The organism is Paenibacillus sp. FSL L8-0333 (genome assembly GCF_037965665.1).
In the GTDB taxonomy this organism is placed as follows: Bacteria; Bacillota; Bacilli; order Paenibacillales; family Paenibacillaceae; genus Paenibacillus_AQ; species Paenibacillus_AQ odorifer.
Map to the genome: position 1 here is coordinate 2537543 of NZ_CP150186.1, position 230686 is coordinate 2768228.

General features: G+C 43.6%; 217 protein-coding genes, 1 tRNA gene and 3 pseudogenes (2 of these 221 cut by a window edge). 164 read left to right on the forward strand and 57 right to left on the reverse strand.

The annotated features are described in order from the left end of the window. Nucleotides 1-667, forward strand: the end of a protein-coding gene (locus NYE72_RS11075; RefSeq protein ID WP_339211790.1) for a family 78 glycoside hydrolase catalytic domain. Its footprint begins 2000 nt before the window's first position; the window shows 667 of its 2667 coding nt (coding positions 2001-2667); its start codon lies beyond the left edge, outside the window; its stop codon occupies nt 665-667. 172 nt (nt 668-839) lie between these two features. Continuing rightward, a complete protein-coding gene (locus NYE72_RS11080) occupies nt 840-3221 on the forward strand; it encodes an alpha-L-arabinofuranosidase C-terminal domain-containing protein (RefSeq protein WP_339211791.1) in 2382 nt (793 codons plus the stop codon). Nucleotides 3222-3293: 72 nt separating this feature from the next. On the opposite strand, the gene NYE72_RS11085 is transcribed toward NYE72_RS11080, so the two are convergent. Then, nucleotides 3294-4799: an alpha-N-arabinofuranosidase gene (locus NYE72_RS11085; protein ID WP_076100772.1), complete on the reverse strand. Its 1506-nt coding sequence runs from the start codon at nt 4797-4799 to the stop codon at nt 3294-3296. 150 nt (nt 4800-4949) lie between these two features. Here NYE72_RS11085 and NYE72_RS11090 point away from each other — a divergent pair, with 150 nt between their 5' ends. The 6 genes from NYE72_RS11090 to NYE72_RS11115 all read left to right on the forward strand — a co-directional run bounded on the left by NYE72_RS11090 (nt 4950) and on the right by NYE72_RS11115 (nt 12153). Beyond that, on the forward strand, nt 4950-5852 hold the full coding sequence (locus tag NYE72_RS11090) for an ArsR family transcriptional regulator (RefSeq protein WP_036689735.1): 903 nt from the start codon (nt 4950-4952) through the stop codon (nt 5850-5852). A gap of 170 nt (nt 5853-6022) precedes the next feature. Continuing rightward, nucleotides 6023-7030 carry a LacI family DNA-binding transcriptional regulator gene (locus NYE72_RS11095; protein WP_036689737.1) on the forward strand — a complete coding sequence of 336 codons (1008 nt, stop codon included), beginning with the start codon at nt 6023-6025 and terminating at the stop codon, nt 7028-7030. A 179-nt stretch (nt 7031-7209) separates the two neighbouring features. Beyond that, nucleotides 7210-8151, forward strand: coding sequence for an ABC transporter permease subunit (locus tag NYE72_RS11100; RefSeq protein WP_036689816.1), 942 nt, complete (start codon nt 7210-7212; stop codon nt 8149-8151). Nucleotides 8152-8165: 14 nt separating this feature from the next. Then, nucleotides 8166-9053 (forward strand): carbohydrate ABC transporter permease, encoded by an 888-nt coding sequence (locus NYE72_RS11105; protein ID WP_036689738.1) that lies wholly within the window; start codon nt 8166-8168, stop codon nt 9051-9053. Between the two features lie 55 nt (nt 9054-9108). Next, the gene (locus NYE72_RS11110; RefSeq protein ID WP_339211792.1) at nt 9109-10746 is read left to right on the forward strand and encodes a sugar ABC transporter substrate-binding protein; all 1638 of its coding nucleotides are present in this window, start codon (nt 9109-9111) and stop codon (nt 10744-10746) included. 63 nt (nt 10747-10809) lie between these two features. Continuing rightward, nucleotides 10810-12153, forward strand: coding sequence for a glycoside hydrolase family 30 beta sandwich domain-containing protein (locus tag NYE72_RS11115; protein ID WP_076100769.1), 1344 nt, complete (start codon nt 10810-10812; stop codon nt 12151-12153). Between the two features lie 200 nt (nt 12154-12353). Here the strand turns inward: NYE72_RS11115 and thiD are convergent, their stop codons facing one another. Both thiD and NYE72_RS11125 read right to left on the reverse strand, forming a co-directional pair. Further along, nucleotides 12354-13166, reverse strand: a complete 813-nt coding sequence (gene thiD, locus NYE72_RS11120; protein WP_038570000.1) for a bifunctional hydroxymethylpyrimidine kinase/phosphomethylpyrimidine kinase — start codon at nt 13164-13166, stop codon at nt 12354-12356. A gap of 131 nt (nt 13167-13297) precedes the next feature. Further along, complete coding sequence (locus NYE72_RS11125) at nt 13298-14179, reverse strand: DUF4850 domain-containing protein (protein WP_076100768.1); 882 nt, start codon at nt 14177-14179, stop codon at nt 13298-13300. Nucleotides 14180-14360: 181 nt separating this feature from the next. Between NYE72_RS11125 and NYE72_RS11130 the strand changes: the two genes are divergently transcribed. After that, nucleotides 14361-15455 carry a glycosyltransferase family 2 protein gene (locus NYE72_RS11130; protein ID WP_076100766.1) on the forward strand — a complete coding sequence of 365 codons (1095 nt, stop codon included), beginning with the start codon at nt 14361-14363 and terminating at the stop codon, nt 15453-15455. A gap of 565 nt (nt 15456-16020) precedes the next feature. Here the strand turns inward: NYE72_RS11130 and NYE72_RS11135 are convergent. After that, a complete protein-coding gene (locus tag NYE72_RS11135) occupies nt 16021-17631 on the reverse strand; it encodes a helix-turn-helix domain-containing protein (protein WP_036689748.1) in 1611 nt (536 codons plus the stop codon). Nucleotides 17632-17645: 14 nt separating this feature from the next. Beyond that, nucleotides 17646-19370, reverse strand: a complete 1725-nt coding sequence (locus NYE72_RS11140) for a sensor histidine kinase (RefSeq protein ID WP_036689750.1) — start codon at nt 19368-19370, stop codon at nt 17646-17648. 256 nt (nt 19371-19626) lie between these two features. On the opposite strand from NYE72_RS11140, the gene NYE72_RS11145 reads away from it, so the two are divergent. From NYE72_RS11145 to NYE72_RS11165, 5 genes are all read left to right on the forward strand, one after another. Next, on the forward strand, nt 19627-21231 hold the full coding sequence (locus NYE72_RS11145) for an extracellular solute-binding protein (RefSeq protein ID WP_076105382.1): 1605 nt from the start codon (nt 19627-19629) through the stop codon (nt 21229-21231). An 82-nt stretch (nt 21232-21313) separates the two neighbouring features. Then, nucleotides 21314-22237: an ABC transporter permease subunit gene (locus NYE72_RS11150; RefSeq protein WP_036689753.1), complete on the forward strand. Its 924-nt coding sequence runs from the start codon at nt 21314-21316 to the stop codon at nt 22235-22237. A 17-nt stretch (nt 22238-22254) separates the two neighbouring features. Next, nucleotides 22255-23178 carry a carbohydrate ABC transporter permease gene (locus NYE72_RS11155; RefSeq protein WP_051491641.1) on the forward strand — a complete coding sequence of 308 codons (924 nt, stop codon included), beginning with the start codon at nt 22255-22257 and terminating at the stop codon, nt 23176-23178. A gap of 45 nt (nt 23179-23223) precedes the next feature. Then, nucleotides 23224-24828 (forward strand): extracellular solute-binding protein, encoded by a 1605-nt coding sequence (locus NYE72_RS11160; RefSeq protein ID WP_051491642.1) that lies wholly within the window; start codon nt 23224-23226, stop codon nt 24826-24828. A gap of 22 nt (nt 24829-24850) precedes the next feature. After that, nucleotides 24851-27268 carry a TIM-barrel domain-containing protein gene (locus NYE72_RS11165; RefSeq protein WP_235219593.1) on the forward strand — a complete coding sequence of 806 codons (2418 nt, stop codon included), beginning with the start codon at nt 24851-24853 and terminating at the stop codon, nt 27266-27268. An 89-nt stretch (nt 27269-27357) separates the two neighbouring features. On the opposite strand, the gene NYE72_RS11170 is transcribed toward NYE72_RS11165, so the two are convergent. After that, on the reverse strand, nt 27358-28701 hold the full coding sequence (locus tag NYE72_RS11170) for a glycoside hydrolase family 30 protein (RefSeq protein ID WP_036689755.1): 1344 nt from the start codon (nt 28699-28701) through the stop codon (nt 27358-27360). A gap of 133 nt (nt 28702-28834) precedes the next feature. On the opposite strand from NYE72_RS11170, the gene NYE72_RS11175 reads away from it, so the two are divergent. Further along, nucleotides 28835-29629, forward strand: a complete 795-nt coding sequence (locus NYE72_RS11175) for an AraC family transcriptional regulator (protein WP_076142017.1) — start codon at nt 28835-28837, stop codon at nt 29627-29629. A 72-nt stretch (nt 29630-29701) separates the two neighbouring features. Here NYE72_RS11175 and NYE72_RS11180 read toward each other — a convergent pair whose 3' ends face one another. Together NYE72_RS11180 and NYE72_RS11185 are read right to left on the reverse strand one after the other, a co-directional pair. Beyond that, nucleotides 29702-30670, reverse strand: coding sequence for a glycoside hydrolase family 43 protein (locus NYE72_RS11180; RefSeq protein ID WP_036689758.1), 969 nt, complete (start codon nt 30668-30670; stop codon nt 29702-29704). Nucleotides 30671-30827: 157 nt separating this feature from the next. Continuing rightward, the gene (locus NYE72_RS11185; protein WP_036689759.1) at nt 30828-31856 is read right to left on the reverse strand and encodes a glycosyltransferase family 4 protein; all 1029 of its coding nucleotides are present in this window, start codon (nt 31854-31856) and stop codon (nt 30828-30830) included. A 142-nt stretch (nt 31857-31998) separates the two neighbouring features. Between NYE72_RS11185 and NYE72_RS11190 the strand changes: the two genes are divergently transcribed. Next, a complete protein-coding gene (locus NYE72_RS11190; protein WP_076142016.1) occupies nt 31999-32508 on the forward strand; it encodes a DinB family protein in 510 nt (169 codons plus the stop codon). Nucleotides 32509-32570: 62 nt separating this feature from the next. Here the strand turns inward: NYE72_RS11190 and NYE72_RS11195 are convergent, their stop codons facing one another. Both NYE72_RS11195 and NYE72_RS11200 read right to left on the reverse strand, forming a co-directional pair. Beyond that, on the reverse strand, nt 32571-33437 hold the full coding sequence (locus tag NYE72_RS11195) for a sugar phosphate isomerase/epimerase family protein (RefSeq protein ID WP_305953653.1): 867 nt from the start codon (nt 33435-33437) through the stop codon (nt 32571-32573). 29 nt (nt 33438-33466) lie between these two features. After that, nucleotides 33467-34375 carry an alpha/beta hydrolase gene (locus NYE72_RS11200; protein WP_051491643.1) on the reverse strand — a complete coding sequence of 303 codons (909 nt, stop codon included), beginning with the start codon at nt 34373-34375 and terminating at the stop codon, nt 33467-33469. Between the two features lie 502 nt (nt 34376-34877). Between NYE72_RS11200 and NYE72_RS11205 the strand changes: the two genes are divergently transcribed. The 10 genes from NYE72_RS11205 to NYE72_RS11250 all read left to right on the forward strand — a co-directional run bounded on the left by NYE72_RS11205 (nt 34878) and on the right by NYE72_RS11250 (nt 45653). After that, complete coding sequence (locus NYE72_RS11205; RefSeq protein ID WP_076142015.1) at nt 34878-35378, forward strand: GNAT family N-acetyltransferase; 501 nt, start codon at nt 34878-34880, stop codon at nt 35376-35378. A gap of 216 nt (nt 35379-35594) precedes the next feature. Then, the gene (locus tag NYE72_RS11210) at nt 35595-37664 is read left to right on the forward strand and encodes a bifunctional aldolase/short-chain dehydrogenase (protein WP_076142014.1); all 2070 of its coding nucleotides are present in this window, start codon (nt 35595-35597) and stop codon (nt 37662-37664) included. A gap of 40 nt (nt 37665-37704) precedes the next feature. Further along, nucleotides 37705-38463, forward strand: coding sequence for a DeoR/GlpR family DNA-binding transcription regulator (locus NYE72_RS11215; protein WP_076142013.1), 759 nt, complete (start codon nt 37705-37707; stop codon nt 38461-38463). Between the two features lie 26 nt (nt 38464-38489). After that, nucleotides 38490-39218: a (Fe-S)-binding protein gene (locus NYE72_RS11220; protein WP_036689769.1), complete on the forward strand. Its 729-nt coding sequence runs from the start codon at nt 38490-38492 to the stop codon at nt 39216-39218. Further along, nucleotides 39215-40768, forward strand: a complete 1554-nt coding sequence (locus NYE72_RS11225) for a LutB/LldF family L-lactate oxidation iron-sulfur protein (protein ID WP_076224947.1) — start codon at nt 39215-39217, stop codon at nt 40766-40768. Before NYE72_RS11220 ends, NYE72_RS11225 begins: the two co-directional genes overlap by 4 nt. Beyond that, the gene (locus NYE72_RS11230) at nt 40761-41489 is read left to right on the forward strand and encodes a lactate utilization protein (RefSeq protein ID WP_076224946.1); all 729 of its coding nucleotides are present in this window, start codon (nt 40761-40763) and stop codon (nt 41487-41489) included. The genes NYE72_RS11225 and NYE72_RS11230 overlap by 8 nt, the downstream gene beginning before the upstream one ends. 26 nt (nt 41490-41515) lie before the next feature. Beyond that, a complete protein-coding gene (gene rhaB, locus NYE72_RS11235; protein ID WP_256717105.1) occupies nt 41516-43006 on the forward strand; it encodes a rhamnulokinase in 1491 nt (496 codons plus the stop codon). Between the two features lie 86 nt (nt 43007-43092). Next, nucleotides 43093-44367 (forward strand): L-rhamnose isomerase, encoded by a 1275-nt coding sequence (rhaA, locus tag NYE72_RS11240; protein ID WP_038570023.1) that lies wholly within the window; start codon nt 43093-43095, stop codon nt 44365-44367. 159 nt (nt 44368-44526) lie between these two features. Then, entirely contained in the window at nt 44527-45165 is a 639-nt protein-coding gene (locus NYE72_RS11245; protein ID WP_339211793.1) for a Vat family streptogramin A O-acetyltransferase, read from the forward strand. Nucleotides 45166-45275: 110 nt separating this feature from the next. After that, nucleotides 45276-45653, forward strand: a complete 378-nt coding sequence (locus tag NYE72_RS11250) for a YkvA family protein (protein ID WP_080742463.1) — start codon at nt 45276-45278, stop codon at nt 45651-45653. 16 nt (nt 45654-45669) lie between these two features. Here NYE72_RS11250 and NYE72_RS11255 read toward each other — a convergent pair whose 3' ends face one another. Beyond that, nucleotides 45670-46062, reverse strand: a complete 393-nt coding sequence (locus NYE72_RS11255) for a helix-turn-helix domain-containing protein (protein ID WP_036689775.1) — start codon at nt 46060-46062, stop codon at nt 45670-45672. A 150-nt stretch (nt 46063-46212) separates the two neighbouring features. Here NYE72_RS11255 and NYE72_RS11260 point away from each other — a divergent pair, with 150 nt between their 5' ends. The 13 genes from NYE72_RS11260 to NYE72_RS11320 all read left to right on the forward strand — a co-directional run bounded on the left by NYE72_RS11260 (nt 46213) and on the right by NYE72_RS11320 (nt 53552). Next, complete coding sequence (locus NYE72_RS11260; RefSeq protein ID WP_076105392.1) at nt 46213-46887, forward strand: NAD(P)H-dependent oxidoreductase; 675 nt, start codon at nt 46213-46215, stop codon at nt 46885-46887. Between the two features lie 187 nt (nt 46888-47074). After that, nucleotides 47075-47485 carry a CidA/LrgA family holin-like protein gene (locus NYE72_RS11265; RefSeq protein WP_036689778.1) on the forward strand — a complete coding sequence of 137 codons (411 nt, stop codon included), beginning with the start codon at nt 47075-47077 and terminating at the stop codon, nt 47483-47485. Next, nucleotides 47485-48171, forward strand: a complete 687-nt coding sequence (locus tag NYE72_RS11270) for an LrgB family protein (RefSeq protein WP_036689780.1) — start codon at nt 47485-47487, stop codon at nt 48169-48171. The genes NYE72_RS11265 and NYE72_RS11270 overlap by 1 nt, the downstream gene beginning before the upstream one ends. Nucleotides 48172-48265: 94 nt before the next feature. Next, complete coding sequence (locus NYE72_RS11275; RefSeq protein ID WP_036689781.1) at nt 48266-48445, forward strand: hypothetical protein; 180 nt, start codon at nt 48266-48268, stop codon at nt 48443-48445. Between the two features lie 166 nt (nt 48446-48611). Continuing rightward, nucleotides 48612-48791: a hypothetical protein gene (locus tag NYE72_RS11280; protein ID WP_038570027.1), complete on the forward strand. Its 180-nt coding sequence runs from the start codon at nt 48612-48614 to the stop codon at nt 48789-48791. A gap of 164 nt (nt 48792-48955) precedes the next feature. After that, complete coding sequence (locus tag NYE72_RS11285) at nt 48956-49522, forward strand: putative ABC transporter permease (RefSeq protein ID WP_036689784.1); 567 nt, start codon at nt 48956-48958, stop codon at nt 49520-49522. A 146-nt stretch (nt 49523-49668) separates the two neighbouring features. Continuing rightward, on the forward strand, nt 49669-50145 hold the full coding sequence (locus tag NYE72_RS11290) for a DUF523 domain-containing protein (protein WP_036689786.1): 477 nt from the start codon (nt 49669-49671) through the stop codon (nt 50143-50145). A gap of 49 nt (nt 50146-50194) precedes the next feature. Continuing rightward, nucleotides 50195-50341, forward strand: a complete 147-nt coding sequence (locus tag NYE72_RS11295) for a hypothetical protein (RefSeq protein ID WP_155288116.1) — start codon at nt 50195-50197, stop codon at nt 50339-50341. A 168-nt stretch (nt 50342-50509) separates the two neighbouring features. Then, nucleotides 50510-50959 carry a DUF4362 domain-containing protein gene (locus tag NYE72_RS11300; protein WP_036689788.1) on the forward strand — a complete coding sequence of 150 codons (450 nt, stop codon included), beginning with the start codon at nt 50510-50512 and terminating at the stop codon, nt 50957-50959. A gap of 30 nt (nt 50960-50989) precedes the next feature. Beyond that, a complete protein-coding gene (locus NYE72_RS11305; protein WP_038574363.1) occupies nt 50990-51463 on the forward strand; it encodes an NUDIX domain-containing protein in 474 nt (157 codons plus the stop codon). A gap of 16 nt (nt 51464-51479) precedes the next feature. Further along, nucleotides 51480-52067 (forward strand): histidine phosphatase family protein, encoded by a 588-nt coding sequence (locus NYE72_RS11310; RefSeq protein ID WP_076317005.1) that lies wholly within the window; start codon nt 51480-51482, stop codon nt 52065-52067. A gap of 273 nt (nt 52068-52340) precedes the next feature. Then, nucleotides 52341-52736, forward strand: a complete 396-nt coding sequence (locus tag NYE72_RS11315) for a DUF2809 domain-containing protein (RefSeq protein ID WP_036689831.1) — start codon at nt 52341-52343, stop codon at nt 52734-52736. Between the two features lie 24 nt (nt 52737-52760). Continuing rightward, nucleotides 52761-53552 carry a lipid II flippase Amj family protein gene (locus tag NYE72_RS11320; protein WP_036689792.1) on the forward strand — a complete coding sequence of 264 codons (792 nt, stop codon included), beginning with the start codon at nt 52761-52763 and terminating at the stop codon, nt 53550-53552. Between the two features lie 17 nt (nt 53553-53569). Here the strand turns inward: NYE72_RS11320 and NYE72_RS11325 are convergent, their stop codons facing one another. After that, nucleotides 53570-54379 carry a hypothetical protein gene (locus NYE72_RS11325; protein ID WP_094902000.1) on the reverse strand — a complete coding sequence of 270 codons (810 nt, stop codon included), beginning with the start codon at nt 54377-54379 and terminating at the stop codon, nt 53570-53572. Between the two features lie 204 nt (nt 54380-54583). Between NYE72_RS11325 and NYE72_RS11330 the strand changes: the two genes are divergently transcribed. Together NYE72_RS11330 and NYE72_RS11335 are read left to right on the forward strand one after the other, a co-directional pair. Further along, the gene (locus tag NYE72_RS11330; RefSeq protein WP_076274269.1) at nt 54584-55444 is read left to right on the forward strand and encodes an SDR family oxidoreductase; all 861 of its coding nucleotides are present in this window, start codon (nt 54584-54586) and stop codon (nt 55442-55444) included. Nucleotides 55445-55810: 366 nt separating this feature from the next. Then, entirely contained in the window at nt 55811-56212 is a 402-nt protein-coding gene (locus tag NYE72_RS11335; protein ID WP_036689795.1) for a DUF4265 domain-containing protein, read from the forward strand. Between the two features lie 82 nt (nt 56213-56294). On the opposite strand, the gene NYE72_RS11340 is transcribed toward NYE72_RS11335, so the two are convergent. Beyond that, nucleotides 56295-57272 carry an alpha/beta hydrolase gene (locus NYE72_RS11340; protein WP_339211794.1) on the reverse strand — a complete coding sequence of 326 codons (978 nt, stop codon included), beginning with the start codon at nt 57270-57272 and terminating at the stop codon, nt 56295-56297. 155 nt (nt 57273-57427) lie between these two features. Between NYE72_RS11340 and lepB the strand changes: the two genes are divergently transcribed. The 3 genes from lepB to NYE72_RS11355 all read left to right on the forward strand — a co-directional run bounded on the left by lepB (nt 57428) and on the right by NYE72_RS11355 (nt 60272). Beyond that, nucleotides 57428-57925: a signal peptidase I gene (gene lepB / locus NYE72_RS11345; RefSeq protein WP_076142005.1), complete on the forward strand. Its 498-nt coding sequence runs from the start codon at nt 57428-57430 to the stop codon at nt 57923-57925. A gap of 184 nt (nt 57926-58109) precedes the next feature. Further along, complete coding sequence (locus NYE72_RS11350; protein WP_036689800.1) at nt 58110-59147, forward strand: HD domain-containing phosphohydrolase; 1038 nt, start codon at nt 58110-58112, stop codon at nt 59145-59147. A 264-nt stretch (nt 59148-59411) separates the two neighbouring features. Next, nucleotides 59412-60272 (forward strand): alpha/beta hydrolase, encoded by an 861-nt coding sequence (locus tag NYE72_RS11355; protein WP_076296318.1) that lies wholly within the window; start codon nt 59412-59414, stop codon nt 60270-60272. Between the two features lie 83 nt (nt 60273-60355). On the opposite strand, the gene NYE72_RS11360 is transcribed toward NYE72_RS11355, so the two are convergent. Next, nucleotides 60356-60673: a MazG-like family protein gene (locus NYE72_RS11360; RefSeq protein ID WP_076142003.1), complete on the reverse strand. Its 318-nt coding sequence runs from the start codon at nt 60671-60673 to the stop codon at nt 60356-60358. Nucleotides 60674-60770: 97 nt separating this feature from the next. Between NYE72_RS11360 and NYE72_RS11365 the strand changes: the two genes are divergently transcribed. From NYE72_RS11365 to NYE72_RS11380, 4 genes are all read left to right on the forward strand, one after another. Then, entirely contained in the window at nt 60771-61349 is a 579-nt protein-coding gene (locus NYE72_RS11365; protein ID WP_036689805.1) for a TIGR00730 family Rossman fold protein, read from the forward strand. Nucleotides 61350-61365: 16 nt separating this feature from the next. Continuing rightward, nucleotides 61366-61926, forward strand: a complete 561-nt coding sequence (locus tag NYE72_RS11370) for a GNAT family protein (RefSeq protein ID WP_339211795.1) — start codon at nt 61366-61368, stop codon at nt 61924-61926. Nucleotides 61927-61994: 68 nt separating this feature from the next. Next, nucleotides 61995-62744 carry a GTP pyrophosphokinase family protein gene (locus tag NYE72_RS11375; RefSeq protein WP_036689808.1) on the forward strand — a complete coding sequence of 250 codons (750 nt, stop codon included), beginning with the start codon at nt 61995-61997 and terminating at the stop codon, nt 62742-62744. A 156-nt stretch (nt 62745-62900) separates the two neighbouring features. Continuing rightward, nucleotides 62901-64526: a glycoside hydrolase family 9 protein gene (locus tag NYE72_RS11380; protein ID WP_339211796.1), complete on the forward strand. Its 1626-nt coding sequence runs from the start codon at nt 62901-62903 to the stop codon at nt 64524-64526. 121 nt (nt 64527-64647) lie between these two features. On the opposite strand, the gene NYE72_RS11385 is transcribed toward NYE72_RS11380, so the two are convergent. Then, a complete protein-coding gene (locus NYE72_RS11385; protein ID WP_038570042.1) occupies nt 64648-64917 on the reverse strand; it encodes an excalibur calcium-binding domain-containing protein in 270 nt (89 codons plus the stop codon). Between the two features lie 185 nt (nt 64918-65102). Here NYE72_RS11385 and NYE72_RS11390 point away from each other — a divergent pair, with 185 nt between their 5' ends. Then, nucleotides 65103-65627: a hypothetical protein gene (locus tag NYE72_RS11390; RefSeq protein WP_143763155.1), complete on the forward strand. Its 525-nt coding sequence runs from the start codon at nt 65103-65105 to the stop codon at nt 65625-65627. Between the two features lie 999 nt (nt 65628-66626). Here NYE72_RS11390 and NYE72_RS11395 read toward each other — a convergent pair. After that, nucleotides 66627-67484 (reverse strand): alpha/beta hydrolase, encoded by an 858-nt coding sequence (locus tag NYE72_RS11395; RefSeq protein ID WP_339211797.1) that lies wholly within the window; start codon nt 67482-67484, stop codon nt 66627-66629. Nucleotides 67485-67655: 171 nt separating this feature from the next. On the opposite strand from NYE72_RS11395, the pseudogene NYE72_RS11400 reads away from it, so the two are divergent. Further along, nucleotides 67656-68183 (forward strand): annotated as a pseudogene (locus NYE72_RS11400) (cupin domain-containing protein); the annotation flags it as partial. Between the two features lie 396 nt (nt 68184-68579). Here the strand turns inward: NYE72_RS11400 and NYE72_RS11405 are convergent. Beyond that, nucleotides 68580-69575: an acryloyl-CoA reductase gene (locus tag NYE72_RS11405; RefSeq protein WP_076142368.1), complete on the reverse strand. Its 996-nt coding sequence runs from the start codon at nt 69573-69575 to the stop codon at nt 68580-68582. Nucleotides 69576-69714: 139 nt separating this feature from the next. On the opposite strand from NYE72_RS11405, the gene NYE72_RS11410 reads away from it, so the two are divergent. The 6 genes from NYE72_RS11410 (at nt 69715) to NYE72_RS11435 (ending at nt 76088) form a co-directional block, all read left to right on the forward strand. Further along, on the forward strand, nt 69715-70290 hold the full coding sequence (locus NYE72_RS11410) for a hypothetical protein (RefSeq protein ID WP_339211798.1): 576 nt from the start codon (nt 69715-69717) through the stop codon (nt 70288-70290). A gap of 321 nt (nt 70291-70611) precedes the next feature. After that, on the forward strand, nt 70612-72030 hold the full coding sequence (locus NYE72_RS11415; RefSeq protein WP_076317260.1) for an NAD-dependent malic enzyme: 1419 nt from the start codon (nt 70612-70614) through the stop codon (nt 72028-72030). A gap of 116 nt (nt 72031-72146) precedes the next feature. After that, nucleotides 72147-72680 carry an AAA family ATPase gene (locus NYE72_RS11420; protein WP_076214427.1) on the forward strand — a complete coding sequence of 178 codons (534 nt, stop codon included), beginning with the start codon at nt 72147-72149 and terminating at the stop codon, nt 72678-72680. Between the two features lie 373 nt (nt 72681-73053). After that, nucleotides 73054-73497, forward strand: coding sequence for a GNAT family N-acetyltransferase (locus tag NYE72_RS11425; RefSeq protein WP_036683459.1), 444 nt, complete (start codon nt 73054-73056; stop codon nt 73495-73497). Nucleotides 73498-73528: 31 nt separating this feature from the next. Beyond that, nucleotides 73529-74020, forward strand: coding sequence for a DinB family protein (locus NYE72_RS11430; protein WP_076317259.1), 492 nt, complete (start codon nt 73529-73531; stop codon nt 74018-74020). Nucleotides 74021-74108: 88 nt separating this feature from the next. Then, nucleotides 74109-76088, forward strand: a complete 1980-nt coding sequence (locus NYE72_RS11435) for a CotH kinase family protein (RefSeq protein WP_339211799.1) — start codon at nt 74109-74111, stop codon at nt 76086-76088. A gap of 71 nt (nt 76089-76159) precedes the next feature. On the opposite strand, the gene NYE72_RS11440 is transcribed toward NYE72_RS11435, so the two are convergent. Continuing rightward, a complete protein-coding gene (locus NYE72_RS11440; RefSeq protein WP_339211800.1) occupies nt 76160-77854 on the reverse strand; it encodes an ABC transporter substrate-binding protein in 1695 nt (564 codons plus the stop codon). 112 nt (nt 77855-77966) lie between these two features. On the opposite strand from NYE72_RS11440, the gene NYE72_RS11445 reads away from it, so the two are divergent. The 10 genes from NYE72_RS11445 (at nt 77967) to NYE72_RS11490 (ending at nt 91248) form a co-directional block, all read left to right on the forward strand. Beyond that, entirely contained in the window at nt 77967-79478 is a 1512-nt protein-coding gene (locus tag NYE72_RS11445; protein WP_339211801.1) for a DUF4173 domain-containing protein, read from the forward strand. Nucleotides 79479-79502: 24 nt separating this feature from the next. Beyond that, on the forward strand, nt 79503-80027 hold the full coding sequence (locus tag NYE72_RS11450) for a hypothetical protein (protein ID WP_036683471.1): 525 nt from the start codon (nt 79503-79505) through the stop codon (nt 80025-80027). Nucleotides 80028-80121: 94 nt separating this feature from the next. Beyond that, entirely contained in the window at nt 80122-80820 is a 699-nt protein-coding gene (locus NYE72_RS11455) for a cyclic nucleotide-binding domain-containing protein (RefSeq protein ID WP_036683474.1), read from the forward strand. Between the two features lie 161 nt (nt 80821-80981). Next, nucleotides 80982-82676, forward strand: a complete 1695-nt coding sequence (locus NYE72_RS11460) for a methyl-accepting chemotaxis protein (protein WP_076224938.1) — start codon at nt 80982-80984, stop codon at nt 82674-82676. Between the two features lie 265 nt (nt 82677-82941). Beyond that, on the forward strand, nt 82942-86844 hold the full coding sequence (locus tag NYE72_RS11465) for a discoidin domain-containing protein (protein WP_339211802.1): 3903 nt from the start codon (nt 82942-82944) through the stop codon (nt 86842-86844). Between the two features lie 148 nt (nt 86845-86992). Further along, nucleotides 86993-87913: a cysteine synthase A gene (gene cysK, locus NYE72_RS11470; RefSeq protein ID WP_076224936.1), complete on the forward strand. Its 921-nt coding sequence runs from the start codon at nt 86993-86995 to the stop codon at nt 87911-87913. A 20-nt stretch (nt 87914-87933) separates the two neighbouring features. After that, nucleotides 87934-88827 (forward strand): hypothetical protein, encoded by an 894-nt coding sequence (locus NYE72_RS11475; protein WP_076317254.1) that lies wholly within the window; start codon nt 87934-87936, stop codon nt 88825-88827. Nucleotides 88828-89113: 286 nt separating this feature from the next. Further along, entirely contained in the window at nt 89114-89887 is a 774-nt protein-coding gene (locus NYE72_RS11480) for a histidine kinase (RefSeq protein ID WP_256715528.1), read from the forward strand. Beyond that, nucleotides 89884-90543 carry a response regulator transcription factor gene (locus NYE72_RS11485; protein ID WP_038570057.1) on the forward strand — a complete coding sequence of 220 codons (660 nt, stop codon included), beginning with the start codon at nt 89884-89886 and terminating at the stop codon, nt 90541-90543. Before NYE72_RS11480 ends, NYE72_RS11485 begins: the two co-directional genes overlap by 4 nt. A 63-nt stretch (nt 90544-90606) precedes the next feature. Continuing rightward, complete coding sequence (locus NYE72_RS11490; RefSeq protein WP_076138753.1) at nt 90607-91248, forward strand: DUF1775 domain-containing protein; 642 nt, start codon at nt 90607-90609, stop codon at nt 91246-91248. Between the two features lie 112 nt (nt 91249-91360). Here NYE72_RS11490 and NYE72_RS11495 read toward each other — a convergent pair whose 3' ends face one another. From NYE72_RS11495 to NYE72_RS11505, 3 genes are read right to left on the reverse strand one after another with little or no spacing between them, the layout of a single operon-like run. Continuing rightward, entirely contained in the window at nt 91361-93307 is a 1947-nt protein-coding gene (locus NYE72_RS11495; RefSeq protein ID WP_339211803.1) for a CotH kinase family protein, read from the reverse strand. 29 nt (nt 93308-93336) lie between these two features. Then, nucleotides 93337-94065, reverse strand: coding sequence for a DUF4956 domain-containing protein (locus NYE72_RS11500; RefSeq protein ID WP_036683492.1), 729 nt, complete (start codon nt 94063-94065; stop codon nt 93337-93339). A 2-nt stretch (nt 94066-94067) separates the two neighbouring features. Continuing rightward, complete coding sequence (locus tag NYE72_RS11505; protein ID WP_036683495.1) at nt 94068-94781, reverse strand: polyphosphate polymerase domain-containing protein; 714 nt, start codon at nt 94779-94781, stop codon at nt 94068-94070. A 226-nt stretch (nt 94782-95007) separates the two neighbouring features. Between NYE72_RS11505 and NYE72_RS11510 the strand changes: the two genes are divergently transcribed. From NYE72_RS11510 to NYE72_RS11520, 3 genes are all read left to right on the forward strand, one after another. Continuing rightward, nucleotides 95008-96249: a metallophosphoesterase family protein gene (locus NYE72_RS11510; protein WP_076224933.1), complete on the forward strand. Its 1242-nt coding sequence runs from the start codon at nt 95008-95010 to the stop codon at nt 96247-96249. Between the two features lie 218 nt (nt 96250-96467). Beyond that, nucleotides 96468-97226: a DUF6612 family protein gene (locus NYE72_RS11515; protein WP_038570065.1), complete on the forward strand. Its 759-nt coding sequence runs from the start codon at nt 96468-96470 to the stop codon at nt 97224-97226. Nucleotides 97227-97577: 351 nt separating this feature from the next. Further along, nucleotides 97578-101198, forward strand: coding sequence for a X2-like carbohydrate binding domain-containing protein (locus tag NYE72_RS11520; protein WP_339212067.1), 3621 nt, complete (start codon nt 97578-97580; stop codon nt 101196-101198). Between the two features lie 599 nt (nt 101199-101797). Here NYE72_RS11520 and NYE72_RS11525 read toward each other — a convergent pair. Further along, nucleotides 101798-102538 (reverse strand): SDR family NAD(P)-dependent oxidoreductase, encoded by a 741-nt coding sequence (locus NYE72_RS11525; RefSeq protein ID WP_036685870.1) that lies wholly within the window; start codon nt 102536-102538, stop codon nt 101798-101800. Between the two features lie 131 nt (nt 102539-102669). Between NYE72_RS11525 and NYE72_RS11530 the strand changes: the two genes are divergently transcribed. Together NYE72_RS11530 and NYE72_RS11535 are read left to right on the forward strand one after the other, a co-directional pair. Further along, complete coding sequence (locus NYE72_RS11530; RefSeq protein ID WP_036685873.1) at nt 102670-103563, forward strand: LysR family transcriptional regulator; 894 nt, start codon at nt 102670-102672, stop codon at nt 103561-103563. Between the two features lie 388 nt (nt 103564-103951). After that, nucleotides 103952-104662, forward strand: a complete 711-nt coding sequence (locus NYE72_RS11535) for an SAM-dependent methyltransferase (RefSeq protein WP_038570073.1) — start codon at nt 103952-103954, stop codon at nt 104660-104662. Between the two features lie 75 nt (nt 104663-104737). On the opposite strand, the gene NYE72_RS11540 is transcribed toward NYE72_RS11535, so the two are convergent. Further along, on the reverse strand, nt 104738-105952 hold the full coding sequence (locus NYE72_RS11540; RefSeq protein ID WP_038574369.1) for an MFS transporter: 1215 nt from the start codon (nt 105950-105952) through the stop codon (nt 104738-104740). 174 nt (nt 105953-106126) lie between these two features. Between NYE72_RS11540 and NYE72_RS11545 the strand changes: the two genes are divergently transcribed. From NYE72_RS11545 to NYE72_RS11575, 7 genes are all read left to right on the forward strand, one after another. After that, entirely contained in the window at nt 106127-106288 is a 162-nt protein-coding gene (locus tag NYE72_RS11545; protein WP_155288118.1) for a hypothetical protein, read from the forward strand. Beyond that, nucleotides 106285-107247 carry a phosphotransferase gene (locus tag NYE72_RS11550; protein WP_052096960.1) on the forward strand — a complete coding sequence of 321 codons (963 nt, stop codon included), beginning with the start codon at nt 106285-106287 and terminating at the stop codon, nt 107245-107247. Before NYE72_RS11545 ends, NYE72_RS11550 begins: the two co-directional genes overlap by 4 nt. A 60-nt stretch (nt 107248-107307) precedes the next feature. Beyond that, the gene (locus NYE72_RS11555; protein WP_038570075.1) at nt 107308-107793 is read left to right on the forward strand and encodes a DUF3888 domain-containing protein; all 486 of its coding nucleotides are present in this window, start codon (nt 107308-107310) and stop codon (nt 107791-107793) included. An 819-nt stretch (nt 107794-108612) separates the two neighbouring features. Next, nucleotides 108613-108948: a hypothetical protein gene (locus NYE72_RS11560; RefSeq protein WP_244886465.1), complete on the forward strand. Its 336-nt coding sequence runs from the start codon at nt 108613-108615 to the stop codon at nt 108946-108948. Continuing rightward, nucleotides 108949-110091: a DNA polymerase III subunit beta gene (gene dnaN, locus NYE72_RS11565; RefSeq protein WP_038570077.1), complete on the forward strand. Its 1143-nt coding sequence runs from the start codon at nt 108949-108951 to the stop codon at nt 110089-110091. A gap of 183 nt (nt 110092-110274) precedes the next feature. Continuing rightward, nucleotides 110275-111159, forward strand: coding sequence for an EFR1 family ferrodoxin (locus NYE72_RS11570; protein WP_038570079.1), 885 nt, complete (start codon nt 110275-110277; stop codon nt 111157-111159). Between the two features lie 3 nt (nt 111160-111162). Beyond that, on the forward strand, nt 111163-111783 hold the full coding sequence (locus NYE72_RS11575) for a hypothetical protein (protein ID WP_076147170.1): 621 nt from the start codon (nt 111163-111165) through the stop codon (nt 111781-111783). 111 nt (nt 111784-111894) lie between these two features. On the opposite strand, the gene NYE72_RS11580 is transcribed toward NYE72_RS11575, so the two are convergent. Next, nucleotides 111895-112512 carry a nitroreductase family protein gene (locus NYE72_RS11580; RefSeq protein WP_036685885.1) on the reverse strand — a complete coding sequence of 206 codons (618 nt, stop codon included), beginning with the start codon at nt 112510-112512 and terminating at the stop codon, nt 111895-111897. A 221-nt stretch (nt 112513-112733) separates the two neighbouring features. Here NYE72_RS11580 and NYE72_RS11585 point away from each other — a divergent pair, with 221 nt between their 5' ends. The 6 genes from NYE72_RS11585 (at nt 112734) to map (ending at nt 118164) form a co-directional block, all read left to right on the forward strand. Then, nucleotides 112734-113576 (forward strand): DUF2785 domain-containing protein, encoded by an 843-nt coding sequence (locus NYE72_RS11585; RefSeq protein ID WP_339212068.1) that lies wholly within the window; start codon nt 112734-112736, stop codon nt 113574-113576. Nucleotides 113577-113776: 200 nt separating this feature from the next. Further along, on the forward strand, nt 113777-114220 hold the full coding sequence (locus NYE72_RS11590; protein ID WP_036685888.1) for a DUF1641 domain-containing protein: 444 nt from the start codon (nt 113777-113779) through the stop codon (nt 114218-114220). 40 nt (nt 114221-114260) lie between these two features. Continuing rightward, entirely contained in the window at nt 114261-115439 is a 1179-nt protein-coding gene (locus NYE72_RS11595; RefSeq protein ID WP_036685891.1) for an NAD(P)/FAD-dependent oxidoreductase, read from the forward strand. Between the two features lie 164 nt (nt 115440-115603). Next, the gene (locus tag NYE72_RS11600) at nt 115604-116230 is read left to right on the forward strand and encodes an SGNH/GDSL hydrolase family protein (RefSeq protein WP_038570083.1); all 627 of its coding nucleotides are present in this window, start codon (nt 115604-115606) and stop codon (nt 116228-116230) included. A gap of 168 nt (nt 116231-116398) precedes the next feature. Next, the gene (locus NYE72_RS11605) at nt 116399-117385 is read left to right on the forward strand and encodes a hypothetical protein (protein ID WP_339211804.1); all 987 of its coding nucleotides are present in this window, start codon (nt 116399-116401) and stop codon (nt 117383-117385) included. 32 nt (nt 117386-117417) lie between these two features. After that, nucleotides 117418-118164: a type I methionyl aminopeptidase gene (gene map / locus NYE72_RS11610; protein ID WP_038570087.1), complete on the forward strand. Its 747-nt coding sequence runs from the start codon at nt 117418-117420 to the stop codon at nt 118162-118164. Between the two features lie 196 nt (nt 118165-118360). On the opposite strand, the gene NYE72_RS11615 is transcribed toward map, so the two are convergent. Continuing rightward, a complete protein-coding gene (locus NYE72_RS11615) occupies nt 118361-119449 on the reverse strand; it encodes a hypothetical protein (protein ID WP_036685899.1) in 1089 nt (362 codons plus the stop codon). Between the two features lie 33 nt (nt 119450-119482). Continuing rightward, nucleotides 119483-120469, reverse strand: a complete 987-nt coding sequence (locus NYE72_RS11620) for a hypothetical protein (protein ID WP_076100704.1) — start codon at nt 120467-120469, stop codon at nt 119483-119485. Between the two features lie 221 nt (nt 120470-120690). On the opposite strand from NYE72_RS11620, the gene NYE72_RS11625 reads away from it, so the two are divergent. The 26 genes and pseudogenes from NYE72_RS11625 (at nt 120691) to NYE72_RS11750 (ending at nt 150453) form a co-directional block, all read left to right on the forward strand. After that, nucleotides 120691-121494, forward strand: a complete 804-nt coding sequence (locus NYE72_RS11625) for an electron transfer flavoprotein subunit beta/FixA family protein (protein ID WP_339212070.1) — start codon at nt 120691-120693, stop codon at nt 121492-121494. Then, entirely contained in the window at nt 121491-122693 is a 1203-nt protein-coding gene (locus NYE72_RS11630; protein WP_339211805.1) for an electron transfer flavoprotein subunit alpha, read from the forward strand. The genes NYE72_RS11625 and NYE72_RS11630 overlap by 4 nt, the downstream gene beginning before the upstream one ends. Next, nucleotides 122690-123385: a hypothetical protein gene (locus NYE72_RS11635; protein WP_076141742.1), complete on the forward strand. Its 696-nt coding sequence runs from the start codon at nt 122690-122692 to the stop codon at nt 123383-123385. The genes NYE72_RS11630 and NYE72_RS11635 overlap by 4 nt, the downstream gene beginning before the upstream one ends. A 26-nt stretch (nt 123386-123411) precedes the next feature. Then, nucleotides 123412-124269 (forward strand): hypothetical protein, encoded by an 858-nt coding sequence (locus NYE72_RS11640; protein WP_076105491.1) that lies wholly within the window; start codon nt 123412-123414, stop codon nt 124267-124269. Between the two features lie 12 nt (nt 124270-124281). Continuing rightward, nucleotides 124282-125430: a DegT/DnrJ/EryC1/StrS family aminotransferase gene (locus tag NYE72_RS11645; RefSeq protein ID WP_339211806.1), complete on the forward strand. Its 1149-nt coding sequence runs from the start codon at nt 124282-124284 to the stop codon at nt 125428-125430. Continuing rightward, nucleotides 125427-126434 carry an ATP-binding cassette domain-containing protein gene (locus NYE72_RS11650; protein WP_036685909.1) on the forward strand — a complete coding sequence of 336 codons (1008 nt, stop codon included), beginning with the start codon at nt 125427-125429 and terminating at the stop codon, nt 126432-126434. Before NYE72_RS11645 ends, NYE72_RS11650 begins: the two co-directional genes overlap by 4 nt. Next, nucleotides 126431-127222, forward strand: a complete 792-nt coding sequence (locus tag NYE72_RS11655) for an ABC-2 family transporter protein (RefSeq protein ID WP_036685911.1) — start codon at nt 126431-126433, stop codon at nt 127220-127222. Before NYE72_RS11650 ends, NYE72_RS11655 begins: the two co-directional genes overlap by 4 nt. A gap of 5 nt (nt 127223-127227) precedes the next feature. After that, nucleotides 127228-128022, forward strand: a complete 795-nt coding sequence (locus NYE72_RS11660) for an ABC-2 family transporter protein (protein WP_036685913.1) — start codon at nt 127228-127230, stop codon at nt 128020-128022. Between the two features lie 12 nt (nt 128023-128034). Continuing rightward, nucleotides 128035-129516, forward strand: coding sequence for a class I adenylate-forming enzyme family protein (locus tag NYE72_RS11665; RefSeq protein WP_339211807.1), 1482 nt, complete (start codon nt 128035-128037; stop codon nt 129514-129516). 8 nt (nt 129517-129524) lie between these two features. After that, nucleotides 129525-130439 carry an NAD(P)-dependent oxidoreductase gene (locus NYE72_RS11670; protein ID WP_038570110.1) on the forward strand — a complete coding sequence of 305 codons (915 nt, stop codon included), beginning with the start codon at nt 129525-129527 and terminating at the stop codon, nt 130437-130439. Then, nucleotides 130436-131632 carry a nucleotide disphospho-sugar-binding domain-containing protein gene (locus tag NYE72_RS11675; protein ID WP_036685920.1) on the forward strand — a complete coding sequence of 399 codons (1197 nt, stop codon included), beginning with the start codon at nt 130436-130438 and terminating at the stop codon, nt 131630-131632. The genes NYE72_RS11670 and NYE72_RS11675 overlap by 4 nt, the downstream gene beginning before the upstream one ends. Before the next feature lie 3 nt (nt 131633-131635). Then, on the forward strand, nt 131636-132805 hold the full coding sequence (locus NYE72_RS11680; protein WP_076100697.1) for a peptidase U32 family protein: 1170 nt from the start codon (nt 131636-131638) through the stop codon (nt 132803-132805). A 14-nt stretch (nt 132806-132819) separates the two neighbouring features. Beyond that, nucleotides 132820-133086: an acyl carrier protein gene (locus tag NYE72_RS11685; protein ID WP_036685924.1), complete on the forward strand. Its 267-nt coding sequence runs from the start codon at nt 132820-132822 to the stop codon at nt 133084-133086. 2 nt (nt 133087-133088) lie between these two features. Then, complete coding sequence (locus NYE72_RS11690) at nt 133089-134282, forward strand: glycosyltransferase (RefSeq protein ID WP_076105496.1); 1194 nt, start codon at nt 133089-133091, stop codon at nt 134280-134282. A 10-nt stretch (nt 134283-134292) separates the two neighbouring features. Next, the gene (locus tag NYE72_RS11695; protein WP_339211808.1) at nt 134293-136026 is read left to right on the forward strand and encodes a hypothetical protein; all 1734 of its coding nucleotides are present in this window, start codon (nt 134293-134295) and stop codon (nt 136024-136026) included. Next, on the forward strand, nt 136019-138604 hold the full coding sequence (gene uvrA, locus NYE72_RS11700) for an excinuclease ABC subunit UvrA (protein WP_094903502.1): 2586 nt from the start codon (nt 136019-136021) through the stop codon (nt 138602-138604). Before NYE72_RS11695 ends, uvrA begins: the two co-directional genes overlap by 8 nt. Then, entirely contained in the window at nt 138598-140250 is a 1653-nt protein-coding gene (locus NYE72_RS11705) for a carbamoyltransferase C-terminal domain-containing protein (protein WP_036685931.1), read from the forward strand. The genes uvrA and NYE72_RS11705 overlap by 7 nt, the downstream gene beginning before the upstream one ends. 27 nt (nt 140251-140277) lie before the next feature. Next, the gene (locus NYE72_RS11710) at nt 140278-140565 is read left to right on the forward strand and encodes a hypothetical protein (protein ID WP_036685933.1); all 288 of its coding nucleotides are present in this window, start codon (nt 140278-140280) and stop codon (nt 140563-140565) included. 38 nt (nt 140566-140603) lie between these two features. After that, the gene (locus NYE72_RS11715; protein WP_339211809.1) at nt 140604-143945 is read left to right on the forward strand and encodes an amino acid adenylation domain-containing protein; all 3342 of its coding nucleotides are present in this window, start codon (nt 140604-140606) and stop codon (nt 143943-143945) included. Nucleotides 143946-143963: 18 nt separating this feature from the next. Further along, nucleotides 143964-144224 carry an acyl carrier protein gene (locus tag NYE72_RS11720; RefSeq protein WP_162164283.1) on the forward strand — a complete coding sequence of 87 codons (261 nt, stop codon included), beginning with the start codon at nt 143964-143966 and terminating at the stop codon, nt 144222-144224. Next, complete coding sequence (locus tag NYE72_RS11725; RefSeq protein WP_076272862.1) at nt 144217-145224, forward strand: hypothetical protein; 1008 nt, start codon at nt 144217-144219, stop codon at nt 145222-145224. Before NYE72_RS11720 ends, NYE72_RS11725 begins: the two co-directional genes overlap by 8 nt. Continuing rightward, nucleotides 145221-146393: an FAD-binding oxidoreductase gene (locus NYE72_RS11730; protein WP_076100684.1), complete on the forward strand. Its 1173-nt coding sequence runs from the start codon at nt 145221-145223 to the stop codon at nt 146391-146393. The genes NYE72_RS11725 and NYE72_RS11730 overlap by 4 nt, the downstream gene beginning before the upstream one ends. Before the next feature lie 21 nt (nt 146394-146414). Beyond that, complete coding sequence (locus NYE72_RS11735; protein ID WP_076225143.1) at nt 146415-147158, forward strand: hypothetical protein; 744 nt, start codon at nt 146415-146417, stop codon at nt 147156-147158. A gap of 18 nt (nt 147159-147176) precedes the next feature. Beyond that, nucleotides 147177-148601 carry a radical SAM protein gene (locus NYE72_RS11740; RefSeq protein WP_076105502.1) on the forward strand — a complete coding sequence of 475 codons (1425 nt, stop codon included), beginning with the start codon at nt 147177-147179 and terminating at the stop codon, nt 148599-148601. Nucleotides 148602-148657: 56 nt separating this feature from the next. Continuing rightward, a pseudogene (locus NYE72_RS11745) lies at nt 148658-149248 on the forward strand (4'-phosphopantetheinyl transferase superfamily protein); the annotation flags it as partial. Nucleotides 149249-149625: 377 nt separating this feature from the next. Then, the gene (locus tag NYE72_RS11750; protein WP_339211810.1) at nt 149626-150453 is read left to right on the forward strand and encodes a hypothetical protein; all 828 of its coding nucleotides are present in this window, start codon (nt 149626-149628) and stop codon (nt 150451-150453) included. Here NYE72_RS11750 and NYE72_RS11755 read toward each other — a convergent pair. After that, nucleotides 150450-150656, reverse strand: a complete 207-nt coding sequence (locus NYE72_RS11755) for a hypothetical protein (protein ID WP_076147195.1) — start codon at nt 150654-150656, stop codon at nt 150450-150452. The genes NYE72_RS11750 and NYE72_RS11755 overlap by 4 nt on opposite strands. Before the next feature lie 145 nt (nt 150657-150801). Here NYE72_RS11755 and NYE72_RS11760 point away from each other — a divergent pair, with 145 nt between their 5' ends. The 11 genes from NYE72_RS11760 (at nt 150802) to NYE72_RS11810 (ending at nt 158770) form a co-directional block, all read left to right on the forward strand. Further along, on the forward strand, nt 150802-151224 hold the full coding sequence (locus tag NYE72_RS11760) for an Rrf2 family transcriptional regulator (protein WP_076100677.1): 423 nt from the start codon (nt 150802-150804) through the stop codon (nt 151222-151224). 175 nt (nt 151225-151399) lie between these two features. After that, nucleotides 151400-151924: a hypothetical protein gene (locus tag NYE72_RS11765; RefSeq protein ID WP_076272864.1), complete on the forward strand. Its 525-nt coding sequence runs from the start codon at nt 151400-151402 to the stop codon at nt 151922-151924. A gap of 597 nt (nt 151925-152521) precedes the next feature. Beyond that, nucleotides 152522-153256 (forward strand): metallophosphoesterase family protein, encoded by a 735-nt coding sequence (locus tag NYE72_RS11770; RefSeq protein ID WP_076100673.1) that lies wholly within the window; start codon nt 152522-152524, stop codon nt 153254-153256. A gap of 81 nt (nt 153257-153337) precedes the next feature. Beyond that, nucleotides 153338-153940, forward strand: a complete 603-nt coding sequence (locus NYE72_RS11775; protein ID WP_051491425.1) for a GNAT family protein — start codon at nt 153338-153340, stop codon at nt 153938-153940. A 5-nt stretch (nt 153941-153945) separates the two neighbouring features. After that, a complete protein-coding gene (locus tag NYE72_RS11780; RefSeq protein WP_339211811.1) occupies nt 153946-154704 on the forward strand; it encodes a peptidase E in 759 nt (252 codons plus the stop codon). Further along, nucleotides 154701-155249 (forward strand): GNAT family N-acetyltransferase, encoded by a 549-nt coding sequence (locus NYE72_RS11785; RefSeq protein WP_339211812.1) that lies wholly within the window; start codon nt 154701-154703, stop codon nt 155247-155249. The genes NYE72_RS11780 and NYE72_RS11785 overlap by 4 nt, the downstream gene beginning before the upstream one ends. A gap of 39 nt (nt 155250-155288) precedes the next feature. Continuing rightward, a complete protein-coding gene (locus NYE72_RS11790; RefSeq protein WP_076100670.1) occupies nt 155289-155633 on the forward strand; it encodes a protein tyrosine phosphatase in 345 nt (114 codons plus the stop codon). After that, on the forward strand, nt 155623-156075 hold the full coding sequence (locus NYE72_RS11795; protein WP_339211813.1) for an N-acetyltransferase: 453 nt from the start codon (nt 155623-155625) through the stop codon (nt 156073-156075). The genes NYE72_RS11790 and NYE72_RS11795 overlap by 11 nt, the downstream gene beginning before the upstream one ends. Nucleotides 156076-156288: 213 nt before the next feature. After that, nucleotides 156289-157155: a VOC family protein gene (locus NYE72_RS11800; protein WP_339211814.1), complete on the forward strand. Its 867-nt coding sequence runs from the start codon at nt 156289-156291 to the stop codon at nt 157153-157155. 67 nt (nt 157156-157222) lie between these two features. Beyond that, nucleotides 157223-158116, forward strand: coding sequence for a beta-1,6-N-acetylglucosaminyltransferase (locus tag NYE72_RS11805; protein ID WP_143766261.1), 894 nt, complete (start codon nt 157223-157225; stop codon nt 158114-158116). Nucleotides 158117-158134: 18 nt separating this feature from the next. Further along, nucleotides 158135-158770, forward strand: a complete 636-nt coding sequence (locus NYE72_RS11810) for an NAD(P)-dependent oxidoreductase (protein ID WP_036685963.1) — start codon at nt 158135-158137, stop codon at nt 158768-158770. Nucleotides 158771-158847: 77 nt separating this feature from the next. On the opposite strand, the gene NYE72_RS11815 is transcribed toward NYE72_RS11810, so the two are convergent. Continuing rightward, complete coding sequence (locus tag NYE72_RS11815; RefSeq protein WP_076272867.1) at nt 158848-159609, reverse strand: MBL fold metallo-hydrolase; 762 nt, start codon at nt 159607-159609, stop codon at nt 158848-158850. Nucleotides 159610-159859: 250 nt separating this feature from the next. On the opposite strand from NYE72_RS11815, the gene NYE72_RS11820 reads away from it, so the two are divergent. From NYE72_RS11820 to NYE72_RS11835, 4 genes are all read left to right on the forward strand, one after another. Further along, nucleotides 159860-161878, forward strand: coding sequence for a Na+/H+ antiporter (locus NYE72_RS11820; RefSeq protein WP_036685967.1), 2019 nt, complete (start codon nt 159860-159862; stop codon nt 161876-161878). 2 nt (nt 161879-161880) lie between these two features. Next, nucleotides 161881-162327, forward strand: coding sequence for an N-acetyltransferase family protein (locus tag NYE72_RS11825; RefSeq protein ID WP_339211815.1), 447 nt, complete (start codon nt 161881-161883; stop codon nt 162325-162327). Nucleotides 162328-162417: 90 nt separating this feature from the next. Continuing rightward, a complete protein-coding gene (locus tag NYE72_RS11830) occupies nt 162418-162879 on the forward strand; it encodes a DIP1984 family protein (RefSeq protein ID WP_038570144.1) in 462 nt (153 codons plus the stop codon). A gap of 534 nt (nt 162880-163413) precedes the next feature. After that, on the forward strand, nt 163414-164298 hold the full coding sequence (locus NYE72_RS11835) for a DegV family protein (RefSeq protein WP_076105516.1): 885 nt from the start codon (nt 163414-163416) through the stop codon (nt 164296-164298). 113 nt (nt 164299-164411) lie between these two features. On the opposite strand, the gene NYE72_RS11840 is transcribed toward NYE72_RS11835, so the two are convergent. From NYE72_RS11840 to NYE72_RS11860, 5 genes are all read right to left on the reverse strand, one after another. Then, complete coding sequence (locus tag NYE72_RS11840; protein WP_036685970.1) at nt 164412-164840, reverse strand: threonine/serine exporter family protein; 429 nt, start codon at nt 164838-164840, stop codon at nt 164412-164414. A gap of 28 nt (nt 164841-164868) precedes the next feature. Next, the gene (locus tag NYE72_RS11845; protein WP_051491428.1) at nt 164869-165633 is read right to left on the reverse strand and encodes a threonine/serine exporter family protein; all 765 of its coding nucleotides are present in this window, start codon (nt 165631-165633) and stop codon (nt 164869-164871) included. A 157-nt stretch (nt 165634-165790) separates the two neighbouring features. Then, nucleotides 165791-167053, reverse strand: a complete 1263-nt coding sequence (locus tag NYE72_RS11850) for a DNA polymerase IV (protein WP_076100663.1) — start codon at nt 167051-167053, stop codon at nt 165791-165793. Nucleotides 167054-167134: 81 nt separating this feature from the next. Next, complete coding sequence (locus tag NYE72_RS11855; protein WP_036685975.1) at nt 167135-167737, reverse strand: YitT family protein; 603 nt, start codon at nt 167735-167737, stop codon at nt 167135-167137. 2186 nt (nt 167738-169923) lie between these two features. After that, nucleotides 169924-170790, reverse strand: coding sequence for an AraC family transcriptional regulator (locus NYE72_RS11860; RefSeq protein WP_076104767.1), 867 nt, complete (start codon nt 170788-170790; stop codon nt 169924-169926). A 162-nt stretch (nt 170791-170952) separates the two neighbouring features. On the opposite strand from NYE72_RS11860, the gene NYE72_RS11865 reads away from it, so the two are divergent. The 4 genes from NYE72_RS11865 (at nt 170953) to NYE72_RS11880 (ending at nt 174647) form a co-directional block, all read left to right on the forward strand. Beyond that, nucleotides 170953-172920 (forward strand): beta-L-arabinofuranosidase domain-containing protein, encoded by a 1968-nt coding sequence (locus NYE72_RS11865; RefSeq protein WP_339212071.1) that lies wholly within the window; start codon nt 170953-170955, stop codon nt 172918-172920. Nucleotides 172921-173082: 162 nt separating this feature from the next. Continuing rightward, nucleotides 173083-173580 carry an HIT family protein gene (locus NYE72_RS11870; RefSeq protein WP_339211816.1) on the forward strand — a complete coding sequence of 166 codons (498 nt, stop codon included), beginning with the start codon at nt 173083-173085 and terminating at the stop codon, nt 173578-173580. A gap of 18 nt (nt 173581-173598) precedes the next feature. Further along, the gene (locus NYE72_RS11875) at nt 173599-174234 is read left to right on the forward strand and encodes a pyridoxamine 5'-phosphate oxidase family protein (protein WP_036685984.1); all 636 of its coding nucleotides are present in this window, start codon (nt 173599-173601) and stop codon (nt 174232-174234) included. A gap of 104 nt (nt 174235-174338) precedes the next feature. Further along, nucleotides 174339-174647, forward strand: a complete 309-nt coding sequence (locus NYE72_RS11880) for a hypothetical protein (RefSeq protein WP_076104769.1) — start codon at nt 174339-174341, stop codon at nt 174645-174647. A 98-nt stretch (nt 174648-174745) separates the two neighbouring features. Here NYE72_RS11880 and NYE72_RS11885 read toward each other — a convergent pair whose 3' ends face one another. Next, nucleotides 174746-177181, reverse strand: coding sequence for a glycosyl transferase (locus NYE72_RS11885; protein ID WP_036685988.1), 2436 nt, complete (start codon nt 177179-177181; stop codon nt 174746-174748). Nucleotides 177182-177357: 176 nt separating this feature from the next. Beyond that, a complete protein-coding gene (locus tag NYE72_RS11890) occupies nt 177358-178413 on the reverse strand; it encodes a LacI family DNA-binding transcriptional regulator (protein ID WP_076220152.1) in 1056 nt (351 codons plus the stop codon). Nucleotides 178414-178701: 288 nt separating this feature from the next. Here NYE72_RS11890 and NYE72_RS11895 point away from each other — a divergent pair, with 288 nt between their 5' ends. Both NYE72_RS11895 and NYE72_RS11900 read left to right on the forward strand, forming a co-directional pair. After that, on the forward strand, nt 178702-179724 hold the full coding sequence (locus tag NYE72_RS11895; RefSeq protein WP_036685992.1) for an ABC transporter substrate-binding protein: 1023 nt from the start codon (nt 178702-178704) through the stop codon (nt 179722-179724). Nucleotides 179725-179845: 121 nt separating this feature from the next. After that, nucleotides 179846-181441 (forward strand): helix-turn-helix domain-containing protein, encoded by a 1596-nt coding sequence (locus NYE72_RS11900; protein WP_076273749.1) that lies wholly within the window; start codon nt 179846-179848, stop codon nt 181439-181441. 1 nt (nt 181442) lies between these two features. Here the strand turns inward: NYE72_RS11900 and NYE72_RS11905 are convergent, their stop codons facing one another. Beyond that, the gene (locus tag NYE72_RS11905; protein WP_036685995.1) at nt 181443-181634 is read right to left on the reverse strand and encodes a DUF6199 family natural product biosynthesis protein; all 192 of its coding nucleotides are present in this window, start codon (nt 181632-181634) and stop codon (nt 181443-181445) included. Nucleotides 181635-181951: 317 nt separating this feature from the next. Between NYE72_RS11905 and NYE72_RS11910 the strand changes: the two genes are divergently transcribed. Together NYE72_RS11910 and NYE72_RS11915 are read left to right on the forward strand one after the other, a co-directional pair. Further along, complete coding sequence (locus tag NYE72_RS11910; RefSeq protein WP_339211818.1) at nt 181952-182848, forward strand: SDR family oxidoreductase; 897 nt, start codon at nt 181952-181954, stop codon at nt 182846-182848. A gap of 257 nt (nt 182849-183105) precedes the next feature. Further along, the gene (locus tag NYE72_RS11915) at nt 183106-183426 is read left to right on the forward strand and encodes a hypothetical protein (protein ID WP_143767774.1); all 321 of its coding nucleotides are present in this window, start codon (nt 183106-183108) and stop codon (nt 183424-183426) included. Here the strand turns inward: NYE72_RS11915 and NYE72_RS11920 are convergent. Then, nucleotides 183416-184093 (reverse strand): DUF1796 family putative cysteine peptidase, encoded by a 678-nt coding sequence (locus NYE72_RS11920; protein ID WP_038574383.1) that lies wholly within the window; start codon nt 184091-184093, stop codon nt 183416-183418. The two genes, NYE72_RS11915 and NYE72_RS11920, sit on opposite strands and share 11 nt — an antisense overlap. A 132-nt stretch (nt 184094-184225) precedes the next feature. After that, the gene (locus NYE72_RS11925; RefSeq protein WP_038570172.1) at nt 184226-184474 is read right to left on the reverse strand and encodes a hypothetical protein; all 249 of its coding nucleotides are present in this window, start codon (nt 184472-184474) and stop codon (nt 184226-184228) included. Nucleotides 184475-184592: 118 nt separating this feature from the next. On the opposite strand from NYE72_RS11925, the gene NYE72_RS11930 reads away from it, so the two are divergent. Next, the gene (locus tag NYE72_RS11930) at nt 184593-185234 is read left to right on the forward strand and encodes a phosphoribulokinase (protein ID WP_339211819.1); all 642 of its coding nucleotides are present in this window, start codon (nt 184593-184595) and stop codon (nt 185232-185234) included. A gap of 141 nt (nt 185235-185375) precedes the next feature. Here the strand turns inward: NYE72_RS11930 and NYE72_RS11935 are convergent, their stop codons facing one another. Further along, nucleotides 185376-187937: an Ig-like domain-containing protein gene (locus NYE72_RS11935; protein WP_339211820.1), complete on the reverse strand. Its 2562-nt coding sequence runs from the start codon at nt 187935-187937 to the stop codon at nt 185376-185378. A 248-nt stretch (nt 187938-188185) separates the two neighbouring features. Here NYE72_RS11935 and NYE72_RS11940 point away from each other — a divergent pair, with 248 nt between their 5' ends. The 4 genes from NYE72_RS11940 (at nt 188186) to NYE72_RS11955 (ending at nt 190927) form a co-directional block, all read left to right on the forward strand. After that, nucleotides 188186-188977: an AraC family transcriptional regulator gene (locus NYE72_RS11940; RefSeq protein WP_339211821.1), complete on the forward strand. Its 792-nt coding sequence runs from the start codon at nt 188186-188188 to the stop codon at nt 188975-188977. Between the two features lie 5 nt (nt 188978-188982). Then, complete coding sequence (locus NYE72_RS11945) at nt 188983-189579, forward strand: DJ-1/PfpI family protein (protein ID WP_076224054.1); 597 nt, start codon at nt 188983-188985, stop codon at nt 189577-189579. Nucleotides 189580-189948: 369 nt separating this feature from the next. Beyond that, nucleotides 189949-190413: an NUDIX domain-containing protein gene (locus NYE72_RS11950; protein ID WP_076224008.1), complete on the forward strand. Its 465-nt coding sequence runs from the start codon at nt 189949-189951 to the stop codon at nt 190411-190413. Nucleotides 190414-190492: 79 nt separating this feature from the next. After that, nucleotides 190493-190927: a hypothetical protein gene (locus tag NYE72_RS11955; RefSeq protein ID WP_256715932.1), complete on the forward strand. Its 435-nt coding sequence runs from the start codon at nt 190493-190495 to the stop codon at nt 190925-190927. A gap of 32 nt (nt 190928-190959) precedes the next feature. Here the strand turns inward: NYE72_RS11955 and NYE72_RS11960 are convergent, their stop codons facing one another. Next, nucleotides 190960-191919, reverse strand: coding sequence for a hypothetical protein (locus NYE72_RS11960; protein WP_081383640.1), 960 nt, complete (start codon nt 191917-191919; stop codon nt 190960-190962). 134 nt (nt 191920-192053) lie between these two features. On the opposite strand from NYE72_RS11960, the gene NYE72_RS11965 reads away from it, so the two are divergent. The 3 genes from NYE72_RS11965 (at nt 192054) to NYE72_RS11975 (ending at nt 193550) form a co-directional block, all read left to right on the forward strand. Continuing rightward, nucleotides 192054-192293, forward strand: coding sequence for a hypothetical protein (locus NYE72_RS11965; protein ID WP_036686008.1), 240 nt, complete (start codon nt 192054-192056; stop codon nt 192291-192293). 416 nt (nt 192294-192709) lie between these two features. Then, nucleotides 192710-192910, forward strand: a complete 201-nt coding sequence (locus NYE72_RS11970) for a hypothetical protein (protein WP_036686009.1) — start codon at nt 192710-192712, stop codon at nt 192908-192910. A gap of 313 nt (nt 192911-193223) precedes the next feature. Then, nucleotides 193224-193550, forward strand: a complete 327-nt coding sequence (locus NYE72_RS11975) for a YolD-like family protein (protein ID WP_036686011.1) — start codon at nt 193224-193226, stop codon at nt 193548-193550. A 162-nt stretch (nt 193551-193712) separates the two neighbouring features. Here NYE72_RS11975 and NYE72_RS11980 read toward each other — a convergent pair whose 3' ends face one another. The 8 genes and pseudogenes from NYE72_RS11980 to NYE72_RS12015 all read right to left on the reverse strand — a co-directional run bounded on the left by NYE72_RS11980 (nt 193713) and on the right by NYE72_RS12015 (nt 200618). Further along, on the reverse strand, nt 193713-194540 hold the full coding sequence (locus tag NYE72_RS11980; RefSeq protein WP_038570183.1) for a hypothetical protein: 828 nt from the start codon (nt 194538-194540) through the stop codon (nt 193713-193715). Between the two features lie 895 nt (nt 194541-195435). Continuing rightward, nucleotides 195436-195966, reverse strand: a complete 531-nt coding sequence (locus NYE72_RS11985; protein ID WP_076100647.1) for a GNAT family protein — start codon at nt 195964-195966, stop codon at nt 195436-195438. A 192-nt stretch (nt 195967-196158) separates the two neighbouring features. Then, a complete protein-coding gene (locus NYE72_RS11990; protein ID WP_036686019.1) occupies nt 196159-196410 on the reverse strand; it encodes a DUF3951 domain-containing protein in 252 nt (83 codons plus the stop codon). A gap of 597 nt (nt 196411-197007) precedes the next feature. Beyond that, complete coding sequence (locus tag NYE72_RS11995) at nt 197008-198093, reverse strand: hypothetical protein (protein WP_339211822.1); 1086 nt, start codon at nt 198091-198093, stop codon at nt 197008-197010. A 143-nt stretch (nt 198094-198236) separates the two neighbouring features. Next, nucleotides 198237-198362: a hypothetical protein gene (locus NYE72_RS12000; RefSeq protein ID WP_256715481.1), complete on the reverse strand. Its 126-nt coding sequence runs from the start codon at nt 198360-198362 to the stop codon at nt 198237-198239. A 370-nt stretch (nt 198363-198732) separates the two neighbouring features. Next, nucleotides 198733-198918: a hypothetical protein gene (locus tag NYE72_RS12005; protein ID WP_038570197.1), complete on the reverse strand. Its 186-nt coding sequence runs from the start codon at nt 198916-198918 to the stop codon at nt 198733-198735. A gap of 246 nt (nt 198919-199164) precedes the next feature. After that, nucleotides 199165-199980: pseudogene (locus NYE72_RS12010) on the reverse strand (dihydrodipicolinate synthase family protein); the annotation flags it as partial. A 470-nt stretch (nt 199981-200450) separates the two neighbouring features. Next, a complete protein-coding gene (locus tag NYE72_RS12015) occupies nt 200451-200618 on the reverse strand; it encodes a hypothetical protein (protein ID WP_155288124.1) in 168 nt (55 codons plus the stop codon). 612 nt (nt 200619-201230) lie between these two features. Between NYE72_RS12015 and NYE72_RS12020 the strand changes: the two genes are divergently transcribed. Together NYE72_RS12020 and NYE72_RS12025 are read left to right on the forward strand one after the other, a co-directional pair. After that, nucleotides 201231-201449 (forward strand): hypothetical protein, encoded by a 219-nt coding sequence (locus NYE72_RS12020; protein WP_076179322.1) that lies wholly within the window; start codon nt 201231-201233, stop codon nt 201447-201449. Between the two features lie 56 nt (nt 201450-201505). Further along, the gene (locus NYE72_RS12025; protein ID WP_076179321.1) at nt 201506-201844 is read left to right on the forward strand and encodes an ArpU family phage packaging/lysis transcriptional regulator; all 339 of its coding nucleotides are present in this window, start codon (nt 201506-201508) and stop codon (nt 201842-201844) included. A gap of 311 nt (nt 201845-202155) precedes the next feature. Here NYE72_RS12025 and NYE72_RS12030 read toward each other — a convergent pair. From NYE72_RS12030 to NYE72_RS12040, 3 genes are all read right to left on the reverse strand, one after another. Continuing rightward, nucleotides 202156-202227, reverse strand: a tRNA-Val gene (locus NYE72_RS12030). Between the two features lie 149 nt (nt 202228-202376). Continuing rightward, nucleotides 202377-202679, reverse strand: coding sequence for a phosphatidylinositol kinase (locus NYE72_RS12035; protein WP_076104778.1), 303 nt, complete (start codon nt 202677-202679; stop codon nt 202377-202379). A gap of 162 nt (nt 202680-202841) precedes the next feature. Next, nucleotides 202842-204056 (reverse strand): copper amine oxidase N-terminal domain-containing protein, encoded by a 1215-nt coding sequence (locus NYE72_RS12040; protein ID WP_081383637.1) that lies wholly within the window; start codon nt 204054-204056, stop codon nt 202842-202844. A gap of 202 nt (nt 204057-204258) precedes the next feature. On the opposite strand from NYE72_RS12040, the gene NYE72_RS12045 reads away from it, so the two are divergent. The 4 genes from NYE72_RS12045 (at nt 204259) to NYE72_RS12060 (ending at nt 206522) form a co-directional block, all read left to right on the forward strand. Then, the gene (locus NYE72_RS12045; protein ID WP_076179338.1) at nt 204259-205332 is read left to right on the forward strand and encodes a site-2 protease family protein; all 1074 of its coding nucleotides are present in this window, start codon (nt 204259-204261) and stop codon (nt 205330-205332) included. 100 nt (nt 205333-205432) lie between these two features. Further along, the gene (locus NYE72_RS12050; protein ID WP_036686109.1) at nt 205433-205645 is read left to right on the forward strand and encodes a hypothetical protein; all 213 of its coding nucleotides are present in this window, start codon (nt 205433-205435) and stop codon (nt 205643-205645) included. Nucleotides 205646-205752: 107 nt separating this feature from the next. Next, on the forward strand, nt 205753-206196 hold the full coding sequence (locus NYE72_RS12055) for a GNAT family N-acetyltransferase (protein ID WP_076179320.1): 444 nt from the start codon (nt 205753-205755) through the stop codon (nt 206194-206196). Between the two features lie 86 nt (nt 206197-206282). After that, nucleotides 206283-206522 (forward strand): DUF3892 domain-containing protein, encoded by a 240-nt coding sequence (locus tag NYE72_RS12060; RefSeq protein WP_036686113.1) that lies wholly within the window; start codon nt 206283-206285, stop codon nt 206520-206522. Between the two features lie 65 nt (nt 206523-206587). Here the strand turns inward: NYE72_RS12060 and NYE72_RS12065 are convergent, their stop codons facing one another. Continuing rightward, nucleotides 206588-207325: an MBL fold metallo-hydrolase gene (locus NYE72_RS12065; protein ID WP_076179319.1), complete on the reverse strand. Its 738-nt coding sequence runs from the start codon at nt 207323-207325 to the stop codon at nt 206588-206590. A 164-nt stretch (nt 207326-207489) separates the two neighbouring features. Here NYE72_RS12065 and NYE72_RS12070 point away from each other — a divergent pair, with 164 nt between their 5' ends. After that, a complete protein-coding gene (locus NYE72_RS12070; RefSeq protein ID WP_036686116.1) occupies nt 207490-208044 on the forward strand; it encodes a copper amine oxidase in 555 nt (184 codons plus the stop codon). Nucleotides 208045-208124: 80 nt separating this feature from the next. Next, a complete protein-coding gene (locus NYE72_RS12075; RefSeq protein ID WP_036686118.1) occupies nt 208125-208436 on the forward strand; it encodes a DUF1292 domain-containing protein in 312 nt (103 codons plus the stop codon). A gap of 130 nt (nt 208437-208566) precedes the next feature. Here the strand turns inward: NYE72_RS12075 and NYE72_RS12080 are convergent, their stop codons facing one another. After that, the gene (locus NYE72_RS12080; protein ID WP_036686120.1) at nt 208567-210042 is read right to left on the reverse strand and encodes an aminotransferase class I/II-fold pyridoxal phosphate-dependent enzyme; all 1476 of its coding nucleotides are present in this window, start codon (nt 210040-210042) and stop codon (nt 208567-208569) included. Nucleotides 210043-210139: 97 nt separating this feature from the next. Here NYE72_RS12080 and NYE72_RS12085 point away from each other — a divergent pair, with 97 nt between their 5' ends. The 4 genes from NYE72_RS12085 (at nt 210140) to NYE72_RS12100 (ending at nt 214777) form a co-directional block, all read left to right on the forward strand. Then, nucleotides 210140-211429 (forward strand): MFS transporter, encoded by a 1290-nt coding sequence (locus NYE72_RS12085; RefSeq protein ID WP_076179318.1) that lies wholly within the window; start codon nt 210140-210142, stop codon nt 211427-211429. A gap of 381 nt (nt 211430-211810) precedes the next feature. Further along, a complete protein-coding gene (locus tag NYE72_RS12090) occupies nt 211811-212407 on the forward strand; it encodes a hypothetical protein (protein WP_036686566.1) in 597 nt (198 codons plus the stop codon). Between the two features lie 261 nt (nt 212408-212668). Further along, the gene (gndA, locus tag NYE72_RS12095) at nt 212669-214084 is read left to right on the forward strand and encodes an NADP-dependent phosphogluconate dehydrogenase (protein ID WP_038570246.1); all 1416 of its coding nucleotides are present in this window, start codon (nt 212669-212671) and stop codon (nt 214082-214084) included. A gap of 144 nt (nt 214085-214228) precedes the next feature. Continuing rightward, nucleotides 214229-214777, forward strand: a complete 549-nt coding sequence (locus NYE72_RS12100) for a shikimate kinase (RefSeq protein WP_256715931.1) — start codon at nt 214229-214231, stop codon at nt 214775-214777. A 4-nt stretch (nt 214778-214781) separates the two neighbouring features. On the opposite strand, the gene NYE72_RS12105 is transcribed toward NYE72_RS12100, so the two are convergent. Next, entirely contained in the window at nt 214782-215087 is a 306-nt protein-coding gene (locus NYE72_RS12105; RefSeq protein ID WP_038570249.1) for a rhodanese-like domain-containing protein, read from the reverse strand. Between the two features lie 110 nt (nt 215088-215197). On the opposite strand from NYE72_RS12105, the gene aroA reads away from it, so the two are divergent. From aroA to NYE72_RS12140, 7 genes are all read left to right on the forward strand, one after another. Continuing rightward, nucleotides 215198-216490: a 3-phosphoshikimate 1-carboxyvinyltransferase gene (gene aroA, locus NYE72_RS12110; RefSeq protein WP_036686127.1), complete on the forward strand. Its 1293-nt coding sequence runs from the start codon at nt 215198-215200 to the stop codon at nt 216488-216490. Between the two features lie 75 nt (nt 216491-216565). Continuing rightward, nucleotides 216566-217000, forward strand: a complete 435-nt coding sequence (locus NYE72_RS12115; protein ID WP_076104783.1) for a CoA-binding protein — start codon at nt 216566-216568, stop codon at nt 216998-217000. Nucleotides 217001-217472: 472 nt separating this feature from the next. Next, nucleotides 217473-218141, forward strand: coding sequence for a hypothetical protein (locus tag NYE72_RS12120; RefSeq protein WP_076223889.1), 669 nt, complete (start codon nt 217473-217475; stop codon nt 218139-218141). 799 nt (nt 218142-218940) lie between these two features. Continuing rightward, complete coding sequence (locus NYE72_RS12125) at nt 218941-220827, forward strand: glucose PTS transporter subunit IIA (RefSeq protein ID WP_036686132.1); 1887 nt, start codon at nt 218941-218943, stop codon at nt 220825-220827. Further along, nucleotides 220824-222593 (forward strand): phosphoenolpyruvate--protein phosphotransferase, encoded by a 1770-nt coding sequence (ptsP, locus tag NYE72_RS12130; protein WP_036686134.1) that lies wholly within the window; start codon nt 220824-220826, stop codon nt 222591-222593. The genes NYE72_RS12125 and ptsP overlap by 4 nt, the downstream gene beginning before the upstream one ends. A 179-nt stretch (nt 222594-222772) precedes the next feature. Further along, on the forward strand, nt 222773-223303 hold the full coding sequence (locus NYE72_RS12135) for a sigma-70 family RNA polymerase sigma factor (protein WP_094902125.1): 531 nt from the start codon (nt 222773-222775) through the stop codon (nt 223301-223303). Continuing rightward, nucleotides 223296-224690, forward strand: coding sequence for a DUF4179 domain-containing protein (locus NYE72_RS12140; RefSeq protein ID WP_076141718.1), 1395 nt, complete (start codon nt 223296-223298; stop codon nt 224688-224690). The genes NYE72_RS12135 and NYE72_RS12140 overlap by 8 nt, the downstream gene beginning before the upstream one ends. Nucleotides 224691-224783: 93 nt before the next feature. On the opposite strand, the gene NYE72_RS12145 is transcribed toward NYE72_RS12140, so the two are convergent. Further along, nucleotides 224784-225308: a type 1 glutamine amidotransferase domain-containing protein gene (locus NYE72_RS12145; RefSeq protein WP_036686137.1), complete on the reverse strand. Its 525-nt coding sequence runs from the start codon at nt 225306-225308 to the stop codon at nt 224784-224786. Between the two features lie 209 nt (nt 225309-225517). On the opposite strand from NYE72_RS12145, the gene NYE72_RS12150 reads away from it, so the two are divergent. The 3 genes from NYE72_RS12150 (at nt 225518) to NYE72_RS12160 (ending at nt 228033) form a co-directional block, all read left to right on the forward strand. After that, entirely contained in the window at nt 225518-225982 is a 465-nt protein-coding gene (locus NYE72_RS12150; RefSeq protein ID WP_076099561.1) for a hypothetical protein, read from the forward strand. 252 nt (nt 225983-226234) lie between these two features. Further along, a complete protein-coding gene (gene ccpA, locus NYE72_RS12155; RefSeq protein WP_036686140.1) occupies nt 226235-227245 on the forward strand; it encodes a catabolite control protein A in 1011 nt (336 codons plus the stop codon). A 92-nt stretch (nt 227246-227337) separates the two neighbouring features. Further along, nucleotides 227338-228033 carry a 5'-methylthioadenosine/adenosylhomocysteine nucleosidase gene (locus tag NYE72_RS12160; protein ID WP_036686141.1) on the forward strand — a complete coding sequence of 232 codons (696 nt, stop codon included), beginning with the start codon at nt 227338-227340 and terminating at the stop codon, nt 228031-228033. Between the two features lie 3 nt (nt 228034-228036). Here the strand turns inward: NYE72_RS12160 and NYE72_RS12165 are convergent, their stop codons facing one another. After that, nucleotides 228037-228669 carry a GNAT family N-acetyltransferase gene (locus tag NYE72_RS12165; protein WP_076141717.1) on the reverse strand — a complete coding sequence of 211 codons (633 nt, stop codon included), beginning with the start codon at nt 228667-228669 and terminating at the stop codon, nt 228037-228039. A 159-nt stretch (nt 228670-228828) separates the two neighbouring features. On the opposite strand from NYE72_RS12165, the gene acsA reads away from it, so the two are divergent. Continuing rightward, nucleotides 228829-230553 (forward strand): acetate--CoA ligase, encoded by a 1725-nt coding sequence (gene acsA, locus NYE72_RS12170; protein WP_036686145.1) that lies wholly within the window; start codon nt 228829-228831, stop codon nt 230551-230553. An 83-nt stretch (nt 230554-230636) separates the two neighbouring features. Here acsA and NYE72_RS12175 read toward each other — a convergent pair whose 3' ends face one another. Then, nucleotides 230637-230686: the final stretch of a transglycosylase domain-containing protein gene (locus NYE72_RS12175; protein ID WP_051491442.1), read on the reverse strand. The gene runs 2863 nt beyond the window's last position; only the last 50 of its 2913 coding nucleotides appear in the window; its start codon lies beyond the right edge, outside the window — the gene reads right to left on this strand; its stop codon occupies nt 230637-230639.

A 230686-nucleotide genomic window follows, 5' to 3' on the forward strand; every position in this document is an offset into this window, starting at 1 on the left:
TCTTGTAGAAGGGGTCGCCAAAGAACGTGCAATTCAGAAGCTCACTGAGCTGCTTGCTGAAGCTAAGGATCATCTGACTACTGGATTCGTGGGCACACCTTATCTGAATCCTGTGCTCAGCGAGATTGGAAATAACGAACTCGCGTATAAGCTTCTTTTTCAAAAGGATTATCCATCCTGGCTGTATCAGGTGACGAAAGGTGCGACGACGATTTGGGAGCATTGGGATGGGATCAAGGAGGACGGCAGCTTCTGGAGTGCAGATATGAATTCTTTCAATCATTACGCCTATGGCGCAATAGGTGAATGGTTGTATCGTTACGTTGCAGGAATTGGAACAGATGAGTTGGAGCCTGGCTTCAAAATCGTTCATATCAAGCCACAGCCAGGCCCCGGTCTGGATTATGCAGAAGCTAGTCTTGAAACCATGTACGGAAAAGTGGAGTCAGCGTGGCGGCGATCAGAGGATAATGGAATGGTGATCCACGTTACGATTCCTGCCAATACCAACGGTATTGTCGTTCTGCCTGGAGCCAATCAACTAGGGTTATTAGAAAATGGAGTTCCTGTAGAGCAGTCCAGAGGCGTGCACAGCATCAGCTTGGTCGATAACGGAGTGAGACTCGAAATAGGTTCGGGCAGCTATCAATTTACGTATTCTTTATAACCTATACTAGGGGGCTTCTTAGTGTGAACTGACATCGAGGGGTATTCGGTGTCAGTTTTTCGTTTTCGAATTGACGAATGTAGAGAGGAGTTATTATAATGATTTATATTGATATGAACTAAGTAATATAAATATAAATCAAATTGGAATTCACAAGGAGGAAGACAAAAGAATGAAGACAGAAGGAAAATTGACGATACATACGCAGCAGCGGGGGGCGGAGTTAGGCGATCTATTCGGTATTTTCTTCGAGGATTTGAATCATGCGGCCGATGGTGGGCTTTACGCTGAGCTAGTTCAGAACCGATCTTTTGAATTCGACCCGATTGACCGGGCAGATTATCATGCGCTGATGGCTTGGGAGCCTGTAGAACGTGGAGATGGAAAGGTGAATATCTCTGTAGAAGACAGCAAGCCCTTAAATGATCGTAACCAACATTATGTTGCCATCGATATTGTGGCTGAAGGTGACGGCGTTGGCCTGATGAATCTAGGCTTTAACAGTGGTATTCCGGTAAAAGAAGGCGAGAATTATAACTTCTCGGTGTATGCCCGTCGGGAGACAAGCTTTGATGTGCCGCTTACCGTAAACATCGAAAGCACAGACGGCACCATTCTTGGTGAAGTGGAAATAGCCGTTAGCAGCTCGGAATGGAACCGATATGAAGCCGTTATCACAGCTAATAGCACTGACACAAGCAGTCGTCTTGTAATCGTTACCAAAGGTAGCGGGAAGGTATATCTGGATATGGTTTCTCTGTTTCCTGAGAAGACCTTTAAGAATAGACCCGGAGGCATGCGTGAAGATATTTCGCTGCTGCTCGCTGATTTAAAACCTAAATTTATGCGGTTCCCAGGAGGATGTCTGGTGCATGACGGTTCCTTGGATCCAGATGACAGAGACTCCATGTACAGATGGAAGAATACGATTGGGGATGTTGCACAAAGACCGGCAAGACGCAATAACTGGTCATATAATCAGACGCTTGGGTTAGGTTATTATGAATATTTTCAGTTCTGTGAGGATATTGGAGCTAAGCCGATCCCCGTTCTTCCGGGCGGCTATGACCCGCATCATAAACGGATGGTCCCGCTGGATGAATTAACGCCTTGGATTGAGGATGCTTTGGATTTAATTGAATTCGCCAAGGGGGATTCTTCCACGAAGTGGGGAGGCATTCGTGCAGAACTGGGTCACCCCGAGCCTTTTGGGCTGGAGTATGTCGGCATTGGGAACGAAGAGGTAGGTGCACCCTTTTTCGAGAGATATCCTTACTTTCATCAAGCCATCAAAGCAAAATATCCGGAAATCAAGGTCATTAATTCTAGTGGCCCGTTCTCTGCCGGTCAGGAATATGAACGGGGCTGGACGTCGGCAAAAGAGAATAAGTCTGACCTCGTAGACGAGCATTATTACTGTACACCTGAATGGTTCCTGGCTAATCATCATCGTTATGATGACTTCAATGCGGATGAGCCAAAGGTATTCCTCGGTGAATATGCTTCATGGGGCAATACCTATTACAATGCATTAGTAGAAGCAGCATTTATGACAGGTCTGCAAAATAATGCTCATGCCGTTGGCTTAGCTTGTTATGCTCCAATGCTCTGTAATGTGGATTATATCAACTGGAAGCCGGACCTGATCTGGTTCAATAATCATGAAGTGTACGGAACGGCAAACTATTATGTGCAAAAGCTATTCATGAACCATCAGGGAGATCATTTGCTGAAGATGGAAGCAGATGGCTTCACGGCAACGAAGGAAAGCAGAAAGGAAGCGATCACTGGAGCCATCAGTTTCGGTGTGGATGCCTCTGCTGCTCGTTTCTCCGAGATCACATTAGTCAACAATCTTACGGGAGAAGTGAAGACGTATTCTGACTTATCAGAGGAGGTTTCAAATCTGCCTGACCCTGCTCAGAACAGAACGGCTAAACGGACACTAGAGCTTGGTGAGACAGAGTGGGAAAACTATACTTTGCATTTTAAGGCTACACGAACCGCAGGGAATAAAGGGTTTATCTTCTATTTTGGTAAAGCGGATGATCAGAATCATTTGTACTGGGAGCTTGGTGGCTGGCAGAATCAGGATTCGATTGTGGCCTCAATTATCAACGGAAGAAATTCTGTTCTGACGCATGCTATGTTTACTGTTGAAACAGACGTAGAATACGATCTTAAGCTAGAAGTAGTGGGCAGACATATCCGTACTTTTATTAACGGAGAACTGGTGAATGAGACAGAAGATAAACTTCCGGTCATTGAACCGCTGTATTACACGGCAAGTGTGGAAGATTTAACGGGGGATATTATCCTCAAGACAGTAAATGTACAAGAGAACAGTGTTTCTGCAGAGGTTGTACTGGAATCTTTGGTAAAAGAAGCACTGACCATCGAAGTCTATGAAATGTTGGGATACCAGCTTGAGGACGAAAATAACTTTGAGAATAAGCAGCGGGTCTCTCCGAAACAAACCAGCTTTAAGACAGAAGGAAGCAGCTTTACTTATGAATTTCCGAAGCAATCCGTGACAATTTTCAGAATAAAATAACGAAGACGCCCCCATGAATCTATGGCTTATTAAAGATTCATGGGGGCGTTTCTATGACTATTACAAGTTAACTTAGCCGTTCACACGCAGTCGAATCACATTCCAGGAAGCTTTTGCGAGAAGGGCTTTTACATGTCCACCCTCAACAACGGCTTTGCCTTGGCTAGGCATCACATTATGTGGATTGGATTTGGTATTTACAGCTTTAATATCTTCATGTTCCAGTACAATATGCTCAATAATGTTTACGGAACTGAAGCTGCGCAGATCCACGTCGAGCTCTAGTCCTTCGGATAAATGGCGGTTTACAGCGAAGACGGTTACTTCATTCAGCTCCTCGTTGTATACACTAATGGCTTCCAAATAAGGCACATCAGTGAAATCTTTGGAATCGTATTTAGGGCTGGAAATCAGCGGGTGAAGTACGGTTCCACGACCATAAAGGGAAGCATGCAGGTACGGATAATAAGTAGTCTGCAGCCAAAGCGGTCCGCCATTTTCAGTCATAATTGGGGCGATAACATTGATCAGCTGCGCTAAGCAGGCCATTTTCACACGATCAGCATGCTTCAATAATGAAATAAGACAGCAGCCCACAACAAGTGCATCTTCAAGTGTGTACACATCTTCGAATTCTGGCGGTGCGATCTGCCAGTGTTGTTCGGCACGGCTGCTGCCTTGTGATTTCCATACATTCCATTCATCGAGCGACAGATTTATTTTCTTTTTGCTCTTTTTCTTCGCTTGAACATAATCACAGGTGGCAGCCACACTGCTGATGAAATGATCCAAATCCATGGAGCGGGCTAGGAAGTTAGGCGTGTCGTCATTGTTGTTATTGTAGTACGTATGCAGTGATAAATAATCCACATTATCATAAGAAAGATCAAGCACGGTAGCTTCCCACTCGGCAAAAGTGTCCATGCCGCTGCCGGAGCTGCCACAAGCCACAAGCTCAAGCGTTGGATCGACCCAGCGCATAGCTTTTGCAGTTTCGTTCGCTAACCGGCCATATTCGACCGCGGTTTTAGCTCCAATCTGCCACGGACCATCCATTTCATTTCCGAGGCACCAGGTCTTAAAAGCGTGGGGCTCTTTATACCCATGAGAGATCCGCAGGTCACTGTAGTAGGAACCGGAAGGATGATTGCAGTACTCTACTAGATTTCTAGCTGCATCGATGCCGCGTGTTCCAAGGTTAACTGCCATCATGACTTCGCTGCCTACGAGCTTAGCCCAATCTGCAAATTCGTTGGTACCCACTTGATTGGTTTCTGTGGTCCACCAAGCTAATTCAAGAGATTGCTTGCGTTCATGCTTGGGTCCAACCCCATCTTCCCAATTGTAACCGGATACAAAGTTTCCTCCAGGATAACGGATGATAGGAACGTTTAGGGCACGAATAGCTTCGATGGCATCGTTCCGAAAACCATTCTGATCCGCAGTAGGGTGACCCGGGTCATAAATCCCACCGTAAACTGCTCTTCCTAAATGTTCGATAAATGAGCCGTAGATCCGCGGGTCTACTTCAGCTAGTCTGAAATCTTTGTCAATAATCATTGTCGATTTAATCGGCATGAGTGTACAGCTCCCTCTAGTTGAATTAATGATTTCACTAATTAAGTAATTGTTTTATGATTATATGATACTGATTTTAGCTTATAATAAGCAATGAATTAATTTAGGATTCGTTAAAATACTAATTCAATAAGCATAGGAGACGTTGAAATGTACTTAACCACAGATTCTGAATCTTTGCAGGTGTATGAAGCACTGGCAAGTGAAGTTAGGCTGCGAATTATTGAACTTCTGGACCGCAGAGAGATGCACATCAAAGAGCTGGCAGCGGAGCTCTATCTTAGTAGTGCAATTGTTAGTACTCATGTAGCAAAGCTGCAAAAAGCAGGCCTGATCAGTTCTAAAATGAGACGAGTAAATGGAGGGACCTATAAATATTGTTCTTTGTCTGCGAATTACCTGCAGATTAAATTATCGGGCTCCCGTGGAGTTGCCAGAAAGGTGGTTGAGGTGTCTATCCCTGTAGGGCAATATACCGATATTCAGGCTTCACCTACCTGCGGGATTGCTACTACTGAGAAACTGATCGGCTATTATGATGATCCACGTTATTTTCTGGACCCGGAACGGGTGAATGCCGGCATTGTATGGTTTGCGAAAGGTTCTATCGAGTACAAGATTCCAAATTATCTATTTCAAGATCAAGTGGTGCAAGAGATTGAGATTTCACTGGAAATAGGTTCCGAAGCTCCACATGTAAATGAGAAGTGGCCGTCGGATATCGGCTTTATGATGAATGGACAGGATTTAGGGAAATGGACTAGTCCGGGCGACTTTGGCCTCACTAGAGGACGATTAAATCCCATTTGGTGGCGTTCGGATGTTAACCAATATGGTTTGCTTAAGGTTCTGCGGATTAATGCAGGTGGAACCTTTGTGGATGGGCAGCAAATCTCAGATATTACCTTGGAGGATGTACGAGTAGAGCAGGATCAGTGGACCTTTCGTTTAACGGCAGAGAATAGCGGACGGAGAAGAGGCGGACTAACCATATATGGCCGTGGATTTGGGAACTACGAGCAAGACATTATGTTTAGAGTGTATTACGAATGATTTCGAGTTTACAGGTAAAGTGTTTATAAGATTCTGTAGAAAATTTAAGCTTGTGTACCAATTATTACCTCTGATAAAATAAAAATAAAAAATATATTGTAATGAAAACGTTTTTATGTTAATTTAAATCTATAAAAACGTTTTTATTCGTAAAGGAAGATTGAATCATTATGGAAAAGGTAACGATCAAAGATGTTGCCAGAGAGGCTGGAGTCTCCATTTCTACGGTTTCCAACGCGTTAAATGACGTAGATGTATTGAACCCGGAGACGAAATCACATGTTCTTAAGGTTGCGAAGCGATTAAACTATGTTCCTAACCTGAACGGTAAGCTCCTTAGGAACGGGAAAACCAAAATGCTGGGTTTTTTCACAACAAGTGTGTCGGGTCCATACTTCTATAAGCTGGTTGAGTCCATGTCGCGTGAATGTGATCGGCTAGGTTACGGGCTGAATGTATTTGTTACCAAGGATAAACAAGTGATTATGAGCAATATTCTAGGCCGGCGAGTGGATGGTGTCATTATCTACGAGGAGCTGAGAATAGACGAAGAAGAAATTGCTGCAATGGTGAAAGACAAGATCAAGGCTGTATTTTTGGATCGACCGCTTAAGAACGACACGATGGGAAGCGTGATTTTTGATTCCTTTGAAGCGGGGTTTGAAGCGACCAAATATTTAATCAGTCTAGGGCATAAAAAGATTGCTTACATATCTGGTGTGGATGAGATGTACGACAGTGTTCAGCGGAGAGAAGGATACTTAGCTGCTTTGCGTCAGTATCAGCTACCCACGCATGAAGAGTATATTATACAAGGGTATTTTGAAGAAGAAAGCACTTACAACGCTATAAAATCTTTTCTTCATTATAGTCCTGATAAAATACCTGATGCCTTCTTGGCAGGGAACGACTTGAGTGCGATTGGATGTATTCAAGCTTTGAAATCGCATGGATACGAAGTTCCGCTAGATGTTAGCGTTATGGGGTTTGATGATATTGATATTGCGCAGTATTTCTCACCACCTTTAACTACGGTAAGAAATCAAATTGCTAGACAAGGTATTTTGGCTATTAATCACCTAGTTCGCATGATCCAGAAGAAGGAACAGGGCGAGATGATGAAATTGGCGGGTGAATTAGTCGTAAGAGGTTCTAGTCAAGTAAAGATTGGTCGGTAAGAACACATATATGTAATGGGTTCAAGATTTTACCCGATCATTTTTTATAATTTTGTTGTTTTGGGAGGGTTTTTTTTTCAAAAAAATAAAAACGTTTTTATTGTGTGGGGATCATGATTTGGAGGGGAGAAGAAAAAGTGGATAAATTAGCCGTAGTGCCAGCAAACGGAAAGAATCCAATGAGCGGGAAAAAGCCTATGGGGCAGAGGGTCAAAGAATTTGTAATTGATTACAAGAGACAATGGGAAATTCAATCCATGGTCATCCCGGGAATTATTTTTATGATTATCTTTTGTTTTATTCCGATTTACGGATTGACGATTGCTTTTAAAAGCTACACCGTAATTGATACGCTCGATTCTGCACCTTGGGTAGGGCTCGATAATTTCAGAATTATTTTATCTGATAAATATTTTTGGGACGCTGTAGTCAATACATTAGGGATCAGCTTTCTGAAATTAGCCATAGGGTTTGTTATTCCTATTATTTTATCCGTTATGATTTACGAATTAAGTGGCGGACGCTTTAAAAAGATAGTGCAAACCATCTCTTATTTACCACACTTTTTGTCCTGGATCGTTCTCGGCGGGATGCTGATTGCCTGGTTTTCCTCATCCGGTATGTTTAATGAGATTATGCTCAGTTTGGGACTGATTTCGAAACCGGTAAATATTTTGCTTGATGCGAATAAATACTGGTGGATTGCAACGTTATCCGATATTTGGAAAGAGGCTGGTTGGGGAACGATTCTCTACTTAGCCATTATGTCGAAAATAGATCCTACTTATTATGAGGCTGCCAAAATAGATGGCGCAAGTCGTATGAGACAAATTTGGAATATTACGCTTCCTAATATGAAGCCGATTATCAGTTTAAATCTGATTCTCACTGTAAGCGGTTTATTAGGATCAAATCTGGATCAAACCCTGGTATTGATGAATTCTCAGAACCGCGTTAAGGCGGAGGTCATTAATTCTTATGTGTATCGTATGGGTATGACGCAAGGTGACTTCTCTTATGCTACTGCTGTTGGTTTAGGTGTCTCCATCGTTTCAGTCATCCTACTGATTAGCGCCAACAAAGTATCCAGTAAATTAAATGATAATCAATCAGTTCTGTAGAAGGAGGCATTTCTGTGAATCGTACGGTGGCTAAAGAAGATCTCGATAGTCGAATCTTTAATACCTTAAATATTATCCTGCTCTGTATTTGTACAATCATTATTGTCGTTCCTTTATGGAATGTAGTCATATCCTCTTTAAGCTCGGGCAAGGCGCTTGCGGAAGGCGGATTCATATTTTGGTCTCCAGAGTTCTCCTTGGAAAATTATCGTGCTGTATTTCAAGATGAGACCATTGGTTTAGCGTTCGTAGTATCGCTTGCCAAAACATTTATTGGTGTCATTACCCACGTATTCTTTTGTGCCATGATCGGTTATGGCTTGAGTAAGAAATACATACGTGGACGTAAGTTGTATGTTGCCATGGGTGTAATCACCATGTTTTTCTCAGGTGGAATGATCCCTACGTATTTATTGATTAAATCATTAGGCCTCTTAAACAGCTTCTGGGTTTATATTATCCCGGCCTTGTTCAGTTATTATGATGTAGTTATTCTAATGAACTTCTTCAGAAATGTACCGGATTCACTTGAAGAGTCAGCCAAAATTGATGGTGCAGGTGACTGGCGCATTTTCCTAAAAATCTTTATCCCTCTTTCCATGCCGGCTATGGCCACCATTGCGTTATTTAACGGGGTTGGGCAGTGGAACGACTTTATGACCACCAAGTTATATATTACCGATCAATCGCTCTACCCGCTGCAGATGAAGCTCTATGAAATCATTGTTCAGTCGCAAACACAATCCATGCAAAATGTGGGTGGATCTGCGATTATCGAAACTACGACTAAAGGGGTTCAACTAGCAACAATTGTCATTACAACTTTGCCGATTGTTGTGATGTATCCAATATTACAGAGGTACTTTATCTCAGGCATGATGATGGGGGCGGTGAAGGAATAGTAAGTAAATCTCCAAGTAGTGAATGCTTACAAAACTTTTTAGGGGGAAACAAAAGATGAACAAAGCATTTGGGAAAAAAGGACTCAAACTTTGTACGGCACTTATGGCTGTTGTATTAGTATTTACAGGTTGCGGATCGAAAGGTAATTCTGACAGCTCCAGTAAAGAGTTAAGCTCCATTGAAGGCCGTTATACTATAGATCCGGAAACACCGGCATGGAAGCTGGATACAAAAAAAGAGACAACAGATCTGACTTGGTACGTGAATGCAGACTGGTGGAATACTGATTTCGGAAAAGACCTTGTCACTAAGAAAATTAAAGAGGATTTAAACATCAACATTAAATTCATTACAGGCGATGACACTAAGCTAAATACGATTTTTGCCGGCGGTGAAATGCCAGACTTGTTGACTATTTTTGATTCCAACTCTCCAGTCGTACAAAAAGCTGCTACATGGGCATTGCCTTTGAATGATCTGGCAGATAAATATGATCCTTATTTCAATAAAGTTGCAGAAAAAGATACGATGAACTGGTTCCAGTTAGCTGATGGCAAGACCTATGGATACCCTAACTATTCCAATACGCAAAACGATTATGATAGCGGTAACATCCCTGCTAAAACAGCCTTTGTCATCCGCAAGGATGTTTACGAAGCCATTGGAAAACCAAGCTTTGGAACTCCTGAAGAATTTAAGAGTGTAATGCAACAAATCAAAAAGCAATTCCCGGATATGATTCCTTTTGGTTTTAACTCCATTGGTTCAGGTACTGGTTCTTTGGGTGATGCACTGCAGGACTTTATCGGTGTGCCGATGGAAACTGAAAATGGTGATTTCTACAACCGGAATCTGGATGAGGATTACCTGACTTGGTTGAAGACATTAAATGAAGTCTACAGAAATGGTGACATCAGTGATGACAGCTTTGCTGATGACGGTACTGCCTTTGAAGAAAAAGTGAAATCCGGTAAATATGCAACAATACTTTTGGATGGAACACCGCAACAAAGTGGTAACCTGCAAATCTTCATGACAGAAAATCCAGGCAAGGAATATATCGCTATTGATGGCCCACAAAGTACTGTTGGACATGAACCAACGTTGAATCAATCCGGAATTACAGGTTGGATGATTAGCTATGTTACTAAAAAGGCTAAGGATCCTGCAAAAGCGATTCAAATTTACACTTATTTGCTCAGCGACGAAGGACAAAAGCTCATGAACTACGGTATTGAAGGAGAAACCTATAAAGTTAACGACAGCGGTAAAATTGAATTCTTGCCTGAAATCAAAGACCTGCAATTAAATAATGCCGATAAATTCAAAAAAGATTACCGGATGGGCGAATTTATGTTCTTTGGACATGACCGTGATAAAGCGCTGAGTAATGACGCATTCGCAGATTCCATTAAACAAATGCAAGAGTGGGGCAAAGGAAAGCTAAAACCACACTTTATTCTTGAAAACATTAACCCGGCTCAAGGAACGCCTGAAGCTCGCAGTCTTACTGCAATTGATACTACTTGGAACACTACGCTTGTAAGTATGATCCGCGCTAAAGACGATGCTACATTCGACAGCACCTTAGCTGCTTACAAAACATTTTTAAATGATAACAACTGGGATAAGATTGTAGAAGTTCGTTCTGAAAAAATGAAAAACAACAAAGAAAAATTAGGCCTTAAATAAGTTAGAAAATAGAATGTGGCCCCTTCACTGGGGCCTCTTCATAGAAAGATGGAGGGAAACAACATGCCAGAGCTTAAAATTTATCAATCCACCGGGGAGAATACATTGTTTGTAGAGCAAAGTCTGCAACAATTAACTCCAATTGCTGACGCAGAGGCGACCACTACTGTAACTATTGACGAGAATCAAACCTTTCAGGAAATGGATGGCTTTGGAGCATCTTTTACGGATTCATCCGCTTATTTGATTAATCAAGTCCTGGACAACGAACAGAAAAAGGAAGTCATGAGCAAGCTTTTTGACGCACAAGATGGAATTGGTTTGTCCGTATTAAGAAATCCAATGGGGGCATCGGATTATGCTAGAGATATTTATAGCTATGATGATAGACCTGCACAGGAAACGGATACGGAATTAACCCACTTCTCTATCGCACATGATGAAGCAGACATTATCCCTTTGTTGCAACAAGCTCTGGAAATTAACCCTGAGATCAAACTGATGGCTTCTCCATGGAGTGCACCAGGTTGGATGAAGACTAGCGGATCGATGATTGCTGGAGAACTTAAACAAGAATATTATCAGGCTTATGCCGATTATTTTGTTCGATATATTCAAGCTTTTGAAGGGCACGGATTGCCAACTTATGCTGTAACACCACAGAACGAGCCTTTATTTGAACCAAAACACTACCCTAGTATGTTAATGTTGCCTGAGGCGCAAAAAGATTTCATTAAAAACTACTTGAAGCCTAGCTTTGTTAAGCACAACATCGCTACAAAAATTCTCTGCTACGACCACAACTGGGATCGTCCAGATTATCCGTTAACCGTGCTCGATTATGCAAAAGATGAAGTAGATGGTGTAGCTTGGCACTGGTATGGTGGCAATGTATCAGCGCAATCAGAGGTTCTGAAAGCTTTTGCTGATAAAGAAGTGCATTTTACAGAAGGTTCTGGTGGAGAATGGATTCCTCCGTTTGAACAAGCCTTCTCCAATGTAATGAGAACAGGGATTGATATTCTTAGAAATCATAGTAAATCCTTTGTGTTATGGAATATGGCCTTAGATGAAAAGAACGGCCCAACCGTACCGGGTTTTGGCAAAAGTACTTGTCGTGGTGTTGTGACAGTCAACCAAGAGACCAAGGAGCTTACGTATACGCTCGACTATTATGCGCTGGCCCATTTCAGTAAATTTATTCGTCCGAAGGCTGTGCGCATTGACGCCTCCACCAATCAAGAAGTGATTCGTTCCGTAGCTTTTAAGAATACAGATAACTCTATTGCAGTTGTTCTGTTCAACGATAGTGAAAAGGCTGAGAATGTGGCTTTGAACTTGCCGGGAGCGGATGAATTATCTTTCCGTTTGGCGTCAAAAAGTGCTTTATCCATTTTGATAAAATAATTAGAGGACGTAGCTCAGAAGCACTCGAATCTTGATTCGGGTGCTTTTTTCATGAAAATAATCGTATAAAAAATCTATGTTCGGTAAGCATAGTTTTGAATTTACGGATTTTCAATAATAGTAAATAAAAATGGCAGTCCAGAGCTGATGTTCAGCGTCTGGACTGCCATTTATTTTTCTGTGTAATTGGATTGCGAGTTCTAACGTTCTAAACGGTAACCACCGTGAAATACAGGACCCACATATTCATTAAACGCAAATCCATTACGAATGGCTGCGGAGACAAAATCTTTAGCCTTTGCAACAGCTTCATGAACCGTTAAGCCATTAGCTAGACCGCCTGTAATTGCTGCGGCAAAAGTACATCCAGCTCCATGATTGTGAGCGGGTTCGATTTTGGCTGTTTGGAATACAGTGTACTCAGAACCGTCGAAGAAGATATCAATCGCTTGATCGCCGCCGAGTGCTTTGCCGCCTTTAACCACGACATTACGTGCACCGAGCTTATGAATCAGACGGGCAGCTTCTTTCATTTCCTCAAGGGTAGTAAGTTTGCCAAGACCTGAAAGAACACCTGCTTCAAACAAGTTTGGGGTGACCACAGTTGCTAGTGGTAGCAATAAGTCACGAATAGCCTCAGCGCTGTCAGGGTTCAAGACTTCATCTTCACCCTTGCACACCATAACTGGATCAATAACTACATTAGTCTGAAGATTTTCTTTGATCGCTTGCTCAGCAACGCGCACAATTTCAACACTTCCAAGCATACCTGTCTTCATGGCATTAACCGGGCCACCAGCGAAAATAGTTTTTAACTGCTCAGCAACAATGGAGGCATCAATTGGATAAACATTATGGTGCCATCCGTTGTCCGGGTCCATAGTAACGATAGTGGTCAAGGCACTAAAGCCGTAGGTACCATACTCTTCAAATGTTTTTAGATCCGCTTGGATGCCTGCGCCACCACTGGAGTCGCTGCCTGCAATAGTTAGAGTTTTAATAATTTGAGTCATGGTTACGTCCCCTTTATATATGTCTGAATTCATAAACAACGCATTGCATTGATTATAACAAAAAATAGCACCTACGTCTTTCTAAAAGCAAGAGCAAGGTTGAAAATACCTTCCTCTAAAAATTCCCACCCTTAGTCCAGCTTCTCTGCGTTTGGGTCAGCAATGAAGAGCGGTCCATGATTATCTGTAAAGAACTTCATGAGGGTCTCCACTACTTCCTGCTGTGGGGATGTTTGAGCTTGATGTATTCCGATACTGCGGAATAAATAACCCCATTCTCCCTTATCGTAATAGGCAGCACCCTCATTCTGATAGCCATTCGCGTCTGCTTGAAGCGTATATCTGACCGTTCTTGCTTCAGCTCCTGCAGTACCTAAAATATGCTGTTCGCTAAACTTAAGTGGATTATTAATCGTAAATCCCAGCGCGTCAGCCCATTCGGCTTTCTCCGGGAAATAGGCTCCGATTGCAGTGATGGCACAGCCTGTGCAAGTCCAAGCCGTATCTGAATAGTTCATGTTTTGTTCCGGATGGTTCGGATCCTGAAAGGTAACTCCATAAGAACCGTTAGCGCCGACAACCGCCGTAGCCTGCCATCCGGCAGGAGCAAGTAGAAGATAACCTCCACCGATATCAGGGCGGTAGACCAGCGTTGCTTCTACTTGGTTTTTCATGTCTTGAGATAAAGCAAAGGTCATTTCAGGTATGGGGGGGATTTCTGTGTTTACATATTCGCTGCCACTATCAATATTTAGCTGCGCGAGCGTGGTATGCAGTGGAATGATGACCTGCCCATTATCGGGATCACTGCTAGGAAATTCGAGCATTTTTTGAGTGGAGCTGGGTTCGTTATCTGCTTCCTTATTAGTTTGTGCGTTGGTGGACGGGGGTGGAGTGGTGGGCGTTCCCCAGTCAAGCCCTTTATATCCAATCAGCAGTACTAGTACAATTACGACGCACGATATTGAAGTTAAGATCCAGCCATTTCTAACGCTTTTTCGTTTGGATTTCATATATGCTGTACCTCCTTTGATCTTACTTATATAGACCTAAGAATGGAGTGGAAAGTTTCTTACATAATCTTTATATTTCTGAAGTTCTTCATGATATGGCGGGATAGAGCGGGAGTCCGTTTCTTAAACCCTGCATATCAATATAGAAAGAATTTCAAACAAAGCGTGTAGGAGGGCGAGTATGGTTACGATTAGTTTATGTATGATAGTACGAAATGAAGAAAAAAGCTTGCACCGATGTTTATCTACCATTGCAAGTCTCGTAGATGAAATTGTTATCGTGGATACAGGCTCGACGGATAAAACGAAAGAGATTGCGTTGTCCTTCGGAGCTGTAATTTATGATTTCGAATGGATTGATAATTTTAGTGCCGCACGTAATTTTGCCTTTAGCAAAGCTACTCAGGAGTACATTTTGTGGCTGGATGCGGATGATTATATAAAGGAAGAGGATCAGATTCTTTTTAAAAAACTAAAAGAAATCCTGCCGGGACATATTCACAGTGTGAACATGCAATATAATCTGGCTTTTGACGAAGCGGGAAATGTCACAGCTAGTTTACGCCGCAACAGGTTGGTTCGGCGCAGCTGCAACTTTCAGTGGATCGGGCCTGTTCATGAGTATTTAGAGGTAAGTGGTCCTTCTTTTAGTAGTGATGTCTGCATCACACATGAGAAGGATAAGGAATACACAGATCGTAATTTGCGGATTTATCAAAAACGTGTTGCACAGGGTGAAGTATTTTCGCCGAGAGACCAGTATTATTATGCGAATGAATTAAGAGATCATGCTATTAATGAAGAGGCTTGCAAATACTATGAGATTTTCTTAGCGGGTAGGCAGGGCTGGATTGAAGATAATTTCCAGGCTTGCCTAAAGCTTGCCGAATGCCGGGAACGGCTGGGGGATAAAGAAGGTGCTTTTGAAGCGTTATGTAAAACCTTGCAGTATGATAAACCACGTTCAGAGTTTTGTTGCCGACTGGGGGCACTTCTGCTGGAAAAAGGCCAGTTGCAACCAGCCGCATACTGGTATGAGCTAGCGATTCAACTACCGCGGGATTACGATTCGATGGGGATGAAGAATGGGATCTTTTATACCTGGCTGCCGCATCTTCAATTGGCACTCTGTTATGATCGTCTCGGCCAACACGAGAAGGCGAATCATCACAATGAAACGGCGTTGAGTTTTTATCCATCCCATCCTAGTATGTTATACAATCGCACCTATTTCAAAAATCTGCTTGGTGATAAATATGTAGCGCTTCAGGCTTAATTTAGTAAAAGAGATGCCCCGGCCGTTCTGATTATGACTGCTGGAGTATTTATGTGTTTTTTGGAGCTTGCAAGATTACTGGCGGTGGGGAAGCTTCCCGTGATCCCCGGCAAGCTTCGCTGATTGGCTACAGATTTCCGCGTACGAAGTAGCTATCGGACCCAGCTGACCTTAAACGCTGCTATATGGCACATTTGGAATTCTAACGGACCGCATAGTCGCTATTGACCAGAAACACACTCGATTTGGAGCAATATCTCAGGAATAGCTGCACTGGAGTCCGAATCTGTGCTCAAAAGGCGATAAATGAGCAAATAGCGTCATCTGGGTCCGGAAGCAGGGAGCATCGCGGATGATTGCTGGGTGTAAGAGTAAAGTCAGGGGTGTAGGATTCCCGGCAGCGTAGGAGTATAGGAGTGGCGGATGATTACTGGGCGCAAGAGTAAGCTCGTAGGTGGATCATTATCAGCAGCGTAGGAGTAAAGGTAGGCAGTAATTAATATGCAGAAGATATCCCAAAGAGGGTAACCCAGCATCCATGAACTAGATACTGGGTTACCCTCTTTTAGTAAGCTGGATTGTATTGTTGTTCCTTTTTATAATCGTTTGGAGGGAGACCTACCTCTTGTTTGAAAAGCTTGGAGAAATAGGAGTAGTTGCTATAGCCAACTTTGTTCGCGACGGTATATACAGACATATTTGTGGTTTCCAATAAATGTTTCGCAGCCGCGATTCGGACGTGGATGACATAACTGCCTAATGAAACCCCAGTTTCTCGTTTGAATATCCTTGCCAGGTAATCAGGATTGAGATAGACAATTTCAGCCAAATCATTTCGGGTCAGGTCATCGCCGTAATGTGAATGAATGTATTGTTTGATTTCTTCTGCGACGGACTTAGGCTGGGCAGCAAAGTCACGATATTTCATGGCTGTAGTGACAAGGTATTTAAGATATTCTTCCATATCCTCGATTGAATCCAAAGAGTGCATAGATAATTTATCATTAGTTTTGCCAGAGTATAATTTGTGTGATCTTATCCCTTTCAGGTTGAGAAATGAATAGACTAGCTGTACTACATCTAAACGGAACAAGCTAAGGACAGAGGTCTCAAGTGTTCTATTGTTAAGCATGACCTTTAAATATTGTGTAACTTCTTCAAGAAAAGCAGTGAATTTATTCTGATTCAGCAGTTCTTCCAAATAGGCAAGATCCGGTGGTGTATAGCCCGGTTTATTTTGATGCAGATAAGCCTCCACCAAAAAGGTCTGATTTCTGCATCTCGTAATTTCTTCATCCATAGTCAGGGATTGTTTTAGAACATTCCCTACATTACTCAGTTTATCGTTTAAACCAATATTGCAGCAGACATCACATTTTAAATAAGGATTCGCCTTTTGAATAAAAGAAGCACATAATGCTTCAAGCAGTTGCGTATCTGGAGCCTGGTTCCATTTTAATATGGCGATCCAGTTATAATCTTTGTATTCCAGAATGCTTTCGATGGTAAAACAAGGGTGCTGAAACAATTCGTACAATACATTTAGCAGGGCAAAATCAAACAGATCCTTTTCTTCTTTTCCCATACTGCCATTGTAAGGGAATAAGTTAAATATCAAAGGCTGTAGGGTATCACTCATTTGATAGGAGAGGTTTTGTTCTTCAATGGCATGTGTGATGTCTGACAATTTAATCGGAAATGATGTACTGCCACTAACTAGCTTCCGCCAAAAATGCTCAAGAATCTTCGCCTGATTTTTTTGCCAAAAGTAACCGCCCTGAATGGCTTTTTCGTTTTTCTGCTGCTCTTTTGCTTGGGTAACCGCCTTATGGATGATCAACATCAGCTTGTCAAATTCAATGGGCTTAAGGAAATATTCAAAGCTCTGCAATTCGATTGCTTTCTGCGCATAGTTAAAATCTGCATAATTGGTAAGAAGAATAGTCTGAATACTATAATTTCCCTCGCGAATCCATGCTAGTAATTCCAGTCCGCTGCCCTGCGGCATTTCAATATCTGAAATCAGAATTTGAACAGAATGCTTTTCTATTATTTCACGTGCTTGAGCGACATTATTAGCCGTATAAACAGTATCAATGTGTAGTGATTCCCAATCAATTTTCTTTTGCAATGCGGCAATAACATAAAAGTCATCATCAACAAGCAGTACATTCATAGTTTGCTCTCCATTCATTTAGATTTATTAGGAAGCTTCGGAAGATATAAGATTACACTAGCGCCGCCGCCCTCCAAATTGGAGAAGGTAACGGTTGCTCTTTTTAAATATAGGTACTCTAGTCTTTTAAGCGTATTCATAATGCCGATTTGTGTACCTTTACTTTGATCCAAAGGCTCTCCAAGATTAAGTTTCTCTAACACCTGAGATGGAAAACCGGGACCGGTGTCGGTGAGCTGGATAACGAGCATTTCTTCTTCCTGATCCATCTGTAATCGTTGTACTGTAAGTCTGATCTCGGCTTCATGTTCGCGTGAAATCGCATATTTAATTGAATTTTCGATAAAGGTTTGCAGCACTAACGGTGGAATTTCCACACTGCCTGCCTGATCCTCTTGTTCGATGTAATAAATAAATGCGTCCTGATAACGTTGCTTTTGAATCTCCAAGTAGGTTCGGACATGCTCGATTTCATCCTCCAGCCGGACAAAATTCTCGCCATTCTGAAAAATGTAACGGAAATACTTAGAGGTAGACAACGTCATATTTTCAATTTCTTTATACATATGAATTTGCGCCATGCTATAGATGCTAGTCAGACAGTTTAAGAAAAAGTGTGGTTTAATCTGTAGCTTCATATAGTCCAGCTGTATTCTTTGTTTCTCCAGTTCCTGTTCGTACATAGCGATTTTAAAGGTTTTGATTTGTTCAACCAAGCCTTTAAACTGAGTGTTAGCCTGTTCCAGCTCTATAATCTCACTGCTTTTGAAATCTGCGGGTTGCCCAGACTCATTAATGAAAGCAAGGTTATCGGAGAAGCTTTGAATCGGACCTAACACTCTTTTTTTGAAAAAGAGCAGAACAATGCATAACGTGGAGGTCACAATGAAGAACAATAACATAATAAGCAGCTGGGCAATCATGATTTTTTCGAATATGCCATATTTAATGACCATTTTGGTGCTGAAGGTGGTGTCTGAGAATGCACTGTTGATTGTTGTACGCGATTGCAAAAGATTAGAGAATCCCCCATTTTCCGTTATTAGCTTTCCGCTATTGGAGATCGGACTAGTTAAAGGCTGTTCATTCTCATCTACTAGAGAAACATAACCATTGGCGCCAAGATTAATTTGGCGTAGCGGCCGGATCAGATTATCTGCGGAGATCAGTCCAATTAAATAGCGATTGTAATAGGGCACGATATTAATCACATAATAATGGTTGTTTACTAGAATAGGCGTCCATTTGGAATAAAACTTCTCGTACATCTCCTTATCATCAATATAAGAAATAATCTTTTTTTTCAGCTCCCTGTAATCCGTATAGGTTACGCTGATCGGTGCGCAATTCAAAAAATAGGTCTCATTTTTCAAATAGTAGAAGAAGTTATACTCATGCCCGTAGTTTTTTTGCAGCTCGGTAAAGCGTTTGAACAGATTATCATTTGCCTTTAAGAACTCGATACTGTTGACCCCGTAAGTATTCATCGTTAGTAAGCTCTCATCGTTCCCAAGCGTCCAGCCCATATAGTGATTAATGTAGGCAAAATCATGATTAATACGATTGATGTAAAGCGCCGCAGTATCCTGCAAATTTCGAGTGGACTGCTGCTTAACGATGGAAATGGAAGCGATGCTGATTCCTAAATCCAGAATAAGGACTGTGAATGAAACCAACATCATGACTTTTATATAATGGCGAATGGGGTAGGTTTTGTGTTTCGCTGTTTTTTTGATCATAAAATCATTATAAAACCTCTGCGTGAAAAAAACATAAGAACTCGCTAGCGATTTCCCTCAAAGTCCGGATAGCACATACAGAAGTCGGGATACTGTTATTAAATCTCCCCAAGTAGAGCATTTAGCTTTTGCATTTTTTGTAAGCGGATTCAAAGGTCTGGATAACCGTCTTAATGTGTCCGGAATACGAAAAAATAAGAAGTTATTATAAAGCTATTCAGATGCATTTTGATAAATTGAAATGGGGGATTAAGAGATGAGTCAACACAGTAAGAAAAAAACTGCAAAGAAATGGACTGTGGGTCTGCTGGCGGCTGCGATGGTATTTGGAATTGCTGGCTGCGGCGGTAACAACGGGAATAATGCAGCGACAAATGAAACGAGCAGCTATAACAAAGAAGGTCTGCCGATTGTGAATGAGCCTGTAACACTTAAAGTGCTGACTGTCCGTTGGGGGAGTATGGGGGACACCTTTACGCAAAACCAATGGCTGAAGGATCTGGAGAAAAATACGAATGTCAAAATCGATTGGCAAGTGATGTCCTCCAATGATTGGGGTGAGCAGAAGTCGATTATGCTGGCGAGTGGCACGCTTCCGGATATCGTCTTGGGAAATCAAACCTTTGGGGATGCCGATATCGTAAATAATCTAAGCTTTTTCCGGCCGCTTGATGATTATATTGAGCAAAATATGCCTAATCTCAAAGCAGCTATGGAAGAAACCCCAGAAATGAAAAAAATCAGCACATTTCCTGACGGGAAAATCTACTCCCTGCCAACAAGACTTCCTGCACGTCCAAAAAGCTCACGTCAGCCTGTGATTAACAAGACCTGGCTGGACAAATTGGGCTTGAAGGTGCCTGAAACGATTGATGAGCTTTATAACGTGCTCAAAGCTTTTAAAGAACAAGATCCGAATGGTAATGGAAAACAAGATGAGATTCCTTTTATTGAAATTGGTAATGACTTGATCAGTCCTTTCGGAATTGCCGATTTGAATAACAATAATATGATCATCAAGGACGGAAAAGCGATATATTTCCCTGTTTCAGAGGAGTTCAAAGAAGGTCTCAAATGGGAAAATAAATTGTATGCGGAAGGCTTGCTAGATAAAGAGGTATTCACTCAGGACGATACGATGAGATCGGCTAAGTTCCAGAATCCGGATGCTCCAATTGTAGGCTTTACGTACCAGTGGACTCCAGACGCCGTGTTTGGAAAATGGAGCGATCAATATGTGACGATTCCACCGATTGCCGGACCAGATGGTAAACGTTATACGATCGGAAATCCGATTGGGATGAATCTTAACCGTAATGAGCTGCTGATTACCACATCTTGCAAATATCCTGAGGTTGCTGCACGTTGGGCAGATCAGTTCTACACTGACGAAGCGAGCATTCAGAATTTCTGGGGTGCGATTGGAACGGTTATTAAGAAAAACGATGATAGCACTTATACATTGATGGATCCACCAGCTGGAACCAGCGCAGATGCTTGGTATTGGGATCAATCTCTACGTGATTTTGGACCGAAATATGTGAGCCCATCCTTTGAATCGAAAATCGTCCTGAACCCTGAAAGTGGAGATGGACTGAAGCTGCAACTGGATAAGCTGGGCAGTGAATATGTAACAACACCTTTCCCTAACGTAATGTACACTTCTGAGGAGTTCGAGGAGCTGCCAACCTTGACTACGGATATCGACAGCTATGTGAATACTATGCGGGCGCAATTTATTAGCAAAGGCGGAATTGACGAGGGCTGGGATGCTTATGTGAGCAAGCTTAATAAAATGGGACTTGAAAAGTTAGTTAAGATTCGCACGGATGCTTACACCCGTTATATGAACGTGAAATAACCTATTCGTCTTTCGAAAAAGGTGCTGCCCTACAGGATAGCTGTGGGGTAGCATTCTCTATTTTAAATAAGGAGGGGATGTCATGAAATCTGGTCCACTTCATTTCGGGCGGAAATTCGGACAAATCAAACAAAATTGGGGTCTCTATCTATTGCTTTTTCCTGCTGTAGTTCTGACGTTATTATTCGCGTACAAGCCAATGTACGGGGTGCTGATTGCCTTCAAGGATTATAGCCCTGCGTTGGGAATAGGGGGCAGCCCATGGGCTGGATTCAAATACTTCGAGAAATTCTTTCATTCCTATCAATTTTCATCAACGATTAAAAACACATTGATCATCAGTGTGTACAGTCTGATTACCTTTCCGATTCCAATTATACTGGCGTTGATGGTTAACCAGATGAGACCTAACCGGTTTAGACGTTTTTTCCAGACGGTGTCCTATATGCCGCACTTTATCTCCACGGTAGTAATGGTGGGTTTAATGATGATTTTGTTCTCACCTAGCACCGGACTGCTGGGCAATATATATAGTCTTTTTGGAAAAGAGGCTCCTGATCTGATTGGCTCCGCTGGATTATTCAGCAGTGTATATGTTTGGTCGGATGTGTGGCAGCATGTCGGCTGGGACAGCATTATCTTTATCGCTGCGCTCTCCGCAGTTGATCCTAGCTTGTACGAGGCGGCAACCGTAGACGGAGCAAGCCGGATGCACAAAATTCGTTATATCGATATTCCGATGCTGATGCCAACCGCGATAACCTTGCTTATTTTGCGGGTCGGTGGATTGCTTGGGGTTGGTTTTGAAAAAGTGTACCTAATGCAAAATGACTTGAACATCACTTCAAGTGAAATTCTTTCTACTTATGTCTACAAAATTGGCTTGCTCAGCAGTCAATACAGCTTTTCCTCGGCGATCAACCTATTCAACACCGTTATTAATTTTATTTTATTGATCATGGTCAATCAGATATCTAAAAAACTAAGCGAAAATAGCTTGTGGTAGAAGGGAGGAGAATTGAAATGGGAGGTTTAGAGACAGTTACTAAAGGGAATGTGGGGAAAATAAAGAAGAATCGTTCTTCGGATACTATAATGGAAATAGTGATGTATGTTATATCAGCACTTTTTCTAATTATCCTGATCTATCCGCTGTATTTTATCGTCATTGCTTCGTTCAGTGATCCTTCCGCGGTGGCGGGGGGGCAGGTTTGGTTATTTCCTAAAGGGTTCACCTTCGATGGTTACAAAGAGCTGCTGCGTCATGAAAATATTTGGATCGGTTACTGGAATACCATCATGTATACGGTGGTAGGGACGGCAATCGGTTTAATTGTAAATATTTCTGCGGCCTATGCGTTGTCCAGAAAGGATCTTGTGGGACGAAAATATCTTTCCCTGTTTTTCATCTTTACGATGTTTTTTAATGGGGGGTTAATTCCGACTTTTCTAACGATCCGTGATTTCCATCTGTACGATACATTTCTGGTGATGGTACTGCCTTTCTCCGTTGGTGTGTTTAACATAATCGTTGCCCGCACCTTTTTTCAGTCGAGTATTCCGGGAGATTTATGGGAAGCTGCACAGATCGATGGTTGTGGAAATCTTCGTTATTTTCTACAGATCGTTTTACCACTGTCGAAGGCGATTATTGCCGTGCTGGGTCTATGGATCGCCGTTGGTTACTGGAATTCATATTTTAATGCCTTGATCTATCTGAAAAATCCTAATATGTATCCTTTGCAGCTGATCCTGCGAAATATTTTGATTACCAATCAGATGCAGTCGGGGATGGGAACCGGGGAAGCTGCGCAAATCGCACTACGACTCGCCAATATGATGCGGTATTCTGTTATTATCGTGGCAACGGTTCCGATCATGTGCGTGTACCCTTTTGTACAAAAATACTTTAACCAAGGGGTAATGATCGGCGCAGTGAAGGAATAGTACATTCAGCTATTCTACTAACATTCGTAAGGGAGCAAGAACGTTATGAAAAAGCAACAAAAAAACAGGATATATAGAACAATCACCGTCATTCTTTTAGTGACAACGTTGCTTGCTAGCCTTACAGCTTGTAAAGGGAACAGTGGGATTAATTCTGTTGAAACTGAACCGGGTGAATTTAACAAAGAAGGATTGCCGATAGTGGATAAGCCGGTGACGTTGAAAGTACTCACTGTCCGGTGGGTCAGCATGGGAGATTCTTTTACCGAGAATCAATGGCTCAAGGATTTGGAGAAGAACACGAATGTCAAAATTGAGTGGCAGGTGATGTCCTCCAATGATTGGAGTGAACGGAAGTCTATTATGCTGGCCAGCGGCACACTTCCAGATATCATTTTAGGGAGTCAGACCTTCGGAGATGCGGATATCGTCAATAATTTAAGCTTATTTCGGCCGTTAGATGACTATATTGAGCACAACATGCCTAATCTCAAAGCAGCTATGGAAGAAACACCGGAAATGAAAAAAATCAGCACCTTTCCTGACGGGAAAATCTACTCGCTGCCTGCAAGATTACCCTCACGTCCTAAAAGCTCACGTCAGCCTGTGATTAACAAAACCTGGCTGGACAAATTGGGTTTGAAGGTACCGGATACGATAGACGATCTTTATAACGTGCTAAAAGCATTCAAAGAACAAGATCCGAATGGAAACGGAAAACAGGATGAGATTCCTTTTATCGAATTAAGTAATGATCTAATCAGTCCCTTCGGAATCGCAGATTTGAATAATAACTTCATGGTGGTCAAGGACGGAAATGCGGTTTATTACCCGATTTCAGAAGAGTACAAAGAAGGGCTCAAATGGGAGAGCAAATTATTTAAAGACGGATTACTTGATAAAGAAGTATTCACTCAAGACGAAACGATGAGATCGGCAAAGTTTCTAAATCCGGATGCCCCAATCGTAGGCTTCTCTTATCAGTGGACGCCAGACGCTATGTTTGGCAAATGGAGTGATCAATATGTGACCATTCCGCCAATTGCTGGACCAGACGGGAAGCGCTACACCGTTGGGAACCCGTATGGGATGAATCTGGAACGCAACGAGCTGTTGATCACCATATCCTGCAAGTATCCAGAAATTGCAGCACGCTGGGCGGATCAGTTCTATACCAATGAAGCCAGCATTCAGAATTTCTGGGGTGCCATTGGAACGGTGATTAAGAAAAATGACAACGGTACGTATACATTGATGGACCCTCCAACCGGCACCAGTGCAGATGCTTGGTATTGGGAACAGTCACTCCGGGATTTCGGGCCGAAATATGTGAGCCCAGCTTTTGAAAAGACCATCTTTCTAAATCCCAAAACCGGAGATGGGCTGAAGCTACAACTCGATAAGCTGGGAAGTGACTACACAACACCACCTTTCCCTAACGTAATGTACACTGCAGAAGAGTTTCAGGAGCTGCCGACCTTGACCACCGATATTGATAGTTACGTCAATACAATGCGTGCTCAATTTATAATCTCAGGTGATATTGACGAGCAGTGGGATGACTATGTGAAGCAGCTGCGGGGGATGGGCCTCGAAAAGATGGTGAAAATTCGGACAGATGCTTTCAGCCGTTATATCGGCGTTGAATAACAAGAAATGGGGTTTTTACTTGATGGGAAATACGATGAAAGAGCCAACCCCTTTGGCGACCCAATTAAAGCTGCGTTCTGAACCAGGCAGTAATGCTGACGCGATTATTCAGGGGGAGTGCTATCGGTTCACTGTCTTAACTCCGGAGCTTATCCGGATGGAATATAGTGAGGAAGGATATTTCGAAGATCGGGCGTCACAGACCGTTGTGAATCGCAATTTTCCGGTTCCAGAGTTCCGCGTAATGGATCTGGGGAATAAACTTGAGTTGATTACGGAGCGCCTGCATTTAACTTATGACAAGCAGCCTTTCTCCCGGCATGGTCTCAATGTTCGGGTGAGAAACGAAGCGGGTCACCTAATGAGTGTCTGGAATTATGGAGATACAGTCCAAGATTTGGGAGGGACAGCACGTACACTGGATAATGCAGATGGCGCCATTCCGCTGGAGCACGGACTGCTTTCACGTGCGGGGTATACGTTAGTTGATGATAGCACCTCCCTAGTACTGGAAGAGGATGGACGGGTAGAGCTACGGGCAATGGCTGGCCTCGATGTTTATTTTTTTGGATACGGTCATGATTATTTGCACTGCTTGAAGGATTTCTATCACCTTTGCGGTCGTACGCCCCTATTGCCACGTTATGCCCTTGGCAACTGGTGGAGCCGTTATTACCGATATTCAGAAGAAGAATACAAAGCGCTAATGGAGCGGTTTGAGCTCGAGCGAATTCCGTTTTCCGTCGCTGTTATAGATATGGATTGGCATCTCGTCGATATTGATCCGCAGTACGGCAGTGGTTGGACGGGTTATACCTGGAACCGGGAACTGTTTCCGGAGCCTCAAAGATTTTTGGCATGGCTGCATGAAAAAGGACTTCGAGTAACGCTCAACGTACATCCAGCAGACGGTGTACGAGCGTTTGAAGATCCTTATCTAGCCATTGCTGCGGAGATGGGTATGGACCCGGAAAAGGGTGATGCTGTAGAATTTGATATTACGGATCCGAATTTTTTGCGAGCATACTTTAAGTTTCTGCATCATCCGCTAGAGAATGAAGGTGTGGACTTCTGGTGGATTGATTGGCAGCAGGGTGGAGTGACTAAAGTACCGGGACTAGATCCGCTTTGGATGCTGAACCATTATCACTATCTGGATAGCGGCCGGCGAGGCAACCGGCAGATTACTTTTTCCCGTTATGCAGGTCTTGGCAGCCATCGTTATCCTGTGGGCTTCTCTGGAGATACCATTGTCACTTGGGAGTCGCTGGATTTCCAGCCTTACTTCACAGCCAACGCCGCTAACGTGGGATATGGTTGGTGGAGCCATGATATCGGGGGCCATATGAATGGTTATTTAGATGATGAGTTAGCAATGCGCTGGGTGCAATTCGGTGTGTTTTCGCCTATTCTGCGGTTACATAGTTCTGCTAGTGCCTTTAACAGCAAGGAGCCATGGCGATTCAATAAGATTGCGGAAGATGTGATGAAGGATTGCCTGCGTTTGCGGCATAGTTTACTTCCCTATCTGTACACGATGAATCGCTATGCCAGCCGCGATAGTCTTCCGCTAATCCGACCGATGTATTATCATCATGCGTTGTCGAATGAAGCCTATGAAGTGCCCAATGAATATTATTTCGGAACGGAACTTATTGCCTGTCCGATTACACAGCCGGTCAACCCAAAGGTAGGCGTTGCCGAATTTAAGGCTTGGTTACCTGAAGGGATTTGGATAGATTTTTTTAACGGAAGAGTGTACGACGGTGGCAGAAAGCTTTCTCTTTATCGCAATCTTGAGAATATCCCTGTATTAGCTAAAGCGGGTGCTATCGTGCCTATGGCAGATCTGACGCAATATACCTCTTCAGTGGATAATCCGGGGCATATGGAGGTCCGTGTATTTGCGGGAGGAAGGGGTCATTTTCATCTCTGGGAGGATGAGGGCGATACTGCGGAGGATCAGGATGATCAATGGTGTGATACAGAAATGATCCTGGAAATGGGGGATAGAGCCAGCTTCAAGATTCTCTCTGCTAAGGGAAATACAAAGGTTGTGCCTGAGCGGAGATCGTGGAAGCTGTCCTTTGTCGGTTTTGCTGATACGAAGGTACAGGTATTCGCTGGTGGCACAGAAATCGAAGCAAACATGGACTATGATGAGGCTACACATACGCTTACGATCATGATTTCGGATCAAGCGGTAGAGCATTCATTGGAAGTAACGTTCACAAATGCCCGGATTGCGGTGAATTCGGTAGATGATGAGGTGTTCAGCCTTCTGAACCGTGCGCAAATTCTTTTCCAATTGAAAGAGCAAATTTACCATGTAGTCAAAGCAGCAGTAACGCCGATGGCGGCCCTGGCTTCTCTTGCCTCGTTGGATCTTGAACATACACTGTATGGAGCGTTATGTGAAATACTGTCGGCAAGACTTTAAGCACTATTTCATTTAATTTAATAAAAAAGGAGGTTCTCTCTGTGCGCTGGCATAAAGAGAACCTCTTTTTTATTAGGAATGAACCGCTTCTACTTAATTAGCAGCGTTTGAATGGCATGAGCCGGAATCATGTTCTCAGCCAGTTCGTCATGGAAGCGCAGGGTGAATGGAAGCTCTTGCTCTGTGCGGTTCATAACGATAACAGCAATAGTGCTATCAGGGTTGCGGAAAGCTGTTGTTTCAAGCTTATCTGTATATTTGGAGAAACCAATGCGTTTAGCACCCGGACGAATATATTTACTGAAGTGCCCGATGTAATAGAATGAGCTCTCAAAAGTAATTTCATCGTTTTTGGTATCTCCGATAATTGGAGCGTCGCAGTAATTTCCTACATGATTAGGTCCACCTTGCTCATCCAAGACAATGTTCCAGTCTGTCCAGCTCGACATCCAGTTGTTCAGATTGCCGATGATATCATGTCCGTAACGTTCACCGGTGTTCCATGAGCCGAGATGAACGCCACCTTCTTGGCAGCCTTCGCTGAAGAACAGCTTTTTATCAGGGAAACGATCATGTACAGCAGAGAGGGCTTCGAAGTGATCACCGGAATACCAGTGAAAGCAGATTCCCCATATGTATTTGGACGCTGCTTGATCTTCAAAAGCAACCTTAGCACGGTCATACACCCGTTCTTTATTATGATCCCAGATCATAACCTTTACATGGCCCAAGCCCGCTTGTTCCAGAGCAGGTCCCAAGTAGTCACGCACAAAATCCTTTTCTTCTTCGGCGGTATACAGGCAGGAATCCCATCTTTGTACAGCTTTGGCTTCATTCTGAACACTGACAGCCCAGATATCAATCCCTTCTGCAGTGTACGCCTCAATATATTTAACGAACATGTTAGCCCAAGCCTTACGATATTCAGGCTTAAGAGCTCCGCCTCCGTTCATTTGCCCGTTAGTCTTCATGAACGCTGGAGGACTCCATGGGGAAGAGAACAGACGGAAATCTTCACCTACTGCTGCGGCAGCATTTTTTATGAGGGGGATAACCGACTCGTGATCTCTGGAAATATCGAACGAACGTAGCTCCGCATCGCCTTCCTCTACATAAGCATAGTTGCCCAGTGAGAAGTCGCAGCTTTGGATATGTGAGCGGCAAAGGGTATATCCAATGCCGTGCTCAGGATGAAAATAAGCGTCGATGATTTCTTTTTGTTTAGCTGCACTAAGCTTAGCGATAGTAACGGCAGAGGACTCCGTAAGAGCTCCACCAAAGCCTTCAATTTCTTGATACTCCAGATCATCATAGATATTGATTAGCTCTGATTCGACTCCTGACGTATCGGGAAGGAAAATCAGAGGGTCCTTTTCTGTTAAACGATCCGTGGTTTCTTTAGCGGTTTGAATGACGCGAATAGTTTTACTCATAATGCTTGATAACCTCCTACATATGAATTCTGTCTTTATTATAGAAGGAGATTCACTGCACTTTGAAGAAACTATATGGCTAAGAACCTCAACAATCTGGTCATCGACTATTATAGAATGAGGAGCATATGCGATGGGAACAAACAGCGTTCAAATTAGTCTGTGTGGATTTATCCGCCATACTCAGCCTTTTCGGCAACTATATCGCAGTGGGTTGGATACCTATATCATCAGGCTGCAAGCAGAAGGGGAATGTGAAGTCCTCATCGATGGAGAAATGACTGCCGTAGTGCCGGGGGATCTATTGTTATTTAAGCCCTACGATATATATGATCTGAGAATCGGTGAAAAGAAAAGTCCTTTGGGACATAGTGTGGACTATTTTGTAATGTGTACAGGGGAATGGGTGGACCACTGGTGGAACCTGCGTGAGCGACCCAAAAAGGTTAGAATTGCGGATGATGGTAAGCTGCAAAGTATATGGCAACAGCTTGATCTGGAGAATAGAAGACTAGACGGGGGTAGCCCTGAAATACTTGAAGCACTATTTAAAGCTTTATGTTTGTTGTTAGATCGGGCTATGGAAGAGGCACCTGCATCATCTTCGGCTTCGCTTCTACACGGACTTAAAATGAAGAGTTATGTGGAGGAGCATGCTACTTCAGAGATCAGACTAAAGGACGTAGCTGCTCATGCTGGAATTAGTGTGACAAGGGCTGTACATTTATTCAAGATCCAATTCGGTTATTCTATTATGCAATATGCGGGGCAAATCCGGCTTGCGATGGCACTGAGATTAATGGACAATACCAATTACACCTTAGAGCGTATAGCAGAGGAGACGGGGTTTGGAAGTTACACCTATTTTCACAGGGTGTTTCGGGAGCGTTATGGTGTCTCGCCAGGTATCTATCGAAAGAGAGAGTAGAAGGTTTATCAGTAAAAAGAAGCTGCCCCATAAATCACAGAGTAGGACTTCGGGGCAACTCTCGATTAGACGTTAATTATAGTAAGGCCAGCCAGCAGAATCCCATTCGAGATCACTGATTAACAATTTGGGTGCGCCATTCTCAGCGACACTGTAAGCATGGCGGACGATAACGTTGGTTCCGTATATATCCTGTCCACCAGGACCCGCCCAAAAACTGTTGCCGCTATCGATGACCGTAGCCCCGCCATTTTTCATATCGGTACCGTCCTTCGCATAGAAAGGCCCCAGTACGCTGGTTGAGCGTCCCACTGCAATTTTATAGGTGCTGTTTACGCCTGAGCAGCATTGGCCAATGGATACGAATAGATAATAATATCCGGTGTTTGGATTGTAAACCATGCTGGAGCCTTCAATCCCCCCGGATTTAGTCGCAATGCGATACGAGTTGCCCGTTGGCTTCATGGTTGTTTTGTTGATGGAGGTAATGTAAATCCCGTTGCTCCAGGAACCGAAGGTCATCCATAGGTTTCCGTTAGCATCTGCCGTAATGTTAGGATCAATGGCGTTATAATTGGAGGCGTCATTAGACGAGATAACGACACCTTGGTCCGTCCATTTTCCCCCGGAGATCGATTTAGTAGTTACTAAACCAATAGCAGACACTCTTGAGCCGAATGTGGAGATAGAATAATAGAGGTAATAGGTACCGTTATAGTAGAAAATTTCTGGGGCCCATACATCTAGCCCTTCTTGATTGGGAACGTAAGAGCTCCACCAGGAGGGTTTCGAGGTATAAATCGGGAGGGAGCGAATATAGTTAGTTCCATCGTTTGAAAACATCACTTGGAGACCTGATCCCGTGCTGAATACCCAATGTGTGTTCCCCTCTTTGATATATGAAGGGTCGTGTACGTTGGTATCTCCAGTCAGATTCCAGGTTGCTGCATAAGCTTGCGATCCTCCTGAGAAAACAGTTGTAAAAAGCATTAAAAAAGACAACAATAACAACCGATAACCTTGCCTACCTTTTTTCGCCATATTCCTTCTCCTTTTAGTTTAGATTTCCCTAAAGTGTTTCATTGTTTTGCGATTGATAACGCTTACATAATATCTTGTATTATTTCTCTAGTCAATGATTCTTTTGGATCAATAAAAAAGCAAATCTCAGCCATTGGAGACTTGCTTTTTTATATTTTTATAATAAATCTGTGATCGCTTGTTCAAATAATCTGACACTATTTTCCCAAGTCCATTTGCGCGAATATCTTTCCCCCTGCTCCGCTAATTTAGTTCTTAAGTTGGGATCACGTATTAAGCGGATGACATCTTCACCGAGCCGGTTCTCATATCGATAAGAGAGCAAACAGTTTTTCTTGTGATGGGCGTATTCCATATTCCCACCCGAATATACACAGACTAACGCTGCTCCACAACGCATGGCCTCAAGTCCCGGTAAAGAACCTGTATCAAAAATACTTGAGCTAACAAAAATATCCGCACCGTTATAGTGATAGCAGAGCTCCTCATCATTTGCTGGCGTAAAGAACCGATATTTGCCAGTAGCTTTCATTCTTTGGAGAATTTCTGAGGTGTTGAACTCGTCAGGCGGACTGATGAAGTTAATATTTACATCGGGATATTGGCTTTTTACGTAATCCAGCTGTTCTATAAGGTAATCTTGCTCGCGGTGCCAGGAGAAACCGCGTTCTGTTTTTCTTAATATAGCTGTTATGTTTAAAGGCTCTTGAAGACTGTGACGGATATTCATATTTTTAAAAGAGGAGCTAATGCCAATGGGCACGATACTGCCGGTGATGCCATGATTTAAAAAGATCAGCTCCTGCTGCCAACGTGATAAAACGATTAGATGCTCAGTGATGTGATAGGAGGGGAAGGAGCGTCCGTTATCCGGTAAAAAAGGAGGCTCATAACATAAAGATAAACGTACATGAACCCCTTTTCCTTGTTTGCTTGCTGCTTGGGCGATGGGGACAGTTGTATAATAATTAGAAACAATGACGTCTCCGGGAGGAAAGTCATGCTCGTGAATATTCATATGTGAGGAGCGGATTACGTTTGCGCGCACATCATAAGAAATAGCGCCATCCACAGGCAAGAGGAGGTTGACCTGATGGCCCAAATCTGTCAGCCCATTGGTGAGCTCTACCAGCATACGTTGTGCTCCGCCATGAGATAAGGTCAGAATAGGGAATGTGAATCTCATTGATAATCCCGTCCCTTCCAAGTTAGAGCTGTAATAGTGAAACAATATGATTCAATCGTTATGTTTCTTATTTTATTCAGCTCCTATAGAAAAGTACCATTTAACAAGTTTACAAACAAAAGTAGAAGGAAGAGGGATTAGTATGAGTGAAATCATTATCGAATGTATGAGAAGGCTCGATCAATCCTTGGGGTATGTGGAGCAAGCTGTAAATAAGCTATCGACCGAAGAGATATGGTTTCGTCCAAAGTCAAAAATGAATGCCATTGGTAACCTATGCCTGCATATTGCGGGCAGCGAATATCAGCATCTGGTCAGCGGAATCGGCAATAAGCCAATAGAAAGAGATAGACCTAATGAATTTTTGACCAGAGGCGGTTATTCATCACAGGAATTATTGCAGTATATGCTGAAGGTCAGGGAAGAAAGCCGTGCGGTGGTGGGCAATTTGACGAAGGCTGATCTAGAACGGGAGGTCACCATTAGTTTCCCTGAGGGGGCTGGAATGGAGAATTATACTTGGAGTATTCAAAAGATTATGATCGGAGCGGTAGAACATTATTCCTATCATACAGGTCAAATCGTATATGCCTCCAAATTGCTGCAGGCAGAGGATGATCATCTGCTCAATAACTGGAAACACTATTTTTGAGCATAGATAAAGCTGGGATAGATGCGCAGCTGCTGCTAACACCTATCCTCAGAAGTGGGTTTTTATTGTGTTATAGGAGCAAGCTTCTTCAGTAAAGCAACTGTATCATTAACCTCCAGATCCTTGATATCTTCTAATGACACATCGATCATTGGCTTATATTCTTGGAGTTTGCGCAGGAAAGCTTCGGTATGGAATAATCCGCTGCCTGCTTTTCCGTGGTATGCTTTTTCACCATCTTGATAGATATCTTTTAAATGCGCCAGAATGATACGGTCGCCGAATAATCTGAAGGAATCATCGACAATTTGATCCTGCAAATGCGCAGCCGTGCCAATAAAATTACAAGGGTCCAATACAACACCTATACAGCTTGATGGGACTTCATCTAAGATGCGGCGCATCTTGTCTGGTGTAGAAAGTGTATGTGTGCAGACCCCTTCTAGTCCTAGAAAAACGCCCCATTTTTCAGCTTCCTCTGCAAGTTCTTCTATAGTTGCCCTTAACGTATCCCAGCCGATAGCTTCGTAATGGACCGGATCTTGTGCTTGAAAAGTAGTCAGCGCACCGGTCTCTGTTGCCACCATAGGTGCGCCGAATTGGCGGGCATAACGAAGATGCTCTTTAAAACGATTGATCTCAGCTCTCCGGATGACAGGATCCGGATGAACAGGGTTGATGTAACAGCCCAAAACACCGATACGTATTCCTGCTTTATCAAATTGTTCGCCAATATAGCTGGCAAGACCTGGACTTAGTTTACCGGTAGAAGTGTCGATGTCCTGAATGGCTTTGGATAATGCAAGCTGAACAAAATCGATATCATAATTCTGAAGGGTTGCAGTTAACGACTTGAGCGGCAGGCAGCCAAATGTGTGGGCTAGAGTTCCGTATCTGATGGGTAACCTCTCCTTTAATAGAGTAAGTATGAGTAATAACCTTCATAATAGTAACGCTTTCATAAGGATGCAAGTGATTTATCATTATCGCCGGTCAGGAAATTGATGATTTCAGTGTTGACTCTATCCGGTTGCTCATGATTAATGCCGTGTCCCGCACGGGGGATGACTTGGTAATGAAACTTTCCGTCCTCTAAAATATCTATGAAATCCTTTGATTGTTTTAATGCGTGTTCTCCTACTAAAAAATAGAGCTTATCTCTGACGGCAACTGCGGCGTTTCTATCGTATTTTTGAAGCTTATGAACAAACATAGCTTGTTGATTATGAGTGCGCATTAAAAGGATTAGATGAGCAGCTACTTCTGGGTGATTGTCAAATAAAGGGGAGTCAGGCGCACTTAACTTCTTCAGCACTTTGAGTAAATTGCGATCCGTGGGAATCAGAATCTCTGGGAACATCATCATTAGCGTTTGCAGCATGGCTTTGATTGGTGTGGTGACCATTCCGCCTTCCAAACAAATCACACGGTTCACTTTGTCCGGTTGCTTGGTCGCATAATTAAAAGCAATATAGGCGCCATTTGACACCCCTGCAATATTAAAGACGTCTATGCTCAGATGTTTGGCTATTTCATTAATCCATTCCACCTGCTCAAACTTTTGTTTATTAAAGTACGCATTAGGAATGCTTTTTCCGGGTCCGCCCAGAGTATCAATAGCGATGCAGTAAAAATGCCGCGATAATTCCTCGATGTTAAGGAGCCACATGACCGCCGAGTTATCACCAACGCCATGAAATAGAAATAAGGGGGGATTACTCTTTTGCCCGGTAAGGATACAATGCGTCAGCCCATATGTGGTTGGGAGATCGAGTTCTTCAAGAGGAACAGGCCACTGATCAACTAGCTGTTGGTAGGACTGCCACACTTGTTCTTGCGCCTTGGCATTCTTAAAGCTATTCACCATCACAAACCTCCTTAGTGAAAAATACAACATCTGTATCTTATTCCAATAAGTATACTACGAGAGTGCGGAAGGAGGGGCGAGAAATAGAAACATTCCTGTGAAAAGTGGGGGAGCAGAAGGTGATTAGAGGGTGAGTAGATGGTGATTAGATTAGATAGATTAGATAGATTAGATAGATTAGATTAGATAGATTAGTTTAGATACCTGTTGCTTGATCACCTAGTAGTCACAAGGAGCCAGATAAGTGTATTTCATACAACTAAATTGCTACTTTACTCTCACTTCGGTGATATAGATGTACTTTGTACAACTATATCTCTCGTAATTAGCTGATTTAGCTAAATTGGGCGAATTTAATTGCACAAAGTACACTTAATACATTAGGCGTGAGCATTGAAGTACATTTTAGTTGTAGATTGTGCAATTAAATAATGCATGCCGGTCTTTTTTGCGGTAAATTTTTGATAGGGAAGTTATTAATAACGTTCTAGGGGGGATTATTATGCTTGTTGAGCTAAAGGAAGCTAGCATTTCAGATGGACGCGATATTTTTGAGATGATTGTGGAGATAGGTCCGGGGGAAAATGGATTCGTCAACAATGGATTTAATCTGGCTTTCAGTCAATTTCCTGATTTCATCCGGGAGAGGATAGCACTTTCACAAGGTGATAATCTTCCACCACAGTATGTAGCACAGACCAACTACTGGCTACTGATTGACTCCTATCCCGTTGGTGTCGGAAAATTAAGACATTCCTTAAATGATCAATTGAGGAAGTCAGGTGGACACATTGGCTATAGTATCAGACCCAGTGAGAGAGGAAGAGGTTATGGTACGATTTTTTTGGCAGAGCTGTTAAAAAAAGCTGCGGACATGGGGATTGATAAGGTCATGCTGACTTGTGAGCCGGACAATATATCTTCGAGAAAGGTTATTGAAGCGAACAAAGGAAAACTACATGGCATTAAGGATGAAAAATGTAACTACTGGATCACCCTTTAAGCTGGTTTGAAAAATAGTGGAGGAGTTGCCAAGAGGCAGCTCTTTTTTGTTATTCACGAGGTTATTGTAGTTCATCCAATGTAGATTCGTCTAAAATGTGAAAATAATTTAAAATTTTGTTGAAAGCGCTCTATTCAAACACAAACAAATAGTTTAAAATCAAAACAAACAAAAATAAACAAAAAAACAAACATTCAAAAACGGAGGTATTCACAAATGGTACAAAACTTATGGGATTCATCTCGGGAAAAGAAATTAAACGGGGGATTGGATGCATTAGTGTTCCGCTCTAATCTGCTGGGCGAAGATCGCAGAGTCTGTAACTTTGGCGGAGGGAATACCTCCAGCAAAACGATAGAATTGGATTTTCGCGGGCGCGAGGTAGAAGTAATGTGGGTGAAGGGCAGCGGCTCTGACCTCGCTACGATGAAAGCAGGCAATTTTACCGGACTAAGGCTTCAGGATATTGCCCCGTTATTTGAACGTGATGAAATGCCAGATGAAGAGATGGTAGCTTATCTCGCAAATTGTATGATTGACCCTAAACATCCGCGTGCTTCCATCGAGACGTTGCTGCATGCGTTTTTACCTTTCAAACATGTGGATCATACGCATCCAGATGCCATTATCAGCTTATGCTGTGCGCATAACGGTAAGGAAATTGCCCGTGAGATTTATGGGGATCGTTTCGTATGGGTGCCTTACATCCGTCCAGGCTTCACTTTATCCAAAATGATTGCCGAAGGTGTGCTCGCAAACCCGAAAGCTGAATTAGTGCTGATGGAGAAACACGGTCTCGTGACTTGGGGGGATACACCTGAATCTTGTTATGACAAAACAATCTCCATAATTAACGAAGCGGAAAGTTATATTGAAGAAAGAATTGAAGATCAGAACCTATTTGGCGGCCGCAAATCAGAAGCACTTCCAGAAGCAGAGCGACGGGCTGTAGCGGCCGCAGTGATGCCACTGATCAGAGGCGCAGTTAGCGATGAGCGTAAAATGATTTTGACCTTCGATGATGCGGAGGATGTGCTGCGTTTCGTAGGAGGGGCTGACTCGGAGAAGTTATCTGATGTAGGCGCAGCTTGTCCGGATCATTTGGTACATACCAAAATGAAGCCGCTTTTTGTTGCGTGGGAGCCAAACACCAATGATATCGATGGCTTGAAGGCGAAGCTGAGCGAAGCGATTAGCGCTTATAAGGAGCAGTACAAAGCATACTTCGACCGTAATAAACATGAGGGCGATGTAATGTTCGAGGCTGCGCCACGTGTGATCCTGATTCCTGGCGTGGGCATGATCAACACAGGTAAAAGCTGGAGCAATTCTAAGATCAGCGGAGCCTTGTATCACCGGGCGATTGCTGTTATGCGCGGAGCTACTGCACTGGGAGATTTCGTCTCTCTTAGTGAGAATGAATCGTACAATGTGGAATATTGGCCCTTGGAATTATATAAATTATCACTGGCTCCGGCAGAAGCGGAGTTCTCCCGTCAAGTTGCCTTTATTACAGGTGGTGCCGGGGGAATTGGGAGTGAGACGGCTCGTCGTTTAGTATCAGAAGGAGCGCATGTTGTATTGGCAGACCTCAATCTGGAGGGTGCACAAAAAGTAGCGGAAGAGATTAACGCTAAGTATGGTGAAAATCGTGCATTCGCCGTTAAAATGGACGTAACTCAGGAAGAGCAGGTAACCGCAGCATATGCGGAGACAGCACTTTTTTATGGCGGGGTCGACATTATCGTTAATAATGCTGGGCTTGCAACCTCCAGTCCGTTTGATGAGACTTCATTAAAAGAGTGGAACTTGAATATTTCTGTACTGGGCACAGGATATTTCCTCGTTGCACGCGAAGCTTTTAAAGTGATGAAGGAGCAAAAAATCGGTGGCAGCATGGTGTTCATCGGCTCCAAAAATTCTATTTTTGCAGGAAAAAGCGTTTCGGCTTACAGTTCTGCCAAGGCGCTCGAAGCCCATCTGGCCCGCTGTATAGCAGCTGAAGGCGGAGAGTTTGGCATCCGTGCCAATACGATTCTGCCCGATGCAATTTTACAGGGATCAGCCATCTGGAATTCGAACTGGCGTAATGAACGGGCGGCTGCTTACGGGATTGAGCCGGATCAATTAGAGGAGCATTACCGTAAACGCACGACGCTGCTAGTTAATATTTATCCGCGTGATATTGCCGAAGGCGTTGCTTTTTTTGCTTCTTCCAAGTCAGAGAAAACTACGGGTTGTATGCTGACAATCGACGGTGGAGTGCCAGCAGCTTTTACTAGATAAGAGGTAGCTTGAATATAGATAGGGATAACGGAGGGAAATCATGCTGATTGCAGACAGATATGAACGAATCGTAGAACTAGTGAATGAACGCGGCAGTATCCGTGTCTCAGAATTGAGTACATTATGCCAAGTGACGGAAGAAACCATTCGCCGCGATCTGGATCGATTGGAAAAAGCGGGGCGGTTGCTGCGTTCGCATGGCGGAGCAGTTAGCCTGCGTGACCGGCAACCGGAGACCCCTTATGCCGAACGAGAAATCATGAATGCAGCGGAGAAACAGCGGATTGCCCGCGAGGCGGTAATGATGATTAAGCCGGGCGATCGAATTCTGCTGGATGCCAGTACAACGGCTTGGTATATGGCTTCGCATTTGCCGGATATGCCGCTTACTGTGTTGACCAATTCTACTAGAGTGGCAGCAGAGTTAAGCGGGAAGGAGCGGATCGAGGTCTTTTCTACAGGCGGACAGCTGAGCCGCAGATCAATGTCCTATGTTGGTCATTTAGCAGAACGTTCGCTTGAATTGTATCACGTGGATAAGATGTTTTTTTCCTGCAAAGGATTTCATCTCGAACGTGGCGCTAGTGAATCAAATGAGCTGCAAGCTATGGTGAAACGAAAGATGATTTCTATAGCGGAGCAAGTGATCTTATTATGTGATTCCAGTAAATTTGGAATACAAGCGTTCACACATTTTGCGGCTCCTAGTGATGTGGATGTCCTAATAACGGATTACAACCCTGTTGGAGAACAAATGAAGCAGTTGCAGAAGCTGAACATCGCAATAACGACGGTGTAGTAAATAGTTGTGCAGGAGGTGAAGGCATGAAGGTATCGATGTTTATAACTTGCGTCAGCGATGCCGTGTTCCCGAAGGTCGGGGAAGCCATGGCTCGTCTGCTAGCCAGGTATGGCGTACAGCTGGAGTTCCCGGAGGTGCAGACTTGCTGCGGACAGCCTGCGTACAACAGTGGATATTGGAATGAAGCGCGGCAAGCTGCACTTACGATTCTACAGGCTTTTGATGACAGTGATTTTGTCATTGCACCTTCCGGATCCTGTACGGGGATGCTTCATCATTACCCTAAGCTGTTTCAGGATGATCCGGTTAATCTGGTCAAGGCGCAGAATTTGCAACGCAAATCCTATGAATTTAGCCAGTTTATGGTGCAGGTACTTGGCGTAACTGATCTAGGAGCAGTCTTTCCGCATAAGGTTACCTATCATCCTTCCTGTCATGGCACAAGGATTCTAGGGATTCGCGACGAACCTATGCAGCTTATGCAAAATGTGAAGGCGATGGAGCTGGTGCCACTGCCTTTTGCTGAGGACTGCTGTGGGTTTGGTGGAACCTTTGCCGTGAAAATGTCTGATATCTCCGGGGCAATGGTCACTGAGAAATCAGATCATGTGCTGGAGACGGAAGCAGAAATCCTAACGGGTCTGGATATGGGTTGTCTGATGAATATTGCCGGGAATCTGCGTTACCGCCGCGAACCCGTTCGAGTTATGCATTTAGCAGAACTGCTGTATGAGGGGGTGACTGATAAATGAGCCAAGCTACCACCAATCCCAAGGCGGGTTCAGAGAATAGAAAGCCAGCTACAGTAAAAGAACGTGCAGACTTGGCGCTGAATAATGACTTTTTACGCAAGGCTGTTCGTTTTACCACGGAGAGACTGCGTGATGGAAAACAAAAAGCGGCTAACGATCATGGCCACTGGGAAGAGTGGCGTGAACGTGGGCGGCAAATCCGTCTACACACGATCGCCCATCTTGATTACTATCTGAACCTTTTTGCAGACAAGGCAAGAGTAAACGGCACACATATTCATTTTGCAGCAACGGGTGAAGAGGCTGTGAAGATTGCCCTTGAAATCGCGCAGCGAAAACAGGCAGCTTCTGTGGTCAAATCCAAATCAATGGTTACAGAGGAGCTGCATTTAAATAAGGCGCTGGAATCCATTGGTGTGGAGACCATAGAGACGGATCTGGGGGAGTATATTATCCAGCTTGCCGGGGAAACCCCGTCACATATCATTATTCCGGCGATTCATAAGAACCGCTACCAGATTGCCGAGCTGTTGTCCAAAGAGGCAGGAGAGGAGCTTTTGCCCGAAACTACTATCCTTGCTGGATTTGTAAGGCGTAAGCTGAGAGAGAAGTTCCTTGATGCGGATATCGGAATGACTGGCTGTAACTTTGCTATTGCAGAGACGGGTTCGATGGTGCTGTTCGAGAATGAAGGTAACGCTCGTATGGTCACCACTTTACCGAAAACGCAAATTACCCTGATGGGGATGGAGCGGATTATTCCTTCGTGGAGTGATCTTGAAGTGATGGCTACATTATTGCCTCGTTCGGCAACAGGGCAGAAGTTAACGGTATATATGTCGGGTATTTCTGGTCCCCGCAGGGATAATGACGGTGATGGGCCGGAAGAGCAACATATTATTATTCTTGATAATGGTCGATCTGAGCAGCTAGGCGATCCTGAGTTTCAGGAGCTGCTGAACTGCATCCGCTGTGGAGCTTGTCTGAATGCTTGTCCTGTCTACCGTCATATTGGCGGTCATGCATATGGAGGAACGTATAGCGGACCTATAGGAGCGGTGTTGACTCCGGCGTTGAATAAAAATGTAGATCAATGGGATGACATCGCCTCAGCCTCTAGCCTGTGCGGAGCATGTTATGAAGCCTGTCCGGTCAAAATCCCTCTGCATGATATGCTCATCTATTTACGGCGGCGTAAGGTAGAACGTGGTTATGGGGATAAGGCAGAAGGTCTCGGCATGAAGGGTTTTGGGGCGATCATGGCGAAGTCACAGCGATTTAGTAATGTGATGAAGGTAGGTAGAATCGGGCAAAAGCTGCTCGTACGAGACGGAGGAATTCCGTCGAAACTGGGCCCGCTGAAAGGTTGGAACAATTATCGGATCGCCCCGAAGCTGGCAGATCAATCCTTCCGTGAGAGCTGGAAGGGGCTGCAACAGGAGCTAGATAAGAACAGTCGCGAAATGGACCCTGTGATACAGAAGCGAATGGAAGATTTACTAGCGAAGCGGAAGCGGGAAGAGCTGGAAGGAGGGGCCGGGCATGACTGAAGAGACGCACAGTAACTGGTTGGAACGTATGGAGCAGGATTCACGTGAACAGCAGCAGGCATTCATGAATGATATCGCTCGCCGCCTGAAGCGGCCGAGAATTACTGAAGCTCCTGCACATCCTTTTCGCGGCGCACCGCAGTACTGGCAGCAATTCCAGTGGAGTCCGGAGGAAAGGATTGAACAATTTACGGCGAATTTTCAAAGCGCAGGTGGTCATGTATTTCGTATGAAGGATATGGATGAAGCCAAGGCTTTCATCGTCAGCAAAGTCAATGAGATGCTCGCACGGTATATTCTCCGGCAAAATGTCACCGAGCTAGCAGTACTTCGACTAGAGGAGGAACTCACAGATACACGGGTCTCTGTCTGGAATACAGATGATCAGGAGACATGGAAAGCTAGGGCGGCAGAGGCTGATATTGGAATTGTGATTGCGGATTATGCAGTTGCTTATACAGGCTCCATTTCTGTGCTGTCCTCTGAGAATAAAGGCCGTTCAGTCAGCTTATTGCCTACCGCATTAATTGCCATCGTTCCATTGGAGCGGCTGAAGACTCGTCTCGGTGAGGTGCTTATTGATTTTGATGAAGCTGGGCCATCGGGGCTGCCGGCGGGCATTCATTTTATCTCCGGACCTAGCCGTTCAGCGGATATTGAGAATGATCTGACGATAGGCGTGCATGGTCCAGGAATCGTATTCGCTTTGCTAGTAGGCTGATAGGAGATAAGGAGTGTTGTATAGGGATGAATACACAAGCTCATAATCAAATTCAGAATCATATTGCTGTTGATATCGGAGCCTCTAGTGGGAGAGTGGTCTGTGGAACCTTGCAGCAGCCGGGAGGAACCCTGTCTATAGAAGAAATTCATCGCTTCAGTAATGGATTCGCTGAACAAAATGGTAATCTATATTGGAATATAGATTATTTAGTTGCTGAAATCGTCAAGGGCTTACAGCAGGCCAAGGCTAGAGGGATCGAGCGCTGCACCGTGGGCATCGATACTTGGGGTGTCGATTATGTACTTCTCGATCAGGAGGGAGCGCGGATCCATGAGGTTTTTTCTTATCGTGACTCCCGAACGGATGGAGCGATAGAGAGGCTGCATCGCAATATCTCAACTGAAAGCGTTTACGAAAAAGTGGGGATACAATATCTCCCGATTAATACGTTGTATCAGCTGTTTGTGCATGATCAGGCGGAGCTGGAAGCAGCACATTCCATCCTGCTGGTCCCTGATTATCTTTATTATCGGCTTACGGGTCGCAAGATTAGTGAAGTGACGATAGGTTCCACCTCTGGGATGCTGAATCTTCACACTCGTGATTACGATGAGGATCTTCTGTCGGTGCTTGGTCTTTCAAAAGAGCAATTCCCTCCCTTAACAGAACCTGGGGAACCCGTTGGGAGGTTGACGGAGGACTTGGCGGCTCGCTGTGATCTTCCAGATTGCGAGTTCATAGCAGTAGCCTCTCATGATACAGCATCAGCTGTATTAGGGGTTCCGGCAAACAGCGAGAACTGGGGATTTCTCAGTAGTGGTACTTGGTCACTCATCGGGGTGGAACGGGGTTCAGCCATCACAAGTCCAGAGGCAATGTTACGCAACTATACGAATGAATGGGGAGCCTACGGCTCATTCCGGTTTCTTAAGAATATTATGGGCATGTGGTTGATTCAAAAGGTTCGTGAGGAGTACGGCGGACAATACAGCTTCGGCGAGCTGGTAGAGCTGGCAGCACAAGAAATCCCTTTTAGATCAATCATTTATTGCAATGATGAACGATTCATGAATCCACAGAGCATGATTGACGAGATCCGCAGCTATTGTGTGGAAGCAGGACAGTTGGTTCCTCAAACGCCTGGGGAAATGGCTCGATGTGTATTTGATAGTCTTGCTTTATCTTATTATTTCTACATTCAGGATCTCCAGCAATTGACGGGTGACAACTTAGAGAGGCTGCATATCGTTGGCGGAGGTGCGAATAACGGTCTGTTGTGCCAGATTACGGCAGATCTGCTGGAGATGGAAATTCACGCCGGACCAACGGAATCTACGGCTTTAGGCAATCTAGTGGTGCAGATGATCAGCACGGGTGCTGTAAATGATCTTCAAGAGGCGAGAGAAATTATAAGTCGTTCATTCCAAGTTACATCTTATATACCGAAGGGGATGGACCCCACGACCAAAAAGGCGGCTTTGGCACAGTTCGCCCGGCTGCAGGCCGTTAATTAGTAGCTAAGTTAAGAGGCACGCGAGCCAAAGAGAGGCAAAAGTGCCTCACCTAAAACACACTAAGCTAAAAATCAGGAGGCTCAATCATGGAGCAGAGTAAAGAGAGCTTACAGAGCATTCAGAACAGCTACAATGAAGCGAAAAAGCTTTACGCACAGCATGGGATCGACGTAGATAAGGTGTTGCAGCAGCTAGCGGAAATTAAGATTTCTTTGCATTGTTGGCAAGGTGATGATGTGAAGGGATTTTTGAATAAGGAAAAAGAACTGAGCGGCGGGATCGCAGTCACTGGAAGTTACCCGGGGAGGGCCGGGAATCCGGAGGAGCTGCGCCGTGATTTGGAACAGGCCCTTGCACTCATCCCAGGCCAACATAAAATAAATTTACATGCTATTTATGCGGATACAGAAGAGACTGTAGATCTCGATGCTTTAGAGCCTAAGCATTTTGAGCGATGGGTGAGCTGGGCCAAAGAGCGGGGACTCGGATTGGATTTCAATCCTACCTGTTTTTCTCATGAAAAAGCAAACGATGGCTTCACACTGAGCCACCCAGATCCTGAAATCCGCAACTTCTGGATCGCTCATTGCAAGGCCTCACGTCGAATCGCCGAGTCCTTTGGCCAGGCATTAGGTCAGCCTTGTGTGACTAATTTTTGGGTTCCAGATGGTTATAAAGATACGCCGATCGACCGTTTGTCACCAAGGGTACGGCTTCAGCAGTCACTCGATGAAATCTTCAGCGAGGAAATCGATCAGCAATATAACATTGATGCTGTAGAAAGTAAGCTGTTTGGTATTGGTTCGGAAAGTTACGTGGTTGGCTCACATGAATTCTATATGGGTTATGCGCTAAGCCGGGGCAAGGCGGTGTGCTTCGATGCTGGGCATTTCCATCCAACTGAGACGATTTCGAATAAGCTGTCTTCCTGGCTGCTGTTTGGGGATCAATTGCTGCTGCATGTTAGCCGTCCAGTACGCTGGGATAGTGATCATGTGGTAACTATGGACGATGAGCTGCTCGAGATTGCCCGTGAACTGGTTCGTGGCCAGTTTCTGGACAGAACGCATATTGGATTAGATTTTTTTGACGGAAGCATCAATCATGTTGCTGCTTGGGTGATCGGAACACGAAATACATTAAAAGCTTTGCTTCGTGCCATGCTGGAGCCAATCGAGCAATTGAAGCAAATTGAGCTGGATGGAGATTACACTTCAAGACTTGCCTTGGTCGAGGAATTTAAATCGTATCCGTTTGGAGCCATTTGGGATTATTATTGTGCGAAGAATGGCGTACCGGTCCGGGAAAGCTGGCTAAATGAAGTAAAACAGTATGAGGCAGAGGTTTTATCGAAAAGATAGAGGTAGAAGTAGAAGCAGAACGAGCTTTGACAATATAAGTAGATAATAGATAGGCGGTTACCAGCAGGTGGCCGCTTTTTTTGTTTATAAATCGTACATTATTTGAATTCAGCTCTGATCTCTGCTATGTTTTATCCAAAAGAGAGCGAGGCGTAAACTATGAAACAATATGGACCGAACCCGAATACGCTCTATCCCAATGATCAAATTAAAAGTATCTGCTATATAAAAAATGCGATTACAAGAGACAATATCATTGTTGGCGATTATACCTATTATGATGATATAAACGGTGCAGAGAAGTTTGAGGAACGTGTGACTCATCATTATGATTTTATTGGCGACAAGCTTATTATTGGAAAATTCTGCGCGATTGCCAAAGGCATTGAATTTGTCATGAATGGTGCCAACCACCGGATGAATTCGGTTTCGACCTATCCGTTTAATATCATGGCACATGGCTGGGAACAGGCGGTCCCGGATTTAAAAGATCTGCCGCTAAAAGGTGATACAGTCATCGGAAACGATGTTTGGATTGGACAAAATGTTACGATTATGCCAGGTGTGCATATTGGAAACGGAGCAGTTATCGCAGCCAATTCTACAGTTGTAAAGGATATCCCGGCGTATAGTGTAGCTGGAGGAAATCCCTGCAAAGTGATTAGACAACGTTTTGATGATGAAATGATCGAATATCTTGAAGCGCTGAAGTGGTGGGATTGGGATGCAGAGCGAATCTTTAATAATCTTGAAGTGTTATGCAGCAGCGATTTAACGAAAATCAAAGCGATCGATTAATCGTAAGTAGGTTCAGGATACGGACTTTAGTTTATCTTAAAGATATAAACCTCAATTGAGGGAATACTTTAGGTATGTACGTCATATGAACCTTTCGGAGGGAACCGGCAATGAAGAAAGATAAGGTCAAGAATAGCATGGAGCTCACTGCAGAGGAATTTCCATATAGCAAAGAAAATGAGGAAATGGTAACGCAAAATTTTTGGACGAAAACTAAAAAGTTTGCAGGCAAAATTCCATTTACTAAAGATGCTATCGCGATGTATTATTGTGCCGTCGACGCTAAGACACCTTTATGGGCGAAAGGAATTGCTTTCGGTGCATTGGCTTATTTTATTTCTCCTATAGATGCTATACCCGATGCGATTCTAGGCCTTGGATTTACAGATGATGCAGCGATTATCGCAGCAGGCATTAAAGCGATATCCGGTCAGGTAACCAACGAACATAAGGAAAAGGCGGAAGCGTTTTTTAATGGGGAAAAATAAAAGGTGCAGCATTAAGCTACACCGTTATATCTGTACTTTCAGGACAGCTTTCTGCGGAAAGCTGTTTTGTTTTGTACACCTCGCCCCAATCTTTCATGAGTTTAATAATAGGAATCAGTGTCTTGCCGAATTCAGTTAAAGAGTATTCGACTTTTGGGGGAACCTGATGGTAGACCTCACGGTGTACAACCCCATCCTCTTCCAACTCTCTTAGTTGCAGGGTCAGCATACGTTGGGTAATTCCCGGGCAGATCCGGCGGAATTCGTTAAAACGTTTCGTGCCATCAATCAAGTGATAGATGAGAATTCCTTTCCATTTGCCTCCTATAACGTCCAGTGTGAATTCTACAGGGCAAGCTTCTTTATTGCTTTCCGGGAAATTTCCGAAGCCACCTTTTCGGTCACGCATAGCTGTTCAACTCCCATGGTATCATTTTGTATACTACATAACATTATTGTGCGTACTTTTAAAGAAGTGATATATACACTAATATTAAGCATGTGATCGGCAAACAGTCAAATGCCCGTCGATTCTAATCAAGTAAAGGGAGTGTTACTCATGGATACTTTATCGTTAAACAAGAATGAAATCCTGTCTGCATATCAGTTCAGACATGCAACTAAAGAATTCGATAGCCATAAAAAAATTAGTGAATCGGACTTTCAATTTATATTGGAAACTGGACGATTGTCACCAAGTTCATTTGGATTCGAGCCTTGGCGTTTTGTGGTAGTGCAAAGTCCGGAAGTACGTGAGAAATTACGTCCTAATGCCTGGGGAGCACAAAAGCAATTGGCAACCGCAAGCCATTTTGTGCTTATTCTCTCACGTCTTCCTAAAGATATGGCTGCTGACTCCGATTATATTAAAGGGATCATGGAGAATGTGCAGGAGTTGCCTCCGCAAGTAATGGAAGGAAAACGTAAAGTTTTTGATAAGTTCTTGAAGGTTGATTTCGGACTGATGGCGAATGAGCGGGCGATGTTCGAATGGAGCTGCCGGCAGACTTATCTGGCACTTGGGAATATGCTGACATCAGCTGCGTTAATTGGGATCGACTCCTGCCCAATAGAAGGTTTCGATAAAGTAAAGGTTGAGCAGATATTGGCAGAAGAAGGTATTATGGACGCTGAGCATTTTGGAATCTCTTGTATGGCAGCTTTCGGATATCGCCTGAATGAACCACGTGGTAAGACGCGTCAAGGTGCAGAGCAAGTAATTCAGTGGGTTTAACGAAATTGAATCTTAATCTTTGAGCCTGTAAAGTCTCTGTATTCTGGGGATTTTGCAGGTTTTTTTGCGATATTTCTTATAAGATTCAAAAAGTAATTGAAAGTTTCATGAAAACTCTGATACCCTTATGAAGGTGACTCAATATTAGCGCTATCGCTTTAACTTAATAATGAAGGGATCCTGCATCATGAAAATCATTCGCATTATTATCCAAGTGTTCCTGCTATATTTGTTCTACTTGGCTGGGGACTATCTGCAAAAGCAACTGCATCTCCCCGTGTCCGGGAGTATCGTAGGATTACTGTTACTTTTTGTTCTATTGCTATTCAGGGTCGTGCCTGTGAAGTGGATTGAAGAGGGTGCAACAACGATATTAGCTTATCTTCCGTTATTTTTTATTCCAGCGACAGCTGGGATCGTGAATCATATGGATATCTTTAGTGGTAGAGGTTTACTATTAATCCTAATCCTTATCGTTAGCAGTGTTCTCACGATTGCCGCAGCTGCACATTCTAGCCAATGGCTTACTAGTGTAAACAACAAGCTGAAAGCGGGTTGGAGCGGCAAGAGACTAAGCGAAAAGGGGAAGGAAATATAATGTTTTTTATCGCAACAGGTATTGTACTGCTTAACGTAGCTATTTATTTGATGATGTCAGTAGTATATAGACGATTTCGTATTCCTGTACTTATTCCCGCGCTTACAGCAACAGTGATTGTTGTAACTTTACTGCTATATTTTCATATTCCGTATGATACATATATGATAGGCGGCCAATGGATTAATCAGCTGCTCGGTCCTGCTGTAGTCTCGTTAGCCTACCCATTATATAAACAACGTAATGTGTTGATTGAGAATCTCCCGGCGATTCTGGGCGGAGCGATTGTGGGACTGCTTATAGGGATGTTTAGTGGACTGCTTTTGGCGGCAGGTCTAGGATTCTCTAAATTATATGTTTTATCTTTATTACCTAAATCGATCACTACACCTGTAGCGATACAGATCTCGAACAGCTTAGGTGGGGACTCTTCTTTAACTTCCGTATTTGTTATGATTGCTGGATTTACTGGTGCGATTGGCGGACCTTTTATCATCAAGCTGTTTAGAATTCGTAGTGAGGTTGGAATCGGAATTGGTCTCGGAACTGCTTCTCATGCTCTAGGAACAGCAAAGGCCTTGGAATATGGTGAACAATCCGTTTCGATGAGCTCGGTTGCGATGACTGTATGCGCGATAGTTGGTTCTTGTATCGGCCCACTTGTAGCGTGGATGATGTACCCTTAAATTATTCTTTTAATTGGACTATGTTTGCAAAACACTCCATCGGGTAACTATAACTAAGGAACAAAAAAAGCAAAGCACCTGAGGAGGATTTCACATGTCCGATCACACACAAGATGAAGCGGAAATCCGCAACAAGGAAAATAAAGAAGGCGATTCATTAGCTGAAATTAAGAAGATGGAGAACGGTGTAGACATCGAGCCAGAGGCAGATGAGTGGGTAGCCAAACCTGCTGAATCCTCACACCCAGATCCGCTTCCCGATAATTTGGAGTAAATGATTCGGAAGACAGGCTGTCCTTTAGGGGACAGTCTGTTTTTGTTGATGATTGTAGTAAGTATTGTATAATAAATAAAAGTACAACCTCATCAGAGTGTTTTCTCCAAGTTCGTCTTAGCTTTTCGCAAATTTCACAGATCTTTGCCAATGGGGAGGAAATGGAATGCGTAGTCGAAATGAGAACAGCCGTTACCGGCAAAAACGTGGTGAGGCTCTCGCAGGAAACTTTGAGAAAAAGTACGGTTCAAACTTTGGCGTACGCAGTGAGCTTAAGATGGATGCACTGAAGAAACAAAACGACGATCAGTTGCTGACGACACCTCATGAAGAAGAGCATAAATAATTAGAAAGTAACGAGTGGGAGACTTTTACTCCTGGAATTCTGGAATGAAGGCATAACCTTTTGGGTTATGTCTTTTTTGTGCGTATATTTCCTGAACGATCAAGACATAATAGGGCCGGATGGGCAACTAAGAAAATAATAACAACGAGAGGCGGGATTAGGTCATGATTATTCCTATATTTTCGTTAAGTGGAGATATAGCAGTTACTGTGGTGGGCCAATACTTTTTTTATTTTATGGTCTATTCCTTTTTAGGCTGGGTATTGGAAGGGACCTATAATCTATACAGTAATGGGAGCTTTCGCAAAGAAGGATTTCTAAAAGGTCCATTTAAGCCGATGTATGGCTTTGCTCCACTATTGCTATTGATTGCTAGAGATTTGACGCTGCCACTTCCGCTTTTCCTATTTCTTGCGCTAATCATTCCTTCTGCTGTTGAATTTATAAGCGGTTGGCTGTTAAAAACGGTATTCCATAAGCAATGGTGGGATTACTCAGGAATGTCTTATCAACTGCAAGGGCATATTTGCCTGCGTTTTTCTCTATATTGGTGGGGGCTTTCAGTAGCTAGTGTGTATGTAATTCAGCCGCTTATGGAGCTTTTATATTCGGGTGTTCAGCCTATTTGGAAATTCGTGCTTCCGATCGTGGGGTTCTACTTTATGGCGGATTTATTATGGACCTGCTGGAGCCGATATCGGATGGAGAAAACCCCTCAATATCAGAAATAATGGTTTCCTATATGTATACAATGAGTCTTCTTTTGTGTATCAAGCACAAACATTTCGTGAACAGGCATTTCGATATTGCATATCCGTTTCTAGTCATAAATAATATAGCAATATATTAAATACTAGACGGACTGGTGGCGATAACGATGACAGGGAAGATTCTAGTGAGCGCATGTCTGTTAGGGCATAAAGTACGTTATGATAATGGCGATGTTCCGTGTCTCGATGCCCGATTCCTAAAGTGGTATGAGGAAGGGCGTTTTGTCCATATTTGTCCAGAGGTAGTGGGCGGTTTGCCAACCCCTCGTCCTGACGCACAGCGGCAAGGAGATCGGGTAGTGACGGGGGCGGGCACGGATGTTACCGAGCCATTTATGAAGGGGGCTCAAGCCACACTAAAGCTGGCTAGGGAGCATCAGGTTGCATTAGCTATTTTAAAACAAGACAGTCCTTCATGCGGAAGCCTGTATATTTATGATGGAACCTTTAAAGATACGAAAGCACCGGGAGAGGGCACCACTACGGAGCTGTTGAGGAAAAATGGGTTTAAAGTATTTGGCGAAGATCAGCTGGATGAAGTCGAGCAGGAACTCGCACGTATGGACGGGCAGGTTATTCTTTAAGTAATAAATAGGTTGCAGGATACATAGTGTGTATAAGGGGAACGAAGCAGTGTCCTTGGGAGAGGAAATGCCGTCCGATGAGCCATCCTTCATTTGGGATAGGAGGCGGACGCAGATGAGTATTGATCAGCTCATTGCTTTGCTCGTTCTTGTCATTATGATCGTACAGCTTGCTGGCACAAAAGGTAAACACTAAGTCTCACCTCATTGTAACTGCTTCCGGAGCTCAGGATTTTTTGAGTTCGGAAGCTTTTTTTGTCCCTGGCTATGCATATTGTGAAATCTAAAGGATTACTTCATAGTGATGTCTAATATACATATAGTGGGTTTTTGGGAAGTCCAAGGAAAAAAATTAGGGGGAACTATGAAATTTAGAACATGGATAATCATTGTTCAGTTGTTTATGATTGCTGTGCTTGTAGGCGTTTTGGCGGCCGATCTAGGTAAGCCAGGCTCAGATGAGTCTAAACATGATGATATTTTAATACATTTTGATCAAAAAGATTTAAACAGGATAAAAGAAACGGTTCAAAGGTTTAGTGAAGGTAAAGGGGATAACCTGATGTTGATTGAGCCAACCACGGATAGTGGACGGTTAATTCATGATTTCTATTCTAATGGTAAAGAGCTTCATTGGGTAAAGGATGATACAAGAGATGCATGGAGTAATAGTCCTGGGAAGATCGAATATGTATGCAAGGCGATTGAACTAATAGAGACAGGTGAGCGGTTTAATGTCGAGTTATCCCAATGTAATGTTCAGCCAGACGGTGAGAAAATAAATGTGATCAGCTTTTTAAAAGAAAGATTATAAACCCATTTACGGAGAGGATGGATGAACAATATGCCGATGTCTGAGTACTATCAAGGAATTCGTGGGAAAGTGGGCTCAGAATTATTAATGATGCCTTCCGTAGCTGCAGTAATAAGAAATAAAGAGGATGAGATTCTGTTCATCCGCAAGCCAGGAGAATCTTTGTGGGGATTGCCTGCGGGAGCGATTGAGCCAGGGGAGCGTCCTGGAAGAACCTTACGCAGAGAGGTATATGAAGAGACAGGGTTGATGGTTCATCCTATGTCTATTTTAGGTGTTTTTGGTGGAGCGAAATATAGATACGAATATAGTAATGGCGATCAGGTAGAATATACGGTTATTGTATTTGAGTGCTCTATCATCAGAGGAACGCTTAGAGCTATAGATGGGGAGATCGAAGAATTTAAATTTTTCAAAGAGAACGAGCTGCCAGAGATTGCAATTCTATATCCTAGAGAGATTTTTATAAAAGACCGAGAGAAGACTGCAACGATATTTGAGTGACTGAGAGGAGTGCCTCATGAAGACCTACATTTATATGGTTAGACATGCAGTGTCACCTTTTGTATTAGGGAATGAGCGGGAACGGGGATTATCCGAAAAAGGGCACGCAGACGCTTATAGAATCAAAGAGCTTTTGGCGGAGGAGAAAATTACACATTTTGTCTCCAGTCCATATAGACGAGCCGTAGAGACGATCAAGTATTTGGCAGAAGCTTCGAACCAAGAGATTGAACTGTATGAAGAACTCAGAGAACGAGCAATCGGAAGTGTCGAGATTGAAATTAGTGAAGATGACTTTCTGCAGGGCATTCGGACATCATTTAGCGACAAGCATTATAAAATGCCGGATGGAGAGAGTACTCAGGAAGCACAAGAGCGTGCAATTCCTGTTATCAAGCAATTAATTAAACAGCATAAAGGCGGCAAAATCGCTTTAGGTACGCACGGGAATATCATGACCATTATCCTGAATTACTTCGATAAGAAGTATGGATATGAGTTCTTTGAACAGACGTCCAAGCCGGATATTTATAAGCTGGAATTTGAAGAATTGGAGCTTACCCATGTGGAGCGGCTGTGGGACTCCGAAGTGCTGAACAGATGAAATATTTTATAAAGCTGAATGCACTAAGCGTACTTTATGCCTTTATGTTATTTGTTGTAATAGAGCTGCCATTGAATATTTATCGAATCAGCAGAATTTCAGGCTTGTTGGTACCCAATCACAGAACCTGCAGATAAACCTGCACCGGTAACAGGACTGATCATAATAGGAGCCATGATTATTTATCCGTTTTATATCGCAATGATTAGTATTATCGCAAGCATCACTTTTAAGTCAGACGCTGGATAGAGGTTGGAAATGAGGATCAATGATTTGAAAGAAAGACTTTTTTATACTTGTATCTGCCTCGTTGTTATTGTATTGGGGTTAAGCTCTAGAGTATTCACGAATCAGCTGCCTTTGTTTGTATCTAGACATTTCGGAGATGCGCTTTGGGGCAGTATGGTTTATTTTATGTTTCGGGTCCTACTGGTAAATCAAAAGCTAAGGCTCGCCTTTGTATGGAGTTTGGTGTTTAGCTTCGGCATAGAATTTAGCCAGCTGTATCAAGCGGAGTGGATCAACAGCATCCGATCTACAGTATTGGGTGGTCTAATTCTCGGAAAAGGATTCCTATGGATCGACCTCGTTAGATATTTGGTTGGCATTACCCTTTGTTATGGATTGGATCAATACTTTCACCAAAAGGTGCACCGAAATGATAAATAGTGTTTATTGGAGAGGAACCTTTAAATGGTAAATAGTTTGATTGTGGTATGCTTGCTTACGATGATTATTCACACGGCAGAAACCTTATCGTATTCGGTACGATATGCCGGAGTGAAGCTGAACAAGATAGCCATTGCTTTATCTCTCACAGGCATTATTGTTCTCGTCTCAAGAACTGCAAATATGATCCAAGCTCCACTGACGGCTAAATTCGTAGATTATGCCAAAATACATTCTGATTTTCCGCTTCTAAATTACTTGAGAATTATATTATTGGCTTCTTCCTTAGGAACATTAATTGCCATTGCTGTTTTTCCTACCTTTGTCGGCTTGTTTGGGAGAATCATCTCTAAGCTTGAAATTGAGGGTTCTATCCCAAAACTGCTTACCAGTGTAACGATCGGGCAACTAAAGAACACAAGAAAATACATAAGAAAACCAAAAGTGAATCTATATAACTTCAGATACCTGGGGATTCCTAAACGATTTATTGTGATGAATGTTTTTGTTACAGCCTTTTACACCGTAGGTGTCATATCATCATTGTATGCTGCTCATCTAATGCCTCAATATAGCACGACTGCTTCTCAAGCTTCCGGACTGATTAACGGTATGGCGACTATTCTGCTGACCATATTTATCGACCCACAGCTTGGTCTAATTACCCATAAGGCTACTGAAAATGTAGAATACCGTGATCAGCTAGGAAAAATATATGTGGTATTGATGGGTTCTCGATTTGTAGGCACTATATTTGCTCAGCTCCTGATTGTGCCCGCAGCCCAGCTAATTAGTATGTTAGTGAAGCTGATTTGAGCCAGTGGGGCTAATCATTAGCGAAGTTTAGATTCTGCTGCTCTTAGAGCTAGCGAGATCTTCTGCTCCCAGCTGTAAATATTCTGCTGCATGGAATGAATTCGTTTCATTTGCTCATAGGATGATTTCAATTCTGTAGCGGCTCTAACTGCATCACCTTGCTTAACAGCTGCTTTATATTGTTTGTCAGCATCCGCGCGTACTTTCTGCGTGACAGTGAGATTCTTACTTTCGGCAGTTATTTGTTTCTTTAAAGCAGTGATGGGTGCTAACGCATCTTTGACGGGTTTAAGCTTAGCAGCGGTTTGCTTGCGAGCGGCTGCCAAAGCGGTTGTCTTTGTCTTAATTTCGGCTCGGGCCAGGGTTACAGCAGCCTTTAGTTTATTACGCTTCAGTTCCAGCAATGTGACTTTTTTCAAGTCTTTAGCTTTCTTGGCTGCGGTAAACTGTTTACCGAGTGTGCTGTATTGTTCCAGAAGGGGAGCGTGTTTCTTCTGAACTGAGGTTGCTTCTGAAGATAAGCGGCTTAACAGTGCTTGATCTGTTGACTGTATGACGGAACGAATAGATTTCAGAGTGTCATTATTCTGCTTGCGTAACTTCTGAATTTCTGAGTTATCTGTCTTGAGGGTGGCTTGAAGCGCGGTATAATTACCATGAAGACTGTTAATGTCATCCAGCGCGGCATCCCAGCCAGTAGCAGCAGACACAAGTGTAAGGTTACAGGTTAGGAAAGCTGCTACCAGCACTAATTGAGCCACCCATTTTAAATCCCTAATTCTGAAAATGTTCTTTCTACATCTGGCGGTACCTTTTGGTTTAAACATTCATCTCAGCTCCTTAATGAATTAGTTAATATACGCAAAAAAGCACCTCCAAGATAGGCATTGACGCCTGTCTTGCGAGGTGCTTCTCCCGCACAGAAATATAAAAGATGCTCTTACTATAACTTGAAATTAATGGATAGTCAATGGGCAATAGAACGTTTGTTTGCTTGTTTTTATAATTGTGAAATACAAAGGGGAGTAAATATGAGTTCACATCTAGAGTATGGGCACGATCGAGTGGCCCTGATTACCGGAACCTCCAGTGGATTTGGATTGCTGACAGCGCTCAATTTGGCTGGACAGGGGTTTAAGGTGATAGCAACCATGCGTGATTTAAACCGTAAAGCCGAGCTGGTGCAGCAGGCAGAGCAGGCAGGAATTTTAAAGCAGCTTCATTTAATGACCATGGATGTCACCGACAGCGATTCTATAGAGATAGCAATATCTTCAGTACACGAAACATTTGGAAGAATTGATGTTCTAGTCAATAATGCAGGTTTTGCCATTGGCGGTTTCATAGAAGAAATATCTATGGAGGAATGGCGGCGGCAAATGGAGACGAACTTTTTTGGATTAGTGGCTGTGACAACAGCTGTGCTGCCCATTATGCGAGAACAGCAGAGCGGCACGATTATTAATGTGGGAAGTGTAAGCGGATTATCCGGATTTCCAGGTTATGCGCCTTATGCAGCTTCTAAATTTGCTGTTGAAGGTTTCAGCGAAAGCCTGCGTCATGAAATGTCCCCTTATGGAATACGGGTGGTATTAATTGAACCGGGCTCCTTCCGTACACCGATATGGGGAAAAGGCATGGAGCAAATTCGACGTAAGGAGGATTCTCCGTATAAAGAACGTCTTGACGCTGTGCTACGATATTCCAAACATACTGCTGAGACAGCGCCTGACCCTAGTCAAGTGGCTAATCTTATCGGTCGTATTACCGAAATGAAAGCACCACGGCTACGTTATCCTATCGGCAAAGGCACGCGAATCTTAATCTTAGGCAAAACGCTGCTTCCATGGAAATGGCTGGAGAGAATTATTGCGAAAGAATTGAGGGGATAGGATGGAGTCATCCATAAATTTAACAATCATTAAACTAATAGGTTATATGTCCAGTTTGATGACCGTTTTTTTATGGCTAATTTTTATATTCATCAATCCTTATGCTGAGATTACGAATCGCTCCACTCTTGTAATTAGTATAATTATGTTGTTATTACCGGCGGGGTTATTAGCAATAGGTGTCTTTTTAAACAGAAGTCGGCTAATGCTGCTTGCATTTATCTGGAGTTTTCCCTACAGTTTATATATGTTATTAACGCCCGGAATCTTTAGGTTGTTCGGGATTACGAGCCTAATGTATTTACTTTGTTTTGTGTTATTTAGAATGAACAAGATTAGATATTGAACAAGGATAGAGGTGTGCCGATGCTAGAATCGTCCGGAATCCATATCTGCTTCAACGCAGATGGCCGTGAAATAGAAATCCTCGATGTTACTCCATTTGGCAAAGATAAATTTCGAATTGAAGAGACACCGATTTTTAATCCGGCTGTTACAATGGGAGATATTATACAGGTGAAGGAAGAAAATGGAGTCTATTATTACCAAGAGACCGTCCAGAAATCTCCTTTCAAAAGATACGCTTGGCTGCTTAGTAAAGAGGCTGTTGATTCAACGGCCATTGCAGATTTTAAACATAGAATTATAGAGAATGAAGGCAAATGTGAGTTGATCTTTGGCGGTTTGTTCGTCATTCATATTCCTAAGAATACTTCGATTGATGTTGATGGGGAAATGAATCGAATTATTGAGCGGTTCGAGATTTGAATACTAAGAAAAATGCTGCGTCATGAAATGCAAGGAAACTTGCACACGATGACTGCAGCATGGAGAATAGAAGAAACGCTTTTTATTTTATTTCTTCCATAAATGTCTTGAAATTTTCAGTGATTTCTTTTGATTTGGTATGGTGCAGATAATGTCCTGCATCAAGTTTTACCAATTTTCCTTGTTTAGAATTTTTGACTTGCTCTTCATGCAATGATATCCAATCTTTTAAGAGAGTATCATCCCCTTGTACAAAGAGCAAAAGGGGATGATCCTTTGGAAAAGTTGAATTTAGAGCCCCTTTATAATTAGAAGACATATGTTCCACTTCATTTAAGTGAGTGTAATTATAAGTGTTTCTAAGTGTAAATAATCTCAATTGTTCTTTAGTTTCATCATCAAACGGCAATCCAACATAGGGGTTTCCACTTGTTTTAAATAACAATCTGCCCAAGCCTGATTTTCTAAGTAGTTTTAATTTTCCTGTTGGTATATTAACATTTGTTCTGTCTTCTGTTGCAATACTGTTATCAATCCCGACAAATGCACTCACTTCGTTTGGATATTTGTTCACATAATTCAAACTGTACATACCGGAAATAGAGTGTGCCATTAGAATATAACGGTCAATATTAAGCTGCTTTACAGCTTCATGAATTTCACTTACAATATTTTCCGTGGTTCGTTCTTTTTCAGTTCTATCACTTAATCCATAACCGAAAGGCTCAATCGCGACAACTTTGTAAAATGGAGATAGTTCATCTATCAGCAGTTTAAAATCAAGTCCCGGTGCCACCGTTCCATAACCAGGTAAGAGTACGACCGTCTCTTCGCCATTTCCTTGAATCAAAACATTCATATTTTTACCGTCGACGCTTACAGACTGACCATAGGGTTTTATTTTAGCTTGGTCCGATTTATTAAGGAAAATATTAGCGACAAAAACAGTCACTAGAAAAAGTACTATTGCAGTAGCTAAAGCCCCTAAGGAAATAAGTATAATTTTCAGCGGTTTATTCATCCTTTTTTTTATAACCTCTTCTTCTGGTTTCACTCGCATCTTCTCCTGTTCTAATCGCTTTATTCTAGCTACCTTAACGAGTCGCTAAAGGAAGCTTACCCGATGAAGATGAACTATACATGACGACAATATGAACTGAATATGAACCAGCTGAAAAAGTTTGACTCATTAAAATGAATGCGAGGTGAGCAATAATGTTGAAATTTATGAAGCAATGGTTGCCGAGTATTATGATCGCAGTGGTTATTTCTTTGTTTGTTAGAACCTATGTTGCTGAAGCCATGCGAGTTCCAACGGGCTCTATGATCCCAACGATTCAAATCAATGATCGCTTAATTGTTGAGAAAATGTTATGGATGACCACACTGGAGCATGGAGATATTGTTGTATTTACGCCACCTGTAGCTGGTGATGAGAATAAAAGATATGTAAAAAGGCTAATGGGGCTGCCTGGAGATACCTTGGAAATTAAAGATGGCGAACTTTACCGAAACGGAGCGATGGTTAACGAACCTTACCTCAATGAACAGATGGATTACACTTTTGGACCGGTTACGGTACCCGCCGATCATTATTTTTTTCTTGGAGATAACCGGAATATAAGCTATGATGCTCATCTGTGGGATACTCCATTTGTGTCGAAGGATAAGCTGATTGGGAAAGTGATCGCTGAATTTAGCAATCCCTTTTAGGTAGTGTGTAAGACGGATAAATGTAAGGCTTAATCTCTAAAAATAGATTTAGGGGTGCTGAAGTCGCGGGGGTCTTTTGAACTAACCGAGTGGTTTAATGAGACTTTAACCATATTGTTACTTTGGAAGAATTTAGCTATCCTTAAGGTAAAATATACCTACATATAGTAAGGGGTGCTGAATTTTGAAAGCTCATGTCACAGATCTCAAACATGGCGATTGTCTAATAGCAGATACATTCAATAGTGTTGGCCTACACGTGCTTCCGAAGGGGACAGTGGTCTACGGAGAAGAAATCACCATCCTGATGAGGCATCAGATTGATTATGTCGATATTGAACCACGCATGATGGCGCTGGATAATGAAGAAATGAATGTGGCACAAGGGATAGATGGTAATTTTGATCAAGCCATCCAAAACTATGAATCTATATTTCTGGAAGCACTCAGCAAGGGTAGCTTTACGCAGTCGGATGTTGATAATACGCTGCAGCCATTGCTGGAGAAATTGGATGAACAAAAGGATGTCGTTTCTTTATTATTGCTGCTTGAACGTGATGATATCAGTACATACAATCATTCATTGCAGGTCGGACTGTTATCCTTTTACATAGCGACTTGGTTAGGTCATACAAAAGCCGAAAGATTTGAGATTAGTAGAGCCGGTTATTTGCACGATATCGGAAAAAGCCAGATTGCTCCACATATCTTAAATAAGACGGATAACTTAACTCCTGAAGAATCAGAAGAACTAAAACGTCATACTACGTATGGATACGACATTATCCTTAAATCGATGAATGACGAAAAGACCGCACTAGTGGCGCTTCAGCATCATGAATTCGAGGATGGTACAGGTTATCCTAACAATCTCCGTAAACAGGACTTGCACCCGTATACGCAGATTGTTGCTGTCGCAAATACTTATGTAGGCATGACCTTAGGAAGAGCGAATCAACCGAAACAAGGCCTGATTAACGTTCTTCGCAAGGTACATGAACTTGGATTTGGCAAGCTGAATGGAAATGCGGTACAAGCTCTGATCGGACATTTATTGCCGAATTTTGTGGGTAAGAGCGTTCAGCTTAGCAATGGTGAGCAAGGTACGATTATTATGAATAATCCGTTGGATATTTTCAAACCTCTGGTAAAAATAAATGAGACTACGTTCAGAGACTTATCTAAAGAGCGTAATTTGACTGTTGAAGAAGTATTTATTTAACGAATATTTTTGTGGCGAAAAATAGTAAGGCTATCTCCTTGATCCGTAAAATCAGGGGATAGCTTTTTTGTGTTATAATCGGAATTGGGTTAAAAACCCTTCAATATGGAATAGGAGAGTGCTTATCGTGATTATCAAATTCATTCGTTTACGTTAATTTGAGGTGCAATTCAATGATGACATCATCCATTTTTTTGAAAATGTATTGAGTCTTATTTAACTGTGCATTCATTGATAAAATTCGAATGAAATGAGGAATGAACAATGAGCGAAAAAATAGTAAAAGTAAACGGAATTGATATATGCTCGGAAAGTTTTGGAGATCCTAGCAATCCTGCGATATTGCTGATTATGGGTGCCACATGTTCTATGGTTTATTGGGATGAAGAGTTCTGTCAGCGATTAGCAGATACCGGACGTTACGTTATTCGTTATGATAACCGGGATGTCGGACGTTCCGTTGTTTATGAGTCTGGGAGTTCCAATTATACCGTGATAGATATGGCTAATGATGCCGCTGGGTTACTAGACGCCTATAATATTGAACAGGCAAATATCGTTGGGATGTCCTTAGGCGGAATGATTGCACAAGTCCTTGCTACACGTCATCCGCAAAAAGTTCTAACCTTAACCTTGATCGCATCAAGTTTTTTCGAATCTGATGATAATGATCGGAACTTGCCTCCTATGGATGAGCGGATCCTCGCATTCCATGCAGATGGAGCAACACTGGATTGGTCTAATGAGGAAGCGGTAGCCCATTATTTGGTTTCAGGTTCCAGCATACTCTGTGGTTCAAAACATAAATTCGATGAGAAAAGAGCGTATAAACAAGTAAGGATGGAAATAAAACGTGCCAACAACTTGCTTAGCATGTTTAATCATTCTCTCCTTACAGGGGATGACGACTACGAGGGCAAGGCAAAAAATATCATGGTTCCTACTTTGGTTATCCACGGCACAGAAGACACGGTGCTTCCTATAGAGCATGGCTTGGCACTTGCTGCGGAAATTCCTAATGCGTCGCTTCTAACCCTGGAAGGAACGGGCCACGAAGTCCATCCGGATGATTGGGAAACCATAATCAAAGCAATTTCGAATCATACATTAGGCGGTAAAGCTTAACAGGGCTTAAAGAGTAAATTAATGAAGGGCTACAATTCGGTTGTGCCGATTGTAGTCCTATTTTTTTCAGGATTACTTCGTCCCTAGGAATTAAACCGCTTCACTAATTTGTCTTTATGTGCAGTAAAAGCCTCTTCTAAAGTGATGCCATATAAGTCGGCTAACAATGCGATATTTCCGAGAACATCCCCGATTTCCTCAATCAAGTCGGTTTTCAGTTGCTCTGGAGTACGAGTCGATTCATCCGGTCGATCTCTGCCGATTTCATAGGAGCGTACAGCTCGTGCTACTTCACCTGTCTCTTCCATTAAGAATCCCACTCTTATAAAAGGACCATAAGTAGTCCAGCCTCGTTCTCCATAAAAATGATTAATCCATTTCTGCACATCATTAATTTCCATATTATGTAGCACTCCTTAATCTTTCACATGATTTATACTCCAACATATAGTATATTAGATAGCGGACATTATCAATATATAGTTTGGAGATGGGATTTTGAAATCAATATGTGTTTTCGCAGGATCGAATTTAGGGGGACATGAGGATTATAAAGCTAAAGCTGTTGAACTTGGTAACTACATGGCTATGAATAATTATCGTTTAATTTACGGTGGCTCAAAAATCGGATTAATGGGTGAAGTCGCTAATGCTGTTTTGAATGGTGGAGGCGAGGTAATCGGAGTAATGCCTAGAGGATTATTTAATGGGGAAATGGTACATAGAGAATTAACGGAGTTGATAGAAGTAGAAGATATGCATGGCCGTAAAGCAAAAATGGGAGAATTGGCAGATGGCTTCATTGCTTTACCTGGAGGGTTTGGAACGTATGAGGAGCTTTTTGAGGTTTTGTGCTGGTCACAAATTGGCATACACAAGAAGCCGGTAGGGGTTCTAAATATCAGGAATTATTTTGATCCTCTGCTGAATCTGATTCATAACAGTATCCAAGAAGGCTTCTCTAATTCTTCGCATCTCAGTCTGCTAAACGTATCCAACGAGCCGTTGGAACTCTTAACTCTATTGAAGGAGTATGTTCCGCAAACGCTAGAGCAAAAGTGGAAACAGCTCAACTAGAAAAAGGAGAACTTACATGAATTCAGAATTTGGATTTACTGATTTCCCTGTGTTACAAACTGAACGATGTACACTACGTAAAGCAACAGAAAATGATCGCTATGATATATTTGAACTTTATTCCCAAGAAGCCGTTGTGAAATATATGCCATTTACACCCTTCATTTCGGTCGAGGATGCGATAGATGAAATGAAATGGTATGACAAAATTTTTAAGGAACAATCCGGTTTACGGTGGATGATTGAAGATCGTGAGACTCAAAAAGTGATTGGAACCTGCGGATTTCTGAATTATGAGCAAGATCATCATCGTGTGGAAATTGGGTATGACTTAATGCCTGCTTTTTGGGGAAAGGGGATTATGACAGAGGTAGTGAACCGTGTTATGCAGTTTGGCTTTTTGAACATGAAACTAAATAAAATTGAAGCGAGAGTGGAACCGAAAAATGAGGCGTCACTTATATTGATGAATAAGCTCGGCTTCTACAAAGAAGGGGTCTTAAGGCAACATGAGTTCGAAAAAGGTCGGTATGTGGATCTTGCTGTCTTCTCTAAATTGAAAAGTGAATACCGCTGAATTTGAATTTCACTAGTGGATTGGCTATGATAAATATAGAGAAACGCTACAAGAGGAGAAATGAGATAATGACCCCCGAGAATCAAATTGAACAATTTAAGAAGCTTAAGCACGATATCACTCGTTTCATGTTGATTTATAAATTTGCATTGGATGAGATGGAAACAAAGATTGAGATCCTAAAACAGGAGTTTCAGTCTCTGCATGATTACAGCCCAATTGAACATACCAAATCGCGTATTAAGTCACCAGAGAGTATCATGAACAAAATGCTGCGCAAAAATGGTGAATTATCGCTGAATTCAGTGAAAAATTGTATTAAAGACATCGCTGGTCTGCGGATCACCTGTTCTTTTATCTCTGATATCTATCATGTTAGTGAGATGCTTCAGAAGCAGGATGATCTAACGGTTCTTGAGGTAAAGGATTATATTAAGAATCCTAAACCTAACGGATATCAGAGTCTTCATTTGCTGATTCAAGTCCCTGTTTTTATGTCCGATCGCCAGGAGCTTGTCTGTGTAGAAGTTCAAATTCGTACCATTGCTATGGATTTCTGGGCAAGCCTCGAACATAAAATCTTTTATAAATATAATAAATCAGTACCTGAGAGCATGACTCGTGAGCTGAAAAATGCGGCGGATGCCGCCCATGCTCTTGATCTGCAAATGGAGCGTCTGCACCGAGATATAAAAGAAATTAAAGACGATGATGAAGATGATCTTAGCTCTTTCGAGGAGGAGCTTCGCCGTATAGTGGTTCATAATAAGCAGTTCACACTTCCAGCTAACTTTATTAAACTGCTTGACGATAAATAAGCTGTTTTGTCCGCCTAGAGTTATCCGTTTCGTTTCGGGTGACTCTAGGTTTTTTCTTGTATACATCATTGCCATAGATAACTAGAATAGAGTATTCTCAACTAGAAGAGAAAGGTTACTTCAGCTTCATCATTTTTACATAAAAGGAGAATGAAGATGAGCGAGCGTACACTTCGCGCCATTACTGTGAATCAAATCGGATATCCGCTGGATGGAGAAAAAATCGCAGTATTTACAGGTGCTGAGCATGATTTTCAGGTAGTTGATGTTGATAGCGGGACTATTGTGTTCAAAGGTAGTTCAGATGCTGGAAGATTTGATAAAGCCAGTGGAGTAACTTTGCACACAGGTGATTTCTCGGAGGTCAAGGCTGAGGGAAGATATCGGATTGAGCAGGGCGAGGGTGTAGCTTCGGCATCCTTTACAATCTCAGATCAGCCTTATCATGAGCTTCAACAGGGCTTGCTGAAAGCTTTCTATTATTATCGCTGTGGCGTTGGATTGACTGAAGAATATGCTGAAGATTGGAAGCACAAGGCGTGTCATACCGCAAAAGGGATTGTATATGGGCAACCGGATCTTCAACTAGACTGTTCGGGTGGCTGGCATGATGCAGGTGATTATGGAAAATATAGCGGTCCCGGAGCGAAAGCTATCGCGGATATGCTGCTTGCATATGAATTATATCCCTCGGCTTTTGTAAGCGCTATCCCATTGCCTGAAAGTGATGGATCTACGCCAGATGTGCTGCTGGAATGCAAGGTGGAGCTCGATTGGTTGTTTAAAATGCAAGACTCCGCAACAGGTGGTGTATACCATAAACTGACTACGCTAAGCTTTCCTGGACTGGATGTTATGCCTGAGGACGATACAGCGGATCTGTACTTCTCACCAATATCTGCTACTGCTACTGGAGATTTTGCTGGGGTTATGGCTATGGCTGCAAGAGTGTACGAGTCTTTTGATGCTGCTTATGCGCGGAAATGTCTGGATGCTGCAGGGGCAGCATGGGAATGGCTTGTTCAGCATCCAGATGTACCCGGTTTTACGAATCCGCCTGAGATTAGCACTGGAGAATACGGGGATGGAGTCGATAAGGACGAGCGGTATTGGGCAGCGGCGGAGCTGTATCGTACGACAGGGAAAGAGGAGTATCATCAAGCTGTTCTCCAGCTAGTGCAGCTGGCTTTTCCAAAATACAGTTTAGGCTGGGGTGATATGGGGGGCTATGGCACTATTGCTTATCTGTTAAATGGTGAGGAGCAAGCAGAACGTGCTTTATATGTCTCGTTAAAAGAAGGGCTTGTTGCTGAGGCGCAACGATTAGTGGAACAGAGTCGTGAGGAGGGCTATAGGATCTCTTTAAAAGAGGAGGACTATATCTGGGGCAGCAATATGCTTGTAATGAACAATGCAATGCTGCTGCTGGCGGCTGAATATTTTAGTGGAGACTCCGGTTTTGCGGACTGTGCCTTAGATCATCTACATTATCTGATGGGGCGTAACGTATTGGATATCAGCTATGTTACCGGATTTGGGGATCATGCCGTGATGAATCCGCATCATCGCCCTTCTGTAGGTGACCAAGTGGCTGATCCGGTGCCAGGATTGGTGTCAGGGGGGCCAGATCGTGGGCTGCATGATGAATATGTAGTTGAGCATTTACAGGGAAAACCAGCTGCGCAGTGCTTTGTCGATCATGAGCTTAGCTATTCTACGAATGAAGTGACGATCTATTGGAATTCACCTGCGGTGTTTGTTGTGGCCCGGTTTAATCAATAAAAAGCAATAGTTCGAATAGGGAAAGGCGTCCTGGATCTGGATGTCTTTCTCTTTTTTATAGTTGAAATGCGATATTCACGCGGGATCTAAGGCTCAAGCAAATGATTGAGCAAGGTTAAGCCTATTTCTCACAAGCGATTCCGTCTTTGTCACGGTCGCTTTTTTTATTGGCATTATAGAGTTCTTTCGATACATAGGGTTTATTTTTCGTTTTGCCGCCTTTGTTCTTGGTTGAGCTGGAAATAGCAACTCCACCTTTGTAATCTTTGTTTAGCTCCGAGCAGTTTTTGTAGGTTTTGACCTTGGATTCTGCGCTTGCTGTATTTAAGGTACCGACGGATAGAGTGAGTAGCAGGCCTGATGCTAGACAAATGTTTAAGATTTTTTTCATGAGAACATCTCCTATAAAAATCTAATGGAATTGATGATTGCGTAGTATCGTATGTATTTTATATTACCAGTTTAATTCATTGAGGTATACATTATTGGTGGATTTGGAAACAGTGTACATATTTATGAGTGAAGTGGGGGAATAATTAGATTCAATTCACATGTAGTGAACAGGCTACGAATGAGGTGATTCTAATTAGCAAAAAGAAAATGGCGACTGCTCTAATTGCAGGGTTGTTGCTTCTGCCGGGAATGGCCTTGGGTGCATCAGCCCCCGTTACTATGACTCGCGTTAATGGAGAACTGCTATCGGCTATGCCCAAGCCAGCTCCGGAGTCCAAGCGCATTATATTACCTTCTGCAATTCAAGCATCAGAGCTATACGGGTTCGGATTACAGCATCGGAATGCCTCGATTCAATATTCGATCTTCTCTAAAGAATTCAAAAAGATTATGTATCCGCGGTTTGTTGAACTAAACTGGGTGACGGGTGTCTCCAGCCCCTGGATCACGAACTACGAGGTCACTAAAGAAACGATAATTAACAAGAACTCAGAGGTCATAGAAATGCGTTTGGATACTGCGACTTCAAGTGGACCAGCACCTTCTATATTTTTGACAATCTCACTTGTGCAAGAGAAGAATAGCTGGGTGATTACCGGAGTGACATCGGACCCTGAGCTGCCGCGTGGCGGATTGCCTAGGAAGTAGGTATGTTATGGATAAAAAGAGCAAGCGTATTAGGGGATTCCCATACGCTTGCTCTTTTTTTTGATTCGAAAGCACAATCGTTCAGTCCACGCGGTCTGTTTCTCCACAAATCATCAGTGACAATGTTCAGCCCAGAGTGGCAATGCCAGCTCGAGTCACAAATCATCAGCCTACGTTGGTGATTAATTAAGAGACCTCGCGTCAGACATCGTTACGGACCGTATTGCAGCTATTTTGGCATTATGATCGTTCTGGCGAGAGTTTCGGACTGTATGGCTCTTATTCCCCTGAAATCACGCATTATAGGAGTACTTTTGGGTGAATAGCTGCATCTGAGTCCGATAGCATGGCTAATTCGCCGAAATTATGAAAATAAGGGCTCCTCGGTCCGATCCCCGCTAAGCTCTAGTGTATTTAGAGTCGCAATGTTCAGCCCAGAGTGACAATACCTGCTCAGCGTCACAAATCATCAGCCTACGTTGGTGATTAATTAAGAGACCTCGCTTCACACATCGATACGGACCGTATTGCAGCTATTTTGGCATTATGATCGTTCTGGCGAGAGTTTCGGACTGTATGGCTCTTATTCCCCTGAAATCACGCATTATAGGAGTACTTTTGGGTGAATAGCTGCATCTGAGTCCGATAGCATGGCTAATTCGCCGAAATTGTGAAAATAAGAGCTCCTCGGTCCGATCCCCGCCAAGCTCTAGTGGATTTGGAGTCGCAATGTTCAGCTCAGAGTGGAAGGCCAACTCAGCATCACAAAGCCCAGCTTGCATTATAGAGTATAGCATACGTCACCAGCCCAGCTCATATCATACAGCGCAACTGACGTCGCATAGCCCAGCTCGCATTACACAGCGCAACTCACATCGCATAGCTCAGCTCACATCACAAAGCGTAGCTCGAGCCACCAGCCCAGCTCACGTCACCAGCCCAGCTCGCGAACCCCAGCTCAAGCCACAACAGCTACTAGACTATCCAGCTGTTAGGCGACTAATCTCTTCCCGCCTTCACCATCAATTCCGCCAGCATTTTGGGTTCGGTTCGAACGGTAGTCATGTGATCTCCTTTGCCCTCGATGAAGCGGAAAACGCCTAAATGACTGGATTGTGTAGGATGGAATCCGTACGGACCTTGCGGTATCGCGGTGTCCTCCGTTAGATAAAGATAACTTTTGGGAATCTGGAGACTGTAAAATTTCTTGAGATCAAGCTTTTCGAAAAGTGGACTTGCTGGCTCAGGAGGAGCTTGTTTATAAAAAGCTTGCGCTTCCGCAAGACTGGCGGTGTTGACGAATGTATCCCGGAAAAGAGGGAAAGGGAGCGTTATGGTATTATTGCCGGAATTATCTCTCAGCTGTTCAAAGTACTTCAGCGAATCAGCTGGAAATTGGTCCGCCAGACTTTGCCCATCCAGCGGTACGAAGGCATCGAAGAATACCAGACGTTTGATCCGATCCGGTACTTGCTGAGAGACGGTTTGGATCACCGATCCACCAAAGCTATGTCCGAGCAGAATGATATCCTTTAAGTCTTTTTGCTTGATAAAGTCGACAACAGATTGTGTAATTTGCGCATGCGTTACATTATTGTTTTTGTCCCCGCCATGACCGGCATATTCCGGAGTATAGACGGTGTGTCCTAAGCTGCGAAGTGCGGCGGCCGTTTGATCCCAAAAACCAGCAGTAGCCCAAGACCCATGAACTAGAACAAATGTAAGAGGCGCCTGTTTCGATGATGTTTTGTTATTGGCGGCCTCAACCGTGGAGCTGAGATTCATAGGCTGGAAACCCATAATTGTAAAGAGAGTGATACATAACGCTAACACTATTTTTGTGTGAATGGATTTCATACTATGCCTCCTATGTGGGGTGAGAGTGTAATACTTAGAGGATGCCCCGTTTAGAAAAGAAAGATGAATTTTTATCAGGAGTAGTGAATCTCCGCACCTAGGCATAGGCAAACGCATATCTTGTGTTTAGGGAAAGCAAAAATTTATAGCAACAGAAAGGCAGGAAAAAAAGTGACTTCATACATGGACTATACGTCCCCCAATACAGAGTTTACTTTTGATGTGAACACCAATACACTTTTTAAAAAAGATGCCAACAACTTCATTAACTTGCTGTCGATTAAACAATTGAACACGCTTGAGAACATATCGCTGCTGGATATTTTTCTTAGCAAATCAAATGTTGTGGAACCTCATTATCATCAAAATGCTGCAGAGCTTGTGTATTGTATCTGCGGTTCAGCGGTAGTGTCTTTAATCAATCCGTTCACAAATGAACTTCTGCATTTTCCGATTTGTCCGGGTCAAGTGGCAAACGTGCCGCAAGGCTGGTGGCATTATGAGGTAGCTACTGTGGATAATACACATCTGCTCGCGATTTTTGACGCACCTATTCCTGAGGTCATTTTAGGTTCGGATATTCTTAGCAAAACCCCAGCAAATGTATTAGCCCATACTTACTGCTTAAATGAAGCTAAGGTAAAAGAAGCTCTTGCTCCAATCAAGCCGGGAACCTTCATCGGCCCTCCTGCTGACTGCTGCGAAGAAGATAAAGTAATGGGCAGCAGCAATATGGCTCCTAATATGGCCCCTAACATGGCCCCTAACATGGCCCCAAATATGCAAGCCAATGTTAAACCAAATATGCATCCTAATATGCATCCTAATATGCATCCTAATATGCAGCCAAATATGAATCCATACGCTCATATGCAGGCACAACCCATCCCGATATCTTCACAAATGCCTCCAGCTACACAAGCCTTTAATTATCAGCCTTACCCGATGCAAGGGTACTATACGCAGGGTTATGATCAGCATTATCGCCAACAACCCTATGTACAGCAGCAGCCGCATTACCAGTATCCAAATAACCAAGAGTAAACTAAAAAAACCTCCCGGAACTCTAGATTCCGGGAGGTTTCGTTGTTAAACCTAGGATAAACGGACAAGTACTCTTCCTCTAAGGTTTCCTTGTAGAATATCTTCCAATGCTTGCGGTAGCTCGTTTAACGTGACTTCACGATCCACGAGGTTCTCCAGCTGACTTGGCTTCAGATCGCTCGCCATCCGTTTCCAAGCCTTCTGGCGAAGGTCTGCAGGACATTCAACGGAATCTATGCCGAGAAGGTTAACACCCCGAAGAATAAACGGAAGTACTGTAGTTGGAACTGAAGTGCCTCCGGTTAAGCCACTTGCAGCTACAGAACCTCTGTAGGTGATTTTACTCAAAACTGCGGCAAGGGTGTCACCACCCACCGAATCTACTGCGCCTTGCCATAATTGTTTGTCCAAGGGTTTGCTGGCGCCGCCAATGACCTCTTCACGTGAGATCACGTCTTCGGCTCCTATACCTCTAAGGTAATCGGTAGCTTTGGCGTTACCTGTGCTTGCCACTACGCTATACCCTTTTGCGCCAAGCATGGCAATAGCAGATCCACCTACACCGCCGGTAGCGCCTGTTACAAGTACTTTGCCTTTGTCCGGGGAAACGTCATGATCTTCCAGGGCTAGTATGGACAAGGCAGCTGTCAGTCCTGCAGTACCGTAGATCATAGCTTCTTTAAGCGTCAGGCCTTCGGGAAGGGGAGTGATCCAACCTGCTGGAATCCGAGCGTATTTGCTAAAGCCGCCAAAGTGTGATACGCCAACACCATATCCTGTCGCAATGACTTGCTGCCCTTTATGAAACCGCTCATCTGTGGAAGATACCACAACACCGGATAAATCTATCCCTGGAATAAAGGGATATGTTCTTAGAATTTTACCGTTTGGAATACTGGCTAAACCGTCTTTATAGTTTACACTGGAGTAAGCAACCTTAATTACAACCTCTCCAGCTGGCAGATCCTCTAGGGTAACCGGTTTAACAGCTACGGAGAAGGAAGATTCTGTTTTGTCGACAACTAACGCTTGAAATGATTCTGTCATAAGTGTGAGCTCCTTCAACTACGTTATAGGTAAGACATGTATATAATATTTATTCTGCCCGGTCAACTTGTGATTGTCTATGATATAGCGCAATTGTTTATTAAGGTTCCGTTAAATCTTGTGATAGAGGGTGAAGCTTATGAAATGGAAAAATTTAATGGGTACAGTCTTAGCGGGTATCACATTAGTCTCACTTGGCTTTAATGGATATTCTTTTTATAACAAGCCACCAAAAGAGACTAACCAAACTACCAAGGAGCTTGTTCAAACTATAGGCGAGATTTCAATCCAATCTAACTCTGAGAGTGGAGTGCAGGGTGAAAGCGTGGAGGAACTGAAAAAAATTATTTATAACTTACCTCAAGTGGAGAAAAAATTAGCTTTTATAAAGGGAGTAATCACAGAAGGGAACTCGGTTTATCTGGATCTGGATGAGGTGGAATGGTTCGGTGGAGAGGCGGCAGAAATTGCGGCTAAAGAAGATGGTATACAAGAACCCGAATCATTGCCTAATGGATTCTATATCCGAAATGCAAGCGATGAAATCGAACGACTTAAGCTTGAGACTGATGTAACTATAGTTGAACTAAATGGGGCGAGACCTCAGCAAGTTGACTATACGAATTTTATTAGCGAAGAGCTTGTGGACAGATTATTCCATCTGACATTTGTAGAAGGTAAGGCTGTTTTGCTAGAAGAGCAGTACAGACCTTAGTGAGGGAGAGCAACTGAAAGTGCCAGCGGAGAAAAGAATCGGCGGGATGCTCTACAGCATGCAGAGAAGGTAATGAAGAGTAGAAGAGCTTACTGTTTGTTTATGCTTACATACACTTAAGATTATGATGAAATTTATTTTCACGGGAAAAATGGCTCTGTGTCCGTAGCTGCCATACCTGATGTATTTGGACCGGGTGCGGATGGGAATACTGTATGAAGAAAAATTTTTCGTTGATCTAGTTAATAGGCGGAAGATATGTTTAAATGGGAAAGTATAGTATTTTTTAAATAATAGGATTGAAGAAAGAGAGGCTAATTCATGTCGATTGCGACTACAATGATTATCAGGCTCGAAATTCGGAAATCGGTTGCATCTTTTGGCGATGTTGCTTCAGGAATTGCCGCAGCTGGCGGAGATATTGTTGCTATTGACGTGATACGTGCAGGGAAGGATGTCACTACCCGAGATATAACAGTGAATGTGCAAGACGCAGCTAATGGAGAAATTATCTCAATATTATCGAAGATGCCGGGAATTAAAATAATCAACGTGTCGGATCGGACGTTTCTGGCTCATCTTGGCGGAAAAATCGAAATCACACCTAAAATGCCGATTAAAAATCGGGAGGATTTATCCTTAGTGTATACGCCGGGGGTAGCCCGAGTGTGTACGGCGATTGCCGAAGATCCCAGAAAAGCTTATTCTCTGACGATGAAAAGAAATACAGTTGCAGTCGTTTCGGACGGCACTGCTGTACTTGGACTAGGGGATATCGGTCCGGAAGCAGCGATGCCTGTCATGGAAGGTAAGGCGATGCTGTTTAAGCAATTGGCGAACATTGATGCTTTTCCGCTGTGCTTAAATACCAAAGATCCGGATGAAATTATCAATATCGTAAAAGCAGTTTCTCCTGGCTTTGGAGGGATAAACTTAGAGGATATAAGTTCACCACGCTGCTTTGAAATCGAACGCCGGCTTGCGGAAGAGCTGGACATTCCGGTATTTCATGATGATCAGCATGGAACATCCGTGGTGGCTTTTGCAGGACTTTTGAATGCGCTTAAAGTTGTTAATAAATCTATTGAAAATGCGCGGATTGTTGTTGTGGGTATAGGGGCGGCTGGGGTGTCCATATGTAATCTGCTGCTGGCAGCGGGCGCGCGTTATATTTATGCGGTTGATCGTGAAGGCGTTCTCAGAAAAGATCTCCAGTATGATAATCCGGAATGGCAGAAGCTTGCTGCCGCAACCAATCCTGAGGGAATTGAGGGTGGAATAACGGAGGTTATACAAGGGGCAGATGTCTTTATTGGGGTGTCCCGTGGGGGGATTCTGACCGTGGAGCATCTTAAAAGCATGGCCAGTGATAACATCGTTTTTGCGATGGCTAATCCTACACCGGAGATTGAACCGGATTTGGCAGAACCTTTTGTTCGCGTTCTAGCGACAGGCAGAAGTGATTATCCGAACCAGATCAACAATGTGTTATGTTTTCCGGGTATTTTCCGTGGCGCACTTGATTGCCGGGCTAGAACTGTGAATCTGGAAATGAAGCTGGCTGCGGCAAAAGCCATTGCATCGGTCGTTCATCCGGATGAACTCAATGAGCAATATATCATCCCAAGTATTTTTAACGAAAAAGTAGTTGAACAGGTCCGCCTGGCAGTAATCCAAGCGGCTATATCCACGGATGCAGCACGCCGGATTCCTAAAGACGTAGCAGCTATAACGGAATAAGAGCTATATGATAAATGGACTGCTTTGCTTCATTAGAGAGCAGTCTATTTGTTTTTATATTTGGAGGGAAATTGCCCGAATTGCAACTTTAAATCCACTTAAAGGTGAGGGAATGTATGAGAAAAATTCATATTATGGGAGCCTCAGGCGTAGGAACGAGTACATTAGGTTACGAATTAGCTAAAGTGTTGCCACATGTCCAGTTAGACAGTGACGACTATTTTTGGGAGCATAAATTCACTAAGCAACGTGAGGTCAATGAGCGATTAGCAAGACTTACAAGAGATTTGACTCATAAGGAACCTTGGATTCTGAGCGGTGCGGTATGTGGCTGGGGAGACGGCCTTCGACCATTATTCGATTTGGTTATTTTTCTAGGACTTCCACCGGAAATTCGTTTAGATAGATTAAGAGCCAGAGAGTACGAGAGATATGGTGATCATATTTTGCCTGGAGGAAGTAAATATGAAGCGTATCAGACCTTTATGGAGTGGGCGGCATTATATGATGTTGCTGGAGTTGAAGTCAGGAGCAAAGTGCTGCATGAGGAATGGATGTCCGCACTGGAATGTCCTATTTTACGAATAGAGGAAGATTTATCGGTTGGAGAGCGTGTTGAGATCGTGCTCAGATATTTACAAATGGCATAGGAGGAACTTTTGGTCGGCGGAATATATTCAACAGGCTACAGAAGAATTCAGCAATAATGTTGAGGGAGTCAACGGCGAGTTAAAGTCCGTACATTCTGGGATTGGTGCGTAGAGTGGGATGGACAGATGGATGAATTCGAGTTGATAGTTCGTAAATAATGGGGCTATGAAGAAGATTAAGCTGCATCCATTTTATGTGGCTAGTGCTGGGGCGGATGGCTTGGTATTATGGGCATTCTTCTTTTATGAAGATGTTGGCACAGCAGTTGGTCCAAAGAGGTTATAATGGAAAGCGTATATCTCATCCACGGAATGGTGGACTGTATGTGTATGAGCAGGGCTGTTAATTTAAAAGAAAGCAGGATGAACAATCATGGTTGATATTAAAGAAATAGAAATGGAATCTCTTCCTGAACTGGGGAATTTATATCAAGAGCTGATGAATAAACCGTCTGACCTTAATAAGCTTGAAGAAGTGTTTAAAGTGGTTAAGGCGGATAACCGGTACATTCTATTGGGTGCTTTTGTAGAGGGGGAGTTACTAGGGTCTTTGATGGGCATCGTGTGTCAGGACTTAGTGGGGGACTGCAAACCGTTTATGGTGATTGAGAATGTGGTCGTTTCAGCGCGGGCACGCCGTCAAGGCGTCGGCAAAAAACTTATGAACGCCATTGAACAAGCGGCCCGGGAAAGAGACTGCTATTATATTATTTTAGTCTCCGGTGAGCAGCGGAAGGAAGCGCATGTGTTCTATGAATCGTTAGGTTATAGAGATGAAAAGGTAGAAGGATACCGAAAACATTTAAGTTCCCATTAAAAAGTACAACAACTTTCTAGGAGGTTTTTATTTGCAGACATTTTTTCAATATAACTGGATGGTCCGCGAACAATGGTATGAGTGGTGTGCAAATATTTCTGAGGAGGAGCTGCTTGCAATACGTATAGGTGGTGTAGGCAGTATACTCAAGACGCTTTTTCACATTGTGGATGTGGAGTGGAGCTGGATTCAAGTATTGCAAGGAAAACCGGATTTCCAAGAGGATTTTGAGCAGTACAAGACTTTGCAGCAAGTACGAGAATTGGATGCAAAATTCCACACAGAGGTGGAACCCTTTGTAACGGCTTGGCATGAGGGGCTGGAGCAGAGGATTTTTGAGGATCACCTTCCGGATGGCAGGATCGTGACCGATGCCTGGGGTGAGGTAATGCGCCATGTGATTGCTCATGAGATTCATCATGTCGGGCAATTATCGGTCTGGGCCAGAGAGATCGGAAAACCGCCGGTTTCAGCTAATCTGATTGGCAAAGGGCTGATAAACAGCCTGCCTGGCAAAGCTTAGACAAGCTATTCAGCGTATATTCAGATTCATATTTTACAATCTCCTTGAACTGCGAAAACATAAATCTGTACTTCAAGGAGGATTACACATGGTGAAGAAGAAAAATTTGCTGAGAAAGTTCATGGCAGTTACACTAAGTCTTGCTATCGTCTCAACGGCGTTTGGAGTTGCTGGAAACACGCCCGTAGTTAGTGCGGCGGATGCAGGTGTAACGAAAGCGTATGAATCCCTGTTCGCGGGTGACAGAATCATTGATGTTAAAGTAACGATTGATGATGCGGATTGGAAAAGTATATTAGCAAGTCCCCTCGAAAAAGAATACAAAAAAGTTAAGGTTGAAGTTGACGGGAATGTTGTTGAAAATGTTGGGTTTTCTACTAAAGGGAATCTGACGTTAAAATCGGTAGCCAGTATGACAGACTCGGACAGATACAGCTTCCGGCTGAAATTTGATAAATATGATAAGAAGCAAACGTTACTTGGTCTTGATAAAATGGTACTGAACAACAATTTTTCGGACCCTTCGTATATTCGTGAATATTTACATTACGAAGCGCTCCGTTCTGTTGGTGTGGATGCACCTTTGACTGTGTTCACCAATCTGTATATCAACGGAGAATTATATGGTTTTTATGTAGGTGTGGAAGCGATAGATGACAGCTACCTGGAACGTACCTATGGAGAAACTTATGACGAAGGTGTTCTGTATGATACAGAAGAAAAAAGTTATCTGCAGTACAAAGAAGACAGTGACTACGAAACGATAACTTATGATACAGGTAAAGAAGATGATAAAGCTTCGTTAAAGAACTTCATCAAGGTACTGAATGAGATGCCTGCCGGTGTGAAGGGTTCTATTGAAAGTGTGCTAGATGTGGATTCGGCCCTGAAGTATATCGCCGCTAATGCTGTATTGGGTAACTATGACAGCTATAACGGGGATAAAGGTCATAATTATATGTTGTACGGGGATGCATCCGGTAAATTTAGTGTACTTCCATGGGACATGAACATGTCCTTTAACGGGTATTCTGGTGGCGGAGGCGGCAGAGCAGGTACAACAGCTGCTGCGGGCACAACTTCTACATCGGCAACAACCATCGCAGCCAATACCAACGCAGTAACTGCATCGATTGATAATCCTACACTTGGGATAAGTTTAGATCAGGTCCCAATGATTGCTAATCTGTTGGAAGTGCCTGAATATAAGACTAAATACCTGAAATATGTATCTGAGCTGGTTGATTATTTGGAAGGAATTCAGAGCAGAATTACTGAATTGGCTACCTTAATTAAACCTTACGTTCAAGCAGATCCAACCAAATTTTATACCATGGAACAATTTGAAAGTAATGTTACTTATTCAGCAACAGGTGAGATGGGTGGTAGTGGAGGAATGACACCACCAGCTGGGATGGAAGGCATGACACCTCCTGAAGGGATGGAGGGCATGACACCTCCGGATGGAACGACACCGCCAGCACGTCCTGATAATACAGGGACTGCGACTGATGGTAATCCTACACCTCCAACAGGTAACGCTGGAGGCGGGGGACAAGGTATGGGCACAATGGCTGCAGGTTCGATTATGACCTTTGCGCTGAACAGACTTGCTAATCTGCAAGGCCAGCTAGGACTTAACGTCACACCTCTACCCTCTGTAACTACAACACCATCAACAACTAATCCGAACACGACGGGCACTAACGGAATATCCGTACTTTTAAACGGAACAGCGGTCAGCTTTGCAGATCAGCTTCCTGTGAATAAGGATGGCCGGGTGCTTGTGCCAGTGAATGCAATCTTTAATGCTCTGGGTGCTACAGTAACCATGGATCAAACGACTAAGAAAATCACTGCAGTAAAAGACAATACAACGATCGTAATGGCCATTGGCAGCAAGACTGCTTACATCAATGGAAAAGCGCTCACACTCGACGTTCCTCCGCAAATTATCGGAAATCGGACATTAGTTCAGGTTAGATTTATTTCCGAGGGATTGAATATGGATGTGAAGTGGGATGCGGGGACTTCTACAGTTACAGCTACGACTAAAACAGCAGCTTAATAATTAGCTTTATCGCGTATGCGGAAATCCGGGGCAAGCTCTGGATTTCCGCATTTTTTAATTCAAGCAGATCAACTCGTGCTGCTGCTAGAGAGCAGCGGCGGAAACCAGACATGACGAAGATCAACCCAACCCTGGCTATTGAAGCTAACCCCGCGGACAGAGGGGAGATAAGCTGTCTGAGTGGGCTTTTCATACAAAATATGTAGGTGGTGCTCTTTAATCAGACGGTTCTCGATGATACTGAAACTTTCCGCTCGGGCCACCGGATTAGGTTCGCGCGCGATGGTATACAGCCAGCCTTCTATATCCGCCCGGGTATACGGTTCAATATGCTGGGAGAGCGTAAGGTATAGATCAAATAAACGAAGTTGTTCATCCTCGTCACGGAATAATGAGAAAACAATCAGGTCAGATTCCAGCCGAATCGGACCTTTAAATTCCTCTGGAGACACGGAAATGACATTGCATTTATAACCTTGTTGCTCTAGTCTAGTGGCAATAAAATCAGCATCGCCAGCATATTGTGGAATCGTAGAGATTTGCAACGTGATTTCTTGATCTTTTATCGCTTCTTGCTCGATGGACGCTGAATCGTCTTTTAAACAGGAGACTATTTTTGCCCGAAGCAGGGGATCGCTTAGCGGTCCCTTTTTTTGCGTATTGCAGGTGACGAATTTCCGAATGGAAGACTCCGAATGAATTCGGCTCCAGGTCGAAGAACTGGCGGATGAGGGATTTTGAATCACGTGAAAAGCAGAACCCGTATCAGAGGATGACGTTTCAGTATCCCACGGGACATAAAGGATTTCAACCCGATCTAAATGAGCCCGTCCTTGAAAATAATAAGGAAAAACCTCCAGCACACAAGTGTCCTCGGTCATATCCACAACCTTAAAGGGGCCAGTCCCCACGGGTCTACGGCCAAAGCTCTGCTCATCTATTCCTTCTAAATCACGCGGTACAATTGCAGCTCTGCTCGTGCACAAAAATGGCAGAAATAGTTCATTAGGCTGCTTAAGCGTAATTTGAACGGTGGATGGATTTAATGCGGTGACCCGCTGGATTTCTTTGAAAATATAGCTATAGAGTGTCCGTTTAGAGGTTCGCATCAACCGTCCCAGGGAATAGACTACATCCTTGGCTGTCAGCACTTTTCCATGATGGAATAACACCTCTTTACGTAGAAAAAAAGTCCAGAGCGTCCGGCTCTCATCGACTTCCCAGGCGTGAGCCAGACAGGGAACAATTTTGTCACGTTCACCGCTTCGTTTCACTAACCCGTCGAAAACATGGCTGGAAACAAATGACTCTGCCAGCAGATTCATATATAACGGATCGAAGGTATGTAGCTGCTGGGTAATAGGCAGCCGGAGAGTATCAATTTGTTTGTCACTACGAATTTCAGAATGATGCCCAAAATAGGTCAGCAGCCAACCCTGCAGTGTATCCTGCAGTGAGGTGGAGCTGGCATGGGTTTTGATGCCTTCTATAGCGTTGTGGACATCTTTGCGGCTAATCGCCTGCATCATGGATTGAAGGGCTATTTCTTCGGAGGGAATAAGAAATTGCAGCAAAGAGCGGCTTCCCCGCCCACGCTTAGGCGTCCATTTGATCCATTCCTGCAACATCATTTTATTCACAATATGCATGGCATTGCGGTGTGTACAGCCGAAAATCAATGCCAACTCATCCATCGTCACTGAGATTTCTGTGGCTCCCCCAAAATGAGATTGCAGCTTTAAAAATTGGCTATGCAGCTTCATTGTTTTGGTTCCTTTCGGAAAATAGGAAATTATAAATAAATTCTTTCTCTTTTTTTTCTTATTTTATCACGTAAAATAAGGATGAGAAAGTAAGAAAATGGGGGTAATTACCATGACCGAGGAAATGGAAACGGGAACGGGACTTAGGCTTAATCGATCGCTTGCTGCTTTGCTTGCTGCGTTCTTACTGGCAATAGTTCATCAGTATTTATTTTATGGAAAGCTGGCGGGCCTATCGTATCCAATCTTTGTGTGTCTGTTCTATGCGTTCATGCTTTATTATGCCAAGGCTAAAATCCGCAAGCTCAACAAATTCTGTTACTTCTGGTTTGGAGCGATTTTTCTACTTTCATTAACCTATTTATTCTTTCATAATTTTTTCTTCTTTGGGCTGAACCTGCTGGTGATCCCGGTGTTGATTTTATTACATATGACTTATTTGCTTAGTGATAAACGGCCGGCTTGGAGCCGGCTTGGATTAGTGGGGAACACGCTGGAGCATGTGCTTCCACAGAATTTCCGCCATTGGAGCACTGTGTTTACGATCATTAAAAGGACTGGCGGCAGTAAAATGAAGGACGAGCGTAAGCAGGTCATGGGGAAAGTGCTGATAGGACTTGCGATCTCTTTTCCAATATTGCTGGTTGTGGTTACTTTGCTGTCCTCAGCGGACGGAGTGTTTCATCATGTACTGCTGGAGCTGCCGAATGTGCTGGATCGGATTTCATTTGGGGAAGGTTTTGTGCGGGTGCTGTGGATTATCCTGCTGGGCATGGGCTTTTTCGGCTTAGTGTGGGGGTATGTGGATTCGAAAATCTATGACTGGAATATGCAGCCTAAGGAATATGGTCCAGTACTGGCGCCTGTAAGCTTTAAAATGGATCCGATAATTATGACGACGATTCTTATAGTCATTAACACGGTATATGTATTGTTTGTTTTCGTACAGTTTTCTTACTTGTTTGGAGCATGGGAAGGGATTTTACCAGAGGGCAGCTCATATGCTGATTACGCACGTAGTGGATTTTTTGAGCTGATTATGGTGGCTGCGATTAATTTCGCGATTTTGCTGCTGGCTTTGGTATCGGAAGGAAAAAGAAGTGGAGGGCTGCAAAAATTTATTAATGTCCTGCTCTACATTCTGGTTGGTTGCTCGACAGTGATGCTATATTCCGCCTATACCCGTCTGACTCTATATGAAGAGGTGTACGGCTATACCACGACTCGGTTTTTAGTGCATGCATTTATGATATTTATGGGCTTATTGTTGGTGGTTGCAGCCTTACGGATAGCTGTTCAGCGTGTGCCATTGGCGAAATGTTATATTGTGCTGGGCTTGATCTCCTACGTCGTCATGAACTATATCGGGATGGATGTTATTATCGCTAATAAAAATATGGATCGTTATGCGGCAAGTGGTAAATTGGACGCCAATTATTTGGTCCGTTTATCTCCGGAGGTCATCCCTTCTCTGATAAGGTTTAGTGAACAGGAAGATGGGATGCTGGATGATTTTTTAAAGAATGAATGGAGAGAACTCAATAAGCGTGAGCGGGCCTGGCAGTCGTTCAATTTCCCGCAATATCTGGCGCAGCGTGAGCTGGCTGAATATTTTGCACAGTAAAGGTAAGAAGAAGGTGTGAGGTCAGTGAGGAAGAAGCCATTTAAAAGAGGCTGGTCATTTATCATCATTTTTATTACGGTAGGTTTAAGTTACGGGATCTATCATATCTATTTATACAATGCGCCCAAACAAAATCATTACTCGCGTGTTTCCAGCACCAATCTTGAACAGGAAAGTCTGGGCGGCATTCAGCTGCTTCAAAGCCTTGATTCAATTGCTAGGGAACCTAAGCCAAATAATGATATAGAGCGGTATCAGTATTATGATCTGGGCCACGAGACAACAATAGCCACAGCACGTGGTGATGATAAAATTATTTTAATCAGCGTCTATTCCGATCATACGATGAGTACGGCAAGAGATATTCATGTTGGAGCTTCAGCGGACGAAGTGATCAAGGCTTATGGCACTTCTTATTATAAAAGAGGGGAGCAAGGGGCTGAGATTATCGGATACGTGGATAAAATCAACCATCGGAGTATTGAATTTTGGCTGCAGGATCAGAAGGTAGATATGATTCGTTATTGTGTGGATTCTGTTGTAATGTAAAGTGTCATAGGAAAACCTCATTAAAAAGGACATATGTCCTTTTTTTGTGGGGTATTCTAAATTACACTGGAGCAAACAATAGAGGGGGCACTACATGCAGACGATAAATGACCGTGAGGCTGTCCGTGCCTTGGCAGTGAAGAACGGTCTGGACGGAATATTTAGCCCGCTGGTAACGCATAAAATGGAGTTGAGACGTTACGCGGATGAAGAAAAGCTGTGTTTGGTTGGCGATCAATTGGATGGAATGTTCATATTGGTTGAGGGCAAGCTCAAAATTCAGACCTTGCTGCCAAATGGCAAATCTATGCTGGTGCGGTTTACAAATCCGATATCTGTGATTGGGGATGTAGAGCTGCTTCACCGGTTCCCTGTTAAGAATCAAGTGGAGTCTGTGGGTGAGAGCTTGATTCTTTTTGCAGGGAGAAGACTACTCCTGAGAGAGCTTGAGGAAAATACAGCGTTGTTACGTTTTCTCGTCGGAGAACTTAGTCACAAATTGCATACGCTCGGTCAAGCCTCCGCACTTAACCTGTTGTATCCTGTGGAGAATCGATTTGCCAGTTATTTAATGTCTTTGTTCGCAGATAAAAACGGTGACCGGCGAGTGGAGGAGATTCGGACCTCAAGTCTTATTGAAACAGCAGAATTGCTTGGCACAAGCTATCGGCATCTTAATCGAATCGTACGTCGTTTTATTGATGAAGGAATCATTACACGAAATCGTGGACGCTTAAGTGTACTGGATGAATCGAAGCTGGCAGAGCTGGCTAACGGAAATTTATACGAATAAAAAGATCTCAAAAGACCATTAGTTCCTGCCCTCGGCCGGAAATAGGGGTCTTTTTGTTTTTTTAAGCAAACATTCAGTTCAAATTCAGAGAGGCTTAAGGGAGAGCTAGTAGGATAAAAGTACCAAATAGACCTACATACATATAGAGATGAGGAAAAACGATGGTGAAAAGTATCCGTGGGAAAATAGTCTTAGGATTTACTGCTGTGATTATAGTCTTTCTAGTGGCGATAGCCGGAAACACATTGTTTCAGGGGAAGGTTACCCAATTGACAGATCAGGTTAATCGTAACTGGGACAAGCTGTCACTTGTTCAAGGCTTAACGGATAAGATTCGTACCGCAGATGAGCTGGGTGCTCGTTATGTGATGAGCAACACAGATGATGAGCGGAATTCCTATCTGGCGCAGTATGAAGAAATGCTCCCATTGATTGAAAATGCTATTACAGAGCTGGAGAGTGCCCGATTAAGTGAAGCTGAGTTAAAGGGTGTAACTGAGCTGAAGAGCAAATGGAATGATTATTTGATCGTTCTGAAGGAAGCTTTTGCTTTAGCTAAGGAAGGCAACTTCCCGGAAGCGCAAAAGAAATTCACGGACCTATCATTAGACGCTATGATAGAATCTCAGATTGTGTTTCAGAACATGCTCATGGAGGAAATAGAGAATGGACAAAGCCTGGCAAATTCGCATCGTAATAACGCTTTGATTACTAGCTTTGGTGTGACCGGATTGTCGGTAGTGCTCGCGGTGATCCTTGCGCTGCTAATTTCTGGACGAATTATTAAACCGCTTCGTGATGTGAACACGCAGTTGAAGGAAATTGCAGATGGGGATGCCGATCTTACGCGCAAGTTAAGTGTTCGTTCTAAAGATGAGATTGGTGAACTGGCGTTTAACTTTAATAAAATGACAGATAATCTGGGCACGATGATTGAACAGGTGAAGTTATCGGCAAATAGTCTCGCGAATTCCTCTACAAAGCTTAGGTCAGATAGTGGAGTGACGGCAGGCGCCACAGAACGAATATCGGATTTTATGGGTGAAATCGCTACCGGAACAGCCAAACAGATGAATGATTTGCAGACCAATACGATTACAATCTCAGAAATATCACTAGGAATCGGCCAAATTGCTGCCAGTGTCCAGGACATCTCGGAAGCCTCCCATCGCTCTGCGGCATTTGCCATTACAGGAGATGAATCCCTTCAGGCCGCTGGGCAGCAAATGGAATCGATTAATCACTCCATACAATCTTTATCACAGCAAGTCCAAGGTTTTGTGAATCGATCTCAGGAGATTGGCAGTATTGTAGGAGTCATAAAAGGAATCGCTTCGCAGACGAATATGCTGGCCCTAAATGCGACGATTGAGGCAGCTCGTGCTGGTGAGCAAGGTAGAGGTTTCGCTGTGGTTGCCGATCAGGTCCGCAAGCTGGCAGAGCAGTCCGCGGAATCCGCCAATCAAATTGCAGAAATGGCGACTGGGATCCAAAGTGAAGCAGATGACGCGATGAAGGTGATGATGAGCAGCATGCGTGAAGTAAAGGGAGGTACGGAGATTATTGAGGAAGCGGGACGATCCTTCGGTGAGATTCGATTATCTATAGATTCACTCGCCGAACAGGTTCAGGAAGTATCTGGAGCCGTGGAGGAGATTACGGCGGCTGCGGATGAGATTGTAGAGTCAATTCGTAACGTTACGCAAATCTCGGAAACAACCGCTGCGAGTACTCAGCATGTGTCAGCAGCCTCACAAGAGCAAATGGCTTCGGTTGAACAAATTGCATCCTCTGCAAGTGAATTAAGTACAATGGCGCATGGACTGCAAGGGTTGGTAGCTAGATTTAATGTATAACACGAAGCTTCGGAGAGTTAAGGGGCAATATAGTCCCCTTGTCCTCTCTGGGGCTTTTTTGTTGAACGTAATATCCCACATACAAAGCATAGAAATTGCCATCGACGGCCATCTACCTATAACTTATATTATTAGCGTTATTAGTTAGCTTGTATCCGTAATCCATCATTTCAAATGTAGGAGGCGAATATCTATAAAACTACTGTTTTGAAAGCGCATCCTTTCTGCTGTATAGCTCCACAAAATTTTGGAAGGTGGTTATTCAATGATAGCAGCTTCTAAAAGATTTACCGGGAAGACGGCAGTACTTTATTGTTTGATTGTTATATTATTTGTAGGTCAGTTAGGATTATATCCCTCGGTGAGTTTAGCTGCGGGGAATTTAGCCCAAGGGAAGACTATTACTTCAAGCTCGTTCGGTGATGTATACGTAGCAGCCAATGCTAATGACGGCAGCCAAGGAACGTATTGGGAGAGCGCAAGCGGTGTTTTTCCGCAATGGATTAAAGTGGATTTAGGGGCAGCAAGCAGCGTGAATCAGGTTGTGTTAAAGCTGCCTACGAATTGGGAAACAAGAACTCAAACGTTAGCGGTGCAAGGGAGTACAGATGATGCAGCTTACAATAACTTAGTAGATTCCGCCAATTATACATTTAATCCAACGAGTGATTCCAATACAGTGACCATCAGCTTTACAGCTGCGAATGTCAGATATGTTAAACTGAATTTCACATCCAATACGGTCTGGCCAGCAGCACAGTTAGCGGAATTTGAGGTTCATGGTAATACAACTACAACTCCATCCTCAGGATATGAAGCGGAGAATGCCGCATTATCCGGTGGTGCCAAGGTTAACACGGATCATACAGGTTATACAGGTACAGGATTTGTTGATGGTTACCTAAATCAAGGTGCTGCAACTGCATTTAGCGTTAATATGGCTTCTGCTGGTAACTATGATGCTACATTAAGATTTTCAAATGCATCAGGCAGTACAAAAACCATTAGTGTTTATGTGAATGGAACTAAAATTAAGCAAACCTCACTTGCGAATCTGGCCAATTGGAATACGTGGTCAACAAAGATTGAGACGCTGGCTCTGAATGCTGGCGCTAACACGATTACTTATAAGTACGATACAGGAGACACTGGAAATGTGAATCTAGATAATTTGAACGTCACTCCAGCTTCTGCGACAACACCAACGCCGACGGCAACTCCAACACCAACGGCAACACCTACCTCAACTCCAACGGTAACACCAACACCGACACCGACGGTAACTCCTACGCCAACACCGACAGTAACACCTACACCAACTCCAACGGTAACACCGACCCCGACACCAACAGTTACACCAACGCCTGGGGCGGGTTCCAATCTGGCTTTGAACAAAAGCATCAACGCTTCCTCTTCCGTCTTTACCTTTGTTCATGCAAATGCGAATGACGGTGATGTAACTACTTACTGGGAAGGAGCAGGAGGAAGTTATCCCAATACATTATCTGTAAACCTGGGTAGTAATGCCGATATTACATCCATTGTCCTCAAACTGAATCCATCATCGGCCTGGTCCACACGTACTCAGACTATTCAAGTGCTTGGGCATAATCAGAATACAACAGCCTTTACTAGTCTTGTGCCAGCAACCGTGTATACTTTTAATCCGGCAGCCGGCAATACGGTCACTATTCCGGTAACGGCCACGGCTAGTGAAGTACAGTTGAAGATTACCACCAATACTGGTTCAACCGCTGGACAAATCGCTGAATTCCAAGTGATGGGTGCACCAGCTGCTAATCCGGATTTGGCGATAACCGGTCTTACATGGTCACCTTCAGCTCCAGTAGAGACCAATGCCATTACTTTAAATGCAACGGTAAAAAATATTGGAACATTAGCTTCCACAGCGACTAATGTAAATTTCTACTTGGGCAGCACACTTGTAGGTACTAGCCCAGTGGGGGCATTAGCGGCTGGCGCATCTACGAACGTCACTTTAAATATGGGCGTAAAGGATGCAGCTACCTATACTTTAACTGCAAAGGTTGACGAGAATAATACGGTTATTGAATTGAACGAAGGCAATAACAGCTTCACTAGTCCAAATTCTCTTATTATTGCTCCCGTATCCAGTTCTGATCTAGTAGCTTCCCCAGTTAGCTGGACACCAAGCAATCCAGCAGGCGGCAATGTGGTCAGCTTCTCGGTGGCAATCAAGAATCAAGGGACGGCAGCATCCGCAGGGGGTGCTCATAACATAACCTTGAAGGTTCTGGATGCTACTACGAATGCTGTACTCCAAACCTTAACTGGAACCTATAACGGCGTGATTGGCAGTGGAGTAACAGCGCCTCCTGTTAGCCTTGGCACTTGGACAGCAGCTAATGGCAAATATACTGTGAAGACCGAAATTGCCGTAGACACTAATGAGCTGCCAGTTAAACAAGCCAACAATATTCAAACACAGTCTCTTTTTGTAGGTCGTGGAGCCAATATGCCTTACGACATGTATGAGGCTGAGGAGGGTGTGATTGGTGGCGGGGCTGTGAAGCTTACTGCTAATCGGACCATTGGAGATCTTGCGGGTGAGGCTTCAGGCAGAAGAGCAGTTACACTGAATACTACAGGCAGTTATGTAGAATTCACTACTAAGGCTGACACTAATACACTGGTCACCCGCTTCTCCATTCCAGATTCGGCGAGTGGAGACGGTACGAATGCTACACTGAACATCTATGTGAACGGAGTTTATACCAAGGCGATTAATCTGACCTCTAAATATGCATGGCTGTACGGTTCAGAGATAAGTCCCGGCAATTCACCAAGCGCGGGTTCTCCGCGGCATATTTATGATGAAGCCAACATTATGTTCGACAGCACGATTCCGAAAGGTAGTACGATTCGACTGCAAAAGGATGTGGCAAATACCTCGCAGTATGCCATTGATTTCATCAGTCTGGAGCAGGTTTCACCGATTGCTAATCCAGATCCGGCCAAATATACGGTCCCAGCCGGCTTTACACATCAGGATGTGCAAAATGCGCTAGATAAAGTACGCATGGATACGACCGGAAATCTCGTAGGTGTGTATTTGCCAGCAGGTAACTATCAGACCTCCAGTAAATTTCAAGTCTATGGAAAAGCAGTGAAGATCATTGGTGCAGGCCCATGGTATACGAGATTCTACGCTCCAACGAATCAGGAGAATACGGATATCGGTTTCCGGGCAAGCGATACCGCTAATGGCTCTACTTTTGCGAATTTTGCTTACTTTGGGAACTACACATCACGTATTGATGGTCCGGGTAAAGTATTTGATTTCTCCAATGTGGCAAATATTACGATCGATAACATTTGGACCGAACATCAGGTGTGTATGTACTGGGGAGCTAATACGGATTATATGGTGATCAAAAACTCCCGTATCCGCAACACCTTCGCTGACGGCATCAATATGACGAATGGCAGCACGAATAATCTCGTATCCAATATTGAGGCACGGGCAACAGGGGATGATAGCTTTGCATTGTTTTCGGCTATTGATTCCGGTGGTGCAGATATGAAGGATAATATTTATGAGAATCTCACTTCAATCTTAACCTGGCGGGCAGCAGGTGTAGCCGTCTATGGCGGATATGCCAATACCTTCCGCAACATTTATATTGCCGACACGCTTTGCTATTCTGGAATTACGATCAGCTCACTTGACTTCGGGTATCCAATGAACGGCTTTGGCGCTTCACCGACAACGAATTTTGAGAATATTTCCATTGTTCGTGCAGGTGGACATTTCTGGGGGGCACAGACCTTCCCGGCAATCTGGGTATTCTCAGCCTCTAAGGTATTCCAAGGCATTCGTGTCAGTGATGTGGATATCATTGATCCAACCTATCATGGTATCATGTTCCAAACCAACTATGTCGGCTCCGCGCCGCAGTTCCCAGTGACAGATACCATCTTCACGAATGTCACAATTTCCGGTGCGCAAAAGAGTGGAGATGCTTTTGACAGCAAATCCGGAGTGGGCATCTGGGTAAATGAAGCGGCTGAGGCTGGGCAAGGTCCTGCCAGAGGGTCAGCCACCTTTAACAATCTGAAGATTACCAACACGGTAACGAATATTAAAAACAATACGTCTACTTTTACGATTAACGTTAATCCTTAAAAATAAATGCTGCCAGTACTGAACAGCCGTCTCCCGCTTTCGTAGGGGGCGGTTGTTTTCAGGTTGCAGAAACCAAGGGTTCTGAATCGACAGGAGGTGCTGCTCACGTTACAATAATGGAAGGTACAGAAATGAAGGAGGCTCTAAAATGACATCCTTAGTGGTTAACAATATAACAGAGCTGATTGGGAATACACCGGTTGTAAGATTAAATCGGCTGACTAGCCCCCAAGATGCAGAACTATATGTGAAGCTGGAGCTTTTTAATCCAAGTGGCAGTGTAAAAGACCGGGCAGCTTATAATCTAATCCTGCAAGCCGAGCTAGCAGGTTTGTTGAAGCCGGGGGGGACGATCATTGAGCCGACTAGTGGAAATACAGGGATAGGATTAGCGATGAATGCCGCGGCAAAAGGGTATAAAGCGATTCTTGTCATGCCTGATAATATGACCAAGGAACGAATCAATATTCTAAAAGCTTATGGTGCGGATGTTGTGCTGACGCCGGCAGCAGAACGGATGCCGGGAGCTATAGCAAAAGCGATTGAGCTGGGAAAAGAAGTGGAGAACAGTTTTATTCCACAGCAATTCGAGAACAAAGCCAACCCTGATATTCACCGGACAACAACCGCTCTGGAAATCCTGGAGCAAATGGAAGGTAAGCTGGATGTGTTTGTTGCTTCATCAGGAACTGGGGGCACGATAACTGGAACCGGTGAGGTTTTGCGTGAGCATCTACCTGATATCCGGGTTCTTGTGGTTGAGCCGCAAGGCTCGCCCGTATTATCTGGAGGAAAGCCAGGACCACATAAGCTGGTAGGAACGAGTCCGGGCTTTGTGCCCGCAATTTTGAATACACAGGTCTACGATGACATCGTTCAGGTCGCGGATGAAGCTGCCTTGGAGACGGTAAGAAGGCTGGCTGCAAAAGAAGGAATTCTGCTGGGTCCATCCGGTGGTGCCACTGTATGGGCGGCGTTGCAGGAAGCGCGTCGTCTTGGGGCTGGCAAACGCGTGCTTTGCATTGCACCTGACACAGGGGAACGGTATCTTAGTATGGGAATATTTTAGTTTCGTCTGGAGGAATGGGAATGAATAAGCTCAGTGTGAGTTTCCTTATTGTTCTACTGCTGGCGGGCTGCTCAGGCTCTAACAAGCCAACCCCTTCTCCAAGTGCAGAGCCAACACCAACGGCAAGCATGCAGCAGCCAGCAGCTTATCTGGAAGCTGGAAAGCTGAAGGCGAATTTTGGTTTTGCAGATGAGTCTGGCAAGAGCATCTTAGTCACCGGGCAGGAAAAAGGGCTGGATGCGCAAATGCAACAATTGAATGAGGCGATCGGCGATCATGGGCAAGTGCTAAAAGTGAAATTGAATAAATGGCAGGAGGGTACGGAGAACAGTAATGGCCGGGAGATGGCTCACAATTTTGTGAATCTGCCAGGGTATCTTTATACGGTTGAAGAGGGGAATGCGACTCCTGATGAGACCTATTACCTGACGGATCAGGCAGAGTTTAATACGAATGCGCTAATCTCTGTTAAGCCTACGGAGGTTAAGCAAGCCTCGCTAAATGTTGCAGAAAATGTGCGGCAGAATATTGTTTCTGCAAAAAATCGTGAAGTAGAGCATATTTGGAAACTTGCTGACCTGTCTGGTGAACGGCAGCTGTATCTCGTTCAATTCATTAGGCAGGATCAGGATATGTTATTCAGTCTCGTGCTGGAAGACAAGGTCGGGCTTACCTTTATGGATTATCCGGCTGTCATTCAAGGCGATGAATTTTCCGTCTGGAGAGTGGATGATGGTGGGGAAGTCATACCAGAGATGTTCTCTATTCTTTTTGCGGCGGAAACCGCTGAAGGTCCATTACTCGGTATGGAGTGGTGGGGAGCGGAAGGCGTAAATACATTTTTCCTGAAAAAAGAGGGAGATGTTTTTAAAGAAATGGACATTCAATACGGACGCTACACATCACCACTATAACTGGGATGCAGATACATCGAAGGATGTATCTTTTTTTTGCTACAATATAAGAAAGTATAAATTTTCACTATATATTGCTTATAATATTATGAAGGATAGCATTAATTTTTTAAAATACTTAAATTTGTAACAATAAGAACTTTAAATAGCCCGATCGAGTCATGTAGCAGAATTGTGACGGTGATATTGTTAATCATAAGATGTACGGGAGGGGACAGCAACGTATAACCGAATCAAGTACATGATCCTGTTACTGCCAACGCTAATGGTAGGGATCTGGGAGGTCGTGCGCCATCAGTTTCTAATGCCTTATATTTCGATGGATCTGGGGAATTATTTGACACCTGTTCTCGTATTTTTGTTCACTCTTGTATTGCTCGTCCCTATGTTTTCGCTTATGGAGCGGAATCAGCGGGAGCTGGAGCAGGAACGTGCGCTCAAAGAGGCAATGAAAGCCCGGGAAGGGCTAGCTAAGGAACTGCATGATGGGATGGCGCAATCTTTATTTCTTTTATCTGTCAAAATAGATCGTTTGGAAGCAAGCCGCAGGAATGGGGAAGTCAGCGAAGAAAATGTGGATCAGATCAAAAAGACCGTCCACGAGGTGAACCGTTATGTTCGGCAGGCGATCGCTAATCTGAAGGTACCAGTGTCTGAGCAGCACTCTTTTTCATTGGAACAGTCGGTTAAAGATCAGCTTGCTCAAATGGCTAACGAGATTATGATTGAAGTTTCCTTGGATTGGAGTCTACAGGATGAAGCCCTCTCTCCTTCGGAAAAAGCAGAGCTGCTATCTTGTATCCGAGAGGCTATTATTAATGTGCGTAAGCATACAAGAGCGGCGAAGGTTTCTATCACGGGTGCAGGCACTGAGAAAAACTGGAGCGTGGCGATTGTCGACAATGGCGAAGGATTTCAGCATGACCCTTTTGAGGTAAACGGAAGTTACGGCCTTCAGATCATGAAGGAACGTGTCGAAGGAATGGGTTGGAAGCTTCAGGTGAGCTCCGGCAATACGGGGACAAATGTGGAAATTACGAAAGGAGGGGGAAGTTTATGAGCCGGTACCGGGTTTTGGTTGTGGATGATCATGCGCATGCGCGTGAGGCGATGTGTGAGATTTTGTCCATGGATGATAGTTTTGAGGTCATTGGTGTAGTGGAGAGTGGTCCTGAGGCGATCGCGTTCACGGCCCAGTGGATGCCTGATCTCATTCTTATCGACATTCAGATGCCGGAGATGGACGGGCTGGAGACTACTCGCCGGATCAAGCAGGAATATCCCTATGTCAAAATCGTTATCGTTACGGTATCGGACGAAATTTCCCACCTCCTCGAAGCGCTGAAGCAAGGCGCACAAGGGTACTTATTGAAGAATCTGGCACCTTCCACCTGGATTGAATATTTGCAAGCCATTGTGAATGAAGAAGCACCGCTAAGCCGGGAGCTGGCTTTTCAAATCCTGAAAGAATTTACCGTTCCTTCAGTAACGGACGAAGGAGAGTCATTGACGGCAAGGGAGAAGGAGATTTTAAGCTGTGTGTCATCCGGATCGACGAATAAAGAGATTGCCATAAGCCTGTCGATTTCGGAGCATACCGTAAAAAACCATCTGAAAAACATCCTTCAAAAGCTTCAACTCCAAAATCGTACGCAGCTGACGCGTTATGCTCTGGAGCAGGGGCTTGCTTCACGTAAACGTGATTTTCCGCGGTAATTATGAGGATAGAGATGAAAGTGAAAAATGATAAAATTACTTAAGGAAAGAGGCACTCTAACTATGAACAGATTATCTCGCAAAATAATGACACTATTCGCACCAGCCGCTGCAACACTTCTGTTGTTCGCAGCCGTGGCAAGCGCACACGTAACCGTGGCACCAGCACAATCCAGTACCGGAGCATGGGAGACTTACACACTTAAAGTCCCTTCAGAAAAAGATGTAGCGACTGTACAAGTTGATCTACGTATCCCGGCAGGTGCCGAGTTCAAGCAATATGAGGCTACACCGGGCTGGGATGTTACCATTGAGGGGAACAAAGTTAGCTGGATAGCTAATGGAGAAGGAATTAAAGCAGGACAATTCCAACGTTTCTATTTCACAGCGAAGAACCCTGATACTGCAGGTGACATTGCTTGGGATGCTTATCAGCATTATGCCGATGGCAGCTTGGTGCAGTGGTCTGGTGAGGCAGGAACAGAAAGTCCGCATTCTATTACTTCGATTGTGCAAGCCTCCGGTGGGAATGAACATTCTCACGGTTCCAGTGACAATGGCATGAGTATGGAAGAACATAATGCCATCATGGAAAGCGAGAACAACTCCAACAGTGTCAACCCAATGGTTTACATCGCATTAGGGATCTCTTTACTAGCCTTTTTAATAGCAACCATAAGTATATTGCGCGGGCGGAAAGAGTAAGCGGGAACTAGTTGTGATACAAGAATATAGTGTTCATGCAAGAAGCCTCCGTCAATAAACGACGGAGGCTTCTTGCATAAATTATTTGTTGATGAGGATACTTTTTACTGCTCTACAGCCGTTTGCGTTTGTAGTAGGTTACGAAAGCAGCGGTTAGTATTAGGAGAAGGATGGCGACGCCAGTGGTGATGGCTTCACTCGTGCTGCCTTTTTGCTGCATAGTACCAGCACCACCAAAGTCGCCACCGCCCATACCACCAGGCATACCGCCACCAAAGCCACCGCCGCCCATGCCGCCACCACCAGGACCATTTCCGCCGCCTTCAGGGAAAGCGGGTCCGCCCATAGCTCCAGGCTCACCACCCGCGCCGCCGTCAAATCCACCTTGAGCAGCTTGGCCGTTAGTGTTGTTTTGTCCACCTTGAGCAGCTTGGCCGTTAGTGTTGATCTGTCCGTCTTGAGCAGTTTGCCCTGTTTGTGTAGTCTGCCCACCCGCAGCTGCTTGTGAGTTACTGCCAGGACCATCGCCGGCATTAGGGATAGCCGGTCCGCCCATGGCACCAGGCTCACCACCTGCACCACCCTGAGCAGTCTGTCCATCCGTAGCCGCTTGCCCTCCGGTATTTGGTGCAGCTGCGTTTGCGCCAGTATTACCAGTAGCGCCATCCGCACCTGTGGCCTGCCCAGCACCCGCAGCGCCTTGAGCTGCACCATTTTTAGCGCCGCCACCAAAGCCACCGCCGCCCATGCCACCACCCATGCCGCCACCACTTCCTGATCCGTCACCGGATGAAGGAATGGTGCCGTCGAGCTGCTGCTGGATACTTGTGGCCATGTTCGACATGAAGGTCTCAACAGCCTTTATCCCATTTTCATACTGTTCGAAAGTGTAGAAGGCGGATGGATCCGCTTTGACATAGCTGGAAATCATCGTGTTCAGCTCATCAATCCGAGCCTGGAACGTATCGTCCGCTAGATAGCCAGTAATCATCTCACTAACAATTTCGTGATATTTCGTTTTGTATTCCTCATTAGCGAGCAGTTTCGCAATCAGCGGGCGTTCTGCCAACGCACCTTGGGTAGGCTCGTCAATTAACACATCTGCGCTTCCCATGCCGCCAAAAGCCATATTATAATCCCACGGCAGAATCGAGAAGACTCCATCGTCTTCATATAAGTAATAATTCTGCTTATTCCCACCTAAATAACTGTCCATATTACCCGTGACCGCATTTAGAGCGATATACTTCAGCGATTCCTCTACGTCGATGTATTTTTCATAATCGGTGCCGTTATTTAGCTCATTCAGCATGTCGACAAGAATATCATCGTTGGACTTATCGGATTTCATTTCTAGTCCAGTATAGAGGGCTGGATCATCGCCCAGCCAAGTCAAATCACTGCCCTGACCGGTCATTACACCTTTATAAAGTGCACCATAAGCGTTGCCGAAATTGCGTTCCAGATAAGCATCACCGATCTGTTCTACTGCAAGATAGAAACCCTTCAGTTCATCGTTTACATACACATTGACGAAGGAATATTTCGGCGTCGGGAGACCGACACTTTCAGCGAGCTCATAGGTCAGAAATTCACGCATATAAGAAGCATCGCTGTAATTATTATTAAGATTGATTTTAGTAATGCCGAATAAATTCTGGTTAACATACTCATCAAAAGAAATTTTGAAGCTGTAGCGGTCAGAGTCTGTCATCTGTACTACGCTTCTGAGACTGAGATTTCCTTTGGTCCGTACAGCTACATTATCGTATTTCATACCGTTGTACTCTACGGAAGCCATTTTATATTCTTCAGCACTGGCATTATCCAGCATATCCTGAAAATCGTCCGGGTCCAAAGTGATTTTGACATCCACGACCTTATCTTTTGGAAAGACCTGCTCGTCTAGCTTTTTCTCATCGCTCGAAATGACCTTGTCTTGAGCATCAGACGTTGGATTATTTGTTGCAGACGGACTTGCGTTCTGACACCCGGCTACGGCGATGACCAGCAGCAGGCAGCAAAAACTCAGCAGGATTGACTTACCTCTGGTTTTCATCTGGGGCACCGCCTTTCATCTCGTTGTAATTAAGATACATAGTCACCGCTATAGCTGATCAAGAGTGCATTTTTGACACCTTTTAGGTCAGAGACTGTGTTGACAAAGCCGCCTACTTTATCATCCAGACGAAGCTCCAGCGTCAATTCAATATTGTTTGCGGAGACTGTTTTTTGCTTCACATTGTAACGTTTTACGGATTTGGTGATATGGCTGTGTACTTCACGTTCACTTTCATCACTGTCGCAGTTAATGACCAGTAAATATGGCGTTTCGATAGAAGAGTGTTTGATGAACAGGAACAAAATGAGGCCGATAATGATCGAACCGATAATAGCCAAGGTGAAAAATCCTGCGCCTGTTACAATCCCTGCTACAGCTGCCCAGAACAAGAAGATCAGATCAGTTGGATCTTTGATTGGTGTTCTGAAACGAACGATGGACAATGCGCCGACCATACCGAGGGACAGCACAAGGTTAGAGTTAATCGCAATAATGACAGTAGCTGTAATCATGGTCATGCCCATAAGTGAGACGTTAAAGCTTTTGGAATATAAAACACCGCTAAAGACACGTTTGTAGAGCAGGTAAATGAAGTATCCGATCAGAAAAGCTACGCCCAAGGTAATCAGCATCTTGGAGATACTAATATCAGATACAAAATTGTCGATCACCGAGTTTTTAATAATGTCCGAAAAATTATTTGTAGTATCTGTAGTCGTTGTTGTAGCTGCTAGCGGTGCTAGTGATGCATTCATAATCAATAATCCTCCCAAGTGTTAGTTTTTAAGAATTTGCGGCAGATCACGTATTTCGAAGCGGACTGCCTATTCAGTCCCTCCAGCTGCAATGCGATTTTAATGTACTCCGGAATATACTCATCAAATTTCACTTCAAAAATTATGAAGTTCTCATCAATCGCCCGAATCGGATGCAAATCCTTATCGAAAATATCCGTAGAATGCAGGCCCGTACGTAATTCTTTATCGAACGTAATTCGCACATTGCCGTTGTGGCAAACATAAGGCTCGCGAACATAATCCACGATGACCTTGGGTCGCAGCAGGTTATGGCGCATCTGATCGTATAACTCCATGAACAGCGGACTGTCCGGGACGTTCAGCACTTCGTAGTTGCCCGCCATAATCTCGTCGTACATTTGCCGTGTTAGCGGTTCTTTGATTTTGGCGATATAATCGTCCATTTTAATTTTTTTCTCAAAGTGAATGATGTTGTCTTGGATGTTGTAAATGCGAATCCGGTATTTGGCCCGCTCTCTGAGACCGCCGAGCTTGTCTGCAAGTGCCGTGTTGTTGATATCGTCAAAATACAAACTCCGAATGTGGTATTCTCCACTCTCATTAGCGTGTTGATCTTTATCAATCAAGCTTTGCAATCGCTGGCGTAATATAAGGTATTGATGATAGTTAATGAAAAATTTAAGTTCATGCCGGAATTGAAGCTTCTTATTCATTTTCACACCTCGTTTCTCTCTCTATCTCTGGCTAACCTTCCTGCTTGACTAATTCTAGGAGACAGACCTTATGCTTAACTTAAAATAGACTGAATGTTTGCTGAATGTTTTACACTGCGTTAACAAAAGTCTGTATAAAGAATCGTGTGCAGATTTGACTTCTGACTTTGTAGGGGGCTATCTTATTTAGAAGGCTAGAGAGAAATTTTCATAAGGAGGTACCGTGATGAGAGACTATAAATTTGCCATAATCCTAGGAGTGCTTGTGATTGTGGTTATTTTAGTGGCTTATGGGTTGGAACGATCGAAAAGCGGAAGTGATGCTACTTCACCAGCACCGTATGATCTCGTGACTACCTTTAAGGGAGCCGCGAGCACAAGCCGCGCGTTTACTTGGTATACAAGTGACTCTAGTGCAGCAGGCATTCTGGAGATTGTAAAGGGACAGGTGTCCTCTTTTGCAAATACGGATGTACAAAGGGTAGAAGCGAAAAGTAGTTCCATCAAAACAGACAATGGCACCAAAGGTGTTCATAAAGTGGAAGCTACGGGTCTTGAACCCGGGACGTTATATACTTATAGAGTGGGTAGTGGCGTTGAAGGGGAATGGAGTCCGGCAGCGGAATTTACAACGGAAGAAGATGGACTGGACAGTGTGTCTTTTATCAACGTAACGGATTCTCAAGGGGAAACGGCAGAGGATTTTAAGCTGTGGGGGAATACACTGAACAAGGCTTTTCAGACATTTCCTGAAGCCGAATTTATTGTGCATAACGGCGATTTGACGGAGGATCCGGAGGATTCGGCAGGCTGGGATGATTTTTTTGGCAATGTGCAGGGCTGGATTTCAGGGATTCCGTTAATGCCGGTAACAGGCAATCATGATGAGGTGGATGAGGATGCAACGTATTATACTTCACACTTCAACCTGCCGGATAATGGGGCAAAAGGTTCAATTGCAGGTACCTCGTATTCCTTCGATTATGGACCTGTGCATGTAACGGTACTGAATACAGAGAGCAATCTAAAAAAGCAAACGGAATGGCTGAAGGAAGATCTGAAGAACACAGACAAGAAATGGAAAATCGTTGCGATGCACCGTCCGGCTTACGGGGGGAACTCCTATAAGAAAGTTGAAGATTGGACGGATATTTTTGATACGTATCAGGTTGACTTAGTGCTGCAGGGTCATAATCATGAATATTCCAGATCCTACCCGTTACGTGGCGGAAAAATAGTTCCAGAAGGTGAGATTTCCAAAGGTGCTAAACGAGGGACAGTCTATGTTGTGACTAACGCTTCTGGAGGGAAATTTAACGAGAAAAAAGAAGATCAGTTCTATCATGCGGTGCATTTTCAGAACAATAAGCAAATGTTTGCCGGCATTAACGTTACCGGGGATACATTAACCTATCAGGCTTATGATGTGGATGGAAAGCTGCTGGATGAGTTTGTGCTGACACATTGAGCTAAGGGAATTGGTAATATTACTAAAATACCTTCTCTGCTGTAAAGGCGGGGGAGGTATTTTTTTGATTTGCATCAAACCACCAAACCCGGCGCAACTGTACACCTTAAGACGCTTTTTCACATGTCTACCTTTTCCGTCATATAAGCTGTTAGCTTTATAATGATAAAATAGATTTAGTTATATTTGGATTTCATTTGAAGTGAAGGGGAAGTAATATGTTTATCAGAAAAGCGGTTTTTATCGGTATCATTTGTATGTTAGGTTTGACAGGTTGTGCAACGAACACTAAATCGGGTGCTGAAGGAGGGGGAGATAAGCGTGCAGAGGAGCTGCTCAGCATGTCTCGGAGTGAACTGGCTAAGCAGGAGAGCTACACTATAGAAATGGAGAAACAAGAAGAAACATCAAGCAAATCGGAAAAAAGTGAAGATAAACATTGGTCGAGCGCTGTCTCATTTCATGTCGACTATGTTAGAAATCCTTATACCGTATATCTAAAATCGGAGACTGCGGAAGGGAAGGAACGAGAAGAGTACATATCAGATACTGAATATCATACAAAGGTAATGGATGATTTATTTATCAAGCAAGACGATTATATTCCAGTGAAAGAAAAACAAATGGTACAAAGATTTATTGATCCGTACGATTATATAGACACGTACCAGATAGATTCTCAGGAGATCGTTGTTACTGAAGAGGAACAAGAATACATACTTTCGATGGAGATATCGTCTAATGATGCGAGTAAGGAAACACTCAAATTGATGAAACAGAATTTAACAGACAAAATTAAACTAAGATATACGCTGGATAAAACTACACATTTGCCGCAAAAAGTGGAAGCGGAAATATTCACTTCATTAAAATCAGAAAACTTAGATTCAGAATCAGTGCTCACTTTGCAAACAAATATCAGCCATTTTAATGGTATAAAAGAGATTGTTATGCCTGCAGATACTAGTGAAGAATAGTTATATTAGAAAGCCTCTGGGATTTATTCCGGAGGTTTTCTTTATCAACAGAATTATTTTTGATCAAAATTTAGTGAAATTGTATCCTGAAGTGTGAAAATGGTACGATTTTTAGAGACAATCTTCTGCAAAATATAACCATTTTCTCTCGATAATGAAAAACCTTACCATTATAATGAAAGCGTTATCAGAAAATGGATTCTAAGTTCTAAAGGTATGGATTAAGGGGGAGGGAGGAGCAGGGATATAGAGTAAGAAGAAGGCATAAACAAACCAATTATATCGTAGGAGGCGTAAAACGTGATTCGTAACCGTATCCGGAAAACAGGACTTTTGGTCCTGCTTGGCGCGATGGTAGGCTCTTTATTCTCTGCATTCCCAGCTACTACCCATGCAGCCTCAAGTGAACCTTACACCTGGAAAAGCGTTGTAACGGGAGCTGGCGGGGGCTTTGTACCCGGAATTATTTTTAATCAAACTGAACCGAATCTGATTTATGCCAGAACAGATATTGGCGGTGCCTATCGCTGGAATCAAGCTACATCCAGTTGGGTCTCAATTAGTGACTCGGTAGGCTGGGTAGATTGGAACAAGAATGGCGTAGATGCTCTGGCTACAGACCCAATTGATCCTAATAAAGTCTACATGGCAACGGGTACGTATACTAATCATTGGGATAATAATGGCCAGATTATGCGCTCTAATGACCGGGGGAACACCTGGCAAACTACTCCACTGCCTTTTAAAGTAGGTGGCAATATGCCGGGCCGTTCCGCTGGTGAACGCCTAGTCATCGACCCCAATAAGAACAACATTCTCTACTTTGGAGCTAGAAGTGGTAACGGTCTCTGGAAGAGTATTGACTCTGGTGTAACTTGGTCAAAGGTAACCTCTTTTCCAAATGTAGGCACGTATATTCAGAATCCGACACTTGATTATGGGAATGATCTCGTCGGATTGTCTTGGATCACTTTCGATAAGAGTACAGGTACACTTGGCAACGCTACTCAAACGATCTATGTCGGTGTAGCCGACACGGCTAGCAGCGTATATCGGAGTACAGATGGTGGAGTAACCTGGACAGCTCTGGCTGGACAACCTACGGGTTTCTTGCCACATCACGGCGAGCTGTCATCCACAGGCGACCTCTATATTACTTATAGTAATGGTGTAGGACCGTATGATGGTAGTAAGGGTGAAGTATGGAAATACAACAAAACTAGTGGAGCTTGGACCAATATCAGTCCTACGACTGGTACAGATAATTGGTACGGCTTTGGTGGATTGGCACTGGATGCTCAGCACCCTAATACATTGATGGTATCCAGCTTAAACGCTTGGTGGCCTGATGAAGTCATTTTCCGCAGTACCAACGGTGGCGCTACTTGGAGTCGCATTTGGGATTGGGGCAATTATCCAGAACGGACTTATAAGTTCAGCATGGATATCACCGCCGCTCCATGGCTCGATCATGGAACCACTTCAACATCCCTGGATCCTTCACCCAAGCTAGGCTGGATGATGGGTGATTTGGAAATTGATCCATTTAACTCGAATCGAATGATGTACGGCACTGGAGCAACAATTTATGGCTCGAACAATTTGACCTCATGGGATACCGGTGGCAAGGTAAATATCTCTGTCATGGCAAAAGGTGTGGAGGAAACTGCAGTGCTGGGGCTAATTAGCCCGCCAACTGGAACTTCCCATTTGATCACTGCACTTGGTGACGTTTCCGGTTTCCGTCATGAGGATTTGTCGGTAGCACCAACCAAATTCCAGACCAGTCCTTCATGGGCAACAACGATGAGTATTGACTACGCTGAATTGAGTCCGTCCTATATGGTGCGGGTAGGCAGTGCAGATAAAGAAAAAACGCCAAGCATGAAGTCTATTGGTATCTCTAACGATGGTGGAGTGAACTGGTATATGCCAAACTCCGAGCCTTCAAATGGAACCAAAACAACGGTGGGCCATGGACAAGTGGCAGTCTCTGCAAGTGGTAATTCCATTCTGTGGAGCACTTCAGATATTGGGGTCTATTACTCCAAAACCTCAGGCAATTCTTGGACAGCAAGTGCAGGATTACCGGCAGGGGCGAAGATAGCGTCTGATCGCGTGAATCCTAACAAATATTATGGATTCTATGCAGGAACTTTCTATGTAAGTGTGGATGGTGGAGCTACATTTACTGCCAACGGAGCTTCGGGCTTCCCGACCAATAATGTGGCTGGATTACAGCCGAATGAAGCCCAAATCAGTATGAAGGCAGTTCCAGGTATTGAAGGCGACATTTGGTTCGCCGGAGGGAATACGGTTGAGAATAAATATGGTCTATGGCACTCCACTAATTCAGGTGCGAGCTTCACGAAGTTAACGAATGTAGAAGAAGCTGATCTTATTGGTTATGGTAAGGCTGCTCCGGGCCAAACTTATATGGCATTGTACACCGTAGCGAAGATTGATGGTGTAAGGGGCGTTTTCCGTTCCGATGATGTTGGCGCAACTTGGGTACGTATTAATGACGATGCTCACCAATACGCTAAGATCAATATGGCGATTACTGGGGATCCAAGAATCTATGGACGTGTATATCTCGGTACGAATGGCCGAGGCACCTTGTATGCTGATCCTGTAAATCCACCAGCTACAGGCTCGACCATAACGCCAATAACTGCAAGCTTTGATAAGAAAACAGCGAATCAGGCAGACGTCGCAGTAACTATGACGTTGAACGGAAATACACTGAGCACGATCAAGAACGGAACGGCAACCCTCGTGGCCGGAACGGATTATACGGTAAGTGGATCAACAGTGACGATTAAAAAAGCGTATTTAGCGACGCAAGCGGTAGGAACGACTACGCTGACGTTTAGCTTTAGCGCTGGAGCTACACAATCTTTGGCGGTAGCGGTAACGGATACTACAACACCAGTATCTAACTCGACCATCACCCCAAGCAGCGCAGGTTTTGATAAGAAAACAGCAAATCAAGCAGACGTTGCAGTAACTATGACGTTGAACGGAAATACACTGAGCACGATCAAGAACGGAACGGCAACCCTTGTAGCCGGAACGGATTATACGGTAAGTGGATCAACAGTGACGATTAAAAAAGCGTATTTAGCGACACAAGCGGTAGGAACGACTACGCTGACGTTTAGCTTTAGCGCTGGAGCTACACAATCTTTGGCGGTAGCGGTAACGGATACTACAACACCAGTATCCAACTCGACCATCACCCCAAGCAGCGCAGGTTTTGATAAGAAAACAGCAAATCAAGCAGACGTTGCAGTAACTATGACGTTGAACGGAAATACACTGAGCACGATCAAGAACGGAACGGCAACCCTCGTAGCCGGAACGGATTATACGGTAAGTGGATCAACAGTCACTCTCAAGAAGGAGTATCTGGCAACTCAAGGCGTAGGAACGACAACGCTGACCTTTGAGTTTAGTGCAGGAGCCGCACAATCCTTGGTTGTCACCATCTCAGATACGTCAGTAGCTCCTACAGTAGCACTGAAAGTGCAGATGTATAACGGTACAGTGTCTGCTTCCGGAAATACACTAAATCCAAAGTTTAAGCTGGTGAATACAAGCACAAGTGCTGTTGCACTTTCTGATGTGAAATTAAGATATTATTACACAATTGACGGTGAGCAGGCACAAAGCTTCTTCTGCGATTGGTCACAGGCTGGAAGTGCGAATGTAACGGGCACGTTTGTGAAGCTGCCAACGGCTAAAGCAGATGCGGATTATTATCTGGAGCTTGGATTCTCGAGTGCAGCAGGTTCACTTGCTGCGGGTGCGAGCATCGATATCCAAGTGCGAGTGGCTAAAGAGGATTGGTCAAATTACACTCAAACCGGAGATTACTCCTTTAATGCGGTTGATACCAATTTTGTAGATTGGACAAAAGCGCCAGCCTACATCTCGGGTAATCTGATCTGGGGTAGTGAACCTAACTAAGAATCTCCATTAATAGTTATGCTGAAAAGGCTGTCCTAAAAGTAGAAAATTCTACTTTTGGGGCAGCTTCTTACTTTAACCCACAGGCTATAGGAGGTATGTTATATGTGCTATACGCTATGTGCTATGTACTACGTTCTATGAGGCATGTGGTATATGCTATGTGCTACGTTCTATGAGTCATGCGATATGTGATATATCGGATGGCTTCGTTCTATGAATCATGTGGTATGTGGTACGTGCTATGAGGAGGTGTGTGGTATACGTTATGTGGTATGTCGGATGCATTTATGGTTCCTACAGTGTTGGCTATATAGTATTTAGGGAAAACCTCCCTGAAAATAGCCGATATTTGCTTTAAATGAACGAAATCAGGGAATACCTCCCTAAAAATCAGGCGAATTCGTTATTTGCCAGTAAATTAGCTAATAATTAGGGAGGTTTTCCCTAATTATTGGTTGGATGGCCAGAAAACTCAGAATTTTAGGGAGAAATTCCCCAATTATTCTATTAACGCTTCACTTCCTCCTGTACGGTACGTAAGAACCAGCTAATGATACTTAAAAGTAGTTCTGACATACCATTAGCTGTTTTGACTGTTACAATGTTTGTCCGCTATCTATGGTAATGATCTGTCCAGTCATTGCTTCCTGTTCTAGCGCAGCGCAGACAAACTGGGCGATATCTTCGGCGGTTGAAATATGCTGAAGCAGCAGATTAGGGGCTAGTTTATACATCTGTTCTTCTCGTCCAGCCCACCATCTAGTAGCAACGGCGCCCGGTGCTACACAGTTAACTCTAATATTTGGAGCCAGCGCGTGTGCCAGCGATTTCGTAAGACCGTGGACAGCCGCTTTGGAGACGGCATAAGGAAGGGAGGAGCCTAAGCCTGTCTGTCCAGCGATGCTGCCGAGATTGATGATGGCTCCTGAATTTTTATGATTCATATATGGTGCAACCGCTCTGGCGCAGAAAAACATTCCTTTCACATTTACATCATATAGCTCATCCCATACTTCCTCGGTTGCCTTTTCCAGATCTCCGAGAGCAATATGTTTAGTTATACTGGCATTATTCACTAGCAGATCTATTGTCCCGAAATGCTGAATAATCGAATCCACCATACTCTGCACTTCTTGATCTTTAGAAACGTTGGCTTGTATTGCTATAGCCTGCCCCCCTTGATTCAGAATTGTCTTTACGGTTTCAATGGCTTCATCCTCAGATCTAGAATAGTTCACTACGACGTGAGCCCCGCGTTTGGATAGTTCCAAGCTTACAGCTTTGCCAATTCCAGTCCCTCCACCAGTTACTAATGCGACTTTATCGTTGAGATCCATCCTCATGCACTCCTTAAGTTGGCGTATGTTGTTGATATAAAGTATTCTATAGAGAAAAGTGGATTTCGTATAATTGAATATAATGAAGGTTTGGTTCAATTTATTTGAATTGAACACTGGAGGACACTAAGATGGATCTAAAAACAATAAAAACCTTTCAAACGATCGTAACTTCCGGAAGCTTTAATCGTGCCGCAGAAGAATTGAACTATGCCCAATCTACAGTTACTATGCAGATGCAAAGGCTTGAATCCGATCTGGGATGTCAATTGCTTGAGCGGGGTAAGCAGATTAGCTTAACAGAAGCAGGCAGATTGTTTTATGAAGAGAGCTTACATATCGTTAAAGATATGGAACGACTAGAGAGCCGTTTGGCTGATTTAAAAATAGGAGAAGCTGGCAACGTGCGATTAGGAGTAACGGACCCGACGGCGAGCTATCGTTTGCCGCAGCTTTTAAGTAGGTTTATGGTGCAATTTCCTAAAGTGAAGGTCTCCGTGGATATTGCGGGAACCGCCGCACTTAGTGAACTACTCCTGAGTGGTGAAATTGATTTGGCAGTGTGTTCGGCACCAGAGCTCGGTAAGGAGCTTTATTTTGAACCGTTATTTGCGGAGGAATTCTTGTTACTTTTGCCAGAAGAGCATCCGCTAGCATCCAAGGAACATATCACCCCAGAGGATCTACAGAGTCATCGCTTACTGATTACGGCAGCGAATTGTCCTTATCGCAAAAAATTAGAAAGTGTGCTGCAGGAATCAGGCGGGCCGCCACTAGATACAATGGAGATTGGGAGTATGACAGCGCTGAAATATTTTGTGGGAAGTGGTTTAGGCGTGGCACTTGTTCCTGAGATTGTGCTGAATCCAGCCCCAGCAGGAACTATAGTACGGAAGCTGGAGGGAAAGGTTATTGATATGACCTGTGGGATCCTATGTAAACTTTCAGATTATCCGCTCAAGCTAGCGAGCTCCAGATTGTATCATTTTTTAAAACAGGAACTAACCGTGACAAGGATATTTTGAATTTTAAACGAATTGTTAAGAAATAGAAAAAATAGAAAGGGCGGTGTTTGATGTTTTTTAGGAGGAAATTCAGTTTCTGGCTTTCGATTATAAGTATCATCATCTGTCTGAGTGACTATCTGGGAGTGGGGATCTCAAATATTATTCTTGTACGATTGAACCCTATTATAGATACACTGATCTTTACAGAACCTTTTGAAAGCTTCATGGTTGATGTAAATAATCCGAGATGGGGAACCAATAGTGCGTTAATCAGCGTCAGATTCCCAACTTATATTATTCATTTTGGAACGTTTTTGATTTTGGGGATTCTAATTGATTACCTTATTCGTATATTAAAACAGAAGTAGAAGTGTAAATGAGCCTAGAAGAGGAAAGGTGAGCTGAGATGAGCGGAGCAAAGGGAAAGCTTGATTTGGAGAGAATTGTTTTTATTGGCAGGACCTATGAGGAATATTTACGTATGTTTGATCTGCTGGAATCAGATCTCATCGGCCAGAGAATTCTGGATTGTCCTGCGGGTGCTTGTTCTTTTACAGCAATAGCGAATCAGTTGGGTGGTGCTGTAACGGCTGCCGATATTGCTTACTATTACTCTGAAGATGAGCTGGCAGACAAAGGGGTTCAAGATATTGCGCATGCGATGTCCGGAATGGAAAAAGTACAGGATAACTTCGTTTGGAACTACTTTAAATCAATCGAGGGCCTGACCGAAGCTAGGAACGCAGCTTTAACCGCCAGCACTAAAGATCGAAGACAAACCCCGGAGCGTTATGTTCCTGTGGTACTTCCGGATCTGCCATTTGCGGATGAAGCATTTGATCTGACATTATCTGCTCACTTTCTATTTATGTACAGCGATCGGCTGGACTATGGATTTCATCTAAAGACTATTAAGAAACTAATGCGGGTGACGAGAGGCGAGCTTCGAATCTTTCCACTAGTCGACCTTTCTTGTAAAAGGTATGAGCATTTAGACCGCCTTATTGATGATTTGGTGAGGCAAGGATTTACTGCAGAGGAACTAGAGGTTCCTTATGAATTTCAAAAAGGTGCAAAGCAGATGTTGAAGATTAGAAGAGCAGAATTGTTCCTCTGAAATATAAAACGAGGGTGCCTCAAGCCATGATGACTTTGGGAGCGCCCTCGTTTTTTGTATAAATATCTATAAAGCTTACGCTACAGTTTCTTTCCGTTCTGCTACAAAACAAGCTATGCCTAATACCAGACCAAGACCCACTAGAACCGCACCGACCCAAGGAAGCGAAGTGATCGCTAAATGAGAAATGACCCAACCGCCAATAAAGGCACCCGTTGCGTTACCGAGATTCCCGGCGGAGTGGCTGGTCGTTGAGGCAAGTGCAGGGGCTGCCTGAGCCAGACTCATAATCCGTATTTGCAGACCCGGCATGACCGCAAAGGACACCATACCCCAGAAAAATATTGTGATTACCGCAGCTATTGGGCTATGCATCGTGAAGGAAAAGATCGTTAGAATCATACTGACTGCAAAATAAAGTCCCACGATAGAAGGCATCAGCTTCCAATCCGCAAGCTTTCCGCCAACGATGTTCCCGATGGTCACCCCACAGCCGAATAAGACTAGAATCCAAGTCACACTATGTTCAGCAAAACCAGTCACTTCTTCAAGCAGTGGAGTAATATATGTGAACACGGTGAACAAGCTGGCGTTCCCTAACGCCCCGATCAATAAGAATAGTAGCAGCTTTGGATTAGCCAGCGCAGCAATCTGCTGGATAACACTCGCTGGTTTCTCTTGTTTAAGCTTTGGAATAAAAATGAGAATACCGATCAGCGCGGCGACTCCCATGACAGCAATCGCTGCAAATGAGGCCCGCCAGCCCATACTTTGTCCAATAAATGTCCCTAGAGGAACTCCGACAATATTGGCTATCGTTAAACCTGCCATCATAATAGATACGGCTCCGGCCCGCTTATTGGGTTGTACAAGATTGGATGCGATGACTGCGCCAACCCCAAAAAAAGTACCATGAGTTAAAGCTGTAATTATACGAGCTACCATGAGAACGGTATAGTTGGGTGCAAACACAGAGATTCCGTTGCCCAGTATAAAAAGAATCATGAGAAGACATAACAGTTTCTTTTGTGGAATGCGTTGCGTGAGAATGGTCAGGATGGGTGCGCCAACGGCCACTCCAAGTGCGTACATTGTAATGAGTTGGCCAGCAGTCGAAATACTAACCTGTAAATCGTTGGCGACATTTGGTAAAATACCCATAATAACAAACTCAGTCATACCAATCGCAAAAGCGCCTACCGTAAGAGAAAGTATAGAGATGGGAAAGGGCTCTTTCCCTGCTCGTTCTTTGCGTGTTTGTGCCTTGTTGAGGTTTGGAATTGCATTCATGATGCCGATGTTCAACCTTTCTTCTGCCTGTAATGAAGCTCCACCTTGGTTAAGATGATAGATCCGACATGTAAGTATTGCCTTTCTATTATTTAGTTTTCTGAAAATATTTTCAAGATAAATATTTTTTCAGATAGTTTTCATTTTTATAGATCATTGAAGGGATGGTTATTTATGAATGTTGAAGGCCAAGTCCAAGTGCTTGAATTGCCGGAAATGAAGCAAGAATTTAATAACAGTTTGCAGAGTAATGATCTTGGATTGGATATAGAAATCTATCAAATTGCGAACCCTTCCTGGCCCGATGAGGCTGAAGTGTTCCTTCCTTTGCGATGAGAAAAAATTATAAGCAGGCAGCTTTAATAGCGCTTCAGAACTTTGACCTGGATTGGACGCAGATTCGTTTTAACCAGCTATCGGATAACTGTACCTTTGTAATCGAAACTAATAAAGAGGGAACTTTTTTACTGCGCCTTCATTCGGGGAGATCTAAAGAGGAAATTAACTCCGAAATCGCGTGGCTGGAGCTTTTAAGGAGCAAAATTGATGTCTCCCTGCCAAAAGGTGTTCATGATCGCACGGGTGCTGTAACGTTCAAAGTGGAACAGGGAAATGGAGAAGGCGTGTATGCCTCTTTAATGCGTTGGGTTGAAGGGGAACATGCGAATGAAAATCTTACCGAAGAACAAATTTACAAAGAAGGCGTTCTATTAGCCAAGCTACATAAGGCGGCACAGGAGCTGGAGTTACCCCCTGGCTTTAATCGTCCTGTTTGGGATGAACATAGCTTTCGAAAAGCAATGCTTCGTTTAAAGCTGCATTATCATTGTTTTCTTACGGATGATGAGTTTGTGCTGTATCAGTCGGCAGCTGAAAAATTATACAACTGGTTAAGCAAGCAGCATAAAAATAAGAACAGAAGGTCTTATGGCGTTATCCATGGAGATTTACATCAAGGCAACATCATATTTAAAGAGGGCGAACCTCGGCCGATTGATTTTGGAAGATGTGGTTGGGGTTATTATCTTTATGACGTGGCACATACCCTTCTTGGACTGTATCCATTGCAAAGAGAAGGGGTCATTAAGGGGTACGAAAGTATCGCCAAGCTCGATGGGGAGTGGGTTCAGACTTTAGAGAATTTTACGGTCATGGTTATGATCGAAAATTATTGCCATCACGTATCCGATCCTAGGGAAACTGAGGGTCTAAAAGCAGAACAGCCCTATGCGCTAGCGATCCTGAAAAATTATCTTAAGGGAGAACCCTTTCTTTTTGACAGGATTGAGATTTAACGTATAAAAATAGGGTCTCTTTGGGGAATTTATATAAAGTTCCCTAAGGAGGCTATTGTGATGAAAAAAAGCTGGATTACTCCCCTTCTTGTCGCAGTGATGCTTGTTCTGACGCCACAACCTTGCTCCGCTAATAGGTTAATTCAACCTCAATCTATAACGCCCTCCAGGTCTGATTCGGGACTTCAACTGCCAGATCAAGATTCTCGCGAACTTAAGTTTCAAGACATTCTGATGTTATTTCTTTTACCCCATATTGAGAAAAAAATTGCAGATATTTATTCACCGCTTCTGCGAGAATCGCCAATGGTTTATCCTTACTTTGTGGATGTGACTGAGGTGAAGCGGCTCAATGGTTTCCGTGGGTTTGATTTCTTGATTACACTTAACGTATATCCTACAGTAGGTCCACATATTTCAGTTGGAGAAGATACCATGACTTTTAGGATCTCTCCTGGTCCTAAGGTGAAGCTTGAATCGTTCAAGCATCTAAAAGACCCCAAAAAGTCAGACTTCCCACCAAATTATCAGAACATCCTGAGATAGTGTAGTTTCGGTAAGGCAGGCGGAAGAGTAGATGTTAATATGTGCCGCGTGTTGAGTTATGAGGCGAGCTATTTTTACATGAGTAGGGAGTTCTGCGGCAAAGGTGATGGGTTGAGTAGGGAAGGGAGTCTTAGGAGATGGTGAGTGAGAGGGGAGGAAGGTTGGGCTAGTGGCGTGATGAGGGTGAGTGGAGGGGAGGAAGGTTGGGCTAGTGGCATGATGAGGGTGAGTGAGAGGGGAGGAAGATTGGGTTAGTGGCATGATGAGGGTGTGCGTGAGGGGATAGAAGTTGGGTTAGTGGCGTGATGAGGGTGTGTGAGAGGGAATGAAGGTTGGGCTAGTGGCGTGATGAGGGTGAGTGCGTGTGTCCGGGAGCGGGCAAACGGGATAGTTGCAGTTTATACACTTATTTGCAGGAGATAAGAAGCTTAGTCACTTTTAGTTGCATTTGGTGCAGTTAAAAGAAGTCTTTTCACACTAATTTGTTAATATCGTTGAATTTAGTTGCAGAGAATACACTTATTTCGCTCGGGCAGCACTATGTATTGTTTATAGTTGTATAAAGTGCAATTAACTCATACATTCACAAAAAAATTTAAGCAAAATAAAAAATCCATGGGTTAACGTTGCAATACCCAACTCATACCCAACTCATACCCAACGCATACCAAACTCATGCCCAGCCCACCACACACACTCCGATCTTTGGGGTGTTTTTTTGTGGTTAGAATTGTGGTGGATTAATGGCGATTATGGTATTATGAAATTAGTGGATATATTGATTTAAGTTACTAAATTCAAATATGGAGGTGTGAGGGATTGGGTGATCATAAATTCGAAGGCGAACACAAGGGGAGCAGTATTAGCGAAATTAAAGATAAAGTCACTAGCGATAGCGCAAGTAACAACGAGGATAAAGTCAAAGTAGGTGTAGCTACTAAAGATGGGCAGTTGGGGTTTCTTTTTACAAGGGGAGGTCTTCGGGAGGGTGCGGGTAGAAAAAGCACTGGTGTAACTAAAAAGGTATCTTTGACGTTATCTGAGGACGTTTGGCAGGAGATAGAGCAGGCTTGTGCGGATCAGAACGCATCTCGCTCTCAAGTATTTCGGAACATTATTGAGGCGCATTTTGTAAAGGAATCTAAGGAGAGTTAGGTGAAGTCTTTGCTAATCCATGTATTAAAAGATTCTCTGAGTACCGCTTTACAGGCAGCATTAAAAGCCATATCCGCGAATAGTTCCTCACGTGTTCTATCTGGAATACTTATTCAAGCGCAAACTCAGGGTCTGATATTAACAGCCAGCAATATAAGAATGACCATTGAATATAAGCTCCCTGTAAAAATGGATTCGGTGGTTGTGCACAACACAGGTGAGATCGTAGTTCCCGCACGTTATTTTTATGAGATCATTCGTAAGCTTGATCCTGGACTAATTAGGCTGGAAATCGTAGAGTCATTGATATTAAATATTCAATCAGGGAACACTCAATTTCGTTTATGTGGAATGGATGCAGCAGAGTTTCCGAGAATCCAATACATAGATCATCCAAATATTCAAAGGATAAGCATGAAGAACATTCTCTTGAAGCAAATATTTAAAAGAGTGGTTTTTGCGGTCTCTTCATCGGAAACCAGACCTGTGCTCACAGGAGTTTTGCTTCAAATAGATAAGCGAAATATTCGTGTAGTCGCCACTGATGGCATCCGCTTCGCCCAGCATATTGTTGAAAGCATAGAAGATTACGGTGCAATTCCTTTAGATGTTGTAATCCCGGGCAGTAGCCTGGAGGATCTTTTAAAAATATTAAGCGATGATGCAGACAGCAGCACCGATTTAGAAATAGGCCCCAAGCAGATCAGATTTATTTCTAATGGATTGAGGGTTCAGTCTGCCCTTTTAGAAGGAACTTATCCCTCTGTCAATAATTTAATCCCAAAAGCGTATCTCTCCGAAGTGATTGTTAAGACAGACCGTTTGTTACATGTGGTTGAACGTATTTCTATATTGGCTGGTGAGAGTGTTATGCTCAGCGTACTTCCTTCTAACACGCTAAGTTTAGTGTCCAAGACTGCAGAAATTGGGGATGTAAAAGAAGAGATTCCTTTGGATCATCTAGAGGGTGATCATTTTCGAGTAGCCTTTAACGGAAAATATTTCAGGGACATCCTTCGGGCGATTGATAGTGAGACGCTTAGAATCAGGTTCGCGGGAAAAGAAAGACCGCTGGTGATCCTGCCTGTAGACGCATCTTCGTCCACACTTTTTTTAATTACTCCTGTGAGGACGCATGATTGAGGATATGTTAATTGCAGTATTTGAGTACATTTGAGCGAATAGCTGCAACTGAGTCCGATAGTGTGGCAAAACGAGCGAAATTATAGAAATAAGAGCAACTGAGTCCGAAATAGCCCAAACCCACTTCAGCATCACAGCTTTCCCAGACGGGAATGAGGTATATTTGATCTGGGAGGGGATGGAATGCATAATGCAAAGACGGCCATATTTTATTTCTCAGGTACTGGCAATACGGAGATTATTGCTAAGCAATTTGCTGAAAGGCTAAGAAGTAAAGGGCAAGACGTAGATTTGTTTAGAGTGGAAGATATTATTAAAGGCACTCGTTCTGTAGAATATGAAGCCTATGATCTTATAGGTATTGGTCATCCGGTTCTAGGCTTTGGCGCTTCCGGTTTTGTTGAACATTTTGCAGATCAGCTGCCTGAATGTAATGGAACCCCGGCATTTGTATTCAAAACGGCATCCTCTCCACACTATATCAATAACGGTGCTTCGAATACGGTTCTTCGTTCTTTGCGTGGGAAGGGATATATCCCTTTTCACAATTCCATTTTGGCGATGCCATGTAATTTTTATATCAAATATGATGACAGGTTGAATAAGCAGTTGTACCAAGCCGCACAGCGTAAGGTGGAATTGTTTGCAGAGGAAATCGTAAACCGAACACCACGAAATCTGCCGATTCACCCTGTGTTGGAGCGGGTTCTGAGAACAGTATATTATTGTGAGGAACACCAAGGGGGAAAATACTTCGCAAAAGGATTGCGTACAACGGACGCTTGCACACTATGTTTAAAATGTGTCAGCAACTGTCCAACATCCAATATTAGTAGCGGCGTAGAAGGAATTGTTTTCAGTCAAAATTGTTTATTATGTATGCGTTGTGTTTATTCTTGTCCTCAGAAGGCAATCCAAGCGACAAGACTGAAGGCTAGCGTAGTAGATCCCTATACTGGAGGTCCGAATCTTCATAAACTAATGAAGGATTCTGCGAATGATGGACGGTTTGTTACTCCCAAATCCAAGGGCTACTATAAGCATTTTATTAAGTATTTGGAGGAATGACATATGAATCTGTTTCGGATGGGATCTAAGCCACTGGGGATTGAGCGGATCAGCACATTTTTGGAGGATAATTATGTGAGTATCGGCTACCCCGGAATAGGGGATCTGGAGAATCTAAGCATAGAGGAACTTCGTGATCGATTAATCGGTACTTACCAATATAGTGAGCCGGAGCTTATGCAACATCTGCAAGCCCTTCAGCTATTTGTACATACGATGCAAGATGGAGATTATGTGCTGGTGGCCGATGGAGATTGGGTACATCTCGGAGACCTCGGAGATTATTTTTACAACGAGTTAAATGATAATGTTGACGAGGGTACATGCCATCGGCGTGGTGTAACGTGGTTGAAAAGTCTGCCGATTTCTGAACTAAACGCAGGCGTGCGGGAGTTATTTAACCAAAGTGCACCGGTTGTACAATTTAAGGGTCCAAAACCAAGTGCTCGCTTGGATCTGTGGATTACAGGTGTTTCTGCTAATGAACAAGAAGTGAATAGTCCGCTGGAATTGGATGAGGAGACGCTCTCTAAGGCGCTTAATATTTTGAAAGAAGCTTTGATTTGTGATGACTCCGAACGACGGGAACGAGCAGCGATTGCGATTTTACAATATGCGAAGTAGAGCACCTCTTCTATATCGGGCACACGGTTCATTATCTTCATGATGAGTTCCAATTAAAAAAACGTTCCACCCGTTACTTGCCTCGGATGGAACGTTTTGCTGTATCTATAATCAGATGAACTCAACGAATTCGTTGACTGGCTTACGGTAGCCGCGGGGTCTGATTTTATGTTTTTTGTCTTTGCCGATCGTGATCAGCATAACAGGTACCATATGATCCGGCAGATTCAAGGTGGATTGGATAACATCAGCATCGAAGCCGATCATCGGGCAGGTATCCCAGCCTTTATCTTTGGCGATCAGCATAAAGTGCATGGCCGAGAGAGAGGCATTACGTATTGCTTCATCTCTTTGAAAAGCATCCTTATCAATGTAAGCATTGTTAATCATCTCTATTTGCTCATCATATTCCTCTTGTGACATCGCTCCTAAAGCTTTAAGCCCGCCATAGATTTCTGGAGCCTGCTGATAAGCATGCTTATCTCCTAGCACTACAATAACTGCTGAAGCAGTATGGATTTTATATTGGCCGTAAGCCGCTTCGCGAATTTCTTCTTTTAAGCTCTCGTTAGATATCACTTTGTAATTTGTATGCTGTAGATTATAGGCCGATGGTGCCAATCTGGCGTAAGAGAACATTTCCTCTAATTCATTCTGAGGGATGGTGACCCCTTCCACAAAATTCATAGCGGATCTGCGGGACTGAATCAAGTCTGTAAAAGCGCTCATAAGTATTCCTCCGTTGTGTATGTATTCGGTTGTAAAATATAAACACCTGATATTTGTAAATGTACTAACTAAATGTTACTAACTCAAAATAACACAGCCTATAAAATTCGTCAATGATAAAATTTATTGAAGTTAATCTTGAATACCCTGTTGTCAAAAAATAGGACATAAATTAGGATATTGGGATATGTAAAAACACGGTGAATGAAAGGGTGGATAAATTGATTAATAGTAGAGAACGATTGATGATAGATTTACAAAGAATCGAAGAGAATGACTACGAGCTTAGAAGTGGACAGGACATAAAGGATTATGTGAAGTTGATGCTTGAGCATTTAGGAGATCCCGAGCCTGTGCTGCGTGATGAATTGATTTATTACACATTCTACAAATGGATTAATGAGAAACATTGGTTTAATGATGCGGAGCTTCGTGAACTGTTGTGGATACTCCTTGACGAGCAGCATCTGTTTTATCACATTGGGAACAAAGAAGATCAGACGGTGTATACAAGAACATTTTCTGTATTGGTTGTTGCTCTTATTCTCCAGCGGCATAGGGAAAAGGCTATATTGGATAGCTCTGAATTTACAAAGGTGAAGCAGGGTTTAATTCGTTATTATAAGGAAGAACGGGATTTAAGAGGTTATATGGAAAAAGAAGGCTGGGCACACGCAGCAGCCCATGGCGCAGACGCCTTGGATGAGCTGGTTTTATGCTCGGAGAGTGATGCCGAGGTGCGGGAAGAGGTTCTGACAGTTGTTCAAAAGATGCTTTATAACGATCAATACATATTCAGGGAGGAAGAAGATGAACGGATTGCTACTATTATAGTTACAATCATCGATCATCAATTACTTCCACAGCAGTCTATAACCGATTGGATTCTCAACTTGGCGCAATGTGGCAGTTGGCCTAGAAGCCACAGCCAGTACGTTACTCGAATAAATACAAAGAACTTCCTGCGTTCTCTTTATTTCAGGTTACTTCTAACAGAGAAGAATATGGACATTGTGGATGTTTTGTTGAAAACTGAGAAGAATTTGAATGAATTTGTACATTAATTCACTCAAACGGTTTTAATTAACACTGGTAATTTAAATAATTTATTATAATGTAATAAAAATCACAAAATTTTATGGAAATTCAAAAACTTTGTGACATTTATAACTTGATAAGTGCTATAATAGAAATATGGCGTTAAAAGTTCTTATGTTTTTCATTACTATTAAGCAGCAAAGCTTATTGCAGAGGAGATTTGGATATGTCAGAATCAATCACTCAAACACAACCTGAACAAGAATCACCAAAAGTAGCTGTTAGCAAGGAACAAATGGATGTTCTAGAGCAGCTCTTGAAACCAGAAGTTCAGGAATCATTAACAGTCTTGGTGGAACAGCTGCCAAAATTAACTGAGCTTGTTGGCGTGCTTACAAAGTCCTATGACTTTGTGCAAACTGTCGCAGCGGATGATGTCTTGAAAAGTGATACGGTAAGTGCAATTAAAGAACTTGCTGAACCTGTAGTGCATTCCGCGAAGAATATGGCAGCTACAGTGATCGAAGCAAAAGATCGTGCGAATGAAAGTAACGAAGTTATTGGTCTTTTTGGTCTTATGAAGTTGTTGAAAGATCCACAAGCACAAAAGCTTTTCCGTTTCGTAAATGCATACCTTCAAGTTGCTGGAGAACGCAGTAAGCAGAAATAATCATTTTCATATCTTATTCGTAAGGGACGGAGGAAACATCATGTCTAAACATATTGTCATTCTAGGAGCAGGTTATGGTGGTCTACTAAGCGCCTTAACCGTACGCAAGTATCTCAAAAAAGATGAAGCTAAAATTACTGTAGTTAATCAGTATCCTACCCACCAAATCATCACAGAATTGCATCGTCTTGCAGCAGGTAGTGTTGCAGAGGGTGCTGTTGCTATGCCTCTAACTAAGCTTTTCGCAGGTAAAGATATTGACCTGAAAATCGCGAAGGTTAATTCATTTTCTGTGGAGAACAAACAAATTGTTCTTTCTGATGGTGTGACACTTACTTATGATGCGCTTGTTGTAGGTCTTGGCAGCACTACAGCTTATTTTGGCATTCCAGGGCTTGAACAATACAGTATGGTATTGAAATCAGCTGCAGATGCTAACAAAATTCATCAACATATTGAGGATCGTATTCGTGAATATGCGAAATCGAAAAATGAAGCAGATGCAAACATCCTGATCGGTGGCGGCGGCTTAACAGGCGTTGAGCTTGTTGGTGAAATCGCGGATGTATTGCCTACACTTACTAAAAAATATGGCGTTGATCCTAAAGAAATTAAGCTTATGCTCGTTGAAGCAGGTCCTAAAATCCTTCCAGTATTGCCAGATGCATTGATCGAACGTGCTGTAGCAAGCTTGGAAAAACGTGGTGTTCAATTCTTGACAGGTCTTCCTGTTACGAATGTAGAAGGCAATGCGATTGACTTGAAAGACGGTCAAAAAATTATTGCTAACACGTTTGTATGGACTGGTGGCGTACAAGGAAATCCACTCATCGGCGAATCCGGTCTTGAAGTTAACCGCGGTCGTGCAACGGTGAATGAGTTCTTGCAATCCACTTCTCACAAAGATGTATTCGTTGCTGGTGACAGCGCGGTGGTCTTTGCAGAAGATGGACGTCCATACCCTCCAACTGCTCAAATCGCTTGGCAAATGGGTGAATTGATCGGATACAATCTGTATGCCTTCTTAAAAAATAAATCGTTTGAAAGCTTTAGCCCAATCAACTCTGGTACGCTTGCTAGCTTAGGCCGTAAAGACGGTGTAGCCATCGTTGGTGCAAGTTCTACTCCGTTAAAAGGCTTGCCTGCAACTCTGATGAAGGAAGCAAGTAATATTCGTTACTTGTCCCACATTAAAGGATTGTTCAGCCTAGCTTACTAATATAGTTTAACCCTAAACCCTGCTCGAATCTGAGCGGGGTTTTTGTTATTGTTTTTTTAGTGAAATGTTTGCATTATTGATGTTTCGTAGTAGGCTGTATTCATTGTATTTGATATAATAGATTGGGTTATATTAACAGAGGTAGTTAGAGGAGGATTTCATTTATGATATTCCAACAAAACGATGTCATTCTGTTTCAAGGTGACAGCATAACAGACTGGGGACGTAATCATGAAGACGCTTCATCGCTTGGAGTGGGTTATGCAATGATGGTCGCCGCTCGTCTGGGGTATTTATATCCAGAGAAGAATCTTACTTTTATTAACCGTGGCATTGGTGGCAACCGTATTGTTGATTTACAGGGGCGTTGGGATAAGGATTGCCTGGATTTGAAGCCGACTTGGGTGTCCATTTATATTGGAATTAACGACACTTGGCGCCGTTTTGATTCTGGTGAAGAAACCACTCCCAAGCAGTTTGAAGCTTCATATCGGGACCTGATTAAACGCACTCAGAAATCTTTGGATGCTAAATTAGTGCTTATAGAGCCTTTTGTTTTGCCTGTACCGGAAGATCGTAGAACTTGGCGTCAGGATCTTGATCCTAAAATTCATATTGTCCGCGAGCTGGCACGTGAATATGGGGCGCCGCTGGTTCCGCTAGATGGACTTTTTGCAGCGGCCTCCGTAAAAGCAGAACCGGCTTACTGGGCATATGATGGAGTACATCCTACTCCTGCAGGTCATGCACTTATTGCGGATGCTTGGCTCAAAACGATGGGAGCAATCTAATCAATTGTCATTTTAAGACTAGAACCACGCTTTAATAAGCAGGTTGTAGTCTTTTTTTAATCGCGTGTTAGTAAAGTCGTTTTTATATATTTATAGACACTGTTATAATTGGAATATGCTTATGTATTGGAGGCGATTCGCATTAGGCGGTTAATATGGATAGCACCTTTGTTATTGGTCGTAGTGTTAAGCGGATGTAAAAGTGATTTGGGCTTCATCAATGCCAGATGGATCGAAGGCGTGTCGTTGACACCCGTGGCAACTAGTGATCAGAAACAAGCGGATCGTCCTTTGCACTCAGAGAGCTTAACGCTAAAGGATTCTGTTTTGATCAAGACGCTTGCGGAGGCTATGAACAAGAGTAAAAAATTTTCTGATGATCTGGATTGGGGTCCGGAATTTGAAATGAAGCTTGTTTATGGGGACGGCTATTCGGAAGACTATTACATAGCGCTTGGAGATCAACTTGGACATGAAGGGATGTTTACTACAGCGGAGAACAGCAGTCAGGGCTACACGATTCCTGTAAAAAACTCTGACCAGTTAAGAAAGCTCATTTATGGAACAATCGATACGGAGAACATTGAACAGGCAGACCCTGTGGAGACTTCTGTCGAGGTAACAGGTCCAGTAACCCTATCACATAATGAACTGTCTCCGGTCACAGGCAGAGCGGGATTTTTAAATCTGCAACTGCTAGAGGGGACATATAGCGAAGATTGGACTACACCCAGTCCGTTAACGGGAAGAAACTGGAGTGGCCGATTTAGGCTAGTAGTGACTGATGAGCGTGGAAAAACGCTGAGTAGCTATCCGTTAAATGATCAATTTGCCCAGACCTTTAATGATTTTTTCCAGCTTCAGTTTGAGGATTATAATGGAGATGGTGATCCCGATTTTACGATCGGACAATATGGAACGAGTAACGGTTATTTCTATAAGCTTTTTACACTCAGAAGAAATAACGTGATAGAAGAACTGCCTATTAAACCTGAAAATCAGTTGTTTATCAGCAGTCCTGAGCGGTATTCCATAAAGCTGGATAAAGTTGATGAGCATAGCTTCAAGAGAAGTTACTACGATAACGCAGCAGGCAAACAAGTGGAAGATACTTTTCAGTGGGTAGGGAGTGCATTTCAGAGGCTGGATAATTGATTAATTCATGAAGTGAGAGGAATGTGTGTTGGATGACAAGTGATACGGTACAAGATTTAGAAGGGTTAAAAGCTATTGGAAAAGTGGTGGGCCACACCATCGCCGAGATGAAAAAGAAAGTAACCCCTGGGATGACGACTGCGGAGTTGGATCTTATTGGAGCTGAGATTCTGGAAAGCTTCGGAGCATCCTCAGCCCCGAAGATAACTTATAATTTCCCGGGCAGCACCTGCATCAGTGTGAACGAAGAGGTTGCTCATGGTATTCCGGGTCCGAGAGTGATTAATGCTGGCGATTTGATCAACATTGATGTCTCTGCTGAGCTGAATGGGTATTATGGGGATGCTGGCGTTTCTTTTCAACTGCCGCCCTATAACGATGATATTCTGCGTTTATGCACGAGTACTGAGGAAACCATGATGAGTGTGATCAATCATCTGCGGGCAGGGATGAAGGTTAACGAGATCGGCAGAATGATGGAACTTGAAGCTCGCAAACGCGGTTATAGAGTGGTGCGTAATCTGTGCAGCCATGGAATTGGCAAATCACTGCATGAGAAGCCTTTTGAAATTCTACCCTTCTATAATCCAAGAGTGACCACAGTACTGAAGGAAGGACAAGTAATTACAGTAGAGCCTTTCCTCTCGACTGGAGCGGACTATGTGGAGCAGCAATCGGATGGCTGGACGCTAAGTGTTGTAGATAACGGTCGGGTAGCGCAGTTTGAACATACGATTATCGTGACTAAAGGTGAGCCTATTATTCTGACTAGTGTGTAAGCCCGAATAGCGACTTAAAGGGGTGGAGGATGGAGGGGGATATGAGCAAAAGCCCTTACCCGGACCCTCCGTTCCTTCCATGTCGTTAGCGAAGATGTTATTAGCCGTGATAAGTGGCAATGCGGTAAATGCTTTAAAGAGACCTGTCTATTTGACAAGTCTCTTTTTTTCTAGGATGAGGCGTTACGCTTATATCCTATATTTGGCATAAATTATCGATGTTTTTTTCAATGGAATGATAAAACAGGTCTTCCGCATGAAGGACATAGGCCATGTATTCTTCCATCTGGTCAGTAAGTGTAAATTCATTCATGATATACTGCCTGGTCATAACATTCCTTAAAAGTTCCCATTGTTCGATGCTTTGCCGAGCACAATGAATGACATCGCTGAGAGCATTAGGATTTGCTAAGGAATTCAGCAGCAACAGCAATACTTTTTTCCTATCTGAATGACGGGTGAGCGTCGTCCGGGTTAAAGAGTAAAGGTCATGGGGGCGGTTTGAAATCTTTGTATTGAGGATGAAACGTCCACTTGCAAACAGATTGTTCAGTTCCTGGATGGCTGATCGTCCGATATATTCCAGGCGTCCTTCGGTACAAGAGGGCGGCTTATAATAATTCGATAGTGCGGTTCTTAAAATGAGCGAGGCTCGGGCTGGCAATTCAGCAAGCTCATCTTGATTAGGATGCACTGTGAAACAGGAAAACTGACGATTGTAGGCATCCATAAACGAAGTTTTGGCATCTTGACCGATATTTTTGTTATGCGGATAAGGCTTGAAATACTCTTTGTTGTAATTTATATAATTGTCCAAGAAATAAAAATCAGTTGCCGTCTGCCCTAGGATCAAAAATATATGCCCATCCACAATATGATCTGTTTCCAGAGCCGGGTTTAATTCAAATGTTCTATAAAAGGGGACTCGTTTCATTAACGTATTGACAAATACGACTTCGTTATTTGCTAACAGTGTCTCTATCGTCTGGATGGCTGCCTCTGCATTGTTGCTAAAAGTATGTTTATTAGCGACTGTTATATAATCCTCGGGATCTTTGATCTCGTTCAAGCTTAATTCAAACTGGTCACTGTCAGTATGGGTAACTAATTTCAGATTAAAATCATCTAAAAACATCTTGTACAATACGCTAGAGTCATTGACATACCTCTTTAGCATGAAAAAAATATTACGGGTATAGCAGTTTCCCAGTGACTGTACCTCTGCAATAGGCTCCCCTGCAGAATTATAGTAATATTCCATTTCTAACGTCTGCAACGTCTGCATAATTGTCCCTCCAACTGCTGCTAATTCTCCAATTCATCCCTTGGAGCCGAGCGCGCTTATTATTTCGCCCAATAATTTGGTTTCGTCTGTTTGTATGGTCAACAGAGAATGTTTGAGTGCGTCTAGCACCTTGGGGTCCATGGACAGATTATACCGAAGCACCATATTTCTGTTCAGAAGAGAGCGTTCTTCAAGCTCAGTACAACGCTCAATCCATCGGTCGCTTTGCAGCAGGAGTTTTATTTGTTGGAGATATTTAAGTCTTAAAACCATAAGCTTCTTATGCTCCCACAGCAAATGATAGGCTCTAATGTCAAGCTCAGGGTCATCTTCTTTAGGATGCTCCATTTGATAAATGAGGTGTTGGTACACACTTTGTCCATAGATGCTGGTAGTGGTATGGTTAATAAAATCGAATGAGCGCTTGGAGGATAGATATCGCTGCAAGCTGTCGACAATCTGTTCGACGTTTAAGTCAAATTCTGCATCGATTTTGCTAAGCAAAGTTACACGCGTAATAAAATTTTCTTCCCCGGACAGATAGTCAAAGGCGGATTCCAGTTCGGAAAAGGTGCATTGAGCGGTCATGAATTTACCGCCCGTAATATTGTCCCGAATGCAGACTGTTTGGCGATCAAGATCGTAGCCGTAAATTAATGTCTCGTGAAAACGGTGCTCTTGGCCGAACTCCTGAAATGCAGATATAAAGTACCGGTCGAGATGGCACCATACATAGCAATCGCCGTTGATAGAGTCTACTACAAAATCCGTAAAGGAAGACCACTTGGAAATGATGGTTCTAGGCAATATGAACTTATTGAGAAATGGGCAATAATCAACAAGAAGCTCATGATTGTCAAAAAAGTAAGTTTCCCAATCCGTTACATATCTCAGCTGAATGAAGTTGGAATAAACCCAGGGCCATATGCGGTTATCCGAAGAAATAATAGAAAACAAAGTCCCATAGGCGTTGGAAGTATTTATTAGTGGATCGGAAACGGGTAAAGTAATTTTACTCAATTTACACCTCCATATTCCCCTTATATGTAAATGAAAATGAAATAAATGACATTATTATACTATAATAATTGTTCATTCCAATTATGTGATGATAATCATATTATGATAATAAAGGGAAATGGTAATCTGGCGAAGAATAGTACTTTTGGAAACATTTTGACATACGTTTCTCTGATAAAAAAGCAGCAGAATGTGATGGGAGGAGCGATATATTGCGAATAGTGGTTTGTTTAAAGTTTATTGCACACGTGAACAAAGGCGATGTGCGTGGCATTGCTGATGGCCGTAAGATCTCGGCCTCACCGCCACCGAAGGCAACCTTTGAGCTAAACTATCCGGACCGGCAAGCCATCCATGTGGCATTGGAGCTGAAGAATAGCTGTAATGCTAATGTAACTCTTATTTCCATGGCCCCTCCCGGTTGTAAAACGGCTCTGCAGGAGTTTATGGGTTATGGAATCGATGAGGCAGTCCTGCTCAGCGACGCTTCTTTTGCCGGTTCGGATACATTGGCGACATCGCTGGTACTGGCTCGTGCTGTTGAGAAGCTTGGTGGATGTGATCTGGTTCTGACCGGCAGCCATTCAACCGACAGTGATACCGGTCAGGTAGGTCCGGGAATCGGCGAGTATCTAGATATCCCCCACGCGATAAATGTAACACAGTTTGAGGATATTTCGACCGATGAGGTATTGTTCCACCGCCAGCATGACGAAGGGGTAACAACCAGACAGTCTTGCCGGCTTCCGGCAGTATTGAGTATTGGTGGAATGACAGCCGTCTCTGAGTTGAAACCGCTAACAATTGCTGCCAAATTGCATGCCAGAACCAAGGATATTCTGGTATGGTCCTGTCATGACCTTGGCCTTGACCCACAGACGGTTGGTTTGGCAGGCTCGGCTACTGAAGTAGTTTCAGTGTACGAACAGCACTCCGAAAGAAAGGGGATTTTGCTGGAAAGCGATGAATATCTACGGGTATTGGAGCCGATAATCAGCAAAATCAGCGAGGTTAGAAATGGATGATTAGGATTGATCAGGAACAATGCACATATTGCCTCCTGTGTTTAAAACGCTGTCCCGCCGCTGCAATCAAGGATGAGGATGAGGGCTTGCGTATCGACGTTGCGGCATGTACTTATTGCTCAGTCTGCACGTCTTGCTGTCCTAACCAAGCCATTATAATGAAAGACAGGGCACAGGAGACCAAACAACCGTACCCTGAGCATGAGGGTATTTGCCTTGTTGTGGAACATGCTGAGGGCGCTCTCTCTTCATATTTTCCGGAACTGGTTACCGCAGCAAAACAGCTGCAGGCTATGAGAGCCCAGCGCATTTACGCTTTGGTGGTCGGAGAGCGTATAGAAGACCTAGCCCAGCATCTGCTTCAGTGGGGAGTAGATGAGGTGTGGATGGTGAACAAACCGGGAATACAGCGTTACGCCGAAGATATTCATTATAATTTGATTTCTGCGGTGCTCCGGGATCAAAGACCGTCTGTCGTACTAGGTATGGCTACCGCATGGGGGAGGTCTATTTTCCCCAGAGTCGCAGTTCGCCTGCGGACGGGGCTATGCGCCGATTGCATCGATTTGAAGATGGGACCGGATCACGGGGATTTTATTATTACCAGACCGACGCAAATGGGCGAGCAATTCGCTGAGATAAAAATACCGGCAAGACGGCCGCAAATGGCAACTGTAAAAACCAATTTTTATTCCGCTGCTGAGACCGCACACGTCGCGCAGGGCAAGATTGTTGATTTAAGCTCCCTGTATTCTTGCTCTTCCTCAGTCCTGCAGTTTATGGGAGTAATTGAAGAAGCCGCGGGCAAGGAGAACATCGAGACTACAGAAATTATTGTTGCTGCCGGGAGAGGCATTCAAAACGCAGACAATCTTCGTTTAATCTATGCGCTCGCCGATGCGCTTGGGGGGAAAGTAGCGGTTACCAGACCGCTTGTAGAATGTGGATGGATGGATAGTATGCATCAAGTCGGACTGACAGGTAAAATGGTCAAGCCCAAACTGTACATCGCCTGCGGAGTGTCTGGGGCAGTGCAGCATAAGGTTGGGATGCATCATTCGGAGACGATAATTGCAATAAATACGGATCGCAATGCACCTATCTTTGATTACTCCACATATGGGATCGTAGGCGATCTTTTTACAGTCATACCTGAAATATTGTCGGCATTGAACACAGTACAGGAGGTTGGGCGATGATTGAGAAGGAGCTATTAAGACAACAAACGCTGCATACGATTGGCGTCATGCTCGATGAGCACTTGCTTCAGAAGGAGGATATGTTCAGGTTTCAAAGCGATGTCCACGACACACATTCTCCGGAATACATCCGGAGCGAGATGGAGAATTGGTACAGAACATTAGGAATCGAATATATCATCCAGCGAAAATTTTCACTTCGGATGCCGCAGTTTACTAGAGAAGAATTAGAAGAAGCGGACCGAAGAAACGAGATCATTTTATGTGTTCCCCAAGGCGTCAGTCGCAAGCAATTAGGCTGCTTGTTTAATATCCGCAATTGGGCGCTGGAGAGTGAACTGGTCGCAGCAACTCCGGAAATTGAGGATTTCTGGTTCACCGTTCCGCGGACAACCGAACCGGATATGCTGGATCGGACGGCTGTGGAAATACAGCGTACATACAAGAAAACCGGAAAATTGGGAATGAGTCTGGAGCGGTATCTGGTATTTGTCGCCCGCATGAGGCATCTGACAGGACAAACACCGGATATAAGGACAAAGATGTGGATTACCAACGGCAAATATGAAGGAAAGGCGATGCTTGTGGTTGGTTTCGACTCGGCTGGCGAGTTTACAGCACATGGCTGGATGCCGAATTTCCACTCGCCTATGGTGGGCGGACGTTATACCTGGATACCTGACCATATATAAACAGTAAGGAGACGGTTATTTCGGCTATGTACAATAAGTTCACTGAATCGGGGCCTCAGCCTAGTGTACACTTCACCGCTGCTCGCAAGGCGGAACCGGGTCCTAATGAATTGTTCATTACCAACCGTTTTACTTTAACGGGAACGGTAAAGGACCCATCCTGCTTGCAGCTTTTTCATGGGGCATGCCATTTACCAGGGCATTATCCTTACTCCAGTGTCGGAGTAGTGACTAAGGCGGGGCTTGGAGCAGAGCATCGCGTAGGCCAAGCTCTTGTGTTTTCTCCTCATTATACAAAGGATGTATGTGTCCCTCTGCACAGTGGGGTGGATGGTCAGATCTTTATTTCCAACGACTTAGACCCTGTGACAGCTGCGTTTGTTCCTATGTTTTGTGTGGCACTAAATGTGTGTGAAGAGCTGGCAGATGAAGGCATTAAAACGGTGGAACTGTGGGGAATGGGACTGCTAGGAAAGCTTTTATTAAGGTTGCTTGAGCAGGATGAAGATTTGAGCTTCAGTGTTGAAAAGAAGGAGGCCAAGGATGAGATTTGGGCCGGGTTAAACAGCGGTGTGTGGGACTGCGAGGAGAGAGCCATTGTTGCACTTGATTCGGACCTGCTCTCGCAGGTTCAACGGCATTCGGCTTTAAAAAACGATCCACCAGACCAGCACATACAATTTATTGATCTGACAAGACCTGGAATACTTAAGGAATCCATAACGCATGACCGTATTCAGGAAATCTCTCGCAGAATTGGGAAGCAAGAGCTTGAAGTAACCAGCCTAATTGCCCAACATATTCATGCGGAACATATGGAGCAATTTATCAGGCAAGCGGCGGAAGGCTTTTTTGAAGGGAAAACTGTAGTCTATGACTGGTAGAGGAGGTTCGTCATGCAGTTGACACAAGGTGTTATGGATGTACCCGCACTCGATATTGCATTTTCTGAGCAGGAGCGGCGTATCATTATGGAGCGAATTGATGATTGTCTGTCGAGAGGAGCGTTGAGTCAGGGTAGGTATGTACAGGAGCTGGAGGAACGTTTTGCCCGGTATGTAGGAGTTACTCATGCCATTGCGGTTAATTCGGGTACAAGTGCGATTGAAGCGGTAATGAGAGTGCTCGAAGTAAAGGGGCAGGAAGTGCTGGTTCCGGCAAATACGTTTATTGCCACGGCTTCCAGTGTCCTGTTTGCCGGAGGGCATGTTCGCCTTGTTGATATTGATCCCCGTACATTTTCGGTGTCACTGGCTGAAATAAAGAAGCAGGCCACGAGTCGTACCCGAGGGGTTATTATCGTACATATTGGCGGAATTGTTACACCGGAGATTGAAGAAATCAAGCAATGGTGCGATGAGCAGGGGCTCTGGTTATTTGAAGATGCCGCTCATGCACATGGCAGCAGGATGGCCGGAAAAGGTGCGGGAGCTTTCGGAATTGCCGGAAGTTATTCCTTTTTTGCCACGAAAATCATTACCTCGGGGGAAGGAGGGATCATTGTCACAAACGATCATTCAATGGCTGAGAAGCTAAGAATGTTCCGCAATCATGGCAAGCCCCAGCCTTGGGAGACTTACCACACCTCGCTTGGCAACAATTATCGAATGAGTGATATCACAGCAACGATAGCGCTTACCCAGTTTGAGCGGCTCGACGCGATCATTGAACAACGGGAAGCGATCGCCAACCGTTATACTTCCTTCTTTACGAAAAATCTTCCTGATTTCGAGATTGTGATGCCGCAGGACAGATGCAGTTGGTATAAGTACATTGTTATAGTGCCTTTAGACGTTGACAGTTCCGATTTGAAGGACAGACTCAAGGAGAAAGGCGTTTCGCTCCAAGGGGAGGTATATGCAACGCCGCTTCATAGGCAGCCGATCGCTGCTTCCCTACAGTTCAGTGGGGAATATCCGCTAGCGGATGATTATTGTCGGCGTCATATCTGCTTGCCGATTTATCCCAATTTGACTGATCAGCAGATCGATTATGTTTTGGCTGTATTCTTAAGTGTGGTCGCAGAGTTAAGGGGGCAGCAATGAACGAGGGCATTATTATTGATAATCTGAGAAAGGTCTATCGCGTCCCTGTAAGAGAACATGGGTTAAAGCATGCGTTCAAAAGTCTGATCAAAATGGAATACAACGAAGTTGAGGCGGTAAAAGGTATCGACCTCAGGGTTGAGCCGGGAGAAATTGTCGGGTTCATCGGACCTAACGGCGCGGGAAAGACAACCACGCTGAAGATGCTCTCCGGTATCCTGTATCCGACATCAGGCAACATTTCCGTCTATGGCTTCAAACCGTGGGAACGCCAACATAAGTTTCTGCGCAACATCAGTATGGTAATGGGGAACAAATCGACGTTAACCTGGGATATTACGGTCGAGGACTCTTTCTTTGTGATGAAGGAAATATACGGAGTCTCTGATGCTGATTTTAAACAAAGACTCAACGAGCTAAAAGAACTACTGGATATAGGGCATCTGCTTAAGAATCAGGCACGGAATCTCTCTTTGGGAGAACGCTCCAAGTGTGAATTAACAGCAGCGTTGTTACATCAGCCACGTGTATTGTTTTTGGATGAGCCTACTTTGGGGCTGGATGTTAGCATGCAGCTGCGGCTTCGCAGTTTTATCAAGGAGTATAACCAAAAACATGAGACAACCATCCTGCTTACCAGTCACTATATGGAGGATATTTCTTCCCTTTGTAAACGGGTTGTGCTGATCAATCAAGGCAAGCTGTTATACGACGGATCTCTGGAGCAGCTGAGCGGTAAAATAGCTCCCTACCGCATTCTCAAAGTCAGTTTTATGGATGAAGACGTAACGGGCACAATTGAAGAGCTAAAGGAGAAGTTTACTGACAGCTTGCAGGTCATGGAGCTTGCGGAAAGCTACGTATTGTTTAAGATTCAGAAGGAAGCTGTACCTGAGATTGTTTCAGAAATCTTTAATAGCTATTGCATTGGAAATGTAACAATCAATGATGCTCCAATCGATTCGGTAATTGATGAAGTGTATCGAGAGGGGAGGCTCCTTTGAATTTTCGCGGAGGCTTTGCGCTGATACGTAGGACTATGTTCGGGTTTATGGCTGAGAAAGGTTTCTTCTGGACATTGACGCTTGGTTGGATGATGGGACCTATCATCTATATGTTTGTTTGGACCGTTGCTGCGGGAGATGGAAGCATAACCGGGTTCACTCAGCAGGATTTTGTGAGGTATTATATTCTGTTAATTCTTGTGAACCAGCTGACCTACCCTACATCACACTGGACGGTCGGCGATCAAATCTATGGCGGCAAGATGTCGATTGTATTATTGAGGCCGATATCGCCTTTTTACGATGTGGTTGCATCAGATTTGGCTGTCAAAATCGTCTGTATGCCTTTTGTTATATTTGTTGCCGGTGTGGCTGCCATTTTTTTGAACTTCAGACTGGCTATATCCGGTCTGGACTTGCTGGTGGCCGTTTATCTTCTTCTCATGGCTCAAATAATCAGATTTATGCTGGCCTATACACTTTCCCTGTTTGCATTTTTCACCAATAAAATCAAGTCCTTGCTTTCTATTAATGACACCCTGGTATTTTTGCTGGCCGGACAGGTAGCGCCTTCGTCGTTGCTTCCGGGATTTATGCAGGATATCTCGGATTATTTGCCTTTTCAATATATGATCAGCTTTCCGATAGAGTTTTCCCTTGGAAAGTTGGATCATTCACAGCTTGTTTTTGGCATAATTGTTCAATTCGTTTGGGCGGTCGTTATCATATTATGTAACCGTTTAGTGTGGAAAAAAGGGATTCGTGCATACATGGCCGTGGGAGGGTAGGGAACATGCTGAGATATATGCGTTTGCTGAGATTGTTTTTCTCTACAGCGCTTCTAAAGGAAGCGTCATTCCGCGGTGACTTTCTAATCAAAATTTTGTATACCGCAATTAATTTAACCGGGACGATTGGCGGGATCGCGATCCTCTTTTCCAACACAAATTCGCTTAACAGTTGGACTTTTGCGGATACGCTGGCATTATCGGGCGTGTACTATTTTATTTTGGCAATGAAAAATCTATTTGTTGGTCCAAGCCTTGGCTCATTAGCCGGGATGGAAGGGGAGCTATGGACTGGAGGATTTGATTTAACGCTGCTCAAACCGATTGAGACCCAGTTTTATGTGAGCACGAGATACTGGTCTCCGCTTAATCTGTTTGATGTTATGGTGGGAGTAGCGGTGATGGTGCTGGGCGTTTCTCAAATGCAAGAAGCGATAGGAATATCCACTTGTCTGATGTTTGTATGGGCCATTTGCAATGCTTTACTGCTGTTGTACTCAATACTGCTGTTATTAAGCTCTTTGGCGTTTTGGTATGCCGGAAGTCCGATGTTGAGTATATTCGACAGTATCATGCAGATGGGTAGATTTCCGGTCAATGTATATCAGAAACCAATCCAATTGGCGCTTACCTGGATCGTTCCTGTCGCCTTTATCGTTTCCATTCCTGCAGAAGCATTAGTGGGCAGGGTAAGCCTGTCCTATTTATTCGGAGGCAGCTTGCTAGCTGCGGTTTTGCTAATGTTAGCCAGTGCGTTTTTTAAACGAGCAGTGAAAAAATATGCAAGTGCTTCTAGCTGAGGAGGATTCTAAGTGAACACTTCTTCCATATTGGATTTGATTTATTTCAATTGCTCGAATAATCCAGGGCTTACGGCCATTGATTATGAAGGATCAACGATCACTTATGAAGAGCTACGGCAGGAACTGGAGCACAGTAGTGAGAAGCTGGATCTCGCGGGGATCCGGCCCGGGCACAGAGTTGCCTTAGCCGTTGCAGACAAATCTGCTTTTATCATGCTGTGGCTTGCATGCTGGCATACGGGAGCCGTTCCGATCCCATTTGAACCTGTGAAGAACTTACCGGAACTGGAGAGAATGCACTCGTCAAGCCATTGTCAGTATTTAATTTGCGATCCAATTGATTCGGAGGGCAGCAGTCAGCTTGAGCTCGTACTCAGAGTACCGATGTTTATTTTTAGGACTGCAACGCTTTTTTTACAGGCAGATAAGCAGTCTGATGAAGATATTGCTTTGAATTTTTATACCTCAGGAACGACTGGACCGCCTAAATGCGTACAGTTTAGCGATCGGGCCATCTACAATAATGTAATGGCCATCTGTAGAGGGCTTGAAATTACTGCAAACGACAAGCTGTTCACACCGATTTCGCCGTGGCTGCCCGCGACGCTAACCACTGTAGTCCTACCGGCCCTCTGTGCCGGTGCTACATTAATCATGTCGAAGGGAACAATGCCTGCTAGAATTTGCGAGCAGATCAATCGCAAAGAGGTAACGATTCTTTTTGCGGTTCCCTATATGTATGCCTTGCTTAATGAGTCAGTCGTGTCATCGTCAAGTGTAGCTTGGGATAAAGTGAGACTGTGCATCAGCTGCTCTGCTCATCTGGACGCAGCGACTTTTAAGGACTTTTATAAGCTGTCGGGCAAGTCTATCCGTTCATTGTTCTGTTCATCCGAAGGTGGGGCAATTGCCTATAATCCTTCAAATGAGCAAGAACTGATCAGAGATTCGGTGGGACAGCCACATCTGGGAGTTTCTATTCGGCTGCTTGACCCGGAGGGGCACGAGGTTGCTCATGGAGAGGAAGGAGAGATATGGGTCAGCGGCGCTCATATATCGTGCGGGTATTACGGGCAACCCGAGTTGCAGGCAGAGGTCTTTCAACAGGGTTGCGTACGTACGGGTGATCTGGGAAGGTTGGATGAGGCTGGGTATCTGTATTTGTCGGGGCGGCTTTCTGATAACATCAATGTCGGCGGACATTTGGTAAATCCGGCAGAGATTGAACAAGTCCTGCTGCTCCATAACGGCATTAAAGAAGCACTTGTATATGGTGTTTCCGATAAATACTATGGCAGCAAGCTGATTGCGGAGATCGTGCCGCTGGATGCCCAGGTATCAGCCGATGATATTATCAGATTCTGTTCAGCGAGACTTGCGGCATATAAGGTGCCGAGAGTAATCAAGTGGACGGATAACATTCCCAAGGGTCGCTATGGGAAGAAGCTGAGAAATCAGAATCAAGCAGCCAGTCACATCCTGACGCCATGAGGTTTCTTGTGACAGGTTGCAGCGGTTTTATCGGGAGCAGGTTAACAAGCAGTTTACTGGAACAGGGACATGCTGTCAGAGGGCTTGTATTGCCGAAGGAAAAAGGCGTTGGCGAAACACTTGCAGAATTGGGTATGGAACTGTGGGTAGGCGACGTTCTGAACCCTGAAACGATGGATGGCATAGGGGAGGATATTGATGTCGTCTATCATCTTGCCGGCAAACATTCTGGTTCTGTGTCCCGGATGAGGCAGCTGTATGTAGAGGGGACGCGGAATCTGCTGGACCAACTTTTGCGCAGCGGAACGTATGGCAAGTTCATTGTGGCAAGCAATGGGGCTGTATATGGAAGCGACAACGTTTGTGTGGCCGATGAATCTGCACTGTGCCATCCCGTTCATCCATTTGGAAGAATTACACTCGAAATGGAGCGGCTGGTCCAGCAATACTGCACCCATGCGAAATTTTCTTATATCATTCTCAGGATCGCTGAAGTGTACGGCCCGCTTGAGCATAATTATATCCGGCAATTAATGCGCTGCACTCAGATGCTGGGGAACGGGCGCAGTTATTCATCTAAAGTGCATATTGATGATGTTATTTCAATGATGCAGTTGGCCTGGAGTAATCTTGCTGTTCAAGAGATTTATAACGTGAGTGATGATCTTCCTCTAACACAGGAGGAATTGATAAAAGAGGTTCGGAAATATGCTCAACTGTCTGAAATACAATGGATTTCTCCTGAGGCTGTCACTGATCGTATCAGACTAAGTATACATGGTTTACGCGCCCTTTCCGTACGTATGGGAAACGAAAAGATAAAAAAGAATGCCGATGTACGGCTGGCATACCCTACTTACGCCCATGCGATTCCTTATTTAATCGAAGAAATGTCCAATAGAAGCGAGGTGAATAGTTTGTGAGTCCGCCAAGAATTATGCTTCTTCCAAGCCCCCCTAGCTCCGGTTCTGTAGGATCAGTGAGCAAAACGCTGGGCATTGCCAAGGTTCTGCAAAGCCAAGGTTGCACGGTCAGCTTTGTGATTGGCGGCAAGCTTGCTGACTTTGTCCGAGCCAACGGCTTTCAGGTTTATGACTATCCGATTCCGCTTCCTTCAGGGAATTCCGGAGATGTTCGCAGTGCTGCCGATTATGTAGAGTGGACAGGGATGGCAGAATCGGGCTTTATTCGTCAAGCGGTTGAGGCTGAACTGAAGGCGATACAGGCTTTTAAACCCAACGCCATATTTGCCGAGTCTCGTCCGAGTGCTTCCATTTCAGCTGCCGTGGCCCAGATTCCCGCTTTGATGATTGCGAGCTGGCCAAGCCATCCAGCCTTCCCGGCCAACCTACAGTATCCGGGATCTGCCAAAGCTATCGCCGCTTTTAATGAGGTGTTGGCGGATTATTCACTGGATTCTGTTTCCAATCTGGCTGAATTATTATTTTCAAGAGCAACGATTAAAATGGCACCGACACTACCGGAACTGGAGCCGGAGCTGGCTGCGTTGAAGGAGTGCGATTTCGCCGGTTACATTCTGGATTTGGAGGCAAGACAATCTTCAAATCTGCAGTGGCATCCGGACTGGCAGGGCAAGCCGCTAATTTTTATTTATTTAAGCGTTAGTGCCATTCCCCCTTTAATTTATATTGAGCTTGTCAAAGAGATCTTTGACAAGCAACCCTACCGTGTTGCCTGTTTATGCGGATTTCATTATGAACTTAAGGTGCTTCCTGACCATACCGACAATATTCAATTCCATTGGTTTATCCCGGCTGCTGAAATTATGCCGGAAGCAGCTCTGGTAATCTTTCATGGCGGACAAGATACTATGCTTACGACAATGTTGCATGGACTTCCGAGCATAACCGTTCCCGGTCAACATTTTGAACGGGACTATAATTGTACGCAGCTCCAAAATCTTGGTCTCACTTATAAGCTACCCGTTCAAGCATTCAGACCAAGCCGTATCCGTAAGATTGTTGAGACAGCGTTGAACGATAATTTGGCTGAGCTTCGCGGGCATTATAAGTCCAAGCTGAGGACTTTAAGCGGAACTGAGAATTGCTGTGCTGCATTGATCGCACTGGCACAAAAAAATAGCTGGCAGGTGTAATTTATGAAGATATCTGTTCCATATAACGGCGATATCCAGCTTATTGACGAGCTGGGCGGATACGAATATATCAGCTGCTTCTTCGGTGGTTCTTCTCAGGAGGGCTGTGGAAGCGGAAGATCGGCTGCGGCAATGCCGATAAGTACGCGGAGCGATATTGAACAAGCGGTTAAGCGGGCCCATATGTACAACAAAGAGTTTAACTATTTGATGAACAGTTCCTGTCTCGGCAACAGGGAATATGAGGATGAAGGCTACCGACAAATTGTAGATCAAATGGATTGGGCCGCTGAAATAGGTGTGGACTGGATCACCTTAGCCAATCAGCTGCTTGTGGACATTTGCAGGAGAAGACATCCTGAGATCAAAGTGAGCTTGTCCTCCTTTGCGGTGGTCGAAAGTGTGGAACGGGCAAGATACTTTGATTCAATGGGCGTCAAAGAGATCACAGTAAGAGAAAACATAGCCAGAGATTTCAGGCTGCTTGAACGTATACAGAACAGCGTTGAATGTGAAATCCAGGTCATTGTCAATCAGACCTGTCTCTATGAATGTCCAATGCAGGTCTATCATGACAATGTAATGAGCCATGGCTCATCCAACCGTGGAACGGATAACCAAAGCTTTATGGATTATTGCTCCGTCAAATGCACTTACGAGAAATTTAATGATCCAGGGAATATCATGAAGGCGCGCTGGATCAGGCCGGAGGATTTGGCGGAATATGAGAAGATAGGCATACACCGTTTTAAGCTGACGGACCGGTCAAAATCTACTGTCTGGCTGTTGCAGGCGGCAAAAGCCTATCATGATAGGCAGTATCCGGGGAACTTGGCTGATATTTTGAACATCGTTCACACCAACCATCGCAGAACGGCCGGTGCGGTTACACGAGAAAAGGCGGTTTTTTCCCGGCAAACGCAGCAGAGCCGCCAGAGCATCCGTGCCCTGACCTTATTGGATGTTTATATTGACAATTCTAAGCTGCAAGGTTTTATTGATTTTTTCAAAGAAGTCGATTGCCGGTCACTGGATTGTGCGGTATGCGGGTATTGTGATCAATTTGCCGTTGAAGCCCTTTCGTTTCCTGATCCTTCCGCCCGGACCAAGAGCTTAAACATGCTGCAGCAGCTGGTACAAGATACGGCAGAGCGGCAACCAAAGGTTTTCTGAGAGGAGATATAAGCATGCAGAACAAGGAGATTCTGGGTAAGCTGGCCGCTATTTTTTCAGAGGTCTTGAGCAAGGAGGTTACAATGGAGGAACTGGATGCGCAAGCGGATTTACTTGAAGCGTTCCATATGGATTCACTGATTGCTTTGCAGATTATCGTTAAGATTGAACAACAGCTTGGAATCGTCATTGAAGATGATGACCTGGCACTGGAACTATTAAATGATACCGGAAAATTGACGGCATATATTGAGGGACAGTCGGAAAGGGTGAGCAGCTGACGATGAATCTTTTGTTTCTTTCTGAAGGTGCTTATTTTGCCTATTATCAAGGGGCCGTCAAGGCTAACCGTGCAGTATTCGAGTCCCTGGCTGCCAGGGGACATCAATGTAGAGTAGTCCATCTGGTAGACCAGGAAGATTCTCTGTTACAGGTGGAGGAACAGCTGCAGGAGCATGGGGTAAACAATATTATTCGTTCCGCGCATAGTCTTCAGGGGACAGTAAATGGTGTAGAATGCCATTTCACCACGAGTGTTATGCTGTTATACAGAACAGCAGGGGATTTGATGAAAAAAGGCAATCCGGACGTGGTTCTTGTGAATATGGCTTACCACACCATGGTTGCTGCGGGAATAAAGCTCGTGGCTGGAAGCGCAACAAAATTGGTTGTGATTTGTCATGATGTGATCACTCTCCCTTTTGGGCCGCATAGCTGGATCGAAAATCCGCTGCTCCGACAGGAACTTGCCCAGGTCTCCGGCTTTATTGGTGACAGTGATTTCGTAGCTCATAATATCACCGAATGGGGTGGTTATACCAATGCTGTTTCGCTACGTTTCCCAATTTATGGGGATGGTATTTTTCCAACCTTTCATAATTTCAACAGAGGATACATCGCGATATGCAACCCTACAGAGATAAAGGGTTTATCCATTTTTCTGAAGCTGGCTCAAGCTTTTCCGGACTATCCTTTTGCTGCGGTAATTACATGGGGCGATTTGAAGCAGGAGGAACAATCCGCTTTACGTGCTCTGCCTAATGTGACACTGCTTGAACCGGAGCGCGAGATGAATTTGATTTTTGAACAGGTACGAGTGTGGCTTCATCCTTCCATCTGCGCTGAAGCTTTTGGGCAGACAGTAATTGAAGCGATGCTAAGAGGTATTCCTGTTATTGCAAGCGACCAAGGCGGCCTCATGCAATCGAAATGCAAGGTTGACTATAATCTTCCGGTGACGCCGATTACGGAAACTTACAAGGATGAAGCAACAGGACATACAATGCCGGTTATTCCCGAACAGGATACTGCCATATGGGTGGAGACTTTGCAACGGCTGCTGACGGACAGGACACTCTACGAATCCATTTCTGCAGCCTCTAAAGCTGCCGCGCAGGAATTTATAACGGAGGCCCAGCCTGAAAAATTCGAACTGTATCTGGAGAATATGCTGCAATCCGAAATGTCAGCAAGGTGAGGTGAAGAGTGTGGAAAAGACATTGGATACATCCGCCATTTCCGTTACATTGCTCGACTGTCTTCATCGTGCTTTAACAACAGGAGATATTGAACTTTGGCTGGAGACCCAGTATTTCGAAGATGAAATGGAAGCTGAATCACAGCGGGCATGGTTCCATGGGTATTTACAAAAAACAGTTCCGACTTGCATAGAATTTAACGTACGAAATGTCAGAATAAGTCTTGCTGAAATTGTTGCTGCTTGTACTTTGACCTTTACTTATGAACAGTTTGACCAGCTAAAGGATGAGCATATTTATACTATGCGCTATGTTGAAGACAAAAAAGAATGGAAGGTTGTAACGATCGAGAAAAGCTGGCTACCGTTTGGTTCGGCCGAAGCCGATCTAATTCATTACGATACTTATTCCATGACTGATCTCTTCTGGTGGACCAATGAAGCGGAATTGGAGATTGTTAGAAACAGCAACGATCCTCTGTCGGCGAATTTATACGCTCGGGCAATTCCACGAAATATACGTTCCCGGGAAGTGCACTCTGAATTGGAATGTGCGGCCATTCTATCCAATATGCTGTCTTTGCGCGTAGCTGATCTGGCAGCATTGCTGTTTCAGCCAACCGCTCTAGGGACGCTGGAGTCCTTATATCATTTTGCAAGTGAAAATATCAATTTCCAGATTGAGCGGCCTGATCGTAACAGCAGCTGGTCAAGCAAATTTACTGCTCCAACGTTTAGTTATGATGAACTGTTGACCTTGGCTGAAGATCACTTTCCATTAACCGCTAATTGTACGCCGCTTATGTCATTTTATTTTGCGGTGCTCCGATTATGCGGCTTGGCGGCTTCGGATATCGTCCAGCTCCGTTTAGTTAATTACGATTGTTTGCTCGTCTCCATCACTGGAGAGGCATACCTGTTTTTCACAGACCGGATTGTTAAATTAAATGCAGGTACTTACTATTATCAGACCGAAATCAGCAAGCTGTTCAATGAGAGGGAGTATTGGTCTGCTGCCGGAAGTTCGAATTTATCAGGCCGGACGGTGGAGCGATTAAATATCTGGTTCAAGGATGGCATTGTGTTTAAATTCTCACGTCCGCTAACAACGGGAATTAGCTATATGGATGAATGCCCAATGCCCAGTTTAAAAGAATGCGCTGACCCGCTGCAACTTCATCGGTTGCTGCGTCAAACGATGCTGAGATACAGCTGCAATCTGCCGGATTCTGTATATACGTACGCCAAATATGCTTATCAGACACTATTAGTAACAAAACCGCAGGCTTATGTTCTGGCATCTATGAATAGTCCGCTTATTCGTCAGTTTCTGAGCGATTATAATACGAAACAGCATTTTTTTGAGTATGTGGATTTATTGAAGAAGAAATCCATATTTCGGGAACACGACCGACTGATGACTGCAGACCAAGTAATACGTCACGGTACCGCCGATCCGGCTTCCCTTACAGTGTTGGTGTATGTCTGGTTAAATCAAAGCCACCAGTCTCAAGGCGGGGTTTGTATAACTGATGAAGATAGCTATTGTTTTTTTGAAGGAGAAATATGGAGCGGCAAAAAACGAAAACCAGCATCAAAGATGCAAGGAAATCTGTTAGTAGCTTTTAACCATGAATCATGCTTCAGTGAGCTGATGAACATTTCTGAAGCGAAGACCGAATGGATAACATTCATACGGCAGCATATGACGATGTCTCATGAAGGAGCCGATCACATTGAATGACTGGATTAAAATTCAAGGTGCGAGAGAAAACAATCTGAAAAATATATCTCTGTCTATCCCCCGAAACAAACTAGTGGTGTTAACTGGATTGTCTGGTTCCGGCAAATCAACACTTGCCATGAATACCTTGCAGCAGGAATGTCAGAGGCAATACATGGATTCGCTCGGTATGATAAGTGATTTTATCCACAAACCTAAGGTTGATTCTATTGAAGGGTTGTCGCCTTCCATCTGTATTGACCAGCGTCACACTAACCGAAATCCCCGGTCAACCGTTGGAACTACAACGGATTTGTACACCTTGCTTCGTATATTGTTTACCAAAAGCGGAGAAAGAGCTTGTCCTAATTGCGGAAGCCAAGTCAAGGGTTCAAGTAGTGCTGACATCTGGCAGGAAAACTATGAGTCGATTGAAACAGAGATTCAAGATCTTCCTATGTCCTATTCCGATGAGGGCAAAGCCGTGTGCCCAGAGTGCAGCCATGAGCTTAGAGCATTGACCATGTCCCATTTCTCTTTCAATAAACCTGAAGGCGCATGTCCGGTTTGTATGGGCTTGGGGGTTGAACGAAAACCGAATTTACAAGAAATTTTCGATGACAGCCTCAGCTTGAAGCAGTGTGCACTTAAGGGGAGCAATCCTCATGGAGCACAGTTAATGGCCGATAATTTGGTTGCAGCCGGTAACTATTACGGATTTGTGTTTGATCCTGATAAACCCTTGAGAGATTTGGGCACGGTCGAACGGGATCTGCTGTATTTCGGTGTATACAGCCAGCGATTTATCAGGCATTTTCCTGGGAAGACCCCTCCAACTTATGCTGCAGAGGGAAGATTCGAGGGGATTCTGACCAACCTGGAACGCAGATACAAGGAACGTGGACACGAATCGGACTATCGAGAGAAGATTGAAAAATTCTTTCATCTGCAAGAGTGTTCGGATTGTCACGGTACGAAGCTGAACGCAGACAGTCGAGCGGTTACGCTAGCCGGGAAAAGTATCACCGAAGCATCTGCAATGCCGCTCTTCCATTTGCTTGGCTGGTTGCGTAAAGTGTCCGCTCAACAGCTAGGGGGAAGTCAGGATCCGCTTATGAACATCGTTTCCGAAATGGAAAAAAAGCTGGCTCGCTTGATTGAAGTGGGTGTCGGCTACTTAAGCTTGGACCGCTCCACCGTTTCTTTATCTCTGGGAGAAATGCAGAGGCTTAAGCTCGTCTCATTAATCGGAGCTAGCTTAACAGGAGTTTTGTATATTCTCGATGAACCGACAATTGGCCTTCACCCGATAGATACCGAAGGTCTGCTCCGGGTGCTCCGGCAGTTGCGTGATCTTGGAAATACGGTTCTAGTTATCGAGCATGACCCGGATGTTATGCGGGCGGCCGATTACCTTATTGATATCGGACCGGGTGCGGGCAAGCAAGGGGGAGAAGTGGTTGCGGCTGGCTCCGTGCAGCAGCTGATTCAGTGCAGCAGATCATGGACCGGGCAGTATTTCGCTGGTAAAGATACGGTGGTTCTTCCTGAACAGCGCCGCAGAGGGAACGGGAAATGCATTGAGATTACAAATGCGAATCGCCATAACCTTAAGGATGTAAGTGTGAATATCCCGTTGGGCAAGCTCGTTGTGCTGACCGGGGTATCAGGGTCGGGGAAATCGACTCTTATGTTCGACGTCCTGGCTCGATCCGCACAGCTTCATTTTACCCAAAGCACCGAGACTGATGCCTATGCAGATGTTAAGGGCTGGGAGAATGTGCATAAGGTCATTAGCTTCGATCAATCCCCTATCGGTCAGACTGCAAGATCAAACGCGGCAACTTACACAGATGTGTACACGGCGATAAGGAATATTTTTGCTGCGCTGCCTGAAGCGAAAATGCGTAATCTCCAGGCCAAACACTTTTCTTGCAACGTCCCTGGCGGCCGATGCGAACGCTGTCAGGGAGCAGGGCTTGTGCAAGTGAATTTGCAATTCCTACCGTCGGTTGAGACCCCATGTCCTGTATGCCGGACCAAACGATTTAAGCCGGAGATTCTGGATGTAAAGTATAAAAACCATAGCATTTCAGATGTATTGGCTTGCTCTGTAAAAGAAGGGATGGAACTGTTCGCGGATGAACCATCCGTATATAACAAGCTGGATGTGATGTGCCGTATTGGACTGGATTATTTAATTCTGGGCCAGCCGGCAACCACTTTGTCCGGCGGGGAGGCACAACGGGTAAAGTTGGCCAGAGAGCTCTCCAAAAGCAGTAGACACCACACCTTGTACTTGCTTGATGAACCAACAACAGGCCTGCATCCGCATGATGTGATTAAGCTGATTGATATGCTTGGGCAGTTGGTCGACTCGGGTAATTCTGTCGTTGTGATAGAACATAATACCGATGTCTTAGTCATGGCGGACTGGATTATTGACATGGGGCCGGAGGGAGGCCTGGAGGGGGGACAAGTCTTGGGTGAAAGCACACCAGAGAACATCGCGGAAATCAAGAATTCCAAAACAGGTCGAATTGTAAATCAGCTTCTCAATCAATATCAACAAAACTTAGAGGGGGAGTATACGTGTTAATTCTTGGTTTAAGCGGTGGGCTAGGACATGATTCAGCGGCATGTTTGGTTCATGATGGCGTTTTGGTGGCCTATGCTGAGGAGGAGCGTTTTTGCCGAAAAAAACATGCTTACGGAGAGCCCCCGGTTTTGTCGCTCCTCAATTGTCTGTCACAAGCGGGCGTTGCTTTTGAAGATATCGATCTGATTGCTTTATCATGGGACCCGCAAAAAGCGGAAGAATTGGGGATATTGGAGAAATTCAAGAAGCACCCGGTATTATCAGGCAAAAAAATGCCCACTATCATTTCGGTCAGCCACCATTTATGCCATGCGGCAAGTGCCTACTATTTATCCGGGTTCGATGATGCGGTGATTTTGGTCATGGACGGACAAGGTGACGATATTTCAACCACAGTAGCCTATGGGAAGAATGAGCATATTGAGGTTAAGCAAGAATACGGGATTTCACAATCGCTTGGATTTTTTTATTCCATCGTCAGTGATTATTTACAGCTTGGAGCATCGGGAGAAGGAAAGCTGATGGGATTAGCCTCTTATGGAGAGTCAGTCTATGACTTTTCTGTACGGTTGACGGAAGACGGGTACGAGATTCCAATCGGAGAACCTGATAGTTCGCTTGGTTTGGAGGATAAGTATAACAAGCTGACCCGAATATGGATGAAGGAAATGTACCGTAAATTCGGTGATCCTCCAAAGCGTATCTATAGCAATAATACACTGTATGGCGGGCTCAATTATACGGTCGAATACAGCAAGAAGCACAAAGATATTGCCGCATCGGCGCAGCAGGCGCTGGAAGACACTATTGTGCATCTTTGCCAGCAGACCATCCGGCAAGGCAACAGTAAAAATTTGGTGATAGGCGGAGGTGTTGCTCTCAATTGTACGACGAATGGAAGGTTGGAACGCCTCGGAATTTTCGATGAAATCTTCGTATTACCGGCAACCAATGATGCTGGGGGCTGTATCGGAGCTGCCATGATTGCCTCTAAAGAACGTTCCGTTCTCCCTGTAAAGGGCAGACTGAAGACTCCTTACTGGGGAATTTCCTATGATGACAACCATATATCGGAGGTATTAAACAAGCTTGGTTTGAAGTATAACTATTCATCCGATATTTGCCGGCAGACGGCAGAACTGATTGATAGAGGTAAAGTCATTGGCTGGTTCCAAGGCGCAGCCGAGATGGGGCCAAGGGCATTGGGCAATCGTTCCATAACAGCCAGTCCTGCAAGTTATGATTCATATGTAAAAGTCAATCAAAAAATCAAATTCAGAGAATCCTGGAGACCGCTGGCGCCAAGTATTATGGATGAACATGCGGATTGGTTGGTGGAGGAGGCGCAGTATTCGCCGTATATGCTGAAAGCCTACACAGTCAAAGAAGAGAGAAGGCAGGCTGTTCCTGCCATCGTGCATGTAGATGGATCTACCAGACCGCAAACGGTCCGAAGCGAGGTGAATCCGGTCTGGCATCAGCTTATTGCCGAGCATTATAAGTTGTCTGGAATTCCGCTGATAATGAACACATCGCTTAACACACGAGGAGAACCGGTGTGTGAGACTCCATACGACGCCATCAAAACCTTCTATACCTCCGCTATGGATGCGCTGGCGGTCGGCAATTTCTTAATCGAAAAATAATACGGGAAACGAGGGGATTTGACCGTTATGAACAGAGATGAGGAATATATCCAAGCGACAGTGATGGAACTAATCCGCAAAAATGGAGCCTTACCCTCAGTAGAGCAGAAAGAGACGCTGCAGGCTGCTGATTTGAACAGAACTTTAACCGAATGGGGAGTTAATTCGTTCCGGGCTTTATATCTTCTGTACGATTTGGAGGAGGTCTTCCGGGTTCAGATTCCAGACAACTGTCTCACTCCAGAGACCTTTGAGTCTCCCTTGACGATTATTAACTGTCTTAAAGTGTTGCTCAATGATAAGGCAATTTCCTGATGCATGATTTTTAATTCCAAGAATCGGGAGGATGAAGTATGACTCGAGGTTTATCAAATTGGGAAGCGCTGCTGCAGGCCGAGCGAATGCATAGAAGTCTCCCTCCTATCCGTGCTGATTCCGATTTAACCGATATTCCGCTGAGCGGCGCTCAGCGCAGATTATGGTTTTTGCATCAATTGAACCCTGCCAGCTCCGCTTACAATATGACGATACAATACCGCTTGAAGGGTTGTCTGAATTATAAACACTTGACTGAATGTCTGGGTATATTGAAGGAAAGGCATCGAATTTTAGACACTGTATTTTACGAAAAAGACGGGGAGCCTTACCAAAAGACGGTTCCACAGCCCGCAGCGGTCAGGATTGAGCGGTTGGATTGTCTTGAGTCAGAGATGGAGAAACAGGCGTTGGATTGGTTGGCAATGGAGATTAATAAACCGTTCGAATTAAATGGAGGCTCTTTATTTGAGACGGTACTGGTGCAGATGAGCCCAACCGAGCATTTACTGATATTTCGTTTCCATCACAGCATTTCAGATGCGTTGTCTCTGGATATTTTTACAAATGAATTCAGGGAGATCTACAACGCTTTGGAAGAAGGCAGGGTGGCACGCTTGCCTGAATTGCCGGTACAGTATTCTGCTTATGCGGTCTGGGAACAAAAATATATTGCAAATGCCGGCAATCCAACACTAATGGATTATTGGAGCAACAAGTTAGCTTCGGCAGATACACGGCTTGATTTAAACCTTGCGGCAATGCCTGAAGCTGCTGGGCCAACCGATTCGGAGTGCAATTATGGGGGAGAGTTGCCGCAGGATGCCTATAATGAAATGCTGGATTTTATAAAACGTCACCCCGAATTCACGGTCTATAACGTTATGCTCGCAGCCTACCGGGTCCTGATGTTTAGATATACCGGCCAGTCTAACCTGATTATCGGCTCAACCATGGCTAACCGTAACCGCATTGAAGTAAGGAATCTTATCGGTTTTTTTGCCAATACTTTGCCACTCACCACCAATGTGCAGACTGAAGACAGCTTCTTTGAAGTATTGAATAAAGAGAAAGAAACAATTAATGAGGGCATTGCCTATCAACAAGTCTCTTTCGACAAGCTGGTCAGTATTATGCATCCAGATCGCAGGCCAGGGGAAAATCCGCTGTTTCAAACGATGTTTACTTATGTGCAGAGCGGCAAAACGGATTTGGAGTTATCCAACCTAACTGTTGAAGCGTTAAAGGCAGATAAAAGCTCTTCGGCCTTTGACCTGACGATTGGGCTTAATGATACCGGAAGCGGAGTGCAATTATTTTACGAATACAACAATGATAAATGGTACGCGGCCTCATTGAGGCAATTCCATTACCACTACATTAACATTCTCCAGCAGCTGCTGCAGCGACCGGAGGCTACGGTTAGCAGCCACATGTTTTTGACCGCGGAAGAAATCAATAAAGTGATCTACGAATGGAATGATACTTGTACGGATTTCGGCTGTCTGGACAGCCGAAGGTTCATAAGCCAGATCAAAAAACAAGCTGCGAAGCATAGTCATCTGCGGGCTGTATTTTTGAGCGAAGAAGACAACATGAGTTATGAGGAGCTTGATCTGGCCTCAGATATGCTTGCTTCGAGGCTGATACAATTGGGGATCGGGCGTGGCAGCCTTGTTGGGTTGGGCTTGGAGAGATCTGTTGAGCTAGTCACCTCAATTCTGGCGGTAATTAAATGCGGCGGGGCATTTATGCCGCTTGATCCACAGCTACCCTCCAAACGTCTGGCCCATATGATTTGTGAGTCGTCGTGTGCACTGATCATCACCCAGGAACAATCTGCGGCTCTGTTTAAACCGATGCATAAGGTGGTCCTCGTCGGGATTAGCTCTTATTCAGCTGACTTAAGGTGTGAAATTGTGCACAATGAGCCGGTCGAACCCAGCGATTTAGCCTATGTTATCTATACTTCCGGTTCAACCGGAACCCCGAAGGGCGCGATGAACAGCTATGAGGGATTATACAACCGGCTTCTTTGGATGCAGCAGCAGTTTGGTTTGGATGAGACCGATAAAGTGCTGCAGAAGACACCGCTCACTTTTGATGTGGCAGTATGGGAGCTGCTGTGGCCATTACTGCATGGAGCGGAATTGGTATTAGCCCGACCGGATAAACCGCATGATCCTGAATATATTGGGAATGTGATTGTCGAGAGGCATATTACGACGATTCATTTTGTTCCGGCGTTACTGCAGCAGTTTATGGACTCCTTTCCAATAGAAAGCTGCATTTCACTTAAAAATGTCATTTGCAGTGGAGAAGAGCTGAGTACCACATTACGTGATTCTTTTTTCTCAAAATCCGCTGCGCATTTGTTCAACTTGTACGGGCCCGCTGAGGCGGCCATTGATGTAACCTGCTGGGACTGTGCGGAGAGCCGAGGCCATTCAAGTGTTCCGATCGGCAAACCGATTTCCAATCTCCGAATTTACATTCTGGATAAATATCTTCTGCCGGTTCCCGTTGGGGTTTACGGAGAAATATGCATTGGTGGAATAGGAGTGGGCCTAGGATACATCGGAAATGAAGAGCTGACCAACCGCAGTTTTGTACCCAATCCTTACTCCAGACATCCTGCTGCTGAACGTCTGTACCGCACAGGAGACATGGGCAAATTCCTCGAAGACGGCACGATTATTTATGGGGGAAGAACAGATCAACAAATCAAGCTCAACGGTGCGCGGATAGAGCTGGGTGAAATCGAGGCCGTATTTCGCCGTTACAACCGGATCAAAGAGACTCTTGTCCATCCGCTCAAGCAGAATAACGGGGGGCAGCTTATGATTGCCTATTATGTGAGCGATGAAGAGATTGCCGCTGCGGAGCTGCGAAACTATGCGAGAGCTTATTTGCCGGCCTATATGATTCCTGGCATCTTTATGAGACTTGAGAGATTTCCGTTAAATCGAAATGGTAAGGTTGATCGCCAGGCGCTTCCGCTGCCTGATGTTAGATTTAAAGAAGCGAGCAGCGCTCTACTTCCTAAAAATGAGTTTCAGGCAGAGATAGAATCTATCTGGCAAGAGTTGTTGAGTTTGGAGGGTCGTGCGATCGGCATTGCCGAGAATTTTTTTGATCTGGGCGGCCATTCGTTATTAGCTCTAAAGCTAGTTAGTATTGTCAACAAAAGATTCAATACAAACATAACTATTATGGAGTTGTACCTAGGCGAATTTACGATTGCAAGAATGGCGGACATGCTTGCTGAACCGTCCTCTGCTGCAGCCCAGGGACAGCTGACGAAATCAGTGTTATCTCAATTAGGAATGTCATTGGAAGAAATTTTGCAAGTAGGCGAAGGAACATTAGGCCAGAGATAAATGATGGACAGGGAGGATATGATGGACCAAATACAACAGCGGGTGGAGGTATTGCTGCGCCTATTTGTAAAGTGTGATATTTCCTTGGAGCCCGAAAGTGTGTTCACAGATCTGGAAATGGATTCGCTTACTTACATCAAATTTATTGTTGAAGTTGAGCGGGCGTTGCAATTGGACTTTGATCCTTACCTTTTGGTAGCAGGACATTTTCCTACGGTTGGAGATTTAACGGCATATCTCTGGAGTAAAAATGGTGAAGGATGTGCCACAGATGCCTAACCTGCCGATCAAGTACCCTATGGTGAACAGCAGCATGAACAGCTCTCATCTGCTCAGTGTAGTGGAAGTCTGCTCTAGAAAGATGGATTGGCTGCATAACCATTATATTCATTTATATCTTGGAGCGAATATGGATGTGATGGATCTTGAATTTCTGTCACCCGAGCAATCTTTGGGGCATTTCCCCTATCTGAATTTGAAAGAGATCAGGCTTGGTCCTGAACGTGTTGCTGTAAAACAGATCTTGGATTGTCTGGCTGAGAAGGAGTATGTCGAAGTAAGCTTGGATGAATTTTATATAGAAGGTAAGCACTATTTTAATAAGGTTCATTTCGAAAGGAATTTTATGATTTACGGCTATGATGATCTTAGTCATACATTTAGTATTGCTGGCTCGGATTACGATAAAATCTTCGAGTTTCATGAGCTTCCCGCCGATCAGATCATATCATCGCTGCGCGCTCATGCATTCGAACGGCGTTCGATTCGCTCTGTCCGGCTAAATGAAGCTGATAAGATTCATTTTGAGCCAACTACACTGATCGCAAGCCTAGCGGATTATTACTATTCACGCCAGCCAGAAACCATGGTAACCTGCCCGGGAACAGATGGAGGTTCGTGTTGGGGAATGAAGGTGTATGGAGCGCTGCTAGACTATTTAGATAGGTTGGCGCGTAACGAAATTTTCTATTGTGTTCGTCCGTTTCATTTACTCTGGGAGCACAAAAAATGCATGGTTAACAGGCTTGGATATTTATCTCAATGTGGATATAACCTTTCTGATTTCATTATGAAAGGCTATGAGGATATATACGAAACCACTCTTATTCTCAGAAACATTTTGGTGAAATATCATCTTGAGCCTGACCTTAACCTGTTGCGGATCGCTGCACGCACAGTGGAGAGTATCGATGTGCAAGAGCGCGCGCTTCTGTCAGCGCTTTTGAAAGAGTTTAGTACTGTAACCAGCAAAATAGAAGAAAAGGAGAATTCTCGGTGATACCCGATAAATGTGAAGTTGTTATTATTGGATCTGGGGCAGTCGGGGCGTGTACAGCCTACTATTTAGCCAAAAAAGGAATAACTGATGTGGTAGTGCTTGAGAAAAGCGAAAGTTTAGGCGGAGCAACCACATCTATCTGCGCAGGCGGGATGCGAAGTCAGTTTACAACGGAGATAAATATTGAATTGTCCAAGTTAAGTTTTCGATTGCTGGAGCAGCTTGATTCGTATAACCTTGTTCAGGATGAAATGGACCAGTGCGGATATATGTTTATTTTCACGGCACAAGATAATCTTTCTGAGTTTTATGATGCGATGCTTTTGCAGCAAAGGTTGGGTGTGCAAACGGAATGGATGGAGCCTAAGCAGATTCAAAAGAAGCTGCCGATGCTGGTTCTAGAGGATGTAACCGGTGCAACTTACAATAAGCAGGATGGATTGATCGACCCCAATAAGATTACAAGCACGTATATTCGGCTCTCCAGAGATCTGGGTGTCAAATATTATCCTGGAGTCGCTGTAACGGACTTTATTACTGACGGTTCCGCGATACAGCAAGTGGTAACGTCAGAAGGAGCGATAACTTCGCGAGTTGTTGTAAATGCTACGGGCCCCTGGTCCAAATTTGTGGCTGCTAAAGCCGGAATTGAGTTGCCGGTAATCCCCTGCCATCAGCAGTTGTTGGTTACAGATGTGCTCCCATGGCTGCCCGCCGATTTTCCCGTTATTGTGTTCCCCGGGGAAGGGCTGGGCTTACATAAGGAGACAGGCGGTCTGTTAACGGGCTTAAATAAGCCCTTTGTTGCAGGGGGATGCGAAGATCCGGATTATAGCTACTCAGACCCGGAATGGGAATATAAACATCTGGAAGCTGCTCTTCGTCGGCTGCCTCGTCTCCAGGAAGCAACCATCAAATCCTGCTGGGGAGGGTATTATGATGACACGCCGGACTCCCATCCGGTGCTGGGCGCTGATAACAAAATCCAAGGGTTTTACCATGCGTCAGGATTCAGCGGACATGGTTTTATGCACAGCCCGGCCGCCGGACTCCTAATCAGTGAAGAAATAGCCGGGAATTCGGCACAAACATTAGACATATCATCATTGCGGTCCAATCGCTGGCTAACTGCAGCAGGCAGAAAAATTAATGAATACTACAAGATTTAGAAGTATAGGAGGTTTATTGAAATGGAGAACTCTAAGAACCAAATGTTAAAGCTTATAGATAATATGCTAAACGCAAATGTGCTTCAGCGGACGGATCTCAAACGGTTTACCGCAAACCTTGAGCATTCACCGGATGATCCCGAAATGCTGCGTCTGGAGCTTGAATCCTGGTATCGTGGGATGGGGGTAGATCAGATCATTGGCAGAAAATTCGAACTATCGCCTTGTCCTTTTACAAGCGAAGAGATTCGTTCATCGAGAGAAAATGGAGAAATTATTTTGTGCTTTCCCAAGGGAATTACACGGGAACAGATTGGTGAGCTTACAAGAATTTCAAGCTGGGCCTTAAAAGATCCACTTGTGACAGCCGCAACGGAGCAGGAAGATTGCTGGATTCGAACAGCGGCTGCGCTGTCGCCTTCATTAATGAAACACACAGGGCTAGAGGTTGCACACTTAGTGGAAGACAGCGGGGATCTTAACTTTAGTTTGGAAAGGTATCTTCTTTTCGTGGCTAGAGTGAGATTCTTGACAGGTAATACCCCGGATTCGGAATACTGGATTTGGCTTCCAAGAGGGAGATACGACCGTTCGGGAATGTTAATTGCCGGTTTTGACCGAAATGGCTGCTTTAATGTGCATGGCTGGATGCCCCAATTCTCTGCCAGTTTTTTGGGTGCCAGATTTGGAACACTTCCCGGTTCCGCTGCCAAAGTCGGTTCTTCCATCGTCTCAGATTCAGACCTCAGTTTCACTAAAATTTAACAATGGAGGCCGAAATCAATGGCAGATCGTCAGAGTAAAAGAGTAGCCTGTGTTATTCCCCCGTTTTACCGGCTTATTGAGTCGAAAAACAATAGGATCAGTCCTGCTATGCATTACATAGCGGAGATATTGCATCGTAGGGGTCATGCAGTCACGTTAATTAATGGCGATAATGCTCCAGATGATCATGATTATACAGAGCGGTACAGTATGACTATGAACAGCTGGCTTATGCAGGAACGTTGTACTCGGGGGCATGAAAGCTTTGATATGGTCATAAATGAGCTAGAGCGCTTTCAGCCTGATTATGTGTTTATTGGTGTTGGCGATGTTCTGATGCCTACTGTCGAACTTGGAAGTACTCAGTCCTGTGCATACCTTGCAAAAGAGATAAAGAAGAGATGGGGAGATAAGGTTACCTGTATTGGTTATGGACATTTGCTTAAACATGCCAAGCTGAAGGACACGGCTGATTTGGATACGATCATTGTTGGAGAAGGCGAGGATCTTGCGGTTTCTGTAGTAGAGGGGAATGCAAGGGGAATGCTGCCTGTTAAATGGGCCCAGCAATTAAACGATCTTCCGATACTGACAGATTCATATTTAGCGCAGAAAAATAAGCCGGAAGACTGGGACTACATTATGTCTATGCGCGGGTGCCCCAAACGCTGTACATTCTGTTATCAGCCCTCGCTGCGCGGCTGCAATGTCTCCTTTATGTCTCCCGAACGTTTTGTTAGCGAAATCCGCTACCGCATTGAACGTATGCATGTATTTGGATTTTATTTCTCAGATATGATCTTTCTGCCGGGCTTAGGCAAACGCACTTCAGAAATGCTTAGATTGCTGATTGAACTAAAAGAGGAGTACCCTGAGTTTCACTGGTGGGCAGAGGCGCGCGTGGACATTTGTGTGAGACAGAATATCCTTGATAAGATGAAGCAGTCGGGGTGCGTGCATTTGAAATTTGGTGTGGAAATGGCCAACCAAAGGATGCTGCAAGTGGTGAATAAAGGAATTAGATTGACGGAAGTCGAGGAAGCTTTCCGCATGGCAGCGGAGGCGGGAATCAAACGGACAGCCTATATTTTGCTGGGATGCCCTGGATTCAATGACCAAGATTATATAGAGATGTTACCTTTTTTTAAAGCCTTAAAGGCTGATAATTATGTGATAAATATCAATGTTCCTTATGTTGGCACACAGCTATATGAACAGGTGAAGGAACAGCTTTTTGATTTTGGAATTTATAAAGATGGTGAAGAAAGCTACATGCATACTTCCTTGGTGATGCAAAAATTCTGGGGAATTTCTGATGAAACACGGGATAGTTTTTTTGCACTTCAAGGAGAGAAAGATGATGCAAAAGTAAGGAATTATAAGCGGAAAATTGTAGAGAAAGCTGCTTTTATAGAGAATGACGTGTTGTCCTTTCATGAATAGGATTCGCAAGTACTTATGAGCTGAAGGAGTAGCGATGAGCGATGGAGATCTTCGGGGTGAAGGTGGCTGAGCTAATATCTGAACCTGCGTTAGAAACATTAATGTGGCGCATCCCCCAACAAAAGAGAGAGCGGCTTAAACGCTTTAAAAGAGTGGAAGCGTTGCAGCATTCTCTTATTGCTGAATTGCTGGTTCGTGTAAGCTTAAATAAACGGTTAAAAGTGAACAACCGCGATATCGAGTTTGTTACAAATGTCTACGGAAAACCCTCCCTAAAAAAAAGGGGGGGGACTGTAGAGTTTAACATTTCGCATTCAGGAGAATGGGTGGTTTGCGCATTGGATGAATTGCCGATCGGTATTGACATTGAGCAGATTCAGCAAGCCGATCTTAATATTGCTAAGCGTTTTTTTTCGCAAGATGAATATGTCCAATTGACGGAATGTGAAGAGATGGGCCGGATGAGTCTGTTCTTTGACCTTTGGACACTTAAAGAAAGCTATATCAAAGCGATAGGGAAGGGATTATCTCTTCCATTGAACTCGTTTTCGTTTCGTTTAAACAACGGAATTCAATTGGAGAACCATGACGCAATCGGATTGTATCACTTTAAGCAGTATCATATTGATGAGAAATATAAATTAGCCGTATGTGCGCAAAACCCCTTATTTCCCGGGGAGGTTTCAGTGGTAAACCAATGCCAATTTCACCAGGATTGCATGCAACTATTGGATGCTTTTTAACGATCTAAGCCTAGGTGATATTGAACTTGTTACAGAGAAGCGGCTTATCTACAGATAAGTTGCTTTTTGTCTTGCACGTTTTCGCTTTATCTAGATTTGAAGTTTTCTGCCATGGTGTTAATATTCCCTCATCGGTTATATGCATAAGCCATTGATGTGATGTAAAATGTCCATGAGTGATTAATGCTGGAGATTTGATCAAATATTGATGGAACAGGAAACTCGCATACGCGATGCAAGGAATCGTTCGAATCTGAAGATAACTATCGGAGGGACCAGAGATGGCTGAGCAAAAGATGATTGAAGTGCCGTTTCAGCAATGGGTAAACGATAAGGAGCTGTGGGTACAGCTTAATGATTTGATGATGCAGGAGAGTAAACTCCCAGGACCACGAGTGAATTTGGAGCTCTCAGACCATTTCGCCAAACAATTCGCGCATCCTAATCTAACAGATACAGGCTGGGAGCTGCTCGTCTCTTGGACTAATATTACTGAAGCTGAAGCTGGGGTGAATGATCCCCGTGAGTTTCTGCCGTTTTGTGCGATTAGGGCGTTCGGTGCTTATTACAGTTACGGTGGAGAAGAGCAGCAAGTAGTGATTCAAAACAGCATTAAGACAGCTATGAATGACTCGCGATGGAGGGTGCGTGAAGCGTCTGCTATGGCGCTGCAAAGTATAGGGGAGGATGATTTCACCCTGCTCAGGCAGCTGATTGACATGTGGGAGAAAGGTGCGAACAGGCTTGAACAACGGGCTTTTGTAGCGGCATTAGCGCATCCTCCTCTTTTAAAAAAGAAAGAAAATACGCTATATTGTCTTCAGTTGGCTGCCCGAATCATGGAGAGTATAGATGGTAGGGGAGTGCAACATGAGGATACTGAGCATTTTCGTGTATTATCTAAGGGACTTGAATACAGCTTGAGTGTATTTGTGGCGAATGAGCCTGAAGAAGGCTTTGTTATGCTGGAGAGATTTGCAAAGAGCCGAGATGCCCGAATCATTAAGATTGTGAAGAGTAATCTTGGCAAATCGCGTCTGAGTAAAAAATATGCTGCCCAGGTGGCTGAGATTCTAAAGGAATTCGATAACATAGGAAAAGATACTTAGGATACGAGTGCCATTTGGCAGTTGTATTTAATCATTTTTTTGTTTTTACTTATATTAGAATTAACAATTAAAGAAACAAAGAGAATTAATATAATCAAAGAAAACCATTCTATGGATTGTTCGAATATTAAACTGTAAGTTATATTAATAAATTCAAAGACAACTGTTATTATTAAAAATATTGCCCAGCGATCTTTTTTCATGAAAATATACCATCCTAATCTATATGGAGAATATTGATAGATTTTAAGTTGTTCATATCCTCAAAAGTTTGACAAATGCATGGAATGTAACTATTATAGTTGCATCTGAATGATGTTTTGTAGCAAGGCAGAAGGAGAGATTTCTATGAATATTAGCACCCGATTTGCGGTAGCCATTCATATATTAACGTTGATTGACAGCAATAAAGAAGGCAAAAGCACGTCGGAGTGGATAGCTGGTAGCGTAAACACAAACCCTGTAGTTATCCGTCGGCTTACGAGTATGCTGCAAAAAGCAGGATTAGTAAATGCCCGCCCCGGAGTCGCAGGTGCTTCGCTTACACGTAGCGCATCCGAGATTACGCTGCTGCAGATTTATAAAGCAGTTAATGCGGTGGAAGAGGACTCGTTGTTTTCTGTCCATGAGCATCCTAATCCCGATTGTCCTGTTGGCAAGAATATAGCCAGTGCAATTGTACCTGTGTTCTCACTCGCCCAAAAAGCAATGGAGAATGTTCTCCAGGAGGTTACATTGGAACAGATTGTGAATGAAATGCCAGAACTATAATTCCTCCATATCATAGCTTAGAAGAAAGGCCAAAACATGTGAAAACGTGATTCTGGTCTTTTTTTGCTTAATTAGGTTTATGGTCAAAGAAGGGAAGTAAGAGGGAATATAGAATCTGTATTTAGAAGCCGGATTAAAGATAATATACATACATACATTGAGGGAGAGCTAAAGAATGTTAAAGAAATTACTGCCTATACTACTAATTATAGTAATGATTACCGGATGTAATGAATCAAGGGATACCACTAAATACGAGGATGCGAATTTTGGAATCACCTTTAACTATCCGGATCATTGGGTTGTAACTGAGAAGTATGGAGCGCCATTATGGTTGATAGTCTCTACGACTGATTATAAACCTGCTGAGGGACTTAAAGGTCCAGGAGTAATGCTCTTTGGATTTAAGCCTAAGGATATGGAGCTTGTCAACAAATGGCTCGGGGATGCCCAAACGAATTACAACAACGGGGCGGAGCTGACAAAAAGTAAAGCTAGTTTAGGCGGGTTAGAGTCCATAAAGTATGAAACTGAAGTATTCGAAGAGGAAGGGAGTAAAGGGAAAGCTATCTATTACGTTATTGAGGAACCGGAAATGTCATTTATGGTGCAGTTCCCTTACAGTGTGGATGAAGTACATAAAGAAGACATGAAGAGGATAGAGGATATTTTACAATCCATAAAGTTTACAAAAGATTAAGTGGGACTAGAACAAGATAGCTGGAATGGTGGAATGTACGATATAAATGCCTTTGTAATGGGCTGAAGTGGCTGAAATGGTGAAATGTACGGTATAAATGCCGTTGAAATGAGCTGAAGTGGCTGGAATGTTGGAATGTACGGTATAAATGCCGTAGAAATGGGCTGAAGTAACTGGAATGGTGAAATGTACGGTATAAATGCCTTTGAAATGGGCTGAAGTAGCTGGAATGATGAAATGTACGGTATAAATGCCGTTGAATGGGCTGAAGTGGATGAAATGGTGAAATGTACGGTATAAATGCCGTTGAAATGGGCTGAAGTGGCTGGAATGGTGAAATGTACGGTATAAATGCCGTTGAAATGTGCGGAAGTGGCTGGAATGGTGGAATGTACGGTATAAATGCCTTAGAAATGGGCTGAAGTAGCTGAAATGGTGAAATGTACGGTATAAATGCCTCAGATTTGGCTGAAATCATCCAAAGTAGCAAAATGAGAAGCAAAAAAGCCCTATAAATGAGCCACAGTCGCTGATGCAGTACAATTAGAATTAGGATAAGTAACTTTTTTAAAGATCAATATATACGGAGGTTCTACAGTGGAGCAAATTGCAATAATCTCAGACATTCATGGAAATATACCGGCCCTTACGGCCGTTTTAGATGACATCCAGCAGCGGGGAATCAGCAGAGTCTTTTGTTTAGGCGATATTGTTGGAAAAGGACCGAACTCAGATCTAGCCGTTGATATCATAAAAAAGAATTGTGAAATCAGTGTTATGGGGAACTGGGATGATTTAATGAATCAGGATGTTGATTTTGAGATGGCTCGGTGGTGCCGCGGGTTATTAGGTCAAGAACGTCTTGATTATTTAAGCACGTTGCCGTTTTCGGTTGAGTTTATGATAAGTGGTAAATTTGTGCGATTATTTCATGCTTCGCCACGAAGCCTGTATGAACGTGTTCAACCATGGGATGATTATGAAAAGCGATTATCTTTGTTTGATTATTCTGATCTCTGCCAGGAGAAACGACAAGCGGATATCGTAGGTTACGGGGATATTCATAATGCTTTTATTCAACATTTAGAAGGCAAGACTTTATTTAATGTAGGCAGTGTGGGGAATCCGCTTGATTTAACCCAGGCATCTTATGTGATTATGGAGGGAGAATACATGGGAGGGTCAGCAGCTCCTTTAAATCTGCAATTTGTAAGAGTGCCTTATGACATCGAGTTAGCCGTTCAACAGGCCGTTGAGGCAGATATGCCAGCTGCTGAGCCTTATATTCGTGAGCTTAGAACCGCGCAGTACAGGGGAAGTGTCCGGGGATAATAAAGGAAAGGATAATAAAGGAAACAAAAAATCAAACTGCAACCTTAATCCAAGCCATCAAAAAGTAATGGAGGGAACAAATTGAAGCTTAGTCACGTATTTGAGCAATTCCCTACTTTGGAATCCGAGCAATTATTACTGAAAAAGATTGAAGTCAGCAACCTTAATGAGGTATTTGGGATATATAGCAATGATCAAGTGTTTGAGTACTGTGGGATTATTCCGAAACATAATAAAGATACAGTCAAAAATATGATTGGTCATTTCGAACGTGATTTTACCAAAGGGGTAAGAGTGAAATGGGGGATTTTCCTCAAAAATAACCCTTACATACTGCTAGGTATCATCGAAGTTATGGATTTTAATCAAAAGGTGGATATGGTGACGATCGGTTACTTTTTGGCGGAACCTTATTGGGGCAAAGGGATTGCAGCTCAGGCCATTCAGTTAGTGGTGAAATATTTATTTGAGACTGCAGAAGTCAATCGAATTCAAGCTGAGGTTATGCCCTTTAATGAACGATCGAAGCGGGTGCTTTTGAAAAATGGCTTTACGAAAGAAGGCACGTTAAGGCAGGCGCATGTATGGTCAGGTAAAGGGCTGGTGGATCTGGAGATTTACAGCATTTTGGCAGAGGAATATTTTGCAAGCATCGGTAAGCCAAGAGTAAGCAATAGGATGTAATCCTAGTGAAAGAAGGGGAAAACATGGGCACTATCGTAGTTATTGGCGGGGGAGAGTTAATCGAGCTTGAAACGTTGGAAATTGATCGTGAAGTTGTGCAGCTAACTCAAAAGGCTAAGCCGAAGGCGTTATTTATTCCAACAGCCAGTAGTGATGCGCCGGGGTATTGTGATACTTTTAGCAAAGTATATGGCGATATTCTCGGATGTGAAACAAGTCACTTATTGCTTGTGAGCCAAACCTACACTCAGGATGAGATTACAGATTTAATTACAGCTGCTGATTTGATTTATGTTGGTGGAGGCAATACCCGAAAGATGCTGGAGATTTGGAAAAATACAGGGGTAGATACGCTTTTGAAAGAAGCTTATTCCTCTGGAACCGTATTGGCCGGGCTTAGCGCAGGTTCCATCTGTTGGTTTGAATATGGGCATAGTGACTCTGAAGCGTTCGACGACCAGGGGGAATGGCAGTATATCAAGCTTGCAGCCATGGGGATTCTGCCGGGCATTCATTGTCCACATTATAATGAGGATATTCGGGTTGAAGATTTTACACGCATGGTTAAAGGTGGAGGTCTGCCGGGAATCGCGGTGGATAACAATTGTGCAATCATCTATAAAGATAAGGAATATAAAGTGATGTCGACCAGAGAAGTAGCTAAAGCCTACCGTGTGATTGACTCCGAGCAAGGTGTTGTCGTAACGGAAATAGAAGAACATCCAAGCTACAGACCTCTTTATGAACTGTATGGCGCGTTATGATTATTTTTGAAAAGCAAGAGATCAGACTGAGAACACTTGAGTTAAACGATGCCGCATTACTTGTAAAATGGCTCTCAGATCCCGTTGTACTGGAGTTCTATGAAGGCCGTGATCGCCCGCATGATTTGGAGCTGGTGAGGGAGCATTTTTACGACGAGCAAGCAGAAGTCACGCGGTGTATAGTGCAATACAAGGAGCGGGATATAGGTTATCTTCAGTTCTATCTTATAGATGATGAAGAATTAGAGGTGTACGGCTACGTGGGATTCGAAGGTCAAATCTTTGGGATGGACCAGTTCATTGGCGAGCCTGATTTATGGAATCAAGGAATTGGTTCGCGACTCATTAAAGAAACAGTCAATTATCTAGTCGAAGCAAAACAGGCGGATAAAATTGTCATGGACCCGCAAACCTGGAATGAAAGAGCCCTTAGAGTATACGAGAAGATTGGCTTTGTGAAGAAGAAATACCTTGAACAGCACGAACAACATGAAGGAGAACTAAGAGATTGTTGGTTGATTGAATACACGAAGCAGGCGAGATAATAAATATCTTTTTAACAATCGGATAAGGAAGGTGCACTTATTAAACTACTGTTTGTCTGCAGCCAGAATCGCTGGCGGAGTCTAACTGCGGAGAAGATTTTTCAAGGAATTGATGGCCATGAAGTGAGATCTGCAGGGACTGAAGACCATGCCAGAATTAAAATTTCTGAAGGGCATTTGGGTTGGGCGGATGTGATTTTTGTGATGGAGAAGAAACATGTTCGAAGAATTCAAGATAAATTTAGAGGTTGTGTAATTGGCAAAAAAATAATTTGCCTGAACATAGCTGATGACTATAAGTATATGGATGAAGATTTGATCGGCCTTCTGGAATCCAGTGTATCCGAATATTTTCTGGAATGGAGCAACAAAAATGAGAATTAGAACAGAAACTGTGGCAGACTATAATGGAGTATTTCAAGTGAATGTTAAGGCTTTTGGTGATCGGGAAGATGAAGCGCGGTTGGTCGAAAACATTAGAAATTCGCAGGGGTTTATCCCGGAGCTCTCGATTGTAGCGGAAAAGGATAATGAGATTGTAGGACATCTACTGTTAAGTAAGGCTGTAGTTCAAGATGGGGAGAAGTTATCTGATGTGATTGCGTTAGCCCCATTAGCTGTTCTGCCGAACGTTCAGAAGCAAGGAATCGGCAAGGCGCTGATCCAAGAAGGGTTAGAAAGATGTAGAACGCTTGGATATGAGCTTGTCTTTTTGATCGGGCATCCCGAATATTACCCAAGATTCGGATTTCAACCCGCAGGGCCACATGGGCTCGAGTTGAAGCAGTTGAGGTACCGGAGAGAGTCTTTATGGTCTGTGAGCTGAAGGAAGGCGTATTGCAGAGGATTAAGGGAGAGTTGAAATACCCGGAAACCTTTTTTTGAATTACTTATAATATTATTTTGTGAATCATGTTTGGCTGTGAACCAGTCGACATGATTTTTTTATAGGTAATTGACAAACATATAGAAGGTAACTATACTAAAGATAGTTAATTTGTAACTGAAATAGTTACAGCATGATTAGGAGGAATTTATAATGACGACTAAAACAATACTTCAACCAGACACTCAGATCGGTCTGGTGCAGATTAGAGTAAGCAATTTGGAGCGTTCGCTCACCTTTTATCAGAATGTTGTGGGATTAAGCGTTTTACGGCAGACTGGCCGCGAAGTTGAAATGACCGCTGACGGTCAGAATGTGTTATTGATTTTGCGGGAGATTGAAAATGCGCGGGTGATCCGTCCTCATTCTGTGGCTGGGTTGTATCATTTTGCTATCCTTGTTCCAGATCGTCCCAGCCTTGGATTGGTTGTGCGTAATTTGATCTCTTCGGGGATTGAGGTGGGGCAGGGCGATCATCTGGTCAGTGAAGCACTGTATATTCAGGATCCAGATAATAATGGGATTGAAATTTATCGAGATCGACCTAAGAGTGAATGGAAATATGATGCGGAAGGGCATGTAATGATGTCCACTGATCCAGTGGATGTAGATGGACTACTGGCAGCTTCTGAAGGTTTATCATGGAACGGGCTGCCAGCAGGAACAGTGATTGGGCATGTACACTTTCATGTGGGGAATTTAAATAAGGCGAAAGCCTTCTACGTCGATTTGCTTGGTTTTGAACTAACAGCCAATTATGGAAGTGCTGCTATGTTTATCTCTGCTGGTGGTTATCATCACCATATCGGGCTGAATGTTTGGGCCGGACAGGGTGCACCTGCGGCTCCAGCTGATACTGTAGGGATTGATTATTTCACATTAATTCTTGCGAATGAAGAGGAACGTAACGCTGTGGTGGAGCGAGTTCGGCAGGCTGGTTACGCAGTTACAGAAGAGAATGGAAATCCTACATTCCAAGATCCTTGGAACATTGGAATCAGACTTGTTTTAGAAAGATAAATCTATATCCATTTTCGTCCATTTATTTTATAATATTGGAAATAGGTGGGCGGAAGGGTGAAGTTTGTTGGAAGCATTCAAAATGGCGTATATAATTCTCTGTCATAAAAATCCGGAGCAGATCAATATGCTAATCGATAGTTTAACTAACGAGTCCGTAGAGTTTTTCCTGCATGTCGATCAGAAAAGTAATATTGAGGCTGATATTATTCATCGTAACGATATTCATTTTGTGGAAAAGCCTATTGATGTACAGTGGGGGCATTACAGTCAAATTGAATGTATTTTGAAGTGCTTTTCGCTGATCAAAGAACATGGGGATTTCAATTATATTCACATCTTAAGCGGTCAGGATCTGCCTCTAGCTTCAAATGAAGTGATTCTAGATTTCTTTAAGATGAATGAGGGTAAGGAATTTGTGAAGTATTTGCAGCTGCCTAATGCAGCGGAAACTTGGGGATGTTACGAGCGGGTCTCAGTTTATTATCCTAGGTTCCTCATCTCAAGGACCCGGCGTATGACAGCGATCAGAATGAGGTACATTAAACTAATTATGAGCGTTCCGTTTCTGCAAAGAAAATTAGGTGCTTTGCCGAAAGGTTTATATAAAGGCTCGAACTGGATGTCAATTACAGGTGAATGTATGGAATACATCTTGGATTTTACAAAAAGCTCTCCGGAATACGTCAGATTTTTTAGGAACACTTTATGTGGAGATGAAATCTTTTTCCATACGATAATTTTGAATAGCGTTTATAAGATGCATGTACTGAATGAAATTAAGCGGTATACAGATTGGGAAACAGGACCGGATTATCCTAGAACACTAACGATAGAAGACTATGATCGGATCACTCAACGGGGCACGGAATGCTTTTGGGGGAGAAAATTTGATCTCGATATCGATAGAACCATCGTTCAGGAGCTTCTTGATATAAATACTAAAGCGAAAACATCGTAAACTCAGGAGGACAATCATATGAAAATCGCAGTTGTTGGAGCAAGTGGAAAAGCTGGAAGTCGAATTACGCAGGAAGCGTTGGATAGAGGTCATGAAGTTACAGCGATTGTACGGGATGCATCTAAAGTAACAAATAGGAAAGCGAATGTCATCGAAAAGGATGTATTTGCGCTTACCACTGAAGATTTGCAGGGGTTCGACGTGGTTGTGAATGCTTTTGGTGCGCCGTTTGGACAAGAACATCTGCATGTGGATGCCGGGAATGTGCTTATTGAAGCTTTGAAGGCTTCGCCCGATACAAGATTGATTGTAGTTGGCGGTGCAGGAAGTCTATATGTAGATGAAGCCAAAACGCTTAAAGTAGCGGATACGAATGACTTTCCTGACTTCATTAAGCCAACAGCGACGAATCAAGCTAAGAATTTGGAGATACTACAAGGAACAGATTCACTCTCTTGGACCTTTGTTAGTCCATCTGCTAATTTTGCCATTGGCACAAGAACGGGCTCTTATGTAAAAGGTAAGGATAATCTTCTGGTGAACTCCAAAGGCGAGAGTTATGTCAGCTACGAAGACTATGCCGTTGCTATTGTTGATGAAATCGAACAGCCGCAGCATATTCGTGAACGGTTTACGGTAGGTTCAGAGTCTTAAGTGATAATTAAGAATAGCGATCATATATGAAAAAAGAAGACAGAGCCGGATTTCAGGCTCTGTCTTCTTTTGTACAATTACAGCTTTCCTTTTCCTTCTGCTAGTTCAGCAATACGTCTGTTTGCATCTCCGCGGTAGCGTCCGCCGTGATAACAAATGACCGTATCGATCTCATACTCAGAGAACTTGGTCAGAGAGGACAAAGCCAGCTCCATGTCAGGTGTGGCGGAAGGAGTGGGACCCTGTAGCTCGCCATTCTGAACGGTCAAGGCATCGGCAGCAATAAGTGTACGGCTATTATGATGGTAAAGACTGAGATGCCCTGGGCTATGGCCTGGGGTATGGATCACCGTAATTCCACCGGCAAAAGGTAACTTTTCTCCATCCACAAGTGTTTGATCCACTTTTCCTTTAGGAGGATGGGCTAATACAGAGAGGAAGGCACGCCGCCACTCCTCAGGTACATGAGCTGGGATCATAGCCGCTGCCACCGCTAATGCTTCGGGAGTGTGCTTAAGGAGCATTCGCTCTCCTTGAATATAGGGCTGCTCAATTTCATGAGCCAGAACAGTAAGCTCTAGATCTTCTTCAGCCAATAGGGCAGGGAGGCAACCAATATGGTCTAAATCCTGATGCGTGATAATAAGGGTGCGGAGCTTCTGCCAAGGCACATCCGCTTCTTTTAGAGCCTCTTTGAAATTAGAGAGTAGACCCGGGAATCCGGTATCGACGAGTACGGCGGCATGTCCATCCCAGAGTAGCGTGGGGTAAATCGTGTCTTTTCCACCCATAACCTGCGCTGTAATCTCGAGCATTTCTATTCCTTGAGCAATGTACATAATATCCCTCCGTGATTGATAATAAGAGCGACGCCGTGAGGCTAATGCATATATTACTCAAAACTAGAAACGAACACAATAGGTAAATATTTTATTATAACACAAATAAATATTTATGTCAATATATATCTGATGGAATTTTTGTGGAATTTGTAGGGGGTTTTATTATTGAGAATCTTTTGCTAGATTTTGCCCTTGCCTAAAGCTTTGCGATATAATAATCAAATAAAAAAAAGGGAGTTGATGTGGTTTGGAGACATTTCTAGTTGTACTCGTCCTACTTGGGCTTATCGCAATATCCAACATCATAAACCGATTCATTCCCTTCGTGCCGATACCCTTAATACAAATTGGCTTGGGTGTAGTGGTCGTACTATTGCCTTTGGGAATACATATGTCACTGGAGCCAGAGTTGTTTTTCGTGTTATTTATTGCGCCGCTTTTGTTCAATGACGGAAAGCGAACACCAAGAAATGAGTTATGGAACCTGCGTGCTCCAATCTTAATGCTGGCACTAGGCTTGGTATTTGCTACAGTGCTTATCGCTGGATATTCCATTAACTGGATGATCCCCACCATTCCACTCGCAGCTGCTTTTGCGCTGGCAGCGATCTTATCGCCGACAGATGCTGTGGCGGTAAGCGCAATCGCTGGGAGAGTACATCTTCCCAAGAGTATTCATCGTATTCTAGAGGGTGAATCATTGATGAATGATGCCTCTGGTCTTGTTGCGTTTAACTTCGCTATTGCAGCAGCTGTTACAGGCATATTTTCTTTGCCGAAAGCCTCTATTAGCTTTGTGATTATTGCTCTAGGTGGACTAATTGTCGGAGCAATACTCGCGTTCCTCCTGATTCGGTTCAGCGTATTTATTCGCAGACTGGGGATGGAGGACATCACAGTGCATGTGCTGCTGCAAATCCTGACTCCTTTCATTGTGTATCTGATTAGTGAAGAAATAGGGGTATCCGGTATTTTAGCTGTGGTTGCAGCAGGCATAATTCATGCTGTCGAGAAGGACCGTGCAGTTTCGCCACAGTATAAGCTACAGCTGGTGTCCGCCAGCACATGGTCTGTGCTGCTCTACATCTTGAATGGCTTGGTCTTCCTTATTCTCGGGTTGTCGATTCCAGATGTTATTGAAGTGATCTACCGGGATACAGCTGTGGACAATCTTATGGTGATTGGTTATGTATTAGCGATAACGTTGCTGCTTTTTGTGCTGCGTTTTATATGGGTGTATGTGTTCTCCCTGGCTGGCGCCGGCCTGCAAAAAATGGAAAAGTCGTCTATTAAGTCTATGCTAATCCTGACAATTTCAGGAGTGCGAGGCGCGGTTACTTTAGCCGGTGCCTTCTCGATTCCTTTTGTGTTAGGGGATGGCTCACCTTTTCCTGAACGTGATCTAATTATCTTTATCGCTGCGGGTGTGATTCTGATGTCACTGCTGATCGCTAGTATCTTTTTACCAATTCTCGCAGGTAAAGAAGAGCCGGTTGCTGAACCGGGTGATACTGAGGTTGAGCAGGCGGCCAAATCTAAGGTTGTTGCCGCCGGGATAACCTTGCTTCAAAGTATGATGACAGAAGAGAGCAAGGAATCTGCATTGCCAGCTTTGAGTGAGTTTAAAGAAAAAGTTTATAGTCTTAACCGCGAAGATCAGGCGAATGACCCCGCATTGGAGAACTTCCGCCGACTTGGGGTTGAAGCAAGGATTGTGGGTCTGCATGCCGAACGCAAAGAGCTGAGCCAATTGCTGGCCAACAATGAGATTCCTGCCTCAGTGGCGCTGAAGATGGAAGAATTCTTGGATCATAGTGAAGTCTTTCTAGCCAGAAGTCTAAACTCTCAGATCAGAATCTCCATTACGGAGATTAGACGGCTGTTTGCGGGGATGTTCTCTGGCCAGAATGAAGGGGAAGCTAGTCAACTGATGCTGCAACAGGCTGAGTGTGCCAGAAAAGCTAAGATCTCTATGTCTCATGCAGCGATTGCTGCTATTAATGCAAGTAAGAATGAGAACAACCGTAAAGCAGCTGAGAAGGTCGCAGACAGTTACGAAAAGCTGATCTCACGCCTCCAGCAGGGACAAGGCTGGACTAAAGATGGTCTTGTTGATGATCAAAAGCTGGAATTGAAACTGAAAGCTATTCAGGAGCAACGGGATAAGGTCCAGCAAATGTACCAGGATGGAACCATTAACCGCAAGCTAGCCGGTAAATTACGCAAGTTCGTCGATCATTTGGAAACATCCATTTGGGAGGATTAGCTGTGTTGAACAAAGTAATGGGAGAAAGTTTGTTATTCACTGAAATTCGCGAAGAGTATCTGTCGGATGTACTCGATATTTATAACTATTACGTGCTGAACACTACGGTTTCTTTTCATACCGAGCCTTTAAGTTTGGACGAAATGCGGCAATCAGTGATGAATGATGATCCGCGGTTTAAATCATACGTTATATTATCCTGGGACAATGTTATTCAGGGCTATGTTCTGATTGCTAGACATAAGAGTAAGCCGGCTTATGATAGCTCTGGGGAGATCAGTGTGTATTTGAAACCGGCTTGTGTGGGTAAAAGAATAGGACAGCATGCCTTACGCTTTATTGAAGAGAGAGCTGCCGAACTGGATTTCCATGTGTTAGTAGCTACCGTTTGCGCAGAGAATGAACGCAGTCGCCAGCTTTTCTCAAAGAATGGAAAAGAATGGATATGAACAATGCGCCTACTTCAAGGAGATTGGCTGTAAATTTGGTCGAAGACTGGATATCGCCAGCTATCAGAAAATCTTAGGGGGAACTCAAATATGAAACTTGCGGAAGCATTAGTGAACCGAAGTGATCTTACTCGTAAAATCGCGCAGCTAAAGCAGCGGCTCGATCGGGTCGTTAAGGTGCAGGAAGGGGAAGAACCGGCAGAACAGCCGGAGGCTCTTTTGCGTGAGCTGGAAATAGCTGTTAACGAGCAGACGATTTTGATTCGAGCAATTAATCGAACGAATTCATCTGTGGCCTTCAATGAGAAGTGGAGTATTGCTGATGCCCTAGCCGAACGGGATAAAATGCTTCAGCTGCGGAAGCTTTTTAGCGATTTGCTTGAGCAAGCATCGATCACTCAGGATCGGTACAGCCGCTCTGAGGTTCGTTTCCAGAGAACGGTGGATGTCGCCCAGATTCAGAAGCAGATTGATGAGCTGTCTAAGTCTTATCGGGAGTTGGATTTTAAAATTCAGGAGAAAAACTGGACGGTAGACTTACTTACACCGTAATAAGCTAAGCTTTATCACAGCAGAAGGTAACTGATCTTCATAAAGGCGAGCGCAACCCGCCAACAGGGAAAGTTGGACAAATTGACAGATGCCGGGCCAAATCTGACCAAATCATAACTTAGCCCCGTACTGTAACAACTGTAAAGAGTACCTATTAATGTAACTACCAAGCGCTGATTTATGCAAGAACGGTGAGGGCGGGGACGGGGATATTTTTGCTGTGGTTAGGCTTTTACATAACATGAAGTGGCTCTATTAGGATAGGTATATTCGTCATACATAATGTGAAATAATGTCGAATAAAGTTGAAAAAAGATGAATAAAATTTGCATTATCGTCCTGTTTTGCCTATCTTATCGCTCGTTATCTTGTATAATTTACGAATACGCACGAGGACTTCCTAAACCGCTGGTCTATTCGTATGTTGATTGTACAGGATGAGAGAGTGATTCATTGGCCGAGAAGGTTTAGTGGCCCTTGTCTCTTCAAACATTCTACTATTCCTTTCATGAAAGAGAGAAGTGACAAGTGACCATGAAATCAATTGCCTGGGTAACCGACAGTACATGTACAATCGATCCTGAGTTCGCCAAGAACAACCATGTGTATATTGTTCCTTTACGTCTGATTATTAACAACGAGTGTTATAAAGAAAATATAGATATTACGATCGATGAGTTCTATGAGAAAATGCGTCAGCATGATCAAGTAGGCAGCTCACAGCCGCCAATCGGTGAGTTTATCGAGTTATACGAACGGTTGAAGGAAGAATATGATGAGATTATTGCTGTGCATCTTTCGACAGGGCTTAGCGGAACATACAATGCTTCCATGCAAGGTGCTGAAATAGCGGAAGCTAATGTTATTGGAATTGATTCCAAGGTTGGCGCTTATCCGATTCGGGAAATGATCACGCGAGGTATTCATTGGCACAAGATGGGCTTTACTGCCCTAGAAATTAAAGAAAAGATAGAGAATATCATTCAAAATATGTCCTTCTACTTAATTCCTGCAAGCTTGTCCCAGCTTCACCGTAGTGGGCGTGTTTCTGGTACACAAGTAGTGCTTAGTCAATTATTGCGGATAAATTTGCTGCTGCGTTTTGACGAGGGTAAGGTCATTGTTGTGGAAAAAATCCGTACGATGAAGAAGACGAAGCAGGCGCTGTTAGATATCTTTAAACAGGATGCTGGACTTGTTAGCGATGTGTGCATCATGCATTCCAATAATTTAGAAATGGCGCTGAAGCTAGAAGAAGACATCAAAGAGATGGCACCTGATTTACGTACGGAGATTATGACTTACATTCCTGCCGTGGCTGTTCATGCGGGTGAGGGTACCGTAGGACTTTCTTGGATTAAAAATAACCGGATCAATAGTATTGATTCGGAGGTCGAACCTGTAGCAGTACTTGTGTAGATAGGACAGTAAACAAAGAAATCGCTTCTTGGAAGAGGGACGGATGATCCTCATTATACCAAGAGACGATTTCTTTTTTTTGAATCTATGAGATGACGTTGGTTGTATGAAGATTATGCTTTGCTTGCACGCCGGCGGAACATTTGTCCGATAACTTCACTCAGTACAAGTCCAGCTGCAATTGCGCCAGAGAGCATTAATGCCCGAACAGCGATTTCTACAGCCAGATTATAGTTTTCTTCCACAAATCTGCGCATAGCATCGTAAGCAAGGCCACCCGGAACAAGTGGGATAATGCCGCCTACACTAAAAATAATAACCGGCATTTTGAAGGATCGTGCAAACAACTGGCTGACGATGCCCACAACTACAGTAGCTGCAAACGTAGCAACAACAGGCCCACACTCTACATCAAGGATCACATACACCATCCAGCCTACCATTCCAGCAAAACCACACTGCAGTAGAGCGCGCTTAGGCGCATTAAATAAAATACAGAAGGTTGCCGCGGCGATAAAACTGGTTATAAGTTGCAAAATCATGAAGGGCTAACCTCTTTCACATGGAGAATTAAAATAGTGATAGTACAAGCCCAATGCCTGTACCGATCGCAAAAGCAGTTAGAAAGGCATCGGCTCCTTTGGATATGCCTGAGACCAGATGACCGGCCATCAGATCACGAACGGCATTTGTAATGAGTAGACCGGGTACTAGAGGCATAACGGAGCCGATGATGATTTTGTCCATTTCTTGACCTATACCCAGCTTTACAGAATAGAAGGCTAGAAGTCCGATCAGGAAGGAAGCAGAGAACTCTGCAAAAAATCTAGTCTGCACAAGACGATGCAGGTAGATAACCGCAGCATAACCTAACCCGGAAATCGGCAATGCGGGGAGAGCATCCCACAAGCTGCCTTTAAACATAACGGTGAAGCAAGCGCCGGTAAGTGCCGCAGCTATGATTTGCAGCCATACCGGATACGCATGTGCGGCATCATCGACCTCTCCTAATCGTGTCCGAGCTTCCTCGGCTGTAATCTGACGCTCGTTCAGACGCCGCGAGATATCATTAACCTCCGAGACTTTCTGCAGATCTGTGGTTCGCTCGGCAATCCGATATAACTTAACGGGTTCCGTTCTATTTGTGGTGAACATAATAACGGTTGGCGTCACATAACTGTGTGCCCCTGGAAAACCGAGAGAAGCAGCCATACGTGTCATTGTATCTTCTACTCTGTAGGTTTCTGCACCGTTTTGCAGCATGATCTTGCCAGCAAGAAGACAGAGATCAACGATTTCATAATAGGTAGTGTTAGTGTTGCTCGTGCTTTCCAACTTCTCCGGTCCTCCCCTGGAATGTTACATATCTATGTGTATATACTTATGATTGTCGCTTCATTGTGTGAAAATAACAACCTCAATATAGCATTATAAACGATATGGGATATATTTTAATATAGTTTAAGAAATAAAATGTATAAAGATGCACTGTTTATTTATAGTGCCCGCCAATTTTTCCGGATCTGTCCTTAAGTTGTCCGGCATCTGTGAACGATGCGGCGCGTCCAATGATCGATTCTCCGTATTTATTCTTCAGCGCATCAGTGGCCCGTTCGAGCTCGCGGTAGCGGGGGCGCGACTCAAATAAGGTTAGCTGATATTGGCTTTCGTCAGACAGATTGGACAGGCTTAGATGAATTCGGCGCACAGGCTGACCTTCCCAATGCTGTTTGAAAAGAGCGAGGGCGGCCTCGTATACCAGCTGGGTTGCATTCGTAGGATCGCTCATCGTAGTCTGTCTCGAGAAGCCGCTGGGGTCATCAAAGCTGGCGCCTTGGCAGCCAACAGACACGACTGCACCATGCACCTTCAGTTTGCGGCTGCGCCTGCACACCAGCTCTGAGAGCTCCAGAATGATGGTCTTGATCTCTTGCAGTGTATAGTAATCCCGTGGCAGTGTCATTTGGTGCCCGACGCTCTTGGGTGCTACTTCATAGGTAGCGGGACTTACAGGGCTATCGTCGATGCCATTGGCAATTCGCCAATACAGCTCGGCATCGATATCGCATTTTTTATGGAATTTCTCCCGCATGCGCCATTTCAGCTCGCTTAGCGGCATCTGTGCCAAATGGCCTATCGTTGTGAGGCCCATGCTTTGGAAGTGCGCAGACATGCGGCGGCCTACCATAAACAACTCACTAATGGGCAGCGGCCAAAGTACATCTGGAAGCTCTTCCTGAGTGAGGGTAAATAGACCCTCCGGGTTCTTCTTGGCCCACAGGTCGCAAGCCATTTTGGCGGTAACCTTGGAATAACCTATACCGATACGTGCGCGCACACCTGTATTTCTGCGGATCAGGTCCTGAATGGTCGTAGCGATCTGTCTTGGGCTGCCGAATAAGCCGAGGCTGCCGGTGATATCAATAAACTGCTCATCGATGGAATAAGGTTCTACGAGGTCACTGAATTTGCGTAGAATGTCCGTGATTTGGGAGGAAACATCGATATATTGCTGCATATGCGGTCTGACGACGATTACTTCGGGGCATTTCGCGAGTGCTTCCTTCAAGGTCTCGGCGGTAGTAATGCCAAAAGATTTGGCTAACGGACAAGCGGCAAGCACAATCCCGCTTCGTCTAGCTGGATCTCCGGCGACAATAAGCGGTTTGTTGCTGTATTGCGGATTAGAGGCCTTCTCCACGGAGGCGTAAAAGCTCTGACAATCGGATAACAAAATAACACGCTCTTTATTCATAGATTCACACTCTCCAGGTGAGGTAGAGATACGGTAGATGATTTTCTTATTATTATAATACGAACATATGATCGTGTATATTCATATTTTTTTCCATTTCTCTTCAGTCTCCAAGGTGCAGAGACCTGTGGCCACACCCCCAGCGATAATCGTGAGGATGGAGTGGAAGAAGGTTTCTTTGGAAATCAGGAGTCCCCCCGCGCCGATAATTATGAAATCTGTCAAAAAAATGATGAGTCCAAGATTAAGCGGGAGATACCTTTTGATATATTGAGCAAGCAGATCCGTTCCGCCTGTACTGGCTTTGAACCGCAGCATAAGCCCAAGACCCGTTCCCATTAAAAAACCGCCAATAATGGCGCTGGAAATGGAGCCGAACTCAAAATAATACAGAAAGTGGTACTGCAAAGGACCAAGAAGCTCAATGAGAAACGATGAGGTCAATAAGCCTAATATACTGTTGAAAAAGATATCGCGTTCCTTCAGCCAGGCTAACAGGAATATCGGAAAGCTGCAGAGAAGGACAGCTATACCGATTTTGGCATCGGATAAATAATTGATGATGAGGGCTATTCCTATTATTCCCCCATCTAGGATTTTATATGGGACTAGAAAAAAATTAGTTGCTGCTGCAATAAGCAAACTTCCGATCAGGATGATCGCGTATCTTAATAATGACTGCATATTTAACATCTCCACATTAAAGGCATGTCTTATAAATATGCTTGTCACTTCCAAAAAATTGCAGTGAAGCAAAAAAACTGATTTCGGGCCTAATCATGCGGACCCAGGAGACCCTATTAGGTAGATTCAAGGCATTTTTTCGAGCTAACGGACCCAGTTGCAGCTATTCCCTCAAATATGGTTCAATTGCGGGCAAATTATGGGCAATAAGAGTTATGCAGTCCGAAACTTCCGCATAATAGGTGGAAAATCACAAATAGGTGCAGTGTGGTCCGTTAAGCTCAACAGATTTAAGTAACTTCCACCCATACATCACGCTAGGCCTCACCTTAGATCTCACCCCAAAATAGCTGCAATCCGATCCGTTGCGCTCAACAGACGTTAAGTTACTCTCACCAATACATTATGCGAGATCCCACCCACAAATAGGTGCAATGCGGTCCGTTAGCTAAACAGACATTAGAGTAACTCACCGCCCAGCCTCCATGCGGACCCAGGAGCCTCTATTAGGCAGATATAAGGCATTTTTTCGAGCTAACGGACCCAGTTGCAGCTATTCCCTCAAATATGGTCCGATTGCGGGCAAATTATGGGCAATAAGAGCTATGCAGTCCGAAACTGCCGCAAAATGGGCCGAAAATCACAAATAGGTGCAATACGGTCCGATACGATCAAGATCGAGCAAAGGTAGCTGATTTCGAGACGTAGACAGCTAGGTTATGCAACAGGTAACAAATTCTGCGCACGGAGTAGCTAGGTTAAGCCATAGGTAACTAATTCCGCACGGAGTAGATAGGTTGAGTAACCGGTAGCTATTTCCGCACAGTGTAGATAGGTTAAGCCATAGGTAACTAATTCCGCACGGTGTAGATAGGTTGAGCCATAGGTAGCTAATTCCGCACGGAGTAGCTAGATTAAGCCATAGGTAGCTAATTCCGCACGGTGTAGATAGGTTGAGCCCTAGACAGCTAGTTTAAGCACTGGGCAGCACGTTTAGGAGCAAATTTGGCAGGCGGCGTTCTTTTCAGCAACTGTTCGGACTCAGTTGCTCTTATTTCCATGATTTCGCTCGTTTTGTCACACTATCGGACTCGGTTGCAGCTATTCGCTCAAATGCGCTCCTTTTCTGCGCAAATCAAGGGCAATAAGAACTATACAGTCCGAAACCTTCGCAAAATGAACCCATATGCTGAAATAGCTGCAATACGGTCCGATACGATCAAGATCGAGCAAAGGTAGCTGATTTCGAGACGTAGACAGCTAGGTTATGCAACAGGTAACAAATTCTGCGCACGGAGTAGCTAGGTTAAGCCATAGGTAGCTAATTCCGCACGGTGTAGATAGGTTGAGCTATAGGTAGCTAATTCCGCACAGTGTAGCTAGGTTGAGCCCTAGACAGCTAGTTTAAACAATGGGTAGCACGTCTAGGATCAAATTTGGCAGGCGGCGTTCTTTTCAGCAACTGTTCGGACTCAGTTGCCCTTATTTCCATGATTCCGCTCGTTTTGTCACACTAACGGACCCAGTTGCAGCTATTCCCACAAATGTAGTCCGATTCCGAGCAAATTATGAGCAATAAGAGCTATACAGTCCGAAACTGCTGCAAAATGGATCGGAAATCACAAATAGCTGCAATCCGGTCCGCAACGGGGAGTGCTATGAATGGATGATTAAGCAGACGCGTCTCCGGGGGATACAGAGAGTAGTGTGATGGCTATACGGTGAGTTACTTGCTGATAAGCTTTGGAGGGTCGAGCCGCATAATCAGCGTTGACCTATGGTAAGTATGAGTGCGCCACGCCTAGGAAGGTAAACTGGTAAAATTATTGCAAGAAGCAAGAAGCAAGAAGCAAGAAGCAAGAAGCAAGAAGCAAGAAGCAAGAAGCAAGAAGCAAGAAGCAAGAAGCAAGAAGCAAGAAGCAAGAAGTACGAAGTAAGAGCAGCAGAAGGATTTAGGACGGATCACGGGTACACAATAAATGTGCCAATCGGAGTACTGCTCCATCACAATAGTTACCTAAGTTTCTCCGAGCTAGAGGAGCATCTCGCGTCCAATTAATCCAAAGCTGATCACGTAAGCCAGCAGCACAGAAGAAAGCCAGCAGCACACAAGAGAGCTACAGCAGCGCATCGCATTAACAACGAAAACAGCACGCCTCCAATTATGAGACATGCTGTTTTTGCCGTTATCGGGAATACCGCTTGCGGAAGCGAAGCGGAGAGATTCCGATCTGCTGAGTAAAGCGACGCGAGAAGTAGGCGGTGCTCTCGAAACCGATACCTTCTGCGATCGCAGCTATAGGCATCTCTGTCTTAAGCAGAAGCAGCTTGGCCTGTTCCAAACGGTAATCCGTTAAATACTCCATCGGAGTCAGTCCATATACGCGTTTCATGCAGCGGGCAAGGTAGTTATAATGAAAATGCAGCGCATCCGCAAGAGAGGCATTGGAGAGAGGCTCCGCGTAATGATTGCGGATATAAGTCTCTGTCCTCTCGGCGATCTCTACCGCATGACTTTCTGAAGTATCATGCTGCGCTAGATCCATCATCCGCAGCATTTCTTCAAAAATCCTTTGCTGCTCCCAAACTGCACTGGAACGTCTTCCAGTGGACAGCTGTAAAAGCTTCTCAGCTTGTCCACTCCGTTTAAAGGGATCAGGAAGGGGACCAAACTGCGGGATGCGAATGGTATATGGATGAGTAAGAAACTGCCGGAAATGTGTCTCTCGGTTGATATACACGGGCTCGCCATCAGAACTTGACCAATCTGCGAGGGTATGAAAATGAATCCAAATAAACGAAGTCAGCTCCTCGCAAGACTTAACGGAATAATGATAGCGGTCAGGCAGCAGAAGCAGCGTATGCCCAGCCGCAACCTGCCATTGATTATGCTCTTCACCGATAAATAGGCAACCTTGCTCTACAATAATCAGATCAAATAAGCCGATATGGCTTCTATTTGGATGCTGCTCTCCGGGTTGATATACAGTGTGATTGCATTCCAGAAAATATGGAAAAGGCGGCGCTGCGAAATGTACATAGGAAGGACTCACGGTGTTCTACCTCTCTTTTTATCGTAGTGCGAGCTCAAATTGTCCTTGAAAATAGGAGTGTGAAATAGTACAAAAAAGGGGTTGCTTCTGATTATATTTTTTATCTATTGTACGCTCTATAATTGTAATTAGCGAGTATAAAATAAGGCTAAGGGGAAGATGATGATGAATAAAACGATCCAGGATCAGCAAGTTGTAAAAGATCAATCCGTTAGCATTAAAGATGATTTCTGGGGAAGTTATATAAAGCTGGTTCAGGATGTTGTAATCCCGTATCAATATGAGGCATTGCACGACAAAGCAGCGGGAGCTGAGCCCAGTCATGCCATTGCTAACTTTGAGATTGCTGCGGGCCGGAAAAGCGGCGAATTTTACGGCTGGGTTTTTCAAGACAGTGATGTAGCCAAGTGGCTGGAGGCCGTAGGTTATTCCTTAAGCATCAAACGTGATCCCGAGCTGGAGCGTCAAGCGGATGAAGTGATTGGCCTCGTTGGAGAAGCGCAGCAGGAAGACGGGTACTTAAATACTTATTTTACGATAAAAGAACCCGGCAAACGCTGGACCAATCTGAACGATTGCCACGAGCTGTACTGTGCTGGGCATTTCATTGAGGCAGCCGTTTCTTATTACGAGGCTACAGGCAAAAGAAAGCTGCTCGACATCATGTGCCGAATGGTTGATCATATCGATTCTGTGTTTGGTCCGGAAGAAGGAAAAATGCGGGGATATGATGGTCATCAGGAGATTGAGCTTGCGCTCGTTAAGCTGTATCGGCTCACAGGTGAGGAGCGGTATTTGAAGCTCAGCAGCTTTTTTATTAATGAGCGAGGTCAACAGCCGAATTTCTTAAAGCAACAATGGGATAATCTGGGGAGTATCAATTTTTTCACAGGTCAGAAGGAGAATTTAGATTTAAAATATTACCAAAGTCATCTTCCGGTAAGAGAACAGGAAGTGGCTGTAGGACACGCTGTACGTGCGGTCTATATGTATACTGCTATGGCTGATCTAGCCGCACTTACGGGAGATGATACCCTTCGCGAAGCATGCGAGAGACTGTGGAATAACATCACTACTAAGCAAATGTACATTACTGGCGGGATCGGATCTACGCATCGGGGTGAGGCTTTCACCTTCGATTATGATCTGCCTAACGATTCGGTGTACGCAGAGACTTGTGCATCTATTGGGTTGATCTTTTTTGCACAGCGGATGCTGAGAATATCGCCGGATGCACGTTATGCCGACGTCATGGAGCGGGCGCTTTATAACAATGTGTTGGGTTCAATGGCACAGGATGGTAAGCACTATTTTTATGTGAATCCACTGGAAGTATGGCCTAAGGCATGCAGCTGCAACCCAGATAAACATCATGTGAAGTCCGAGCGTCAAGGCTGGTTTGGCTGCGCTTGCTGTCCTCCGAATGTGGCGCGTCTGCTGACTTCGCTTAATCAATATATCTATACGACCCATGGTGATACGCTCTATACGAATTTGTATATTGGCAGTGAGCTGACAACAAAGCTGGGTGGAACAGATGTTGCGATTCAGCAAGAGAGTAACTATCCATGGGAAGGTACAGTCTCGTTGAAGATTAATCCTGCAGCGGAAGCCCAGTTTGGGATTGCCTTGCGGATTCCATCTTGGAGCCAAGGAATGGAGATCAGAGTCAACGGTGAAGTAATGAATACTGCTGAGAACATCGAGCAGGGATACCTCGTTATCCGGAGACTGTGGAGAGCAGGAGATGTAATCGAAGTGCATGACCCTATGGAGACACATCGTATCTACGCACATCCGAATTTGCGTGCAGATGCTCAAAAAGTAACGATTCAGCGTGGACCTCTTGTGTATTGCCTTGAAAGTATAGATAATGGTGAGCCTTTAAGCTCAATTTCTTTAAAAGAAGGCAGTGAACTTACTGCGGCTTTTGATGAGACATTGCTCGGCGGCGCTGTTGTTGTCGAGGCAGAGGGGCTGCGTGTAGATAAAGCGGGCTGGAGTGGTGGACTTTACAGTAGAGTAAAAGCACCAGTTCAAACCGTTCAGGTTAAGGCGATTCCATATTACTTATGGGGAAATCGCGGCAGTGGTGAAATGAAGGTATGGATTCCGGAAGCCAGCGTTTAAGTTATCGGTAGACATAGATCTCGGGAATGACTGTGTTTTATCAGTATTTTCCAAGGGGGACAGCTGTAATTTACAGCCTGTCCTTTTCTTTTTGCAAAAAGGAGAACACACGCGAAATGGCGAAATTAGAAGAAACATAGAAAATTCTTAAATCCTATAAAAGTGGAGGCGGGCTATATTTATAATCATGCTCCAGAGGGTTATACTTGTCCCTTTTGTTTGTTGGTTTCGGGCATTGAAAATGAACATGTGCGTTCTAAGCAAGCGGATATTATTTATAAAGATCATTACATAACGGCTTTTATTGCTTCTCATTGGTATCCGAATAATGAAGGGCATGTTCTAATCATCCCTAATCAGCATATCGAGAACATTTATACATTGGATGTTGAAATTTCAAACCGGATACATGAGCTGGAGATTGAAGTTGCTAGAGGACTTAAAGAAGTTTATAAATGTGATGGCGTTTCTTCTAGACAACATAATGAGCCGGATGGCAGCCAAGATGTATGGCATTATCATTTACATGTGTTTCCAAGATATCATGCGGATAATCTGTATGGCACTTATGGGAAGTTATCGGATGAGACAGCAAGAAAAAATTTCGCCCAATTATTAAGCGGATATTTGAGCAAAAATAAGAACATTGGGGCTTATTAAGTTGAGAGGGGGAGAAGTATGAAGCCAAACTTTTTCGAAAAAGTTATAGAGTCAGAAGAAGAGTTAAGGTCTTTATTTGGGTACCCAAGCGAATTAGTTAACAACAAAACCATAACTTTTATAGATCATCATTGCCGTGATTATATCTCAAAATCCCCGATGCTTTTTATGGCTACAAGCGGTTCGTCCGGTGCTTGTGATGTCTCTCCGCGCGGGGACGCAGAAGGTTTTGTTCACGTGTTGGATGATAAACATTTAGTGATCCCTGAACGCCCTGGGAACAGACGGTTTGATTCTTTGCGGAATATACTTGAGAACCCAAAAGTCGGTTTGATATTCATCATTCCCGGACTTGAAGAAACATTAAGAATAAATGGGCACGCGAGTATAGTTAAGGATGAAGAAATATTGAAACCTATGGAAGCGCATGGTAAAGTCCCGGTCATTGGAATAGGCGTGGAAGTTGAAGAATGTTATATGCATTGTGCAAAAGCCTTTAAGCGGTCACATTTGTGGGATGACGATTATTGGCTTGCGAAAGAAGTATTGCCTAATCCATCAAAAATACTGGCGCAACATGCCCGCAAACTTGGAGTTACTCCAGAGGATATCTCGAAATCACTAAAAGAAAGCTATGAAAAACGGCTATATTAACATTTTCGACTTAGAAATGGAATGGGATTTGCCCTTCATTGTATGCTATATTTGATCTGGATAAGGCAACTGATCATTTTACAGATAATATTGGAGGCATCACAATGAGTAAACGTTATCGAATGACAAGAGCAATGCAGAATGATGGAGATTCAGCACCAACCCTATCTTTAGAAGAGTGTAAGCAATATTTCGCATCCAAACCTGATTTCACCTATACATCAGTTTTTACAGTAACAGGTGCCACTACCATGTCGATTGAGGGAGATTTCTTTATGTGGAGCTATGGTGATACAACAATCCCATTTAGACATTATCAGGGCGATATTTATGTTTCTGGCGCCAATGAAGCCGTGATTCCTAGAATGCTTGAGGTTGCGAGTGATTTAAGAGCAGATATTGTGGAAGGGTAAAAAAAGATGCCCCCTGAATCCTTCAGGGGGCATCTACTGTTAATTTTAGATCCGCTCCGCTCAATCGTTCAAACGAACGGTTGAGCGGATTTTTTATATTAACCCAGTTCTACAACTACTTGGTGTACAGCACCGTCTCCAACAGGAGTGATGATGTTACCTTCTACAGCTGCGCCATCCAAGGTAAGACTAGCTACACCTTTGGATACATGGTTCGGGTTCTTGATTTGAATCACATAAGTATCTCCACGGAAGACACGGGTGATTTCAAAGCTGTCCCACTCTGTAGGAATACAAGGATCGATCTTCAGACCATTGAAGTCCGCTTGAATACCAAGGATAGATTGTGTAATCGCTACATAGTTCCAAGCAGCAGTACCAGTCAACCAGGAGTTTTTAGCTTCCCCGTGGCGAACGGCATCTTTACCTGCGATCATTTGCGAGTATACATAAGGTTCAGTACGGTGAATTTCGCTGATATCCTCCAAGTAAGCAGGAGCAATTTTAGCGTAAATTTCAAACGCTCTGTCGCCATGTCCAAGTACAGTTTCAGCGATCATGATCCAAGGGTTATTGTGGCAGAAAATACCAGCATTTTCTTTGTAGCCCGGAGGGTACGTAGAAATTTCACCCAGGTTCAGATAGTACTTGGAATATGGTGGCTGTTGCAATACGATACCGTATTTAGTATCCAAATGCTCTTGCACGGAAGTCAGAGCTTTTTCAGCTTGACCATCTTCCACACCGATACCGGCCATAACACAGATACCTTGTGGTTCGATGAAAATCTTACCTTCTTCGTTTTCTTTGGAACCGATCTTGTCGCCATAGTGGTCATAAGCGCGCAGGAACCAGTCACCATCGAAACCGTGAGTCAGTGTGATTTCACGCATGTTGTCAATCTTAGCTTCTGCATCCGTAGCTACATCATTAAGTCCGCGCATCCGGCAGATTTCTGCATAGTCCGGTCCAACGAAGACGAACAGACCCGCGATAAATACGGATTCCGCTACGCGACCTTCGATGTTGGCAGTAGTTTGGAAAGATTCGCCCGGCTCTGTAGAGAAGCAGTTCAGGTTCAAGCAGTCATTCCAGTCTGCACGACCGATCAGCGGCAAGCCGTGAGGTCCGAGATTGTTAGTTACATGCTCGAAGGAGCGTTTCAAGTGCTCAAACAGAGTAGCCGTGTTATCCGGATTGCTGTCAAAAGGAACCTGCTCATCGAGAATCGAAGTATCGCCAGTTTCTTTGATGTAAGCAGCTGTGCCAAGGATCAACCAAAGCGGGTCATCATTAAAGCCGGTACCGACTTCATTGTTACCTTTTTTAGTGAGTGGTTGGTATTGGTGATAGGCACTGCCGTCTTCAAATTGTGTAGCGGCAATATCGAGAATACGTTCTTTAGCACGTTCAGGGATTTGGTGCACAAATCCGAGCAAGTCTTGGTTAGAATCCCGGAAGCCCATACCACGGCCAATACCGGATTCAAAGTAAGAAGCGGAGCGGGACATGTTGAAGGTAACCATACATTGATATGGATTCCAGATGTTAACCATACGGTTCAACTTGTCGTCGCCACTTTGGATTTGATATTTGGACAACAGGTTATCCCAGTGTGCAGCCAGTGCAGCCAAAGCGGCGTCCACTTGAGCGTCTGTAGCAAATTGCTCGATCATAGCCTCTGCTGGTTTTTTGTTGATTACGTTCAGAGATTCCCATTTGTCTTCTTCTGGGTTTTCAATGTAACCAAGGACAAAGATGAAGCTTTGCTCTTCGCCTGGCTCCAGAGTAATGTTCAGGGCGTGCGATCCGATAGGGGACCAGCCGCTCGCTACGGAGTTAGTTGGTTCACCTGCAGCAACAGCTTGCGGGCTTTCCAGACCATTGTACATCCCTACGAAAGCTTCGCGGTCAGTATCAAAGCCGGCGATTTCTTTGTTAACAGAGTAGAAAGCGTAGTGGTTTCTGCGCTCACGGTATTCTGTTTTGTGATAGATAACAGAACCCTTCACTTCAACCTCACCAGTGCTGAGATTGCGTTGGAAGTTAGTCATATCATCTTGTGCATTCCAAAGACAGAATTCTGCAAAAGAGAATAGCTTAACGGATTTCTTCGCGGAACCCGTGTTTTTCACTACAAGACGATGTACCTCAGCATTATGACCCATAGGTACAAAAGCAAGCTGGTTTACAGAGATGCCGTTGCGTTCACCAGTAATGGAAGTGTAGCCAAGACCGTGACGGCATTCGTAGAAGTCCAGATCACGTTTTACTGGCATCCAGCCTGGAGTCCAGAAATCACCATCATCATAAAGATAGTAGTAACGGCCGCCAGCATCCATTGGGATATTGTTGTAACGGTAACGGGTCAATCTTCTGAGACGAGCGTCTCTATAGAAGGTATAGCCACCAGCAGTATTAGAAATAAGTCCGAAAAATTGTTCATTACCAAGGTAGTTAATCCAAGGGTAAGGTGTTTTTGGTGTGTTAATTACATACTCTTTACGAGTGTCGTCAAAGGTACCGAATTTCATGTGAGAAAGTCTCCTTTCGATTGTGAACGCGCGTTTATAAGTTTCAGGAAAAATTCCCTCGAGGGAAGGGATTCTTTCCGTTGTTTCTAAAAGATAGTATTAGGCAGTGATTTCGAGAACCAATGATAGCAGCTTCACAGAAAAATATGTATTCTTCAGTGAATGATGAATCTGTGCTACTTCTTCGGCGGTTGACAGGAATCTCTCTCCACTAAACGAGCTGGAAAGCTGATCGTGCTGAAAGTCGGCTGCTGCGAATCACACAGCTCGATTACTTTTTCCACTGCAGCCTTGGACATTTCATAAATCGGCAAGCGTACAGAGGTCAGCTTAGGCTGAATACGGGATGCCAGCTGAATGTCATCAAAACCAGCAATGGAGATATCCTCAGGGACAATGATTCCGTGTTCGGAGAACGCTTCCATCGCTGAAATAGCCATGTCATCGTTGGAAGAGAAGAAGGCAGTCGGCAAAGGTTCATCAGAAGCAAGCAGCTTCTTGACCTCTTCATAAGCCGTCTCTTTCAGAAAATCACCCTTTAGGATAAACTTCTCATTCATAGGCAGACCATGTTTTTTTAGCGTATCCTCATAGGCCGTGTAGCGTTCTCGACCAGAGTACGTATTCATTTGCCCGCAGATGATGCCGATCTCTTGATGGCCTAGGGAGATTAAATGTTCAATCACTTCTGTGGTGCCCTCGTAATCTTTGGAGTTCACAATGGCCAAATGATTGCGGTCAAGATGCTCCGACATAATCTCTGAGATATCATAATCAATCAGTACTAGCGGAGAATCGAGTCCCACCATTTCGCGGACGATATTAATATCCTTCTGAGTGCCGACAATTATACCACCGTCAATCCGTTTTTGCAGAAAAGCTTGTTTTACCTTCAGAAAATCGTCCGGAGAGTATACCGTATGAATCAGAACGTAACATCCGCGGGCATTCGACGTGTCGACTACGGCATCGACGAATGGTGCAAAGTAATTGTTCTGATAAATTCGGGTAGTGTTCTCTTTCTCGTTCATACTGATGGCGAACAATCCGATGGTATCGGTTTTCTTACCGGCCAGAGCCCGTGCAAAGCTGTTCGGTTCGTACTGATGTTGCTCAATCACCCGCAGCACTTTAGCCCGGGTTTCTTCAGGAACATTGGAATAGTTGTTGATCACGCGGGATACCGTACTTCGGGAAACCCCGGCCAACTTAGCAATATCTTCGCTGCGCATGTTTCCCCTCTTTTCATAAACGCGCGTTTATGAGTTTATTGTAAGCGAAAGCATCGTATAAATCAATCGTAAAAAAAGAAATTTTGCGATCAAGTTAATAAAGGGTGACCTATTTTAAATAGAAGAAGAATCCTACCAAATAATGATAGAGCAGAATAACTAGAAATAGTTTGTATAAGTTTTTTGCGGAGAAAGTGCATTGAAAGCTATGAAAGTCATGCTACTATTGTGATAAAGGTTATTGAGAATGATAATCAATGACAATAAAGCATAGGAGTGAAGGGATCAATGGCAAGATGGGGTCAGAAGTTTTTGTGGGCAGCGGTACTTATAATGGCAATCACCGCGCTGGCAGCATGCGGAACGAATAACAATACTGCGAAAGAAAACGTTGCTAAGACAGAGAATGCAGAGGAATCTACCTCAGCGAGCACTAGCGCACCAACTGAAGGAAGTGGAAATGCCGCAGAAGAGGGTGCAACCCGGACGATTGCCGGGGAATTCGGGGATGTTGAAATTCCAGTTAAACCGCAACGGGTAGCCGGGATCTATGTAGAAGATTATTTGAAGGCATTGGGCATTACCCCGGTGGTTCAGTGGTATCATCCAAGCTGGGGAAAACAGGATTATTTAAATCTGGATGTGCCAGAATTCGATATCACGGGTAGCGTGGAGGCATTATTGGAAAAAGACCCCGATTTGATTATTGTGGACGGAGGCGCTGATGCGGCGAGGTATGAACTATATTCCAAGATAGCACCAACTTATCGTCTACCTGAGTCGGTGTTGCAAGACTCAAGACAAATGCTTACAGCTATTGCAGATGCCCTTGGTATTCCGGAGAAGGCGGAATCCGTCCTTGCAGCGTATGATCAGAAGGTGGCAGAGGGGAAAGCTAAGCTGCAACAGGCCCTGGGTCAGGAAAAAGTAGCGGTGATCCGGCTTAACGTAGCGGATAAAACCTTTGCTCTATTCGGTGTTAAAAACCGCTATACCGGTGTGATTTATGATCAATTTGGGCTGACACCCGTGCCTATGGCGGCAGAAATGACCGAATATCAATCTGTTATTTCTGAAGAGCTTATTCCTCAGCTCGACGCGGATCATATTATTGTGTTCCCTGATAATGGGGGCTGGGATACTGAAGGGAATCAGGAAGCGATTCAAATACTTGAGGGTCCATTGTGGAAGAGTCTGCCTGCGGTGAAGAACGGGAATGTCTATAGAATGGAACGTTCCCACTGGCAGTCCGGTGCCATCACAGCCAATTCGATGAAGCTTGATGACTTGCTGAAAGCTATGGTGAAATAAAACGGTAGCCGTCGTAAGGAATAGCATAAAGAAGGTCTATCAGCATAGTTGATAGACCTTCTTTTTTATTCTAAACTATAGTAAAGTGAATGAAAATGGTTCTCAATTGGAGGGCGCTAGAATGGCAGAAGATTTACAAGACAGCAATAAAAAGAGGCTATTCTATAGCTTGATTAACATAGAAGCCCAATCCTTATCGGTGAACGGACAGACCTTAGTGTTTCAAGATCATACCCTGATCATTGTATCGGAAGGACAGGGATGGTTAGAAGCCGAGGAGAAGCGTTTTCCCCTGGAAAAAGGTGTTGGGTTCTTGTTCGAACCGGGGCTTATAAGCAGAATCAATGCCGAGGAGCGAGGACTTAGCTTTTATAGGCTTACTTTTGAAGTAATCGAAACCGGGGGAAGTAAGCAGAGTGGAATGGAAAAGGGGACTAGAGAAGGAATTCTCCGGTCTGGTCCGCTAAGCTGCAGACCTTTTTCACAATGTGCACTACTGCTTGAGGCTATCTATCATAGTCGCAGAAGTACGGAAGAGATTGAATGGTTCGCAGGCCATACCCGCTTTCAAGAGTTACTGCTGCTGATCATGCGGGCAAATTCCTCTGTCATCCAGATGAAAGGAGCCCATGAGGCGGTGCAGCGTTCCATCCGCTATATGCAGGAACATTATAATCACGCCATAACCGTCGATCAATTGGCTGAAGTGGCAGGCGTTACACGTACACGCTACACACAGATTTTTAAAGAAGTGACAGGGCGGATTCCCTTAGAGCATTTGAACGGACTTCGTATTGAAAGGGCCCAGCAGCAGTTGCTGCTTACGAATGACCGTATGCATGATATCGCGTTATCCGTAGGATATAGCAATGAGTATTATTTTAACCGGCGTTTCAAAAGATCGGTGGGCGTTACGCCCGGCCAATACAGAAGCTTCCATCAGGAAGGGCTGCGGGTGTTCGCTCCTTTTCTGGAAGACTATCTGCTGGCTCTGGATATTACACCGGTGGCGCAATATTCTCATGCTCAGTGGGGGAAGCAGGAGTATCTGTCCCTCAACGATGTGCCTGCGGTTGATATTTCAACTGGCGATTGGCAGGAGCTCTCCCAGTACATGCCCGAACTGATCCTGCTGGATGATGGCTTTCAGCGTTGGCACCTGGATGAGTGCAGCCAAATTGCTCCGTTGTTCAAGCTGCCTTTTCATCAGGAGGATTGGCGTGCCACGTTATTTTCTGCAGCAGCCGTCTTTGGCAGAACGGACCGTGTCCAGGAAGTGATCGGCAATTATGAGCATCGGGCGCAGCAAGCTAAACGAGTGCTAAACCGTTCTGTCCAAGGGCAGACTGTAGCATGCTTAAGAATATCTTCCTACGGAATCAATCTCTATGGATGCGGGCAATTGGGTTATACAGGTAGCGTACTCCATCATGATTTAGGTTTGCAGCCCCATGAATTGGTTCCGAAGTTGACCCGTGGACAGAAGCGGGTGAGCCTAACAAGAGAAGAGCTTGCGAGCCTGACTGCAGATCATTTGTTCATTACCTTTGATCGACAGGAAGGAGAAGGACGGGAACTGCTGGATACACCGCTTTGGCGCAGTCTGCCCGCTGTGCGTAGTCGCTGTGTATATGAGGTGGATTTTATGGCCTGGATGAATTACGGGGTATTGTCGCATCAGCGCAAGATTGAAGATGTGCTAAGAGCGTTAGGGTAAGTCAGAAACTAGTCCAGATAAAAACGAGGATAATAAGTGCCACTATACTGCTGAGGCGAGTCATTAATAAATAGGCATCACTGGGCTCTACATCGCCTTTCATCATCCAGCCATAGCGCATGTACCATCCCAAATGAGGAAAGAAGATATTAAGCAATGCTAACAGTACAAAGAGGAATATAAAAATGCCCATGATTTATCACTCCTTTATCTAATGTATACGCCATACTATACGGAGCGTTCCCCAATTTATAAGTGAGTTTCCATATATTATTTAAGCATACGCACGCGGTACGAGTCAGTGCAAGGCAGGTCAGAGGAGATTTAAGCCTGAGAAATATTGTAAGGGATACCCTAGCCACCTTGACAGGTGGTTGGGGTATTTTTGTGGCACTATTCAAGGCTGTGTTATCGAAGGCGAATGTTTAGAGGCGTGCTTGTTGTGTTTACATAACAAAGAGTTCGGAAAATATAAAAATGTATTTCTAAAAATAAAGGAGGAATTGATCGATGTCTAACCAATATACGATGCAAGATCCTACCACTCAGTACACTAAGGCTGGACCGGAATTTCAGCAGCAACAAGCGGAGCCGGGTCTGCAGAAGAAAATGAATCCAGTACCTGATACAGGAGAAGATACCTATAAAGGAACCGGGCGTCTGACCGGACGTAAAGCGTTAGTTACGGGAGCGGACAGTGGTATAGGTCGTGCTGTTGCTATTGCTTTTGCTCGCGAGGGGGCAGATGTTGTTCTATCTTATATGCCTGAGGAAGAGGAAGATGCAAAGCAGGTGCTCAAGCTAGTGCAGGAAGCGGGTCGTACTGCAATCGCCATTCCAGGTGATCTGAAGGATGAAGCATACTGTGAACAACTCGTCGATACTACGGTTAAGGAGCTAGGTGGAATTGATATTTTAGCCAATATCGCGGGCAAACAGCAATTCGTCCCAGACATCGCTGATCTCACTACGAAGCATTTTGACGATACATTTAAGACGAACGTGTATGCCATGTTCTGGCTGTGCAAAGCTGCAGTGAAGCATATGCAACCGGGCAGCACCATTATTAACACTTCTTCTATTCAAGCTTATAATCCCTCGCCGATCCTTTTGGACTACGCGACTACCAAGGCGGCTATTAATACATTCAGTAAGTCTCTCGCTCAGCAAGTAGCTGATAAGGGAATTCGCGTCAATGTAGTGGCGCCAGGTCCTGTATGGACACCTCTTCAAGTTGTGGGTGGGCAACCGGAGGAAGTGCTGAAGGAGTTCGGGTCGAGCACACCACTAGGTCGTCCGGGACAGCCTGCGGAGATGGCTCCGGCATATGTATTCCTGGCTAGCCAGGAATCTAGCTATATCAGTGGCGAAACACTGAATGCGAACGGCGGAACACCAACTCCATAAACCGCTCAGCGGAATGTTGATATTGTAAATACGGCGAAGTATCCAAAAGTACCCTGCTAATTTTAGCTTTGGGTGCTTTTGTTTTTATATATAGAAAGGAGTATTATAGAATTCGAGACTTTTTCTCCCATTATTTTCATAGAATATGATCTATACTGATCAAGATTGTCGAATACATAGGTTTCCTGCGATTACCCAAGAAATAATTTGAACGGCTCTAAGTTTTAGGGGAGACCACAGAAAGAATTAGGAGATGTATGATGCGAAAAAAGAAACTAGCAATCCTCACCATTTGCTGTGTCTTATTCATGGCGTGTTTTCAATCGGGATCTGTCCTTGCGGATAAAGGAAACGGAACAGTAGTAGATAGTGGAACCAAGGAAAGGCTGATGGAGAAGTATGATCTTGTAGAGCCTGAACCCGCAAATCCAGCAGCGCATGGGAGTCAATACGATTTTGGAATTAGTAACCCTATTTCTTTATTGGTCAGCATCAGTAGGCTGTATTTGTATCCATATGTTTTTGCAGCACAGGAAATAATTAATCATTTGATCGATCAAAGCGAAATTAGTTATTAGTTACTTGTATGTCCTTCAAAATATAATCCCAGCTATCATAATCGTTCATATCCTCAGGAACTTCTAACACACAAATATTATTAATATTCCAACTTAATTCTTGTACCGAGGTTGCTTCACGAACGGGATTAAGAATAAGAATAATAAATTCGTTCGGTTTTAATAAACCAGATAAAATCGATTGTAGCTCTACAGCCTGTTCATATGAGGCGGACCATCTAATGAATAAAGTTTTTTTACTGGTGATTAACTTGTCCCAAAATCTATTAATTCGTAATTCCAGCTTCGCTTTATACGAAGGATAGGTTGTAGACCAGTGTTTACCTTGGTGGATTGGAAAATCATGAACGGAGATAATGTTATATAAAGTATCCTGAATAAAATAGGATTTCACTAATGCATTTTTGTTCCAATTAGGATAGACTGGTATTCCATCCTCCAGAAAAAAATGTGTTTCATCAAGGATTTGCAGATTTATTAATTCCATGAAATTTTGAAATCTATTCTTATACAGTCTATTTACATCAGCCAATGAATAAGAAACCATCCAGTCGAGTGGCATGGAGAATTTCCTCAAGCTATTTCTTTGCAGATTTATAGCAGGAGCACAAGACATCCCTAAGCTTACTATTAAATCATAGCTTTTTTTCACAGCTTGTAATTTCATGGACGCACCCATTTTCAATCAGATTCAATTCCTAATAAATTATATACACCATTTTCTAGGAATGATTGGACTTTAAGTGTAATGAGATACACAGAAAAAAGAGAGCAGCAATTTCACTGCCCCCTAAACCTATTAGTTACGTTGTAACAAAATATATCCGCTAATGTTTGAAGTCTTTTTACGAAAGACTACTTTAAAACCTACATCGTTGTCTAATAAGCAAGCCAAAGCGGTGTTAAGCAATCCATTGGGTCTCAAGCTAGGTCTGCAAGGCACGGCATTTCCAATAACACGGGCGGCAATAATCCTACGTGCTGATCCAGCAACCAAAGGATTTCTGCTCCAACTGATCAATACTAAATCAGGCTGACGAGTAGCCATGGAATATCTACCCCTTTCTATTAAGTTTCTTTATATAAAATGCACCATAGATTTTAATGTGCTAAACCATAGCGGAGTAAGGAATACATAGGATCGAGTAGGGAGAGGGGCGAATAATATGGACAAGGTGTTACATAAGATAGCTAATTTGATTAGCGGTGAGGCTAATAGAATCATCATTGGGATTTCGGGTCATGGTGCATCTGGAAAAACAACATTTGCTCATAATCTTTTAAAGCTTTTGCAGCAGGATGATGTGAATTATATTAATACAGACCCCTATATTGTTGAATCTAGTCTTAGAAAATACACTTCTATCGACTATGAATATAAGAATGAACATTACCACGATAAAGTGACAGCTTGTCATCCTGCTGCTCATTATATATCTGCTTTAGAGAGAGATATTCATATGTTGAGGGATGGGTTGGATTTTTACACCATTGGCACGGACTATACAAAAAGTATGTTCATATCTTCACAAAACAAGATAAATATTGTAGAAGGCATGAGCGTTGCTTTTACTGACCCAAATTTGTATGATCTGAAAATCTACTTATATACGGATGGAGAAACCGAGTTGGTGAGAAGGAGTATACGTGATGTTTCTGAAAGAGGAACGGATATAAATTATTTAAGAAAATCCCATGAACAGCGTAGGATGCAATATGAGTTGTTTATGCATTCTTATCATCATAAATTTGATATCGTTTTAAAAAACTCCAATGAAGAGTATGTTCTTGAAAAGGGAAAGTTGTAAAGTCAACTTCATTCTCGTGGAGTAAAAACAGTGAACAGCGAATCAGGCAATATATTGTGTTGGTCCAGTCGGATATCAATAAAAACACGGAAGCCGCTTTACTGGCTTCCGTGTTTTTGGAACTGTGTAGATGAACAGACGCTATTTATTTACCGCTGAGTCACCTATTGGAGTGAATGTATTCTCCACAGTAATGTTAGAGAACTTAGCATAGTTCAGTTGCTCAATCTTATTGGCAACATCATTACTGTCAACGGCAAATCCGACATATACCGAACCATCCATAGCAATAGTTCGCTCGCCAATTAACTTCCAGTCTTTTCCGTCCGTTGATCCGTAAGCATAAAAAACATCTCCCTTACGGCCAAGTTTGAGCCAATACCCTTGCTCCACACCATTTATTTTGAACGGAATATCTGGAACAAGTTGAATGCCAGCTTTTTCAGCAGCTGATACGCTGTCTAAAGTTTCAGTTAATTCATCAAATCCTCCGCCCTTAATGTTTCTGCCCGTCAGATAAGATGACCAGCTGGTTTCTTTGGACAACTTCACATAGGAGATACCAAGGGCCGCCGCGGCACTGTCTTTATTCAAGTCATCGCGGATCATTAGCCCGGTGAAGGCATGGTTGTCAACGGCCCCGATTTCTTCGAGCTTCGCGGTAAATTCCATATCTCCGTTCATTTCTTTATACACGAAGTGGAAGTCATCTTTGGTTGCATTGTTCGCTTCAGAACGTTCTGTGCCACCTTCACTTTTTCCAAGCTTTCCGTTGCCTTTAACGGTAAGCACATCATTTGTCATACTTCCGGAACCCTTAATGTACGGATCACCGATATCTGCTGTAGTCCAACTCTTTCCAGCCAGGGAAGAGGTAGCGGTATTGACATGAATGTTAGCAGCTGTGGTCTGCGTCTCATTTCCTTGGGTATCGGTCACTCTTGCAGAGATATAGTATGAAGCATCCGTTAAATTCTTGAGGGTATACGTATATGTGTTGCCTTTTTTGACTGCTTCCCCAAGATATTTAGAGCCATTATATACAGCAACTTTTTTTATTTTGTTTCCGGATTTAGGGGAAGCGTTAATTTTAACTTCGACCTCTTTCCCGGTAACAAATTGTGCATTGTTTTCTGGCGCCAAAAGCTTAGCAGCGGGGTTGTCGGCGACGTGTTTCATATCAACTAGACCGTTAATATAAAGCTCAAGCCAGGTGTAATCATTTTTAGTAACCGTTTTGTATGCATCCTTGATGCCCCAGATTTTATTTTTCTTTTCCCACTTGTCGTCTATTCCGTTTTGATTAGTGTCAAATTGCTTATCATATTGTGCCTCGATGAAGCCAAAGTCTGAAATGTAACCCCCGACTTCATGTTCAGTGTTGATATATCTTCCCGAGTTCTGCTCGACTTCTGCCACAATTCTTGCATCGATCGCATCGCGACGTGGATAGGTAGCTCCGGCTTGTTGCAGAATGCTTTTTAATAGTGATTCATTTGCTTGCTTTACGCCGGTCTTAACATAATTATCAAATGCTTTATTGGTAATACCATGGTTAACTCCAGTACTGTCCGCGGAAAGATATGGTGTGGCTGCAAGGGTCGTCTTTTGTTCACCACTCTGTACACCGGAAAATTTCACATAATCTGAAGAATCATTCAGTAAGCCTGTGAGCTTGCCGTTAATTCTGTTTCCAGCGATGTAGAAACCGCCCAGCTTGGTAGCTTCACCGGCATCAATGACTCTGTTAGTTACATTATCTCTTGTACCTGGACCGGCAATTTCGATATTGTTCATAAAGTTAGTAAAAGTAAAACCTCCGCCATAAGTGCCGTTAAAGCCCCAATTGTAAATTACATTGTTCGAGAACTGAACAACCGCCACATGATCAGCATCTGCAGCACCTGCGTAACCGCCGCCTAGTCTTGGGTTTCGCGAGGTATGGTTCGCATACAGATTGTGATGGAATGTTGTTTTGTCTCCGCCTGAAATACCACCGTAGCCATGTCTTCCTTTGGAATGCCCGGATAGAGTCAGACTTTCGGAAATAATGGACCACTGGATCGTGCCATTTTCGCCTCTATATAAAGATAGAGTTTCATCTGTGTTCCAACTGAAGGAACAATGGTCAATGAGGAAGTAGTTGTTGTCTCTCCCCCAAAGCGCATCCATTGAATCGCTGCCATTATACACATTAGTGGCACCCGGACGGAAAGAGGTGTAGCGTATGATGATATTCTCTGAATTGCTGATATTGGTATCCCAACCTGCAATGGTAATTCCGTTGCCTGGAGCGGTTTGCCCAGCGATGGTCAGGTTTTTAATATTATTGAGACTTAACGTGCTCTTCAGTTCAATCGTTCCGGAAACATGAAAAACAATTGTACGACCCTCTTTAGGAGTAGATAAAATCCCATAGCGAAGGGAGCCTGCAATCGGTTTGTCTTTTACAGCGTAATCTTCAAGGGTAGTTACGATGTATACATCGCCTCCTCGACCACCGCTCGTATAGGCGCCGCCACCTTCCGCGCCAGGAAAAGCAAGAATAGAGGCACCCGCAAAACTTTTGTCTCCGTCTGTCTGCCCTGAAGTTGCAAGTGTGTGACCTCCTAAAAATGAAAACGCTACCGAAAAACTCAATAAGACACCCATAACCTTACCTGATTTTTTACTCTTCCATTTCATCTTTTTGACGTATAACATGGATACAGTCTTATCGCTGAATGCTGTTCCTGTTATACTTCCTCCTCTCAGTGAAATGTTACTGGTCTGCGACAAGCAGCTTACTGGTAATACTTTAAAACTTTTAGGGCGTATTTACCTGCCAAAAAAATCTTTTTTTGTGCCAACTATTGCTCTTTGGTTCTTGCGCAAACGAACAAATTCATATTATGTTCTTAGTATTACAGCAGCTATAGTGCTTGGCATTCCATGACGATAGGGAGAAAAACATGAATATTAAATATCAGCATCGTGACCAGGCGTTTCACTCCTTTATTTCTACCAATAACACTTATCCTCTTCATCTACACAAAAATGTAGAGATAACAATGGTTTTGTCCGGCAAAATCAATATCAACATCAATGGAAAAGAGTATGATTTGTCTGAAGGAGACATAGCGATTATTTTTTCCAATCAACCTCACAGCTACAAAACCATAGAGAAAAGCCAGATCCTGCTGTTCTTTTTTGACGCCACGTTTCCGGGGGATTTTGCGGGGGATTTGCTTAATCGTGTTCCGGATAACCCTATAGTTTCGAAACAAAAGGTGCTTCAAGATCTGCTGGCAACCTTGTATAAACTATATAAAGAACAATGTGATGTTCGTCTGCTCAAGGCTTATACCTCTGTAGTATTAGGGCACGCTCTGCCGTTACTGCTAATGAAAAAAGTAGACTACAAAAAAGAAATGGATCTCGTCCCCAAAATCCTTGCTTACATCGACATGCATTTTTTAGATCACATAAATCTGGATACGCTTTCAAGAGAGCTTGGCATTAGTAAATTTATCATTTCCCGAATCTTTTCTGAGCAGTTTCATATTTCATTTCGTGATTACATCAATGGCCAACGGGTAGCCTTTGCTCATATGCTGCTGTTATCCACTACCCATCCGGTCACGGATATTGCGTTTGATTCCGGATTCAACAGTTTGCGCTCTTTCTATCGTGTTTTTAAAAATGAATACGGGATAACCCCCAATGAATTTCGCCGAAAAGTATCGAAGGAGTGTGTAGAATGAAAATGCTGAAGATGGCTTATATTCTATTTGACGGGATGACTACGTTAGATTTTGTTGGTTTTTACGATGCGGTTACCCGGATGGGAGTTCTAAAGGCGATAGAAAATGTATCGTGGGATTTTTGTTCCAACAAGGAAGAAGTCACGGATGATCGAGGATTGACGTTGAAAATAAACCAGGTTTCCCCTGATCTGTCAGCCTATGATTTGATATTTATCCCTGGAGGGTTATCCACTCGACAACTTAGATTCGATACTGATTTTATAACATGGATTCAGACTGCTCGAGAGGTTGATTACAAGGTGTCAGTGTGTACAGGGGCTTTGATTTTGGGAGCTGCCGGTTTCTTAAATCAGAAGAAGGCGACTACCAACCCTTCTGCATATGAACTATTAGCACCTTATTGTTCCGAAGTAGTTAAGGAACGGTTCGTAAGGGATGGAAATGTTTTTACTGGGGGAGGAGTAGCAGCTTCAATTGATCTGGGTTTATATTTCATAGAATCGCTTACTAATGAAAATGTAGTTCGAGAAATTCAAGAGAAGATGGATTACCCATATTACAAGACAATTAACCCTTCCAAAGGGAGACCATACCTATAAAAGATGGGAATTAATGATATAATATCCAAAGTGAAATAATTAAGGTGATGAATAGAGGCGTAAGTATGTTGGACACAAACTGCCAGTTTTTCCTTTTCTATTTATTTCGATAAAAAGTCAAAAGGAAAAGTATAAACTTGAAGTACTAGATGATAGTGTAGTAATCGGTGAAACAAATATTATGTGTGATTCCTTGAAAAAAATTGTGATTCATAATCCTATTTCAATATTTTTTTCATATGATTCCGGCTCAAAAAAAGAAAAAAATAATTACGATACAGGTAAATAAGGATGAAGCAAAAGATCGAAAAACAATATTAGAAGAGCCACTTAGTCCCAGAAGAGATGTTGAAGATATGAGGTGTCACGATGAAGATAGGGAAACCGATTAGAAAGAAGGTATACGGATTTATTTTGCAAGACAATGAAGTTGGAGAAAAGACCTTATTAGTCTATCTTAATGAACCAGAAGTACCCTTTAGATTAGTAGGTGGAAATATCGATGCCGGGGAAACAGAAGAAGAAGCGTTATTCAGGGAAATTCAAGAAGAAAGTGGACTTAAACAATTTAAATTAGTAAAGAAAATAGGCACACAATATTATTATAAGGATTTTATAGATGCGAATGTCGAAAGACATGACTACCTTCTAATTCCAGAAACGAGATTACCTGAAAAGTGGAGCTTCACTGGAGAAGGAGAAGGTGAAGACTGTGGGACTATTTTTAACTACCAATGGATAAATCAAGATGAAATATACTTATTAGACAAAGAGTTTAGAGAATACATGACGGAAGATTACATGCAAGAATTATTCAGCAAGGTAAAAAGGTAATCCATCTAAACCAAGTGCGAAATGATAATTTTAAAAAATCGGCTGTAAGTATAAAAAGCATAAAGATGGTGGGATTGTTTTGCGTGCAGTTAAGCCTATAATGTTATGGTTTATTTCGACGATTTTATTCACCCTGGCAGCCTTTGGATTGGAGCTTTGGGAAGGAAATAAAATAAGTACAACAGAATATTTCGGTTTTCAAAACATTGGGTTTGCTTTTATTTTTCTGATGTTCCTTTTTTCAGTTCTTCTTTACCCGGTTATACTGCTTCCTTTATCATGGGTTATTCGAAAGATAGTTAATCCTTTAATAAGCCGCATAATGATATTCTTATTGAGTGGTATTGCGGGATATGGTTTCTTTTACGAGGTGTACGATGAACGCTTTATACGGGAATACCATTTGAATAGTAGTACAGCTATTGTTTTTTTCGGAATTGCTGGTTTCATTTATGTTCTGGTGGATTACTATTTTGAGTCGCAAGCCATTAAAGCCGAACAAAATCCCTGCTAACCGTGGCGGCCGGCAGGGATTTTATTTTTAATCTAAGAATTGGGTAATTTGTCAACCTCATCAGTAAAAGCTTCCAAGTACTGGGTGAATATTCCTGTATCTATTTTGGTGTTTGCATCATTTGCAATAGGAGGCGTATCTTGGATTTGTTTGTACATACGATCCATCTCACCCGTGAGCTTAGCCCAGATGCTTTTAATTGAATCATATTTTGCATCAAGGTTGTTGATATAATTATCGTACTCCATTTTTTGGTTCATCGCTTTTGCTAATTGCTCGATTGTAAAATCTATATCTATTGTTTGACCCGTAGAGCCAGTTCCTGAACCTGCATACCAGCTGATATCAACAAATCCATCATTCCAAATATCTGAAACGACAAAATTACTGATTTCTTTAAGCGTCGCTTCAGGAGACTGTTCAGTTGTACCTGCATTACCTGAATCTGAAGTATTAATTACAGGTTCCTTAAAGAGTTTCCTCACTTCGTTAAATGCATCCTTGTCCTTGTCATTAGACGAATATCCCCAACCAACTTTATCATCCTTAATAAAAATGATAAGTTCGCTATTGGAGGAAGACTTCTCACCTTGGATAAGCACGAGTTTATCTTTTCCGCCATCTTTGTCAGTATAATCAGCTGTTTCAATTACTGTAGGATTCTTAAGTTTATTATTCTCGGGTGTCTCAGTAGATTCAGCCATTTGGAAAATGGGTTGTACATCTGGAAGTATATTTTCGGATACGAATTTCTTTTTCGCTTCGATATCTGAACCATTGAGGAAAATCTCCACATAGTTGAGAGCCAGTTTCTCGGAAGCTGTAAGTTTCTTTTTTGGCTCAGGAGTGGGCTCTGAAGGGCTGGCTGTTGCTTCGGACGGTGTAACTCCTGTAGACGTTGTATTTTTTTTCTCTGAATTTGTTGTGGAACTACCACATCCTGAAAGGATTACAATAGTTGCCACGATGCATAAAAAAGCTTTTTTGTTCAATCTTATATCCCCCTAAATCTGCTAATAATTGCTAGTTGATTCTACCAGATATAGGAATAGTAATCTATGAATTTTAATTTATGACGGAACCAATATATTAGATTAGCGTGTTTTATTTTTCGGAGGTGAACATTTTGCTGAAAGTACTAAGGGTGTGCGGTATTTTATTCAGTGCAGCAACAATCATTCTGGGAATCACATTTTTCCGCGGTCAGGATCAAGTGATAATCTCTTGGACTATGCTGGGGATGTGCGGAGCTTTAATATTTAATGGAGCGGCATTGTATTTGAAAACTAAAGATAAAATGGCTGTGCTATCCTCGATTGTTGGGATTGTACTGTTAATAGTCTCGCTTACTCAGTTTCCTTTTTGAAAATTAAAAACAACCTCGTCAACCTTAATGGGTCGGTGGGGCTTTTTTACGTTATTTTCCTTTATATTTATTTCTTTTTCTTCTTTGTGGGTCCGATCTGGCGTCTTACCTTATCGTTCTCATCTACCTCAATAATATAAATCTCCTTCACTGTACCGGAGAGAGTAAACCATTCACGCATAGCTTCAACCTCAGTCATCGGTCCTAATATTCGTTTCCCCCTATAACATATAAAAAACACTCATACTCCTTAGTTTGTTTGCGGAAATGCAATAAATGCTTATAAAACAAATTATAAACCTGAGCGATGACTTTGTATGTAATAATTCATGCCTGGCGGGATATTTTTACATTGATTAACGAACGTACGTTTGGTTATAATACAAACAAATGTTCTTATCCTTGGAAGGTGAGTAATTATGCAAATAAGAATCGGTCAAACCATTGAAATAGTGTACCAAGATAAATCAGGTAAGATATCTCAACGTAAAATTGAAGTGAAAGGGATTCGTGGAGAATATATTCGCGCAACTTGCTTATCAACCGGAGCTCCGCGCGTATTTCTGGAGGCTAATATTCTTGCTTGGCAGCCTGTGCAAATGAAGCGACATGCTTAGTGACACCGCCCGAAAGCTACTAATGATCATGCGCCACTCTGCCGTGCATCATGCTCATATGCCAACTTTACAGGAGTTAGAAATCAAGAGTGGACGGACACCAAGTAAGATCATTAGTGGGCTTAGGGAATTAGTTAACGAAAAATATATAGAATGGACCCCGCACACTCCACCAGAGAGCGCCCGAATTATTGAAGGCTGGGAAAGGATTGACCCTAGGTTTAAAAAGAAAAAGTCAGAGCCACAAGAGCTCCAGTGGGGGATAGATGGTAGCAAAACGAATTACTGGACGGATTATTAGGAGGGCAACTTCATGATGAAAAAATTAGAGAACGTATGGGAGTGTAGCAGAATGATATTGCCCGAACATAAAAACCGGATTATAGATGACAATAATGAGCAGGAACGTCGTGAAAAACCCACTCTAGATCTACAGGAGATAGAGCGCTTCGAAAAATTGTTATATCGTTCTATGGAAGAGCACAGCCCGATTACACTCACTCTGTTTGATCCCATGGAGAATATATTAAAACGAGGTATCGTGATGAAACTGGATAAACAACAGGGAATTAAACTCCGCTGGTCGGAGGATGAGTGGGATTGGTTCAAGATGGAGGATGTTATTGCAATAACTACATAATTCACTTAATAAAAAACAGGTTAGGAGCAATCTCCTAACCCGCGCTGTACTTCTGATATTAATGTTCTGCTCCGTGGAATAAGACCACTGGTGAGGTACTTGGCAGTGCTGGCGCAATGCTGACGATAGTGAGGACCAACAATAAAGAGACGGCAAATTTTTTCACAGAGACTCAACCCTTTCTTTGAAATTTATTATTTTCTCTTCAAAATCTTTAATCTGAGTAGCATCAGCACATGAACGTAATGATTCGAAGTATACTACTGCTTGTTTAAAGATTTTATCAGAGTTTGTGACCTCTGCAGAATCTAATAATTTCATGCTATATTTGATAGCTGTATTATAATCTTGAATTTTTGTTTTATATCTGATCATATTAATAAAAAAAGTTTCTTGGTAGGAATTTATTATAATTTCATCAGCAGCGGTATCCTCAAATTTTGAAATTCTATTAGAGAAAAGAGCTAAGTGAGATTCAATGTTTAAATCAAAATTAGTAGCTGCCTTTAACAAAGTTATTAGTCCTGGTAGAACTTCTTTAGAGTTGGATAAAAGGAACGAAACATAGCGATCTATGAATTGAATATTTCCAGAAAGCACTTCTACTTCTAAAAGATTTGGTTCTGATATGTACTTATAATAGGCTACCTCATTTAATCCTTCAGCATCTAATCCCTTGAACCAACTCAAATCGCTATAAGCTTTAATGTAAGTTCGAGCTTTATCATAATTTTCAATTTCTTTGTGGGCTAGTCCCAACATAAGCAAGCTGTATCCATAATAATAAATTAAAGGTCGTTGGTGTTTTAGTTCCAGTTCATTATTGTGTGTGTAATTATTATAAATTTGAGTTATTCGGTTGAAAAAGGTATCTGCTAGTTTTAGAAGATTGGGCCAGCTTTCAAAAGAATATATCATTTTAAGAACTTTTACGGCTGGATCAAGATCTAGAAGATTTATATCTAAATCTAAATCGATATTTCCATCCAACAGCCTCACCTGCCTTTATTTTACATAATATACCTGTATTATACAATGTAATCAATAGATGGTCAATTAAGTGCTCCATATAAAAAATAGATGATTAATAGAGACCAATAAAGTAAATCTATCCATTGTTGCGCCATGATGTGTGCCTGGGTAAGCTTTGGCCCGATGGCACTGACACGTACTGCGTATGGCCAAAGTTTATTAAAAGAAAGTGAGGCGATCGGTGGAAATCAACTGTCTAGCGAACATATCGTCAGTTTAGGAGAGCCCGCGACCCATGCGGTCGCGCTCCCGTATTTCCGAGTTATTTTCGTCGAGGTATTGAAGTAACGGAAACGGAACGCTGGGCTGGTGAGGTATGGTAGTAGTAGAATTACCGCTCTAGATGACCACATAAAAAGTCATATAGATTATGTAATGCTTCATGAATAGCAGCAGCTACGACATAAACTAAAAGGTTGCTATTGATTAAATCATTTACCGTATTATGTTTTGTGAGTACAAACTGGAAGAATGTGTACATCGCAATTGTTGCATATGCCGCAACCTTGGAAATATTAAATAACTTATCAAAGATCATTAACAGTGCGTCCACCTCCTTAAGGAATAAATATTATCAATAAATACCTAATTTGAATATCTGTAAACAGAAGCCCAGAGCTGCTGGCAGAAGGCGGTTAAGCTCGATCCGGAATCGGCTGTGTCGAGATTTTATCTGGCTATCTTTTCGGTAAAGAGGTGTTAATTTACTGGTTTCAAAAAAAAAGGGCTAGGAGAGTCTGTTTGGAAGATGTGACAACAGTTGCTCTACTTAATACACAGTACGCATTTAGTTGAGCAACGTGAAGTAAATAAAAAGCCTACACCATAAAAATGTAGGCCCACTCATTAAAAGTTACTCTGTTACTAATTTTGAGAAAATGCTTAAATCAATAAACTTTCCTTTGGACATTTCGCACTTTCTCATTGTTCCTTCGAATGTATAGTTTAACTTTTGCAAAACTCTTATGGAATTATTGTTTTCGGGTTCGACTTTTGCTTCTATCCTGTTGAAATTTAAAGTGTTGAACGCATAATCCATCAGAGATTGAATGGCCTCAGGAGCATATCCCTCGCCCCAATAATCTTTACTAATATCGTATCCAATCTCTGCTTTAGCGTTTGAAGAATCTATAGAATTATAACCGCAGGAACCAATTATGCGATTTGATTCTAACTCGATTATGGAATAACGAATAGCTTTGCTTTCCAAAGACAGGTTATTAAGAATTTTAATCATTTCTACTGCTTGGCTTTCCTCAGTGAAACTATTGATATTCATAAACTTTGTAACCTCAGGATCAGACCAAATGTTAAACAAACTAGCAGAGTCAGATAATTTCATTTTTCTTAATTTTAGTCTTTTGGTTTGTATTTCTGTAATCAATATATTACCTCCATTATCTATTTGTTTTGGGGTTAAGATATCGATATCTGCGCATAGTTCAGTCCCTTCAATATTTAATTCAACACTATTATAACGTAAGAGTTTTTTTATGTCACAGTACGAAGATACAAATCATTAAAGGAGTAGGAGTATCCCTCCAAAGGTTATGAAGAAGTAGCAGCCTATTGCGCATCAGGGAAGAGAAGGTCGTCGTTTTGATAACGAAATGATGTTTTTATCCTTATCATCACCATGGTCCGCATTTTCTTCTATCTCTTTTTTCTCATCGTGAAACTCAACAGGAGATTGGGCCGTGATGTAGTCAAATGGAGTGTAATTATTATTTGGTAATTTTCTTGTAAGGATTACCTTTACAATGATGATTCCTAATGAGAGATAGAAAATCGCGCCTACTCCAGCCAACATGAATAGTACTAATCTCATTGTTAACACCGCCTTTGTTTGATTTTATAATCAAATGTTAATATTTACAAGAATCAGGCTGCTGAGTACTATTCATTCGACTGAGATTTGATGCACAGTAGGAAATGCTTGGGCCACTAGATTTTACAAATGGTGGAACCTTCGAACATACGGATGAAGTGTAGCACAATAGTCATACCTACAATAAATATTAATTACTTTAAAGCATCACAGAAAGGTTGTTTTACAGACACCATACTCATATGGATATCCGATCTCATCTTTAAATGTAACCTCTGCACCATATCGACAGATACTGCTCTTAGAGACAGAACCTTTAATGTTGTATATTTCATCTACTGTGCTTCTTGGTAATAAGATAGGTTTTTAGATATATCAGTTTCTAACGGTAAGACCAATTTTTATGTAGTTACTACATTGAATAATAATGGAAAGTTAAGTTTCAAACGAAGCATCAGCTACCCCTCAGAAGGCAGATCAACCTGAACCAGAACCATCTGATGTTCGCGCAATACTCACAATTACATTAATAACTGGTCTTGAAAAAGTCAGTGTGGCGGCGGTGCCCCGACTGCTGTATTTCTGTAACGTTTCCGCTTAATTGGCTTTGTCAGAAGCTTCATAGATTAGGCAACGAAGGGTCTGACCGGGATAGCGGAACTCCGCGATATAGCTACTTCCATCTTCCAACAACAGTTTAACATCCACCATTCCGCGTTTGTTGTTAAACTCGGTGTCGGTTAGATAAGCTTTGACAATGGTTCTTGTTTCTCCCTGTTTGTCCGTGATGACCTGCACGGCTTTATTAATCCAACTGGCATCCTTCTGGATGGTGCCGGCTGCGTCGTCGTCGATGGGAGTTCTCTTCAGTGCCAAATTAATGGCTGTCGTATCCTCTACGGCACCGGTTGTTGCATTAATCAACACATCATATTCCCAGAATACCTCGCCTGATCCGAGCAGGGTAAGATTCTTGTAAGGAGCAAAATGAACTGTCCAGGTTGGACGTTTGTTTAGTCCCAGCTCAATCAGCATTCCCGATGTTTTTAGCTTGGACACGTCGGCATCGAACAGCTTGCGCACACTGTCAGAGGCCAGTGCCTCAGCTTCAACCTGGCTGATTTTCTGAGGCTGAAGCTGAGGCACAGTCGGATTTCGTTTGGACACGAAGTAATTCACCCGGTAGTACCAGTCAATCAGCTGTAACAGTTCCTCATCAGTCATACTCCTCTCCGGGTAGGTGTACGTATTGGTTTCTAAATCTAGATACATATCTGCTTGTCCAGCCTTTAACGGCAGCTGCTGCTTGGGGCGGAGGCCGTCATACACATACTTATCGTCCAACACTTGTCTGCGGTTGATTTCGGATTCGGTTTGTTCCCGACCTGAAATATGGGGATCTTCTGCCTTGTCTATAAAGTCATAGATTTGCTGGATTTGCGCCGCTGTCATCTGTTGATACAGGTCTTGTTGTATGGTGGACACCGGCGCCGGCGCCTCTACCTTTAGCACGGGTATCGTGCTTTCGCTCAAAGCCAGCCGGTTACTGCCCTGAATTGACGAACTGTTCTTGGCGAAAACTACGGAATTCATCAGGCTAGGGACGATCAGAGCACTGGCTGCAAGCACACCAGCTGAAAACAGGATAACAACTAATGTAGCGAACCGCTTTTTCTTGTTCAATCGGATTACCTCCATTGGGATCTAAGATGATGAATCTTTATACATCTTAACACCAAGTTATTATAGAATTAGGAGGATAGTTGTTATGGAGTTGTAAAAAGATCGGATAATTCCCCTTCACCAAGGACAGTCAGGAGTTAATCTCAATTTTGTCCACGTTCTTCTTCAAGAGCCACAGCTACAATGCAAGAAGTGTCTTTACAATAAAAATGTGCCAGAAGCGGGAAGTGTTTACTTAGTGTCGTATTTACATCGATGTGATTAGTCATAACTTTTCACCTAATTATAAGTATGATTCGTGGGATAATTACATGAACAACAATAAAGTTATTAAGAAGGACTTTAAAGCAGAAAAACGATTGGTTGCGAAGAAATAGATAGTTCGGAGAACAAGGAGTTTTTGTACTGATGAACAATAAAGATTTTCAATACAGAGAGACATACTTTATTGTGGGGAATCCAGCAACTCTATGGATACTCATACTTGGATTGGTTTCGTTTGGAACCAGATCCAATAGGTCATCTTATGGATTATGGTGGGATTGTAGAGGGGGATACACCGGATCTATTAAACTAGCTGGATCTCATTTTGTTTGGGAGTGATTTGAATTTAGAGCATGCATTAAATAACCTACGATATCACACTTCTTTAATCCGTTTGATCGCCCAAGAAGGAAAAGAAAATAAACCACTCTTAGTTCTTATTGTGAAGTAACCTGAAGAGTCGCTCTCCTGACAAAAACCAACATATGTCTCTCCACTGACTAAATGTATTTGTAGTTGTAATTCTGTTTCAATTGCGTGAAAAATCAGTGTGAGATTCATATTAAAGCCCCCTTGCATAAGATGATTATATTCATAAAATACCCACTTCATTGTTAATGAACGCAAAATAGTTGACAATTGACAATGTTGTAATATTTTAAGCGTGATTTTGGCATAAGCATGTCTACAACAAATACCCCCTCAATCACTTAAGATTGATGGGGTATTTGTTATATTGATGAAAACTAACGATCCTTACCAGTGTTATAGAGCAGCATATATACTTCCCAATGAATTATATTAAGTTTATACAGTAAACTTTAATTCCTTTAGAATGATATTCAGGTGATTCCTAACGGATTTGTTTAATGGTTGTAAAGGCAAGGGAAGACTAGGACTTTTAATTAAGCCAATTATTTCAGCAGCTGCTGAAATCACTCGAAGGCTACCGTAGCTATTGAATAACTTCCAGATCGGTTCTAGTAATTTTGTAAGGTGTTGTGCTTCTTCTAAATGGCCACTTTGAGTCATTCTTGTGATATCTAGACATAACCTCGGAAATAAACCACCTAGCACTGAGTACCATAAGTCACAACCTGCACTCAAGCTTAGATATGCAGATGGATTCCCGCTTATTCCAAACGTAACATGGAGTGGAATAACAGCTCTGAGTTTTTCTACACTTAACTTGGCTTTATCAGATTCTGACGGTATGCCGGGAATCTTAATGGAACAAACATTAGGTGACCTAGCAATTCTGCTGGGCAGCTCATCACTGAAATGGAAATGTGAAGTGCCGGGATTATCATAAACACAAAGTGGAATGGAGAGTGAACTTGTCACCTGTTCGTATACAAAAAACACTTCTTCATCTGTTAGCGCCTGATAGGAGATAGGAGCCAAGAGTACTGCACTTGCCCCAGCTTGTTGTGCATCTTCCGCTAATCGAAGTACTTCTGAAGTTCGAATCGCACTTATGCTTGTCATCACGGGAATCCCTTCAGCAGAACTAACAGCAAGCTCAAGGACACGCAAACGCTCCCCTCTACTAAGATGCGCATAGTTTCCAGTTGATCCCAGTACACCAATTGAGTCTACTCCTGCCTTTACCAATTCTTTAATAAAAAAAGGGACCAATTTTAGAGGCTAGGTGTTGTTAGAAATTATGAGTTGCCACGTTTGTCCCGTAGCGATTTAGATTCTGAACAAACATAAAATAACCTGTCAAGCTTATGCCTGAAGGGTCTATTAGTGCTTATACGATAAACTCTGTAAATACTGGGCTTCGAAGTATGCCAGATTTGGTCCAGTTCCTCATTCTTACCTTTGCTTGTAGCCGGGACTCCAGATGTACAAACTTCGTATCCTTACCTTTGTATATCAAGATATCAAAGATGGCGTAATACGCTGGGAGTGTCCCAGTGAGTTGAGTTATTTTATCAGTTCGTCTCGCTTGAAATCGGCTCATAACAGATTCAAAATCGGATACTCACAGTACGAAGATACATGGACAGAGAGGGTTAATAGCCCTCCTCTCACAAAGGTTATGACGTAGTAGATACATATTGCGACATGAAAAAAGATAAAAATGCTTATGCATCCTTATCTTTTTCAAGTAATTCTATTATTCTGTCTAATTTTTTCTCTATGCTACTAGTTTTATCTGAAACCTTGTTTTTGGTTCCATAATCACCTTTTAACAGTAAAACCAAGGGAATTGCCAAAACAAATGCCAACGGTATTAAAAAAAAATATTGCAAGATAACACCTCATTAAAAGTTTTTATTTAAGTATAACAAATTTCAAAAAAAAGACTCTCTCCCACAAGGAGGATATAAGAGATAGTTTGGCTGTACTGAACTTATAAAGGGGATGGATAATCTTCATTTCTTACCCATTAAAGATATACCATAGTAATCCATAAGCTATTCCGAAGTAAGCAATCACACCCAGTAAAGAGATGGATAAAAGAATAGTGATAACTTTCTTACCGTTCATAAAATTCACCTCTTATTTAATATATCACGGAATGAGGGAGGAACTGACGTCAACGTGGATTGAAATTATTTTTGCTTTTATCGCTATCCTATCTTTTATTTCAGCAGCTGACAAAGAATCTATTCTTTACAAGCAACGTGGCATGCACATGGCAGCAATATGTGTTGCTTCAATTATTGCACTAGCTGCAGACGTTATTTTTTCATAAAACCCAAATTTGAGAGGAGTAATTATAAATGAAAGTTCAGATAGCAGCACATTTCAATAAGCAAACGAAGGATTCCAAAAAGGAACTTGTATAGTTCCACGTAAAGGGTGATAAATCCTCTGAAAACTCTTATGTATTCTACCGGAAGGCTGGATCTGATGTAGTCTTGGAAATCGCTGAATCTCAAATGAGCATCGAGGAGTTCCGTGGTGATGACGAAGAAGAGGATCATGAAGAGTCAAGAGAAGGCGTACGAGGAAAGGTTAATCCAGACGGTACGATTGAATTGGAAGACAAGGATCAACTCACTCTGGAGGAGGTAGCTGCTGCAGGAGATAAGAATGGTCCGGTAATCCCTGAAAATGATGATAATCTGCCGTTTTAAGATGGTACACGCTCCGGCTTCGGTCGGGGGATTCTTTTACAGTGAGGTGATAGCAGGTGCAACAAAGCTTCCTGCCAGAGATAGATAGAGAACGGACGCAAGCTGCGGTTGAAGCGGCTTTTGATAAGTATCGAGAGAATAAATTCCTAACTTTTGAGGAACGCGAAGCAGCCACGACAGCAGCATGGTCAACTACTCCGAGAAGCGACACGGGAACAACTTCGGACCAAACCGCGAATATTGCCATACACAATGTTGATAGTTTAGCAGCACGTAAGGAGTACTGTGAGAGAATTGAAAGGATTGTAAATAGGCTTCCACGAATGGAATCATTTTTGATTAAAGAAAGATATATAATAACCGAATATGATTACATCACGGATCAGAAGATATAGGCAAAGCTTCCCGATGACACTCCGCCCAAAGCATGTAAAGGAAATAATGAAATTGAGTCAAGCTAAGTTATATGAGTTTTTAGGGGACGCACATTTCATGTTGCAAAAGCAGGAAGGGAATTATATATCAGTAAAGCGGTATTTAGGAATTGGCTAGAGGGTAGAAGTGATGATATTTTCCCGGAAGACCTAACGAACTGATATGAAAAGCAAATAACGATTCGTATCAAATTCGTATCACGAAGGGATTTCAATAGAATGATAAGTGAATAGAAAACAAAAAAAGCCTTGAAATTCAAGGCTTTCACGTATAGGACGGATGGGGTTCGAACCCATGACCCCTACCCTGTCAAGATAGTGCTCTCCCGCTGAGCTACCGTCCTGCGACGAAATTTATAATACCATACGATAGAGTAGGATGGCAATTCTTTTTTATAATCAATATAGATGTAGAGTGGTGTTTTCTCTTATCTCCTCCGACTAAGTAGTTAATAGCTAGAAAGGGGATGACCCATCATCCCCCTGCACCGAGTCAGATAAAAAACGGGAGTAGAAATAGACTGCTTATTCCGAAAAAAGGGATACGGCGTGGATAGAAGCGGCGTCTTGGGTAAAAACCGGGCTGGAACCCGAATTGTCTATAGTTCGATTGCTCAGCAGCCATTCCGTTCATACGATCGACCATTTCGTTGCTGGGAACCGCAAGGGTGATATAGTTCTGGTCCACGTGAGCGATGAAGCCGTCAAAGGATTGACCATCAGTCGTTACTATACCTACATATTTATTCATGCAATTCCAAGCGACCTGTTGATGAAAATTTGTATTTGATTCCATGGATATCCTCCTCGAATGTTTCAATCCTGATAACAGTCTATGGTCCTTAGCCTACAACGTTCACGGCGTTTGCCTATATGTAGGAAGGTTAATTTTCAGGGATAATCACTGAGGAGGATTCGATTAGTTCTTTAATCAATACACATGCTTGTACTGTACTTTCTAATCAGTATTATTCTTGTAGTTATTGGAATGAGCTTCAATGGAGTAGATAACTTCTTTTTTGCCAGTAAGAGGGGAATCATTTATAAAATACAGTTTGTCACCGCTCCGCTTTATGAATTTCAAAGTATCTCCTTTAAAAGGAACATCGTTATTTTCCGCGTATTCCTGATCCTTTGCTGTGAGTAGCTCCTTATACAAAAGGGTTCGCTCGCCTGTTTGGCGGTCGATTAAGGTAAGCAATCCATTCTGATTTCCACGAAGCAGTATGATTTCTTTATCAATGCCTTCTACATAGTAAGCATCTTCCTCGCCACCCAGCTTTACAAGATCAAGAGTATCTATTACATTGCCCGTGTCGTCTTGGATGAAACGTAAGGTATTACCATCATGCAAGATTAGGTTGCCATCATAAGGTTTGAAATCCGCATCTCCTCTGAACTGGTAGGCGAATGTGGCCTTGCGTAGTAATGCACCATTTTTGAATATGAGTGTGATTTCGCGTGTATTAATATGAGGCTCTCCATAGGAATCAATAATCTTAATGACTAGCAGCCCCCCCGCCGTTTTCTCGATCTTCATTCCTGCCCAGTCAAAGTTTGTTTGGAGTGAAGTGAGTTTTATCACCGTATCCTTGCCTTGTGAGACATATAAATCACCATTAGCTTTGACCAACGTATAGGTGCGCCCTCCAGAGGATTCTGTGAAAACATTGAAGGTTTTCAGATCATCTGCTAAAAGTGTGTTCGTTGTGGAGTCCAGACGGAGATGGCTGCCTTCGAAAGCCTTAACGATAAAACGCGCCGGCACATATATCCCATCTTCTTTGGATTTAAAAGGTATTCCTCCTAGATCTACCGCTTTCCCGTCAAGGACTCCAGTTTGACTCCCGATTCGAACAGCAAAACTTTTAGTCCAGCCTTTGAACAGAGCACGTTTGCCGGATTTATCCCATTCCATTTTTAAGCCAGCTTGCTCAGCGATCCCCCGAGCATCTACGTAGATTACACCATTTTTGAGCAGCGCAGGTCCGCCTGTGTTTCCACCAGGAATGCCAAATTGGTAGTATACTTGCGAAGCATTAGCAGAGGAAGCTTGGGCGAGCGCAGAGGACTCCGATACAGTTAATGAAGAGCTTGCTGACATGGTGGCAGGGAGTAAAAGTGTTGAGAGCATTAAGACGGATAACCAAGCTTTGGAGTGAAAAGAGAGCATGTGAACCAACCCTTTCTTTATCTGGCAGTAAAATTTATCCAAGATAGTTGGTTTGACGCTGAAACGTTTCTAAAAGTTGCGTCGTATACTTTCCGAAGGGCTCACTGTAGAAATATCCTTAATGCTTCTATGATAAGATAGATGGAACTGTACAGTAGTTTTTTAAAATTGAAAGATAAAGGAGCTTGTGATCTTGCCGCAAATGCAAAATGAGCAGAAAAAGAATACTTCTACTCCGCTGAAATGGTTGGGGGGCGGAGCCGCTATGCTCCTGTTAAAAGGAAAGGCGATTTTGTCTCTGCTGAAAATAGGTAAAATTGCCGGGCCGTTAATTTCCATGATGGTTTCGATAGGGGCATATGCTTTAATTTATCCGTGGGGGTTTGCCATAGGTATCGTCCTGCTTTTGCTTGTTCATGAATTGGGACATGTTATAGCCGCTAAGCGCATCGGGCTACCCGTCAGCGCTCCGCTATTTATTCCTTTTTTAGGCGCGTTAATTACTATGAAAAAACATCCGCTGGATGCGAAGACAGAAGCGTATGTAGCTTTTGGCGGACCGATTCTGGGTACTATTGGGTCTACTGCTGTTTTTGGAGCGGCATATTATATGGATAGTCCGCTTCTTTATTCCCTGGCTTATATAGGCTTTTTGCTTAATTTGATTAACCTGCTGCCAATCCATCCGCTAGACGGTGGACGTATCGCTACCGCGGTTACGCGCTGGCTGTGGCTTGTGGGTCTGGTCGGTGGCTTAGCTATAATCGTTTACTTGCGTTCGATTTTGTTCTTTATCATCTGGGCAATGTTTGCTTACGATCTGTATAACAAATTTGTGAAAAAACGTAACAACAACCGGCCGCAGTCTGTGACTAAGGGTTTCTTAATTCCAGTGGAGCCCTTGAGAGAGGCGGGTTACATGATTCCAGGAGCTGAGCATCGCCGGGATTTACCTTTTACCACCTACAGTGATCTAGAGAGACAGCAGTATGTTGTGGTGAGATGGGATCAGCTGAATTATTATGGCAAAGCTACACTGCCACAGCAATGTATTATTGAAAAGGTAAGAATTTCGCAGCTGGAGCAAGTAACGTTAGAGAATGGTCTTCATTTAAAAATGCATTGTGACATCAGCTATACAGTCCATGATAATGATAAGTATTACGATGTACCAGCCAGTACACGTTGGAAATATGGGACAGCTTATTTTGTTTTAGCAGGCTTTCTGGTTGGGATGATGTATTTAGTCCATTTGGTTGGAAACGTCAATCTCTAAGAGGGCAACTGGAATGAATAGCTCCTATTGTTTATAAAGCTCCTGAATCGTCAAAGCTGTAGTGAGTATAACTGCAGCTGCGGTGAAAGGAGCTTTTTTAATGTCTAAAATTGTGAAATGGGAAGTCGGCGTTTGCCTAGTGTTACTACTGGGTGTAGTGGGTTGTTCTACGGCGAAACCCACAAAAGTTATGGAAATCAATGAGATGACCAATCTGGATGGCAAATCTAAAAGTCAGTATCCTCCGTTATCACCTGTGATGAAAGACGTATATAACCGTTCGATCCCTGAAGAAGTATATTCTGTGGATTAGTCTACTGAGAGGTTACGGATTCCATATGTAGGCTTTTCTTTCTAGTCATTATTTTATATAATAGACAACTATCGTTGGCTACATAGAGAGAGGAGTTTGCAACTAACATGGCGGCAGAAATCTTACGGGTAACTACAGAGGAACAGCTTCAGATGGGGCTGGATATCCGCACTAAAGTATTTGTTGAGGAACAAAAGGTACCGGCCGAGGAAGAAATTGACGAATACGATTCCATCAGTCCGAATGCGCACCATATTCTGATTATAGATGAAGGGGTACCTGTAGCAACGGGGAGATTGATCTATTACAAAGCAGGTACTGCTAAAATGCAGCGCATCGCCGTATTGAAAGACTATCGGGTCAAAGGATACGGACGTGTCTTGTTGCTGGCTATGGAAGAGCTTGCTCGGGAGCTTGGACTGGAAGCTTCAATTTTAGATGCTCAGTGTCAGGCAGAGAATTTCTATAAGAAACTCGGCTATGAAGTTATTTCTACGGAGCCATTCTATGATGCAGGTATATTACATGTACGGATGCAAAAAATGCTTTAAAGATTGGCGCACATAATTATTGGACTCTTTACGCAAGCTAGGATGTGCCGAATGATGGCAAATCCAAGTGCAAGGGGCGAGCTAAAGTGCCAAATAACGAACGAGAATCTTTCGTAGCTGTTCAAAAAAATGGGGATGGCGATTTGACAAGCTTCCAGACCTCTACAGGACGTGTGCTGGCGTATGACCAAGCCCTGCAAGAAGTACAGGCCGGAAATATTGCCGGAGTGAACGCTTTTAAAGGTAAGGATGGAGAAACTTATATCCGCGGAGATGCGGATGGAGATCCAACTAACAATCTGGATAATTTGCCGACATTTTCATAGTTCAACACGAAAAGCCGTACATACGTCAACAGACGTTTATGTACGGCTTTTTTTATATGCAAAGATCAGAACTTATAATTCACATGCTGCTCTAAAAATTCCATCTCCCCTGTAAGTCCGACGAAATCTGGTTGTTCATCGCTATAATGCATGAGCTTGATCCGTTCGCGAACAGCTTTAGGCAGAGACATCAGCTCTTCCAGCGTAGTGTGAACAACGCCTGTTCCGCCTAATTGGCAGTCATGCAGGATGATCCGGATCCCGCGCTCCCGCACAAGGCTAATCAGTAGATCCGGCTGAAAGGTCATGTCCGCACTATAAAAAATCTCGTTATTTATTAGAAGGGAATAACTGTTTTTGCCGGGAATATGCGGTGTTTGTACGATCTCTAATGAAAGAGTAGGAGAGAGGTTGTAGGTAATTTCAGGCTGCAAGGGCTTAACTTCGAAGATATCAGATAAGGAAGATACAGCATCTTCTTGGTACAAGCCTCCCTTTAATGTATTGTTCCACAAGGGCTCTATAAGTGTCTCAGGAAGCAGCAAGGTCATTTTTTTACCGTGCACATGCTTTAAGGTTAGCGCAAGCTCTTCCAGCCCTCCAACGTGATCCGCATGAATATGTGTAATGAGCGTAGCATTTACGTCATTGAAGGATTTTCCAAGTCTATGCATGGCAAGCGGGGCTGTTATCCCGCAATCAATCAGCAGGGTGTAATTTTCATCTAGCAGCAAGCCATTGTTGTTAAAATATTTTTTCGCAAAAGCATTGCCTGTTCCTAGCATTTGTAGGCTTAGACTCATAAGAAAGAACCCTCCTGAAATCGGTTATAGCTAATGTTTCTGCTTCGAATAAGACCATAATATCATTTTTCGCAAGATCAATGAAATATTTACCTAAAATTAGCGCAACTTGCTGAAACAAAGTAAGTATATATTAACAGCATGAATTATCTGGAGGGTCTCAAATGAATAGATGGAAAAAAATCACTTTGTGCGTGTTTGCTTTTTCCTTAATGGGTGGCTCATTATTATTCGCCGATTCCGTTAATCAGAAAATTAGAGTATGGAGCAACGGAAAAGAAATTGTAGACGGCGGTTATCTAATTGATGGAAAAACGTACATTCCTGCTAGAGAAACAGGCGGGGTTGTTACTTGGGACGGTTCTGGGAAAGTTACGATTCTTAAACCTAATGTCCATATTGTACTTTTTAAAGGGGATACGGTTTTTGGCAATGTCAACGTAGGCAAGCTGAAAATTAAGATATTAACACAGGTAGATAGCCTGACTGAAGAGATTTCAGCTGTGAAAGTAGCCATGACAGATCCGTCTGGTAACGTTAAGGATATTCAGTCGCAGGTGCTTGAAGGCTCACAGAAGGATAATTTCTGGTTTCCAACCTCTGAGTTTACTTATGACTTTAAAGAAGCGGGCAAATATCGGGTAGGCTTCTATATTAAGCCATCCAAAAATGCAGATTACGTACTTGTGTCGGAGAAGGTAATTACAGCGTTAAATTAGGTGTTCTAAATTGACCTGAACTAATCTAACGTGGTACGATACCAGATGTAGGATAATACAATTCAAAGTGAGGTATTACAATGAGCGATCACAAACATGAGCATGGTGAAGCATGCGGTTGCGGGCATGATCACGACCATGAGCACGAGGAGTTTGTGCTGACCTTGACGAACGAGCAGGGCGAAGATGTGGAAATGGTGCTTGTAGAAACGTTCGACATAGGCGAGAAATTATATGCTCTGTTGTTAGAGCGCGAGAATCCAGAAGCAGACGGCATTATTCTGCGTATGGAAGAAGAAGACGAAGAAATGGTATTGTATAATATCGAAGATGAAGAAGAATGGAAAGCTGTTGAAGAAGCTTACAACAATCTGCTTGCTCAGCAAGAATAGATTCTAGCGACTAAACTTAAGCTGTTCTATGTGAATGGGACAGTTGATGCTTATATACAGAAACCCGATACTCATTATGGTATCGGGTTTTTGTATAAATGATTGAAGTTTTTTTAGGAAAAGATGGATCTTAGGATATAGGATCGGCTTCAACAATCACCTTAACATTAGTGATGCTGCGGTCCTCAGGACCTTTAACCGGCAGACCGATTTCGACGTGGTCGATAATGTAGTCGATATTATCCTGAGTAATGACTTCGCCAGGGAGGAGAATCGGTATCCCCGGTGGATATACATAGATAAACTCTGCAATGATGTACCCGGCAGATTCGCGGAACGGAACTAACTGAGTGTCAGCATAAAAAGCATCTCTTGGAATCAAAGCAAGCTGCGGGATTTCTGGAACCTGAACCTTCAGTTCATAGATTTCACCCTTGCTATAATGGATGGCGGACAACACCCGCAAAGCAGCTAATAATTTATCTACTGATTCTTGAGTATCACCTGGGGTAATAAGGCAAAGAATATTATACATGTCACTCAGTTCAACTTCGATGTTGTATTTCTCACGCAGCCAGTTTTCGGTTTCGTAACCTGTGATCCCTAAATGGCGAACATGAATGTTAAGTTTGGTTGGATCTAGATCGAAAGTTGCTTCAGTTCCAAGTATTTCTTTACCAAAACTGTACAAGCCTTCGATAGTGTTAATGGTCTCGCGTGCGTAGTTGGACAATTGGATCGTTCTTTCCGCCATTTCATGTCCGTTCAGCGCGAGATTACGTCTAGATGTATCGAGAGACGCCAATAAAATATATGAGGTTGATGTTGTTGTCAGCATGCTCATAATGGTCTGCACCCGTTGTGGGTTAATCAGCCCAGTCTTCGCATTTAGATTCAGTACCGAGCTTTGCGTCATGGAACCACCAAGCTTATGCACACTAGTGGCAGCTATGTCCGCACCGGCCTGCATGGCCGATACCGGCAGATCCTCATGAAAATGAATCAGTACTCCATGTGCCTCGTCCACCAGTACGGGTACCCCGTAACGGTGAGCCAGGTCGACAATCGAACGCAGGTCGGCACATACGCCGAAGTACGTTGGATTGATAACTAGAACTCCTTTAGCGTCTGGATGACGCTTTAACGCTCGTTCCAGCGCACTGGTGGTTATGCCGTGATCTATCCCGAGATTCTCATCCTGTACAGGCGAGACGAACACAGGCTTGGCTCCGGAGAAGATAATGGCCGACATTACGGATTTATGAATGTTACGCGGCACAATTATTTTTTCACCCGGTGAGCAGACAGAGAGGATCATCGTCATGATGGCATTGCTCGTGCCCTGTACGCTAAAATACGTATAGTCGGCGCCGAAAGCCTTCGCAGCCAGCTTTTGAGCCTCCTGGATTACGCCAGTTGGCTGATGTAGATCATCAAGCGGTGCGATGTTGATTAGATCTATGGATAGAGCGTTATCGCCGATAAACTCACGGAATTCGGCATCGGTTCCTAGCCCCTTCTTATGCCCGGGAATATGAAATTGAACTGGATTGCCGGCGGCATGCTTTTTTAGAGCTGTGAAGAGGGGAGTACGGTGTTGATTCATTTAATGCTGTCACAACCTTTCGCGAATAGTTAATTTTTAAGGCAAGCATCAGTATAACAAAACAATCTTCAGAATACTAGGATTTGGATGTGATAGAATGTCCACGAAAGCTGAACAACGGATGAATATTAGTTTAGCATCACCATTTATTGTGGAGATGTGGGTAATTATTTTTTTAGTTGAATTTGTTAAAGGTTCGCTGCTTGTTGCCTTGTTGCCGGTGTATATGGAGAATATACTGGGCCTGTCGGTGACAGTAGTGGGATTCGCTTTTGCCCTACAGTATTTGGGGGACAACGTCTTCCGCAGCCCTTCAGGCTGGGTTATGGAGCGCATAGGGTTCCGCTGGACGATGACAGGTGCATTGTTGCTGATTCTAGTAGCCATTGGCTTGATAATCTATGCCAAAACGGCCGTTGCGTTATCCATCGCCTGTCTCATTCTTGGGATCGGGACATCTCCGCTTTGGCCATGTGTGATGACCGGAATTACCGAACTCGCCGGATCAACCAAAAGCGGCAGCAGTGGTGCGGCCATGGGCGCTGTTGAGATGGCCTCTCTCGCAGGAACAGGAATCGGTCCAATTGTTGTGAATTTTTTAATGGATCAGGGTGGACAGAGTTATCATGTGGCTTTTCTGGTCTTGTTAGGTTGTGCTGCCGCTGTAGTTGTAGTAGCCCTTTTCTTACCTAAACGAATCTCTTCCAGCGGGTCTCATGCTGTCGTGAGGGACATGCATGGACTTGGCGGAGCAATGGATCGTAAAAAGCTTAGTCCGATAGAAAGTATAAAAAGAACGCTGCATCAGGTGAGAACTACCCTGAAAGTCAGCAGATGGCTGTACCCAGCCTTGTTCCTACAAGCCTTCGCCATTGGCTTGATGACGCCTGTAGTTACCTTGTTTGCACGTACAGAGCTGCATGTTAGTCCCAATCAATTCAGTTTGCTCCTCATTGCAGGGGGAGGGATTACAGTTCTTGCACTTATTCCCGCAGGCAAGCTGGTGGACCGCATAGGGACAACGGTGTTTCTGAATATAGGTTTTTTGTTAGCTGCCTTTTCACTGGCCTTTTTCTCTCAGGTTCGCTGGCTGCCACTTGCCTTTATCGCGGTGGCACTGGTCGGTATAAGCTACGCGTTTATCCTCCCGGCATGGAATGCCTTTCTGGCTAAGCAAGTACCTAAAGGAGAACGAGGGACGGTCTGGGGGTTGTTCCTGACACTCCAAGGATCAGGAATGGTAGCGGGGCCAGTTTTGTCAGGAAGATTATGGGATCATGTAGGACATGGTGTCCCATTCCTGGCAAGTGCCATTGTAATGCTGCTGCTCTTCGGGCTGCATCTGCTTATTGTGCATAGAACGAAACAGAAATTTAAGACTAGCTGAGGAAAATAAAAAGCCGCTGATAACCGAAGAATGATCCGGTATATCAGCGGTTTTTTTAGAAAATTAGAAGGACATAAGATATAACGGAAGTAAGTTTCGAAGGTCTTCTGTATGACACTGTGAAGCTGAAGGACTAGAACGTCTATGCTCCAAAAGGACTAAAAGGCATTAAAATTCTCGCTCAGCGTTTGGAGAAAGGCTGTTGCGGGTAAAAATAGTCAATAAACCAAGTTACCGCTACATAAACTGAAGTATAAAATAAGATTAAGACGAACGCAAAAAGGAAGTTAACTCAAGAAGAGGTCCGGCAGCCATGATTACTCTGGAATTGAACTAATGAAGGCTGGCTTTACAGATGTGAAGCTGTTAGGGGGGAGTGCCGTGAACAAAAACGACGAGGTGGAATATTGTAACCTGGAACTGCGGTTCGACAGACAGCATATCCAGGACCTGATCAAGGATTTGATTCAAGAAGGTTATTCCCTATATTGGAGCGAGAATGAACAGGTCTTTGTGATTTCGGTCCGTACGGGTCGTAAGTTAGTGAAATTGCGGTTTCAAAGGATTAAGGACGGCTATAAGCTTGTGGGCGATTATATGATCCGTGATGCTCGCTTGTCAGAGTGGATGGAGAAATTAATTGGGGATATGCGCGGGCATGCTATCGTTAAGCGTTTCCGGGATCGGCAGATTATTATTGAAAATATTCTGTTTGGCGAAGTGATTCGCCTGGTTGAAATTTCTGGTTATCAGCAGCGTGTGTTATATCAGAAGGGACCTATGCTCACAGATGAGGAGCTGACAAGACTCTTTTATTCTATTGAAGGGGAAGAACGGGTTCGCCAGCGGAGAATTGAAGTTGATGAACAGTTGGATCGGTTAAATGATGCATTAAAGGCTGGAGATACGGTTCGCGCGGACAAATGTCGAGCTGAGCTTGCCTTTTTGACCAAGGAATTGTTTATGTTAGAATGGTAAGCAAGTGCCGGGCAAATGTTCTTTCAAGGCACCCTGTTCATCGGGGTGTCTTATATTTGTATTGGAACTTGCAGACAGGGGTTCACTTCTGACGTTAAAAACGTTAAAATAGTCATTGTGATCATTTCTTGGTCTGAATTTGTCAATGAAATTGATCTCTATTCGCAGGGCAGGCTTTGCTGTCTCTGATAAAGGGTGGTATTCTTATACTGCGAGAAATGGATTTCACAAAAATATAGGGTGCAAAGGGTGGAGGACCAGATGGCAAAACAACAAATCGGCGTTATTGGCTTGGCGGTAATGGGCAAGAATTTGGCTCTAAATATCGAAAGCAAAGGTTTTTCCGTATCCGTATTCAACCGCTCCCCGGAGAAGACACATGATCTTCTTGCTGAAGCGGAAGGTAAAAACCTCGTAGGCACATTTTCTGTTGAGGAATTTGTAGCTTCGCTGGAAACACCGCGCAAAATTCTGATCATGGTTCAAGCTGGTAAAGCTACTGATGCTACCATCGAGCAACTGCTGCCGCATCTTGATCAAGGCGACATCATTATCGACGGAGGGAATGCTTACTTCCCTGATACAGTTCGTCGCAGTAAAGAGCTGGAAGAAAAAGGTTTCCGCTTTATCGGTACTGGAGTTTCTGGTGGTGAAGAAGGTGCTCTTAAAGGTCCTTCGATTATGCCAGGTGGTCAAGAAAGTGCGTATAAACTTGTAGAGCCTATCCTAACGGCAATCTCAGCCAAAGTGGACGGAGAGCCTTGCTGTACATATATCGGACCTGACGGTGCAGGACACTATGTTAAAATGGTGCACAATGGTATCGAATATGGTGATATGCAATTGATCTGTGAAGCTTACCAGTTGTTGAAAGATGTTCTAGGTCTGGATGCAAAAGAACTTCACAATATTTTCAAAGAGTGGAACAGCGGCGAGCTCGACAGCTACCTGATCGAGATCACTACTGATATCTTTGCTCAATATGACGAAGAAACCGGCAAACCTATGGTTGACGTAATCCTTGATTCCGCTGGCCAAAAGGGTACTGGTAAATGGACAAGCCAAAGCTCACTAGATCTTGGTGTACCTCTGTCCATGATTACCGAATCTGTATTCTCCCGCTTCCTGTCTGCTATGAAGGATGAGCGCGTAGAAGCAAGCAAAGTGCTTAACGGACCAGAAGCAACAACATTTGAAGGCGACAAAGCCGAATTCATCGAGAACGTGCGTAAAGCATTGTTCGCGAGCAAAATCGTATCCTACGCGCAAGGTTTCGCTCAACTTCGCGTAGCTTCCGACGAATATGGTTGGGATCTGAAATATGGCGAGCTGGCTAAAATCTGGCGCGGCGGCTGCATTATCCGTTCCCGTTTCCTACAAAACATCACAGATGCTTATGAGAACAATGCAGAGCTTAAGAATCTGCTTCTTGATCCTTTCTTCAAGAATGTTATGGACAATTACCAATCTGCATGGCGTAAAGTCATTGCTTCTGCGGTAACTTTGGGTGTTCCAGTCCCTGGATTCTCCAGCGCATTGGCTTACTATGACAGCTACCGTACAGAACGTTTGCCTGCTAACTTGCTTCAGGCTCAACGTGATTACTTTGGCGCTCACACCTTCAAACGCGTGGACAAAGAAGGCGTCTTCCACCACAACTGGATGGCAGCAGAATAATCTAATTGACTGAATGACAAGCGGCCCGGACGGCTTCACCAGAAATGGGGAGCCTTTCGGGTCTTTTTTTACTGGAAGAAGCGGATTGTCTAATGTTTTGACCCTGTGTTATGATATGACAAATATCGCGGTTGGAGGATAGTCATGGCTGGGGATACAGAAGAACTAAAAACGATGAGTCAGGAAGATAAGAACAAAAACATTATTTTAGTAGGGATGATGGCGACTGGTAAGTCAACTGTTGGTGCTATTTTGGCTGAGGAGCTGGGCTATGAGCTGGTTGATTTGGATCATGTCATTATTGAGACTGAAGGCAGAAGCATTGCAGAAATCTTCGCAGAAGATGGTGAGGAATACTTTCGAAGCGTAGAAACTGCGGTTCTAAAGCAAATGCTAGAGTCTGAGAATAAATTAATATCCACTGGTGGTGGCGCGGTATTGGCGCCGGGGAATACAGCCTTAATGCTGAGTAAAGGGCATGTGGTTGCGCTAACGGCAACTGAGGAAGAGATTATTGCACGTGTTAGCGGGGATGAGAATCGTCCGCTGCTCGCCGGCAATGCAGAAGAACGGGTCAGACGAATCATGGAAGATCGCCAGGATGCATACCTATTCGCGCATTACACGGTCGATACAACGGGACTGACTGCGGTAGAAGTGTCGCAACATATTTTAATGCATTACCGCGGTTGAGCTTTTAAGAGAGTGTCTCATTCCATTCAATCATACCGCCGCTAAGGTTCGCAGCGTTATAACCAAACTGCTGTAGATATTCGCAGACACGTTGGCTGCGGGCACCGGAACGGCAAATGAAGATCACTTTGGCGTCGCTTGGAATATCCTCAGTACGGTGTGGAATTTCTCCCATAGGGATATGTTGTGCACCTGGAATCATCCCAGAGGCCACCTCTTCGTCTTCGCGAACATCGATGAGTACAAGGTCTTCACCTGTCTCTATACACTGCCGTAATTCTTGCGGTGTGATTTGTGGTACATTATGCATGGGTTTGACCTCTTTTCATCAGAAGAATGGTTTAATGATAACACAAGAACAGAATACCCTGTCAAACGAGCATTACATACCCACTACATCTACTAAGGAGAGTTTATATTATGGACGTTATTGTTAGGCCAACGCCATCTCTACAAGGAGAATTTGGAGCCCTCTCTTCCAAAAACTATACGACACGTTATCTGCTGGTTGCGGCATTGTCTGAAGGAGTAAGTACGATTTATCATCCTGCACATAGTGAGGATAGCGACGCGATCCGTCGCTGCATAGCAGATTTGGGTGCTGTGCTTACAGAGGATGAGGAAAAGATTGTGATTCAAGGCTTCGGACGTCATCCAAAAGACGTTAAAGAACTTAATGTAGGAAATGCCGGAGCGGTGCTGCGTTTTCTTATGGCTGTGGCCGCGTTAAGTCCTGAGGTTACTTTTGTAAATACGTATCCAGACTCATTGGGCAAACGTCCGCATGACGACTTGATTGTGGCGCTGGAACAGCTAGGTGTTCAGGTGGAGCATAATGAAGGGAAATTGCCAATCACGATCCGTGGGGGTAAACCGGTTGGAGGCAGAATTACTGTCTCTGGTGCAGTAAGCTCCCAGTTCTTAAGTGCTCTATTATTCCTGACACCATTGCTTGAAGAAGATAGTGAAATTATTGTCCTCGATGATTTGAAATCGAAGGTTGTCGTGGGCCAGACCTTGGAAGTGTTGGAGCAGGCAGGTATTGTGGTGCACGCTGCGGATGATTACATGTCCTTTAAAGTTCCAGGTCGTCAAGCTTATGCAGCTAAGTCATATACTGTTCAAGGTGACTACCCAGGCTCTGCGGCAATCCTTGCGGCGGCTGCCGTTACAAAGTCGGATGTGAAAATCCACCGTCTTGCAGAACAAAGTAAACAAGGTGAAAGAGCCATTGTTGATGTGCTGCGGATGATGGAAGTTCCTCTTACTCATGAAGAGGGCACAGTACATGTCCAAGGGAACGGTATCCTAAAAGCTGTTGAATTTGATGGAGATGCTGCAACCGATGCGGTATTGGCCATGGTGGCTGCCGCAGTATTTGCAGAAGGCACCTCCCGATTCTACAATGTTGAGAATTTGCGTTATAAGGAATGCGATCGCATTACCGATTACTTAGCAGAATTAACCCGTGCCGGAGCTAAGGTAGAAGAACGCCGCGATGAGATTATTGTTCACGGCATGCCTGAAGGTGTCGAAGGCGGAGTCACCATTAATGCGCATTATGATCACCGCGTAATTATGGCACTATCCGTAGTGGGCTTGCGTGCGCGTAAACCTCTTTTGATTAAGGATGCACATCATGTGGCAAAATCTTATCCGCAATATTTTGATCACTTGCGTGCGCTTGGTGCGAATGTGGAGTGGGTACAATAGGAATAAGGGAGCTAGCGTATCTAGCTTCAGTTAAACAAGGATCAGTAAGTGTAACTATGGAAAGGGGCACTACTTATGAGCTTTGAGAATCCAAGTCGGGAGCAGATCGGAGATATCCTTGCTTCCGCAGGTAACATTGCTGTTGTCGGCTTGTCAGACAAAACAGACCGTACCTCTTATATGGTCGCGGGCGCCATGCAAAGCCGGGGATATCGGATCATTCCCGTTAACCCAACGGTGGATGGTGAGATCCTGGGAGAAAAGTGTTATCACACTTTAGCAGAAATTCCGGAGCCAGTGGACATCGTCAATGTATTCCGTCGAAGCGAACACTGCGCAAAGGTCGCGCAGGAGGCTGCTGACATTGGCGCACGTGTGCTGTGGCTCCAGCAGGGTATAGTTAGCGCAGAAGCCGCTGAAATCGCCGCTGAGCACGGTATGATCGCCATTATGGACCGCTGCATCAAGGTCGAAGAAGCGATCACAATGCATGGGCGTAGCCGGCAGTAGGGTTGGTCATATACTGTTGAACTGAACACTGAGTTAAGTGTGTGGTGATTACAGTTATCGTTGACCAACGGACGTAACAAGGAACTGACGAATAACGAACTAGCTGGTGAAGAATGAACTAGCTGATGAAGAACGAGCTAGCTGGCGAAGAACGGACTAACTGGTGAAGAACGAACTAACTGGTGAAGAACGGACTAACTGGTGAAGAACGAGCTAATTGGCGAAGAACGAACTAGCTGTTATGAATGAGCAAAAGTGCAATAAACTAACTAGGTTTAAATTTATGACGCTGAGGTTATAGCAAACTTAGATGATGGAGATCAGCCAAAGTAAGAGGTATTGTGTAACACAAGGTGCGATTTTTAATGTAACTCGCCTGTTGAGCTAGTTATAATGAGATTAGACGAAGAACGTCCTTTAACCGCTTTTTGCGGTGAAGGGCGTTTTTTTATTTTGTAGGGGAGGCTAGGTTATGGAGTTTGAAGAAGCGCACGGTTTGTTTATCGACCAACATATGAAATCAAGAACAGGTGAAAAAAGAGGGAGGCTGGTTAGAGGCAATAATTTTGCGGAAAAGCTATTTTTGCAGAATGTATGGTGGCCTATGTTTGAGTCCCTAGACGATTTGCATCCAGAATACGAAGTATATGACTGGAATCGCAAATCACAATTTTTGGACTTTGCTTTTCTTCCGCAGACGGGCAGCAGCTTTGGGATCGAGTGTGATGGATATCAAAGCCATGTGAAGGATATGGACCGCGAAAAATTCAACTATTCAGTAAATAGGGACACTTTTTTGACTGGGATGGGCTGGAGGATGATTCATTTTTCTTTTGATGATATCCAGCAACGTCCCGAGGTCTGCCGCATGCTGTTGCAACTGGTGCTGGCGCCTTACTTGGCTCGTAATTTTGCTAGCGTAGCTATTTTGTCTGAGGAAAAAGAGGTTCTGCGTTTCGCTTGGCGTCTCGGTAGACCGGTTCGTCCAAAGGATGTGGCCACGCATTTCTGCATTAATTTCCGTACGGCGCGTCGATTGCTGCAATCATTAAGTGAGAAGGGGTTGCTGAAGCCGGTTAATCAGGGAGAAAGAATTCGGTATTATGAGGTGAAGGCTCTCAGACCAGATCAAATGTGGTAAGAGGATCTTTAGAGTCTGCGCAAGGGAATAATTGCACTTTGTACAACTAAATCGCCGGAATAGTTATCTAAATGCGAAATAGTTGTACTTTGTACACTTAGAACGCATCAAAGATTAGGTTAAGTGGGAAATCACTAAAAATAGTTGTATGAAGTGCAGTTAAAAAGGTGCTTAGAGTAACGTCGATATGAATAGTTGCACAAAGTACACTTAAACTCAGGTGGAATTCCAAACTGTGAGTTTAGGGTATTGGAGCTAATGGGGGGAGAAAAGTTCGATGTTATGAAGCGAGGGCTCTGAGATCAGACCAGACCAGACTAGACCAGACCAGACCAGACCAGACCAGACCAGATCAAATCAAATCAAATCCAATCCAATCAGGTATGCTAGGGACATCTATAGGACAGCTGCGCAAGGGAATAATTGCACTTTATACAACTAAAACGCTAAAATAGCTATCTAAATGCGAAATAGTTGCACTTTGTACACTTAGAACGCATCAAAGATTAGATGAAGTGGAAAATCACTAAAAATAGTTGTATAAAGTGCAGTTAAAAAGGTGCTCAGAGTAACGTCGATAGGAATAGTTGCACAAAGTACACTTAAACCCGATTCTGACTCTGTAGTATTAATAGCCCCACGTAAATACCAGCCGTTCTATGAATTCTAATGAATAAATGTTTAGTGGAAAGTGAGAATATTTGTTTTAAAAATGTAACGTGAAGATCTCATGAGTTTCTTTTGACAAAAATCCCCGCAGCGCTTACCATTCAATATAGAAAGAAAGGAGAGGGTAGCCTTGAATTGGCTCGGATCATTGCAGCAATTGGGCAGAGCCATAATGCTTCCTACCATGGTACTGCCGGCGGCAGCCATTTTGCTGAGTTTGGGCAGCTTACCTTGGTCTGCATGGGGACTTTCTTCGGTGTCTGAAGTGGCTACTTACGCGGGGCAGGCAATATTTTATTATATGCCTTATTTGTTCGCTGTAGGTGTAGCATGGGGTTTATCCAATCAAGCCGGAACGGCGGGGCTTGCAGCGCTGGCTGGGATGTTCACTTACGACCGAATTGTCACCCAAATGGGAGACGGGCTTGTACAACCTGCAACACTAATCGGAATTTTGCTGGGGATCGTTGCCGGTGTCGCGCAAAACCGGTTTAAAAATATTAAGCTTCCAGAGGCGATCCAGTTTTTTGGAGGGTCGCGTTTTGTTTTGCTGTTCATGGGCTTATTTTCTGCCGGGTTCGCGTGGGTAATGTTAGGAATATCTCCGCTGCTGCAGATTGGGCTGGATAATCTTTTTCAGGGAATATTGCAGACGGGCGGGTTTGGTGTTTTTATCTATGGGGTCCTATATAGGGTTCTGACCGCTTTTGGACTACATCATATTCTTAATAATGTGTTTTGGTTTCAATTTGGGAATTTTACGACTCCTGATGGCAGTGCTGTGGTTCAGGGGGATTTGCCGCGTTTTTTTGCAGGCGATCCTACGGCGGGGATTTTTATGGCGGGGTTGTTTCCGATTATGATGTTTGCGCTGCCTGCCATTGCTTTTGCAATTATTCAGGAAGCGCGCGAGGATTTGAAGCCCAAGATTAAAAAGACTTTTGTACGGGCGGCGTTGGTTTGTTTTCTGACCGGGGTTTCGGAGCAGATCGAATTTGCATTTTTATTTGCTTCTCCGTATTTGTTCGCGGTACATACTGTAATGTCCGGTCTCGCAATGGTACTGACCTACATGCTGGGAATCCATCACGGGTTCTCCTATTCGGCTGGAGCCATCGATTTCTTCTTGAACATGCATTTATCACAGAGGGCTTGGCTGCTGATTCCGATTGGTATCGGCTATGGGATTGTATACTATAATTTATTTCGCTGGGCGATTCGCCGTTTTCAGATCCCGACACCGGGGCGTGAAGAAGGTTCAGAGCTTGGGGATTGGGCCGGCAATATCCCTTATCAGGCACCGCTAATCTTAGAGGCGCTTGGGGGCAAGGAGAATATTGTACAAGTGCAGTCCTGTATCACCCGTCTGCGGCTTACGGTTCATAATGACCGATATATAGATACTGGAGCGCTTAAAGGTTTGGGTTCCGCAGGGATTATCAAGCTGGGCGGCGGAAATGTCCAGGTAGTATTTGGCACGTATTCTGAACTGATCCGCGAGGAGATTAACAAGCTTATGCTTCGTGATTTGCCGCAGGTGCTGTTCAGTTCGCCAATGCAGGGCAGAATGATGCCTATCGAGGAAGTGCCTGATCACATTTTTGCAGCTAAGCTAGTGGGCGATGGGGTTGCATTTTTGCCGGAAAAAGGGGAACTTACTTCACCCGTATTCGGGAAAGTTATGCACGTCTATCCTACAATGCATGCCGTGGGTATTTCGACGCCGGAAGGGCTGGAAGTACTCATGCATATAGGGATCGACACTTCACAGCTCAAGGGACCCTTTGAGGCGGTTGTAAAAGAAGGCGACAGCGTGGAGCCAGGTCAATTGCTTGTTAAATTCGACCTCGCTTATTTGCGTGAACATGCGGCCTCATTGGCTACACCGATGGTGATCACGAATCCTGATCGGGTCAAATCATGGAGCTATGCTCCATTTAAAAATGTTAAAAAGGGGCAATCATCAGTAATGTCCGTAGTCTTACACGAAAGTAACGTTGGAGGGATTGAAGGATGATACAAGGCATAGGCGCAGCAGCAGGTGTAGCTATCGGGAAGGCCTTTGTCTTGCCGAACTGGGAATGGAGCTTACCGGATACACAAGTGAACCCAGTGGATCTAGCTAAGGAGTTTGAGCGTTTATACGAAGGTATCCGTACCTCTAAGGACGAGATTGAATTCATCAAAAAAGAGTTCAGAGAAGTGGTAGGTCCGGAGGAATCGAGTATTTTTGATGCTCATCTGGCGATCTTAGATGATCCTGTGTTCATGAGTGAAATCCGCGGGATCATTGAACGCCAGTACAAAGCGGCAGAAGTAGCTGTGAAAGAAGCGATTGATCATTTTGTAGCGATGTTTGATCTGCTAGACGATGAGTACATGAAGGAGCGGGCGGTTGATATCAAGGATGTCGGAAACCGTCTTTTAAAACATCTTTTAGGCGCTCCAGAGGTTACGTTACCATCGGATACACAGCCATATATTCTTGTTGCGAAGGAGTTGTCTCCTTCCCAGCTAGCTCACTTGAATCCAACTTATGTTCTAGGTATTGTCACCATGATGGGCGGTAAAACCTCACATTCCTCCATTATGGCTCGTGCGCTAGGCATTCCGCTTGTAGCGGGCTTGGAGAATAATCTGTCTAATCCTATTCAGACCGGGGACATGCTTGTGATCGACGGCGATACCGGATCTGTACAAATCCACCCAGATGAACTTACGATAAATGAATATGTAGCGATTCGGGATAAACAGCATAAAAAGAAAGAGCAGCTGGAACTGCTCGCCACCGTGGAGGCTGTCACCAAGGATGGTGTGAACCTGCGACTTGCCGGCAATATCAGTTCAGTTAAAGAACTCAACATAGCACTTAAGTATGGTGCTGAAGGTGTAGGCCTGTTCCGTACCGAGTTTCTTTATATGGACCGCAGATCTTTCCCAACTGAGGATGAACAATTTGAAGTGTATAAACAGGTTGTCGAGAAGGTGGGCAACAACACTGTAGTGATTCGTACGCTGGATATTGGCGGGGACAAGCAGTTGGATTATATCCAGCTGCCTGAAGAACAGAATCCTTTCCTTGGTTATCGGGCGATTCGCATCAGCTTGGATCGATTGGATATGTTCAAAACCCAGCTAAGTGCCATTTTGCGGGCAAGTGCATACGGGAATGTAAAGTTAATGTTTCCGATGATTTCTTCCGTAGAGGAAGTGCAGGCGGCAAAAGCTGTTTTAGAAGAAGTGAAAGCTGAGCTGGAGCAACGAGATATCCCTTTTAACCGGAATCTTCCTGTGGGTATTATGATTGAAGTTCCGGCGGCGGTTATGATTGCGGATTTATTGGCTGAGGAAGTTGACTTTTTCAGTATCGGCACTAATGATTTGGTTCAATATGTGTTAGCGGTAGACCGTATGAATGAACAAATTGCTCATATGTATCATCCGTACCATCCAGCGGTTCTGCGAATGATCCGTATGACGGTAGAAGCGGCACGTAATGCCAAGATTGATATCAGTGTATGTGGTGAAATGGCGGCGGATGAGCGTTCTTTGCCTCTTTGGCTGGAGCTGGGAATTAGAGATCTCAGCATGTCGCCGCAGGCGCTGCTGAAGGTTAAACACCGCACACTGAACACATTGGCCAAGGATGCCAAAAGAATTGCCAAAGCGTGTTTCCATCATCGTACAAGCTCAGAGACGGAAGAAATGTTAACTGCGTTTGCGCAAAAAAGTGGCCTTACGCTTGGATCAAGCGGAGAACTACAGGAGAAAGCCTCATCCTAAAGTTACTGTAACTTTTATTCAATTCATATCAAGGTTCGGCATTCTTGCCGAGCCTTTTTCTATATTTATGACATACTTTTAAAAAAACAAAACCGTTTACCCTGCAGCGCAGTCAATACATAGAGAGAGTTACACAGAACCGATTTAGGAATAAAGGCAAGGGGGGAGGCAGGCCGAAAATGGATCACATTATAAATGATGAAATGGAAATGGCCGCTACGGACGAAGAGCTGTTTTATGAGCAAGTGGCTGGACAGAAAAGAAAACTTTATAGCATTGCCTACAGCTATTTGCGAAATGAAGCGGATTCGCTGGAGGTTTTGCAGGAGGCAACCTGCCGCGCATGGATTAAACGAAAGAGCTTAAAAGACGCGGAGCGGTTCGCTCCTTGGTTAACACGTATTTTGATTAATTGCTGTAATGATGAGCTGAAGCGCCGAAAGAGGAACACAGTCGCAGAAGCTGCTCGAAGTGATGAGGGAATCATGGAGATGAAAAGTGACCGCAGACTGGACATGGAACAAGCGCTGGATGGAGTGAAACCCAAATATCGCCAAGTGCTGGTGCTCAAATATTACAAGGATATGACCCTTGCCGAAATTGCAGAGGTGCTGGATAAACCAGAGGGCACAGTGAAGACATGGCTGAATAAAGGATTAAAACAATTGCGTGACAAAATGAAGCGGAAGGGGGAGCTATTTTATGGCTGAGTCTGAAGAAAAGCTGCTTAAGGATTATTTTCAGAAAATCGATGCGGAGGCAGAAGAAATTTTGGATGTAAAACTGGACACTGCGATCCGCAGGGGGATGCAGCAAGGGAACCGTACACGTTTGTCTTTTAGTAAAAGGTACGCTGTTGTTGTATTGGTGGTCTTGGCATTCGCCTTACTTATAATTGTGCCTTGGGCAAATCAGATGATAAATCCCGTACGTGCACAATTACCTCCAAAAAGCTGGGGCCAGCTTGAATTGTTTAGACCCGTTATTGCTAATAATCTGACGATTAAATCAGCACTTGATGCAGGGATGATGAAGGAGGTAAGTATCTCTTCTTCTGAGGTGGATGGGATAACATGGACTGTTAACGGAATCATTGCAGATCGAAGAGGCATTGCAGTGCTTTATACAATCCAGAATAATACGGATCAGAAGATGCGTCTTTTTGGCTTGTCTTTGAAAAAGACTCCAGAGGATAAATACCACCTTAGTGGATACAGCGGGTTTAGCACTTCTAATGCACAAGAGGTTGGGTCCCCTGGGACGACTCGTATGTATGAGCAAATCGTCTGGGATAAATATCAGGATGAGATACCAGAGGAGTTGAATATCACATTATCGCTTTTTCCAGATGCTCTTAGTCAAGTTTTTAATAACAAGGATATAAAAGAAATGGGTGTCAAAATTCCACTGGAAGCCGATAACAATTATTTTCAAGGAGAACTTGTTGATTTGAAGGATAGTCTGTCTATCGGTGGACAGAAAATTATAATGGACCAGGTTTATATTGGACCTACGGGTATTTATATGCGGGAAACCTTTGGCAGAGAGAATACAATGAGGATTTTTAGTTTGCTTTCACCTAAGCTTGTCCTCGGAAAAGGGGGTCATCAAGAGGAACTAATGCGGGCAAGTGGATCGAATATTTACCACAATGACAATATGAGACCTAATGATCCAATCAAACTTGAAGTTGAAGGAATCTCTGCTCTAGATCAATCAGAGGTCGAGCTTGTGATTAACACGGAAACGCAGCAGATTTTAAAGGCACCGGATAACTCTCTCTCGATTTCCAAACGGACCGCGGACGAAGAGCAGGGGATTATAGTATTGGATTTATTGATTCCCAAAAAAGTTGAGGAGTTGCATGAAGCAACCGGTTTTGGGATAGACGATAATTTTGTGGATAGCGCTGGAAGCGGACATTGGCTTGTACATGATAATTACTCCGGATATAGAGAGTATAGAGAGGATGCTAAAGGAACTACAATAACTTATTTTCTTAACGTGGGTAAAGAAAAGCTGCCTCAACCTTTGACCTTTAGGTTTACAAATTATCCAAATATGATCATGGAGACGGATTCTATGCGGATCAGGTAATAATTTGGAATTTTAAACGCCTCAAATCAAAAGCCCTGCTCCTCAAATTGTGAGAAACAGGGCTTGTTTGATTTTAAACTATATACCTATTGTTTATTCCCCAGCAAGTGCATCGCAAAAGGCTTTGCCGTATGGCGGAAGATCTGGCGGGCGGCGAGCGGAAATGATATGTCCATCCGTAACTACAGCCTCATCCTTCCAGATGGCTCCGGCATTCTCCATGTCATCACGGATGCCCGGCGTGGAGGTGACGGTTACACCTTCCAGAATTTTAGCAGAAATTAATACCCAGCCTGCATGGCAGATCTGCCCAATTGGTTTTTTAGCCGCATTAAAATCCTGTACTAGCTTTAGAACGGCACTGTATCTACGGATTTTATCAGGAGCCCAGCCGCCTGGAACCAAAATCCCATCATAATCTGCGGCATTAAGCTCGTCCCAGGAGTATTCTGCTTTAGCAGGTACGCCATATTTACCGACGTACGTCTTATTTTTTTCCAGACCTGCCAAGTGAACCTCGGCACCTTCTTCTCTCACCCGATACACGGGATACCAGAGCTCCAAATCTTCAAATTCATCGTCTACGAGTGCTATCACCTTTTTACCGGCTAGTCTCATTTAGTTAAGCTCCTTTCGATTCCCATGATTCTTTCATTATTCTATCAAATTTAAAATATGAAGTCATCTTTAGGGATGTAAATTATAGACAAATTGCCAATTTAATCATTATATGCAATAAAGGAGGGTTTTAATCGAGTGGAGTCGAATATAGAAGTTGAAAAAGTCAAACTTTGTGCTTTATTAATTTTGTGCAAGAGGTGTAGAAGATGTATAAAGATAATTTGATGGAGAAGTTGTGCAGTTGTGGTGGCCTCATGAACTTACATATGCATTCTTTGATTTTTAATACGAAGATGAAGATTACGCATGTTCCTGTCTATACCTGCCCAGAATGCGCTAGTTATGAACCTTTGCAGTTTATTAAAGCAGATCTAGGCAAATTAGTAAAAGAACTCAGTGGAGATGATCCGGGAAAAGATTTTTTGTTTACGGAGAGAAATGAATTGGCCAGTGTATTAAAAGAATCCTTGTCAGAAACTATAATAGGGGGAATATTAGAACTAGAGGCGATAATCCGAGAGAGGATTCAGACCCGAGTCGATATGCTTCTCGATATCTATCGTTTAGCTGAGAAGCTGTCAGACCAACACTGGATGGAAGAAACTAGTCGAAGATTGTCTCAATTAACCTTCCAAATGACTGAAAATGAAGATTATAAAAAAATTGTGTGAAAATAATGAAAATTTTTCACGGAATGTTGGATTTTTCACTCACTTTTTGTTACGATAGATAGAAGTTACATTATTGATGCTCTTGGACAGGTTAACCAGCACTGGTCACAATTTTAATCCAGGGTGACGTTTTCAGCCTTGAAAGAAATTTTGGAAGGAAAATGAAGCGTTATCATTGCACAAATGTACAAAGTGTCGTATCATATTTTTAATTAGTCGAACGATAAAATTTATCGCAATGGAGAGAGTAATTTGACGGTAACCATTTACGATGTAGCTCGAGAAGCAGGCGTATCTATGGCTACGGTATCACGGGTTGTGAATAATAACCCTAACGTGAAACCGCAGACCCGGAAGAAAGTTTTTGAAGCGATTGAACGTTTGGGATATCGTCCCAATGCCGTGGCAAGAGGTCTTGCCAGTAAGAAAACGACAACCGTTGGGGTTGTCATCCCTGATATTTCAAACTCGATTTTTGCAGAAATTGCACGCGGGATTGAAGATATCGCGAACATGTATCATTACAATATCATATTGTGTAACGCGGATAAGCGTAAAGAGAAAGAAATTCGTGTCATTAATACCCTTTTGGAGAAACAGGTCGATGGTCTGCTCTTCATGGGGGGTACAGTAACTGACGAACATATTCAAGCTTTCCAGACTTCTGCAGTTCCGATTGTTCTATGTGCTACACGGGATGAGAAGGGAACTTATCCTTCCGTTGACATCGATCATGAAACCGCTGCTTTTGATGCTGTGAACACATTGATTCGTCACGGTCATCGTGAGATTGCTATGATCAGTGGCACACTGCAGGATCCTGCAAATGGATATGCACGTTTCCATGGTTACAAGAAAGCACTGGAACAGGCAGGAATCGAGTACCAAGAGGATTTGGTACGCATCGGTAACTACCGCTATGAATCTGGTGTAGAAGCAATGAAGTATTTCCTTGGACTCAAGAAGAAACCAACCGCTATTTTTGCGGCAACGGATGAAATGGCTATTGGCGCCATTCACAGTATTCAAGATGAAGGTCTGAAGGTACCGGATGATTTCTCCATTATTAGTGTGGATAACATTCGTATGGCTTCGATGGTTCGTCCTTTGCTGACAACCGTAGCTCAGCCTATGTACGATTTGGGCGCGGTTGCGATGAGACTTTTGACCAAGCTTATGAAGAAAGAAACCGTTGAGAATCCGCGGGTTATCCTGCCTCATGAAACGATTCTCCGCTTGTCGGTTAATCATCTGAATAAGTAATTTAAGAACTGAACAGTTATTCCGTAAAAAGCTCCTTATGGAGCTTTTTATGTTTTTATTTATTAAACAAATCATCAAAGGAGGCATTTGCTGTGAGTGAAATCATCGGATTAATCGGAGCGATGGATGAAGAAATTAAGCTGCTTCTAGAAGGCATGGAGGACAAGCGGACAAAAGTTAAAGCAGGTATACAATATTACATAGGAAATATATTAGGCAAATCCGTAGTGCTCTGTAAATCTGGGGTGGGTAAAGTAAATGCAGCAGTTACGACTCAGCTTCTAATTGATAATTTTGGCGTATCCCGTGTGCTGTTTACGGGGGTTGCTGGTGCTGTACATCCTGAATTGAATATTGGAGATATTGTTATATCGTCTACATGTGTACAACATGACATGGATGCTACGGGGCTTGGATTCGCAAGAGGCGAAATTCCTTATCAGGAGACTTCCGTCTTCCAGGCAGACCCTGCGTTAGTACAGCTTGCTGAGAAGGCATGCAATGAGTTAGGTCAAAAGTACTTGATAGGCAAAGTGTTATCTGGTGATCAATTCATTTCTAATGCGGAGATGGTAGCTGAATTAAGAGAGCAAATGGATGGAGCTTGTGTGGAAATGGAAGGGGCGGCGGTTGCCCAAGTCTGTCATATGAACGCCACGCCCTTTGTCATCATTCGCTCGATGTCAGATAAGTCTGATGGATCAGCTGAGGTGAATTTCAGAGAATTTACAGTACAATCTTCACAACGCTCGCATTCCATATTAGAATTTATGCTGCAGCATATTTAATGCTCAATACATGAAACGTTGTCTAAAACGTACTCTGTCAAAGGTCTCCTGAGAGGACATGGGCACCTCTTGTCCAATGCGAACCATTAGGCAGTTAGCGGGATGTGAGCAGATTTCCGGATCATCCGTAGCATACCAAACCATATTAACGGTCTTCATCAGGCGTTCCATCATTTGGCGATAGGCCCACACGTTCAGCCCACTGCCTTTTAAATCCCAGTGCCAATAATACTCTGTTGTAAAAACAATACAATTCTCTAATTGCTCCCGTTCAAAAGCAGTAGAAATCAGCAGCCGGCCTAGTCCGGCCCCTCTATAATCATTACTCACCTCTATTGCTCCAAGCTCAATAAGATCCTCCATCCCACCCTGTGACCATAACTCCATTTCATCTGGATAATGGAAGGTCACATAGCCCACTATGACATCATTCTCTACCGCAGTAATCACACGGCCTTCTGGCAAGCTGGCGATCTCTACGAGCGCCTCTTGCTGCTCTAATGGCCTGCGAAAAGCATCTAGATCCTGATGCATATGCAGGGCTTCAAGGTCCTCAGGAGATCGGGGTCCGCTCACAGTTATCGTTCTACCCATATAGGAGAGAGTATGGGAAATAGGGATTTTGCGATGCTCCATGACAGTGCTCCTTTCAGATCAAAAAAATGGTATGTAAACGCTTGCTATGGTATACTAATTCAGACATAAAAAATTCACATTCACTGCATTGACATCATTATTTAAAACATGAGTCTTACCCTTAAAGCTTAAATCAAACGAGTGAGGGAGGCAAGAGTGATGGGTCAAGTCCATAGCGAAATTTTGCCGGGTCGTGTGCAGAGCTCCAATATGTCTGATTATGCGGAGGCAGTAGCCAATTTTGAGTGGGAGGATGTTGAACGTAATTTCTCATGGTATGAAACCGGCAAGGTTAATATGGCCTATGAAGCCGTTGATCGCCATGTTGATGAAGGGCGGGGAGCGGCAACGGCCCTACTCTACAGTGACACTGTACGGGAAGAATCCTATACATTTACCGATCTGCAGGAACGGTCGAATCGGTTCGGAAATGTATTGCGTAAATATGGCATCGGTAAAGGAGATAGGGTATTTATTTTTATGCCTCGCCAACCGGAACTGTATTTCAGTCTGCTAGGTATTCTCAAAATCGGAGCCATAGCAGGACCCTTGTTCGAAGCCTTCATGGAAACAGCAGTTAAGGATCGTTTGGAGGATAGTGGAGCCGTTGCGCTGGTAACTACGCCTGAATTGCTGCATCGGGTCAAGCGAGAAGAGCTTCCGGAGCTTCGTCATATTTTTCTAGTAGGTGGAGCAACAGATATTGAGCAAGGAAACTTAGGGTTCGCAGAAGAGATGGCTAACGTTTCTGCTGATCTTAATTTAGAATGGCTTGATTTGGATGACGGCCTTATTATGCATTATACATCTGGTTCTACAGGAAAGCCCAAAGGCGTTTATCATGTGCATAGAGCAATGATTCAACATTATTATACAGGCAGAGTAGTGCTAGATCTACGTCAAGACGATATATACTGGTGTACGGCAGATCCTGGCTGGGTGACCGGAACTTCATACGGCATATTTGCCCCTTGGTTAAACGGGGTGACCAATGTAGTTAGAGGCGGCCGCTTTAGTCCTCAGGATTGGTATAAGACAATCGAACGGAATAAGGTATCTGTATGGTACAGCGCACCTACAGCTTTTCGTATGTTGATGGGTGCAGGGGAGCACTCCTTACAGGGGATTGATTTAAGCAGCTTGCGCCATGTTCTATCGGTTGGTGAACCGTTAAATCCGGAAGTGGTGCGGTGGGGAGATAAATTTTACAATCAGCGTATACATGATACTTGGTGGATGACTGAAACAGGGGCACAATTGATTTGTAATTATCCGGCAATGGATATCAAACCAGGCTCAATGGGCCGTCCGTTACCGGGGATTGAAGCAGCGATTCTGGATGATCGGGGAAATGTTCTTCCACCGTTCTCTATGGGGAATCTTGCGATAAAAACTCCGTGGCCGTCCATGATGAAAACGATCTGGAACAATCAGACGAAGTATGAGGAATATTTCCGGATTCCTGGCTGGTACATTTCTGGCGATTCCGCTTATATGGATGACGAAGGATATTTCTGGTTTCAGGGACGAATTGATGATGTTATCAACTCTTCTGGTGAGCGTATTGGGCCATTTGAAGTGGAGAGCAAATTAGTGGAACATCCGGCAGTGGCAGAAGCGGGTGTAATCGGCAAACCGGATCTTGTGCGGGGTGAGATTATTAAGGCTTTTATCTCGCTTAGAGAAGGTTATACTCCAACTGCTGCTCTGAAAGAGGAGATCGCCGCTTTTGTCAAAGCGGGCCTGTCTGCACATGCTGCGCCGCGAGAAATCGAGTTTAAGGATAAACTACCGAAGACACGATCAGGTAAAATCATGCGGCGTGTACTGAAGGCATGGGAGCTGCATCTTCCGACAGGAGATCTATCCACGATTGAGGATTAGAATGAATTGTAAAAAAACACCGTCCCCGGATGAATCCATGGGAACGGTGTTTTGCTGTGTAAAGTTATTTATTAATCTTTGGGCTAACGTGTCCCTGCATTATTACCTGCTGTGGGATTATTACTGCCCCCAG

Excerpts from the sequence above, each read along its gene's own strand:
- NYE72_RS11080 (WP_339211791.1), top strand. The coding sequence starts at position 840 with ATGAAGACAGAAGGAAAATTGACGATACATACGCAGCAGCGGGGGGCG.
- NYE72_RS11085 (WP_076100772.1), bottom strand. The coding sequence starts at position 4,799 with ATGCCGATTAAATCGACAATGATTATTGACAAAGATTTCAGACTAGCT.
- NYE72_RS11090 (WP_036689735.1), top strand. The coding sequence starts at position 4,950 with ATGTACTTAACCACAGATTCTGAATCTTTGCAGGTGTATGAAGCACTG.
- NYE72_RS11095 (WP_036689737.1), top strand. The coding sequence starts at position 6,023 with ATGGAAAAGGTAACGATCAAAGATGTTGCCAGAGAGGCTGGAGTCTCC.
- NYE72_RS11100 (WP_036689816.1), top strand. The coding sequence starts at position 7,210 with ATGAGCGGGAAAAAGCCTATGGGGCAGAGGGTCAAAGAATTTGTAATT.
- NYE72_RS11110 (WP_339211792.1), top strand. The coding sequence starts at position 9,109 with ATGAACAAAGCATTTGGGAAAAAAGGACTCAAACTTTGTACGGCACTT.
- NYE72_RS11115 (WP_076100769.1), top strand. The coding sequence starts at position 10,810 with ATGCCAGAGCTTAAAATTTATCAATCCACCGGGGAGAATACATTGTTT.
- thiD (WP_038570000.1), bottom strand. The coding sequence starts at position 13,166 with ATGACTCAAATTATTAAAACTCTAACTATTGCAGGCAGCGACTCCAGT.
- NYE72_RS11125 (WP_076100768.1), bottom strand. The coding sequence starts at position 14,179 with ATGAAATCCAAACGAAAAAGCGTTAGAAATGGCTGGATCTTAACTTCA.
- NYE72_RS11130 (WP_076100766.1), top strand. The coding sequence starts at position 14,361 with ATGGTTACGATTAGTTTATGTATGATAGTACGAAATGAAGAAAAAAGC.
- NYE72_RS11135 (WP_036689748.1), bottom strand. The coding sequence starts at position 17,631 with ATGAATGTACTGCTTGTTGATGATGACTTTTATGTTATTGCCGCATTG.
- NYE72_RS11140 (WP_036689750.1), bottom strand. The coding sequence starts at position 19,370 with ATGATCAAAAAAACAGCGAAACACAAAACCTACCCCATTCGCCATTAT.
- NYE72_RS11145 (WP_076105382.1), top strand. The coding sequence starts at position 19,627 with ATGAGTCAACACAGTAAGAAAAAAACTGCAAAGAAATGGACTGTGGGT.
- NYE72_RS11150 (WP_036689753.1), top strand. The coding sequence starts at position 21,314 with ATGAAATCTGGTCCACTTCATTTCGGGCGGAAATTCGGACAAATCAAA.
- NYE72_RS11155 (WP_051491641.1), top strand. The coding sequence starts at position 22,255 with ATGGGAGGTTTAGAGACAGTTACTAAAGGGAATGTGGGGAAAATAAAG.
- NYE72_RS11160 (WP_051491642.1), top strand. The coding sequence starts at position 23,224 with ATGAAAAAGCAACAAAAAAACAGGATATATAGAACAATCACCGTCATT.
- NYE72_RS11165 (WP_235219593.1), top strand. The coding sequence starts at position 24,851 with ATGGGAAATACGATGAAAGAGCCAACCCCTTTGGCGACCCAATTAAAG.
- NYE72_RS11170 (WP_036689755.1), bottom strand. The coding sequence starts at position 28,701 with ATGAGTAAAACTATTCGCGTCATTCAAACCGCTAAAGAAACCACGGAT.
- NYE72_RS11175 (WP_076142017.1), top strand. The coding sequence starts at position 28,835 with ATGGGAACAAACAGCGTTCAAATTAGTCTGTGTGGATTTATCCGCCAT.
- NYE72_RS11180 (WP_036689758.1), bottom strand. The coding sequence starts at position 30,670 with ATGGCGAAAAAAGGTAGGCAAGGTTATCGGTTGTTATTGTTGTCTTTT.
- NYE72_RS11185 (WP_036689759.1), bottom strand. The coding sequence starts at position 31,856 with ATGAGATTCACATTCCCTATTCTGACCTTATCTCATGGCGGAGCACAA.
- NYE72_RS11190 (WP_076142016.1), top strand. The coding sequence starts at position 31,999 with ATGAGTGAAATCATTATCGAATGTATGAGAAGGCTCGATCAATCCTTG.
- NYE72_RS11200 (WP_051491643.1), bottom strand. The coding sequence starts at position 34,375 with ATGGTGAATAGCTTTAAGAATGCCAAGGCGCAAGAACAAGTGTGGCAG.
- NYE72_RS11205 (WP_076142015.1), top strand. The coding sequence starts at position 34,878 with ATGCTTGTTGAGCTAAAGGAAGCTAGCATTTCAGATGGACGCGATATT.
- NYE72_RS11210 (WP_076142014.1), top strand. The coding sequence starts at position 35,595 with ATGGTACAAAACTTATGGGATTCATCTCGGGAAAAGAAATTAAACGGG.
- NYE72_RS11215 (WP_076142013.1), top strand. The coding sequence starts at position 37,705 with ATGCTGATTGCAGACAGATATGAACGAATCGTAGAACTAGTGAATGAA.
- NYE72_RS11220 (WP_036689769.1), top strand. The coding sequence starts at position 38,490 with ATGAAGGTATCGATGTTTATAACTTGCGTCAGCGATGCCGTGTTCCCG.
- NYE72_RS11225 (WP_076224947.1), top strand. The coding sequence starts at position 39,215 with ATGAGCCAAGCTACCACCAATCCCAAGGCGGGTTCAGAGAATAGAAAG.
- NYE72_RS11230 (WP_076224946.1), top strand. The coding sequence starts at position 40,761 with ATGACTGAAGAGACGCACAGTAACTGGTTGGAACGTATGGAGCAGGAT.
- rhaB (WP_256717105.1), top strand. The coding sequence starts at position 41,516 with ATGAATACACAAGCTCATAATCAAATTCAGAATCATATTGCTGTTGAT.
- rhaA (WP_038570023.1), top strand. The coding sequence starts at position 43,093 with ATGGAGCAGAGTAAAGAGAGCTTACAGAGCATTCAGAACAGCTACAAT.
- NYE72_RS11245 (WP_339211793.1), top strand. The coding sequence starts at position 44,527 with ATGAAACAATATGGACCGAACCCGAATACGCTCTATCCCAATGATCAA.
- NYE72_RS11250 (WP_080742463.1), top strand. The coding sequence starts at position 45,276 with ATGAAGAAAGATAAGGTCAAGAATAGCATGGAGCTCACTGCAGAGGAA.
- NYE72_RS11255 (WP_036689775.1), bottom strand. The coding sequence starts at position 46,062 with ATGCGTGACCGAAAAGGTGGCTTCGGAAATTTCCCGGAAAGCAATAAA.
- NYE72_RS11260 (WP_076105392.1), top strand. The coding sequence starts at position 46,213 with ATGGATACTTTATCGTTAAACAAGAATGAAATCCTGTCTGCATATCAG.
- NYE72_RS11265 (WP_036689778.1), top strand. The coding sequence starts at position 47,075 with ATGAAAATCATTCGCATTATTATCCAAGTGTTCCTGCTATATTTGTTC.
- NYE72_RS11270 (WP_036689780.1), top strand. The coding sequence starts at position 47,485 with ATGTTTTTTATCGCAACAGGTATTGTACTGCTTAACGTAGCTATTTAT.
- NYE72_RS11275 (WP_036689781.1), top strand. The coding sequence starts at position 48,266 with ATGTCCGATCACACACAAGATGAAGCGGAAATCCGCAACAAGGAAAAT.
- NYE72_RS11280 (WP_038570027.1), top strand. The coding sequence starts at position 48,612 with ATGCGTAGTCGAAATGAGAACAGCCGTTACCGGCAAAAACGTGGTGAG.
- NYE72_RS11285 (WP_036689784.1), top strand. The coding sequence starts at position 48,956 with ATGATTATTCCTATATTTTCGTTAAGTGGAGATATAGCAGTTACTGTG.
- NYE72_RS11290 (WP_036689786.1), top strand. The coding sequence starts at position 49,669 with ATGACAGGGAAGATTCTAGTGAGCGCATGTCTGTTAGGGCATAAAGTA.
- NYE72_RS11300 (WP_036689788.1), top strand. The coding sequence starts at position 50,510 with ATGAAATTTAGAACATGGATAATCATTGTTCAGTTGTTTATGATTGCT.
- NYE72_RS11305 (WP_038574363.1), top strand. The coding sequence starts at position 50,990 with ATGCCGATGTCTGAGTACTATCAAGGAATTCGTGGGAAAGTGGGCTCA.
- NYE72_RS11310 (WP_076317005.1), top strand. The coding sequence starts at position 51,480 with ATGAAGACCTACATTTATATGGTTAGACATGCAGTGTCACCTTTTGTA.
- NYE72_RS11320 (WP_036689792.1), top strand. The coding sequence starts at position 52,761 with ATGGTAAATAGTTTGATTGTGGTATGCTTGCTTACGATGATTATTCAC.
- NYE72_RS11325 (WP_094902000.1), bottom strand. The coding sequence starts at position 54,379 with ATGTTTAAACCAAAAGGTACCGCCAGATGTAGAAAGAACATTTTCAGA.
- NYE72_RS11330 (WP_076274269.1), top strand. The coding sequence starts at position 54,584 with ATGAGTTCACATCTAGAGTATGGGCACGATCGAGTGGCCCTGATTACC.
- NYE72_RS11335 (WP_036689795.1), top strand. The coding sequence starts at position 55,811 with ATGCTAGAATCGTCCGGAATCCATATCTGCTTCAACGCAGATGGCCGT.
- NYE72_RS11340 (WP_339211794.1), bottom strand. The coding sequence starts at position 57,272 with ATGCGAGTGAAACCAGAAGAAGAGGTTATAAAAAAAAGGATGAATAAA.
- lepB (WP_076142005.1), top strand. The coding sequence starts at position 57,428 with ATGTTGAAATTTATGAAGCAATGGTTGCCGAGTATTATGATCGCAGTG.
- NYE72_RS11355 (WP_076296318.1), top strand. The coding sequence starts at position 59,412 with ATGAGCGAAAAAATAGTAAAAGTAAACGGAATTGATATATGCTCGGAA.
- NYE72_RS11360 (WP_076142003.1), bottom strand. The coding sequence starts at position 60,673 with ATGGAAATTAATGATGTGCAGAAATGGATTAATCATTTTTATGGAGAA.
- NYE72_RS11370 (WP_339211795.1), top strand. The coding sequence starts at position 61,366 with ATGAATTCAGAATTTGGATTTACTGATTTCCCTGTGTTACAAACTGAA.
- NYE72_RS11375 (WP_036689808.1), top strand. The coding sequence starts at position 61,995 with ATGACCCCCGAGAATCAAATTGAACAATTTAAGAAGCTTAAGCACGAT.
- NYE72_RS11380 (WP_339211796.1), top strand. The coding sequence starts at position 62,901 with ATGAGCGAGCGTACACTTCGCGCCATTACTGTGAATCAAATCGGATAT.
- NYE72_RS11385 (WP_038570042.1), bottom strand. The coding sequence starts at position 64,917 with ATGAAAAAAATCTTAAACATTTGTCTAGCATCAGGCCTGCTACTCACT.
- NYE72_RS11395 (WP_339211797.1), bottom strand. The coding sequence starts at position 67,484 with ATGAAATCCATTCACACAAAAATAGTGTTAGCGTTATGTATCACTCTC.
- NYE72_RS11405 (WP_076142368.1), bottom strand. The coding sequence starts at position 69,575 with ATGACAGAATCATTTCAAGCGTTAGTTGTCGACAAAACAGAATCTTCC.
- NYE72_RS11410 (WP_339211798.1), top strand. The coding sequence starts at position 69,715 with ATGAAATGGAAAAATTTAATGGGTACAGTCTTAGCGGGTATCACATTA.
- NYE72_RS11415 (WP_076317260.1), top strand. The coding sequence starts at position 70,612 with ATGTCGATTGCGACTACAATGATTATCAGGCTCGAAATTCGGAAATCG.
- NYE72_RS11420 (WP_076214427.1), top strand. The coding sequence starts at position 72,147 with ATGAGAAAAATTCATATTATGGGAGCCTCAGGCGTAGGAACGAGTACA.
- NYE72_RS11425 (WP_036683459.1), top strand. The coding sequence starts at position 73,054 with ATGGTTGATATTAAAGAAATAGAAATGGAATCTCTTCCTGAACTGGGG.
- NYE72_RS11435 (WP_339211799.1), top strand. The coding sequence starts at position 74,109 with ATGGTGAAGAAGAAAAATTTGCTGAGAAAGTTCATGGCAGTTACACTA.
- NYE72_RS11440 (WP_339211800.1), bottom strand. The coding sequence starts at position 77,854 with ATGAAGCTGCATAGCCAATTTTTAAAGCTGCAATCTCATTTTGGGGGA.
- NYE72_RS11445 (WP_339211801.1), top strand. The coding sequence starts at position 77,967 with ATGACCGAGGAAATGGAAACGGGAACGGGACTTAGGCTTAATCGATCG.
- NYE72_RS11455 (WP_036683474.1), top strand. The coding sequence starts at position 80,122 with ATGCAGACGATAAATGACCGTGAGGCTGTCCGTGCCTTGGCAGTGAAG.
- NYE72_RS11460 (WP_076224938.1), top strand. The coding sequence starts at position 80,982 with ATGGTGAAAAGTATCCGTGGGAAAATAGTCTTAGGATTTACTGCTGTG.
- NYE72_RS11465 (WP_339211802.1), top strand. The coding sequence starts at position 82,942 with ATGATAGCAGCTTCTAAAAGATTTACCGGGAAGACGGCAGTACTTTAT.
- cysK (WP_076224936.1), top strand. The coding sequence starts at position 86,993 with ATGACATCCTTAGTGGTTAACAATATAACAGAGCTGATTGGGAATACA.
- NYE72_RS11475 (WP_076317254.1), top strand. The coding sequence starts at position 87,934 with ATGAATAAGCTCAGTGTGAGTTTCCTTATTGTTCTACTGCTGGCGGGC.
- NYE72_RS11485 (WP_038570057.1), top strand. The coding sequence starts at position 89,884 with ATGAGCCGGTACCGGGTTTTGGTTGTGGATGATCATGCGCATGCGCGT.
- NYE72_RS11490 (WP_076138753.1), top strand. The coding sequence starts at position 90,607 with ATGAACAGATTATCTCGCAAAATAATGACACTATTCGCACCAGCCGCT.
- NYE72_RS11495 (WP_339211803.1), bottom strand. The coding sequence starts at position 93,307 with ATGAAAACCAGAGGTAAGTCAATCCTGCTGAGTTTTTGCTGCCTGCTG.
- NYE72_RS11500 (WP_036683492.1), bottom strand. The coding sequence starts at position 94,065 with ATGAATGCATCACTAGCACCGCTAGCAGCTACAACAACGACTACAGAT.
- NYE72_RS11505 (WP_036683495.1), bottom strand. The coding sequence starts at position 94,781 with ATGAATAAGAAGCTTCAATTCCGGCATGAACTTAAATTTTTCATTAAC.
- NYE72_RS11510 (WP_076224933.1), top strand. The coding sequence starts at position 95,008 with ATGAGAGACTATAAATTTGCCATAATCCTAGGAGTGCTTGTGATTGTG.
- NYE72_RS11515 (WP_038570065.1), top strand. The coding sequence starts at position 96,468 with ATGTTTATCAGAAAAGCGGTTTTTATCGGTATCATTTGTATGTTAGGT.
- NYE72_RS11520 (WP_339212067.1), top strand. The coding sequence starts at position 97,578 with ATGGTAGGCTCTTTATTCTCTGCATTCCCAGCTACTACCCATGCAGCC.
- NYE72_RS11525 (WP_036685870.1), bottom strand. The coding sequence starts at position 102,538 with ATGGATCTCAACGATAAAGTCGCATTAGTAACTGGTGGAGGGACTGGA.
- NYE72_RS11530 (WP_036685873.1), top strand. The coding sequence starts at position 102,670 with ATGGATCTAAAAACAATAAAAACCTTTCAAACGATCGTAACTTCCGGA.
- NYE72_RS11535 (WP_038570073.1), top strand. The coding sequence starts at position 103,952 with ATGAGCGGAGCAAAGGGAAAGCTTGATTTGGAGAGAATTGTTTTTATT.
- NYE72_RS11540 (WP_038574369.1), bottom strand. The coding sequence starts at position 105,952 with ATGAATGCAATTCCAAACCTCAACAAGGCACAAACACGCAAAGAACGA.
- NYE72_RS11545 (WP_155288118.1), top strand. The coding sequence starts at position 106,127 with ATGAATGTTGAAGGCCAAGTCCAAGTGCTTGAATTGCCGGAAATGAAG.
- NYE72_RS11550 (WP_052096960.1), top strand. The coding sequence starts at position 106,285 with ATGAGAAAAAATTATAAGCAGGCAGCTTTAATAGCGCTTCAGAACTTT.
- NYE72_RS11555 (WP_038570075.1), top strand. The coding sequence starts at position 107,308 with ATGAAAAAAAGCTGGATTACTCCCCTTCTTGTCGCAGTGATGCTTGTT.
- NYE72_RS11570 (WP_038570079.1), top strand. The coding sequence starts at position 110,275 with ATGCATAATGCAAAGACGGCCATATTTTATTTCTCAGGTACTGGCAAT.
- NYE72_RS11575 (WP_076147170.1), top strand. The coding sequence starts at position 111,163 with ATGAATCTGTTTCGGATGGGATCTAAGCCACTGGGGATTGAGCGGATC.
- NYE72_RS11580 (WP_036685885.1), bottom strand. The coding sequence starts at position 112,512 with ATGAGCGCTTTTACAGACTTGATTCAGTCCCGCAGATCCGCTATGAAT.
- NYE72_RS11590 (WP_036685888.1), top strand. The coding sequence starts at position 113,777 with ATGTCAGAATCAATCACTCAAACACAACCTGAACAAGAATCACCAAAA.
- NYE72_RS11595 (WP_036685891.1), top strand. The coding sequence starts at position 114,261 with ATGTCTAAACATATTGTCATTCTAGGAGCAGGTTATGGTGGTCTACTA.
- NYE72_RS11600 (WP_038570083.1), top strand. The coding sequence starts at position 115,604 with ATGATATTCCAACAAAACGATGTCATTCTGTTTCAAGGTGACAGCATA.
- map (WP_038570087.1), top strand. The coding sequence starts at position 117,418 with ATGACAAGTGATACGGTACAAGATTTAGAAGGGTTAAAAGCTATTGGA.
- NYE72_RS11615 (WP_036685899.1), bottom strand. The coding sequence starts at position 119,449 with ATGCAGACGTTGCAGACGTTAGAAATGGAATATTACTATAATTCTGCA.
- NYE72_RS11630 (WP_339211805.1), top strand. The coding sequence starts at position 121,491 with ATGATTAGGATTGATCAGGAACAATGCACATATTGCCTCCTGTGTTTA.
- NYE72_RS11635 (WP_076141742.1), top strand. The coding sequence starts at position 122,690 with ATGATTGAGAAGGAGCTATTAAGACAACAAACGCTGCATACGATTGGC.
- NYE72_RS11640 (WP_076105491.1), top strand. The coding sequence starts at position 123,412 with ATGTACAATAAGTTCACTGAATCGGGGCCTCAGCCTAGTGTACACTTC.
- NYE72_RS11645 (WP_339211806.1), top strand. The coding sequence starts at position 124,282 with ATGCAGTTGACACAAGGTGTTATGGATGTACCCGCACTCGATATTGCA.
- NYE72_RS11650 (WP_036685909.1), top strand. The coding sequence starts at position 125,427 with ATGAACGAGGGCATTATTATTGATAATCTGAGAAAGGTCTATCGCGTC.
- NYE72_RS11660 (WP_036685913.1), top strand. The coding sequence starts at position 127,228 with ATGCTGAGATATATGCGTTTGCTGAGATTGTTTTTCTCTACAGCGCTT.
- NYE72_RS11680 (WP_076100697.1), top strand. The coding sequence starts at position 131,636 with ATGAAGATATCTGTTCCATATAACGGCGATATCCAGCTTATTGACGAG.
- NYE72_RS11685 (WP_036685924.1), top strand. The coding sequence starts at position 132,820 with ATGCAGAACAAGGAGATTCTGGGTAAGCTGGCCGCTATTTTTTCAGAG.
- NYE72_RS11690 (WP_076105496.1), top strand. The coding sequence starts at position 133,089 with ATGAATCTTTTGTTTCTTTCTGAAGGTGCTTATTTTGCCTATTATCAA.
- NYE72_RS11710 (WP_036685933.1), top strand. The coding sequence starts at position 140,278 with ATGAACAGAGATGAGGAATATATCCAAGCGACAGTGATGGAACTAATC.
- NYE72_RS11715 (WP_339211809.1), top strand. The coding sequence starts at position 140,604 with ATGACTCGAGGTTTATCAAATTGGGAAGCGCTGCTGCAGGCCGAGCGA.
- NYE72_RS11720 (WP_162164283.1), top strand. The coding sequence starts at position 143,964 with ATGATGGACCAAATACAACAGCGGGTGGAGGTATTGCTGCGCCTATTT.
- NYE72_RS11725 (WP_076272862.1), top strand. The coding sequence starts at position 144,217 with ATGCCTAACCTGCCGATCAAGTACCCTATGGTGAACAGCAGCATGAAC.
- NYE72_RS11735 (WP_076225143.1), top strand. The coding sequence starts at position 146,415 with ATGGAGAACTCTAAGAACCAAATGTTAAAGCTTATAGATAATATGCTA.
- NYE72_RS11740 (WP_076105502.1), top strand. The coding sequence starts at position 147,177 with ATGGCAGATCGTCAGAGTAAAAGAGTAGCCTGTGTTATTCCCCCGTTT.
- NYE72_RS11750 (WP_339211810.1), top strand. The coding sequence starts at position 149,626 with ATGGCTGAGCAAAAGATGATTGAAGTGCCGTTTCAGCAATGGGTAAAC.
- NYE72_RS11755 (WP_076147195.1), bottom strand. The coding sequence starts at position 150,656 with ATGAAAAAAGATCGCTGGGCAATATTTTTAATAATAACAGTTGTCTTT.
- NYE72_RS11760 (WP_076100677.1), top strand. The coding sequence starts at position 150,802 with ATGAATATTAGCACCCGATTTGCGGTAGCCATTCATATATTAACGTTG.
- NYE72_RS11765 (WP_076272864.1), top strand. The coding sequence starts at position 151,400 with ATGTTAAAGAAATTACTGCCTATACTACTAATTATAGTAATGATTACC.
- NYE72_RS11785 (WP_339211812.1), top strand. The coding sequence starts at position 154,701 with ATGATTATTTTTGAAAAGCAAGAGATCAGACTGAGAACACTTGAGTTA.
- NYE72_RS11795 (WP_339211813.1), top strand. The coding sequence starts at position 155,623 with ATGAGAATTAGAACAGAAACTGTGGCAGACTATAATGGAGTATTTCAA.
- NYE72_RS11800 (WP_339211814.1), top strand. The coding sequence starts at position 156,289 with ATGACGACTAAAACAATACTTCAACCAGACACTCAGATCGGTCTGGTG.
- NYE72_RS11810 (WP_036685963.1), top strand. The coding sequence starts at position 158,135 with ATGAAAATCGCAGTTGTTGGAGCAAGTGGAAAAGCTGGAAGTCGAATT.
- NYE72_RS11815 (WP_076272867.1), bottom strand. The coding sequence starts at position 159,609 with ATGTACATTGCTCAAGGAATAGAAATGCTCGAGATTACAGCGCAGGTT.
- NYE72_RS11830 (WP_038570144.1), top strand. The coding sequence starts at position 162,418 with ATGAAACTTGCGGAAGCATTAGTGAACCGAAGTGATCTTACTCGTAAA.
- NYE72_RS11835 (WP_076105516.1), top strand. The coding sequence starts at position 163,414 with ATGAAATCAATTGCCTGGGTAACCGACAGTACATGTACAATCGATCCT.
- NYE72_RS11840 (WP_036685970.1), bottom strand. The coding sequence starts at position 164,840 with ATGATTTTGCAACTTATAACCAGTTTTATCGCCGCGGCAACCTTCTGT.
- NYE72_RS11850 (WP_076100663.1), bottom strand. The coding sequence starts at position 167,053 with ATGAATAAAGAGCGTGTTATTTTGTTATCCGATTGTCAGAGCTTTTAC.
- NYE72_RS11855 (WP_036685975.1), bottom strand. The coding sequence starts at position 167,737 with ATGCAGTCATTATTAAGATACGCGATCATCCTGATCGGAAGTTTGCTT.
- NYE72_RS11865 (WP_339212071.1), top strand. The coding sequence starts at position 170,953 with ATGATGAATAAAACGATCCAGGATCAGCAAGTTGTAAAAGATCAATCC.
- NYE72_RS11875 (WP_036685984.1), top strand. The coding sequence starts at position 173,599 with ATGAAGCCAAACTTTTTCGAAAAAGTTATAGAGTCAGAAGAAGAGTTA.
- NYE72_RS11880 (WP_076104769.1), top strand. The coding sequence starts at position 174,339 with ATGAGTAAACGTTATCGAATGACAAGAGCAATGCAGAATGATGGAGAT.
- NYE72_RS11885 (WP_036685988.1), bottom strand. The coding sequence starts at position 177,181 with ATGAAATTCGGTACCTTTGACGACACTCGTAAAGAGTATGTAATTAAC.
- NYE72_RS11890 (WP_076220152.1), bottom strand. The coding sequence starts at position 178,413 with ATGCGCAGCGAAGATATTGCTAAGTTGGCCGGGGTTTCCCGAAGTACG.
- NYE72_RS11895 (WP_036685992.1), top strand. The coding sequence starts at position 178,702 with ATGGCAAGATGGGGTCAGAAGTTTTTGTGGGCAGCGGTACTTATAATG.
- NYE72_RS11900 (WP_076273749.1), top strand. The coding sequence starts at position 179,846 with ATGGCAGAAGATTTACAAGACAGCAATAAAAAGAGGCTATTCTATAGC.
- NYE72_RS11905 (WP_036685995.1), bottom strand. The coding sequence starts at position 181,634 with ATGGGCATTTTTATATTCCTCTTTGTACTGTTAGCATTGCTTAATATC.
- NYE72_RS11910 (WP_339211818.1), top strand. The coding sequence starts at position 181,952 with ATGTCTAACCAATATACGATGCAAGATCCTACCACTCAGTACACTAAG.
- NYE72_RS11915 (WP_143767774.1), top strand. The coding sequence starts at position 183,106 with ATGATGCGAAAAAAGAAACTAGCAATCCTCACCATTTGCTGTGTCTTA.
- NYE72_RS11920 (WP_038574383.1), bottom strand. The coding sequence starts at position 184,093 with ATGAAATTACAAGCTGTGAAAAAAAGCTATGATTTAATAGTAAGCTTA.
- NYE72_RS11925 (WP_038570172.1), bottom strand. The coding sequence starts at position 184,474 with ATGGCTACTCGTCAGCCTGATTTAGTATTGATCAGTTGGAGCAGAAAT.
- NYE72_RS11930 (WP_339211819.1), top strand. The coding sequence starts at position 184,593 with ATGGACAAGGTGTTACATAAGATAGCTAATTTGATTAGCGGTGAGGCT.
- NYE72_RS11935 (WP_339211820.1), bottom strand. The coding sequence starts at position 187,937 with ATGTTATACGTCAAAAAGATGAAATGGAAGAGTAAAAAATCAGGTAAG.
- NYE72_RS11940 (WP_339211821.1), top strand. The coding sequence starts at position 188,186 with ATGAATATTAAATATCAGCATCGTGACCAGGCGTTTCACTCCTTTATT.
- NYE72_RS11950 (WP_076224008.1), top strand. The coding sequence starts at position 189,949 with ATGAAGATAGGGAAACCGATTAGAAAGAAGGTATACGGATTTATTTTG.
- NYE72_RS11975 (WP_036686011.1), top strand. The coding sequence starts at position 193,224 with ATGATGAAAAAATTAGAGAACGTATGGGAGTGTAGCAGAATGATATTG.
- NYE72_RS11990 (WP_036686019.1), bottom strand. The coding sequence starts at position 196,410 with ATGAGATTAGTACTATTCATGTTGGCTGGAGTAGGCGCGATTTTCTAT.
- NYE72_RS12000 (WP_256715481.1), bottom strand. The coding sequence starts at position 198,362 with ATGACTAATCACATCGATGTAAATACGACACTAAGTAAACACTTCCCG.
- NYE72_RS12005 (WP_038570197.1), bottom strand. The coding sequence starts at position 198,918 with ATGAATCTCACACTGATTTTTCACGCAATTGAAACAGAATTACAACTA.
- NYE72_RS12035 (WP_076104778.1), bottom strand. The coding sequence starts at position 202,679 with ATGGAATCAAATACAAATTTTCATCAACAGGTCGCTTGGAATTGCATG.
- NYE72_RS12040 (WP_081383637.1), bottom strand. The coding sequence starts at position 204,056 with ATGCTCTCTTTTCACTCCAAAGCTTGGTTATCCGTCTTAATGCTCTCA.
- NYE72_RS12045 (WP_076179338.1), top strand. The coding sequence starts at position 204,259 with ATGCAAAATGAGCAGAAAAAGAATACTTCTACTCCGCTGAAATGGTTG.
- NYE72_RS12050 (WP_036686109.1), top strand. The coding sequence starts at position 205,433 with ATGTCTAAAATTGTGAAATGGGAAGTCGGCGTTTGCCTAGTGTTACTA.
- NYE72_RS12055 (WP_076179320.1), top strand. The coding sequence starts at position 205,753 with ATGGCGGCAGAAATCTTACGGGTAACTACAGAGGAACAGCTTCAGATG.
- NYE72_RS12065 (WP_076179319.1), bottom strand. The coding sequence starts at position 207,325 with ATGAGTCTAAGCCTACAAATGCTAGGAACAGGCAATGCTTTTGCGAAA.
- NYE72_RS12070 (WP_036686116.1), top strand. The coding sequence starts at position 207,490 with ATGAATAGATGGAAAAAAATCACTTTGTGCGTGTTTGCTTTTTCCTTA.
- NYE72_RS12075 (WP_036686118.1), top strand. The coding sequence starts at position 208,125 with ATGAGCGATCACAAACATGAGCATGGTGAAGCATGCGGTTGCGGGCAT.
- NYE72_RS12080 (WP_036686120.1), bottom strand. The coding sequence starts at position 210,042 with ATGAATCAACACCGTACTCCCCTCTTCACAGCTCTAAAAAAGCATGCC.
- NYE72_RS12085 (WP_076179318.1), top strand. The coding sequence starts at position 210,140 with ATGTCCACGAAAGCTGAACAACGGATGAATATTAGTTTAGCATCACCA.
- gndA (WP_038570246.1), top strand. The coding sequence starts at position 212,669 with ATGGCAAAACAACAAATCGGCGTTATTGGCTTGGCGGTAATGGGCAAG.
- NYE72_RS12100 (WP_256715931.1), top strand. The coding sequence starts at position 214,229 with ATGGCTGGGGATACAGAAGAACTAAAAACGATGAGTCAGGAAGATAAG.
- NYE72_RS12105 (WP_038570249.1), bottom strand. The coding sequence starts at position 215,087 with ATGCATAATGTACCACAAATCACACCGCAAGAATTACGGCAGTGTATA.
- aroA (WP_036686127.1), top strand. The coding sequence starts at position 215,198 with ATGGACGTTATTGTTAGGCCAACGCCATCTCTACAAGGAGAATTTGGA.
- NYE72_RS12115 (WP_076104783.1), top strand. The coding sequence starts at position 216,566 with ATGAGCTTTGAGAATCCAAGTCGGGAGCAGATCGGAGATATCCTTGCT.
- NYE72_RS12120 (WP_076223889.1), top strand. The coding sequence starts at position 217,473 with ATGGAGTTTGAAGAAGCGCACGGTTTGTTTATCGACCAACATATGAAA.
- ptsP (WP_036686134.1), top strand. The coding sequence starts at position 220,824 with ATGATACAAGGCATAGGCGCAGCAGCAGGTGTAGCTATCGGGAAGGCC.
- NYE72_RS12135 (WP_094902125.1), top strand. The coding sequence starts at position 222,773 with ATGGATCACATTATAAATGATGAAATGGAAATGGCCGCTACGGACGAA.
- NYE72_RS12140 (WP_076141718.1), top strand. The coding sequence starts at position 223,296 with ATGGCTGAGTCTGAAGAAAAGCTGCTTAAGGATTATTTTCAGAAAATC.
- NYE72_RS12145 (WP_036686137.1), bottom strand. The coding sequence starts at position 225,308 with ATGAGACTAGCCGGTAAAAAGGTGATAGCACTCGTAGACGATGAATTT.
- NYE72_RS12150 (WP_076099561.1), top strand. The coding sequence starts at position 225,518 with ATGTATAAAGATAATTTGATGGAGAAGTTGTGCAGTTGTGGTGGCCTC.
- NYE72_RS12165 (WP_076141717.1), bottom strand. The coding sequence starts at position 228,669 with ATGGAGCATCGCAAAATCCCTATTTCCCATACTCTCTCCTATATGGGT.
- acsA (WP_036686145.1), top strand. The coding sequence starts at position 228,829 with ATGGGTCAAGTCCATAGCGAAATTTTGCCGGGTCGTGTGCAGAGCTCC.